The organism is Noviherbaspirillum phoenicis (assembly GCF_047237965.1).
Lineage (GTDB): Bacteria > Pseudomonadota > Gammaproteobacteria > Burkholderiales > Burkholderiaceae_D > Noviherbaspirillum_A.
This window is the reverse complement of the sequence record NZ_JBDFLX010000005.1, coordinates 1-230,686: the sequence shown is the minus strand read 5'-3', so window position 1 is coordinate 230,686 and position 230,686 is coordinate 1. Positions and strand designations below refer to the sequence as shown.

General features: G+C 62.6%; 185 protein-coding genes, 1 tRNA gene, 1 pseudogene and 1 riboswitch. Of the genes and pseudogenes, 87 read left to right on the top strand and 100 right to left on the bottom strand.

The features are described from left to right. Positions 1–114 precede the first annotated feature (114 nt). From ABC383_RS26605 to ABC383_RS26585, 5 genes are all read right to left on the bottom strand, one after another. The gene (locus ABC383_RS26605) at positions 115–786 is read right to left on the bottom strand and encodes a TetR family transcriptional regulator (RefSeq protein WP_413018826.1); all 672 of its coding nucleotides are present in this window, start codon (positions 784–786) and stop codon (positions 115–117) included. A gap of 123 nt (positions 787–909) precedes the next feature. Then, the gene (locus ABC383_RS26600; RefSeq protein WP_413018825.1) at positions 910–1,776 is read right to left on the bottom strand and encodes a sugar phosphate isomerase/epimerase family protein; all 867 of its coding nucleotides are present in this window, start codon (positions 1,774–1,776) and stop codon (positions 910–912) included. Position 1,777: 1 nt separating this feature from the next. Continuing rightward, on the bottom strand, positions 1,778–2,965 hold the full coding sequence (locus tag ABC383_RS26595) for a dihydrodipicolinate synthase family protein (RefSeq protein WP_413018823.1): 1,188 nt from the start codon (positions 2,963–2,965) through the stop codon (positions 1,778–1,780). A gap of 8 nt (positions 2,966–2,973) precedes the next feature. After that, positions 2,974–4,137 (bottom strand): Gfo/Idh/MocA family protein, encoded by a 1,164-nt coding sequence (locus ABC383_RS26590; RefSeq protein WP_413018821.1) that lies wholly within the window; start codon positions 4,135–4,137, stop codon positions 2,974–2,976. A 58-nt stretch (positions 4,138–4,195) separates the two neighbouring features. Next, positions 4,196–5,167 (bottom strand): tripartite tricarboxylate transporter substrate binding protein, encoded by a 972-nt coding sequence (locus tag ABC383_RS26585; RefSeq protein ID WP_413018819.1) that lies wholly within the window; start codon positions 5,165–5,167, stop codon positions 4,196–4,198. A gap of 552 nt (positions 5,168–5,719) precedes the next feature. Between ABC383_RS26585 and ABC383_RS26580 the strand changes: the two genes are divergently transcribed. Together ABC383_RS26580 and ABC383_RS26575 are read left to right on the top strand one after the other, a co-directional pair. Then, positions 5,720–6,937 (top strand): methyl-accepting chemotaxis protein, encoded by a 1,218-nt coding sequence (locus tag ABC383_RS26580; protein WP_413018817.1) that lies wholly within the window; start codon positions 5,720–5,722, stop codon positions 6,935–6,937. Between the two features lie 1,137 nt (positions 6,938–8,074). Then, positions 8,075–8,428, top strand: coding sequence for a helix-turn-helix domain-containing transcriptional regulator (locus ABC383_RS26575; RefSeq protein WP_413018815.1), 354 nt, complete (start codon positions 8,075–8,077; stop codon positions 8,426–8,428). A 239-nt stretch (positions 8,429–8,667) separates the two neighbouring features. Here ABC383_RS26575 and xrtE read toward each other — a convergent pair whose 3' ends face one another. Further along, a complete protein-coding gene (gene xrtE / locus ABC383_RS26570; protein WP_413018813.1) occupies positions 8,668–10,350 on the bottom strand; it encodes an exosortase E/protease, VPEID-CTERM system in 1,683 nt (560 codons plus the stop codon). A gap of 323 nt (positions 10,351–10,673) precedes the next feature. Next, complete coding sequence (locus ABC383_RS26565; protein ID WP_413018812.1) at positions 10,674–10,853, bottom strand: LPXTG cell wall anchor domain-containing protein; 180 nt, start codon at positions 10,851–10,853, stop codon at positions 10,674–10,676. 1,002 nt (positions 10,854–11,855) lie between these two features. Between ABC383_RS26565 and ABC383_RS26560 the strand changes: the two genes are divergently transcribed. The 8 genes from ABC383_RS26560 to ABC383_RS26525 all read left to right on the top strand — a co-directional run bounded on the left by ABC383_RS26560 (position 11,856) and on the right by ABC383_RS26525 (position 22,478). After that, positions 11,856–13,265 (top strand): undecaprenyl-phosphate glucose phosphotransferase, encoded by a 1,410-nt coding sequence (locus tag ABC383_RS26560; RefSeq protein WP_413018810.1) that lies wholly within the window; start codon positions 11,856–11,858, stop codon positions 13,263–13,265. 53 nt (positions 13,266–13,318) lie between these two features. After that, positions 13,319–14,740 carry a Wzz/FepE/Etk N-terminal domain-containing protein gene (locus ABC383_RS26555; protein WP_413018808.1) on the top strand — a complete coding sequence of 474 codons (1,422 nt, stop codon included), beginning with the start codon at positions 13,319–13,321 and terminating at the stop codon, positions 14,738–14,740. 29 nt (positions 14,741–14,769) lie between these two features. Then, positions 14,770–15,675 carry a CpsD/CapB family tyrosine-protein kinase gene (locus tag ABC383_RS26550; protein ID WP_413018807.1) on the top strand — a complete coding sequence of 302 codons (906 nt, stop codon included), beginning with the start codon at positions 14,770–14,772 and terminating at the stop codon, positions 15,673–15,675. Between the two features lie 49 nt (positions 15,676–15,724). Continuing rightward, entirely contained in the window at positions 15,725–17,083 is a 1,359-nt protein-coding gene (locus ABC383_RS26545) for a lipid II flippase MurJ (RefSeq protein ID WP_413018805.1), read from the top strand. Between the two features lie 105 nt (positions 17,084–17,188). Continuing rightward, on the top strand, positions 17,189–18,376 hold the full coding sequence (locus ABC383_RS26540) for a glycosyltransferase family 4 protein (RefSeq protein WP_413018804.1): 1,188 nt from the start codon (positions 17,189–17,191) through the stop codon (positions 18,374–18,376). A gap of 36 nt (positions 18,377–18,412) precedes the next feature. Beyond that, the gene (locus ABC383_RS26535) at positions 18,413–19,672 is read left to right on the top strand and encodes a hypothetical protein (protein WP_413018802.1); all 1,260 of its coding nucleotides are present in this window, start codon (positions 18,413–18,415) and stop codon (positions 19,670–19,672) included. Positions 19,673–19,826: 154 nt separating this feature from the next. Beyond that, on the top strand, positions 19,827–21,065 hold the full coding sequence (locus ABC383_RS26530; protein ID WP_413018800.1) for a glycosyltransferase family 4 protein: 1,239 nt from the start codon (positions 19,827–19,829) through the stop codon (positions 21,063–21,065). A gap of 75 nt (positions 21,066–21,140) precedes the next feature. Then, on the top strand, positions 21,141–22,478 hold the full coding sequence (locus ABC383_RS26525; RefSeq protein WP_413018799.1) for a cellulase family glycosylhydrolase: 1,338 nt from the start codon (positions 21,141–21,143) through the stop codon (positions 22,476–22,478). Between the two features lie 316 nt (positions 22,479–22,794). On the opposite strand, the gene ABC383_RS26520 is transcribed toward ABC383_RS26525, so the two are convergent. Continuing rightward, a complete protein-coding gene (locus ABC383_RS26520; protein ID WP_413019347.1) occupies positions 22,795–23,082 on the bottom strand; it encodes a hypothetical protein in 288 nt (95 codons plus the stop codon). Here ABC383_RS26520 and ABC383_RS26515 point away from each other — a divergent pair. The 3 genes from ABC383_RS26515 (at position 22,987) to ABC383_RS26505 (ending at position 27,228) form a co-directional block, all read left to right on the top strand. After that, positions 22,987–24,075: a glycosyltransferase gene (locus tag ABC383_RS26515; protein ID WP_413019328.1), complete on the top strand. Its 1,089-nt coding sequence runs from the start codon at positions 22,987–22,989 to the stop codon at positions 24,073–24,075. The genes ABC383_RS26520 and ABC383_RS26515 overlap by 96 nt on opposite strands. 445 nt (positions 24,076–24,520) lie before the next feature. Then, complete coding sequence (locus tag ABC383_RS26510; RefSeq protein ID WP_413018797.1) at positions 24,521–26,275, top strand: galactose oxidase-like domain-containing protein; 1,755 nt, start codon at positions 24,521–24,523, stop codon at positions 26,273–26,275. 206 nt (positions 26,276–26,481) lie between these two features. After that, positions 26,482–27,228: a WbqC family protein gene (locus ABC383_RS26505; RefSeq protein WP_413018796.1), complete on the top strand. Its 747-nt coding sequence runs from the start codon at positions 26,482–26,484 to the stop codon at positions 27,226–27,228. Positions 27,229–27,842: 614 nt separating this feature from the next. Here the strand turns inward: ABC383_RS26505 and ABC383_RS26500 are convergent. Then, positions 27,843–28,331: a hypothetical protein gene (locus tag ABC383_RS26500; protein ID WP_413018794.1), complete on the bottom strand. Its 489-nt coding sequence runs from the start codon at positions 28,329–28,331 to the stop codon at positions 27,843–27,845. A gap of 158 nt (positions 28,332–28,489) precedes the next feature. After that, the gene (locus tag ABC383_RS26495; protein WP_413018793.1) at positions 28,490–29,404 is read right to left on the bottom strand and encodes a LysR family transcriptional regulator; all 915 of its coding nucleotides are present in this window, start codon (positions 29,402–29,404) and stop codon (positions 28,490–28,492) included. A gap of 161 nt (positions 29,405–29,565) precedes the next feature. Between ABC383_RS26495 and ABC383_RS26490 the strand changes: the two genes are divergently transcribed. Continuing rightward, complete coding sequence (locus ABC383_RS26490; RefSeq protein WP_413018791.1) at positions 29,566–30,549, top strand: Bug family tripartite tricarboxylate transporter substrate binding protein; 984 nt, start codon at positions 29,566–29,568, stop codon at positions 30,547–30,549. A gap of 38 nt (positions 30,550–30,587) precedes the next feature. Here ABC383_RS26490 and ABC383_RS26485 read toward each other — a convergent pair whose 3' ends face one another. After that, the gene (locus ABC383_RS26485) at positions 30,588–31,448 is read right to left on the bottom strand and encodes an alpha/beta fold hydrolase (protein WP_413018789.1); all 861 of its coding nucleotides are present in this window, start codon (positions 31,446–31,448) and stop codon (positions 30,588–30,590) included. A 295-nt stretch (positions 31,449–31,743) separates the two neighbouring features. On the opposite strand from ABC383_RS26485, the gene cobT reads away from it, so the two are divergent. The 14 genes from cobT to ABC383_RS26415 all read left to right on the top strand — a co-directional run bounded on the left by cobT (position 31,744) and on the right by ABC383_RS26415 (position 45,866). Then, positions 31,744–32,784 carry a nicotinate-nucleotide--dimethylbenzimidazole phosphoribosyltransferase gene (gene cobT / locus ABC383_RS26480; protein WP_413018788.1) on the top strand — a complete coding sequence of 347 codons (1,041 nt, stop codon included), beginning with the start codon at positions 31,744–31,746 and terminating at the stop codon, positions 32,782–32,784. Beyond that, positions 32,781–33,581 (top strand): adenosylcobinamide-GDP ribazoletransferase, encoded by an 801-nt coding sequence (locus ABC383_RS26475; protein ID WP_413018786.1) that lies wholly within the window; start codon positions 32,781–32,783, stop codon positions 33,579–33,581. The genes cobT and ABC383_RS26475 overlap by 4 nt, the downstream gene beginning before the upstream one ends. A gap of 4 nt (positions 33,582–33,585) precedes the next feature. Continuing rightward, positions 33,586–34,146 carry a histidine phosphatase family protein gene (locus ABC383_RS26470; RefSeq protein ID WP_413018784.1) on the top strand — a complete coding sequence of 187 codons (561 nt, stop codon included), beginning with the start codon at positions 33,586–33,588 and terminating at the stop codon, positions 34,144–34,146. Between the two features lie 57 nt (positions 34,147–34,203). Next, positions 34,204–34,446, top strand: a riboswitch (cobalamin riboswitch). Between the two features lie 79 nt (positions 34,447–34,525). Then, positions 34,526–36,460 carry a TonB-dependent receptor domain-containing protein gene (locus ABC383_RS26465; protein ID WP_413018782.1) on the top strand — a complete coding sequence of 645 codons (1,935 nt, stop codon included), beginning with the start codon at positions 34,526–34,528 and terminating at the stop codon, positions 36,458–36,460. A 21-nt stretch (positions 36,461–36,481) separates the two neighbouring features. Next, positions 36,482–37,528 carry a FecCD family ABC transporter permease gene (locus ABC383_RS26460; protein ID WP_413018781.1) on the top strand — a complete coding sequence of 349 codons (1,047 nt, stop codon included), beginning with the start codon at positions 36,482–36,484 and terminating at the stop codon, positions 37,526–37,528. Beyond that, positions 37,528–38,313, top strand: a complete 786-nt coding sequence (locus ABC383_RS26455) for an ABC transporter ATP-binding protein (protein ID WP_413018779.1) — start codon at positions 37,528–37,530, stop codon at positions 38,311–38,313. Before ABC383_RS26460 ends, ABC383_RS26455 begins: the two co-directional genes overlap by 1 nt. Then, positions 38,306–38,926 (top strand): cob(I)yrinic acid a,c-diamide adenosyltransferase, encoded by a 621-nt coding sequence (gene cobO / locus ABC383_RS26450; protein ID WP_413018777.1) that lies wholly within the window; start codon positions 38,306–38,308, stop codon positions 38,924–38,926. The genes ABC383_RS26455 and cobO overlap by 8 nt, the downstream gene beginning before the upstream one ends. After that, positions 38,920–40,224, top strand: coding sequence for a cobyrinic acid a,c-diamide synthase CobB (locus ABC383_RS26445; RefSeq protein ID WP_413018775.1), 1,305 nt, complete (start codon positions 38,920–38,922; stop codon positions 40,222–40,224). The genes cobO and ABC383_RS26445 overlap by 7 nt, the downstream gene beginning before the upstream one ends. Continuing rightward, positions 40,221–40,778: a bifunctional adenosylcobinamide kinase/adenosylcobinamide-phosphate guanylyltransferase gene (gene cobU / locus ABC383_RS26440; protein ID WP_413018774.1), complete on the top strand. Its 558-nt coding sequence runs from the start codon at positions 40,221–40,223 to the stop codon at positions 40,776–40,778. The genes ABC383_RS26445 and cobU overlap by 4 nt, the downstream gene beginning before the upstream one ends. Continuing rightward, the gene (gene cbiB / locus ABC383_RS26435; RefSeq protein ID WP_413018773.1) at positions 40,772–41,716 is read left to right on the top strand and encodes an adenosylcobinamide-phosphate synthase CbiB; all 945 of its coding nucleotides are present in this window, start codon (positions 40,772–40,774) and stop codon (positions 41,714–41,716) included. Before cobU ends, cbiB begins: the two co-directional genes overlap by 7 nt. Then, a complete protein-coding gene (gene cobD, locus ABC383_RS26430; RefSeq protein ID WP_413018772.1) occupies positions 41,709–42,698 on the top strand; it encodes a threonine-phosphate decarboxylase CobD in 990 nt (329 codons plus the stop codon). The genes cbiB and cobD overlap by 8 nt, the downstream gene beginning before the upstream one ends. Next, complete coding sequence (locus tag ABC383_RS26425; protein WP_413018771.1) at positions 42,695–43,588, top strand: cobalamin-binding protein; 894 nt, start codon at positions 42,695–42,697, stop codon at positions 43,586–43,588. Before cobD ends, ABC383_RS26425 begins: the two co-directional genes overlap by 4 nt. After that, the gene (locus ABC383_RS26420) at positions 43,585–44,391 is read left to right on the top strand and encodes an ABC transporter substrate-binding protein (RefSeq protein ID WP_413018769.1); all 807 of its coding nucleotides are present in this window, start codon (positions 43,585–43,587) and stop codon (positions 44,389–44,391) included. The genes ABC383_RS26425 and ABC383_RS26420 overlap by 4 nt, the downstream gene beginning before the upstream one ends. Then, positions 44,388–45,866 carry a cobyric acid synthase gene (locus ABC383_RS26415; protein ID WP_413018767.1) on the top strand — a complete coding sequence of 493 codons (1,479 nt, stop codon included), beginning with the start codon at positions 44,388–44,390 and terminating at the stop codon, positions 45,864–45,866. Before ABC383_RS26420 ends, ABC383_RS26415 begins: the two co-directional genes overlap by 4 nt. Here ABC383_RS26415 and ABC383_RS26410 read toward each other — a convergent pair. Then, positions 45,863–46,510 carry an NADPH-dependent FMN reductase gene (locus ABC383_RS26410; RefSeq protein WP_413018765.1) on the bottom strand — a complete coding sequence of 216 codons (648 nt, stop codon included), beginning with the start codon at positions 46,508–46,510 and terminating at the stop codon, positions 45,863–45,865. The two genes, ABC383_RS26415 and ABC383_RS26410, sit on opposite strands and share 4 nt — an antisense overlap. Before the next feature lie 201 nt (positions 46,511–46,711). Further along, on the bottom strand, positions 46,712–47,209 hold the full coding sequence (locus ABC383_RS26405; protein ID WP_413018764.1) for a VOC family protein: 498 nt from the start codon (positions 47,207–47,209) through the stop codon (positions 46,712–46,714). A gap of 345 nt (positions 47,210–47,554) precedes the next feature. Between ABC383_RS26405 and pyp the strand changes: the two genes are divergently transcribed. The 13 genes from pyp (at position 47,555) to ABC383_RS26340 (ending at position 63,864) form a co-directional block, all read left to right on the top strand. Beyond that, on the top strand, positions 47,555–47,932 hold the full coding sequence (gene pyp / locus ABC383_RS26400) for a photoactive yellow protein (protein WP_413018762.1): 378 nt from the start codon (positions 47,555–47,557) through the stop codon (positions 47,930–47,932). Between the two features lie 2 nt (positions 47,933–47,934). Next, positions 47,935–49,224 (top strand): AMP-binding protein, encoded by a 1,290-nt coding sequence (locus ABC383_RS26395; RefSeq protein ID WP_413018760.1) that lies wholly within the window; start codon positions 47,935–47,937, stop codon positions 49,222–49,224. Between the two features lie 568 nt (positions 49,225–49,792). Beyond that, a complete protein-coding gene (locus ABC383_RS26390) occupies positions 49,793–53,215 on the top strand; it encodes an ATP-binding protein (RefSeq protein ID WP_413018758.1) in 3,423 nt (1,140 codons plus the stop codon). 481 nt (positions 53,216–53,696) lie between these two features. Continuing rightward, positions 53,697–53,891, top strand: coding sequence for a hypothetical protein (locus ABC383_RS26385; protein WP_413018756.1), 195 nt, complete (start codon positions 53,697–53,699; stop codon positions 53,889–53,891). A gap of 278 nt (positions 53,892–54,169) precedes the next feature. Beyond that, entirely contained in the window at positions 54,170–56,182 is a 2,013-nt protein-coding gene (locus ABC383_RS26380) for a sensor histidine kinase (RefSeq protein ID WP_413018754.1), read from the top strand. Between the two features lie 387 nt (positions 56,183–56,569). Next, positions 56,570–57,481, top strand: a complete 912-nt coding sequence (locus tag ABC383_RS26375; RefSeq protein WP_413018752.1) for a LysR family transcriptional regulator — start codon at positions 56,570–56,572, stop codon at positions 57,479–57,481. A 189-nt stretch (positions 57,482–57,670) separates the two neighbouring features. Beyond that, a complete protein-coding gene (locus ABC383_RS26370) occupies positions 57,671–58,717 on the top strand; it encodes a TRAP transporter substrate-binding protein (RefSeq protein WP_413018750.1) in 1,047 nt (348 codons plus the stop codon). Between the two features lie 68 nt (positions 58,718–58,785). Beyond that, positions 58,786–59,406 carry a TRAP transporter small permease subunit gene (locus ABC383_RS26365; protein WP_413018748.1) on the top strand — a complete coding sequence of 207 codons (621 nt, stop codon included), beginning with the start codon at positions 58,786–58,788 and terminating at the stop codon, positions 59,404–59,406. Beyond that, positions 59,403–60,689 (top strand): TRAP transporter large permease, encoded by a 1,287-nt coding sequence (locus ABC383_RS26360; RefSeq protein ID WP_413018747.1) that lies wholly within the window; start codon positions 59,403–59,405, stop codon positions 60,687–60,689. Before ABC383_RS26365 ends, ABC383_RS26360 begins: the two co-directional genes overlap by 4 nt. 38 nt (positions 60,690–60,727) lie before the next feature. After that, a complete protein-coding gene (locus ABC383_RS26355; RefSeq protein WP_413018746.1) occupies positions 60,728–61,411 on the top strand; it encodes a DUF2848 domain-containing protein in 684 nt (227 codons plus the stop codon). A gap of 40 nt (positions 61,412–61,451) precedes the next feature. Beyond that, positions 61,452–62,789 carry an amidase gene (locus ABC383_RS26350; RefSeq protein ID WP_413018744.1) on the top strand — a complete coding sequence of 446 codons (1,338 nt, stop codon included), beginning with the start codon at positions 61,452–61,454 and terminating at the stop codon, positions 62,787–62,789. Positions 62,790–62,814: 25 nt separating this feature from the next. After that, the gene (locus ABC383_RS26345; protein WP_413018743.1) at positions 62,815–63,594 is read left to right on the top strand and encodes a hypothetical protein; all 780 of its coding nucleotides are present in this window, start codon (positions 62,815–62,817) and stop codon (positions 63,592–63,594) included. A gap of 15 nt (positions 63,595–63,609) precedes the next feature. Beyond that, entirely contained in the window at positions 63,610–63,864 is a 255-nt protein-coding gene (locus ABC383_RS26340) for a GFA family protein (protein WP_413019326.1), read from the top strand. 212 nt (positions 63,865–64,076) lie between these two features. Here ABC383_RS26340 and ABC383_RS26335 read toward each other — a convergent pair whose 3' ends face one another. Both ABC383_RS26335 and ABC383_RS26330 read right to left on the bottom strand, forming a co-directional pair. Continuing rightward, positions 64,077–64,508: a YybH family protein gene (locus tag ABC383_RS26335; protein ID WP_413018741.1), complete on the bottom strand. Its 432-nt coding sequence runs from the start codon at positions 64,506–64,508 to the stop codon at positions 64,077–64,079. 262 nt (positions 64,509–64,770) lie between these two features. Further along, a complete protein-coding gene (locus ABC383_RS26330; protein WP_413018739.1) occupies positions 64,771–65,838 on the bottom strand; it encodes an SDR family oxidoreductase in 1,068 nt (355 codons plus the stop codon). A gap of 511 nt (positions 65,839–66,349) precedes the next feature. Between ABC383_RS26330 and ABC383_RS26325 the strand changes: the two genes are divergently transcribed. The 7 genes from ABC383_RS26325 (at position 66,350) to ABC383_RS26295 (ending at position 74,051) form a co-directional block, all read left to right on the top strand. Further along, positions 66,350–68,641: an ATP-binding protein gene (locus tag ABC383_RS26325; RefSeq protein ID WP_413018737.1), complete on the top strand. Its 2,292-nt coding sequence runs from the start codon at positions 66,350–66,352 to the stop codon at positions 68,639–68,641. A gap of 3 nt (positions 68,642–68,644) precedes the next feature. Beyond that, a complete protein-coding gene (locus ABC383_RS26320) occupies positions 68,645–69,043 on the top strand; it encodes a response regulator (RefSeq protein WP_413018736.1) in 399 nt (132 codons plus the stop codon). Positions 69,044–69,210: 167 nt separating this feature from the next. Then, positions 69,211–69,627, top strand: coding sequence for a helix-turn-helix domain-containing protein (locus ABC383_RS26315; RefSeq protein ID WP_413018734.1), 417 nt, complete (start codon positions 69,211–69,213; stop codon positions 69,625–69,627). Further along, entirely contained in the window at positions 69,624–70,850 is a 1,227-nt protein-coding gene (locus ABC383_RS26310; RefSeq protein ID WP_413018732.1) for a type II toxin-antitoxin system HipA family toxin, read from the top strand. Before ABC383_RS26315 ends, ABC383_RS26310 begins: the two co-directional genes overlap by 4 nt. Before the next feature lie 102 nt (positions 70,851–70,952). Then, complete coding sequence (locus ABC383_RS26305) at positions 70,953–71,969, top strand: HlyD family secretion protein (RefSeq protein WP_413018731.1); 1,017 nt, start codon at positions 70,953–70,955, stop codon at positions 71,967–71,969. A gap of 1 nt (position 71,970) precedes the next feature. Continuing rightward, positions 71,971–72,903: an ABC transporter ATP-binding protein gene (locus ABC383_RS26300; RefSeq protein WP_413018729.1), complete on the top strand. Its 933-nt coding sequence runs from the start codon at positions 71,971–71,973 to the stop codon at positions 72,901–72,903. Next, complete coding sequence (locus tag ABC383_RS26295; RefSeq protein WP_413018727.1) at positions 72,900–74,051, top strand: ABC transporter permease; 1,152 nt, start codon at positions 72,900–72,902, stop codon at positions 74,049–74,051. Before ABC383_RS26300 ends, ABC383_RS26295 begins: the two co-directional genes overlap by 4 nt. Positions 74,052–74,108: 57 nt before the next feature. Here ABC383_RS26295 and ABC383_RS26290 read toward each other — a convergent pair whose 3' ends face one another. Then, a complete protein-coding gene (locus ABC383_RS26290) occupies positions 74,109–74,360 on the bottom strand; it encodes a PEP-CTERM sorting domain-containing protein (protein ID WP_413018726.1) in 252 nt (83 codons plus the stop codon). Positions 74,361–74,389: 29 nt separating this feature from the next. Then, positions 74,390–75,376: a Vgb family protein gene (locus ABC383_RS26285; RefSeq protein WP_413018725.1), complete on the bottom strand. Its 987-nt coding sequence runs from the start codon at positions 75,374–75,376 to the stop codon at positions 74,390–74,392. A gap of 259 nt (positions 75,377–75,635) precedes the next feature. Here ABC383_RS26285 and ABC383_RS26280 point away from each other — a divergent pair, with 259 nt between their 5' ends. Both ABC383_RS26280 and ABC383_RS26275 read left to right on the top strand, forming a co-directional pair. After that, complete coding sequence (locus ABC383_RS26280; protein WP_413018724.1) at positions 75,636–76,919, top strand: FAD-dependent oxidoreductase; 1,284 nt, start codon at positions 75,636–75,638, stop codon at positions 76,917–76,919. Positions 76,920–77,266: 347 nt separating this feature from the next. Beyond that, on the top strand, positions 77,267–79,852 hold the full coding sequence (locus ABC383_RS26275; RefSeq protein ID WP_413018723.1) for a bifunctional aconitate hydratase 2/2-methylisocitrate dehydratase: 2,586 nt from the start codon (positions 77,267–77,269) through the stop codon (positions 79,850–79,852). 109 nt (positions 79,853–79,961) lie between these two features. Here ABC383_RS26275 and rarD read toward each other — a convergent pair whose 3' ends face one another. From rarD to ABC383_RS26255, 4 genes are all read right to left on the bottom strand, one after another. Beyond that, positions 79,962–80,729 carry an EamA family transporter RarD gene (gene rarD, locus ABC383_RS26270; protein ID WP_413018722.1) on the bottom strand — a complete coding sequence of 256 codons (768 nt, stop codon included), beginning with the start codon at positions 80,727–80,729 and terminating at the stop codon, positions 79,962–79,964. Positions 80,730–81,132: 403 nt separating this feature from the next. Next, entirely contained in the window at positions 81,133–82,815 is a 1,683-nt protein-coding gene (locus ABC383_RS26265) for a ShlB/FhaC/HecB family hemolysin secretion/activation protein (protein WP_413018720.1), read from the bottom strand. A gap of 532 nt (positions 82,816–83,347) precedes the next feature. Then, positions 83,348–83,539, bottom strand: coding sequence for a hypothetical protein (locus ABC383_RS26260; protein WP_413018718.1), 192 nt, complete (start codon positions 83,537–83,539; stop codon positions 83,348–83,350). Between the two features lie 407 nt (positions 83,540–83,946). Continuing rightward, complete coding sequence (locus tag ABC383_RS26255) at positions 83,947–84,723, bottom strand: SDR family NAD(P)-dependent oxidoreductase (RefSeq protein ID WP_413018716.1); 777 nt, start codon at positions 84,721–84,723, stop codon at positions 83,947–83,949. 834 nt (positions 84,724–85,557) lie between these two features. On the opposite strand from ABC383_RS26255, the gene ABC383_RS26250 reads away from it, so the two are divergent. The 3 genes from ABC383_RS26250 (at position 85,558) to ABC383_RS26240 (ending at position 87,164) form a co-directional block, all read left to right on the top strand. Further along, complete coding sequence (locus ABC383_RS26250; RefSeq protein ID WP_413018715.1) at positions 85,558–86,070, top strand: hypothetical protein; 513 nt, start codon at positions 85,558–85,560, stop codon at positions 86,068–86,070. Between the two features lies 1 nt (position 86,071). Further along, positions 86,072–86,746: a dienelactone hydrolase family protein gene (locus ABC383_RS26245; RefSeq protein WP_413018713.1), complete on the top strand. Its 675-nt coding sequence runs from the start codon at positions 86,072–86,074 to the stop codon at positions 86,744–86,746. Between the two features lie 154 nt (positions 86,747–86,900). Next, positions 86,901–87,164, top strand: a complete 264-nt coding sequence (locus ABC383_RS26240) for a helix-turn-helix domain-containing protein (RefSeq protein ID WP_413018712.1) — start codon at positions 86,901–86,903, stop codon at positions 87,162–87,164. A gap of 888 nt (positions 87,165–88,052) precedes the next feature. Here ABC383_RS26240 and ABC383_RS26235 read toward each other — a convergent pair. The 10 genes from ABC383_RS26235 to ABC383_RS26190 form a co-directional block, all read right to left on the bottom strand. After that, on the bottom strand, positions 88,053–88,586 hold the full coding sequence (locus ABC383_RS26235; protein WP_413018710.1) for a hypothetical protein: 534 nt from the start codon (positions 88,584–88,586) through the stop codon (positions 88,053–88,055). Between the two features lie 344 nt (positions 88,587–88,930). After that, positions 88,931–89,671, bottom strand: coding sequence for a sulfite exporter TauE/SafE family protein (locus ABC383_RS26230; protein ID WP_413018708.1), 741 nt, complete (start codon positions 89,669–89,671; stop codon positions 88,931–88,933). Positions 89,672–89,705: 34 nt separating this feature from the next. Next, complete coding sequence (locus ABC383_RS26225; RefSeq protein WP_194712943.1) at positions 89,706–90,005, bottom strand: 2Fe-2S iron-sulfur cluster-binding protein; 300 nt, start codon at positions 90,003–90,005, stop codon at positions 89,706–89,708. 31 nt (positions 90,006–90,036) lie between these two features. Then, positions 90,037–90,333: a ferredoxin gene (locus tag ABC383_RS26220; protein ID WP_194712942.1), complete on the bottom strand. Its 297-nt coding sequence runs from the start codon at positions 90,331–90,333 to the stop codon at positions 90,037–90,039. A 19-nt stretch (positions 90,334–90,352) separates the two neighbouring features. Beyond that, positions 90,353–90,694, bottom strand: a complete 342-nt coding sequence (locus ABC383_RS26215; RefSeq protein WP_413018706.1) for a 2Fe-2S iron-sulfur cluster-binding protein — start codon at positions 90,692–90,694, stop codon at positions 90,353–90,355. Positions 90,695–90,738: 44 nt separating this feature from the next. After that, entirely contained in the window at positions 90,739–91,758 is a 1,020-nt protein-coding gene (locus ABC383_RS26210; protein ID WP_413018704.1) for a 2Fe-2S iron-sulfur cluster-binding protein, read from the bottom strand. Positions 91,759–91,796: 38 nt separating this feature from the next. Beyond that, positions 91,797–92,276 (bottom strand): GlcG/HbpS family heme-binding protein, encoded by a 480-nt coding sequence (locus tag ABC383_RS26205; RefSeq protein ID WP_413018702.1) that lies wholly within the window; start codon positions 92,274–92,276, stop codon positions 91,797–91,799. Between the two features lie 29 nt (positions 92,277–92,305). Beyond that, on the bottom strand, positions 92,306–93,757 hold the full coding sequence (locus ABC383_RS26200) for an aldehyde dehydrogenase family protein (RefSeq protein WP_413018700.1): 1,452 nt from the start codon (positions 93,755–93,757) through the stop codon (positions 92,306–92,308). Positions 93,758–93,834: 77 nt separating this feature from the next. Then, on the bottom strand, positions 93,835–94,566 hold the full coding sequence (locus tag ABC383_RS26195) for an iron-containing redox enzyme family protein (RefSeq protein WP_413018699.1): 732 nt from the start codon (positions 94,564–94,566) through the stop codon (positions 93,835–93,837). A gap of 385 nt (positions 94,567–94,951) precedes the next feature. Continuing rightward, positions 94,952–96,487: a hypothetical protein gene (locus ABC383_RS26190; protein ID WP_413018697.1), complete on the bottom strand. Its 1,536-nt coding sequence runs from the start codon at positions 96,485–96,487 to the stop codon at positions 94,952–94,954. 394 nt (positions 96,488–96,881) lie between these two features. On the opposite strand from ABC383_RS26190, the gene ABC383_RS26185 reads away from it, so the two are divergent. Both ABC383_RS26185 and ABC383_RS26180 read left to right on the top strand, forming a co-directional pair. Next, on the top strand, positions 96,882–97,589 hold the full coding sequence (locus ABC383_RS26185) for a GntR family transcriptional regulator (protein ID WP_413018695.1): 708 nt from the start codon (positions 96,882–96,884) through the stop codon (positions 97,587–97,589). Positions 97,590–97,603: 14 nt separating this feature from the next. Further along, complete coding sequence (locus ABC383_RS26180; protein ID WP_413018693.1) at positions 97,604–98,530, top strand: ornithine cyclodeaminase family protein; 927 nt, start codon at positions 97,604–97,606, stop codon at positions 98,528–98,530. A gap of 96 nt (positions 98,531–98,626) precedes the next feature. Here the strand turns inward: ABC383_RS26180 and ABC383_RS26175 are convergent, their stop codons facing one another. Both ABC383_RS26175 and ABC383_RS26170 read right to left on the bottom strand, forming a co-directional pair. Continuing rightward, positions 98,627–98,755 carry a hypothetical protein gene (locus tag ABC383_RS26175; protein ID WP_413018691.1) on the bottom strand — a complete coding sequence of 43 codons (129 nt, stop codon included), beginning with the start codon at positions 98,753–98,755 and terminating at the stop codon, positions 98,627–98,629. Positions 98,756–99,655: 900 nt separating this feature from the next. Next, complete coding sequence (locus tag ABC383_RS26170) at positions 99,656–100,069, bottom strand: hypothetical protein (RefSeq protein WP_413018690.1); 414 nt, start codon at positions 100,067–100,069, stop codon at positions 99,656–99,658. A 200-nt stretch (positions 100,070–100,269) separates the two neighbouring features. Here ABC383_RS26170 and ABC383_RS26165 point away from each other — a divergent pair, with 200 nt between their 5' ends. From ABC383_RS26165 to ABC383_RS26140, 6 genes are all read left to right on the top strand, one after another. Further along, entirely contained in the window at positions 100,270–100,914 is a 645-nt protein-coding gene (locus ABC383_RS26165) for a hypothetical protein (RefSeq protein WP_413018688.1), read from the top strand. A 104-nt stretch (positions 100,915–101,018) separates the two neighbouring features. Next, positions 101,019–102,047, top strand: a complete 1,029-nt coding sequence (locus ABC383_RS26160) for an ATP-binding protein (RefSeq protein WP_413018686.1) — start codon at positions 101,019–101,021, stop codon at positions 102,045–102,047. Next, on the top strand, positions 102,044–102,550 hold the full coding sequence (locus tag ABC383_RS26155) for a siphovirus Gp157 family protein (protein ID WP_413018684.1): 507 nt from the start codon (positions 102,044–102,046) through the stop codon (positions 102,548–102,550). Before ABC383_RS26160 ends, ABC383_RS26155 begins: the two co-directional genes overlap by 4 nt. Before the next feature lie 75 nt (positions 102,551–102,625). Beyond that, on the top strand, positions 102,626–103,090 hold the full coding sequence (locus tag ABC383_RS26150; RefSeq protein ID WP_413018682.1) for a single-stranded DNA-binding protein: 465 nt from the start codon (positions 102,626–102,628) through the stop codon (positions 103,088–103,090). 120 nt (positions 103,091–103,210) lie between these two features. Then, positions 103,211–105,442: an ATP-dependent DNA helicase gene (locus tag ABC383_RS26145; RefSeq protein WP_413018680.1), complete on the top strand. Its 2,232-nt coding sequence runs from the start codon at positions 103,211–103,213 to the stop codon at positions 105,440–105,442. A 121-nt stretch (positions 105,443–105,563) separates the two neighbouring features. Next, positions 105,564–106,031 (top strand): hypothetical protein, encoded by a 468-nt coding sequence (locus ABC383_RS26140; protein WP_413018678.1) that lies wholly within the window; start codon positions 105,564–105,566, stop codon positions 106,029–106,031. Here the strand turns inward: ABC383_RS26140 and ABC383_RS26135 are convergent. Beyond that, positions 106,020–106,946, bottom strand: a complete 927-nt coding sequence (locus ABC383_RS26135; RefSeq protein ID WP_413018677.1) for a LysR substrate-binding domain-containing protein — start codon at positions 106,944–106,946, stop codon at positions 106,020–106,022. The genes ABC383_RS26140 and ABC383_RS26135 overlap by 12 nt on opposite strands. Before the next feature lie 97 nt (positions 106,947–107,043). Between ABC383_RS26135 and ABC383_RS26130 the strand changes: the two genes are divergently transcribed. Then, on the top strand, positions 107,044–108,261 hold the full coding sequence (locus ABC383_RS26130) for an MFS transporter (RefSeq protein ID WP_413019324.1): 1,218 nt from the start codon (positions 107,044–107,046) through the stop codon (positions 108,259–108,261). A gap of 60 nt (positions 108,262–108,321) precedes the next feature. On the opposite strand, the gene ABC383_RS26125 is transcribed toward ABC383_RS26130, so the two are convergent. From ABC383_RS26125 to ABC383_RS26100, 6 genes are read right to left on the bottom strand one after another with little or no spacing between them, the layout of a single operon-like run. Beyond that, positions 108,322–109,272: a formylglycine-generating enzyme family protein gene (locus ABC383_RS26125; RefSeq protein WP_413018675.1), complete on the bottom strand. Its 951-nt coding sequence runs from the start codon at positions 109,270–109,272 to the stop codon at positions 108,322–108,324. Then, positions 109,269–110,885, bottom strand: coding sequence for an arylsulfatase (locus tag ABC383_RS26120; RefSeq protein WP_413018673.1), 1,617 nt, complete (start codon positions 110,883–110,885; stop codon positions 109,269–109,271). Before ABC383_RS26120 ends, ABC383_RS26125 begins: the two co-directional genes overlap by 4 nt. 54 nt (positions 110,886–110,939) lie before the next feature. Next, complete coding sequence (locus ABC383_RS26115) at positions 110,940–111,992, bottom strand: ABC transporter ATP-binding protein (RefSeq protein ID WP_413018671.1); 1,053 nt, start codon at positions 111,990–111,992, stop codon at positions 110,940–110,942. Beyond that, on the bottom strand, positions 111,989–112,828 hold the full coding sequence (locus tag ABC383_RS26110; RefSeq protein ID WP_413018670.1) for a carbohydrate ABC transporter permease: 840 nt from the start codon (positions 112,826–112,828) through the stop codon (positions 111,989–111,991). The genes ABC383_RS26115 and ABC383_RS26110 overlap by 4 nt, the downstream gene beginning before the upstream one ends. Next, positions 112,825–113,742 carry a carbohydrate ABC transporter permease gene (locus ABC383_RS26105; protein WP_413018668.1) on the bottom strand — a complete coding sequence of 306 codons (918 nt, stop codon included), beginning with the start codon at positions 113,740–113,742 and terminating at the stop codon, positions 112,825–112,827. Before ABC383_RS26105 ends, ABC383_RS26110 begins: the two co-directional genes overlap by 4 nt. Positions 113,743–113,751: 9 nt before the next feature. Then, entirely contained in the window at positions 113,752–115,164 is a 1,413-nt protein-coding gene (locus tag ABC383_RS26100; RefSeq protein WP_413018666.1) for an ABC transporter substrate-binding protein, read from the bottom strand. A gap of 285 nt (positions 115,165–115,449) precedes the next feature. Between ABC383_RS26100 and ABC383_RS26095 the strand changes: the two genes are divergently transcribed. Further along, positions 115,450–116,499: a LacI family DNA-binding transcriptional regulator gene (locus tag ABC383_RS26095; RefSeq protein WP_413018664.1), complete on the top strand. Its 1,050-nt coding sequence runs from the start codon at positions 115,450–115,452 to the stop codon at positions 116,497–116,499. A gap of 66 nt (positions 116,500–116,565) precedes the next feature. Here the strand turns inward: ABC383_RS26095 and ABC383_RS26090 are convergent, their stop codons facing one another. After that, positions 116,566–117,549 (bottom strand): Bug family tripartite tricarboxylate transporter substrate binding protein, encoded by a 984-nt coding sequence (locus ABC383_RS26090; RefSeq protein WP_413018663.1) that lies wholly within the window; start codon positions 117,547–117,549, stop codon positions 116,566–116,568. Positions 117,550–117,615: 66 nt separating this feature from the next. After that, the gene (garD, locus tag ABC383_RS26085; RefSeq protein ID WP_413018662.1) at positions 117,616–119,193 is read right to left on the bottom strand and encodes a galactarate dehydratase; all 1,578 of its coding nucleotides are present in this window, start codon (positions 119,191–119,193) and stop codon (positions 117,616–117,618) included. A gap of 195 nt (positions 119,194–119,388) precedes the next feature. On the opposite strand from garD, the gene ABC383_RS26080 reads away from it, so the two are divergent. Then, positions 119,389–120,138, top strand: coding sequence for a FadR/GntR family transcriptional regulator (locus tag ABC383_RS26080; RefSeq protein WP_413018660.1), 750 nt, complete (start codon positions 119,389–119,391; stop codon positions 120,136–120,138). A 220-nt stretch (positions 120,139–120,358) separates the two neighbouring features. On the opposite strand, the gene ABC383_RS26075 is transcribed toward ABC383_RS26080, so the two are convergent. Continuing rightward, positions 120,359–120,736, bottom strand: a complete 378-nt coding sequence (locus ABC383_RS26075; RefSeq protein WP_413018658.1) for a MerR family transcriptional regulator — start codon at positions 120,734–120,736, stop codon at positions 120,359–120,361. Positions 120,737–120,867: 131 nt separating this feature from the next. On the opposite strand from ABC383_RS26075, the gene ABC383_RS26070 reads away from it, so the two are divergent. Further along, the gene (locus tag ABC383_RS26070) at positions 120,868–121,539 is read left to right on the top strand and encodes an alpha/beta fold hydrolase (protein WP_413018656.1); all 672 of its coding nucleotides are present in this window, start codon (positions 120,868–120,870) and stop codon (positions 121,537–121,539) included. Between the two features lie 282 nt (positions 121,540–121,821). On the opposite strand, the gene ABC383_RS26065 is transcribed toward ABC383_RS26070, so the two are convergent. After that, positions 121,822–122,685, bottom strand: a complete 864-nt coding sequence (locus tag ABC383_RS26065) for a DMT family transporter (protein WP_413018654.1) — start codon at positions 122,683–122,685, stop codon at positions 121,822–121,824. Positions 122,686–123,329: 644 nt separating this feature from the next. Here ABC383_RS26065 and ABC383_RS26060 point away from each other — a divergent pair. Continuing rightward, positions 123,330–124,019 (top strand): hypothetical protein, encoded by a 690-nt coding sequence (locus tag ABC383_RS26060; protein WP_413018652.1) that lies wholly within the window; start codon positions 123,330–123,332, stop codon positions 124,017–124,019. A gap of 275 nt (positions 124,020–124,294) precedes the next feature. On the opposite strand, the gene ABC383_RS26055 is transcribed toward ABC383_RS26060, so the two are convergent. Continuing rightward, positions 124,295–124,666, bottom strand: a complete 372-nt coding sequence (locus tag ABC383_RS26055) for a hypothetical protein (RefSeq protein ID WP_413018650.1) — start codon at positions 124,664–124,666, stop codon at positions 124,295–124,297. 306 nt (positions 124,667–124,972) lie between these two features. After that, positions 124,973–125,608, bottom strand: a complete 636-nt coding sequence (locus ABC383_RS26050) for a class I SAM-dependent rRNA methyltransferase (RefSeq protein ID WP_413018648.1) — start codon at positions 125,606–125,608, stop codon at positions 124,973–124,975. A 375-nt stretch (positions 125,609–125,983) separates the two neighbouring features. Between ABC383_RS26050 and kdgD the strand changes: the two genes are divergently transcribed. Then, the gene (gene kdgD / locus ABC383_RS26045) at positions 125,984–126,898 is read left to right on the top strand and encodes a 5-dehydro-4-deoxyglucarate dehydratase (protein ID WP_413018646.1); all 915 of its coding nucleotides are present in this window, start codon (positions 125,984–125,986) and stop codon (positions 126,896–126,898) included. 137 nt (positions 126,899–127,035) lie between these two features. On the opposite strand, the gene ABC383_RS26040 is transcribed toward kdgD, so the two are convergent. Together ABC383_RS26040 and ABC383_RS26035 are read right to left on the bottom strand one after the other, a co-directional pair. Continuing rightward, a complete protein-coding gene (locus ABC383_RS26040; protein WP_413018644.1) occupies positions 127,036–128,181 on the bottom strand; it encodes a glycosyltransferase family 4 protein in 1,146 nt (381 codons plus the stop codon). A gap of 165 nt (positions 128,182–128,346) precedes the next feature. Further along, a complete protein-coding gene (locus ABC383_RS26035) occupies positions 128,347–129,867 on the bottom strand; it encodes a hypothetical protein (protein ID WP_413018642.1) in 1,521 nt (506 codons plus the stop codon). 687 nt (positions 129,868–130,554) lie between these two features. Here ABC383_RS26035 and ABC383_RS26030 point away from each other — a divergent pair. After that, a complete protein-coding gene (locus ABC383_RS26030) occupies positions 130,555–131,400 on the top strand; it encodes a restriction endonuclease (protein WP_413018640.1) in 846 nt (281 codons plus the stop codon). Positions 131,401–131,719: 319 nt separating this feature from the next. After that, the gene (locus ABC383_RS26025; protein ID WP_413018639.1) at positions 131,720–132,202 is read left to right on the top strand and encodes a cupin domain-containing protein; all 483 of its coding nucleotides are present in this window, start codon (positions 131,720–131,722) and stop codon (positions 132,200–132,202) included. Between the two features lie 146 nt (positions 132,203–132,348). On the opposite strand, the gene ABC383_RS26020 is transcribed toward ABC383_RS26025, so the two are convergent. Then, a complete protein-coding gene (locus tag ABC383_RS26020; RefSeq protein WP_413018637.1) occupies positions 132,349–133,377 on the bottom strand; it encodes an alpha/beta hydrolase family protein in 1,029 nt (342 codons plus the stop codon). 630 nt (positions 133,378–134,007) lie between these two features. Here ABC383_RS26020 and ABC383_RS26015 point away from each other — a divergent pair. The 3 genes and pseudogenes from ABC383_RS26015 to ABC383_RS26005 all read left to right on the top strand — a co-directional run. After that, complete coding sequence (locus tag ABC383_RS26015) at positions 134,008–134,616, top strand: hypothetical protein (protein WP_413018635.1); 609 nt, start codon at positions 134,008–134,010, stop codon at positions 134,614–134,616. 20 nt (positions 134,617–134,636) lie between these two features. Beyond that, complete coding sequence (locus ABC383_RS26010; protein WP_413018633.1) at positions 134,637–135,227, top strand: hypothetical protein; 591 nt, start codon at positions 134,637–134,639, stop codon at positions 135,225–135,227. A gap of 296 nt (positions 135,228–135,523) precedes the next feature. After that, positions 135,524–135,706 (top strand): annotated as a pseudogene (locus ABC383_RS26005) (5-dehydro-4-deoxyglucarate dehydratase); the annotation flags it as partial. A 27-nt stretch (positions 135,707–135,733) separates the two neighbouring features. Here ABC383_RS26005 and ABC383_RS26000 read toward each other — a convergent pair. From ABC383_RS26000 to ABC383_RS25960, 9 genes are all read right to left on the bottom strand, one after another. After that, entirely contained in the window at positions 135,734–137,608 is a 1,875-nt protein-coding gene (locus tag ABC383_RS26000; protein ID WP_413018631.1) for an ABCB family ABC transporter ATP-binding protein/permease, read from the bottom strand. 145 nt (positions 137,609–137,753) lie between these two features. Beyond that, entirely contained in the window at positions 137,754–138,824 is a 1,071-nt protein-coding gene (locus tag ABC383_RS25995) for a serine/threonine protein kinase (protein ID WP_413018629.1), read from the bottom strand. Between the two features lie 163 nt (positions 138,825–138,987). Next, the gene (locus tag ABC383_RS25990; protein WP_413018628.1) at positions 138,988–139,110 is read right to left on the bottom strand and encodes a hypothetical protein; all 123 of its coding nucleotides are present in this window, start codon (positions 139,108–139,110) and stop codon (positions 138,988–138,990) included. 986 nt (positions 139,111–140,096) lie between these two features. Continuing rightward, positions 140,097–140,240 (bottom strand): hypothetical protein, encoded by a 144-nt coding sequence (locus ABC383_RS25985; protein WP_413018627.1) that lies wholly within the window; start codon positions 140,238–140,240, stop codon positions 140,097–140,099. A gap of 493 nt (positions 140,241–140,733) precedes the next feature. After that, entirely contained in the window at positions 140,734–142,065 is a 1,332-nt protein-coding gene (locus tag ABC383_RS25980; protein WP_413018625.1) for a M20/M25/M40 family metallo-hydrolase, read from the bottom strand. Between the two features lie 277 nt (positions 142,066–142,342). After that, positions 142,343–142,543: a hypothetical protein gene (locus ABC383_RS25975; protein ID WP_413018623.1), complete on the bottom strand. Its 201-nt coding sequence runs from the start codon at positions 142,541–142,543 to the stop codon at positions 142,343–142,345. A gap of 68 nt (positions 142,544–142,611) precedes the next feature. Then, positions 142,612–144,480 (bottom strand): hypothetical protein, encoded by a 1,869-nt coding sequence (locus ABC383_RS25970; RefSeq protein WP_413018621.1) that lies wholly within the window; start codon positions 144,478–144,480, stop codon positions 142,612–142,614. Between the two features lie 21 nt (positions 144,481–144,501). Further along, complete coding sequence (locus tag ABC383_RS25965) at positions 144,502–144,741, bottom strand: hypothetical protein (protein WP_413018619.1); 240 nt, start codon at positions 144,739–144,741, stop codon at positions 144,502–144,504. A 77-nt stretch (positions 144,742–144,818) separates the two neighbouring features. Then, positions 144,819–145,037: a hypothetical protein gene (locus tag ABC383_RS25960; protein ID WP_413018618.1), complete on the bottom strand. Its 219-nt coding sequence runs from the start codon at positions 145,035–145,037 to the stop codon at positions 144,819–144,821. Positions 145,038–145,252: 215 nt separating this feature from the next. Between ABC383_RS25960 and ABC383_RS25955 the strand changes: the two genes are divergently transcribed. From ABC383_RS25955 to rffA, 5 genes are read left to right on the top strand one after another with little or no spacing between them, the layout of a single operon-like run. Beyond that, positions 145,253–146,203 (top strand): glycosyltransferase family 2 protein, encoded by a 951-nt coding sequence (locus ABC383_RS25955; protein ID WP_413018616.1) that lies wholly within the window; start codon positions 145,253–145,255, stop codon positions 146,201–146,203. A gap of 58 nt (positions 146,204–146,261) precedes the next feature. Beyond that, positions 146,262–146,828 (top strand): PglD-related sugar-binding protein, encoded by a 567-nt coding sequence (locus ABC383_RS25950; protein ID WP_413018614.1) that lies wholly within the window; start codon positions 146,262–146,264, stop codon positions 146,826–146,828. Further along, positions 146,825–147,517, top strand: a complete 693-nt coding sequence (locus ABC383_RS25945) for a WbqC family protein (protein ID WP_413018613.1) — start codon at positions 146,825–146,827, stop codon at positions 147,515–147,517. The genes ABC383_RS25950 and ABC383_RS25945 overlap by 4 nt, the downstream gene beginning before the upstream one ends. Next, positions 147,505–147,948 (top strand): GtrA family protein, encoded by a 444-nt coding sequence (locus ABC383_RS25940; protein ID WP_413018611.1) that lies wholly within the window; start codon positions 147,505–147,507, stop codon positions 147,946–147,948. Before ABC383_RS25945 ends, ABC383_RS25940 begins: the two co-directional genes overlap by 13 nt. A 10-nt stretch (positions 147,949–147,958) precedes the next feature. Beyond that, a complete protein-coding gene (gene rffA / locus ABC383_RS25935) occupies positions 147,959–149,065 on the top strand; it encodes a dTDP-4-amino-4,6-dideoxygalactose transaminase (RefSeq protein ID WP_413018609.1) in 1,107 nt (368 codons plus the stop codon). A 220-nt stretch (positions 149,066–149,285) separates the two neighbouring features. Here the strand turns inward: rffA and ABC383_RS25930 are convergent, their stop codons facing one another. The 6 genes from ABC383_RS25930 to ABC383_RS25905 all read right to left on the bottom strand — a co-directional run bounded on the left by ABC383_RS25930 (position 149,286) and on the right by ABC383_RS25905 (position 156,684). Then, positions 149,286–151,265, bottom strand: a complete 1,980-nt coding sequence (locus tag ABC383_RS25930) for a hypothetical protein (RefSeq protein WP_413018607.1) — start codon at positions 151,263–151,265, stop codon at positions 149,286–149,288. A gap of 256 nt (positions 151,266–151,521) precedes the next feature. Next, positions 151,522–152,490, bottom strand: a complete 969-nt coding sequence (locus tag ABC383_RS25925) for a Bug family tripartite tricarboxylate transporter substrate binding protein (protein WP_413018605.1) — start codon at positions 152,488–152,490, stop codon at positions 151,522–151,524. Positions 152,491–152,516: 26 nt separating this feature from the next. Continuing rightward, positions 152,517–153,536, bottom strand: a complete 1,020-nt coding sequence (locus ABC383_RS25920) for a cyclase family protein (RefSeq protein WP_413018603.1) — start codon at positions 153,534–153,536, stop codon at positions 152,517–152,519. Between the two features lie 4 nt (positions 153,537–153,540). Further along, positions 153,541–154,524: a tripartite tricarboxylate transporter substrate binding protein gene (locus tag ABC383_RS25915; protein ID WP_413018601.1), complete on the bottom strand. Its 984-nt coding sequence runs from the start codon at positions 154,522–154,524 to the stop codon at positions 153,541–153,543. A gap of 37 nt (positions 154,525–154,561) precedes the next feature. Beyond that, on the bottom strand, positions 154,562–155,788 hold the full coding sequence (locus tag ABC383_RS25910; RefSeq protein WP_413018599.1) for a CaiB/BaiF CoA transferase family protein: 1,227 nt from the start codon (positions 155,786–155,788) through the stop codon (positions 154,562–154,564). A gap of 17 nt (positions 155,789–155,805) precedes the next feature. Next, positions 155,806–156,684: an HpcH/HpaI aldolase/citrate lyase family protein gene (locus ABC383_RS25905; RefSeq protein ID WP_413019322.1), complete on the bottom strand. Its 879-nt coding sequence runs from the start codon at positions 156,682–156,684 to the stop codon at positions 155,806–155,808. Positions 156,685–156,849: 165 nt separating this feature from the next. Between ABC383_RS25905 and ABC383_RS25900 the strand changes: the two genes are divergently transcribed. Then, positions 156,850–157,725 carry a LysR family transcriptional regulator gene (locus tag ABC383_RS25900; protein WP_413018597.1) on the top strand — a complete coding sequence of 292 codons (876 nt, stop codon included), beginning with the start codon at positions 156,850–156,852 and terminating at the stop codon, positions 157,723–157,725. Positions 157,726–157,858: 133 nt separating this feature from the next. Here the strand turns inward: ABC383_RS25900 and ABC383_RS25895 are convergent, their stop codons facing one another. From ABC383_RS25895 to ABC383_RS25880, 4 genes are all read right to left on the bottom strand, one after another. After that, on the bottom strand, positions 157,859–158,692 hold the full coding sequence (locus ABC383_RS25895) for a cytidylate kinase family protein (RefSeq protein WP_413018596.1): 834 nt from the start codon (positions 158,690–158,692) through the stop codon (positions 157,859–157,861). 13 nt (positions 158,693–158,705) lie between these two features. Continuing rightward, positions 158,706–160,235 carry a tripartite tricarboxylate transporter permease gene (locus ABC383_RS25890; RefSeq protein WP_413018594.1) on the bottom strand — a complete coding sequence of 510 codons (1,530 nt, stop codon included), beginning with the start codon at positions 160,233–160,235 and terminating at the stop codon, positions 158,706–158,708. A gap of 63 nt (positions 160,236–160,298) precedes the next feature. Then, entirely contained in the window at positions 160,299–160,820 is a 522-nt protein-coding gene (locus ABC383_RS25885) for a tripartite tricarboxylate transporter TctB family protein (protein ID WP_413018592.1), read from the bottom strand. A gap of 91 nt (positions 160,821–160,911) precedes the next feature. Further along, a complete protein-coding gene (locus ABC383_RS25880) occupies positions 160,912–161,937 on the bottom strand; it encodes a Bug family tripartite tricarboxylate transporter substrate binding protein (RefSeq protein WP_413018590.1) in 1,026 nt (341 codons plus the stop codon). 1,035 nt (positions 161,938–162,972) lie between these two features. On the opposite strand from ABC383_RS25880, the gene oxc reads away from it, so the two are divergent. The 3 genes from oxc (at position 162,973) to ABC383_RS25865 (ending at position 170,471) form a co-directional block, all read left to right on the top strand. Continuing rightward, on the top strand, positions 162,973–164,697 hold the full coding sequence (gene oxc, locus ABC383_RS25875) for an oxalyl-CoA decarboxylase (protein WP_413019321.1): 1,725 nt from the start codon (positions 162,973–162,975) through the stop codon (positions 164,695–164,697). A 68-nt stretch (positions 164,698–164,765) separates the two neighbouring features. Then, positions 164,766–166,034: a formyl-CoA transferase gene (gene frc, locus ABC383_RS25870; RefSeq protein WP_413018588.1), complete on the top strand. Its 1,269-nt coding sequence runs from the start codon at positions 164,766–164,768 to the stop codon at positions 166,032–166,034. A gap of 345 nt (positions 166,035–166,379) precedes the next feature. Further along, positions 166,380–170,471, top strand: coding sequence for a PAS domain S-box protein (locus tag ABC383_RS25865; protein ID WP_413018586.1), 4,092 nt, complete (start codon positions 166,380–166,382; stop codon positions 170,469–170,471). A 93-nt stretch (positions 170,472–170,564) separates the two neighbouring features. On the opposite strand, the gene ABC383_RS25860 is transcribed toward ABC383_RS25865, so the two are convergent. The 11 genes from ABC383_RS25860 to ABC383_RS25810 all read right to left on the bottom strand — a co-directional run bounded on the left by ABC383_RS25860 (position 170,565) and on the right by ABC383_RS25810 (position 185,721). Continuing rightward, positions 170,565–170,645, bottom strand: a tRNA-OTHER gene (locus tag ABC383_RS25860). Between the two features lie 194 nt (positions 170,646–170,839). Then, the gene (locus ABC383_RS25855; RefSeq protein ID WP_413018584.1) at positions 170,840–171,481 is read right to left on the bottom strand and encodes an acetyltransferase; all 642 of its coding nucleotides are present in this window, start codon (positions 171,479–171,481) and stop codon (positions 170,840–170,842) included. 523 nt (positions 171,482–172,004) lie between these two features. Continuing rightward, positions 172,005–172,331, bottom strand: a complete 327-nt coding sequence (locus ABC383_RS25850) for a helix-turn-helix domain-containing transcriptional regulator (RefSeq protein ID WP_413018582.1) — start codon at positions 172,329–172,331, stop codon at positions 172,005–172,007. A 416-nt stretch (positions 172,332–172,747) separates the two neighbouring features. Beyond that, positions 172,748–175,309 carry a magnesium-translocating P-type ATPase gene (mgtA, locus tag ABC383_RS25845; protein ID WP_413018580.1) on the bottom strand — a complete coding sequence of 854 codons (2,562 nt, stop codon included), beginning with the start codon at positions 175,307–175,309 and terminating at the stop codon, positions 172,748–172,750. A gap of 239 nt (positions 175,310–175,548) precedes the next feature. Then, the gene (mprF, locus tag ABC383_RS25840; RefSeq protein ID WP_413018578.1) at positions 175,549–177,228 is read right to left on the bottom strand and encodes a bifunctional lysylphosphatidylglycerol flippase/synthetase MprF; all 1,680 of its coding nucleotides are present in this window, start codon (positions 177,226–177,228) and stop codon (positions 175,549–175,551) included. A 151-nt stretch (positions 177,229–177,379) separates the two neighbouring features. Continuing rightward, positions 177,380–177,709 carry a hypothetical protein gene (locus tag ABC383_RS25835; RefSeq protein WP_413018576.1) on the bottom strand — a complete coding sequence of 110 codons (330 nt, stop codon included), beginning with the start codon at positions 177,707–177,709 and terminating at the stop codon, positions 177,380–177,382. 166 nt (positions 177,710–177,875) lie between these two features. Further along, positions 177,876–178,379 carry a hypothetical protein gene (locus ABC383_RS25830; RefSeq protein ID WP_413018574.1) on the bottom strand — a complete coding sequence of 168 codons (504 nt, stop codon included), beginning with the start codon at positions 178,377–178,379 and terminating at the stop codon, positions 177,876–177,878. 254 nt (positions 178,380–178,633) lie between these two features. Then, complete coding sequence (locus tag ABC383_RS25825) at positions 178,634–180,124, bottom strand: efflux transporter outer membrane subunit (RefSeq protein WP_413019319.1); 1,491 nt, start codon at positions 180,122–180,124, stop codon at positions 178,634–178,636. A gap of 161 nt (positions 180,125–180,285) precedes the next feature. Next, positions 180,286–183,480, bottom strand: a complete 3,195-nt coding sequence (locus tag ABC383_RS25820; protein WP_413018573.1) for an efflux RND transporter permease subunit — start codon at positions 183,478–183,480, stop codon at positions 180,286–180,288. Positions 183,481–183,483: 3 nt separating this feature from the next. Beyond that, positions 183,484–184,686, bottom strand: coding sequence for an efflux RND transporter periplasmic adaptor subunit (locus ABC383_RS25815; RefSeq protein WP_413018571.1), 1,203 nt, complete (start codon positions 184,684–184,686; stop codon positions 183,484–183,486). Between the two features lie 171 nt (positions 184,687–184,857). Further along, entirely contained in the window at positions 184,858–185,721 is an 864-nt protein-coding gene (locus ABC383_RS25810; protein ID WP_413018569.1) for an alpha/beta hydrolase, read from the bottom strand. Positions 185,722–185,945: 224 nt separating this feature from the next. On the opposite strand from ABC383_RS25810, the gene ABC383_RS25805 reads away from it, so the two are divergent. Further along, positions 185,946–186,920 carry a LysR family transcriptional regulator gene (locus ABC383_RS25805; RefSeq protein ID WP_413018567.1) on the top strand — a complete coding sequence of 325 codons (975 nt, stop codon included), beginning with the start codon at positions 185,946–185,948 and terminating at the stop codon, positions 186,918–186,920. Here the strand turns inward: ABC383_RS25805 and ABC383_RS25800 are convergent. The 11 genes from ABC383_RS25800 to ABC383_RS25750 form a co-directional block, all read right to left on the bottom strand. Next, on the bottom strand, positions 186,907–187,293 hold the full coding sequence (locus ABC383_RS25800) for a hypothetical protein (RefSeq protein WP_413018565.1): 387 nt from the start codon (positions 187,291–187,293) through the stop codon (positions 186,907–186,909). The two genes, ABC383_RS25805 and ABC383_RS25800, sit on opposite strands and share 14 nt — an antisense overlap. Positions 187,294–188,055: 762 nt before the next feature. After that, positions 188,056–189,555 (bottom strand): tripartite tricarboxylate transporter permease, encoded by a 1,500-nt coding sequence (locus tag ABC383_RS25795; protein WP_413018563.1) that lies wholly within the window; start codon positions 189,553–189,555, stop codon positions 188,056–188,058. A gap of 11 nt (positions 189,556–189,566) precedes the next feature. Beyond that, on the bottom strand, positions 189,567–190,085 hold the full coding sequence (locus ABC383_RS25790) for a tripartite tricarboxylate transporter TctB family protein (protein ID WP_413018561.1): 519 nt from the start codon (positions 190,083–190,085) through the stop codon (positions 189,567–189,569). A 77-nt stretch (positions 190,086–190,162) separates the two neighbouring features. Further along, positions 190,163–191,191, bottom strand: coding sequence for a tripartite tricarboxylate transporter substrate binding protein (locus ABC383_RS25785; RefSeq protein WP_413018559.1), 1,029 nt, complete (start codon positions 191,189–191,191; stop codon positions 190,163–190,165). A gap of 167 nt (positions 191,192–191,358) precedes the next feature. Beyond that, the gene (locus ABC383_RS25780; protein WP_413018557.1) at positions 191,359–192,576 is read right to left on the bottom strand and encodes an MFS transporter; all 1,218 of its coding nucleotides are present in this window, start codon (positions 192,574–192,576) and stop codon (positions 191,359–191,361) included. A gap of 16 nt (positions 192,577–192,592) precedes the next feature. Further along, on the bottom strand, positions 192,593–193,813 hold the full coding sequence (locus ABC383_RS25775) for a CaiB/BaiF CoA transferase family protein (protein WP_413018555.1): 1,221 nt from the start codon (positions 193,811–193,813) through the stop codon (positions 192,593–192,595). 107 nt (positions 193,814–193,920) lie between these two features. Beyond that, positions 193,921–194,697 carry an enoyl-CoA hydratase/isomerase family protein gene (locus ABC383_RS25770; RefSeq protein ID WP_413018553.1) on the bottom strand — a complete coding sequence of 259 codons (777 nt, stop codon included), beginning with the start codon at positions 194,695–194,697 and terminating at the stop codon, positions 193,921–193,923. A 30-nt stretch (positions 194,698–194,727) separates the two neighbouring features. Next, positions 194,728–195,426 (bottom strand): GntR family transcriptional regulator, encoded by a 699-nt coding sequence (locus tag ABC383_RS25765; RefSeq protein ID WP_413018551.1) that lies wholly within the window; start codon positions 195,424–195,426, stop codon positions 194,728–194,730. Between the two features lie 21 nt (positions 195,427–195,447). Then, the gene (locus tag ABC383_RS25760) at positions 195,448–196,965 is read right to left on the bottom strand and encodes a tripartite tricarboxylate transporter permease (protein WP_413018549.1); all 1,518 of its coding nucleotides are present in this window, start codon (positions 196,963–196,965) and stop codon (positions 195,448–195,450) included. Positions 196,966–196,995: 30 nt separating this feature from the next. Beyond that, positions 196,996–197,478, bottom strand: coding sequence for a tripartite tricarboxylate transporter TctB family protein (locus tag ABC383_RS25755; RefSeq protein WP_413018547.1), 483 nt, complete (start codon positions 197,476–197,478; stop codon positions 196,996–196,998). Positions 197,479–197,622: 144 nt separating this feature from the next. Continuing rightward, the gene (locus ABC383_RS25750) at positions 197,623–198,621 is read right to left on the bottom strand and encodes a Bug family tripartite tricarboxylate transporter substrate binding protein (RefSeq protein ID WP_413018545.1); all 999 of its coding nucleotides are present in this window, start codon (positions 198,619–198,621) and stop codon (positions 197,623–197,625) included. 285 nt (positions 198,622–198,906) lie between these two features. On the opposite strand from ABC383_RS25750, the gene ABC383_RS25745 reads away from it, so the two are divergent. Next, positions 198,907–200,163, top strand: a complete 1,257-nt coding sequence (locus tag ABC383_RS25745) for an MFS transporter (RefSeq protein ID WP_413018543.1) — start codon at positions 198,907–198,909, stop codon at positions 200,161–200,163. 131 nt (positions 200,164–200,294) lie between these two features. Here the strand turns inward: ABC383_RS25745 and ABC383_RS25740 are convergent, their stop codons facing one another. Further along, the gene (locus ABC383_RS25740) at positions 200,295–202,820 is read right to left on the bottom strand and encodes an ankyrin repeat domain-containing protein (protein WP_413018541.1); all 2,526 of its coding nucleotides are present in this window, start codon (positions 202,818–202,820) and stop codon (positions 200,295–200,297) included. A gap of 797 nt (positions 202,821–203,617) precedes the next feature. Here ABC383_RS25740 and ABC383_RS25735 point away from each other — a divergent pair. Further along, on the top strand, positions 203,618–217,066 hold the full coding sequence (locus tag ABC383_RS25735; protein ID WP_413018539.1) for an N-acetylmuramidase domain-containing protein: 13,449 nt from the start codon (positions 203,618–203,620) through the stop codon (positions 217,064–217,066). Positions 217,067–217,121: 55 nt separating this feature from the next. Then, complete coding sequence (locus ABC383_RS25730) at positions 217,122–217,634, top strand: hypothetical protein (protein WP_413018537.1); 513 nt, start codon at positions 217,122–217,124, stop codon at positions 217,632–217,634. Positions 217,635–218,009: 375 nt separating this feature from the next. On the opposite strand, the gene cysC is transcribed toward ABC383_RS25730, so the two are convergent. The 9 genes from cysC to ABC383_RS25685 all read right to left on the bottom strand — a co-directional run bounded on the left by cysC (position 218,010) and on the right by ABC383_RS25685 (position 229,330). After that, on the bottom strand, positions 218,010–218,612 hold the full coding sequence (gene cysC / locus ABC383_RS25725) for an adenylyl-sulfate kinase (protein ID WP_413018535.1): 603 nt from the start codon (positions 218,610–218,612) through the stop codon (positions 218,010–218,012). Then, a complete protein-coding gene (locus ABC383_RS25720) occupies positions 218,609–219,445 on the bottom strand; it encodes an alpha/beta hydrolase (protein ID WP_413018534.1) in 837 nt (278 codons plus the stop codon). The genes cysC and ABC383_RS25720 overlap by 4 nt, the downstream gene beginning before the upstream one ends. A gap of 80 nt (positions 219,446–219,525) precedes the next feature. Further along, a complete protein-coding gene (locus tag ABC383_RS25715; protein WP_413018532.1) occupies positions 219,526–222,903 on the bottom strand; it encodes an autotransporter family protein in 3,378 nt (1,125 codons plus the stop codon). A gap of 226 nt (positions 222,904–223,129) precedes the next feature. Then, entirely contained in the window at positions 223,130–223,984 is an 855-nt protein-coding gene (locus ABC383_RS25710) for a sulfotransferase family protein (RefSeq protein ID WP_413018530.1), read from the bottom strand. Beyond that, complete coding sequence (locus ABC383_RS25705) at positions 223,962–224,477, bottom strand: hypothetical protein (RefSeq protein ID WP_413018528.1); 516 nt, start codon at positions 224,475–224,477, stop codon at positions 223,962–223,964. Before ABC383_RS25705 ends, ABC383_RS25710 begins: the two co-directional genes overlap by 23 nt. Positions 224,478–225,103: 626 nt before the next feature. After that, a complete protein-coding gene (locus ABC383_RS25700) occupies positions 225,104–225,607 on the bottom strand; it encodes a hypothetical protein (protein ID WP_413018526.1) in 504 nt (167 codons plus the stop codon). 273 nt (positions 225,608–225,880) lie between these two features. Then, entirely contained in the window at positions 225,881–226,396 is a 516-nt protein-coding gene (locus ABC383_RS25695; protein ID WP_413018524.1) for a DUF1269 domain-containing protein, read from the bottom strand. A 166-nt stretch (positions 226,397–226,562) separates the two neighbouring features. After that, a complete protein-coding gene (locus ABC383_RS25690; protein WP_413018522.1) occupies positions 226,563–228,170 on the bottom strand; it encodes a gamma-glutamyltransferase family protein in 1,608 nt (535 codons plus the stop codon). A 134-nt stretch (positions 228,171–228,304) separates the two neighbouring features. Then, positions 228,305–229,330: a Bug family tripartite tricarboxylate transporter substrate binding protein gene (locus ABC383_RS25685; protein WP_413018520.1), complete on the bottom strand. Its 1,026-nt coding sequence runs from the start codon at positions 229,328–229,330 to the stop codon at positions 228,305–228,307. A 308-nt stretch (positions 229,331–229,638) separates the two neighbouring features. Between ABC383_RS25685 and ABC383_RS25680 the strand changes: the two genes are divergently transcribed. Both ABC383_RS25680 and ABC383_RS25675 read left to right on the top strand, forming a co-directional pair. Further along, positions 229,639–230,367 carry a GntR family transcriptional regulator gene (locus ABC383_RS25680; RefSeq protein ID WP_413018518.1) on the top strand — a complete coding sequence of 243 codons (729 nt, stop codon included), beginning with the start codon at positions 229,639–229,641 and terminating at the stop codon, positions 230,365–230,367. Then, positions 230,345–230,686: Bug family tripartite tricarboxylate transporter substrate binding protein (locus ABC383_RS25675; protein WP_413018516.1), on the top strand; the 342-nt coding region annotated here is incomplete at its 3' end. The genes ABC383_RS25680 and ABC383_RS25675, both read left to right, overlap by 23 nt.

The window sequence follows — 230,686 nt, the reverse complement described above, 5'->3', positions numbered from 1 at the left end:
TCCGGGGATGTGCGGTTGCGGTTGCTATTGCTTTTGAAGTCTGCGCAGCGACAGTTCACAAGCCACCGCAACGGCCACCGCAACTGTTCTTCCCTGAATCAGTCGCATTCGGCTTCAGCGCAGCACGTAACCCAGCACCAGTTCAGTCATGTGCGACAGCCGCTCCGCCTCGGCCTTCGGGCTTTGCAGGTCGCGCCCGAACACCACCGACAGCGTATGCCGGTTCGACAGATAAAAGAAGGACAGCGCCGCAATCGAGATGTACAGCTGCAGCGGATCGACGCCGCCGCGAAACAGGCCGGCGGCGCGGCCGCGCTCCAGCACCTGGTCCAGGGTCTGGATCAGCGGGGAATTCATTGCCTGTATCTGCGCCGAGTTCTTCAGGTGCGCGGCCTGGTGCAGGTTCTCGCTGTTGAGCAGCGTGAGAAATTCCGGATGCGTGATGTAGTAATGCCAGGTGAAGGACACCAGCCGCCGTATCGCCTCGACCGGGTCGATCTCGTCCAACTGCAGCGCGCGCTCGGCGCTGCGGATGTTTTCATAGGCACGCTCCAGCACCGCCTGGAACAGCGCTTCCTTGTTGCCGAAGTAGTAGTAGAGCAGGCGCTTGTTCAAACCGGCGCGCGCCGCGATGGCGTCGATGCGGGCGCCGCCCAGGCCGAGGGCGGCGAATTCATCGGTGGCCGCTTCGATGATGGCCTGGCGGGTGCGCGCCGCGTTGCGGCCGGTCAGGCCGGGGGGTGCATCGGCCGTGTCGGCCGTGTCTTCAGGGATGGAATTGCTCATTGGCCTTGGATGCCTGCTTGAAACGATGGTGAAAGCGGCAAGCATACCCGCTGGCGGGCATGCATGCTCGTTCCATGCGATGAAGCCGGCCGCCACCTTGCGACGCAGCGGCGGCCAGCCGGCTCATACCGCGCTGCGGTGACGCTGTATGCAGGTGTCAAGCACTTCGCCGCCGTCGCGCTTCCACCAGTTTTCCGCCGAGAAGATCTCGACCTCGCTGTAGCCGGCAAAGCCCGCCTCTTCAACCCAGCCGCGGATACGGGGAATGTCGATCACGCCGTCGCCCATCATGCCGCGGTCGTTCAGCAGGTCGCGGGTGGGCAGCAGCCAGTCGCAGACGTGGAAGGCGAGCAGCCGCTCGTGCCCGGCGCGCCGGATCTGCGCTTCCAGTTCCGGGTCCCACCAGACATGGTAGACATCCAGCGCCACGCCCAGCGCGCCGCTGCGGCCGGGATCGAGCAGGTCGCACAGGTCCAGCGCCTGGGCCATGGTGTTGACGCAGGCGCGGTCGCCGGCATACATCGGATGCAGCGGCTCGATGGCCAGCGGCATGCCCACGCTCCTGGCGTATTCCAGCGTGGCGGCGATGCCGTCGCGCACATCGTCGCGGGCGGCCGCAATGTCCTTGTGCTCGGGCCTGCCCTGCAGGCCGCCCGGCAGGCCGCCCACCACCAGCACCAGGCAGGCGGCGTCGAGCGCGCGGGCTTCATCGACCGCGCGCCGGTTGTCGTCGAGCGCGGTCTGCCGGCCTTCCCGGGTGGTCGCGGGAAACATGCCGCCGCGGCAGTAGCCGGAAAGCGCGATGCCGGTCTCGCGCAGCAGCCGCGCCACCGCGTCCAGCCCGGCTTCGGCGACCTGGTCGCGCCAGGGCGAGATCGCGCGGATCTCGCGCCGGGCGCATTCCTCGATGATGCGGTCGAGCTTCCATTGCGCGCGCACGGTGGCGGTGTTGATCGACAGCCAGCGATGGTCTTGGGAAAAGTCGCGCATCTCAATCTCCAACGCCATGCAGCGCCAGCAGGTGCCGCATCCGGCGCACCGCCAGTTCCGGCTGCTCGATCAGGCCGGCGGCGTCGGCCAGGCGGAACAGTTCGGCGAAGTGCACCAGCGAGCGGGTGCTGTGCTGGCCGCCCACCATGGTGAAGTGCTTCTGGTGGCCGTTGAGCCAGGCCATGAACACCACGCCGGTCTTGTAGTAGCGGGTGGGGGCGCGGAAGATGTGTCGCGACAGCGGCACCGTGGGCGCGAGGATCGCGTGGAAGGCTTGCTCGTTGCCGGCAGCCAGTTCAGACAGCGCGGCGCTGGCGGCCGGCGCGATCGCATCGAAGATGCCCAGCAGTGCGTCGCTGCTGCGATGGCTGGGCAGCGCGCCTTCGCCATCGCCGGCGATCAGCTCGGCATAGTTGAAGTCGTCGCCGGTGTACATGCGCACGCCCGGCGGCAGGCGGCGCCGCATCGCGATTTCGCGGTCCTTGTCCAGGAGCGAGATCTTGATGCCGTCCACCTTGCCGGGATTGGCGCCGATGATGCCCAGCGCCGTCTCCATGGCTTGGTCGATATCGGCGCTGCCCCAGTAGCCGGCCAGCGCCGGGTCGAACATGTCGCCCAGCCAGTGCAGGATGACCGGCTGCTTCGCCTGCTGCAGCAGGCGGTTGTACACCCGCTCGTAGTCGGCCGGGCCGGCGGCCACCCGGGCCAGCGCGCGGCTGGCCATCAGGATCAGCTTGCCGCCCAGCGCTTCGATGGCTTCCATCTGTTCCTCGTAGGCCCGGATCACGTCGTCGACGTTGCGCGCCGACTCGGGCGGCAGCTGGTCGGTGCCGCAGCCGGAGGCCACCAGCGCGCCGGGATAGTCGCGCGCCGCGTCGAGCGAGCGGCGTATCAGCTCAAGCGACGTGTTCCAGTCCAGGCCCATGCCGCGCTGCGCGGTGTCCATCGCCTCGGCCACGCCCAGGCCCATGGACCACAGCCGCCGGCGGTAGGCGATGGTGGCGTCCCAGTCGACTGCGGCTTGCATCCATGGATCGATCGCGGCGAGCGGGTCGGCCACCACGTGCGCGGCCGAATAGGCGATGCGGTTGAAGGCCGGCCTGTCGGGTGCGACGATTGGCGTTCTCATGCTGGGCGTGTAGTTGTGGAGCGCACCGTCGGCTCCCGGCAGTTGCAGTGACGGCATCATCGTCGGCCTCACAGCGGCAGCGCCTGCACGTCGACCCAGCGCCGCTCTTTCCAGCTTTGCAGCGCATCCTCCACCAGCTGCACGCCCTTGGCGCCTTCCGGCAGCGTGTAACGGTAGGGCGCATCCTCCACCACGTGGCGGATGAACTGCTCCCACTGGATCTTGAAGCCGTTGTCGTATTCCTGGGTGTCGGGCACCTCGGCCCACTGATCCAGGAAAGGCATGGTCTGCTTCTGGTCCGGGTTCCACACCGGGCGCGGCGTGTTGACCCGCGACTGCGAGCGGCACTCGGTGAGGGTGGCGACCGCCGAGCCTTCGGTGCCGTCGACATGGAAGGTCACCAGGTCGTCGCGCTTGACCCGGGTGGCCCACGAGCTGTTGACCTGGGCGATCACGCGCTCGCCGTTGTGGCCCTTCAGTTCCAGCGTGGCATAGGCCGCGTCGTCGGCGGTGGCTTCATAAGGCTTGCCCGACTCGTCCCAGCGTTTCGGAATATGGGTGGCGCCAAGGCAGGAGATCGACTGCACTTCGCCGAACAGGTTGTCCAGCACGTAGCGCCAGTGGCACATCATGTCGAGGATCATGCCGCCGCCGTCTTCCTTGCGGTAATTCCAGGAAGGCCGCTGTATCGGCTGCAGGTCGCCTTCGAACACCCAGTAGCCGAATTCAATGCGCACCGCCAGCATCTTGCCGAAGAAGCCCGCCCGGCGCAGCATGTCGAGCTTGCGCAGGCCGGGCAGGAACAGCTTGTCCTGCACCGCGCCATGCTTCAGGCCCGAGCGCTGGGCCAGCCTGGCGATTTCCACCGCTTCGTTCAGGTTAGTGGCGATCGGCTTTTCGCAATAGACATGCTTGCCGGCGCGGATGGCCTGCGCCAGCAGCGTGGGGCGCATCTGGGTGGTGCCGGCATCGAAGAACACGGTGTCCTCCGGATTGGCCAGCGCCTCTTCCAGGTTGGTGCCCCAGCGCTCGATGCCGTGGGCTCCGGCCAGCGCCGCGATCTTCTCGGCGTTGCGGCCGATCAGGATAGGGTCGGGCATCACCCGGTCGCCATTGGACAGCGTCACGCCGCCCTGCTTGCGGATGGCGACGATGGAGCGGATCAGGTGCTGGTTCATGCCCATGCGGCCGGTGACGCCATGCATGATCAGGCCGAGTCGTTGTGTAGCCATGGTTTCTCCTTCGGTGGTGCGGTGTGGTGTGATTGCAGTTTGCTTGCTTATTGCTTGCTTATTGCGGGGCGATGCCGGCATCCTTCACCAGCTTCGAATTGACGCTGATCTCTTCCCGGATGTACTGGTCGAACTGCTCGGGCGGCAGGGTCCAGACCTCGGCGCCGAGCTTGGCGAAGCGCTCCTTCACATCCTCGGAAGCGAGCGCCTTCTGCACTTCGGCATGCAGCTTGGCGACGATCTCGCGCGGTGTCTTCGCGGGCGCCATCATGCCGATCCAGAAATTGAATTCGGAGTTGGGCACGCCGGCTTCGGCCGTGGTCGGGATGTCGGGCAGGGCGCTGGAGCGCTTGGGCGATCCGACCGCCAGCGCCAGCAGCCGGCCTTCCCGGATCTGCGCCAGCACCGGCGCGATCGGCGAGAAATAGTATTCGACGCGGCCGGCCAGCACTTCATTGACCGCTTCCGGCGAGCCCTTGAACGGGATGTGGGTGGTGTTGATGCCGGCCTGCACCTTGAACTTCTCCGCATTCAGGTGGGTGGCGCTGCCCTGGCCGGCGGAGGCAAAGTTCAGGCTGCCGGGCTTGGCCTTGGCGCTGTCGACCAGCTCCTTCACCGAACGCAGGTTCTTGGTCGGCGAGACCACCAGCACATTGGGCAGGGTGGCGATGGGCGTCACGCCGGCGAAGTCCTTGATGGTGTCGTAGGGCAGCTTGGCAAAGGTCGACGGGCTGACCGTGTGCGACGAGGAATGGATCAGCAGCGTGTAGCCGTCCGGCGCCGCGTGCGCGACCGCCGCCGCGCCGATGGTTCCGCCCGCGCCGCCGCGGTTGTCGACGATGACCTGCTGGCCCAGGCTGGCGCTGAGCTTGTCGGTGATGGCGCGGGCAATGATGTCGGTGGTGCTGCCGGCGGTAAAGGGCACCACGACCCGGATCGGCTTGGTGGGATAGACCGGCCCCTGCGCCGCTGCGGTAACGTGCATCAGTCCTGCAATGCAGGCCAGGCCTGCGTATCGAACAGCTTTCATGATGTCTCCTCGTCTCTGTTTGATGGCCGTGCGGCAAGTCTGTGCCGGCCAGGGATCGTTTTAATTAACCGAATAGTTAATAAAGCCATGATAGTCTCGCCGTACAATTTAGGTCAAGCGAAAAACGGCAGGGCTATGCGGGGAAAATTTGGAGAGGCATATCGGGTAACGTCCGGTTTTTCACCGTGTAATTCACCAAATAGATAATAAAAGTTGGTTAATGGGGATGCATGCGAAATTCGGCTGCATCTTTGCGCCGGAGCAGCAAACCCGTGGCTCCAGGGACGCGTTCATTGGCCGAAGGCTGCGCCGGCAAAGATCGGTGAATTCATTGACAGCAGCCTGCCTTTGCTCGCCTACCCGTACCAGGCGCCTTTGCCTGCAACGCACCGCCAGTGGCAACGTCTGGAAGCGTTTTTTTTAAAGAAGAGACAGGCGATGAATGATTTTGTGAAATAATGTATTTCCGCTAGACAACTTATTGCAAAAAGCCAATCCGGGGCATTTGGGATAAGGCAGGCACGACATAAATCATTCAATACAGGAGACAAAATGGCATTCGACGATCTGAAGATCGGCACGCGTATCGGCATCAGCTTCACCGCTGTGCTCGTCCTCAGCCTGTGCGGCATGGCCGCCGGCGCCCTGCAACTGGCCGAACTAGGCGATCCGTCGAAGCTGGAAGCCATTGTCGCCGCGCACCGGGCCACGGAACTGGCGGCGGATGTGGCGTGGGCGCGCATGCTGATGCTGGCCGCTGGCCTGCTGGCGCTGGCTGCCGGCGTCGGCGGTGCGCTGTGGCTCAGGTGGAGCACCGCGCAGCCGCTGGAGCAGGCCGTGCTGATCGCCGACACCGTGACCTCGGGCGACCTCAGCCAGGAATTCGACAGCGACCGCGGTGGCGACTTCGGCCGCTTGCTGCGCGGCCTGGGCGCGATGGAAGACAAGCTGACCGATGTCGTTACCGAGATCCGCGATACCAGCGATGCCATCATGCTGGCATCGGATCAGATCGCATCTGGCAACCTGGAACTGTCTTCGCGTACCGAAGAGCAGGCCAGCTCGCTGCAGCAGACGGCGGCCAGCATGCAGGAACTGACCAGCCGGGTAAAGCGCAATGCCGACGGCGCCCACGAGGCCCATGCGCTGGCAACATCCACTTCGGGCCTGGCGGCCAGGGGCGGCAGCGCCGTGGCCGACCTGGCAGGCACCATGGACGCCATCAGCGCGTCGTCGAAGAAGATCGTCGACATCATCGGCGTGATCGATGGCATCGCCTTCCAGACCAACATCCTCGCGCTCAACGCCGCGGTGGAAGCGGCCCGCGCCGGCGAGAACGGCCGCGGCTTCGCGGTGGTGGCCAGCGAAGTGCGCAGCCTGGCGCAGCGCTCAGCCAGCGCCGCCAAGGAAATCAAGGTGCTCATCGAAGCGTCGGTTGGTCAGGTAAAGGAAGGCGGCAACCGGGTCCAGCATGCCGGCCAGACGATCAACGAGATCGTCGCCAGCACCCGCACCGTGAGCGAGATCCTGGCCGACATCAGCGCCGCCAGCAGCGAGCAGACTGCCGAGATCGAGCAGGTCAACGCGGCGATCGCGCAGATGGATCAGGTCACGCAACAGAATGCCGCGCTGGTGGAGCGGGCCAATACGTCCGCGGCAGCGTTGCAGCAGCAGGCGGTCGTGCTGGCAGGGGTGGTTGGGGCCTTCAAGCTGGAGGCGGAGGAGCATGCGGGCGGGGTCGCATCACCGATATTGTTGCCTTTGGCGTAACTGATTTAACTCTTCGGAATCACGGCAAGGCAAAGGCGGCACTGCGAAAACCGCATTTTCTCGCCTGGTCCTGTTGCATCGAGTTCGCAGGCATGGAAATACCGCCATTGCAAGTGCCTGCTGCCGAGCCTTAGCGGGAAAGTAAAAAACGCGGGATGAACAAGGTAACTGTTCCCGCACTCGCTTCAAATGCTGCCGTGATTGCAAGGATGCATTGCAGCTGCTCAATGACAGTAACGTATAAGTCAAGTGCAATTGCTCTCCAGCTTAATATTGGCAATCAATGAGCATTTCTTCTCTCGAATTACGAGTCGCCATCTCCTCGCCTTGCGTGCACTTTTAACCCTTTGCGGCCAGCCTATGATCTGCATTTGTGAGTAGCAACACCAACTGCCGAGTCGCTTGCCAGTTCTCTCGAAAAAACGCTTTTAAATACCTGAAAAAATAAAAAAGAAACCATCCGGAGATTTTCCGTGACGGAAATTTCTATCTTGTGAAACTTTTCAAGTTTTGAAGAAACTCAGCCTTTGTCTGATTACTGGAAAAGCTCGACAATAATTTAGGTATGGTTTGGTAAAGTTTCTCATAAAACTTTTCGTATGATTGAAGTCAAAAATAGTAATAATTTGGTTGTCACTTTTTTTTACATGGCTTAGTGTAAGTGAAACGGTGTGGAAGGAGAAAAATAAAACTCCCCAAAATCCACGCTGGTATTCGCGGAAAGGCTGCACTTGGGTATCTTACTTTTAGAACATGAATGCGAAATTTTTTTGCGTTGTCTTATGAAAATATGCTGGACTGAAAATTTTTGCGGCAAACCGCACCAATGAGAAATAGCTTGGGCACATGAACGTAAGTCATTGATTAGAATTAGGGCAATTGTTTTTTAAGACGCCTCAACAGGGAACGTGGAAAAGAAATCCTGCTGAAGTGAAACCGAAAGAGGCTTGGCGAGGGCGGTTTAATAGAATCTGATGACTTGATGATTGCTCTGGAAGTTGATAATTAGCAGAAAATCGCACATTTGATTCTAAAAAATTTGTCGGGTGTTTTAAGGCCTGGATTGATTGCACCGCTTTATTTGAGAATCTGATCAAATGAACATCGTGAAAAGCGAAACAAACGCTTGATGCTAACATGGAAATTTCCAATGCAAGCCACGCGCTGATCAGTACTTCATATTATGCTGATCCCCTTCACCCAGTCACTGCTTTTCAAATTGCGTTGCAGTTTCATCTGAATTGCACAGGCTTTGAAGATGAAATGGGGCAATTAATAATGCTTCGTGAACTGGTGGGCGCGACGATAGGTTTTGAACGCCTGGCAAAGATTACGGGGATTAATAGCAAAAGTCTGCACCGAATGCTGAGCAAAAGCGGAAATCCCACGACTAAAAATCTGGCGACGATTATATCTGCAATGAAAGAAGTTCTAGGCGTACATGTCACCGTGCGCGTGGACCTGCCGAAAGGAAAATCGATCGCGGGTTAAATGTTCCACGAATCCGAAATGCCTGTTCACGCACGCCGCTAGCCGGCTTCCAATTCAAGAAATACGGTTAGTAGCGAGGCCGGAAAAATATCAGCTTTTGGGGTGCGAGTCATTGAAGGCCGATTCCAATCCGCGCTTGCACCCATTCAGGCAGCCAAAAGGATTTTGAATTGAGGCCCTGGATGACTTTTATTCCAATCTAACGCATCTTCCATTAAGCCGATCCTGAATACATCGTGTCACCAATAAGACCAATTGCCTGTTGTTAGCACATACATAGATATAAGCGCATTAGTTACGGCGTGTGCAACAACGGCGTCCCACAAGCGTCCAGAACGTTGCATCACAAAATAATAAATCAGGCCGGCAATCGTTCCGGCCACCCATGCCTGATGTAACGCACCGAACATGAGCGATGAGATTGCCACAGGCACCCACGTATGCTCTTGCAAGCTTCCTTCCTGGCTGGCAGACACCCCGCACAGCGAAAATATATAGCGCCTGAATGCCAATTCCTCTGCAATAGGTACTACGACCACCGCACCAATAATGCGAAGAAAGATCCAGGCTGCCGAGAGTGTTGCTGGAAGTCCAAAAAGCGTCGACGCAAACCGTTCGTTCTTCTCTGGACTGCTCTCACCCAGACCGATCCATAGGACAAAGACGATGATGCCGGCAACAACCGGGAAAGCCTGCACCTTCATAACGGGAAATCTAAAATATTTCCATAACAGGGCAATCGCGATCCCGCCTGCTATCGGTCGCAGCAGATATAACCCAGTAAAGTCGGCGGTGGATAAGGCGCCCGACAATAGTGTCGTCGCCAGAAGCACCAGCATCGGGAGCACACACGCAGTATCCGCATCAATGTAGCGCCGGCGCTCTTTTGGTTGCCTGATGAAAAATCTGCTGCTGCTGGCGAGACAGGCAAATCCCAATGCGATGCCTGTGAAACAGATCCAGCCAGCATTCGAGTGAAAGCCCTGCAAGGCAACATCCGGAGAAACCAGCGTTCCGATACCGATCAGCATGGCAATTCGCACAGCATTGGAGAGCCAGATGATCAGCAACCCAAATGGAATCATCAAGAAGGCATTTGGAAATCTGAGTTCGGCCTTGAAGGCGTAGAGGTACCAGGTCAGGAACACAAGCATCATGCCAAGCCCCTCGTACCCCGAGCACTGGTAGGCGATCGTGACGCTAAACCGACTTGTTCCGAGCTGCGCAGTCGAAGCGTCGGCGATTACATCCGTAAAAAACAGGTCTAGCAACCAATGCGACAGCGCCATGGTCGGGCCGCCCAGGAAATCCCAGGAATGCTGCGCCACAATGCCTACGATGTAGGCCAGCACGCTGAAGCTCGCGGCGAGGATCAAGGGTACCCTTTCCGTTGCTGCGAAATATCGCCAGTAACTGGCTGGCGCAAGCGCAAGGAACGAACAGACCAAGGTGCCGGAGATCCCTATCGCGAGCAGGAAGACCGGAACAGCCTGGCTGCTTTCATCGGTCTCCAAGAAGGTCGTAAATTCATTCGGCATCAGGCGCGTCGCCGCGAGCATTGTCATGCCATAGAACAGCATCTGCGGAACCATGAAACTACGCCAGGCATGCGCTGGCTGATGAGCAAGCAGACCTTTGATAAAGGCCGGGAAATGGCTCGATACCAGAAGGCCAAACGCCAGCAGGAAATAGGTCGCTGGCATCAGGAGTTCTCCCAAGATGATATAGCGCCCGCTATATTCCGGCGTCCTGGGATGCATGGAAAATTTCAGCATTAGTGCCTGAAACAGGATAAAGCCGGCCACCGCAGCGACACGTGCGGCGCTACGCGTACTCGCGTCGTTAAGATCCGGAAGTGCTGGAGCAGCGGTTACAGCAAGCGCCTTAGGTTCCACGCAACGCCGCCGTCTGATATTTGGCATGAGAATCATCCTTTGCAAGAGTGTCGAACCACTTGGGCCCGACACGGAAGGCCATGCGCTTTCATGCAGGCTCGTCGCTGCCCGACTTCACGTGGAGATTCCGGTTATGCAGCCTGCGCCTGACAATCGATCCAATCCGAACCGATGCGCTACCGCCTCCCAAAGTGACAATGGCGGGCATGGAAGTCCGCGAAAGCGAAACACAGGCAACGACGAATGAACGTACATCAGGAAAATGTCTTCGTCCGGGTCGAAGCTGCCGGCCGCAGACGAAGACTTCGTGGAAAACCAACTTGCTCTGAAAATTACACCTGCCACAAAAACTACTTCTTGCTGCGCTTCTTGAGAATGCTCAGCGCTCCACCGACCAGTGCAATTCCAAGGACCGCGTACGAACCGTCAATTTCGGGCGCCCCCGGCGGCTTGGTGGGTAACGCGCCGGCCGCATAGGCACTCATGATGGGTACTACCAGCACAGCGGCTGCAATGTATCGTTTCAACATTTGAACCTCCTACTAGGATGAATGACAAGGGATGAAAAAACACATCTGGCCGCTAACGCGTAATGGTCAGGCGGCAGCGTGGTTCTTCGTTAATTAGCATGGACAACGGCAGCGTAGCGCCGACTAAACATTCCATCGTATCTGCTGCAGAACGCTGAGGCCAGCGCACACCAATGCGCCATGCGAGGCAATGGAAATTCTTGACCTCGACTGCATACTAAGCATCAAGGCCATCTGATACCGAGCGAAATCCGGATGGCTTGAGACAATTCAAAGCTGCCCTCATCCGTGTTACCAAAGCGTGGACAAAACACCGCAATGGCTCGCACTGAAAGCCGCCGCAGCCTCGCTATCTACCTGCCGTTCAATGCGTCGGCTTCATGTTGCTCATCATTGACGTGCACTGTCCTATGCGGCACGAAGTGGCAATACACGACAGGCAAACATCTTTGCCATAGAGGGCTCTCCGTGTATTGCGTCTTGATTGCCGATTCAGCTCGCTGTCTTGTCCAGCCTGGTTCACCGGTAGCATCTATGCGACGCACCTTAGTACAACGCAAGCGCCACTTCTGAAACATCGTGACCGCATTGTTTTGTAGATCGCGACTCGATAGTCTCCTTGCATAGCGAAGTGCCTCACTGATGGAACCGTTGTTCGCGATGCAGAGTGTGTGCCCTTACGAGAACGTGGCTATCTTGAATCCGATCCGCATATGAATAGGGCGGATGCCAGCCATAGCATCATATGAAGGCAAGCATACGTTGCGGATTGGCGCATGAATAGCGGCAGCCAACGTTGGAGCGACTGAGGAGTCGCACCCGCATGAGGACACGGAAAACGCCTGGAAAACGTAGCGCTACATGCTGGGTGTTGGAGCGGACTTCAGGCGAGTCTTTTATGTAGCACCGGCGCCGTACTTTACCGAAAGGCGCAAGCATTTCAGATCAATTGTAAGGCTCTGAGCGTATCAATGCATCAACAACCAATACAGCGAGACTGTCATGATTCCGAGCGGCAGACACACCTTGTTCGACTTCACGAAGTGCATCATCGACATCGGGGTATTGGCTGGAACTGCTCACTGGCTTAGCTTCAGCTACTACTACAGCTCGATATGGCATTCGCCGACGCCTGTGCCCTATACAGTGCTGCTTTATCTCTGCACGGTGCTGGCAATTCTGAATTTCTCCGGCTACGACCTGTATGGGTCGTGGCGCGGAAGGTCCATGCTGAAGATGCTTGGACGCTTGCTGGGAATATGGTCGCTCGTTTTCGGAGCAAGCCTATTGATCACGGTTGCAGCATATTCATCGGAAGACCTGTCCCCGGCCTGGCTGCTCGAATGGTATCTCCTGGCCGCGACTTTCCTGATTGTCTACCGCATCGTCATCTACCAGTTCCTGCGCATTCTTCGGCGTCGCTATCGAATCAACCTGAAGCGGGTTGCACTGATCGGTTATGGCGCCACTGGTTGCCAACTGCACCGAAGCGCCGAAGAAAAAGATTGGTACGGTTACGAGGTCAAGGCAATCTACTGCGAAGACCCGGGCATTGACTTGAAGCTGACACCGGAGGTGGCACAGATCATCTCGCTGGCCGACATGCCTGCTTGCATCGCGACCCATCAGATCGATGAAGTATGGGTCACCTTCCCATTGAAACGGCCCGAGTCCTTCAAGGATCTGCTCAACCTACTTAACAAAACGTTGGTCAGCATCAGGTTCATTCCCGAAACGGGAGAATTCAATATGGCAAGCAGGCATGCCGAGGTGTTCATGGGATTTGCGGCGATCGATGTCAACAGCTTGGGCGGCAGCGATATACAGATTCTTGGAAAGGCCATCCTCGACCGGGTGCTTGCGCTGCTGGCCATTGCCATGCTGGCACCGCTTCTGGCAACAATCGCAATCGCCGTCAAGCTTACTTCACCCGGACCGGTCATCTTCAAGCAGGCACGGCATGGGTTAAACGGCAAGCGCTTTCATATCTTTAAATTCCGCACCATGCGGGTCAGCCGGCCCAATGACAAGGTGATACAAGCGAGCAGAAACGACGAACGGGTCACCAGGCTGGGAAAATTCCTCAGGCGCACGAGCCTAGACGAACTCCCGCAGTTTATCAATGTGCTGCGCGGAGATATGTCCATTGTGGGTCCGCGCCCCCATGCGATTGAGCATAACGAGCACTATGGCGACCTGGTCAACCTGTACATGCAGCGGCATCGGGTCAAGCCTGGAATCACCGGATGGGCGCAGATTCATGGCCTGCGCGGCGAAACGGACACGCTGGACAAGATGGCAAGCCGCGTGCGTCTCGACCTCGAATACATCCAGAATTGGTCGCTCTGGATGGACATGCAGATCATAGCCTGGACTGCGCTAAAAGGATGGACCGGAAAAAACGCATTTTGATAGGCAATCCGAATCCGGATTGCGGCTTCACGAAGCTTGAATGAGGAGCACCGATGTTATTGCAACAGTATCTCCAAATATTTATCGCACGCCGCAAGGTGATATTTTTGCTGGCCACCGCGGCGATGTGCTTGGCCGCGGCCATATGCTTCATCCAGAGCAAAAAATATACGGCGCAAGTAGATCTTCTCATTGAGGCGAAGGTCGCCGACCCGGTCACCGGTGCCAACATTCCCTCGCAACTGGTGCCGGGATATCTGGAAACCCAGGCACAAATCATCGGTAGTACGGCCGTGGCACTTCGCGTGGCCGACAAGCTAGGGCTTGTCTCCGATGCGTCCTATCTGGCCCGTTTCGAGAATGAAAGCGATGGAGAGCTGCTACGGGACTGGATCGCAAACGACTTGCTAAAAAGTCTGAGAGTCCGTTCTTCGAAAGAGAAGAGCATCATTGAATTGCACTTTAGCGACGGCGACCCGGAGCGGGCTGCCAGCGTCGCCAACGCGTTCTCCGATGGCTACATCGCTACGTCGCATTTCCTTAACTTGATTCCAATGAAACAGGACAATGAATTTTTTGCCGATCAAATACGAGCCTTGCGGGGTGACCTGGAAAAGGCGCAGGGCAGGCTGTCCGATTTCCAGCAGGCCAACGGCATCCTGTCAGTGGAAGAGCGCAGTGATGTCGACCTGGAGCAGCTCGAGCATATGTCCAAGCAGGTCGCCGAGGCATGGGGCAGGGCAACGGAGGCCATGGCCCGGCTGCAGCAGGCGGAAAAGTATTTGAAGACCGGCTCTCAATCGGAAAATCTCTCTGAGGTCCTTGCCAGCAGCACGATTCAGCAGCTAAAGGCCGATCTCGCGCAGCAGGAGCGTAACTGGCAAATCGTCGTCAGCCGTTTCGCCCCCGAACATCCGCGCTATATCGAGACGATGAATACGATGAATGCTCTCAAGCGAACAATCCAGGAGGAGGGCAGGCGCATTCTTAACAGCGCTACCGACAAGTACAAAATAGCGCAGCGTACCGCGCAGGACATGGAAAGAAAGGTCGACGCGCAGAAGACCATGCTTCTGCAGAGGAAAAAGCTGCGCGATGAGGCTGCGGTCTTGAACCGCGATGTTAATAATGCCCAGCGGGCGTACGACAACGCATTGCAGCGGTCCGGTCACCAGCAGCTTGAAGGTCAGACCAAGCAAGCCTACGTCGCGGTGCTGAATCCCGCCACGCCACCAGCACGGCCTTCCTCTCCACGGTTACTACGAACCTTCCTCATTGCCGCTTTGGCTGGAATTCTGATTGGGGGGCTGATTGCGCTGCTGCTGGAAAAACGTGATCGCAGAATCAGAAGCGTGCTGGATATGACGATCAATTATTCCCTTCCTGTGCTGGCGGAGATCGGTTGTCATCCGGTCCGCTTGGCTTCGCAAGGCGCTTTCTACCCGCGCCTGTCCAAATTCGCCGACATCAGGTGATCCTGTAATCATCCTCTCTTGCGACTGCCATGAATCCAACACTGCTAAATGCTTCCGAACCACGTGCAGCCGGGATAGGGCCATCCGACGAATGGGCTCTTGGCGCCATCCTGGTCGACTTCCATTGCATGAACTGGCCTGCCGTCCATGCCGTGCTGCAGGAACAATCCCGAACAGGGGAAATATTTGGGCAAGTCGCAGTGCGCCTCGGAATGATCAGGGCGGCGGATCTGGACAAGGCGCTGGCAAGGCAGTTTCGCACGCCCAAACTGGGCCTGAACGAAGGATCGCTCAACCGCGATCTCGTGATCATTGCTGCACCGGATTCGCAAGAAGCAAACGCGATTCGACGCCTGCGAGCGGCGTTGCTTCATCGCTGCTTTTCGTCAAACATGGCTGGCAAGTCCCTGGTCATTGCGAGCGCCGGGAAAGCCGAAGGAAAGTCCTACGTTGCCGCGAACCTGGCCGCATCCTTTGCCCAACTCGGGAAGCGCACCCTTCTGGTCGACGGGGACCTGAGAAGAGGACGTCAACATGAGATATTCGGCATTGGCAACGTAAGCGGGCTATCCACCATGCTGGCAGGACGTTCTGGCGATCACTCCATACAGCGCATAGGCGACAACGGTGAACTGGGTATCCTTCCCCGCGGACCAAACCCGCCTCATCCCGAAGAAATGACAAGCCAGTCAGGATTCCGGTCGCTCATCGCAAGCGTCTGCAACGACTTTGATGTCGTGCTCATCGACACACCACCACTTTGCGACGGCACGGATGTTCAGTCGATGGCCGCAGCCGCCGGCGCGGCCCTGGTTGTGGCGCACCGTCACCGTACTCGCGCTCTGGAGATGACCGAACTCCTCGCAGCAATACAAATCGCCGGCGCATCCATTGTGGGGTCAGTAATGAATTCGTTTAGTGGCAAAGCAATCTAATGTCCGTTCGCGCCGGCCTACTGACTCAATAATGTATTGGAACCTATCCATGGTCTGTGCACGAACCAGCATCCAGCTTGGCGCGATAACAGCGGCAAACATGCTGCTATGGTTCCTGTTTCAAGGGTACATTGTTCTAGCCAAAGGACCAGGACACGAAGCGGACGCATTTTTCGCCTCGTTCGCGGTGCCGCAGTTGCTGGCTACGATCGCAAACAGTTCGCTGATGCATGTGCTGGTTCCATTTTTCTCCCAGCAGGAGAGCGAACGCGTTTCCCACGCGGTTTACGCCCTCCTTACTGCGATGACCGCAATCTTCGTTCCATTTGCTGCCGTTTTGTATATGTCAGTCGAGATCTGGGCTCCTTTGATCGTCGCCGGGTTCCCCGAGCACGCGAAGGATCTGACTGTACAGCTCACTCGCCTTCAGATAGTTGGACTGGTCTTTACCAGCTGGACCGCAATCCTCATAGCCGCGTGTCACGCCAGGCAACACTTTGCCCGTGCCGAACTTGCTCCCTGCGTGGCGAGCTTGCTTTCCGTACTCGCACTTCTTGTCATATACCCGGCTTATGGTGTAACGGGAGCAGCCTGGCTGATGGCCGGAAGGGGGATCATCATCGTCGCGTTCCTGTTGCCCAATTTCGGGTGGCCCGCATGGAACAATCCGCGCCGGATTCAGGCAGTGTGGCATCAGGTCAAGCCCCTGCTGGCAAGTTCTGCCTACTACAAGTCGGACCAGCTGTTCGATCGCTACCTTACTTCGCAAGGACGTGGCGGTGACCTTTCGACCTTCTATATGGCGCAGCAGATTCACCTTGCCGCCAGCGCCATTCTTGGCAAGGCTCTGTGTGCTCCAATTCTGCCGATTCTGGCAAACCATGCGAAGGCTGGCGCCTGGAGCGAATTTACCTCGCTGTACCGAAGCGCATTGTCACGTGTCATTCTCGTTGCCCTGTGCTGCTACGCTGCCTTGGTCCTGATGCTGTCTCCTGCGCTGGAATTAACAGGGCGCCTGCATCATATCGCGCCTGCAGCCATCGAGAATTTCCACTGGTTGACCATGCTGCTTGTAGGCGTCCTTACCGGCGGAATGGCCGGGCTGGTGCTGGTCGAGGCATTTTTTGCGATGGGTAATACCCGTGCGCCAGCGATCGTACTAACTGTGACTTTCACAGCCGGGCTTGTGCTCAAGGCGGCCGGATTTTTTTATGGGGATGTGAAGGGTCTTGCAGTTGCAACCTCGCTGTTCTGTTTTCTCTCCCCTCTCATATTGCTGCCGCTGCTTGAACGGGAACTAAGACGAAACCGCCGGCTGTGCCCGGGAAATCACGGCTTCGCTGATGAAAGGCGCCTGACTGCAATGCATTTTTTTCGAAAGCCAAGGGCCAGTGGACCTATCAAATGACTTGCTTGAGCGAACTGCACCGCAAGGCGCTGCCCGCAAGCGGGCAGGCGCGACGGCCACACGCACATCAGACTGGAAGACGCACTCATCGCTTGAGGTATGGACATGAAGTTATTATTGCTGAACACGCTCTATCATCCCAACGTGCAGGGAGGTGCGGAAAAAATTGTCCGCATAATTAGTGAAGGCTTGCTAGGCGCGGGCCATGAGATAGCCGTGGTCTCGCTTCGTCCTGAATCGGGAGTAGTGAAAGCGCAGGTTGACGGAGTCAGGGTTTATTACGTCGGATTGAAGAATGTTTACTGGCCTTACACGCCGAAAAAACGCAATCGCCTTCTCAAGCCGTTATGGCACCTGGCCAATAGCTACAACTTGCTGATGGCCGGGGACCTGGACAATATACTGGCCGCGGAAAAACCGGATGTCGTCAACACCCATATGTTGAGCGGATTCTCCTGTGCCGCCTGGTCGACAATCAAGCGCAGGCATATACCCATCGTCCACACCTTGCATGACCATGGACTCATGTGCATACGGCACGTGATGTCCCGACGCAGCGGAAATTGTGACGGCCAGTGTGCTGCGTGCTCGGCTTGCGCGGCACCGGCAAAGCATTCGTCAGGACTAGTCGATAAGGTGGTTGGCGTCAGTCGATATCTGTTGCAGCGCCATCTCGAGGCAGGCTATTTCGCGAATGCGACATCACACACCGTCATCTATAACGGCCTGCCAGGCAGGGCGCGCCAGGCCGCTTCGCAAAAGGACGCAAACGTCCTATGCATCGGATTCGTAGGGCGCCTCGTGCCCGAGAAGGGAATCGAAATGCTGCTCAGCGCCGTCTCGGCTCTCCCACAGAACGGCTGCCGGCTTGTCATCGCGGGAGCGGGCGATCCAGATTACGAGCGCCAGCTGCGGAATCGTTTTCCCATGACCAATATCGAATTTCTTGGCCATGTAGACGCCGAAATCGCATACAAGCAAATTGACCTTCTTGTCGTTCCCTCGCTCTGCAACGACTCTCTTCCCACGGTCGTCATGGAGGCATACCGGAACGGCATCCCGGTGATCGCGTCGGATCGCGGCGGATTGCCTGAAATGGTGGAGCACGGAAGAACGGGGTATGTCTTTCCCTACCGCGAGGCCGAATCTCTGCAGGCCTATTTGGCTGCAGTGCTGCAGCGGCCCGCTTTACTGCGCAAGCTAGGCGACGCTGCGCGCGAAAAATACGGAATGTACAGGGATACACGCATGGTCGGCGAATACGAGAGCCTGCTGATGCAGTCGATCGGATAGCACGGTTGTAGCGCGACATTGATACCAGGCGGCACAATGAACAGAGTTATTTCCATCGGATTCGTTACCTACGGGCTGACATTCATCTTCGAAGCTGCGCTCCGCTACGGCCTTCACCTTGTCGGGTTGGAGCCGTTACTGTACGGTCGCGAGTTCCTGCTGCCTGCCATGACGCTCTATGCACTGGCCTTCAATACCAGGGCTGAGAATGTCTACCTTCCACTTCTTGTCGGGTGCCTGCTCGCACTGCATCTGCTTGTGTCGCTGCTGTATATACCGGATGCCAGGCAAATACTTTTCGGGTTGAAGCTCATTGTCCCTTTTCTCTTCGGAATGTTTGCGTTGAAGGTGGCAGATGACGGGTATCGGCGCGCCGTGCCGGGCATGTCGTGCGTCTACGCTTTGACAGCCGGCGCAATTATTACGAACTATTTTTACGCCTTTCCTTGGGAGGGACTGGTCTATTACGTTGACGGCGTCCGCGTGACTGCCAATGTGCTGTGGTGGGCGGGCGAGGAACGACGTATAGCCGGGTTGACAAGGGCGTCCTACGACGCCGCAGTTTATTGCCTTATATCTGCGCTCTATGTCACCGTTTTTTCGCGGGCCGCCTGGGTCAGGATTCTGGTGTGGTCAAGCGCTGGAGTTGCAATCGCGATCACCACCGCAAAAGGCGTCGTGCTTGCCTACGGCATTATCTCTGTGATCCTCTGGTTCAGGAATGCGGCGCTTGGATCGGCTGCGCTGTCGCGTTTGATCTGGCTGCCGGTTACGACCATGATCCTGGCTCCGATTGGCAGTGGTCTGTTCGCCTTCAAGGTTGATTCAACTAGTCCAATCGAACGCCTTCTCTTCATGTCCTATATGGACCGGATCGAGAACACATGGCCTCAAGCTTTTGAACTGGTTGCGAACTATGGCGACTTCCTGCTCGGTCGAGGAATTGGGGGGATTGGCACGCCGCAAATGTTCTCCGAAGCGGTGATATGGAACTGGGCAGACAACCTGTTTGTTTACGCCTATGCAAATTTTGGCCTTCTGGCGCTGGTCTATCTGCTGCTCTTTGCCCATCAAGCACAGCGGCTTGACCTGAAGACGGACGTGGATGCGTTCGTGTTTGGTTGCGCAATGCTGGTTGCGGTGTACGGGATGACCGCAAGCATTATGGAAGGCGCGGTGCTGGCCGTGGTTTTCGGCTTCACGGCAGGGCATCTGATCGACCTTCAGCGCCTGCGGTCGCTGAAAATAAGAGCGCATATCGCGACAGTAAGGGGCTGGGTCAGCAATACCGGCTGAGAGTGCGCGTCTGCGACGACACAGCGCTCGCCGGACGAGGTTGCCTTGGCCGAGAGCATATGCAATGCAGTCAGTATGACGTTGGCCTGGCGGAGTCCATTGCACCGATTCCTACCGATTGCTACCGATTGCTACCGATTATGGAGGCAGCACGATGCACATTGTTATCGTTAATGATTTCGGCTATGTGAACGGCGGCGCCGCCCGGGTCGCATTGTCCAGCGCCCTCGCGCTCGCGGAGCGCGGACACCATGTCATCGTCGTATGCGCAGTGGGCCCCGCCGCGGAATGGTTACGGCATCCAAACTTGTCGGTGATATGCACCGGGCAGCATGAGATCGTGCGCGATCCCAGCCGCTTGCGTGCCGCGACGCAGGGAATCTGGAACCGCAAAGCACACAGGATGATGTCAGCACTTTTGTCACGCTTGCCGGTGAATGAAACGGTGGTGCATTTACATGGGTGGACAAAGGCGCTTTCATCAAGCGTGATAGCGTCGGCGTCGCAGTGCCGCTGCAAGATGGTCGTCACGCTCCATGACTACTTTTCATCTTGTCCAAACGGCGGCTTCTTCAACTACCAGAGCGAATCGATATGCCCGCTCGTTCCATTGAGCCGAAAATGCATCACAACCCACTGCGACGCACGGAGCTATCCGCAAAAGCTTTGGCGCGTATCCAGACAGGCCAAGCAATCCTATTACGATCATTTTCCCGCATGCGTGGACGCCTTCATTGGGCTGTCTCGAATGAGCGTAGACCGGTTGCTCCCCTACTTGCCTGCGTCGGCACGAATTTCCTGGATAAGAAATCCGGTCAGTGTCCCCCATGGGGAGCCAGCGAACGTGTCTCGGAACCATGATTTTGCATTCGTCGGAAGGCTGAGTCGGGAGAAGGGGTGCACGCTTCTTGCCGAAGCAGCGTCGCGGATCGGGGCGGACGTGGTGTTCATTGGCGATGGAACGGAAGGGGCGCAGATCAGGTCGATCTATCCGGGCGCGAAAATCACGGGATGGTTGCCGGCCGACGCCATATCGGCGCAATTATTTCGTGCCAGGGCGCTTGTGCTCCCTTCCCTCTGGCATGAGGTTCAGCCTTTGGTGATTGATGAAGCGGCGGCGATCGGCATTCCCGCCCTTGTTCCGGATACGTGCGCCGCACGCGAAAACGTCGTCGATGGTGTAACCGGGCTGTGGTTCAAAGGTGGCAACGCGGAGGACCTCGCACGGAAGATGGAACAGCTGCAGAAGGATGGGGACCTGGCGGCGAGGATGGGCAGGGCCGCGTATGACCGTTTCTGGCACGATCCACCTTGCATGGAGCACCATGTCGATGCACTGGAAAGCATGTATCGGCACGTGATCCCGGTGCCACAAGACGCGCTGGGCTCATAGATAGGTAAGCGGATGGATACCGGGCGCATTCCGTCGTAAGTGACGCAGTTCAACGTGGCAAAGAGGGTTGTCTAAATGATTCTGCGTTTCCTGTGTGGCTTTGCGATGCTTTTAAGCACTTGGCTTGGAGGCAAGGCATACGCATCGGAATTCCTCATTGGCGTCACGGCGCATATTCTCGGCAATCATACTGATCCGGCTTTGTTCATTGAGCATGCCCAAGCCAGCGGCATGAATTCGATTCGTGTGGAGCCGTTATGGAGCGCAGTCGAGCAGGAAAAGGGAATCTATGCGTTTCCGCCGGAATTGATGCCGCTTCAGGAAGCGGTCGACAGGAGTGTCTTGCGTGGTTTCAGGCCGTTGGTGATCCTTAACTATGGCAACCAGTTCTACGATCGCGGAAGCTATCCTGTCAGCGAAGAAGCACAGGCTGCCTTTGCCCGGTATGCGCAATACATCGCCACTCGGCTGAAGGGAAAGGTACGCATTTACGAAGTGTGGAATGAGTGGAATGCCGGAACCGGTTTTCCCAGCCCGCCCCCTTTCGACAAGTCCACGTCCGCACGACACTTTGCCAGACTCGTCGGCGCTGCGAATGCCGCGATAAAGCAGGTCGATCCGGATGCGACGGTCCTGATTGGCGGACTCGGCTATCGCGACCTGGAATGGTTGCTCGAAGTAGTCGGTAACGCAGGAGCCCACTACGACGGCATCGCCATGCATCCCTACAACTTTGCAGATGGCGACGGGCCAAGTGGCGACGGGAACAAGCCGGAAGAGGTCGCTCGATGGCTCGACAATGCAAACGAGAGGATATTTCGGAAGACGGGACGGCTTGTCCCTTTCTACATCACCGAAATTGGCTGGCCGGACCATATCGGCGCATCAGGAATCAGCCAGGCTGCGGTAGCGCAGTATGTCGCACGCATGCTGCTTCTGGCCTCGAGCCGCGCTTATGTGCGGGGAGTATGGTGGTATGGCTATCAGGACGATGGGTCCGATCCCCATGATCCCGAACATCACTTCGGACTTGTGAACAAGGAAGGCGTCCCTAAGCCCGCACTCCACGCGCTGCGCGCGACGGCCAGCCTGATCAAGTCGGCAGACCGGCCGCGCTCCTGCCAGACAGATGAGTTTCTTTCTTGCCTCGTCTTTACCGGTGGTGACAATCGCCTTACCTACGTGCTTTGGTCACCAAGAAATGTCGAACTCGTCGTAGCTGTCCTTAGCGATGGGCCAAGCACCGATATTAGCGCGCAAGCCATCATCACGCCTGCGGACCGCCGGACGCTGCGTACAGGCAGTGGAAGCACCGGCAGGATCAGAGTGAGTGGAATGCCCGTCGTCATCAATGGAGGCGGTGCGGACCTGCGGTTCGAGGTCGCCAGTCGGGTAATGTCGCCGGCACGGTAGATGCACCAAGGGCCGCGCTGCCGGCGGCCACCGTGCCCTCCGGCGATGGCTCAGGACGGCAGGAAGGCGCTTGCAACCGGGCTCCGCAGCCATGGGCATAAAAGTAACCAGATCTGAGGCAGGTCTAACAGCCCGCAAACGTGCGTTATTTCACGTGCATTCCTTTCTGCTCGTTATCGTTCTAAAGGCCTCGTGCATATACGCTGTGATGACTGTGTCTCGAACCTGTTCGGACTATTACTGACTTCGGCGGCGGAGTCACCGTGCATGTCTTACGTCGCGGCGTGTGGTTAATCGATCCGGAAGCAAATTGCTTTCATAGATAACGAACCTGCGCCGTCAGGATGCGGAACGCTTTGCACCAGCGATATGCGTAGACATGAATGCCGACAGCAAGCTTCGGAAAGAGATGAGGTCCATCATGAGAGTTTTGCACGCAGCCGAGACAATCCAAGGCGGCATCGCGACCGTCCTGCGACAGCTTCTTGCCGCACAGACGGCGCACGGCATGAGGCAGGTCTGTCTCGTTCCTGACTCCCAGAGATCCGAAATCCCAAACCGCATCGGCATGATGGCTTTCCGCCGATCCGGCAGAGACCTGCATTCGTTCATGTCCTTTACCATATGCCTTGCCGTGATCGTCTGGCGGTTCAATCCCGATGTCGTTCACCTGCACAGCACATTCGCGGGTTGTTTTGGCCGTCTCGTCCTTTTATTGCTGCGGCCCTTCCGGCAGCCAAAGGTTATCTACTGCCCGCATGGCTGGAGCTTCCTGATGAAGGGGGAGGGAGCCAGGGAATATTTATATGCGTTGGTAGAGCGGCTTTTGGCCGGCTTGAGTGACCGCATCATCTGCGTGAGCCGGTATGAGGCCGGCGAAGCTGCGGTGCATGGCCTGCCTGAAAGGCTGATCGAGGTGGTCCTCAATGGGGTGGAGCCGCCGAATGACCGCATGCAACCCAATCCATTTGAAGCGGGAAGAATCAATTTGCTTTACGTTGGAAGGTTCGATTACCAAAAGGGATTTGACCTGCTGGAGCATGCGATGGCCCTGCTCGAGAAAGCGGGGCCTTTCCATTTAACGGCAATCGGGGCTCCCGTGCTTTCGGGATCCATGCCTCATGATCGAAGCAACATCACTTACACCGGATGGTTGAAGCCGCATGACATGGCTGGGTATCTTCGCCATGCAGACCTGCTCGTGATGCCAAGCCGGTGGGAGGCATTCGGGCTGGTGGCAGCCGAAGCGCAAAGTTACGGGCTGCCGGTAGTTGCAAGCGATTGCTGCTCCCTTCCGGAAATCGTTACCGAGCATGTCACCGGCCGTTTCTTCCGGAGCGGCTGCAGTAAGAGCCTGGCAGAATTGATCGGCTCCATGGGCGCAGCGGACTGGCATGCCATGCGCGATGCGGCGTACCGCAGTTATGCGGACAACTTTTGTTCCGAGCGGATGTGCCGGGAAGTCAGCGCGGTCTACTTGAGGGCCTTGGAAGGTGCGCGGACCGGCCGTCGTGATTTCCTGCCAGGGAGATATCAGAGTGCGCAGCGGAATCGCAATGGAATGCGTGGGAGCGAAGGTATCCAAGCGCCGGAATAGGATGCGATGCGCGTCGTGACAATGGTTGATCCACATGATGGCTTCCACGATGAATTACCTTGCAGTTCATTCAAGCAGCGCAATTGCGTTACAGCGTGCGGGGCGGGTCCGGCGCAAAGTCGTGACTGTGTCAGACGCCCATCGGTAACATAGGTGCGACCTCTACTGACATAGGTAGAACGTCCAGCATTCACGGGCCAAATGATGCGGCGAATTTACCGGCCGCTATCGAAATCGCCAATGGAACTCGCTATGCTTTTTTCAGGATAGCCTTTTAGGCAGTAATTGCTGCCTATCCCTTCATGCCTGCGCCCTAAGCCAGGAAAGCACCTGTTTTGATACGCGGCGACGCGTTGGGTCAAGAGTGCGGAGAAATGGCAAACGGTTTGTACGCCGGGCGGCGGGATAAGTCACCGGAGAGGATACCTGATCAAGGAGTTTTCAAATGTACCTGATATCTGATTTACGAAAAAAACCGCTTGCCGCACTTCTCGTTCTATCGTGTGGCGTCGTCCCGGTCGTGCATGGGCAGCAACCTACTGCAGCCGCTGCCGCAAACGGCTCGACAACGGGAAGCGACGCCTGCACGAACGCGACTGCGGAGGCGCAACTTAGGCAAAAGGAAACTGCGCTGCTTGGCAAGGCGCACGCTAACGAACATGCCATGGGCCGGCAAATACAATGCCGCATGAAGAACAGGCAGCTCAGCGCCCCCAGCCCCAGCGCGACGCTATTGTCAGCGGCACGTACCAAGCCCACCAACACTGGAGGTCAATGGAGCGACCCTGTCGTCATCCCGGTGCCAGGCATTACCGCCGTATTGCTTAACAATGGAAAGGTCCTGTTCTGGTCCTACGAGCCGTCGCATTACCAGGATCCAAACAATTCAAACACCGGAGTTTCCTATATATGGGATCCTGCTACGAAAACCGGCCATTCGATAGCGCCACCCGAGAATATCTGGTGTGGTGGCCAAACGGTGCTGAACGATGGACGCGTCTACGTGGCAGGGGGTAATCTGCGGTATCCCGATCCCAATGCGGCGGCAGGGCTAACCGGCTGGGAAGGCGCTCTGACCCATTACACGTTTGATCCGCAAAAGGAAACGTGGACGCGGCAGATGCCTGACATGTCGGTTGGGCGATGGTATCCAACAACCACGCAGCTTCCCGACAACCGGGTGCTGATTACAAGTGGCTATGACCAGACGGGAAGCGAGGCCGTCACCAACGTGGTTGAGCTTTTCACCCCCACGGCAAACAACCAGAACACAATGAGCGTCGTTTCCACGCATAACCCAACCGGCCTTTATCCTTTCCAATTCATGATGCCTTCCGGTCAGATGCTGCAGGCCGGCCCTGACATAAGCAACAGCGCACTTCTTACGGTTGGCACTTGGTCATGGGCCAACACCCAGGGCATGCTCAGCCAGCATTACGGGTATGGAAACGGGATCAGCTACACGGATGCCTCGGTCAACCCGAACCGGCAGACGGTCATGCTCGCGGGCGGCGTGGACTATAACGCAGGGGTCGCCCTGAAGCGTAATGAATGGATCGATGGTTTCAATCCAGGCGGAGGATGGAAGGCTTTTCCTGAGTGGTTGTATGCCCGCCATAATTCGAATTCCGTCATCCTGCCGGATGGGACATTGTTTACAGTGGGGGGCACCAGCGTCAGCGCGCTCTATGACAATCCGGTGTGGCAGACCGAAATCTATAACAAGACTGCGACCGATCTGACCGGGAGTTGGATAGAAACGGCGCCCATCACCATACCGGCGGGATACCATTCAAGTGCGCTTCTTCTGCCGGACGCAACGGTCCTGCTGTCGGAGGATGACCGGGATCCATCCAGCGCAAGCTCGCATCGCGTACAGATCTACTCCCCTCCTTACCTGTTCAAGGGCGCACGGCCCCAGATCACGTCGGCGCCTGCGCAGGTGGCTAGAGGGCAGCTTTTTTCGATCGGGACCAACGCCAAGACGATCTCGAGTGTCATGCTGATCGCACCAGGCGCTGTCACACATGGGAATGACATGCACCAGCGAGCGATCAAGCTGGCCACCCAAGGCACTGGCAGCAACCTGCGCGCGACAATTCCATCTTCCAGCGGGTTGGTGCCGCCGGGGTATTACATGCTTTTTATCGTGGATGGAAATGGCGTGCCATCGGTGGCAAAGTTCGTCAGCATAGGATGATGGACAGGGCGGCTGTTCTTGCAACCCGGGCGGCCAATGCCATTTTGCGCCGCCTTTCTTCGATCGGATGTGGCAAGAGGAGTCGGCATGCAGTGTGCAGAGCAGCGCCACCGCATGCCGGACCACTGTAGCTCGCAAAAATCCTGATATTCAACCGCAGTTTACATGCGGCTAAGGCGAGGAGACGGCAAGTGCGGATTGGAATCATGCAGCCCTATTTTTTCCCCTATCTCGGTTATTACAGCTTAATAAAGAACACAGATAAATTCGTTCTGCTGGACAGCGTGCAATATATCAGGCACGGCTGGATCAATAGAAACCGCATCCTGAAGCCAGGCGAGGGATGGCAGTACATCACGGTGCCGCTGAAGAAGAAGGGACTTAGCACGTTGATTGGTGATATGGAGATCGATGATAGGCAAGACTGGAAAAATCGAATACTGAGGCAACTCGCACATTACAGCTCGAGAGCACCGTTTTATCGGGAGGCGCTGTCATTGGTCGAATCCTGCCTGGATATTCAAACCGGCAGCATTGTGGATCTCAATGCATATGTATTGACGAAAACTTGTCGTTACCTGCATATCCCAGCCAATTTCGACGTTTTCAGCAAGATCGGCATGAGTTTGGGGGCCATGAATGGACCTGGGGATTGGGCGCTGAAGATAAGCAAGAAATTGCAGGCTGACGAGTATTGCAATCCAGTCGGAGGCAAGGATCTTTTTGACGTAGATCAGTTTGAAAAAAATGGCATCAAGATCACATTCCTTCAGAATAATCTCCGCTCATATAACCAGGGACGAGATGGTTTCGAAGCCGGCCTGTCAATCATCGACGTTTTGATGTTCAACGACGTCGAAGCGGTCCGTTATCTGATCGATGACATATTCCTGGAGCAGCCTGACAACCGTCAGCTTTTCTGTCCTACGAAACAAGAAACGGATGAAGCCTGAGGCGGGCAAACCGGTGACGAAAACGACCTTGCAGCGACAATCCAATCCGAGGTGGCACCGTGTCTCCGCCGTGCAGGTCGCGCAGTTTTAGCGTTGTGCTGGGCACAGCAGGATGGACGGCAGTGCGTCCGAATTTTTACGTTGAAACGAATTGCTGCTGCAGGCATTGCCTGGCCAGAAGCGGGCAAGACAGTGGCCATGATTTAGAAGACGTGCTCACGGCGTGGGGAGAATGCCTGGCCTGGTAAGCTTGTCAGTTTCAAACAGAAGCGAGCGACCAGTGGAGACGCCTGGGATAACCGCTTCTACGCGTACGCCGGTCGGGTTTTCCGACGGACCCACCCGCCCTGAGTCCGCATCCTGCGCAACGCTGCTGGCGCCGCTGAGCACTGGTGCTGGTGCCGGCGGCGGCGCAGGGTAAAGGCGGGCAGCGGCTGTTACTGGAGCCGAACGCGCTTCCACGACCGGCGCGACCGGTCGCACCTCCACCGTTCGGGTGACGCAGCCAAACAGCAACATGCTCGCTGTAATGCTGAGCAGTGGGATGGCACTGTGTTTCATGCTCTTGCTCCTGTCGATCCGTTCCGATTCCAGCCGCCACTGGCACGACGCGCTTACCAGTTACCCGATGCGCCCGGCGCAGTTGGCTCCCCGCCGGGCGCCGGTGGGCTCGCTGCCTGGTTGCTCGCGGCAGCCGCTTCCTTATCCTGCCTCTCCGCCTCCTGCCTCTCCGCCTCCTGCCGTGCCGCCTCCTGCTCGGCTGCTGCCTGCGCATGGCTGGAGCCCAGCACGGAGCCCAGGCCCAGGCCCAGCAATGCGCCGCTGAACATGCCGCCGAGCGAACTGCCCGAACGGCGCTGCACCTGTGCCGGCGCAGGGCCGATATAGGGCGGCCGTACCACGCGCGGCTGCGCAACGGGAGGCGCGACCGGCGGCGCCGGTCGCGGCCTGACTAACGGCGGTGGCGGCGCCGCACGCTGCCGGGCCACCTGGGACTGGCGGCCCACCGAGCGGCCGCCGCCCAGGCGCTTCGCATACGACTCAGGCACGACCAGGGCGCATGCGACAAGGGTCAACAACAGTTTTGCGGTCAGTTTTTGCATGGTGTGCTTTATCGGGAAGACGGGATGGCATATGGCGCCATTTATTGAAAATTCGAGTCCCTTCACCTGCCTATGGTTCGGGCTGCGCGCACGCAAGGCATGCGTGAAATCACGGGAAGACGCAGGTGCGGCCGGAACCCTTGCCGGCCGTCAATGCTTCAGCGTGTGGGCGCATCGATGCCACCCTGGCCGGCCAGGCAGTCAAGCGCGAAGTCCCTGACCGCATCCAGCGCCGGATTCCGATGCGCCAACGGCCAGGCCATGTAGAGTTCGGCCACCGCATCCTTGCGCCACAGCGGCCGGTAGACGATGTTTTCCAGGCGCAGCGACTGGGCCGATGCCGGCACGATGGCCATGCCGATGCCGGCGCGCACCAGGCCCAGGATGGTGTGGGTCTGCGCGATCTGCTGCACGTAGCGCGGCGCGATGCCGGAAGCGGCGAACAGGCTCGCGATCTTCTGGTGGAAGTAGCTGCCTTCAACCGGGTCGTACATGATGAAGTCCTGTCCCGCCAGGTCCTTCAGCGCCGGGCGCGGCCTGGCGGCGAGCGCATGGCTGGCCGGAAGCGCCAGCAGCAGCGGTTCCTTCGACGCCAGCGCATACCCGAAGGCCTCGCCGGAAACCAGCGGCCGCAGGAAGGCGAGGTCGATGCCGTGCGAGGACAGCGCCTGCTGCTGGTCGGATGACACCATTTCCCGCAGCACGATGTCGACTGCCGGGAAGCGCTTCTGCAATGCCGCCACCAGTTCGGGTATCAGCGCATAGCCGGCGACCGCGGTATAGCCCAGCACCACCCGGCCGGCATCGCCGCTGGCAATGCGGCGCGCGGTATCGGCCGCCTGGCTGGTCATGGCCAGGACAGCCGTGCCGTCGCGGTAGAACGCCTGACCGGCCGGCGTCAGCCGCACGCTGCGACTGGAGCGCTCCAGCAACTGCACGCCCAGCGCCTGCTCCAGCATCTGTATCTGCCGGCTCAGCGGCGGCTGGGTCATGAACAGCCGGGCCGCGGCGCGGCCGAAATGCAGTTCCTCGGCGACCGCCGCGAAGCATTTGATCTGGAAGAGCTCAATCATCGATTCAATTTCCGCATGGATGGATCCATTTTCTAGCTTAGACGAATATCGATGCGATGCCTATAATCGCCGCACAGGCGCTGCGCAGACAGCCCGGAAAAATGACCGTTTTGCATCAAGCCATTCGGATGCAGACCCGCAGCAAACCACTGGAGACGAAGATGATGAAAACCGTAGCGTTGCTGGCCGCCGCCTGTGCCGGCTTTCTGGCCACCACGGCCGCCACCGCGCAGGACGCCGCCGCCGGCTATCCGAAAAAGCCAATCCGCATCGTGGTGCCGTTCCCGGCCGGCGGCACTTCCGATGTGCTGGCGCGCATGGTGGGCCAGAAGCTGACCGACGCCTGGGGCCAGCCGGTGGTGGTGGAAAACCGCGCCGGCGCCAACGGCAACATCGGCGCTGACTTGGTCGCCAAGTCCGAACCCGATGGCTACACCCTGCTGCTGATGGACGTGGGCAACCTGGCGATCAGCCCTACGCTCTATCCCAAGCTGCCGTTCAGTCCCACCGCCAACCTGGCGCCTGTGACGCTGCTGGCCTATTCGCCGCATCTGCTCGTGACCTATCCCGGCATGCCAGTGCAGTCCGTGAAGGAACTGGTCAGCTATTCCAAGGCGCAGAAGGGCAAGGTCAATTTTGCCGCAGCCGCCGGCACCGGCAGCGCGGCCCACCTGGCCGGCGTGTTGTTTGCGCAGAAGACCGGCGCCGAATGGGGCTACATTCCGTACAAGGGCGGCGCCCAGGCCATCACCGACCTGGTCGGCGGCCAGATCGACGTCACCATGAACGGCATGGTGGCCACCTATCCGCATGTGAAGGACGGCAAGCTGCGCCTCCTGGCGGTGTCCAGCGCCAAGAGGCTTCCGCAGCTGCCCAACGTGCCGACCATTGGCGAGACCGTGCCGGGCTTCGTGTCCGGCAGCTGGCAGGGCGTGATGGCGCCGGCCGGCACGCCCAAGCCCATCATCAACAAGCTCAATGCCGAGATGGCGCGCATCGTGAAGATGCCGGACGTGCGCGAGAAGATGGCCGGGCAGGGCGCCGAGCCGCAGACCAACACGCCGGACGAGTTCGGCGCCTGGTTCAAGGCCGAGATCGCGCAATGGGGCAAGGTCATTTCCGACGCCCAGATCAAGCTCGACTGAACCCATGCCACGCCTCCGGCCATGCGGCCGGGGCATCCTCATTCCTTCAGAAACCGCAGCAGCGCCTGGTTGACCTCGGCCGGCGCTTCGTTCTGCACCCAGTGGCTGGCCTTGCCGATGCGCTGGATGCGCGCATTCGGCGCGTAGCGCGGCAGGCCTTCGAGCAGGAACACCCCAAGGGCAGGATCGTGGTCGCCCCAGATCACCAGCGTGCTGGCTTCGGTATGCACCGAGGCCGCCAGCGCCATGCCGTCGCTGCGCATGTTCTCCCGGTAGTAGTCGAGCGCGGCCTTCAGGGCGCCGGCCTGCGACAGACAGTCCACGTAGCGCTGGATATCGTCGGGGCCGAAGGCGGTCTTCTGCAGCGGCAGGCGGGCAAACATCTCGCGCATCATGCGGTAGTTCATGGCCGAGATTGCCGCTTCCGGCAACAGCGGCAGCTGGAAGAACACCGCATACAGGCTGCGCGGCAGCTGGCTGCTGCGCCACACCTTGCCGGAATAGATCGCCATGTGCGGCGCATTCATGATCACCAGTTTGTCCAGCAGCGCCGGATACAAACCGGCGAAAGTCCAGGCAATGATGCCGCCCCAGTCGTGGCCGACCACATGGGCGCGCGCATGGCCGCTGGCCCGCACGATGGCGGCTACGTCCGCGGCCAGCCGGCGCAGGTGGTAGTCCTCCTGCCGGACGGACACGGCCGATGGCGGATAGCCGCGCAGGTTGGGCACCCAGGCGGCATAGCCGGCCTCGGCCAGCGGCCCGACCTGGTGGCGCCATGAGTGACCGCTTTCCGGAAAGCCGTGCAGCAGGATCACCGGGCTGCCCTCGCCGGTGACTTCGACATGCAGGTCCAGCCCGTCGCCGGGCAGGCGCAGGATGCGGGTGGCGTGCGGCATCGGGATCTCCACGGCTATGGTTGGAGGCTCATTCTATGGGCACGGCGGGGCCGGGGGGCTTGATGGCAGTCCTGCCAGGTGCGTGTTGGCGCCAAGGGCAGGAACGCGTTGCCGCAGCGCCTGTCGACTCGTGCATTGACGCCGCGCAGCCAGGCGGCTGGCGGCCGATCACGGGAAGGCTTTCGGCACTATCAGCGCAGCGACTTGCCCTTCCTCCTGCCATCGCCCGCGCACCTGATTTGACGCTGTCCTCCGGCGCTTCTACACTCCACGCTTTCTTGCTCCCCCTTCCTTCATGCCCATCCCGACAGTAAATGCCATTGCCGACGCCGATCTGGCCAGCCGGCTTGCCGCCGCCATGAACGCCAAGACCAAGCCGCCCGGCAGCCTCGGCATGCTGGAAGACCTGGCGCTGCAGCTGGGCCTGATCCAGCGCACCGTGCGGCCGCGCATCGAGAAGCCGGCGATGCTGGTGTTTGCCGCCGACCATGGCATCGTCGCGGAAAACGTCTCGCCCTATCCGCAGAGCGTGACGGCGCAAATGGTGGCCAACTTCCTCGCCGGCGGCGCGGCCATCAATGTGTTCGCGCGCCAGACCGGCTGCGCACTGCAGGTGGTCGATGCCGGGGTGAACCACCACTTCGGCGCGCTCGCCGGCCTGACCGACCGCAAGGTCGCGCCCGGCACCCGCAACTTCGCGCGCGAGCCGGCGATGAGCGCGGACCAACGCGACACGGCGCTGGCGCATGGCCAGGCGCTGGCCGATGCGCTGCCAGGCAACCTGCTGGCTTTCGGCGAAATGGGCATCGGCAATACCACCTCCGCCGCGGCCCTGATGCACAAGCTGACCGGCCTGCCGCTGGCCGACTGCGTTGGCGCCGGCACCGGCCTGGATGCCGACGGCGTGCGCCGCAAGGCGGCCGTGATCGACGCCGCGGTGGCGCTGCACCGGGACGTGACGGCGCCGCTGGATGTGCTTGCCACCTTCGGCGGCCTGGAGATCGCAATGATGGCCGGCGCAATGCTGAAAGCGGCAGAGCGGCGCATGGTGCTGCTGATCGATGGCTTCATCGTCAGCAGCGCCCTGCTGGTGGCGGCGCGCCTGCAGCCCGCCGTGCTCGACTACTGCGTGTTTGCCCACTGCTCGGGCGAGCATGGCCATGCGCAGCTGCTGCGGCACCTAGGCGGCCGGCCGCTGCTGCAGCTGGGCATGCGGCTGGGCGAAGGCAGCGGCGCGGCGCTGGCGCTGCCGCTGGTGCAGGCGGCCGCCGGCTTCCTCTGCGAGATGGCGACCTTCGAGTCGGCCGCGGTCAGCAACAGGGCGGCCGGCGCATGAGCCGGCCGGCCGGCGTGGTACCCGCAGTCAAGCACCAGCTGCGGCTGTTCTTCGTGGCCCTGCAGTTCTTCACCCGCATACCGATACCGCAGCGGGTGGGTTTCGATCCGGAATGGCTGCATCATGCGGCGCGCTATTTCCCGGCAGTGGGCCTGATCGTCGGCCTGGCCACCGCAAGCGTCCATGCCGCTGCGGCGCAGCTGTGGCCGCCTGCCGTGGCCGCGCTGCTGTCGACCTCGCTGGGCATCCTGCTGACCGGCGCCTTTCACGAGGATGGCTTCGCCGATGTCTGCGACGGCATGGGCGGCGGCTACACCGCCGAGCGCACGCTGGAAATCATGAAGGACTCGCGCGTCGGCGCCTTCGGCGCGATCGGCATCATGCTGATGCTGGCGCTGAAGATCGCGACGCTGGCCAGCCTGCCGGCATGGACTGCCGCGGCCGGCCTGCTGGCGGCGCATCCGCTGTCGCGCCTGATGTCGGGTTCGCTGATCCGGCTGATGGCCTATGCCCGGCATGAAGGCAAGGCCAAGCCGCTGGCCACCCGCATGAGCAATGGCGAATTCGCGATTGCGGTCTGCACCGGCATTGCGCCGCTGCTGGCGCTGTGCGCGACCGGCCTGCTGGCCTGGCATGGCGCGCTGCCGGGCTGCCTGCTCGCGCTGGGCGGCACCGCATGGATGGCGCGCCTGTTCCTGCGCCGGCTGGGCGGCTATACCGGCGACTGCCTGGGCGCGGTGCAGCAGGTGGCCGAGGTCCTGTTCTACCTGGGCCTGCTGGCAGTGGCCGGGCGCTGAGGCGATGCGGCTCTACCTGATCCGCCATCCGCAGCCCGAGGTCGCCGCCGGCATCTGCTATGGCCGCAGCGAGCTGGCGGTGCCCGTCGAACGTGCGCTGGAGGCAGCCAGCGCGCTGGCGCCGCGGCTGCCGCGCGAGGCGGCGTTGTGGTCCAGCCCGGCAGCACGCTGCGCGGCGCTGGCCGAACCCCTGGCCAGCGCATTGGGCGCAACGGTGCGCTACGACGCCAGGCTGCTGGAGATGGACTTCGGCGCCTGGGAAATGCAGGCCTGGGACAGCATCCCGCGCAGCGAGGTGGATGCCTGGGCCGCCGACGCGGCGGCCTATCGGCCCGGCGGCGGCGAGCGGGTGCTGGACGTGGCCGAGCGCGTAAAAGCCTTTCATGACGGCCTGAAAAGCGATGGCCGGGATGCGGTGCTGGTCTGCCATGCCGGCGTGATCCGGCTGCTGCTGGCGGCGCTGGCGCATCACGACATCGCCGACATTGCCGCTGCGGCAGCCCGCGCGCCGCACCGGATCGCCTATGGCGAACTGGTGATTGCGGATTGCGCAAGCGGACCCTGATTACCTTTTCGAAACCGCGCCTGGTTAATCTGCTTGGTCAATTGTTAAGTACCCGATTACAATAGCGGCCGTTCTGGTGCCCGCGGACATGTCCTTGTCCGCAGTTAAACGGGAAACACGCGGTCCGCGACTGGCGTCGACGGATCGACATAACGTGTGCTGCCCCCGCAACGGTAAGCAAGCGTCGCATGCTGCAGTCTGCATGCGACGGCCGTCCTGAAAGCCACTGTGCGACAAGCATGGGAAGGCAGGACGGTCCGCCTTGTCAGCCCGGATACCGGCCAGGACAGGTGGAAGGCAAGAGCCATGACAGGCTCCAGCCTTCCTGGTAATCCGGCTTGCGGGGAGGCAGGCCGGAGAATTCGCCATTGATCATTTCATGTCCGTTATCCAGACAAGACCGGCCCCTGCCGGCTTCATGCCGTTCGCCTTCGCATTCTCCTTCGCCGCCGGCCTGCCGTCGGCTGTCTCGGCCCAGGCGCCGCAACAACGCATGGACGACATCGTCGTCACATCGACCCGCACGCCGCAGGGCCGTGCCGACCTGCTGGCCGATGCCACCGTCATCAGCGCCGCGCAGATCGCGCAGTCCGGCGCGAACTCGATCACGACCCTGCTGCAAGCGCAGCGCGGCTTGGAAATCGTGCAGAACGGCGGGCCGGGCAGCAGCGCCACGGTGTATCTGCGCGGCGCCGAAGGCAAGCAGAGCGTGGTGCTGATCGACGGCATCCGCATCGGCTCGTCCACCAGCGGCGAGCCGAGCTGGCAAACCATTCCGCTGTCGCAGATCGACCGCATCGAGATCGTCTATGGCCCGCTGGCCACGCTGTATGGCGCCAACGCGGTCGGCGGCGTGCTGCAGATTTTCACCCGGAAGGGCGAGGGAGCGCCGCGGCTGGCCGCGTCAGCCGGCGCCGGCACCTACGGCAGCCGCAGCGTCGACGCCAGCCTGGCCGGCTCGACCGGCGGCGAACACAACTTCCGCTATGCCTTCGGCGTGGCGCGGCAGAGCGCGGACGGCTTTTCGGTGAAGAAGCCGGGCCTGGCCAGCCAGGACCCGGACAAGGATGGCTATGAACGCGAAAGCGCCAACGCCAGCCTGTCCTACGACCTTGCGCCGGGCCACCAGCTTGGCATGATCCTGCTGCAGAGCCGGCTCGACGCCCAGTTCGACAGTTCGGTGGCGGCGGCCCGCGGCACGCGCCGCTATTACGACGACCGCAACCTGAGCCGGCTCGGCGCCTACGCGCTCACCAGCCGCAACCGCTTCACGCCCGACTGGACCAGCCAGCTGCAGGTCTCGCAGTCGCGCGACGAGCTACGCTCCATTGCCGGCACCGGCACGGGCAGCGCCTACCGCATCGCCACCGACCGCTTCGACACCACGCAGAACAGCATCAGCTGGCAGAACGACATCGCCTTCGGTCCCGACCTGCTGCAGGCGCTGCTGGAACGGCGCGAGGAAAGCGTCGACGCCACCAGCGCCGCACTGGAGCGCAAGCGCACCACCGACTCGGCGGCGCTGTCCTACCAGCTGCGGCGCGGCATGCACCTGGCCAGCGCCAGCGTGCGCAATGACGACAGCTCGCAGTTCGGCTCGAAGACTACCGGCAGCATTGCCTACGGCTACCGTTTCGCGCCGGCCTGGCGGGCCAACGCCAGCCTGGCGTCGAGCTTCCGGCAGCCCACCTTCAACGAGCTGTATGCCGTCAGCGGCGGCCGGCCTTACGGCATACCGGACAACCGGCCCGAGACCGGCAGGAATGCGGAGCTGGGCCTGTATTACGATGACGGCATGAGCCAGTTCAGCGCCGCCCTGTACCGCAGCCCGATCAGCAACCTGCTGGTCAATGCCAACCCCTGCCCGATCCGGCCCGCGGTGTATGCCAACGGCTGCGCCTACAACGTCAACCAGGCCCTGCTGCGCGGCCTGACGGTGGGCGCCGGCACCCGGCTGGGCAGGCTGCAGCTGAGGGCATCGCTGGACCTGCAGGACCCGCATGACGAAAGCAACGACAGGCTGCTGCAGCGCCGGGCGCGGCGCCATGCGGCGCTCGCCGCCGACTATGTGCAGGGCGCATGGCGCGCCGGCGTCGAGGCGGTGTTGTCGTCCGAGCGTTTCGAATATGCGGGCGGCGCCACGCGGCTGCCGGGCTATGGCCTGGTGAACCTGCATGCCAGCCTGGCGCTGAACCGGGACTGGTCCGTGTTCGGCCGCATCGGCAATCTCTTTGACAAGGACTATGAACTGGCGAAAAACTATGCCACCGAGGGCCGCACGATATTCGTCGGCGTGCGCTATGGCTTTCCCTGAATGCGGCACGGACGGCAGGCGATGAGCGCGCTGCCACTGCCAACGCGGGCCATCGCGGCCCATGCCGGCCGCCGCCGCGCTCTGCTGGTGCTGGGCCTGCTCACGGCCTGCGCCGTGGCCAGCATCCTGCTCGCCTGCGCAGTGGGCTCCTTCTCGCTGTCGGCTTCCGAGCTGCTGGGCGCGCTGCGCGAGCTGGCCGGCGGCGACAGCAGCAGCCTGGCGGCCAGCCTCTTGGAGCTGAGGCTGTCGCGCGCGCTGTCGGGCTTTGTCACCGGCGCGATGCTGGCGCTGGCCGGCGTGATGATGCAGGCGCTGCTGCGCAATCCGCTGGCCGATCCCTATGTGCTGGGCATTTCCGGCGGCGCCTCGGTCGGTGCGCTGGCCGCGATGCTGCTGCTGCCGGCGGCCTGGATGGTGGACCTGGCGGCCTTCGGCGGCGCGGTGACGGTGGCGCTCTTGCTGTACGCCCTGGCGCGGCGCGACTTCCGGCATGGCGCAGCCGACGGCAATGGCCCGTTCCTGCTGTTGACCGGCGTGATCGTGTCGTCCGGTTGCGGCGCGCTGGTCACGCTGATGCTGTCGGTCGCGCCCGAGAGCCGGCTGCGCGGCATGGTGTTCTGGTTGATCGGCGACCTGTCGGCAACCTCGCCGCGGCTGCTGCCGTGGGCGGTGTTGCTGCTGGCGCTGCTGCTGGCGGTGCGGCTGGCCGGGTCCATCAATATTTTGGCGATGCATGCCCAGGCCGCCGCCACGCTGGGCGTGAAGGTCGGCGCGCTGCGCCGCGCGCTGTTCTTCTGCGCCGCGCTGCTCACAGCCAGCGCGGTCGGCACTGCCGGCAGCATCGGCTTCGTGGGCCTGATCGTGCCGCATGCCTGCCGCTTCGCGCTCGGCCCGGACCACCGGCTGCTGCTGCCGGCGGCGGCGCTGGTGGGCGGCACCTTCCTGACCGTGGCCGACATGCTGGCGCGCACCGTGCTGGCGCCGCAGCAGCTGCCGGTGGGCGTGATCACCGCGCTGATCGGGGTGCCGGCCTTCCTCTTGCAGCTGCACCAGATGAGGAAGCGCTGATGGAGCTGCATGAACTGACGCTGCGCATCGGCGAGCGCACCCTGGTGGAGCGGCTGACGCTGTCGGCCCGGCCCGGCGAATGCTGGTGCGTGATCGGCCGCAACGGCGCCGGCAAGAGCACGCTGCTGCGCGCGCTGGCCGGCCTGCATCCCTTCGCCGCCGGCACGGCCAGCCTGGACGGGCGGCCGCTGCATGCCTGGCCGCCGCAGCAGCTGGCGACGCGGCGCGCCTACCTGCCGCAGGGCCGCGACGACGCCTTCGGCTACCGCGCCATCGACGTGGTGCTGGCCTCGCGCCATCCCTGGCAGGGCAGCGCCTACTGGGAGTCGGAACGCGACCAGGAAATCGCCAGCCGGGCGCTGGCCGAGATGGACGTGGCCGGTCTCGCGCAGCGCGACGTGCGCAGCCTGTCCGGCGGCGAACGGCAGCGGGTGGCGATGGCGGCCGCGCTGGCGCAGGACGCGCCGCTATTGCTGCTGGACGAGCCGACCAGCGCGCTGGACCTGTCGCACCAGGTCGACATGATGGCGCTGCTGGCGCGGCTGTGCGGCCAGGCCGGCAAAACCGTGGTCATGGTCAGCCATGACCTGAACCTTGCGCATGGCGTGGCCAGCCATGCGCTATTGCTGATGGGCGACGGCGCATGGCGCGCCGGCCCGGCCGGGGAAATGATGCAGGCAACGCTGCTGTCGCAATGCCTGGGCGCGGCGATCGATGTCGTCGAGCACGGCGGCCGCCGTATCTTCCTTCCGGCATTACACCAGGAGCAGAAACAGCATGGATGACCAGGCGGACAATGCGGCGCGCAATGCGCGCCATGCCGAGCGCATGCGGCGCAAGAAGGAGGTGGTTGACGGGAAGATCGCGGCCGCCGCCATCCACACCGGCGTGCTGGTGGTCAATACCGGCAATGGCAAGGGCAAGAGTTCCAGCGGCTTCGGCATGGTGATGCGCACGCTGGGCCATGGCGGCCGGGTGGGCGTGGTGCAGTTCATCAAGGGCGCGATGTCGACCGGCGAGGAACGCTTCCTGCGCCGCTTTCCGGAAGAAGTGAGCTTCCATGCGATGGGCGAAGGCTATACCTGGGAAACCCAGGACCGCGAGCGCGACGTCGCCACGGCCGGCCGGGCCTGGGAACAGGCGCGGGCCTTCCTGAACGACCCCGGCATCGCGCTGGTGCTGCTGGACGAACTCAACATCGCGCTGAAGTACCGCTACCTGGAGGTCGACACGGTGATCGCCGACCTGATGGGCCGGCCCGAGATGCAGCATGCGGTGGTCACCGGCCGCGGCGCGCCGCCGGAGCTCATTGCCGTAGCCGACACCGTGACCGAGATGAACGTGGTCAAGCATGCGTTCAAGGCCGGCATCGCGGCCCAGCCGGGGGTGGAATGGTAGCGCCACGGCGCGCCGGCGCGGTAGCGGCGCTGGTGTCGGCCACCGCGTCCGGCCAGGGTAAGACCACGGTCACCGCCGCGCTGGCGCGCCTGCTGGCACGGCGTGGCTTGGCGGTACGGGTGTTCAAGGCCGGCCCCGACTTCATCGACCCTGTGATGCTGGAACGCGCCGCCGGCTCGGCGGTGTACAACCTCGACCTCTGGATGGTGGGCGCCGAGGCATCGCGCGCGATGCTGGCACAGGCTGCCGGCGAGGCCGACGTGATCCTGATCGAAGGCGTGATGGGCCTGTATGACGGCACGCCCTCGTCGGCCGACCTGGCGCGCGCCTTTGACGTGCCGGTGCTGGCGGTGCTGGATGCCTCGGCCATGGCCCAGACCGCCGGCGCGGTGGCGCTTGGACTACGCGACTATGGCCCGGTGCAGATGGCGGGCGTGATCGCCAACCGCGTCGCCGGCAGCGGCCATGCCGCCATGGTGGCGCAGTCCCTGCGCGACATGCCGCTGCTGGCCAGCCTGCCGCGACAGGCGGCGTCATTGCCGGAGCGGCATCTCGGGCTGGTGCTGCCGGGCGAGGTCGATGCGCTGGACGCGCTGCTCGACGGCCTGGCCGATGCGCTTCATCTGGACGATGCGGCCTGGGATGCATTGCCGACCGCGTCCTTGCCGGCGGCGTCGCCCCAAGCTCTGCCGCCGCTGCTGCAGGGCAAGCGGATCGCCGTCGCCCGCGACGCCGCCTTCGCCTTCCTGTACCGGGCCAACCTGGACTGCCTGCGCGGCATGGGCGCCGCCATCCGGTACTTCTCGCCGCTGGCCGACGAGCCGGTGCCGGAAGATGCCGACGCGATCTGGCTGCCGGGCGGCTATCCGGAACTGCATGGCGCGGCGCTGGCCGGCGGCTCTGCATGGCAGGCATCCCTGCGCCGGGCGCATGCGGACGGCAAGCCGATGCTGGCCGAATGCGGCGGCCTGATGGCGGTCTGCGAGAGCCTTGTCGACAAAAACGGCCAGCCGTGGCCAATGGCCGGGCTGCTGCCGGCCCGCACCCGGATGCAGACGCGGCTGGCGGCGCTGGGCCTGCAGGGCTGGCAGACCGCGCATGGCGAGCTGCGCGGCCATGCCTTCCATTATTCGACGCTGGAAGGCGACATCGCCGCGGCCGGCCATGCCCGCAGGCACCCGTCCGGCGGCGGCGGCGAGGCGATCTATCGTGCAGGCTCCCTGACTGCTTCCTATTTCCATGCCTACTTCCCGTCTTACCCGCAGGCCGCGGCGGCGCTGCTGGGAGGAGCGGCATGAGCCGCACCCTGGTGTTCGGCGGCGCGCGCAGCGGCAAGAGCGCCCATGCCGAAAGCCTGGCCGCGGCCAGCGGCAAGGAAGTGATCTATATCGCCACCGCCGATGGCGGCGACGCCGAGATGCAGGCCCGTATCGCACGCCACAGGGAAGGACGCAATCCGCACTGGACCACGGTGGAAGCGCGGCTGGCGCTGGGCCATGCGCTGCTTGCTTGGAGCGCGCCGCACCGGCTGGTGCTGGTGGATTGCCTGACGGTGTGGCTGTCCAATTTGCTGTTCTGCCAGCCGGGACAGTATCCCGAAGTGGGCCGCATCGAGCCGCCGCCTGCCTTCGCCAGCGAGCGCAATAGCCTGCTTGCTGCCCTTGAGCAGGCTGGCGGCGACATCGTGCTGGTGTCCAACGAGGTTGGCATGGGCATCGTGCCGCAGGGCGCAATCTCGCGCTGGTTCGTCGACGAGGCCGGTCGCCTGAACCAGGCGGTGGCGGCGCGCTGCGAGCGGGTGGCCTGGGTGGCGGCCGGCCTGCCGCTGATGCTCAAGGGCGGCCCGTGCTGACCGGCTTGACGCCCGGCATGCTGGCGGCGCTGCTGCTGGCCGGCGTCGGGCTCGACCTGCTGCTGGGCGAGCCACGCCGCTGGCATCCGCTGGCCGGTTTTGGGTGGCTGGCGCAAAGGCTGGAGCATGGCCTGAATCGCGGCCGCGCCGGGCGTGCCGCCGGCTGCGCGGCGTGGCTGCTGGCGGTCACGCCGTTCCTGCTGGCCGCGCTCCTGCTGAGCTTGCCCGGCACATGGCTGGCGCTGGCCTGCCACCTGCTGCTGCTGTACTTCGCCCTTGGCCTGCGCAGCCTGCGCGACCATGCCTTGCCGATCGCGCGGGCGCTGGAAGCCGGCGATATCGCCGCGGCGCGCCGCCGCACCGCGATGATCGTCAGCCGCGACACCGACGATGCCGGCGCAACCGATCTGGCCCGTGCCGGCGTCGAGTCGGTGCTGGAAAACGGCAACGACGCGGTGTTCGGCGCGCTGTTCTGGTTCGCCGTCGCCGGCGGTCCGGGCGCGCTGCTGTACCGGCTGGCCAATACGCTCGACGCGATGTGGGGCTACCGCACGCCGCGGCTGCTGTATTTCGGCTGGGCGGCGGCCCGCGTCGACGACCTGCTCAACCTGGCGCCGGCACGCCTGACGGCCTGCAGCTATGCGCTGCTGGGCGACAGCCGCCTTGCCTGGCGCTGCTGGCGCAGACAGGCGCCGCGCTGGTCCAGCCCGAATGCCGGGCCGGTGATGGCCGCCGGCGCCGGCGCGCTCGGCCTGGCGCTGGGCGGCGCGGCGCGCTACCACGGCGAACTGGAACAGCGCCCGCCACTGGGCGAGGGCAGGGCGCCGGGCCCGGCCGACATCCGCCGCGCCTTCCGCCTGGTGGCGGGCAGCGTCGCACTGTGGCTGGCGCTGCTGTCGGCCTGGGCGCTGCTTGCGACCGGGATGCGCCATGCTTGAACACGGCGGCAACCTGCATGACGCGGTACGCCTGTTCGGTCGTCCGCGCGAGGACTGGCTGGACCTGTCCACCGGCATCAATCCGCTGCCCTATCCGGCCCCGGCGTTGGAAGCCGGCATCTGGCACCGCCTGCCCGAGCCCGATGCGGCGCTGGCGGCCGCGGCGCAGGCCTTCTACCGCGCGCCGCACATGCTGCCTGTGGCAGGCAGCCAGGCCGCGATCCAGGCGCTGCCCACGCTGCGGCCGCCGTCGAGGGTGGTGGTGGCCGCGCCCGCCTATGCCGAGCATGCGCGCCACTGGTCGCTGCACGGCCATGCGATGCGCGAAGTGCCGTACCGCGACCTGCACGACGCGGTGGCCCACTGCGATGTGATGGTGGTCTGCAATCCCAACAACCCGACCGGCGAGCGCATTCCAGCTGCCACCCTGCTAGCCTGGGCCGGCCAACTGGCGCAGCGCGGCGGCTGGCTGGTGGTGGACGAGGCCTTTGCCGACATCGACGGGCAAGCCAGCGTGGCGCCGCAGTCGCAGCGGCCAGGGCTGATCGTGCTGCGCTCGGTCGGCAAGTTCTTCGGGCTGGCCGGGCTGCGGCTGGGCTTTGTCGCGGCCGGGCCCGCGCTGCTGGAGCGTCTGGCCGATGCGCTGGGTCCATGGACCATCAGCAGCGCGGCCCAGCGGATAGGCCGCGCCGCGCTGCAGGATGCCGCCTGGCAGCAGGCTACCCGGCAGCGGCTGCAGGCCGAGGCACAGCGGCTGCAGGCGGTGCTGCGCGAAGCAGGCATTGCCTCTACCGGCGCCGCGCTTTACCAATGGTGGCCCGAAGCACGGGCCGAATTTTTCTGGCGTACGATGGCCGGGCACGGCATCTGGGTGCGCCTGTTCAACCGCGGCGCGGGCGGCATACGCTGCGGCCTGCCGCCGGATGACGCCGGATGGCAGCGGCTGGAGACGGCGCTGCGGGCATGGAAGGAAACATCATGAAACACTGGACCAGGCTGGCGCTGGCCATGCTGTGCCTGCATGGCTTGCAGGCGAACGCCGCCGTCACGGCGCAGGATGACGAGGGCAACAAGGTCACGCTGGACAAGCCCGCGCAGCGGGTGGTGTCGCTGGCGCCGCATGTGACCGAGCTGCTGTTTGCGGCCGGCGGCGCGCGCAAGGTGGTGGGCGTGGTCGACTACAGCGACTATCCGCCCGAGGCAAAGGCGCTGCCGCGGGTGGGCAGCCACCGCCAGATCGACCTTGAGCGGCTGATTGCGCTGAAGCCCGACCTGCTGGTGGTCTGGCTGCATGGCGGCGCGGCGCGGCAGCTGGAGCCGCTGCGCAAGCTGGGCATACCGGTGTATGTCAGCGAGCCGCACCGCCTCGCCGACATCGGCGCGACCATGCGGCGCCTGGGCCAGCTGCTTGGCACCGACGCCGAGGCCGGACGCGCCGCCGATGCCTTCGACCGCAGGCTCGCCGCGATCGAATCCCGCTACGCCAGCCGGCCGCCGGTCAAGGTGTTCTACCAGGTCTGGGACCGGCCGCTCTACACCCTGAACGGCAGCCATACCGCCAGCGACGCGATCCGCCTGTGCGGCGGCGAGAACATCTTCGCATCGCTGCCGGTCACCGCGCCCACGGTGACGGTGGAGGCGGTGCTGAAGGAAAACCCGGAAGTCATCGTGTCGGGCAATCGGCCCAACCAGGACAGCGCCGGCCTGGAAACCTGGAAGCAGTATCCGTCCCTGCTGGCGGCGCGGCGCGGCAACCTGTTCACTATCGATGCCGACCAGCTGGTGCGGCCCGGGCCACGCATCCTGGACGGCACCGCCGGGCTGTGCGAGCGCCTCGACGAGGCGCGCGGCAAGCGGGGAAGGCAGCCATGAGCCACTATCGCCGCATTGCCTGCCTGTCGACCGAGGCAGTGGAAACCCTGTACGCGATCGGCGCGCAGGACCTGGTGGCGGGCATTTCCGGCTACAGCGTGTATCCGCCGCAGGCGCGCCGCGAGAAGCCCAAGATCAGCGGCTTTTCCAGCGCCCGCATCGACCGCATCCTGGCCGTGCAGCCCGATCTGGTGGTGGGCTATTCCAGCCTGCAGGCCGAGATGTGCCACGCGCTGGCCGCGGCCGGGGTGGAGGTGCATCTGTTTTCCCAGCGCAGCGTGGAAGGCATCCTGCAGATGGTGCGCACGCTGGCGGCGCTGGTGAACCGGCGCATGCAGGGCGAACAGCTGGCCGGCGCGCTGCAGCTCGAGATAGGCCTGGTGGCGGCGCGGGCAAAGCGCCATGCGACTCGGCCGCTGGTGTATTTCGAGGAATGGGATGAACCGCTGATCAGCGGCATAGGCTGGGTGTCGGAACTGATAGCCATCGCCGGCGGGGCCGATGCCTTCGCCGACCTGGCGCTGCACCGCGAAGCCCGGCAGCGCATCATCGCCGACCCGGCCGAGGTGGTGCGGCGCGCGCCGGACATCATCATCGGCTCCTGGTGCGGCAAGAAATTCCGGCCAGAGACGCTGGCAGCCCGGCCCGGATGGGACGCGATTCCGGCGATCCGCAACGGCATGGTGTTCGAGATCAAGTCGCCCGACATCCTGTCACCCGGACCGGCGGCCATCCGGCACGGCCTGCCGCAATTGGCGCGCCTGGTGGAACAGTGGCATGCGGCCGCGCCGGGCCGGCCATGAGCTTTCCCTTCCATACCCTGATGGTGCAGGGCACCACCTCGGATGCCGGGAAAAGCACCTTGGTGGCCGCGCTGTGCCGGCTGCTGGCCCGGCGCGGCATGCGGGTCGCGCCGTTCAAGCCGCAGAACATGGCCTTGAACAGCGCCGTCACTGCCGACGGCGGCGAGATCGGCCGGGCCCAGGCGCTGCAGGCGCAGGCCGCGGGCGTTGCGCCGCATACCGACATGAACCCGGTGCTGCTCAAGCCTTCCAGCGACACCGGCGCGCAGGTCATCATCCATGGCCAGCCGCGCGCCGACATGGATGCCCGCGACTACCACCACTACAAGCCGCTGGCGATGGAAGCGGTGCTGGCGTCCTACCACCGGCTGCGCGGGCAGTACGACGCGGTGATCGTCGAGGGCGCCGGCAGCCCGGCGGAGATCAACCTGCGCGACCGCGACATCGCCAACATGGGCTTTGCCGAGGCGGTCGATTGCCCGGTGATCCTGGTGGCCGACATCGACCGCGGCGGCGTGTTCGCGCACCTGGTCGGCACGCTGGACTGCCTGTCGGCCAGCGAGCGCGCGCGCATCGTCGGCTTCGTCATCAACCGCTTCCGCGGCGACATCAGCCTGCTGGAGCCGGGGCTGGACTGGCTGGAAGAGCGCACCGGCAAGCCGGTGCTGGCGGTGCTGCCCTATCTGCACGGCCTGTTCCTGGACGCCGAAGACGCGGTGCAGCCCGGGCAGCGGTCCGGCGGCGCCTTCCGGGTGGCGGTGCCGGCGCCGCCGCGCATGGCCAACCATACCGACTTCGATGCGCTGCGCGCCCATCCAGGCGTGGACCTGCGCTTCATCGGGCCGGGCCAGCCGCTGCCGGCCTGCGACCTGGTGATCCTGCCGGGCAGCAAGAACACCCGGGCCGACCTGGCGTGGCTGCTGGCGCAGGGCTGGCAGCCGGCGCTGCAGCGTCACCTGCGCTATGGCGGCAGGCTCATCGGCATCTGCGGCGGCTTCCAGATGCTGGGCGTGGCGGTGCATGACCCGCACGGTGTCGAAGGCGCGCCCGGCAGCAGCGCCGGGCTGGGCCTGCTGGCCATCGACACCACGCTGACCCGCAGCAAGCGGCTGGCGCAGGCGCGCGGCCAATGTGCCTTTGCCGAGGCGGCGGTGACCGGCTACGAAATCCACATGGGGCGGTCAGAAGGACCGGCGCTGGCGCGGCCGGCATTCGTGATCGATGGCGAGCCCGAGGGCGCGCTGGCGGAAGACGGCCAGATACTCGGCACCTATCTGCATGGCCTGTTCGACCTGCCCGAGGCCTGCGATGCGCTGATGCGCTGGGCCGGCATGGAAGCGGCCGGCGGCGCGGCGGCCGACCTGGCCAGCCTGCGCGAGCAGAGCCTGGACCGCATTGCCGATGCGGCCAGCGGTTTGCTGGCCGCGCTCGACGCCTTGCCGGGCGCGGCGCCGCAGGCTGAGAGCGGGCTTTAAGGCAACCGGCCCGGATCATGCCGGCGCTCCGCCGGCTCCTCGTATAGATTGATGCCGTGCAGCCTGGCCAGCGTGGTGGCCAGCGTGCGGCCCAGGGTCTCGACCGACTGCTGCATCTTCGGGTTCTGCATGCTGCCGTCCAGGCTGAAGGCCTCGTGCGCCTTGCCCACCGCCAGCTGCTCCGGCAGCACGATCACGCCGATGTTGCCGAGGATGGCCCTGACATGCACCAGCCCGCGCAGGCCGCCATAGCTGCCGGGCGATGCGCTCATCAGCACCGCCACCTTGTTGCGGTAGGGCGCCAGGCCGTCCTGGCCGTCGACAGCGCGCGAGGTCCAGTCGATCAGGTTCTTCAGCAGCGCCGGAATGGAGCCGTTGTATTCCGGGCTGGCAATCAGAAAGCCTTGATGCTCCAGCATCAGTTGCCGCAGTTCGCGCGCCTTGGGCGGCAAGCCCTGCTCGGTTTCCAGGTCGCCGTCGTAGATGGGCACCGGAAAGTCGCGCAGGTCGATTTCAGTGACCTCGGCCCCGGCGCGTCGCGCCCCTTCGGCAGCGACACGGACCAGGCGCTTGTTGAGGGATGCCTTGCGGGCGCTGCCCGCGAAGGCCAGTATCTTCGGCACCGTGGTTGTCATGCTGGTCATCCTTTGTCTGCAGTAAATCGATCGGGCTTCCCGCCCGTGCTGTGCGTCGCAGCATACTGCAGATGCATCGTGCCGATGGGCGCGCCGGCGCAATGTCTGCGCATCCTTTGCCGATTCAGCGGGCCAGACCGCAGTTCGCCGGTGAATTCCCCGAAAAGCGCCGGTGCACGCCGGCGCAGGCAATCCCTTTCTCGCCTGTGGTCAGGCCGGAGGCGACTGCCGGCCTGCTCGCGCCGCCTCGATGGCGGCGATGTCGATCTTCTTCATCGTCATCATCGCTTCGAAGGCCCGCCTGGCTGCCGCACGATCGGAATCGGTAACGGCCGCCAGCAATGCGCGCGGCGTGATCTGCCAGGACACGCCCCACCGGTCCTTGCACCAGCCGCAGGCGCTTTCCTGGCCGCCGTTGCCCACCACCGCGTTCCACAGCCTGTCGGTTTCGGCCTGGTCGTCGGTGGCGATCTGGAAGGAAAACGCCTCGCTGTGCCTGAAATGCGGGCCGCCATTGAGGCCGATGCAGGGAATGCCGGCAACGGTGAACTCGACCGTCAGCACGCCGCCCTCCTGGCCGTCGGGATAATCGCCCGGCGCACGGTGGATGGCGCCGACGGCGCTGTCGGGAAAGGTCGCCGCGTAGAAGCGGGCGGCGTCAAGGGCGCCGCCTTCGTACCAAAGACAGATGGTGTTCTTGCTGCTCATGTCGCATCTCCTGTGAGGTGGGGGCCGGCGGCAGGTGGCGGTTTCCACTGCCACGCGGGCCGGCGGCGAGAATGGCTAATGTCGCACATCCGGGCCAACTGAGCTGGCGGGAGGTGGGTCGGGTAGATGCACTGCGCGCAGCGCGAAAGTCTTCCATACCTTGTCGTTGCAGCGTGCAAAAGCGCTCTACCGTCCGACAGTTTTCTCTTTCCCAGAATTCACTCAGATAAATAAAAGCATGTTGTCCAGGACAAATAGTTGACTGCAAGAAATTTCTTTGGTGTAATGACGACGTTCTGAAAGGAAATATCCGGGTTTTTTTAGGTCATTGATAGGGAGAGAAAAATGGAGCTGGTCGGTTTTAACAAAGCGGACATTGACAATGTGCTCAGCAAAATGTCCAACCAGGACATAGACAAACTGGCGTTTGGAGCGGTTGAGCTGGACAAGAATGGCACGGTTCTGCGCTACAACGCCGCCGAGGGCGCAATCACCGGGCGTAATCCGGCGACCGTGCTGGGGAAAAATTTCTTCCGTGACGTAGCGCCATGCACCTCCAAGCCTGCGTTCAAGGGCGTGTTCGACGCCGGCGTCAGGGCAAATAATCTCAACACGATGTTTGAGTATGTTTTTGACTACCAGATGAAGCCGACCAAGGTCAAAGTCCATATGAAGAAAGCGTTAAGCGGCGACAACTTCTGGATCTTCGTCAAGCGCGTCTGATCATGACAGAGGCCTTTGGATCCGTGGCGACGGTTGCCTGGTGGAGGGACGACGCGGCGATGCACCGGTTCATTGCCGATCTCGTCGCCTCTGAACTGCTGGCCATGCGCAAGTCGGTTGACTTCGCCGCGGGCTGCTGGACCCGGGAAACGCACCTGGACAAGGACCTCGGCGTCGACTCGCTGGAACTGATGAGCCTGGCCAGTGCATTGGCCCAGGCGCTGCACATGCATGAGTCGGGCATCGAAGACTACCTGCTGGTCCGCCGGACCCTGGGGGACTGGTGCGCCATCGCCCAGGCCAGCCTGGAAAAGTTCTCGGCAAGGATGACGTTCCGAACTTCCGGCAGCACTGGGCAGCCCAAGAGCTGCACCCACTCGCTGCATGCGCTGTGGCGGGAAGTGCAGGAAGCCGCGCCCATGCTGTCTGGATGCGCGAGGCTGTTCGCAGCCGTGCCCAGCCATCACATCTACGGTTTCCTGTTCACCATCCTGCTGCCCCGCGCACTGGGCCTGGACGGCGATTCCGTACAGGATCTTCGCCAGAGTTCGCCGGCGCGGCTCGCGCGGGACCTGCGCGAAGGCGACGTGATTGTCGGGCATCCCGAATTCTGGCGCATGGTCCTGAGGGTAATCCCCCGCCTGCCGGCGGTGGTCACTGGCGTCACCTCGACCGCGCCCTTGCCAGCCGAGATCGATGAAGGCCTGAGAGCTGCCGGCCTCGGCAACTTGCTGCAGATATACGGAAGTTCGGAAACGGCGGGCGTGGGCTGGCGCACTCGCAGCGACCATCCCTATGCGCTGTTCTCCTTCTGGAAGCGTGCCACCCCGGACGGCCGCACCTTGCGCCGTGAGGGGGAAACCGACGGCGTCGATGCGCCGGACCAGCTGGCGTGGCAGGACGAGCGTCATTTTTACCCTGCAGGACGTGTCGATTCCGCGGTACAGGTCGGCGGCGTCAACGTGTTTCCCCAGCGGGTGCAGCGTGAACTGCTGTTGCATCCCGAGGTCGCCGAAGCGGCGGTCCGGCTGATGCGCCCTGAGGAAGGTAGCCGGCTGAAGGCATTCATCGTGCCGCGCGATCCCGGCGCCGATATCACCCGGCTGTCGCAAGCGCTCGCGGCATGGACGCGCCAGCGACTTGGCACTGCGGAGCAGCCGCGCAGCTTTTCATTCGGCGACACGCTGCCCGTCGACCAGAAAGGCAAGCAGGCTGACTGGCCAACGGCGACGCCGCTGGCATGCACGCCGATGGCATGCACGCCGATGCGGCACGATGCAATCAACAGCTGATGCCTGGCCATCCGGCTCAAGGCGGCCCGCTGCGGAAGCCGAATGCAAGCGGCGTTTCCGTTGAAGAGCGTCTGACGCAATGAGCGTAGCGGTCCGTCCTTTCTTTTAGAACAAGGATGATTCGGATTTGTCGGGGCTTCGGTGGTGCTGACCTTGCAGTCGATTTCCGTTTGCTGCCGGCAGCGCCCCTGACATTTCCAGGCTCAGGGATCCGTGCCATTGGGCCAATGCGCTGGTCGTCGCGGAGAGCAGAGAGCATTGGATATAACAGCGCAGCCGGCTGAAGAGCGACATTGATAGCCTCGCGAACGCTGGAGAGGACAGCGATAGCAAAGGCCACCGAGGCGCGAGGTAAAGACGATGCTGGCGGCACCGTGCCAATTTGCCTGGCTGGAATTGCTGGCCTCGGTACCGGTCATTCGAAGGTGAACGTACGCTTGGCGTCAAAAGCTGCCTGGGATTTTTCTTCCGTTATTGATTGCCTGCTTTAAAATGCCGGCCTTGAAACGTTTCTCTCAGTTCCCAGGTCAGCGCATCAATGTCTCCACCCTCCCTTGAATTCTCGAAAATGGACGATTTGAACTGGTTATCCGGCGGGGGCGAGATGGGCGCTCTGATTCGTTCCATGGACTGGTCCCAGACCCGGCTGGGTCCGCCGCGAGAATGGCCGCAGAGCCTGCGTACATCGGTCAGCCTGTGTCTGTCGTCCACCTTTCCGATCCTGGTGGCCTGGGGGCCGGAGCATATCCAGATCTACAACGACGCTTACCGTCCGATTTGCGGCAACCTGCATCCCCGCGCGATGGGAGCGCCCTTCAAAGAGGTCTGGGCCAGCGCGCTGCCCGTCGTGGGAGACGCATTCGACCGTGCGTACAAGGGCGAAGGCACTTACATCCGCGACCAGCGCATGTTCCTCGACCGCTACGGCTACCTGGAAGAGGCGTTCATGACGTTCTCGTTCTCGCCGATCCGGGACGAGTCGGGCGAGGTAGGAGGTATCTTCCATCCGATCTCGGAGGCCACCGCATCAGTGCTGAGTGCGCGCCGCACCCAATGCCTGCGCGACCTCACCGCTGCCATCGCCGATGCGCGCACGATAGGCGAAGTCGCGCGCGACCTGGAAGCGCAGTTTCAGCACATGGCGCTTGATCTGCCGTTCGTCCTGCTGTACCAGCTCGATTCCGACAGCGGGGAGCTCGTGCTGCGCGGAAACGCAGGTCTGGAAGCACACCGCGGGCTCGCGCCAGTCATCGCCGGGATGGACGATGCATGCTGGCCGTTCGCGCGTGCCGCGCAGCTGCGCGCCGCGCAGCAGATCGATGGCCTGCGCGCGCGCTTTGGCGCCGGCAGGATCGGCCCTTACGACAACGCGCCGGATTCGGCGCTGGTGCTCCCGATCCTGCTGGCGGGCCAGCAGGACCTTTACGGTTTCGTCGTCGCCGGCGTGAGCGCGGCGCGCGTGCTGGATGCCGACTACCTCCATTTCTACGAGCTCCTGAGCGCGGCCATAGTCACCGCCGTAAGCAACGTGGTCACCTATGAAAAGGAGCAGCAGCGGGCCGAAGAGCTGGCGCAGATTGACCGCGCAAAGACAGCCTTCTTTTCCAACGTTTCCCATGAATTCCGTACGCCGCTGACCCTGATCCTGGGGCCGCTTGACGACGCCCTGTCCGATCACTCCGCGCCCTTGGCGCCTGTCCAGCGAAAACGCATCGACGTCACCCATCGCAATGCGCTGCGCCTTCTCAAGCTGGTCAATTCGATGCTCGATTTCTCTCGCATCGAGGCCGGCCGCGTGCAGGCGATCTACACGCCGCTGGATCTCAGGCGCCTCACGGCCAATCTGGCGGGCGTCTTCGAATCGGCGATGGAGAAGGGCGGGCTGGCCTACCACGTCGAACTGCATGACCTGGGCGAGCCGGTCTACGTCGACCGGGACATGTGGGAAAAGATCGTTTTCAATCTGCTTTCCAACGCCTTCAAATTTACCCTGCAAGGTCAGGTAAGCGTCATCCTGGCGCGCCACGAGGGAATGGCGCGGCTGTCCGTGCTCGATACTGGCACCGGGATACCGGAGTCGGAGCTGCCGCGCGTGTTCGAGCGCTTCTATCGCATCGAAGGATCCACGGGGCGGACCTATGAAGGCACCGGCATCGGCCTGGCATTGATCCAGGAGCTGGTGCGTCTCCACGGCGGTGCCATCTCGGCGCATAGCGCGTTGGGCCAGGGCACCCGGTTCGACGTCGATATTCCGTTTGGTCACGCGCACTTGCCCAGGGACGCGATCGGGCAGGCGCCTTATGAGGAACCCGAAGCGGTCAGCGAAGGAGCGGGGAGGACAGGCGCGGCCTTTGTCGAGGAGGCGCTGCGCTGGCTGCCTGACGACGTGCCGGGGCCGGATGCGGTCGCAGAGGGTGGCTTCGAGGGCGTGGAAGGTTCTCTGCGGTCGGCCGGCAGGCCGCCGCGCATCCTGATCGCCGACGATAACAACGACATGCGCGCTTATCTGAAGTCGCTGCTCGATCCGCATGCCGAAGTCGAGGTGTGCTCCGACGGCGAAGCCGCCTATGCAATGCTGCTGCGCGATCCGCCTGACTTGCTGCTGAGCGACGTGATGATGCCCAGGCTGGATGGCTTCGGCCTGATCGCGAAAATCCGCGCCAATGAATCGTTGTGCCACCTCCCGGTGGTGCTGCTGTCGGCGCGTGCCGGCGAAGAAGCCAAGGTTGAAGGATTGCAGGCCGGCGCGGACGACTATCTGGTCAAGCCGTTTGCCGCAAGGGAGCTGCTGGCGCGGCTACAGCGTCAGGTTGCAATGGGGCACGAGCGCAGGCTGCGACAGAAGGCGCTGATAGACAAGAACCGCATGCAGAGCGAGTTCCTGTTCACCCTGGCGCACGAACTCCGGAATCCCCTGGCGCCGATACGGACCGGCCTTGAACTGATGCGCCTGCGCTCGGCCAATCCCGGCGCCGACACGCGCGAGATACAGGCAATGATAAGGCGCCAGGTCGACCACATGGTGCATCTGGTGGATGACCTGCTGGACGTGGCGCGTGTCTCGGAAGGCAAACTCGCGCTTCGCCACGAACGCGTGATGCTCGATCAGCTTGTCAGCGACGCGATCGAGATCAGCATGCCGCTGCTCGAGACCGGGAAGCATCATCTGACAATGCGGCTGCCTGAGTTCCCCATATCGCTCAACGTCGACAAGCATCGCATTGCCCAGGTGCTGAGCAACCTCGTCAACAATGCGGCCAAGTACACGCCCCAGGATGGGCATATCGTGGTGGAGGCCTTGATTGAGGCGAGTGAACTGGTCATCTCTGTGATCGACGACGGGATCGGGATTGACGCCGACATGCTGCCGGTTGTCTTCGACATGTATGCGCAGGCTCACCAGAACGAGCGCATGGCCCAGGGCGGGCTGGGCGTCGGACTTAATCTGGTCAAGCGCCTGGTCATGCTGCACGGCGGCAGAGTGGCGGCATTCAGCGCCGGCGTGGGACAGGGAAGCCGCTTCACCGTCTTCCTGCCGATGGAAGACGCGCCGGCGCCGGCCGCGCCGGAAGCGCCCGTGATGCAAACGGCTTCGGCTGCAAGCGAAGTCAGGTTGCAGATACTTGTCGTCGACGACAACGTCGATGCGGCCCACATGCTCCACTCTTTGCTTGAGTTGCGCGGCCACCTGGTCAGGGTGGTTTACGATGGCGCGGCGGCTCTTTCCGCCGCTGCGGACCTGAGGCCGGACGTGGTGTTCCTGGACATCGGCCTGCCCGACCAGAGCGGCTTCGAGGTTGCGTCGGCGCTGCGCCGCAACGAGGGGATGGCGCAAGTCACCCTGGTGGCATTGACCGGATGGGGAGCAGAACAGGACAGCCAGCGGGCACGCGATGCCGGCTTCGATGCACACCTCACGAAACCTGCTGACTTCGAATGCGTGGAACGGCTGCTTCAGGAAGCGGTCAAGCGCTGCCGTCCTGGAAGGTGAAAAGCTGTTGCGCAAGGCAGCATGTTCGCGCCACCAGCCCCACGAGGAAAGGACGCGCATGCTGACGTCGCGGCTCGGCTTCCGGGCGCGACGGTCATCTGCCCCCGGTTGCCAGCCAAGCATTTACACCGCGAAGGGTAAGCACTTTTCCCGTTTCGGCAGTGCATTTATTCATCCAATCCGCCGCAGGGTTCATTCCAGGCAGCGCATAAATTCAGCGTTGATAAACCTCAGGTGGGACACTCATTCCGCTTGCTCCTGATCAATTTGCCAAAATCGTTTTCATAGGACTTTGGCAGTCATGGCGATCACATAGAAATACCTGCGAAATCGTTGCTGGCGGGACAAAAGGAATAGCCATGCCGGGATCGGTGCGATCAGCCCGATAGCGCAATGCGGACAAGTGTCATGCCCTTTTTTATGCATCTCATGATCTTCCAACACTAGGCTTTCTATGATCCATCCGTGCGAGCAAACAAATATGTCTTGGCTTGATGAGCGGATACGTCAGGCAGAAGCGCGAATTGCATCCGACAAAAAACAGCTGGATCGACTGGATGCCCAAGGGCTATATACCGGGCGGGCGTGCAGGGAACTGGCGGTTACTGCAAAATACCTTCACATCCTCAAAGTGCGCCGTCAAGTCCTGAAAGAGACCAGTTCCGCCGGCAGCTGACATCGATAAGCCGCGGTCGAACCGACCCGGCGCAACGATCCTTGCCGGGTCGGCGCTTGCTTGCGACTTCGCAGGGAAAGGCCGCTTCCGGCCATGGGCCGACGAGAGAATGAATGGGTGTGGTCCTCGCCACGACGCACGTCCTCATGCATCCCGCATATAATTGTCGGCCTAAAAACTGCCCGGTTCGACATGAAGCAAGCCTCTTCATGAGACTTTCAGCGGATTGGTTTTTAATATCCTGCCAATCATCGGCCAAAGCTCTCCCCCTGTGCTAAATGAACAAGAATTCGGAAACTACTGGAAGCGTCGGCGACCACCGGCCAGCGCCCGCTGGCGACTATGAAGCGACTGACTGGAAAATGCTGCACCACCTGAGTATGGGGTTGCTTCAGCGCGGCACGCTGCACGAAAAGCTCCGGCTTGTTCTCGATACCGTAGCAACGTTCCATGACACGTCAAAGGTCGTCATCTCCGTGCTGGACCCCGGCGCGGCGACGCTAAGGGTGAAGGCGAGTATCGGGCTGGGGGAGGCCGCTGTGGCAGACCTCTCAAGAATCCGGCCAGGTGAAGGTTGCTGCGGCTTGGCGTTTGCCGATCAGCGCCGGGTCATCATTACGGATTTCGATACGGCCGAGCAGTTCGCAGGCTTTCTCCCCTGGACAAAGCTCAATGGCATCGGGGCTGTTTATTCGACCCCTTTCAGCGATGCTGATCAGAATGTGATGGGTGTACTGACGGTGTATTTTGCTCAGCCGCATACGCCGAGCGCACGCGAAATGGAGCTGACCGACATGTGCGCCAGCATCGTGGCGCTGATACTTGATCGGGACCGCAGCGACGCTACCCTTCGTCGGGAACGTGATAGCCGGGACACGATCCTCGGCGGCATGGCGGAAGGCCTGTGCATCGTCAACCACGATTTCATCGTGATCGAAATGAACGCCGCGGCGATCCGGATCAACCAGCGGCCGCTGCACGAAATGCTCGGCAAGAGCCATTGGGAACTATGGCCGGACACTGCCGACTCCGAAGTTGGTCGTATGTATAGAAAAGCAATGGAAGAACGTGTGAGCTGCGTTCTCGAAAACCGCTGGGTGGACCCGCTTGGCAACGTTGGCTGGTATGAGCTGACGGCGCAGCCTGTCGCTGAAGGCCTGGCGCTCTACATTCGCGATATCACCAAAAGAAAAACAGTGGAAGAAGCGGTGCGGCAAAGCGAAATGCGCTACCGGATCCTGAGCGAGACTGTCTCGGACCTGGTGTGGCGCGCGAATGCGCAGGGAAAGCCCATCGAAGACACGTCCTCATGGCGACGCTATACGGGCGACATGTCGCCGGACCTGCGCTGGATCGACTCGGTGCATCCGGATGACTGCGAACGCGTTCAATCGGCGTGGAAAGGCTATCTGGCAGAGGGAAAGCCGGCGTCTGAAGTCTATCGTGCTCGTCGTCGCGACGGCCAGTATCGCTACCTTGAATCCCGCGCGGTGCCGTTGCATGACAGCGATGGAAACGTGGTCGAATGGATTGGTACCTGCACCGATGTCACCGATGAAGTACAAAAAGCGGAAAACATGCGCCTGGCCAACGAGCGCAAGGATCAGTTCCTGGCTGTCCTGAGTCATGAACTTCGCAATCCGATCAGTGCAACACGCATGGCTGCCAAGCTGCTGGAAAAGCCGCCCGTCCCCGAGCATCGGGTCACGCATCTGGCGCAAGTCATCAACCGTCAGGTAGGTCACATGTCCCGGCTGGTCGAAGACCTGGTCGATGTCTCCCGCGTATCCCTTGGATATGTCGTTCTGGATAAGCAGGCGTTCGACCTGCGCAGCGTCGTCCACGAAGCGGTGGAACAGGTGCGGCCGATGTTTACCGTGAAGCGCCACAGCCTGACAGAAATCCTGCCAGGGCAGGACTGCACGGTTTTTGTAGACCGTACGCGTATGGTGCAGGTCGTGGCCAATCTGCTGAGCAACGCCGCCCGCTATACGCCCGACCAAGGGAACATTTCGATCAGCATCGAGGTTGGGGTAGACGCTTTCACCGTGCGCGTTGCCGATAACGGCATTGGTTTTGAGCAGGAAAACGTGGCTGGCCTGTTCGATTTCTATGCGCAGGCTGAGCGCTCTTCCGATCGCAAGAACGGCGGCCTTGGTCTTGGCCTGGCCCTGGTCAAAAGTCTGATTGAGCTCCACGGCGGGAGCGTCGATGCATACAGCGATGGAAAGGACTTGGGAAGCTCCTTCGCTGTCACCCTGCCGGCAAGCCCGGCAGGCAGCCAAGGTTAGACACGCGAAGGTGTAGAAGGACACTTTCGCAGCGCCCGCTTGAGGGAAGTACGTAGTTCTGCGACGGTGTACGGCTTGGCAAGGGCAGGGCGCCAGTATGCTGCAGCCGTTCCGGTGCGATCATGCGGCCGCTCGTGGGCACCAGCGGTCATTCAACTCATCGCCTCTACGTCTGCTAAGGGGCGAGTCCCGCCCGCGCACCCCGTCGCCGGTCGGCCAAAGGTAGATCTTCAATCAATTTGGCCACCCGGCCGGCTTGGGGAGAAGGCTAGCCGTCCATCGTGCGCTTAAAATGGACGGGCAGTGGCCGGCTTCACATGCTGCCGTCGCTGCAGGAACCTGGCGGCTCTACGCAGCCGGGAGTGTATCCATCTGCCACCGTTTCCGATGATAGACCTGCGCAATATCGAGACCTTCTTCTGGGCATCCACGCTGGGCAGCTTCCGCGCCGCCGCGGAGAAGCTCAACACCACCCAGCCCACCATTTCGCAGCGCATCGCCGCACTGGAGCGCGACCTGGCAGTGTCGCTGTTCAAGCGCGGCGCCTATGGCGTGGAATTGACCGCCAAGGGCCAGGAAATGCTGTCCTACGCAGAACGCATGTTGCAGGTGCGGCGCGAGATGGTGCAGGCGGCGCGCGAACAGCAGGTGATGAGCGGCACCATGCGGATCGGAGTCGCCGAGACTATCGTGCAGACCTGGCTGCCATCGCTGATAGAACGCATCCATGGGCTTTATCCCGGGCTTGTGCTGGAAATCGAGGTCGACACCACGCAGGTGCTGCGCGCGCACCTGATGGAGCGCCAGATACACCTCGCCTTCCTGATCGGCCCGATTCTCGATTCGCGCACCGAGAACCTGCCGCTCTGCTCTTACCCCCTGGCTTGGGTCGCCAGCCCGCAGCTGTCCATCGGCCGTGAGCCGGTGCCACTGAAGGACGTGGCAGCGCGGCCCATCATTACTTATCCATCGACCAGCAGCCCCTACCTCACGGTGCGCGAAATGCTGGTACGCGCCGGCATCGAGGCGCCGCGCATGTATGGCAGCGCTTCGCTGTCGATGATCGTCAGGATGACGCTGGACTGCATAGGCGTGGCTGTGATCACGCCGGTCTTCCTCGACAAGGAACTGACTTCCGGTGCATTACGGCTGCTGAATGTGCAAGCAGATCCACTGCCCGAACTGTCGTTCACCGCTACCTGGATCTCGGGTCCCGAAAGCTATGCGGCCCGCGTCATCGCCCAGCTCGCGCAAAGCATCGCAGCGCCGGCACGAGCCGCTTCCACGCTAGGGGTATAAATTTTTCTTATGTATTGCATCCGAACACACAATTGGACGGCGATTTTCCTTGTGTGATTGAATCTGCAATATCGCGTCGGCAGCCAAGGTAAAAATTGCGTGATGATTGCGGCGGGGTCGTGCGTGACCCGCCGCATAGGTCCACAGGCAGGCGGTCGATGAATGTTTTGTCCACAAGGAGACTTCCAGATGAAAAAGCAGCTTGTCCTCGCCGCTGTTGGCGCCCTCGTAGCCTGCGCTGCTTCGGCCCAGGAATACCCGAAGACCAACCTCAAGGTGGTCGGCGGCCTGTCCAACCTGTCGCCTTATAACGATTACGAAAAGCCATTCTGGACCAAGACCATTCCCGAGCTGTCCAAGGGGCAGGTCACGGCCGACATCAAGGGGTTCAACGAGATGGGCCTCAAGGGCCCGGAGCTGCTGCGCCTGATGGGTTCCGGCGTCATCGAGTTCGGCACTGCGACGCTGTCCTACTTCGCCTCCGACAATCCGATCAATGAGGCGGTTGACCTGGCCGGCCTGGCGCCAGACGCCAAGACCGCACGCGCGATCGTCAATGCCTTCGAGCCGGTCTACGCAAAGTTGTATGGCCAGGGCGGTTCCAATGTGAAGCTGCTGGGCATCTCGACCTACCCTGCGCAAGTACTGTTCTGCAATGCGGACATCAAGGGCCTTGCCGATATCAAGGGCAAGAAGGTGCGTACCAGCAGCCGCACCCAGGCCGACTTCGTCGAAGCGCTCGGTGGTTCCAGCGTGACCATGGCATTCGGCGAAGTGGTGCCGGCAATGCAAAACAAGGTAGTGGACTGCGCCATCACCGGTTCGCTATCGGGCTACGCGGCGAAGTGGCATGAAGTAGCCACCCACCTTGTCGAACTGCCGGTTAACTGGAATCCCCAGATTCACGCGGTGAACCTCAAGGCCTGGGACAAGCTCAATCCGAAGGTGCGCACCCTGATCGAGACCAACTACAGCAAGATGATCGATGGCATCTGGGACGCCGCTGCGCGCCAGACCCAGGAAGGCTACGACTGCAACACCGGCGCGCCCGCCTGCACGAACCCGGTCAAGGGCAAGATGACCCTGGTGAAAACCAGCGACGCCGACCGTCAGCTGCTGAAGAAGATCACGCAGGAATCGGTGGTGCCCAAATGGGCCGCGCGCTGCAGCGCCCAGTGCGTCGCAAGCTTCAATGAAACGATAGGCAAGCAGCTCGGCATCACTGCCAGCAAGTAAGCCGTTCCGGAAAGCGGGCCGGCTGGCCCGCTCCGCTCCTTTTCCCTGTCAGGAAAGATGTCCTGTCCATGACGCAATCCTCTCGTTTTCCCCTATTGTCCGCGCTGTATCGCCGCGCGGAGGGCCTGTCGCGCGCCGCGGTGCTGCTGGGCGGTGCCATGACACTGGCCAGCGTGCTGCTGATCTGCTTCGACGTGCTGGCCCGGAAGTTCCTCGGCTTCACCACCGGCGGCGCCGATGAGGTGTCGGGTTATACGTTCGCCATCAGCACCACCTGGGCGCTGGCTTTCACGATACTGCAGCGGGCCAATGTACGGGTCGATGTTCTCTACCAGATGCTGCCGGTGCGCCTGTGCGGCGTGCTCGACTGGCTGTCGCTGGTGGCGATGGCAGTGTTCATCGGCAGCCTGACCTGGTATGGCTGGGACGTAATGGCCACTTCGTGGACCCAGCAGGCCAGGGCCAACACGCCGCTGGCAACGCCGCTTTGGCTGCCGCAGGGCCTGTGGGTCGCCGGTCTGATCTGGATGTGCGTGGTGCTGGCGTTGATGCTGGTGCGGGCGTCTGTGGCGCTGGTCACCGGCGACATCGAGGCAGTCAGGGAGCTGGCCGGCGTGCGTTCCGCCGTCGAGGAGGCCAGCGAGGAAGCCGCGGCCGGCGAACGCATCGTGGCGGGAGAACGGGCATGATTGCAACCACAATGATCCTGCTGCTGGTGCTGATCGGCTTAAGCATCCCGGTCGGCGCCGCGCTCGGCGTGCTGGGATTGATCCTGGACCCGCTGTTTTCCATGCTGCCGCTGGCGCGCGCGCTGGGCGAGGTGTCCTGGGGTACCAGCACCGAGTTTCTGCTGGTGGCCATACCGCTGTTCATCATGCTGGGCGAAGTGCTGCTGCGCGCCGGCTTTGCCGAGCGCATGTACAACGCGATGAGCATGTGGCTGGCCTGGCTGCCTGGCGGCCTGATGCATGCCAACATCGGCGCATCGACACTGTTCTCGGCCACCTCCGGCTCCAGCGTGGCGACCGCCGCGACCGTCGGCACGGTTGCCATTCCGCAGATCAGGCGCTATGGCTATAACGAGCCGCTGTTTTTGGGCAGCATCGCAGCCGGCGGCACCCTGGGCATACTGATACCCCCATCGATCAACCTGGTGATCTACGGCGTGCTGACCAACTCTTCCGTGCCCAAGCTTTATCTGGCGGGCATCATCCCCGGGTTCGCGCTGGCGTTGCTGTTCATGGTGACCATCGTCATTGCCTGCCTGCTTCGGCCGTCATGGGGCGGGCGCAAGGTCAGCGCCAGTTGGGCCGAACGCATCGCCAGCCTGGTACACCTGCTGCCGCCCATGGGCATCTTCCTGCTGGTAGTCGGCTCCATCTACGCCGGACTGGCGACGCCGACCGAAGCGGCTGCGCTGGGCGTGCTGGGCGCGCTGATCCTGGCAGCCATACATCGTCGCCTGACCTTTTCCATGCTGCGCGAAGTGCTGGAAGGCACCATGCGTTCGACCGCGATGATCATGCTGATCGTGATCGCCGCCGCCTTCCTCAATTTCGTGATGTCGGCCACCGGCCTCACTACCGCGCTGACGAATTCCATCACCGGGCTTGGGCTGTCGCCGGGCTGGATGCTGCTGGTCGTCATTGTCTTTTACCTGGTGCTCGGCTGCTTCATGGAAACGCTGTCGATGATGATCACGACCATACCCATCATCGCGCCCATCATGATCGCCCTCGGCTATGACCCGATCTGGCTGGGCATCGTCATCGTGATGCTGGTGGAAGCCGCGCTGATCACGCCCCCGGTCGGCATGAACCTGTTCGTCGTGCAAAGCCTGCGCAAGGCCGGCTCGATGAATGCCGTCATTATCGGCTCGCTGCCTTTTGTCACCAGCCTGTTCGTGCTGCTGGCGCTGATCAGCTTGTTCCCTGACCTCGCTCTATGGCTGCCGCGTGTATTCGGCAACTGAAGGCAGGCGCATTTTTTCACTTTATACAGGATGAATTCATGAACATTACTTTCCAGGTCGAACAGGATGGCGGCGTCCGCCAGATCGACGTATCGCTGCAGAACGTGGTGGTGGCCGGCTGGGCTGGACGCGACCTCGATGCGATCGAACACCACATTGAAGAACTGCTGGCACTGGGCGTGCCCCGGCCCAGCGCGGTGCCCCTGTATTACCGTGTCGGCGAGAATTTGCTTACCCAGGCGCCGCGAGTGCAGGTGGTAGGCCCTGACACCTCGGGCGAAGTCGAGACCTTTGTTTTCACATTCGAAGGCGAGCTGTATGTCAGCATCGCGTCCGACCATACCGACCGCAAGCTCGAAACTCATAGCGTTGCGCTGTCCAAGCAAATCTGCCCGAAGCCGGTCGCACGCGGCGCATGGCGTTTCGCCGATGTCGCCGACTATTGGGATGAACTGGTGATTCGATCGCACATCGAGGAAAACGGCAAGACCGTGCTTTACCAGGAAGGCACGCTGGCGACGCTGCGTCCGCCGCAGGAACTGATCGCCGGCTATGCGAACGGCGCGGCGCTGCCCGAAGGCACCGGCATGACATGCGGCACCGTCAACGCCATCGGCGGCATACGGCCGGCGGCATCGTTTTCGATGGAGCTGTTTGACCCGCGCCGCGGCCGCACGCTGTCGCACACCTATGCGCTGGACATCCTGGCGGAAGTTGCCTGAGCCTGTCCTTGCCATTTTATTACCGGAGAAGGAAGCCATCATGCCTACCATACGCGAACTTGCCGCCGACCTTGCGGCTGGCCGCAGCACCAGCGTAGAACTGGTCGAACAGGCCCTGGGCCGCATCCAGGCGCATCGCGGCGCCGGCGGCCATGCGTATATCAGCGTCGATGCCGACCGCGCGCTGGCGAGCGCCCGCGCCAGCGATGCTGCGCGCGCGGCCGGCTATGTGCCGTCGCCGCTGGCCGGACTGCCGGTGTCGATCAAGGACCTGTTTGATGTAAAGGGCGAAACGAGCGCTTCCGGCTCCCGGGTGCTGGCCGGCGCCGCGCCGGCGGCGAACGACGCGCCGGCGGTGTCCCGTCTGCGCGCCGCCGGCGCCGTGCTGCTGGGCCGTACCAACATGAGCGAGTTTGCTTTCTCAGGCCTCGGACTGAACCCGCATTACGGCACGCCGGCCAATCCCTTCGATGCCAAGCGCATCGCCGGCGGTTCCAGCGCGGGTGGCGCGGTGTCGGTCGCACTCGACATGGCGGTGGCGGCGCTCGGCACCGATACCGGTGGGTCGGTCCGGATCCCTTCGGCGTTTTGCGGCCTGACCGGCTTCAAGCCGACTGCGCGCAGGGTGCCGCTGGACGGGGCGGTGCCGCTATCGCGCTCGCTGGACTCGGTCGGTCCACTGGCGCGCTCGGTCGACTGCTGCGCGATACTGGATGCGGTGTTATCGGGCGAAGCGCTGGACACGGAGGCGCTGCCGCTGGCGGGCCTGCGTTTCGGCGTGACCAGCGACTATGTCGGCGCCGACCTGAGCCAGCCGGTGCGCGACAGCTTCGAGCGCGCATTGGCAATGCTGGCCGCAGCCGGCGCTGTCATCGATCGATTCGACTTTCCCGAACTGCTGGAGATTCCGCAAATTAATAGCCGCGGCGGCCTGGTTGCCGCCGAGGCGTATGCATGGCACCGGCAGCTGCTGGAAACGGGCGCGGCGCAATACGACCAGCGGGTTGCACAGCGCATACAGCGCGGCAAGCTCCAGGGCGCCGCTGACTATATCGACCTGCTGGATGCGCGGCGGCGGCTGCGTGCCGTCGCCAGCCGCCGCCTGCGCACGTTCGACGCCTGGCTCATGCCGACGGTCGCGGTTGAGGCGCCGTTGCTCGCGCCGCTGGAAAGTGACGATGACGCTTTTTTCGCAACCAATGCACTGGTGCTGCGCAATCCTACCGTGATCAATTTCCTCGATGGCTGTGCGCTGTCCCTGCCTTGCCATCGGGCAGGCGAGCCCGCGGTCGGGCTTGCAGTGTGTGGCCTGGCTGGCGACGACGCGAAAGTACTGCGGATAAGCCGCTCGGTGGAAGCCGCGCTGGCGGCATGCTGAAGCAGCCAGGACACGCCATGCGGCCATGCTGCTGATCCGGCTGCTGCTCGTACCGGCGCTGGTCGTGCTGATCACCCTGGCCGGCCGGCGCTGGGGGCCGGCGGTGGCTGGCTGGCTTACCGGGTTTCCGGTTGTCGCTGGCCCCATATTGCTGGTGGTCTCGCTGGAACAGGGTGCGCCCTTTGCCGCCGGTGCAGCGCTCTGGGCGCTGACCGGGGTGATGGCTAATGTGAGTTTCGGCGTCGCCTATTCGTGGGCCGCCACGCGCGCGCCGTGGTGGCTTTGCCTGTTCGTCGCGACCGTGGTCTTCAGTGTGACGGCGCTTGCCCTGACCAGTTATCCAATGACACCGCTGGCTGCGCTTGCCATTACGGTGGTCGGCCTGTGGCTGGCGCCGCGCGCCTTTCCCCATGTACCCATCGAGTTGCCGGGCAAGGCGCCGCCGCGCGGCGAACTTGCCGCACGCATGCTGGCCGGCACCGCCATGGTGCTGGCCGTGACTTACTTCGCCAAAGGCCTGGGCCCGCATCTGAGCGGCGTCGCCACTGCATACCCCGTAATGAGCCTGGTGCTGGCAGTCTTCTCGCATCGCTTCTCCGGCGCTGGGTTTGCGATCCACTTGCTGCGCGGGGTGGCCGGCGGCCTGTATGCGTTCGCGGCGTTCTGTTTTGCGGTATCCACGCTGTTGCCGCAGTTGGGTACCGCTTACTCCTTCCCTTTGGCGATGGCTGCCGCGCTGGTGGTGCAGGGCACGACCTTCTGGATCAGGTACAGGCGCGCCGCTGTCAGGTCGCGGACGGGCTGATGAACTCCATGCAGTATTTCGTTCACCGCAGGCCTTGCTTCTTGCTGGACCCAGTGGCCGGCGGGAAAATTCAGGCATTTCTGTTCTGCCTGCGGCGCACACCTTATGTCCGAGCGGGTCGCTCATCCCCACGTTATCGTGCGGGTAGCTATGTTGGATGAAGACCCTGGTTCCAAGCCAGTCATGCACATATGGCGTTCGCACGACGTATCCTGGTTGCAGGACGAAAGCAACCTTCCTTCTTATCCAGAATGGCAAGCCGGTCGATAGTGGTGTAACGCCCACCGCTGCGGCCAATGGAGCGACCGAAAAACGGTGCTTCTCCATACCTACGCGCTTGGCCTTCCAGCAGTGCTTCAAGGCTAGCGTTGAAGGTCAGATTCGAGTTGCATCCGGTCCTTCGGGTTGAGCAGCAGCCGGCCAAAACCAGCCTTCGCGCGGGGCAACGCAAAAGACTGCTCCGTGGCCGAAGGCAGGCATTTCTATAAGGGCTGGTCGTTGTTCCAAATATCGGCAGCAATGCGCCATTTGCCGTCGGTGCCTCGTCGCCACACCAACATATCTTTGCCTTGGATCTTTCTTTCTCCCAGCGTCACGACATAGCGGCTCATCTCGATGGCAGTATCGCCAAGCGTCTGCACTTCGATGGGTGTCTTTTCTATATGAGAGAGTCCCTGGTTGAAGCGGGCTTGCCAGAAAGATTGGATTCCTGCCCGGCCTGTCAGCATGGGGACGTTAAACGGCATGAGCCGGGCGTCTTCGGTATAGACCGTTGCAAGCGACGCCGCATCATGTTTGTTGAAGGCGTCCCGAAAGGCCGACATTCCCTGTTGCACTCCTACGTCTGAACGGTCCATCGACGCGCATCCCGACAGAGCAAGCAACGCTGCTGTTAGAGCGAATTTCGTGAGCATGGTAGGCCTCTCCGCAACACGGTAATTGGAAGCTGCTGTGGCATTGTTTCAAGAGATGGAGATAACGGTAGTCTCCCTTATTTCTGCTGCTCTGAGAAATCTCAACACCTCTCGTGCGGGCCAATCGGCTGGCGTTTTTGCAAAGCGGGCGTCCATCAAGATCCAGTGAATTTCTGCAGTGGGTCGTTTCGCGACCTTGATACGCGCAGCCTCCGCTAAGCTTTACCGAGAAAGGAGCTGCACGTGCGATGTATCGTTCTGTTCATGGAATGAGCCGCGCAGCGCGCAGTTGGGCAAACAGATCGAAAAACGATTCGTCAGTTGCCTGGTACGAGCAGAAGCCAAGCTTTCGGCTCTTTGCCATGTCGGTCATGACTTCAATCGGCCGGCCCAGATCAAGATCGGTGTGCCAGGGCGATGCCAAGCGGTCCAAATCGGACTCAACAAGCCCTTTGCGTTCTGCGATCTCACGCCATACCGCATGATCATTCTGCATGGCTGTTTCCAGCGGTTGAACGCTGCCGCTAAAGCCGGCTGACTGCACGCCGAACCATTCGGCCAGCTTGCCCCACAGCCAGCTCCAGCGAAACACGTCGCCGTTCACGATATTGAATGCCTCGTTTCGCGCCGCATCCGTGTTGGCCGCCCATACCAATTGCTTCGCCAGCATGCGGGCATCAGTGACATCGGACAGCCCGCTCCATTGCGCCTGCGAGCCGGGAAACTGGAAGATGCGACCAGTCTCCCTGCAGATCGATGCATAAACCGCCAATGTGGTGCCAAGGTTCATCGCGTTGCCAACCGCCATGCCGATCACGGTATGTGGCCGATGTATCGTCCAAGTGAACCGGTCGCGTTCCGCAGCGGCATATACCTCGTCTTCCTGGGCGTAGTAGAAATTTTCAACGGAAAGACGGGGCTGGGTTTCGTGTAGCGGTGTTTCAGGCAAGGTGCCGGATTGCGCATAGGCTTCGAACGGACCGAGGTAGTGCTTCAGTCCCGTAACGAGGGCAACGTGACGCAGCGTCTTTTTCACCGCCAATGCGGAGAGCAGGTTACGAACCATGGCCGCATTGACGCGAATGTTTTCCGCCTCCGTCGCATTGCGCATCCAGGTAGTAATGAACACATGCGTCGGAGACATATCGGCTAGTGCGCTCTTCAAGCTTTCTGCATCCAGCAGATCGGCCGCGACGGGGATCACGGCACCCGAATACTGTTGCGGGCGGCGAGCCAAACCGTAGACAGTCCATCCATCGGAAACGAGTTGTCGAGCGACATGGCTGCCGCCGATGCCGGTAACGCCGACGACCAAAGCAGTTCTCTGCATGCGTTTTCTCCAGTTTCAATTCAGCAAGCGGAAGCTTGTTTCGGTATGGGACAACACATCCCCAAGAAAATGCCCTTGATCCGATAAATGCGTCGAAATGCTGTTTGGGCGGACCGGTTAATCCAATCCATGCATTGATGACGACATCGAATCCGGCTTCGCTCTTGGTCGGCGCGTTGGGAAGCAGTTAGCTGCACGTTGCCGGTGTAACTCCTAGGGCATGGGGTTTCCCCGCCTTGACGTGCGGGAGTGCTGCCATTGTGTTGACAAGCATCGTTTCCACTTGCCCGCCAGGCGTATCGTTGAGTGCAGCCCTTGCATGGGCGTTTTCAAACCGTTCAATCGGATTTGCCGGATAGCGTCCGTACGCTGCCATTACCGCGCCCGTCACCGTTATTACGATTGTCAATGTTGAAACTGACAACTAATTCTTGCCGTTGGGTATTGATCGAAACGACACTGCCTGCTTGAAGAAACGCAACCAATGCCTTTTCTGAATAGAATCTTGTGTATGGAAATAAACACAATCGAGCCAGGGTCATTCCCGGACTGCGCAAAAGAGCCCATTCATATTCCTGGCGCAGTTCAGCCGTTTGGCCTGCTGCTCGGCGTCGACTATCCGAGTCTGCGCATTCACAATGCCAGCCTGAATTGTCAGGAGGCATTCGGTATCAGGGCAGAGGAACTGATCGGCCGTTCACTCGCAGAATTCATCTCGGAAGAGCAGTTTCCGCTGTTGCAGGAATATCTGGCCAGCGAGAGCGTACGCGAACAGGCTGCATTCGATCTCACTCTCTGTCTGCCGTCTTCGCTGCGCAACCGTCATTGGGAACTGACGGCGCACAGGCATTCGGGCTGCCTGCTTCTTGAACTTGAGCCTAGCAGTGCGGGAAACCTGGACCTGCTTTCCTATAACCGCAGACTTGGCACCGCCGTGCAATTACTTTATGCGACCGGCAGCCTGAAGCAACTGTGCGACGTCGCTGTGCAGCAGGTGAAGGAAATCACCGGGTTCGACCGGGTGATGCTTTACCAGTTCACGGAAGACTGGCACGGAAGGGTCGTCGCCGAAGCGTGCGCGCCGCATATGCATTCCTACCTCGGCCACTACTTTCCCGCGTCCGACATTCCTCCCCAGGCAAGGGCGGTCTTCTTGCAAAACTGGCTGCGCATGATTCCCGATGTGGGGTATGCGCCTGTCCCGCTTTATCCCGGCATGAATCCCCTCAACGGGGCGCCGCTGGATCTGAGCCATGCCGCGCTGAGAAGCGTTTCGCCGATTCATCTGGAGTACCTGCGCAACATGCAGGTCAAGGCCACGCTGACCATCTCCCTGCTCGACGACGGCAAGTTATGGGGGCTCATCGCCTGCCATCACGCAACGCCCCGGCTGCTCGATACCAGCAGCCGCGTCGGCGCGCGGATGGTTGGCCAACTCGTGTCTTCCCAGATCCACCTGAAACATTCGCTCGACGACACGCACTACAGAGCCCGGCTGCGCGCGGTGCACCAGTCGCTGCTGCACTACATGGGGCAGGAGGAGGACTTGGTAGCCGGTCTGGTCAAGCATCAGCCCAACATGCTTGACCTGGCCGCCGCCCGGGGCGCCGCAGCGGCGGTCTACCATGACAATCAATGGACGATCGTTGGCGATACGCCGGACCTGGTAGACATTGAAAAGCTGGTTGACTGGCTGAGCCAACGGCCCAACCGCAACGAGCTGTATTTCACCAATCAGCTGAGCAAGCACTTCCCCCCGGCCCATGGCTACAGGAATGTGGCAAGCGGACTGGCGGCCATACCGATACCCAAGTCGGAGCGCAATTACATCCTGTGGTTCAGGCCGGAAGTGGCGACGACGGTGGTCTGGGCCGGCAATCCGGAAAAGCCGGTCCGGCAGGCGGGCGATCATCTCACCCTGCATCCGCGCGCTTCGTTCAACTCCTGGCTGGAAACCGTCGAGGGCGTTTCCCTGCCGTGGAAAAAGGTCGAGATCGATGCGATTACGGAGCTGAGGAACAGCATTCTGGCGCTGGACCTGGAGCGCGAATTCCACAAGGAGCAGTACGCAAGAGCTGCAGCCGAGAAGGCAAGCCTGGAAAAGGAAAACATGGTGCACGTTGTTTCGCATGACTTGCGAACGCCGCTCAGCATTATCAAGATAAGCCTCGAGATGATGCAGCGTAAGGAAAACGCGTTGCCAGACTCGGTGCATTCCCTGCTGCAGCGCGGCTTGCGCGCCGCAGATGCCATCGACCGCCTGGCCAGCGGCGTTCTCGACCTGGTCAAGGTGGAAAACGGCACGGCCAAGCGCCATTTCACCAGGGTGGCAGCCGGCGAACTGGTACGGGATGCATTCGAACTTGCCATGCCGCTCGCCGAAAGAAAGGCGATATCGCTGCTGGAATGCGTGGAGGAAGCTGACAGCGAAGTATGGTGCGAGCGAAATCGAATCGATCAGGTATTGGGCAATCTGATCAGCAATGCACTGAAATTCACGCCGCAAGGCGGGCGTATTACCGCCTCGGTCAGGAAACTCGGGGACATGCTGGTTTTCAGCATAGAGGACACGGGAGTAGGCATTGCGCCGGAAAACGTGGAGCGGGTCTTTGTCCGGTTCTGGCAGGAAGAAAAGGCGGATGCCCAAGGCACCGGCCTTGGACTGGCGATTGCGCGGGAAATTGTGGAACAGCATAAGGGCAGCATCTGGGCGCGGAATATTCCGGAAGGCGGGAGTGTTTTTTCATTCACGCTTCCCCTGGCGACCGACGCCGACATCCACGAACGGGTACAGGCGAAATAGAACATGGCGCTGCATTCAATGAATCCCGGTGATTCCACCAACGCCGATCGTCTGAAAGGTATTCGCATCCTCTACGTGGAAGATGAAGCAGATGTCGGCGCATTATTTTCCATCCTGCTGGATATGATGGGATGCAAGACACGGTGGGTGTGCAGTGCCGATGCAGCGCTTCAGGAGTCCATCCAGGACTATGATTTGCTGTTGTCTGATGTGCAGATGCCAGGCTCGATGGACGGCGTCAGCCTGGCCGAAAACATCGCCAGGCAGCGGCCCGAGTTGCCGATCCTCTTAATAAGCGGCTACATCCCGTCGTCGGAGCGCCTGCAGCACCTGCAAGCCTATGTCCTTTCCAAGCCGATCGGAATTGCCGCCCTGCGCGACGCAATACTCCAATGCATTTGAATCGGCACGGCCTGACAAGGTCGCCCTGGATGCAAGACCGGTTTCTAGGGTTTTTCAATCCGAAACGCCGTTGCCGGGCCAGGGATGGCCGGCGGCCATCGAGCGAAAATGAATTTGGCTCGACCGGCTCGAAAGCCAATAATTAGGCGGTTATCTATAAAATATGCTTGTTAGGGATCAAAAATAGGCTTTTAAAAAACCAAGACAGTCGCTTTAAGGCTACACTTTCCTTCCCGCCCTTCATCGCCTATCCCACCATGCTTGACTTCGGCTTCGCAAGTGAACAGGAAATCCGGCTGGAACTCGGCAGGCGCCTGCGTGCCCAGCGACTGGCGCAAGGTCTGTCCCAGGTGGAACTGGCAGAGCGCGCCGGGATCGGCGTCAACACACTGAAGCTCCTGGAAGGCAAGGGCAAGTGCACCTTCGAAAATTTCATCCGCACCGTCCTTGGTCTCGGCCTCGCGGATGAACTGCAGTCGCTGCTCGTGCTGAAGATCGACTCGATCGCCCGGATGGAACGGGCCGAGCAGGCCAAGCGTATACGCGCGCCGCGCGCCAGGCGCCGCGCCGGGGACGGCCAATGAAAAAGCTGGACGTGTTCTTTTGCGGCTGGGGACAGCACTGGCCGCTGGCCACGCTCGCGGAGAGCGGACAGCACCTGCTGTTCGAGTATTCGCCGGAAGCCTTGCACCGGGGCATCGAACTGTCGCCGCGGCATCTGAAGCTCCGGACAGGCGCTTATGGCGGCTTCCCCGCATACCAGTCAAGGCTGCCGGGCCTGGTGGCCGATGCCCTGCCGGACGGCTGGGGCCTGCTGCTGATGGACCGCTTCTTCAGCAGGCACTTCGGGCGCCAGCCGCAGCAGGTGTCGCCGCTGGACCGGCTTGCCTTTCTGGGCGACCGGGCGATGGGCGCGCTCACGTTCGAACCCGCGATGGACAGCGCGCTGGAAACGCCGGACCTGGAACTGCTGGCGCTGGCCAGGGAAGTGCAGGCGGTGGTGGCAGACCGCGACACCGCGGCGCTGAAGCAGCTGCTGGTGCTGGGCGGCAGCCCGCAGGGCGCCAGGCCCAAGGCGCTGGTGCAGTACGATGCCACCGCCAGCGCGGTCAGCACCCGCAGCGATGCGCCAGGTACGCCGTGGCTGGTGAAATTCCCCGGCAGGCACGAGCACCGCGAAGTCTGCGCCATAGAGGCCTGCTATGCCTGGCTTGCGCAGGCGTGCGGCCTGGACATGCCGCGTACCCGCTATTTCGACCTTGGCCCGCGCCATGCAGCCTTCGGCATCGAGCGCTTCGACCGCGAGGACGACATGCGCGTGCCCATGCACAGCCTGGCCGGCGCCCTGCATGCCGACTTCCGGCTGCCGGGCGTGAGCTACCAGACCCTGCTGCGCGCCACCCGTCTTTTTACGCACAGCGAGCGCGAGGTGGAAAAGGCCTTCGAGCGCTGCGCGTTCAACGTGGTCTTCCACAACCGCGACGATCATGCGAAAAACTTTTCCTTCCGCATGGACCAGACATGTTCGTGGAAGCTTGCGCCCTGCTACGACCTGAGCTATTGCGAAGGTCCGGGCGGCGAGCACCAGATGGATATTGAGGGCGAAGGGCGCGCGCCCGGCCGGGCACACCTGATGCGCCTGGCTGCGTCCAACAGCCTGGACGCCGCATGGGCCGCGGCCACGATCGATCGCTTCGCCGCCGTGGCCGGCGAATTCAGGACGATCTGCAAGGACTATGCGATACGCCCGGCCACCCGCCAGCAGATGGCCCGGGCTATCGAAGCCAACCGCGGGCGCATGGCCTGAGGCGCCTGCAGCGCTGAATACTGCGCCCGATCAGGTCATTGCCAGGGCATCGGGTTTCTAATTGTTATCCGGAGCAATCAAGCGCCAGCGCAAATGCCGTCCATGCTCGCCAGACAACGCCAGCCGGGAGCAGAACCCGGCGCCGCAAGCCGGCCCGTGCCGCGCCGGCTTGCCTGTCTGCTGCCTGCCTTGGCTGCGCTGCTGTGCGCCTGCAGCGACAGCGGGCCGTCGTTCTACCAGGGCTATATCGAGGGCGAATTCCTGTACCTGTCTGCGCCGCAGGCAGGTTATCTGAAGTCGCTGGATGCGCTGCGCGGCAGCCGCGTGGCGCCTGGACAGGCGGTGTTTGCGCTAGCCGGGGACCCGGATGCGGAATCCCTGGACGAAGCACAGGCCAGGGTTGGCGCGGCCAGGGAGCGCCTGGCCAATCTGGCGGCGCCGCGCCGCCAGCCGGAAATCGCGGCGCTGGAAGCGAATGTCCGGGCGGCACAGGCCGGCCTGTCGCTCGCGCAAAGCCGACTCGGCCGGCAGCGGTCGCTGGCGGAGCGCCATTTCGTTTCCCCGGCCAGCCTGGACGAAGCGCGCAGCCAGCGCGACCAGATGCAGGGGCAGGTGGAAGCGGCGCAGCAGCAGCTCGCCACCTACCGCGCGGCGCTGGGCCGCAGCGCCGAGGTGCGCGCGGCAGAAGCGGACCTGCTGGCGGCCCAGGCACAGGCGGCGCAGATGCGCTGGCGGCTGGAAAGCAAGACGGTCAGGGCGCCCGCTGCCGGCGAGGTCAGCGAGACCTATTACCGTGCCGGAGAATGGGTGGCGGCGGGCGCACCGGTGGCCAGCCTCCTGCCCGACCAGCGCCGCCGCCTGCGCTTCTACGTGCCCGAAACCGCGCTCGCCCGCCTGCAGACCGGGCTGGCGGTCGAGGCCGGCTGCGACGGCTGCGTCCAGCCGATCCGCGGCACCATCGACTTCATCGCGCCGCAGGCCGAATACACGCCGCCCGTGATCTACAGCCGCGGCAGCCGGGAAAAGCTGGTGTTCCGGGTAGAAGCCGCGCCGCTGCCGGAACAGGCCGCGCGCCTGCGGCCGGGCCTGCCGATCGACGTGCGCATCGCGGAGCGCTGAGATGACGCCGCTGGCGATCGATGTGGTCGGCCTGAACAAGCATTTCGGCCACCGGCACGTGGTGAAGGACCTGGCGCTGCAGGTGCGGGAGGGAGAAATCTTCGGCTTCCTCGGGCCCAACGGCAGCGGCAAGACGACGTCGATCCGGATGCTGTGCGGCCTGCTTGCGCCCGACAGCGGCAGCGGCACCTGCCTGGGCCTGGACGTGATGACCGACAGCGTGCTGATCAAGCGCCAGGTCGGCTACATGACCCAGCGCTTCTCCCTGTGGGAAGACCTCACCGTTGCCGAGAACCTGGACTTCATTGCCCGCATGTTCGGCATGCGCGGCCGGCGCGCGGCGGTCGATGCGATGCTTGCGCGGCTCGGCCTGGCGGACCGGCGCGGCCAGCTGGCCGGCGCGCTGTCGGGCGGCTGGAAACAGCGGCTGGCGCTGGCCGCCTGCCTGCTGCACCAGCCGCGCCTGCTGCTGCTCGACGAGCCGACCGCCGGCGTCGACCCGCGTGCCAGGCGCGACTTCTGGGAGCAGATCCACGGTCTCTCCGCCAGCGGCGTCAGCGTGCTGGTGTCGACCCATTACATGGATGAAGCCGAACGCTGCCACCGGCTGGCCTACATCGCCGACGGCCGGCTGCTGGTCTCGGGCACCGCGCAGGAGGTGGTGCAGAGCCGGCGCCTCTGCACCTGGGAAGTCAGCGGCGAGCTGCCGCCAGGCCTGGCGCAGTCGCTGCGCAGCCTGCCGGGCGTGGAACTGGCAAGCAGCTTCGGCGCCACGCTGCATGTCGGCGGCCGCGACGCTGCCCGCCTGCAGGCCAGCCTGGAACAGGCCTTGCGCGGCACGGGGCTGGCGATGAGGGAGATTCCCGCATCGCTGGAAGACGTGTTCATCGACCTGATGCAGGGCAGCGCCGGCCCCCAGGGCGCAGCCCGATGAAGCGCCATGCCATGGCCTTTTCCCTGTCGCGCTGGCTGGGCATCGTGGTCAAGGAATTCATCCAGTTGAAACGCGACCGGCTGACCTTCGGCATGATCGTCGGCATTCCATTGATCCAGCTGCTGCTGTTCGGCTTTGCCATCAATTCCGACCCCCGGAACCTGCCCACCGCGGTGGTGATGGCCGACCCCGGACCCTTCGCCCGCTCCTATGTCGCGGCAATGGCGGCCAGCGGCTACTTCCGCATCGTGGGCAGTGTCGACGAAAGCCAGGCGGCGCGGCTGCTCGACCAGGGCCGGGTGCAATTCGTTGTGACCTTTCCGCCCGGCTTTCACCGCGACCTGGTGCGCGGCAAGCCGGCGGTGGTGCTGGTGGAAGCCGATGCCACCGATCCGATGGCAACCGGCGGCGCGATCGCGGTATTGAACCAGCTCGGACCCGGCCTGTTCGCGCCCGATCTGCCCGGGAGGCAGGTTCAGCAGGTCCAGCCGGCGCTGCCGGGCCGCACGCTGGAACTGCGGGTGCATCGCCGCTACAACCCCGAAGCCATGACCGCCTACAACGTGGTGCCCGGCCTGCTGGGGGTGATCCTGACCATGACCATGGTGCTGATGACCGGCCTGGCCATGACGCGGGAACGGGAACGCGGCACGTTCGAGAACCTGCTGGCGACGCCGGCCACGCCGCTGGAAGTCATCACTGGCAAGATCATTCCCTACGTGCTGATCGGGCTGGTCCAGGTCAGCCTGATCCTGCTGGCGGCGCGCTGGATCTTCAACGTGCCCATGCATGGCAGCCTGCTCCTGCTGTATGGCGTGGTATTGCTGTTCATCTGCGCCAACCTGACATTGGGCATCACCTTCAGCTCGATCGCGCGCAACCAGCTGCAGGCGATGCAGATGACCTTCTTTTTCTTTCTGCCCTCCATGCTGCTGTCCGGCTTCATGTTCCCGTTTCGCGGCATGCCGGAATGGGCGCAAGCCGTGGGCAGCCTTCTGCCCTTGACGCATTTCCTGGTGCTGGTGCGCGGCATTCTGCTCAAAGGCAATGGCCTGGCGCTGCTGTGGCCACAGATCTGGCCGCTGCTGCTGTTTACTACGGCGGTGCTGGGACTAGGTCTGAAGACCTACAGGCGCACAATGGACTGAGAGCAGGCGCATGAAAAAACCCGCTCTGCGAGCGGGTTTTCAGGAGCGCGGCTTTGCTTACGCCTTGCCTGCCGTGCGACGGGAGGCCGCGATGCCCGGCAGGCCCAGGCTGAACAGGGCCACGGTTCCCGGTTCAGGCACTTTGCCGCCAGCGCCGCCGCCGGCCGGGCCTTCGAGCAGGGTGTAATGGCTCAGACGCCCGATGTTGCAGTGGTCGGCGCCGCAGCCGCCGGTCGGGAAGTTGACCTGGTCGTTGGAAATAACCAGCTTGTCGAGCTCGCCGACATCCCTGCCGGCGTTTTTCGCCATCCACCGAGGAAGCTGCAGAAACAGGGAAGCTATTGCACGACACCCAGCTTCCCGCTATGGCTGCCCATATACCAGAGCCTGCCCTTTGCATCGACAATCATCTTGCGGATGCCCTCATTGCTGGTAGGCAGTGAAAACACCTGAAATTTCCCGGTGAGCGGATCGAGCAGCGACACGGTATCCACCGAGATTTCATTCGCCCATACCTTGCCGGCGCCGTCGACGGTCACCGCATAGGGATTGCCCTGCGGCCCGGCAGGCATCGCATAGGTTTTCATAATGGATTGCCTGGCTGCATCGATATGCGTCAGCTTGCCATCGCCGTAGCGCACGACCCAGAGCGTGTTGTCGGGCGCAGCCGCGATGCGGCGTGGCAGCGAGCCGGCGCCGAGGTCGATTTCGGTGATCTTGCCGGAGCGGACATCGATGCGGCCGACCCGCTGGCCGCTGGCCTGGCAGAACCAGACGTTGCCGTCCCGGTCGATTGCAAGGCCATACGGGCCGTCGCGCGTGCTGAATTCCTCCATCCTGCCGCTGCCGCGCTGGTAGCGGGTGACCTTGTTGGCAGACTGGTTGGTAAACCAGAGCGTATCGCGCCCGTCGAACACGATGGTGTGCGGCGTGCCGCCGGAAGGCGTTGGGTGCGCTTTCATCGCCTGGGGCTGGCCATTGCTGAACGGTATTTCCAGCAAGGTGCCATTGCCGTTACCTGTCATCCAGACCGTGCCGCGCTCGTCGACCACCAGGCCATGCGGCCGGGTGCCGGCGGGCAGTTCCCATTCCTCGAAGCGTTCCGTAGCCGGATCGAAGCGCGCCAGCCGGTTGCCCGCCATCACGGCTATATAAATACGGCCATCGGGAGCGGGCGCCGGGTCGCGGGCGAATTTCGGCGTTGGCACGTTCCATTCGCGGATCTTTCCGGCCGGTCGCGACACGCCCGGCGCCACGGTGTAGTTGGAGCCGCCTGCCACGGCCAGTGCCGGCAGCAGGGCGCATAACAAGAACCGTTTCAGCATGGCTTGATTTCCTTCATTTGCTGTCGTCTCCAGGGCGCTGGCATAGCCGGCGCCCGACCGACGCAGCATCTATGCTCCCAAGCCTCATGATTTTCCGCTTGCCCACAGCAGCTATGACCATGTGCACGGCAAGCCCGTTCTCGCTACCCGCACCAAGTTCTGTAAAATCCGCCTGCACGGCGGACATGGTGGCGCGTACCGCCAGCTTGCATCACGCCAAGGCATCTCCCTTTTCCATCTTCCCTTTTCCCGAAGCCGCATGCATACAGAGCAAGCCCTAGACGCGATCATCGTTGGCAGCGGCCCGGCCGGCGCCATCGTCGCGCGCGATCTGGCGCGCCGCAACTGGCGCGTGCTGCTGCTGGAACAGGGCAGCGCCGCGCCGCTGCAAGGCACCTTGCGCCAGATGGCCGCCATGGCGGCAGTGCCGGGCAAGGGCGCATTCATCAATGCGGACGGTTCGCTGCTGGTGCGCGGCGTGACGTCCGGCGGCAGTTCGGCGATCAACTTTGCCACCGCCATGGCGCCGCCGATGCCGATGTTCGCGAAATACGGCATCGACCTGGAGCCGGCGCTGCGCTCGCTGCAACAGGAAATACCGATGGCGCCGCTGCCCGGCGCGCTGGTCGGACCCATGGCCGCACGTCTGGCGCAAGCGGCGCGGGCGCTTGGCCATGACTGGCACAAGCTTGACAAGATGATCCTGCCCGACAAGTGCCGCACCGGCTGCTGGCGCTGCGTTTATGGCTGCCCGTTTGGCGCGAAATGGACGGCCCGCAACATGGTCGAGGAAGCCGTCGCCGCTGGCGCCGAACTAGTTCCGGACGCAACGGTGCAACGGGTGATCGTGCAGGGCGGCCGCGCGGTCGGCGTGGAATTCGTGCGGCATAAGCAGGTGCAGCAGCGCTTCGCCGGCGTCATCGTGCTCGCCGGCGGCGGCATCGGCAGCCCGCGCCTGCTGCATGCCTCCGGCCTTGGCCCGGCGCGGGCTAAGCACTTTACCGACCCCGTGATTGCCGTGATGGGCACGGTGCACGATATCGACGGCGGCGCCGAAGTGCCGATGGCGGCCGGCATGCATTTGCCGGAAGAGGGCATCACCCTGGCCGACATGACTTTGCCGCGGCCGATGTACCAGGCATTCGCCGCCCAGGCCGGTCGCATCGACCGGCTTCTGGCCCACCGCCGCACGCTCACCGTGATGGTGAAGATACGCGACGAGATAGGCGGCGCCATCGGGCCGCGCTGGATCAGCAAATCCCTGCAGCCGGCAGACCGCCGCAAATTGCGCGACGGTGTCGGCCTGGCGCGGCGCATCCTGGCGCAGGCGGGCGCCCGGCATATCTTCAGCAGCGTCCACTTTGCCGCGCATCCGGGCGGAAGCGTCAGGATAGGCGAGGGCGTCAACGAGCAGCTGCAGACATCGACGGCGGGCTTGTTCGTTTGCGATGCTTCCGTGATCCCGGAAGCATGGGGCCTGCCGCCGACGGTCACGCTGCTGTGCCTGGGACGGCGCCTGGCGGAACATCTGGACGGCATGTAGCCAATCGGCGTAATCGCAGCGAAGAAGGCTGTTGCATTTACGGAACGCGCAAATTTGCCGGTGAAACTTCACCAGGAAGGCAGCAACCTTTAATGCCCGGTATGGCGCCAAGCTTCGGCACCCTTTCGTCGCCGGAGCATGGCGCCCTGGGCTGCGCGGCAGGCCTCCATGCCTGTCCACCCCTCCTGTTCACCCTCGTGAGGTCGCAATCCCACATTACGTTACAAATTCCCGACTATTCTCGCTGGTCTTATGTCTTATATAAGAGTTGTTGATGTACAATAGCGGAATTCTGGAATCGCTGGCGATTCCCTTGTCCTTTAATCCTTTATCTAGAGAGCACTCTCATGCTAGCTGCGTACCGCTCCCACGTCGCCGAACGCGCGTCCCTGGGCATTCCTCCGCTTCCGCTTTCCGCCGCACAGACCACCGACCTGGTTGAACTCCTGAAGAATCCGCCTGCTGGCGAAGAGGCTTTCCTGGTCGACCTGATCACCCACCGCGTTCCGGCTGGCGTGGACGATGCCGCCAAGGTCAAGAGCGCCTTCCTGGAAAAAGTCGCCAAGGGCACCGAGACCAGCCCGCTGATTTCGCGCGAACTGGCTACCCGTCTGCTGGGCACCATGCTGGGCGGCTTCAACATCAAGCCCATGATCGACCTGCTGGACGACGCAGTCGTCGGCGGCGTGGCCGCTGAAGGCCTGAAGAAAACCCTGCTGATGTTCGACTACTTCCACGACGTGAAGGAACTGGCCGACAAGGGCAGCGCCAACGCCAAGGCCGTCATGCAGTCATGGGCCGATGCCGAGTGGTTCACTTCGCGTCCGGAAGTGCCGCAGAGCCTGACGCTGACCGTCTTCAAGGTCACCGGCGAAACCAACACCGACGACCTGTCGCCGGCGCCGGACGCCACCACCCGTCCCGATATCCCGATGCACGCGCTGGCCATGCTGAAGAATGCCCGCACCGGCATCCACCCGGACGAGCCGGGCAAGGTCGGCCCGATCAAGCAGATCGAGGAACTCAAGGCCAAGGGCAACCTGGTTGCGTATGTTGGCGACGTGGTCGGCACCGGTTCTTCCCGCAAGTCGGCGACCAACTCGGTCCTGTGGTTCACCGGCGAAGACATCCCCTTCATCCCGAACAAGCGCTTTGGCGGCGTTTGCCTGGGCAACAAGATCGCGCCGATTTTCTACAACACGATGGAAGACGCCGGCGCGCTGCCGATCGAACTCGACGTGTCCAAGATGGACATGGGCGACGTGATCGAACTGCGTCCGTACGAAGGCCTCGCGCTGAAGAACGGCGACGTGATCGCCGAATTCCAGGTCAAGTCCGACGTGCTGTTCGACGAAGTCCGCGCCGGCGGCCGTATTCCGCTGATCGTCGGCCGCGGCCTGACCGCCAAGGCGCGTGAAGCGCTGGGCCTGGCGCCGTCCACCCTGTTCCGCCTGCCGCAGAACCCGGTCGCATCGACCAAGGGCTTCTCGCTGGCGCAAAAGATGGTCGGCCGCGCCTGCGGCCTGCCGGAAGGCCAGGGCGTGCGTCCCGGCACCTACTGCGAACCGAAGATGACCACCGTCGGTTCCCAGGACACCACCGGCCCGATGACCCGCGACGAACTGAAAGACCTGGCCTGCCTGGGTTTCTCGGCCGACCTCGTGATGCAATCCTTCTGCCACACCGCCGCGTATCCGAAGATCGTGGATGTGAAGATGCACAAGGAACTGCCCAACTTCATTTCCAACCGTGGCGGCGTGGCGCTGCGTCCGGGCGACGGCGTGATCCACTCCTGGCTCAACCGCCTGCTGCTGCCGGACACCGTCGGCACCGGCGGCGACTCGCATACCCGTTTCCCGATCGGCATTTCCTTCCCGGCCGGTTCCGGTCTGGTCGCCTTTGCCGCCGCCACCGGCGTGATGCCGCTGGACATGCCGGAATCGGTGCTGGTGCGCTTCAAGGGTGAAATGCAGCCGGGCGTGACGCTGCGCGACCTGGTCAATGCGATCCCGCTGTACGCGATCCGCCAGAACCTGCTGACGGTGGAAAAGAAGGGCAAGAAGAACATCTTCTCCGGCCGCATCCTGGAAATCGAAGGCTTGCCGCAGCTGAAGGTCGAACAGGCATTCGAACTGTCCGACGCATCGGCCGAGCGTTCCGCCGCCGGCTGCACCGTGCATCTGGATAAGGCCCCGATCATCGAGTATATGAACTCGAACATCACGCTGATGAAGTGGATGATCGCCAACGGCTACCAGGACAAGCGTACGCTGGAGCGCCGCATCCGTTCGATGGAAGCCTGGCTGGCCAAGCCAGAGCTGCTGGCGCCGGACGCCGACGCCGAATACGCAGCAGTCATCGAGATCGACCTGGCCGACATCCACGAGCCCATCGTCGCTTGCCCGAACGATCCGGACGACGTCAAGACCCTGGCCGAAGTTGCCGGCGCCAAGATCGACGAAGTCTTCGTTGGTTCCTGCATGACCAACATCGGCCACTTCCGCGCCGCTTCCAAACTCCTGGAAGGCAAGACCGACATCCCGGTCAAGCTGTGGATTGCGCCGCCAACCAAGATGGACCAGCAGGTGCTGACCGCCGAAGGCCACTACGGCACGCTCGGCCGCACCGGCGCCCGCATGGAAATGCCGGGCTGCTCGCTGTGCATGGGCAACCAGGCGCAGGTGCGCAAGGGCTCCACCGTGATGTCGACCTCGACGCGTAACTTCCCGAACCGTCTCGGCATGGATACCCAGGTCTACCTGGGTTCGGCTGAACTGGCCGCGGTATGCTCGACGCTGGGCCGCATTCCGACCCGCGAAGAGTACCTGGAGCACACCGGCGTGATCGACAAGAATGCGGCGGATATCTACCGCTACATGAACTTCGACAAGCTGGAAGAGTTCAGCTCGGTGGCGGATACCGTCAAGGTATAAGCAGGGCACGGCGGGATGGGGCGCTTCCCCTCATCCTGCTGATCGAGCCCGGTGCTGCAAGCGCAAGGCAAAGGCTTCCCGAGGGAAGCCTTTTTCAATGGAGCCAACGTCAGCGTCGTCCGACCAGCGCATGCCGCAGGCCGCCTAGTGCCAGCAGCATGACAGCTGCCCAGATCGACATATAGGTCGGCCACTGCTGCGGCGCGATACTCTCCCCGAGCACAAGCGCAACGCACACGAGGAGCACTGGCTCCACGTAGCCAAGCAGGCCAAACAGCGTCAATGTCAGATAGCGGCTCGACACGATGTAGCAGGCCAGTGCCGCGGCGCTGATCAGCCCAAGTACAGGAATCATCAGGAGCAGGGTAGGGCGGTGCTGAAACGTGGCCACAACGTCCGGCCGTTGCAGCACGAACCAGGCGGCCACCGGCATCATGAGGCCCATTTCGAACCAAAGGCCGGTCAGATGCGCCATGCCATGTTTTTTGCGCAGCAGGAAATACGCCGGATAACCCAGCGCCACAAGCATTGTTTCCCAGGACAGGCTGCCCACGTGATACAGCTCGTTGCCCACGCCCGCCGCGGCAAAGACGATCGCCGCCCTTTCCAGACCCGATGGCCGTTCGCCATAGAAGAGCCAGCCCGACAGCACCATTGTCAAGGGCAGCAGGAAATAGCCCAGCGAAACCTGAAGTGCGCGGCCATGTAACGGCGCCCACATGAAGAGCCAGATCTGTATCGCCAGCAGCGTCGAAGTAACGAGTAGGACGAGCAGCACGCGCGGCGCGGTAAGCATTTTCCGGAATAAGCCTGCCGCAAGCGTCCAATCGCCGAATCGCCACATCAGCACGGTGGCGAACGGAAACGTGAGCAACATCCGCCATCCGAAGATTTCCACACCCGTCAACGGAGTCAGGCGCGTTGTGTAAATACATGACTGCAAACAGCACCGAAGCTGTGACCGATAGCAAGACGCCAATGTGCAACGCAATCCCTTTCGCAGCGTTCACCAGCGGCACAGTGCCCCGGCGAAGCCACTTTATAAACGGAAAGCGGCGCTGCTTCCAGCGTTTTGATGACGCGGCAACGAATTGCTCAGCAGGAAAGGGGCAGGATCTGGTTTGTCAGCGTTTGAGCGGATATGCTCGGTGAGGTGCCCTGTGGCTGGATGCAGCCAGATCGATCATGCGGGTGAATAGCCTTTGATATCCGCCTGACCAGCCCGATCTTGCTGCCCCTTTGTTCAGCGCATTTCCACAACCGCGCAGTTCACCGTGCGTTCAGAAAGGTTTGTTGGCGCGCAGCCACATTGTCGGCGACTTGCTGGCTCCCGCCGGGACGGAGAGAGGCTCGCCACTGGTACGCCACGCGAGCGATGCTCTCAGATCGGCACCGCCGAGGACAGCATTGAAACCCAGGCCCATGCCGCTCAAAGTGCGCTTGTTCGAGGCTGCTGAATCGAATGCTTCCCGATTGATCGAGACGGAGCCTGTGTCGTAGAAAAGCGCTGCCTGCAAGACCTCGCTAAAGTTGTGGCGATATTCGATCGATGCCAGATACCCCTGATCGCCGATGCCTTCACCTTGTGGATAAGCACGAACCCCGCTGGCCCCGCCAAGTACGAACTTTTCAGAGGAGTCCAGGTTCTTGCTTGCCCACTGGGCACTCAGTGCCAGCCAAAGGGAGTCATTGTCGGAAAGCCGTTGCAGCCGGTTTCCGGTGACGGACACCTTCCTGTAGGTGCCATTGGTCTTGGCAGATATTTCATCGATTGCCAGGGCCACTGGAGACTCGATCGACAGTTTGCCGAAATTGGTGGCGACGTCGAAATTACTGAGCCCGCCACCGCCGAGATCATCCCGATAGGAGCCGCTCAGCCCGAGGCCAACTACCCTTGCTTTCTTGTCATTGACAGTGCCGATTGCATCAATCCGGTCGCTCAAACGCCTCGATTCGAGGCTAACTGAACTCGTCAGATTTGCCCGCTGGGTGCGCACAACAGGATAGGTAGCGTAAATGCTCAGGTTTTTGGCAGTACCGTGAGCGTCCAGCACGGCAAACTCACGCGCCAGTTCGTATTTGGTTGAAGAAACAAAGGTGCCTACACGCAGGCCGCTTCCACCGACCGGGACGGAGTAACCCACTCTTCCGTATCCAAGCTTGCGGTCGCTAAGCAATCCGCTGACGACTGTTTGGTCTCCTATGCCAACCAGATTGTTGACGTATAAAGTGCCGGACAAGCGTTTTTCCCCGGTATAACGGCTGCCGTAATTATCCAGGCCGACGCTGCCGGCGACCCGCGAGCCAGCCTCGACGTCCACCACCAGATCGGATGTTCCCACTGAGGCGCCAGGTTGCAGCGTTGCGCGTACAGCACCTACTCCCGGCACATCATTCAGTAACAGCAGGGCCCGATCGATTTGGTCGGAGCGGATCGCACTGCCGGCCACAGCCTGATTCAAAAATGCCTGAGCACGCTCGTCGGACAAGGATGACGTATTGCGCAACTGGAGCTGCGCAATGTTGCCTTCAAGGATCAATATTTTGATTTTGCCGCCCTGTACGTCCTGAACGGGAAGATAGGCACGCGCCACGAGGAAACCGCGTTCCCGGTAAAGTGCAGTGAGCCGGGAGGCTGCGGCTTTCAAATCAGAAAGGCTGAGCTGACGCCCGAGTTGTTCCGTCAGCACGTCTTGCAGATCATCGGTCGAAATGGATGTATTGCCTTCAATATCAAATCGAGTCACTGTAATCCGAATATCATTACCAGTGCTCTCTTCGACTTTATCCGGAGGACTGGCCGGAGATAATGACTTTGCTCCCCCCGGACTTGTCTGCCTCAGTTCACGCATGATCTGACCAGCGTCAGGGATGGACTGGGCCAAGGAGGAAGTCACATGCGCAAACGCGAGTGAAAGAGTGGTCAGGGTAAAGGCTCTGTAATAACGGAAGGATTTTGTCATTATTATTTTAAGAGTAATGAGGTCTTTATCTCTGCTAAGTCTGACGTCAGTCGTCGCTGTGATAGCGGCGGAATCTTTTAAATTTTGCCTGCAAGATCGCGTTGATCGTATTTTTGAAGCTCTTCAAGCCGTTCTGTTTCAGGCATCTAAATTGGTCTCTTAAAATCTCTTGTCAGGAGCATGCGGCGCAATTGGTCAACTGCGTTCCGCAGCAGGTCGGCAAAATCCGGCTTAAGCGTCATAGGCACAAGTCACACGGTTGGGTACAAGCACTGCTTATGGAGAAGTCGCGGGTTTCTGGAATCGAACGTAACGACTGCTGAGTAAGAAAAAGTCCTGCCTAGTTCCGAACAGACAACTTATTTCAGACGACAAACTTTCATCCAGGGGCGCTAATGCACACCTAAATGTTCTTTTTAGAAACTGCGGTGGAGTTGGTGTTGGAGCAGGCGAGTTAAATAAAACGCTTCAGTTGTGCGATCTGCACGAGAGGTGGTTAGGCATTGCTAAGATTGCTCGACACAGCGAGATTTCAATTAATCTTCTCGGCAAAGCTTCCTAAGCGAGCAGCAACGGAGCAGGGAATGGCAACAGCGCGAAACCCATGAGGCATGGCTTTCGCCTCATCTGGCCTACTTTCCTCCCGGCTCGTAAAGCCCACCACTCCATAGGTGTTGGACAGCTTTCCTCGGATCAACATCGGTTTCATACTCAGGAAGTTCATGCCTATTCAGGCAGGGCATGGATAACGATGCTGAGGTGTTCTTCGTACACAGATACAGTGGTTATTTTGCCGCAACATCAAGACCCAGTGCAGAAAAGCAGTTTTATATGACTGACTGGAAGGTAAGCAGCGAAGCTTACCAATTGCCTCTCTCGGTGCTTGCAGCTGTGCCGACGATAACGACTGCTGTTACATCTCTAGATCCTTGCGGGTACGTACGTGCGTACGTACCCGCAGATAGGCAGGCGGGTAGCAAGGTAGCAGGGTGCCAGAATCCCATGAATTAACGCTGCGACGGCATGTTGGAGATGCAACTATCGAAAAGCCCGCTGGAATAAGCCACGCCGCTTTTCGCTAGTCTTCCATGTCGTGGCTCATCGTGATGGGTGCCCGCCTGGAAAAAATATCTAGTTGCGCGGGAGCTTGCTGAAACGAGCAAATCCGCTATCGACCAGCATGAATTCGCCGGTGGTTTTAAGTGCACCAGTGCATAGCCAATAAGCTGCCTCGGCCACATCTTCAGGCTCGATTGTGCTAGCCAGAGGCGTCGCTGACTCATACGCTCTCTGTCTGGCCTCAAACTGCTCTTGACCCAACCCATTTTGCAGCCACGGTGTTTCGACCATGCCTGGGCCGATTGCATTCACCCGTATCTCTGGCGCCAGCGACCTCGCTAAGCCAAACGTCATGGCATTTAGCGCGCCCTTTGAAGCCATGTAAGCCAAGCTGGAGCCGACCCCCATGACCGATGCGACTGACGAGATGTTAACGATTCCTGCGCTCGGCGATTTTTTCAATAAAGGCACAAAGGCCCGGATTATCTGGTAAGCGCCTATGACGTTAACGGAATAGATATCGTGAAAGTCTTGCGCCGAAAGCCCTTCGAGGTTACCCGCGGCGACAAACTTCGTCGTACCTGCATTGTTCACCAGGGCGTCGGTGCGACCCCACCGCTGATTCACTGCATCTGCCAGCGCTCTGCATTGCGCATCATCCGCTATGTCCGCCTGAATAACCAAGGTTTCAACGCCGTATTCCCTGCAGTCGGCGGCCACGCTTTCAGCCGCATCTGCGTTCCGTGAGAAATTTATAACTACATTGTAGCCATGACGTGCAAAGAGACGGGCAGTAGCGGCGCCAATACCCGATGATGAACCTGTAATTACAGCAACTTTCTTTTCCACTTTTTCTCCTCCTGTCGAAAACGCTAAGAATGGCCGTTGGACCAGAATGTGTCCGAACATCAGCAAGACATTATGAAGCCTCTGTCTTCTGATCAAGCCACATTTCGACAACCGCCGTCGAAAAGCAATTTTCGTATTAACGCCAAAGGGTTTTTGCCGAGAGCAAGTGCTTGTTTTACCAGATTTCGAGGTGAAGGCTAGTCTCGTGTCTGTTTCGCGCTTTAAAGGGTCTTTCAGATCTAACCTTCGGAGTGGTTCCAATGTACACATCGCGCGTGGACAAACGGCGTTTGGCGTTAATTCGGATATTGCTCGTGTTTGCTTTTGATGCTTGCGTTGATGACGCTTTGAGGGTTTCCGGTGGAACTGATGAATCGCAAAACCTTGTCGCCTGCGCTGCTTAGAGTAGATGGGGAAGTTTGCCTTGTTGGAGAATCGGAGCAAGGCCATGCGGCTGATGGTCAGACATGCGGAGGAACATTGATCGCGTTGGCGGTGCCTGATCAGGTCTCAGGTTTCGGCGCACGTATCGCCGTCTTAGATGAGAGTGGATAACGCATGCTTTTTCGCGTTTGGAACATTGTCCCTGAAGCTATTCAGGCGCTATCGAGATGGGTTCCGCTTCCGAAGAGTGTTTCTGCCTCCGGCACAGCGCCGTGGGAACCAATGCGCTGTAGCGGTAATGCGTAGTGCGTAGTGCGTTTGGTAAGTTGTACTTGGCGGCGTCGCGCCGGTTTGTCGTACTAACCGTGCCGTACGCCAGGACGCTAGCCGGAGATCGTCACGCTCATTTTTCTCGGACGCTCCTGGAATGGTTGTCTTTAACCGGAGGTGATGATGGCCTCTCTAGATTCGGGAAGCACTGTCTGCGCGACGGCAATACGCCGGTTGCACGGTTCAAGCTCGGCTGTGGTTGCCGCGTTTGTGTCGGCTGGTCGGTTTCACGGTCGCATGCTTATGAAAAGTCACTGCGGCTTCCTGTGCGCCTTTCTGCTCCTTATCTCTCCTGTCGGCAGCGAAGCCGCATCCCTAGAAGAGGGGCGAGGAGAAATGCTGTATCAGAATCACTGCGTCGCTTGTCATACGACTCAAGTACATTGGCGGGACCAGCGTCTCGTGAAAGACTGGGCTTCGCTTCGTGCGCAGGTGCGCCGGTGGGAGCGCAATACCGGCTTAACGTGGAGCGAGGAAGACATTGAAGCAGTGGGTCAATATCTGAACCAGCTGTATTATCAGTTTCCCGATCCGCCGAAAGACAAGGCGATCTCGATGTTCAATATCCAGCGCCGCGAAAACGAAGAGCAGGGTGCCGCTCTCTTTTTCCAAGGCATTTCGGCTGGGGAATAGGATGAACGCCCCGTCAAATATCCTCGTACATATTCCAGTCGATGGACTGCAGGTGGAAGGCATGCTTCAAATGCCTGCGCATGCAATTGGACTGGTGTTGTTTGCACATGGGAGCGGTAGCAGCAGGCTGAGTGTGCGCAACAATCATGTCGCGGCTTTTCTCAGGGAGGCTGGACTTGGCACGCTTCTTATTGACCTGTTGACCGTCGACGAAGATCGCGATTATCAGAACAGATTCGACATCGATTTGCTGACGCAACGTCTTGACGCCGCTGCCACATGGCTGAGGGCGCAAGAATTCGCTCCGGCACTGCCTTTAGGCCTGTTCGGCGCGAGCACGGGTGCCGCTGCAGCGCTTCGAGTTGCCGCCAGGCACCCACAGGAAATTCTCGCGCTGGTAACGCGCGGAGGACGTCCTGATCTTGCAGGGAACGAAGCTCTTGCCGCGGTTCGGGCGCCATCTCTGTTGATTGTCGGTGGCGACGACCTGGAGGTGATCGAACTAAATAAGACGGCTTATGACTTTCTGCCTGGTGAAAAGCGGCTTGCAATCATTCCTGGTGCGACGCATCTTTTCGAGGAACCGGGCAAGCTCGATGAAGTGGCGATGCTTGCAGCAAATTGGTTCGCATTCCATTTCCGGGAAATCGCAAGGCAGCGAGCAGGGCGCGATTGACGACATCGATGGCACAGTTGGAAGGATTGCCGATCACGCCGACATTTTCTAGTTAACATAACGTAAATTATCAGGCATCAGCCTATTACGGCAAAGTTGAGATGACCGCTTTTCTCTGACGCAGCGCATCGTGGCAGCCTACAGGGATCGCGCCATGAATCAAGCCGGGAGTATTACGATGCCCATGCGGGCCCTGGATCGGCCGAAAGTGATTCAACGGGTCGCCGACGGCAATTTGAAGCCTGGACAGGCAGCCAGCCGATTCGGGTTGACTGTTCGCCAGGTCTGGCGCTTGGTACGACGCTACGAAGCGCAAGGCGCTAACGCTCTGGTGTCCCGACGCTGCAATCGGCCCAGCAGTCATCAGCTCGGCGAAGAGTTCGCGCAGGTTGCCTTGACGATTGTCCGGGAATGCTAGGCCGATTTCGGACCGACCCTGGCATGCGAGAAACTGCGTGAGTCACACGGCATTGACTTGTCGAAGGAAACCGTCCGCTAGCTCATGTCGGCCGTCGTTTATGGATTCCACGTAGCCAGCGCCCGGCACCAATCTACCAGCCGCACAACCGCCGGCATTGCCTGGCGAGCTGGTCCAAATTGACGGCAGCGACCACCATTGGTTTGACGAACGCGGTCCGTCCACGAATATCCCGACGGGCGCATCGAACCGTGGGCCGATGGAGCCGCCCTACTCTACACCGCCTACAACCGTCTTTCTGAAATCAGCAATGAGGCGATTGTCGAGAACAAGCGGCTCGGGCACCTCCTCCAGATTGCCCGGTTAGTCCAGGACCAACAAGATAGCCGGCCCAACAAGGCATCACCATCGCGCAGCCATCGGGGTATTGGGCCGATCTCAAAGAAGCTTATGCCCGACACAAAGTCACAATGATCGCTGGCAGCAGCAGACATCGCGATGGCGATTGAACAGCTCGCAAAGCGCAAAGCGAACGGCCTGCGTAAAGAAGCTGCAGAATGATTCTAGGACATCAACATAGCGATTCTTCCGCTAACGCAGCTGCATTTCTGAAGAGTTCAAGAAACAAAATTACTTGGCAAAAGCGGACATTTCAACTTCACCGGGAGGCGAGTATCTGGACTTTGCTTTGCCATATGATGCCTCAGGCTCGAGCAACATTTACCGTTCTATCCCTCGGTAGGCGCTGCACTTCTCAACATGAACCGTATCTCTCGCAAGCCTTGAATTAACAGGCCTCACGGTCATCAGGCATGCCAAGCCAACCGCGCGGCGCGATTGTCGCTTTTCAGAAATCCACGCATGCTGCGTTCCCGGCATTTCGGCTGATCAAAGCGGTTCCGCCTGTGCCGCGTCGACCTCGTTGACCGGCATTACCAGCGGCAGCACCTTGCTGCGGATGGCGGTGAAAATGGCAATGCCATCATCCACGGAGAAGCGCTGCGCATGACGCTCGAAACACTCGCGCGCCTTGGACGACTTCGCGTCCTTCGCCTGGTAGTCCTGATAAGCAGCGATCAGTCCATCGCAGGCATGGACGATCTGGTCCGCCGATCCGTGGCCGATATAGGCGCCCAGCGCCTGCAAACGGTGCAGCGCGTCCGACAGCCACATCAGGTCTTCACGCTGCCTGGGCCGGTCGCCGTTGTCGGACCTGAGCGCATAGGCGCTGCATACACCGATGGCGGCCGCTACCTTGCCCGAGAATTCGATCAGCCGCGCCAGTTCGGGCGTCAGGTTCACCGCGATCGGCTCGACTGGCGATTCGGCATTGTCCCGCTTGAAGTTCAAGGCACCAGAAGCCAGCCAACCTAATGCGCCAAGTACCCCGGCTGACAGAAAGACCTTTCGTGCGTTGGACATCGCAATATTTCCTCTTGGGTTGAATGCTCCACTGGAATGCAGAATCGCATCCGCAATCACGGGCGCTTTGCTAAGGCTGTGATTCTAACGCCTGTCACCCGAGGCAGATGCCTGTCTTGCAAGAAATCACTCTGCAGTTTTCATTGGAATGAAGCAGCGGTCCTTACCTGTTGCGGGAGACCGCGGTGATGCCGCAGTGTCCGGACCAGCGGCCAGGGTGGGCGAGCGGGGCGCAATCTGTGGCGCGACAACTCTCCGGTTCGAACCCGAACGCAGTCGCTACAAGGATCCCGGATCGGTTATTGCCTGTTTGGAGAATGCGTAGAAGAGCATGACGGCGGCCGTCACAGCACCGCCTTGATCAGCATGTAGCTGCCGATGACCAGCATCCAGATCAGGAAGAAGCGGCGGAAGGTGTCCGGCTGCATGCGGTGGCGGATGCGCTGGCCGAGCATCATGCCGGCCATTGCCGGCAGCAGCGCCAGCAGCGATGTCCAGGTGACCGACATCTGCATCCGGCCGCCCATCATCAGGCCGAGGGTCAGGCCGATAGCGCAGGCGCTGAAAGTCAGCCCGAATGCCTGGATCAGCTCTTCCTTGTCCAGTTTCAGCGAGCCCATGTAGGGAATCAGCGGGATCACCGCCAGTCCCGTGGAGCCATACAACAGCCCTGACAACAGACCCACCACCGGCGCCAGCGGCCGTTCCAGCCGCGGCGGCACGTGGAACTGTGGCGCCAGCAGGCCGAAGGCGCCATACACAGCCAGCACGGCACCCAATATGCCGCCCGCGAAGCCGGCATCCGCCAGCATGGTGGAACCGAGAAATCCACCGGCCGCCAGCGTGGCCAGCAAAGGCGCGAAGCGGCGCAGGAGCCGGCCCAGGCCGGGGCCGCCCAGCAATTGCCAGGTATTGGTGACCAGGGTCGGCAGCGCCAGCAGCGCAACCGCTTCCGGCGTGCCCATCAGCAGGCCGAGCACGCTCATGGCAACCGTCGGCAAGCCCATGCCGATGACGCCCTTGACCATGCCCGCCAGCATGAAGGCCATGCCGATCACGGACAGCGTGAGGGGCGTGATCAGCATGATGGCCGCAGGCCGGCTGCGCGGGGATGGGGACTCATGCCTTCTTCTTCGGCACCCAGGACACGCTGATGCTGCCTTCCAGCACGAAGGTCTGGCAGGCCATGCGGTAGCCCTGGTCCAGGTCTTCCTGCGTCAGGTGCTTGCGTTCCTTGTCCTTGACCTGGTCGGTATATTCGATGCCCTTCTCGATGCGGCACTTGCAGGTGCCGCACTTGCCGCCGCCGCACAGGAAGGGAATGCCGCCCTGCTCGCGCAGCGATACACGCAGCAGGTTGCTGTTGTCCGGCGCGGTGGCGACCTTGTTGTCATTGGTGATGAATGTGACTTCGATCATGTCGGTATTCCAGGATGTGGGCGCCGCCTTGTCAGGCGACGCGCACCAGTTCGATTTCCAGCGTGCCGAAGCCCGCAAGATGCTTCAGTTCGCTGCGCGCCTGCTCGATAGTGGCAAAACGCGGCAGGAACTTGGAGGGTACGTGATTGACAACGCCGCCCTCGCCTTCCTCGGTGATCCTGACCTTGCCTTCGGCGGTCATTTCGGCGAGCACGAATTCCGCCCTTTTCTTGCCGCACAACAGGTAGTCGTACTGCTCTACCGGCCGCATGCCCTGCGCCGGCTCGGTGCGGTATTGTCCGGGCTTGCTGGTCAGGATGATGTACATGGCGCTAGCTCCTCGCGGGTCAGATAGTGCGTGTGAGGCCGTCGCTGCGCGCTGCCAGCTCCGGATCGATGTTGTCCTGGCTCAGCTCGATGTCATGGTTGATCCAGAGCTGGCAGGCCAGGCGGTAGCCCTGGTCGAGCCGGTCGCCAAGCTGCTTCTTTTCCTTCCAGTTCGGCGCCGGCAGGTGCTCGCCGCCGGCCAGCACGATGCAGGCGCACCTGGCGCACTTGCCCATGCCGCAGCTGTAGGACAGGTTCGGGTAAGGAAACTGCTTGATGCCGGCCCGCACGACGAGGTTGGTGTTTTCCTTCACCTCACCCTCGTGGACCTGGCCGTTCTTGTGCAACAGGATTTTCGGCATGACGATGTCCGCGTCTGGTTGATCGTTGGTTTGTAAAGCCAGGCTCAGGCAGCCAGTGGCTCGCCCGACAACTCGTGGGCGAAGCTGAAGCTGTCGGCGTAGATATGGTCGGCGCTGGCGCCGTTGGCCAGGAACAGCTGCTTTGCGTCGCGCACCATGGCCGGCGCGCCGCACAGGTAGAGCGCATGCTCTTCCAGGCTGCCATGGTCCTGCACGACCGCCTGCTGCACATAACCCGTGCGGCCGGTCCAGCCGGGTCCGGGGCGCGACAGCACCGGCACATAGCGGAAGTCGTACAGCCTCTCGCCCCAGGCCCGGATTTCGGCGTCCAGGTACAGGTCGGCCTCGTTGCGCATGCCCCAGTACAGCGTGACCGGCGGGCAGTCCGGGTCGTCCATCAGCGACTGCAGGATGCTGCGGATCGGCGCCAGGCCGGTGCCGGTGGCGACCATGATCAGCGGCCGGTAGTCCGCGCTGCGGTAATGGAAGCCGCCGAGCGGCAGCGTGATGTCAACCCGGTCGCCGGCGCGCAACTCGGCCAGGCGGCGGTCGGTGAAGCTGCCGCCGGGGATGCGCCGCACATGGAAGTCGATCAGCTTGCCATTGGGCGCGGACGCCATCGAGAAGCTACGGGCACTGCCGTCTTCCAGATGCACGTTCATGTACTGCCCGGCCAGAAAGACCGGCGGCGCATCGCCTTCGACTTCCAGCAGCAGGTGGTGGACGCTGTCGCACAGGCTGCGCACTTCGCGCACCACGGCGCTGCGGCGCTCCGGTTCCGGCATGGCGGCCGACGCGCCCGGCTCGATCACCAGGTCGCTTTGCGGCCGCGCCTGGCAAGCCAGCGCATAGCCTTCGGCCGCTTCTTCCGGGCTCAGGCCGAAAGGCTCGTCCTCATACGACACCGTGCCGTCGAGCAGCTTCACGCGGCAGGTGCCGCAGCCGCCCATGCGGCAGTCATGCGCCAGCGGCACGCCGGCGCGGATTGCGCCGTCCAGCACCGACTCGTCGTCCTGCACCGTGAAGCTGCTGTCCGTATTGAACAGAATTACCTGGTATGCCATCGTCCACTCCATCCGTTCCCGGCCAGGCCGGGACTGCCTTATTTCTTGATGTCCGCCTCGACCATCACGTCATAGCCCTCGCCTGCCAGCGCGTCCTTGAGCGCCTGCAATGCCGCCAGGCCGCAGGCGGTATCCTGCTCGCCGTTGCCGCCGCTCAGGCCCACGCCGCCGATGACTTCGCCATTGACCACCACCGGGAAGCCGCCGACGAATACCGCGAACTTGCCGTCGAAGCTCCACTGGATGCCGAAGGCTTCATTGCCGGGCAATGCCGGGCCGTTGGGCGCGGTGTTGAACAGATGAGTAGAGCGCTTGTGGCCGGCCGCCGTGAAGGCCTTGTTCCATGCGATCTGCGGGCCGGTGATGCGGGCGCCGTCCATGCGGTCCATCGCGATCGGATAGCCGCCGTCGTCCACCACGCAGATGGTTTCCAGCACCTTGATCTGGTGCGCCTTTTCCATGGCGGCCGCGATCATCAGGCGCGCTTCGCGCAGTTCCAGCTTGATTGCCTGTTTCATGTGTATTCCCTTGTGCTTGTTGGCGGCGCTCAGGCGCCGCGATAGACCGTCTTGATCTGGGTGTAGAACTCCAGCCCGGCGCGTCCGGACTCGCGGAAGGTCGAGGTGCTCGACGACTTCAGCCCGCCGAACGGCGCATTGATCAGGTTGCCCGTGGTGGTGCGGTTGATCTTCACCGTGCCGGCCTGGATGTCATGCGGGAAGCGATGGCTGTAGCGCGGATTGCTGGTGACGATCGCGGCCGACAGGCCGTACTCGGTGTCGTTGGCCTTGGCGATTGCGTCCTCATAGCTGTCGACTTCGATGATGGCCAGCACCGGGCCGAAGATTTCCTCGCGGGCGATGCGCATCTGCTGGGTGACGTCCGTGAACACCGCCGGCGCGACGTAATAGCCGCGGGCGAAGTCGCCGTCCTGCAGGCGCTCGCCGCCGATCAGGTGGGTCGCTTCCTGCTTGCCGATGGCGACATAGGACAGCACGTTTTCCATCTGCTTCTCGCTGGCCAGCGGGCCGATCTCGGCGCCCGATGCGCCGCTGCCGACCTTCATCGACTTCACCTTCGCCAGCAGCTTCTCGGTGAACTGTGCCTTGACCTGCGCCATCACCAGGATGCGGCTGGTGCCGGTGCAGGCCTGGCCCGACAGCGACAGGCCGCCCTTGACCGCCAGGTCCACCGCACGGTCGAGGTCGGCGTCTTCCATCACGATCAGCGGGTTCTTGCCGCCCAGTTCCATCTGGGTGCGGGTGGTCATGCCCACCGAGCGGTGGATATGCTGGCCGGCCGCGGTGGAGCCGGTGAAGGAAATGGCGCGCACTTCCGGCGCCTCGGTGATGGCGGCGCCGATGTCGCCGGCGCGGCCGGTGATGAAGTTCAGCACGCCTTTCGGAATGCCTGCCTGCACCAGCGCCTCGGCCAGGCGCAGGCCCGACAGCGGCGCTTCGCTGGACGGCTTGAATACCACCGTGTTGCCTGTGATGAGCGCCGGCGCGATCTTGCGGGCCGGGATCGAGACCGGGAAATTCCACGGCGCGATGACGGTGACCACGCCCAGCGGCTCGCGCTGGCTGTAGACGATCATGTCGGCATCGTCCTGCGGATAGGTCTCGCCGCTGAAGGACTGGCCTTCCACCGCATAGAAGCGCAGCGTCTGCGCCGAACGCAGCACTTCATCCTTGGCCAGGGCCAGCGCCTTGCCTTCCTCGCGGGTCAATTCCTCGGCAAAGCGCTGGGCGTTCTGCTCCAGATACGCGGCGGCGCTGTTGAGGATGGCGGCGCGCTTGGAAATCGGGGTCTTCTTCCAGCCGTCGAAGGCGGCGGCGGCGGCCTTCACGGCCTGGCGCGCATCGTCGGCGCTGGAGGCCTGGAACAGGCCGACCAGGTCGCTGCTGTCGGCCGGGTTGCGGTTTTCGAAGGTGCGGCCGGTCACGCTCACGGTCCATTCACCATCGATGTAATTGGAAAACTGCTGTGGATTGCTCATTGCATGGCCCTGTTGAAATGGTGCTGAACTGCCGGGGCGCCGCGTTGCATCGCATGCGGCGCCCCTGCCCGCTGGACTCAGGCCGCGTTGGCCAGGGCCGGGGCTTCGCCGCGCTGCTCGACATAGTCGTGATACAGCGCGGTGGTGTAGAGCAGGCGCATGCGGGCGCCCAGTTCGCAGATCTTCAGGCAGCGCTGCTGCAGCTCGACCGTGTTGGCATGCTCCAGCACGATCTGGTAGCCGCGCTCGCCGTGGATTTCATCGGACGAGATATGCAGGTCGAAGAATTCGACTTCCTCGTCGGTGAAGCCGTATTTCTCGCGCAGCGTCGGCGTCTGCTTGCGGTAGATCGACGGCACCTGGGATTCCAGGCCGACCACCAGGCCCGCCACGGCGACGATCGGGTCTTCGCGCATGGCCACCGCGTAGCACCAGCTCTGCAGGCCCAGCGTGGTGGGCGACATGTTGTCCGGATCGACCACGCGCTCGCGGGTGGTGCCGCAGGCTTCGGCGAAGCGGATCAGCAGGTCGGTGTGGCGGTCGCCGCCAATTTCTTCCTCGTACATGTTGGCCAGCAGGAAGTCCTTGGCTTCGGTGTAACGCTCCGGCATGCGTGCATAGAGATAACCGAGGTAGTCGGCGAACGGGCCGACGTAGTGGTAATGGTTCTCCGCCCAGCGCGCAAGGTGCTCGCGGCTCAGGGTGCCGTTGGCCCAGGCCAGGCTGAACGGCGAGGTGTTGGCGCTGCGGCCCTTGATCGCGTTTTCAAGCGCAGTGCGAAATTCATCCCGGTTCATTAATGCAGTCATGGTCATCTCCAATTCAAGGTTGGGGTAATTAAAAGCGCCGGTACTGCGCTGCGCTTGAACATCGTTTCCAGCTTGGCCTGCGGATTGCCTTGGCGGGCTTCGCCGTGTTTTTAGAATTTTCAGTATATTGTATACCGTTCTTTTTGTTTGTCTATCCCGTATCGCGGTTTTTTTACAGTTGTTTGAATTTGCGATTCGGGCGCTGCCGAGCGCCGCTGCCGAAGCGGGCGCTGCCGGCCCAGGACACGCGGCGCTGTCGCCATGCTGGCGTTTGGCACGTGCGCCGGGCCGAGCCGTCTCCTGGCCACTTCCACCAGGCTTTCAGCCCGGCCGCCGCGGCAGCATGGCGCGGGATACCATCGCCGCCATGCCAGCCAGTAACGGCTTACCAGATCATGGTGGACGCGAGCGTCGCCACGGCCAGCCCGATCAGCACCGGCAGCATCAACATGCGCACCGCCTCCAGCACCGGCACCCTTGCGAAGCCGGCTACCGCAATCAGCGACGACCAGGCGATCAGGGTGCCGCCACCGGTCCATATCGCGCCCATCTGGCCGACCGCGGCGAGGGTGGCGGGATTAAGGCCGACCACCGGACCCAATGCACCGGACAGCGCGCCCGTCAGCGGCAGGCCCGAGAATCCCGAACCGTCGATGCCGGTGATCATGCCCACCAGCAGCACGCCGAATGCGACGAAGATACGGCTGTCCGGAATGAAATCCTTGCCGGCCTGCACCAGTTCAAACAGCAGGCTGGGCGCCTTGTCGGCCGTTACGCCCAGGACCTGGGCCGCGGTTTCGCTGGCGCCCAGAAAGAAGAAGCCTGCAATCGGCAGCACCGAGCCCATCGCCTTGAAGGCGAACACCAGGCCGTCGGTCACATGGTCGGGGCAGACGTCCAGCATGCGGCGCGGCCCGACCGACACCAGCGTCACCAGCATCATCAGCAAGGCCGCCACGCCGCCCACCAGCGCCGCCGCGTCGCCGCCCTTGAGGTCGGGCAGCCCGGTGCCCATCTTCGGCAGCACCATCACCAGCACTACTGCCAGGAAGGCAAGCGGCGTGACCACGGCGAAGATCTTGGACCAGCGGTTGCGACGCTGGCTCTGCAGCATCAGCAGCGCGTCGATGTCGGACTCGGTGGCCAGCGGCGCGCGCTCGGTGCCATGGGCGATCTCGGCCTTTTCAAAGGTGCCGGGACCGTCCAGGTCCGCCGTGCCGTTGGCGCTGGCAGTGGCCTGCCATTGTTCCAGATGCAAGGGGCTGGCCGATTGAAACGTCTTGCGGGTCATCAGATAACCCAGGCCCAGCGCGATCACGCCGGTGATCAGCGACAGGAACAGTGCCCGGTCGGCCACCAGCGCGGCACTGACGCCGGCGCCGGCTGCCTTGGCGCTGATGCCGGGCGCCACACCAATCACATAGTCCGACGACAGCGCCATGCCCTGCCCGGCGATGGCAATCGCCATCGCGCCCGCCAGCGGCGGCAGGCCGGCGGCGATCGCTGCCGGCAGCAGGATGGCCGACACCAGCGGCACCGCCGGGGTCGGCCAGAAGAACAGCGAAATCACGTAGGTGATGGCCGCCAGCATGAAGTAGGCGACATGGCCGTTCTTCATCACCAGCCGGAACGGCTCCACCATGCGTACGTCGGACTGTATGGTTTTGAGCGCGTTGAGCAGCGCGGTCATGAAGGCGATGACGAGGAAAATATTGAACAGTTCCTTGGCGGCAACCAGGCTCGCGGTGAAGATGCCTCCCAGTGCGGTGATGAGGCTGCCCGATAGCGCAAGTACGACGAAGAATGTGGCGACCACCGAGGGTACGACCACATTGGCCCGGAAAATCATGGTGACTACGACGGCGGCGACCCCTGCCAGATAAAACCAGTGAGCAGCGGTAAGGGTAATGGCATTTTGCATTGCTTCATCCCAATTAAATAGTTATAGATAAAACTGTCTCCTTCCAACTTGGTACACTGTATACCGTTTAATCTCGACCGGCAACAAGCAAGTTCGAAGAAAAATGAGGCAGCGGGTGATGCACTGATGAGCAAGAAGCGTTCCCACTACGAAGGGGGCGGCGATATCGCTTCGGGATTGCGTACAAAAGCGCAGAATGAGCCAATAGGTGTTCTAACGGTATACAATATATCGAGAGCTGATTTTAATGATGGGAGGCAAGGTTGGGCGGCCATGCTGCTCGCCACCCGAACAGGCATGGAACACGCGCTACCTGCCGCTTTTGGTGCAGCGCAGCCCTGTCGAGGTGCGGCTGGCATACAATGTTCTGTATCCCATTCCTGTAAGCAATCTCATGTCCAACTTTCCTTTCATTAATTCCGAATCGCAGCCTTTGCCCGGCAAGCTGGCCGACCAGCATGTCTCGCTGGGAGAGGTGATCCGGGACACATTGCGCGCCCGCATCCTGAGCGGCGACCTCAAAACGGGCGACCGCCTGGTGGAGGGCAAGCTGGCCGATGAGCTTGGTGCCTCGCGCATCCCGGTGCGCGAGGCGCTGCGCGCGCTGGCCTCCGAAGGGCTGGTGACCATCGAGCCGCGCCGCGGCGCTTCGGTCGCCTTCCTGTCCAATGAAGTCGCGCGCGACCTGGTCGAGGTGCGGGCCACGCTGGAAGGCCTCAACGCCAAGCTGGCCGCGCAGCGCCGCAACGACAAGGCCGTCGCCGACCTGCAGGCGGTGCTGAACATGGGCATCGAAGCCGCCAGGACCGACAAGGTCGCGTTGCTGGCCGACCTGAACAACCGCTTCCATGAACTGCTGGCCACCGTGGCCGGCAACGACGTGCTGACCGACATGGTGCGCTCGCTGCGCACCCGTACCGTAATGCTGTTTGCCAATGCGGGCGCGCAGCGAGCGCGGCAGAACTGGGAAGAGCATGCCCAGATCCTGCAGGCGGTCATTGCCGGCAACGCCGAACTGGCCGCCCTGCTCGCCGCGCAGCATGTGCACAACGCGGCCAACGCCTCGCTGCGGCCGCCGGCCGCACCCTCCCCCTCCACCTGACGAAAGGAAGTCCCTTGATCCATATCACCGATGCCATGATAGACAGCCACGTGACGGCTGCCGATGCCGAAGCCGCCATGCGCGATGCGTTCGCCAGTTTCGCCGCCGGCGACGCCGCCATGCAGGAGCGCATCCGTACCGAGGCGGGCGGCGTCAAGCTGTCGACGCTGGGCGCGGTGATTCCCGCGCAGGGCGTGACCGGCGCCAAGGTCTATACCACGATCAAGGGGCAATTCCAGTTCGTGATCCTGCTGTTCTCCACCGAGACCGGCCGGCCGCTGGCGTCGTTCGATGCCGGCGCCATCACCCGCCTGCGCACTGCCGCCTGCTCGGTGCTGGCCGCGCGCCACATGGCGCGGCCCGAGTCGTCCGTGCTGGGCCTGTTCGGCGCCGGCGTGCAGGGCATCCAGCATGCGCAGCAGTTCGCGCTGGCCTTCCCGCTGCGGCGCATCCTGGTGTGCGATCCGTATGCGCCGGCCGGGCTGGCCGAGCGCCTGCAGGCGCTGTGCAACGTGGACGTGGCGATTGCCCAGCCCGAGCAGCTGGTGCGCGAGGCCGACATCGTGGTGACCGCATCGCGCTCGACCGAGCCGCTGTTTTTCGGCGAATGGCTCAAGCCCGGCGCCTTCCTCGCCGCCGTAGGCTCGAGCCTGCCCCACACGCGCGAACTGGACGACACGACCCTGGCGCGGGCCGCGGCCGTGGTGGTGGAGTGGCGCACCCAGACGCTGCGCGAGGCAGGCGACCTGGTGCGGGCTGCGGAAGGCGCGGTCGATGCCGGCCGCATCCATGAACTCGGCGACCTGGTGGCCGGCAAGGTCACGCTGCGCAGCGACGCGGATGACATCCTGATCTACAAGGCGGTGGGCGTGGGATTGCAGGACGTGGCATTGGCGGGGCTGGCATATCAGCGCATCACTGCTGCCGGCACAGCCGCCTGAAGGGGCGATTTTCCTCTTGTATACTTTATACGCAGAGGAAATGGACAGCGGGCTGTGAAGCGCCATTCCCGGACCGACGGGGGCGCTAGGCATTACCTATCCGTCCCGCACGGTGACGACGCCCTCGTGCGGGTAATACTTGTTCAGGGACCGGCCAGCGCCCTGCCCTCCCGCATCAAAGGCGATCTCCATCCGTATCGCATGGCCATGCCGGGTCACATGCATGAAATGCGCCGATGCTTTGCAAGGATGATGGCCAGCCTTTCCACGCCATATGCCTCCTTGAGGTTCCGGTAATGCCCTTTCAGGCAGAGGGAAGCGCTGGCCTGGTTGCAAATCGAACCGCAACTGCCTTGGGCAGCCCGATACCGGCTGCCCAAGGCCCCTCGCGGAAATCCGGTCAGGCCTGTGAATGGAGTCGTGGCAGCGGACTTTTCCTCCCCCTGCAGGCCCCTGTGCCCACGTCAGGGCGCTCGCTTCACGCAAGCAGCATGGCGACTATTTAAATAGTGGGTTTGCGCACTGGCCGGCGGGCCGCACCCCTTTCCCGACCACGGGAGCGGGCGGCTTGCTGCCGCCCATGCCGCGCCCGCCCGCGGCTGGCCGCCTCTGCGGTTGCCCGACTTAAAACTCGACAATTAAGCGGGTGGATTAAGGGAGGACATGGACCTGCGCGCGAGGATTAATGACACGACAACATTTCCTCGAGCATTTTCGCCCTGCTTTATCCACTGCGAAAGCACGCCTGATAACACTTCGCACCCACGTTCGACTACCTTTTGGTCACGCACGAAACCCCTTGAAAAAGCGGCTCTGCAACCTCATCTTCGATGGAGACGAAAAGCACTGCCAGAGATTTTATTTTTATTTAGAAACAGTGCTTTATGATTTTCTTCCAATGTTTTACCTTGTGACTCCCTGCTGATTTTTTCAGCAAACACTACCGGAAAGGTATTGCAATTGGTCGCAGATTTGGTTAACATATGCACTGTGTTTATATACAGTTCATTTCACAATCACCGATCGGCAGACACATGCCGAACTTTCCTTCATTAATTACGATGGCAGCTCTGCCTTAATGCTGCCTGAATTGCCGTCCGTGGCTGTGGCGTTTGCCCCCGCCTGTCAGGCCGTCGTCGTGTCGTTGAGCGCGGTCGGCGGCAGGTTGGCGCGCGGCGCTGCCAGTTGCTGGCGCAGAAGATCCAGCATCAGCTCGCGCGCGTAGTCGGGTTGGGCGCGGAACAGGGTCAGCGCGGTGTCGAGGAACAGTCTTTCGCGTTCATCGGCCGGCGGCGCGGGCCGGTCGTGTTCCCGGTCCATCCAGCCGTGCGGCAGGTTCAACGCGGTTTCGATCGCGCGGGCCACGCTGTTGCCGATGTTCTTGCGCTGGCACTTGATGTGGCTGAGGTAACGGTCGGACAAGCCCAGCTGCTGGGCGAACTGCTTGAGCATGCCGCGTTGCGGCTGGTCGGGATGACGGGCGATGTAGTCGTTGAACAGGGCGTGGAAGTTCTTGTGCCTGATCTGGCTGCTGTTCATCGACGTTCTCCCTCGCTATGGATTCTTCACGAATGGCGTGCGGCGCCCGGTCCGGGATGGTTGCCACGAATGCCGCCTAGTGTAGCCGAGGACCCCGGATTTTTCGTTGTTGTATTGCAACCAATTTAGGCGTTTTTTGTGCTGGCACAAGAGCCGCCGAGATTCATCCGATCACTGAGGAAGGTTAAGCCTGGAGTGCCATGAAAAAGCTGAGAGTTCGTTATTCCCAACCGATCAATTCGGACACATTCGAAGTCAGCCCGCCCGTCCAGGCGCCGCAAGGCGTGCTGGTGGACGCGATACTGGTGACCTCGGAAATCTGCGGCCAGACGCTGTCGGCGGCTGCCGCCAGGATACTGGCGGGTGACCTGGCCGACTTCGACGAGACCGCGATCCTGGGCGCGCTGTCGCGCTGCCGGATGGAAGTGCAGGGACGGCTGAAGGTGTCGGACATCGTCGTGCGCATTGCCGACGGCCGGCCGGATGCCGAGGAAGCCTGGGACATGCTGCCGCGCGACGAGACGGCATCCATCGTCTGGACCGAGGAAATGGCGCGTGCCTGGGGCCTGGCGCTGCCGCTGCTGGAAGCTGGCGACGTCGGCGCCGCACGCACGGTGTTCGGCGACAACTACGCCAGGGCGGTGCAGCAGGCCCGCATCAAGCGCGAGCCGGTGCGCTGGATGCCTTCGCTGGGCAGCGACGTCAAGGCGCGCGAGGCGGCGGTGCTGGAAGCGGTGCGCAAGGGCCGGCTGACGGTGACGCAGGCCAGCGCCCTGCTGCCGCCTGGCGACCTGCTGCCGATGGCGGCGAACGACGCCCCGGCGCGCGCGCGCAAGCTGCACTGAGCTTCACCGACGTAAGGCCGGCCCTGCGCAGCAGCGCCCGCAGCAATTATTGAACTACCTTTTAAGTCGCTCTTTAAGCCACATCGGGCAGCAAGGGAGGTGACATGGACGAGCAGGACAGTAGTGACGATGGCGGCATGCAGTGGTTCGAGGAAGTCGGCCGTCGGCAACAGATGCAGGAAACCCAAACTGAAAGGAAGAGAGTCATCATGGCTGGATTTGAAATTCATCGTGCTACAAAGCGCCGCGCCAAGCTCCGTCTGGGCATGTCCGGACCGGCCGGCAGCGGCAAGACCTACTCCGCGCTGCTGATCGCCGGCGGTTTGGGTGGACGGATCGGGATGATCGACACCGAGCACGGCAGCGGCGACCTGTATGCCGACCTGCTGCCGGAAGGCTACGACGTGCTGCAGCTGACGCCGCCGTACACCCCGGCCCGCTATGTCGAGGCGATCCATGCGCTGGAAGATGCCGGCGTGCAGACCATCATCGTCGACAGCCTGACCCATGCCTGGACCGGCGAAGGCGGTTCGCTCGACCGGCAGGGCAAGATCGCCGACAAGTCGGGCAACAGCTGGCAGGCATGGCGGCAGGTCACGCCGGAGCACAATGCGCTGGTGGAAGCGCTCCTGCAGAGCAAGTGCCACATCATTGCGACCATGCGCGCCAAGACCGAGTACGTGCAGGAAAAGGATGAGCGGACCGGCCGCCAGACCGTGCGCAAGATTGGCCTGGCGCCCATCATGCGCGACGGCATCGAGTACGAGTTCACCACCTTCCTGGAGCTGGACCTGCACCATATGGCCTTTGCCGGCAAGGACCGCACCCGTCTGTTCGATGGCTCGATCTTCAAGCCGGACATGGAAACCGGCCGCCAGCTGCTGTCCTGGCTGGATGCGGGCGTGGATGCGCCGGTCAAGCGCACCGTGTCGGAAGAGCAGAAGGCCGAGATGCGCCAGGCCATTTCCGGCGCCGTCACGCTGGACGACCTGTTCAAGGCATTTTCGGCGGCCTACCGGGTGGCGACCGCGCTCTCGGACAACGAGACCCTGGCAGACCTGACCGCGCTGAAGAACGAGCGCAAGGCCTGGCTGGAAGCCCAGAACGAAGAACAGCTGGGCATGGCAGCATGAACCCGGTGTTCGAAGCCTTCGAGCTGGCCGCGCAGTACCGGCGGCTGGCCGAGATCCTGGCCGAGCAGCATGACGATCCGAAGCTGATCGCCGACACGCTCGACAGCATCTCCGGCCCGCTCGACGAGCGCCTGGAAAACCTGGCCAAGATGGTCCGCAACGTCGAGACCGCCGCCCGCGGCGTGGAACAGACCATCGCCGCGCTGGAAGCCCGCCATGCGGGCCTGCTGCGCGCGGCCGAGCGCGGCCGCAGGCTGGCGCTGGACCTGATGCAGACTGCCGGACGGGACAAGGTAACCACCGCCCTGTTCTCGCTGGCGGTGCGCAAGAACCCGCCGCTGGTGGTGATCGACCAGGAGGAGGCATTGCCGCCGCAGTTCCTGGTGCGGCATGAACCGCCGCCGCCGACGCCGGACAAGAAGGCGATCGCGGCGTCGCTGAAGGCCGGCATGGCGGTGCCGGGCGCCCACGCGGAACAGCGCGTGCGGCTCGACATTCATTAGGCAGTCAAGCAGTAATCAACAAGCAGTGAAGAAGCAGTCAACAAGCACGCATTACGCACCCTGAAGGAGAATCGCATGAGTACCTTGAACAAAGTCACCCTGATCGGCTATCTCGGACGCGACCCGGAAACGCGCTCCACCGCCGCCGGGGACAGCGTCGCCCAGTTCACGCTGGCCACCACCGAGACCTGGAAGGACAAGGCCACCGGCGAAAAGCGCGAAGCCACCGAGTGGCATCGCGTGGTGCTCTACCGCAAGCTGGCCGAGATCGCGGGACAGTACCTGAAGAAGGGTTCGCTGGTCTACGTCGAAGGCCGGCTGCAGACCCGCAAGTGGACCGGCAAGGACGATGTCGAGCGCTACGTGGTCGAGATCATCGCCGACGACCTGCGCATGCTGGGCGGCCGGCCGCATGGCGACGAGTCGCACGAGGCCGGCAAGGCGGGCGCCGATGCGGCAAGTTCCACTGCCACCACCCGCAAGTCCAGCCAGCCGGCGCTGTCGGAATTCGAACTGGAAGACGACGCGATCCCGTTCTGACCTCCCTGCCGCCGCACCGCGTGGCGGCATGACACGGCAGGTCCCCTGCGCCGCCCGGATCGTGAAGACCGGGCGGTGTTTTCATTGGCCGATTTCACCCGCTCTCATTGTTTCCCTTCCATGGACCAGGTCGCAGGCATCCTTTCTTCGCTCGCCGTCTACAACGACAAATGGGGCCGCGGCAACGTGCGCCTCGATGACGGCAAGCGCCTGACCTGCGTCGGCGAGGCGCTGGCCGGGCTGTCGGCCGGCAACCGCTACCGGCTGGCCGGACGCATCGTCCATCATCCGAAGTACGGCCCGCAGATCCTGGTGGCGGCCGCCACGGTCGACCTGCCGTGCTCGGCCGAGGCGCTGACCGCCCACCTGAAGGCCAACTTCCGCGGCTGCGGCGCAGCCACCGCGCAGAAACTCGTTGCGCACTACGACGGCCGGCTGCACGAACTGCGCGATCTGCTGATCGAAAATCCGCATGCGGTGGATTTTTCCCCAGTCACCCGGCGCCGCGTCGCGGCCGCCGAGGGCCTCGACACCGCCGCGCTGATCTGCCGCGACCTGTCGGGCCGGGTCGGCGCCACAGGCATCAGGCCTGCCGTGCTGCGCCGCCTGGCCGACTGGCTGCTGCCGCTGGTGGCCGATGCCGCCGAGCCGGTGCGCCAGGCATGGAGCGTGTTCGGCGCCGATCCGTATGCGCCGATCCGGCAGGTGGAAGGCTATGTCTTTACGGCGGCCGACCGGATCGCCCTGACCTGCCTGGCCTTTCCGCGTTTTCACCAGTCCAGGATGGCGGCGCTGGCCACCCATGCGCTGCGCGGCGGCTGCGAGCGCAACGGCCACAGCTTTCTCGATGCCGACGCGCTGGCCGAACGCATTGCCGCCTGCGATCCCGACGTGCCACCCGGCGCGGCGCTGGACGCGGCGCAAAAAAACGGCGAACCGCTGGTGGTGAAGGACGGCTGCCATTATCCAACCCCGCTGTATCACTGCGAACAGGCGCTGGCGCTGCACCTGGCGCGGCGGGCGCTGCGCATGGCCGCACCGATGGTGGCGCTGGACGCCGCTGTGCTGGAGGCGGAAATCAGCGCGGCCGAGCAGGCCGTGGGCCACGACTTCGCGCTCGACGCCGGGCAGCGCAAGGCGCTGCAGCGCATGCTGACCTCGTCGCACCTGGTGCACACCGTGACCGCCGGCCCCGGCTGCGGCAAGACCGCGATGATGGAAGTGCTGGCCCATGTGGCGCGCGAGCGCCGCATCCTGTTCTGCGCGCCGACCGGCAAGGCGGCCAAGGTGCTGTCCGGCCGGGTGCGGCGCTACGGCTGCGCCGCCGTCACCGTGCATAGCCTGCTGGGCGTGCGGGACGAGGGCTATGTGCATGACCAAGCGCAGCCGCTGGAGGCTGACATCGTGGTGGTGGACGAATCGTCGATGCTGGACCTGGTGCTGGCCCGCGCGCTGTTCGATGCGCTGCCGCCCGACTGCCACCTGATCCTTTTGGGCGACACCGGCCAGTTGGCCTCGGTCGGTCCCGGCGACGTGCTGGCCAACGTCCTGCTGCTGCCCGGCGACCATCACCGGCTGCACCAGGGGCATCGCAACGACGGCGGCATCCATGACCTGGTGCAGCAATGCCGCCTGGGCGCGGTCGACTGCCATGACCGGCCAGGGGTGCGCTTTTCGCGTTCGCTGCCGCCGCCGGACGATGTCGGCCTGTCCCGCGTGGTGCATGCCTACCTGGACGCGGTGCGGCGCTGCGGCCTGGAACGGGTGGCGCTGCTGATGCCGCGCCGCAAGGGCGAACTCCATACGCCCGGCTGGAACACCACCTATGTCAACGAAGCCCTGCGCCAGGTATTGAACCCGTCCGGCAAGCGCATTCCCGGCACGGCGCTGCACGTCGGCGACCGCGTCATCATCCGCCGCAACCTGGCGCTGGACGACGAAGGACTGGCGCTGGTGGTCAACGGCGACACGGGCACCGTAACGGGCTGCGAGGTGGACGACGCCGGCACCAGCGTGCTGCACCTGGCGCTGGCGCTGGACGATGGCCGCGAGATCCTGTTTCCCGGCGGCGCGCTCGACAGCCTGGCGCTGGCCTATGCGCTGACGGTGCATGCGGCGCAGGGCTCGGAATACCAGGAAGTGATCGTGGTCTGCACCACCGGCTCGCCCGCCTTCGTCCATCGCGGCATGCTCTACACCGCGTTTTCCCGCGCCCGCGAGCGACTCACCGTGATCGGCGACCCGGCGGCCATCAAGGCCATCTGCGCGCGGCCGGCGCCGCGGCGCAATGCGCGGCTGGTGGAATGCACGCGGCAGGCGGTGCGGCGCATGCATCATGCGGGGCATCGCTGACGCGTCTTCCGAAGCCGGCAGGTCCGGCCAGGCGAACCGGCGCAAAGCGCCGCGGCCGGCGCCGGGGTAGCATGGGCGACGTTTTTCCACCTCAGCCCCACCTCAGCCGGGAGACATTGCCTTGAACCAGGTCCGAACCCATCACTCACCCGACGCGCTGCAAGGCAGCGTGCAATGGCTGGTCGCCTTCGCCGCCGGCTTCATCGCGGTGCTGGCGCTGCATCAGCCCGTGCTCGGCCTGCTGGCATCGGCCGGCATCACCCAGGCCACGCCCTATGCCACCAAGGCGGTCGGCCCGCTGGCCGTGCCGCAATTCATCTCGGCCGCGTTCTGGGGCGGCGTCTGGGGCATCGTGCTGCATGCGCTGAGCCGGCGCTGGCCGGTGACGCCGTGCTTCGTCGTCAAGTGCCTGCTGTTCGGCATGGTGTTCCCGACGCTGGTGGCCTGGTTCGTGGTCGCGCCGATCAAGGGGCTGCCGATGGCGGGCGGCTTCAAGCCCAACAACATGCTGACCGGCCTGTGCGTCAATGCCGCCTGGGGCCTGGGCACCGGTCTGCTGCTGGCGCTGTACCGCCGGTCAAGAAGGTAGGCCGGGCGCGGCGTCATTGTCCAGCGTCTGCCCGGTCAGGCGCTCGGCCAGCAGGTCCACCACCGCCGACACCCTTGGCGCCAGCGCGCCCTGCCGGTAGAACACGGCCCACACCGGCTGCGACCAGGCCAGCGTGCAGTCGGGCAGCACCTCGACCAGGCGGCCGGCGTCGCGGTCGGCCCGGGTCAGGAAGTCGGCCAGGCAGACGATGCCGGCGCCGGCCAGCGCCAGGTGGCGCAGGGTTTCGCCGCTGGAAGCGGCAATGGCCGGCGTCACCGGGTAGCCTTCCCTGCCGTCGTGCCGCAGCGGCCAGATGTTCAGCGAAGCCGGAGCGGTGAAACCCAGCACCCGGTGCCTGGCCGCGAGATCGGCGGCAAGCAGCGGCATGCCCTGCCGCTCGAGGTAGCCGGGCGCGGCCAGCAGGCGCAGGCGGCTGCTGCCCAGGCGCCGGGCATTCAGGGTGGAATCGGCCAGGTTGCCGATGCGGATGGCCACGTCGACCCGTTCCTCGATCAGGTCGACCAGGGTTTCGCCGCTGACCAGTTCCAGCCGCAGCCCGGGATAGCGCTCCAGCGCCTCGGCCGCCAGCGGCGCCACCAGGTGGTCCAGCACCGGGCTGGCGGCGTTGATGCGCACCAGCCCGGACGGCTGGCGCAGCCTGCCGGCCAGTTCGTTTTCGGTCTCGCGCAGGTCGGCCAGCACCTGGCGGGCGCGCGCCAGCAGCCATTCGCCTTCCGCCGTGAGGTCCAGCCGGCGCGTGGTGCGGGTGATCAGCGTTACCCCGAGCTGCGTCTCCAGCCGCGCGATGGTGCGGCTCACGCCGGACGGCGTCTGCCCCAATTGTTGCGCCGCCGCTGAAAACGAGCCGGCATCGACCACGGAGACAAAGGCAAGCAGCGCATCGATATTGAGCATTCGTGACTCCGGGGCAAAAGTGTATCGTAGTCAAGCCGGTTTTTCCGCGTGCCTTCCTGCCCCAGACTACGGCATCGTTCACACCAAGGGAATCATGATGCCTCTCGCACTCTGGGCGCTGACACTCAGCGCATTCGCCATCGGCACCACCGAATTCGTCATCGTCGGGCTGCTGCCCACCATCGCTTCCAGCCTGTCGGTGTCGCTGCCCTCCGCCGGCCTCCTGGTCAGCCTCTATGCGCTCGGCGTGGCGGTCGGCGCGCCGCTCTTGACCGCCGCCACCGGCCGCATGCGCCGCAAGCCGCTGCTGCTCGGGCTGATGGCGCTGTTCACCGCCGGCAACCTGGTGGCCTGGCTGGCGCCCGGCTACGGTGCGCTGATGGCCGCGCGCGTGTTGACCGGCCTGGCGCATGGCGTGTTCTTTTCCATCGGCTCCACCATCGCCACCGGCCTGGTGCCCAAGGAAAAGGCGGCCAGCGCGATCGCGCTGATGTTTTCCGGCCTGACGGTGGCGCTGGTGACCGGCGTGCCGCTGGGCACCTTCATCGGCCAGACGCTGGGATGGCAGACCACCTTCCTGGCCGTGTCGGCGCTGGGCGTGCTCGCCTTCCTGGGCAGCCTGGCGCTGGTGCCGGCCGACATCCCGACACCGCCGGCGGCGTCCGTCAGGCAGCAGCTGGCGGTGCTGAAGCAGCCGCGCCTGCTGCTGGTCTATGCGATGACCGCACTCGGCTACGGCGGCTCCTTCATCGCCTTCACCTTCCTGGCGCCGATGCTGCAGCAGGTCAGCGGCTTTTCCGCCGCCAGCGTGAGCTGGGTGATGCTGGTGTATGGCGTGTCGGTCGCGGCCGGCAACATCTGGGGCGGCAGGCTGGCAGACCGCAAGGGTCCGGTGCGGGCATTGCAGATCGTGTTCGGGCTGCTGGCCGCGGTGCTGTTCATCCTGACCTTCACCGCGTCGCAGCCGTGGCTCGCGGTGGCCACCGTGCTGGCCTGGGGCGCGGTCGCATTCGGCAACGTGCCCGGCCTGCAGGTATACGTGGTGCGGCAGGCCGAACGCCATGCGCCGCAGGCGGTGGACGTGGCGTCGGGCCTGAACATTGCCGCCTTCAATGTCGGCATCGCCGGCGGCGCCTGGGCCGGCGGCCTGATCGTGGCGCGGCTGGGCCTCCTGGCCACGCCCTGGATCGGCGCGCTGGTGGTGCTGGGCGCGCTGGCGCTGACCACGCTGGCGGGCCGGCTGGACCGGCGCGGCGCGGCGCAGCTTCCCGCACGCCCCGCGGCGGCGGCGCGCCGGGAACAGCGGGTGTGCTAGCAACGGCTGCGCATGAAGGCGGCTGATTTTCCTTGCACTGCGCCGGCTCCCGGGTTGCGCTCAGGCTGGATCGGCCGCCACCCGGAAGCCGCAGTTTGACGCGGTGCTGGAGGGCGTGTTCGAACCGCGCGCCGCAACCCGGTAGCGGTTGCAATAGGATTCGTGGCACAGGAAGGAGCCGCCGCGCATGGACCTGGCCGCGGTCGGCATGGCCTGCCGCGGATCGCGCGCCGCCGGGTCGCGGTAGTAATCCGGACTGAACCAGTCGGCGCACCATTCCCAGACATTGCCCGCCACGTTGTACAGCCCGTAGCCATTGGGCGCGAAGGAACGCGCCGCCGTCGCACCCGGCTGCCAGCCCCCGGCCGGCCGGTTGGGGAAGTCGCCTTGCCAGATATGGCATTGCGCCACGCCGCCTGGTGCGAGTTCATCGCCCCAGGGATAGCGCCGGCCTTCCAGGCCGCCGCGCGCCGCATATTCCCATTCGGCCTCGGTGGGCAGGCGCACGCCGCGCCAGGCGCAGTAGGCCTGCGCATCGTTCCATGACACATGCACCACCGGATGGTCGGGCCGATGATAGATATGCGAACCCGGTCCCTCGGGACGCTGCCAGCAGGCATGCGGCAGGTCCAGCCACCACGGCAATCCCGACGGCGCCGCCCCGGTCTGCACCCTGAACCGTTCCGGCGCCTGCAGGTAGAACACGAAGGACGAGCCGAGACGCTCGGCCTCGGTCACGTAGCGGGTGGCGCGCACGAACTCGGCGAACTCGCGGTTGGTGACCGTCGTGGCCGCGATCCGGAACGGCGCCATGTCCAGCCGCAGGCTGGGGCCTTCGCCATCGGCGGCGAAGCCTTCGGTGCCGTCGGTGCCCATGGCGAAGCTGCCGCCCGGGATGCACAGCAGTCCGGCCGGGGCCGCCTGCCCTGCCGGCATGGCCTGCTGCAGCGGCGGCGGCGCGCTTGCGGCGGCCGGCACGCAGCAGGGCTTGCGCGGCGCGGCGGCGCTCATGCCTCCTCTTCCTCCCAGAAAGCGGCCGGCTGCTGGCGCATCAGCTCCAGGATCTTTTCGCGCGGGATTACGCCGCAGCGCTCGGCCCATTCCTCGTAGCGCGCGCGCATCTCGGCCACCCGCTCCGGATGCTGCGCCGCCAGGTCGCGGGTCTCGGTGCGGTCCTGCGCCATGTCGTAGAGTTCCCACGCTTCCGGATAGCGCCGCACCAGTTTCCATTTGCCGATACGCACCGCGGCGTTGCCCTCATGCTCCCAGAACATCGGCGCCCGCTCGGCGAGGTCGGCCCGGAATGCCGGCGCCAGCGTCACGCCTTCCAGCGGCGGCACCGGATTGCCGGCGCGCTCGCCCGGATAGTCGGTGGCCGAGATGTCGAGGATGGTCGCCATGATGTCGGGCAGGTAGCCCGGCGTATGCCGCACGCCGCCCTTTTCGGCGATGCCGGACGGCCAGTGGAAGATCAGCGGCGTGGCGATGCCGCCTTCATGGATCCAGTGCTTGTACAGCCGGAACGGCGTGTTCGACAGGTTGGCCCAGGCCGTGCCATAGCTCTGGTAGGTGTCTTCCGGCCCCGGCATGATGTCGGGCTGGTTGCCGAAGCGGACCTCGGCGCCGTCGCGGGTATGGGAGCGGGCAATCATCAGGTTGTTGACCAGCTCGTCCACCGGCACGCTTTCCGGGATGTCCTCGGCGCAGGCGCCGTTGTCGGACATGAAGATGACCAGCGTGTCGTCGAGCTGGCCGGTCTGTTCCAGCGCCTGCAGGATGCGGCCTATGCCCTGGTCCATGCGGTCGATCTGGGCCGCGTAGACTTCCATGCAGCGCAGCAGCCAGGCCTTGTGCTCTGCTTCCGGCCAGGCCGGCTGGCTGGGGTCGCGCCCGGTCAGGGCCCAGGCCTTGTCAAGGATGCCGGACGCCACCAGGCGTTCCAGCCGCGCCTCGCGCAGCGCATCCCAGCCGGCGTCGAAGCGGCCCTTGTATTTCGCAATGTCCTCCTCGTGGGCATGCAGCGGCCAGTGCGGCGCGGTGTAGGCCACGTACTGGAAGAAGGGCTGGCCGCCGTGCTGCTGCGCATGCTTCCTGATGTTGGCGGCGGCCTGGTCGCTGATGGCGTCGGTGTAGAAGAAGCCTTCCTGCCTGGCCTCGTGCTCGACGTTCTCGTTGCCGCGGGTCAGGGTGTTGGGATCGTAGAAGCTGCCGGCGCCGATGATGGTGCCGAAGAACTCGTCGAAGCCGCGCTGCAGCGGCCAGCTCGCGGTCGGCTCGGTCAGGTTGGCGGCGACGTGCCACTTGCCGCTCATGTAGTTGCGGTAGCCGCCGGCCTTCAGGGCCTCGGGTATGGTGACGCAGCGTTCGTTGAGGTCGCCGGCATAGCCTTCCGGCCCGAAGCTGTAGGTCAGCACGCCGATGCCGGTCTGGTGCGGATGCAGGCCGGTCAGCAGCGAGGCGCGCGACGGGCTGCAGCGGGCGGTGTTGTAGAACTGGGAAAAGCGCAGGCCGTTGGCGGCCAGCCGGTCGAGGTTGGGCGTCTGTACTTCGCCGCCGTAGCAGCCGATGTCGGAATAGCCCATGTCGTCGTTCAGGATCAGCAGGATGTTAGGCTTCTTGCTCATTTCCGGTCTCCATGTCGTTGATGTTGTTCTGGCGGCTGCGCTAGGAGCCTGGTCCTAGAGCCGCAGTCCGCTGGCGCTGTCGAACAGGTGCGCCGCCGCCGGGTCGAAGCGCAGGAATACCGGCTGGCCTTCGGTCAGCGCCTGCGCATTCGCCGCGCGTAGCTTGACCTGCTGCCCGGCCAGCTGCAGCAGCACGACGGCGCTGTCGCCCAGGTCCTCGATGAATTCGACCGTGGCCGGCATGCCGTCCGGCGCGATGCGCAGGTCGCCCGGCCGCACGCCCAGCGTGACCGCGCCCGACTGGCCGCCCGCCTCCGCCACCGGCAGCCTGGCGCCGGCCACTTCCACCATGCCGGCCTCCAGCCGGGCCGGCAGCATGTTCATCGGCGGCGTGCCGATGAAGCTGGCCACCGCGGCGCTGGCCGGGCGCTGGAAGATGGACTTGGGCGTGCCGACCTGCACCACGCGGCCTTCCATGAACACCGCCATGCGGTCGGCCACGGTCATTGCCTCTTCCTGGTCGTGGGTCACGTAGACCATGGTCACGCCCAGCGAGCGCTGCAGCCGGCGCAGCTCGGCGCGGGTCTCGATGCGCAGCTTGGCGTCGAGGTTGGACAGCGGCTCGTCGAGCAGGAACAGGCGCGGCTGGCGCACGATGGCACGCGCCAATGCGCAGCGCTGCTGCTGCCCGCCCGAGAGCTGGCCGGGCCGGCGCGACAGCAGGTGCGCAATGCCGACCTTGGCGGCGGCGTCCTGCACCGCGGCGCTGCGCGCGGCGGCCGGCGTGCCTATCATCTTCAGCGGAAAGCCGATGTTCTCGGCCACCGTCATGTGCGGATAGAGCGCATAGCTCTGGAACACCATCGCCACGTCGCGCGCGCCCGGTTCGGCATGGGTGACGTCGGCATTGTCCAGCAGCACCCGCCCGGCATTGACCGATTCCAGCCCGGCCAGGATGCGCAGCGTGGTGGTCTTGCCCGAGCCCGAAGGCCCGAGCAGCGCGAAGAACTCGCCCGGCCGTATCTCCAGGTCCAGCCCGTGCAACGCGGTGAAGCTGCCGTGCTGCTTCACCACCCCTTCCATGCGTACATTGCCTGATTGCTTCATCGGCGTCCTCCTCCCTTGACTGCGCCCACGGTCAGGCCCTTGACGATATGGCGCTGCGCCGCCAGGCCGATCAGGATGACCGGCGCCATTGCCAGCATCGCCCCGGCCGCCAGCCGCGCCCACTGGGTCTGCTCGACCGAAATGAAATTGAACATCGCCACCGTCACCGGCCGCACCTTGTTGCCGCCCAAAACCACCGCGAACAGGAACTCGTTCCAGGCATTGAGGAAGACGAAGATGGTGGTCACCGCGATGCCGCCGCGCACCTGCGGCAGGATCACGTACCAGAGCGTGCGCAGGCGGCCGGCCCGGTCCAGCAGCGCCGCTTCCTCCATCTCGTACGGGATGTCCTCGAAGTAGGACACCATCAGCCAGATCGCGAACGGCAGCGAGAACGACAGGTAGAGCGCGGTCAGGCCGCTGTAGGTGTCCAGGCCGCCGATCTTCTGCAGCACCAGGTAGTAGGGAATGATCAGGCCCATCGGCGGCAGCATCTGCGTGGCCAGCACATAGAAGCCGGACGCGCGCTTGGCCGGGTAGTTCAGCCGCGCCAGCGCATAGGCCGCCGGCACCGCGAACAGCATGGTCAGGAGCGTGGCGCTGCAGGACACCACCATGCTGGACCAGAGGTTGGGCAGGATGGAAGACGCGCCGAACAGCACTTCGCGGTAATTGGCCAGCGTCGGCTCGAACAGCCACACCGGCGGATAGGCCAGCACGTCGCGCTCGGACTTGAACGAGGTCAAGAGGCCCCACAGCACCGGGAAGGCCCATACCGCCAGCAGCAGGCCGGCCACCAGCCACAGCATCGCGTGGCGCAGCGCATGGCGCTTCATCGGCTTCTCCTCAAACGGAACATCAACCAGGAAATCGCCAGCGTGATCCCCATCAGCACCATGGCCAGCGAGGCGCCGTAGCCGATATTGAGTTCGGAGAACGAGGTCCGGTAGGCATACAGGTTCAGGATCTCGGTGGCCGAGCCGGGGCCGCCGCCGGTGGCGGCGAAGATCGCGGCGAAGGCCGACAGCGCCGTCATGGTGCGCATGATCACCACCATCACGATCGCCGGCCGGATCAGCGGCAGCGTGATGTAGACGAAGCGCTGCCAGGGCCGGGCGCGGTCCAGCCGCGCCGCTTCATACACGTCCGAAGGCAGCGTCGACAGCGTGGCCAGCATCACCAGGAAGGCGAACGGCGTCCATTGCCAGGTGTGGATCGCGATCACCGAGATCAGCGCCAGCTGCGGGTCGCCCAGCCAGTTGTAGCTGCCCAGGCCCAGCGAGCGGGTGACCAGGTCGACCAGGCCGACGTCGGGCGCCAGCACCAGGGTGCGCCAGAACAGGCCCACCACCACCGGCGCCAGCACGATGGGCAGAATGGCGCCGATGCGCAGCAGGCCCTGTCCCCTCGGGATCTGCAGCACCAGCAGCGCCAGCGACAGGCCGACCACCACCTGCAAGGCCACCGTGCTGCAGGTATAGACCACGGTCAGCCAGAGCGAGCTCCAGAAGCGCGGGTCGTTGCCCATCTTGACGTAGTTGTCCAGTCCGGCAAAGCCCGACAGCCAGGGCATGCCGAGGTCGATGCGGTGCAGGCTGTTCCACGCCAGGTAGACCAGCGGGATGGTGGTGGTCAGCAGCAGCAGGACCAGCGCCGGCGCCAGGAGCGCCAGCGCGAAGCGCTGCTCCTGGCGCGCCAGGGTCACCGGCCCGGCGTCCCGCGCCGGCGCCGCCGTCAGGGTATGGGCCATCTAACGGCCCTAACCCTTGAGGATCTGCTGGATGCGGCTCTGCGCCTCGTCCAGCGCTTCCTTGGGCTTCTTCTGCCCGGTCAGCGCGGCCTGGATCGCGGTTGCCATGGTGTCGCCGATGGCGGGCCACTGCGGCACCCGCGGCCGCCAGTCGACATCGGTGTCCTGCTCCAGCGACTCCAGCGCGGCAGGGATGAAGTTGTCGCCCATGCCCTGCATCGCACTGGCGAACTCGGGCGAGCGCCACAGCGAGCTGCGGTTGATGCCGGAGCGCTTGGCCGGCCCGGCGAACTTCCACGAGGTGCGGGCCTGGGTCTCGGCCGACGCCGCCCAGCTGATGAAGAGCCAGGTCGCCTTCTTGGCGCGCTCGCTCAGCGCGGCATTGATCGGGAAGCCCCAGTTCCAGATCGAGGTCACCCGCTTGCCGCTTGGCCCCTTGGGCCAGCGCGCATAGGCGATCTTGCCGATCACCTTGGACTTCTCCGGGTTGTTCAGCACCGCCGCCGAGGAATGGGCGTCGATATAGCAGGCCAGGTTGCCCTGCGAGAAGGCGTCGGCGATGTCGGGCCAGTTCCAGTTGCGCACCGCGGGCGAGGCGTAATTGCCCAGCGCATCCACATACCACTGCAGCGCCTGCACCGCTTCCGGCGTGTTGACCGTGACATTCTTGCCGGCGAACCAGCTGCCGCCGAAGCCGCGCAGCAGCGAGGGATAGATGTACATGTTCTGGCCGGCGCCGGCGAAGCCGCGCAGCGCAAGGCCGTACTGGCGGTTGGGCGCGTCGGTCAGCGCTTTGGCGTTGGCGAGCAGCTCGTCATAGGTCTCGGCCGGCTTCAGGCCCTTGGCGGCGTACAGGTCCTTGCGGTACACCTGCACCGTGACTTCGCCGTCGTAGGGTATGCCGTAGGGCTTGCCGTCGACCGAGTCGGCGTCGCGCCAGGCCTTGAGAATGTCGTCGTAGCGGAACCAGGCCGGGTCAGTCAGGGCCGGGTCGTTCAGGTAGCGGTCCAGCGGGTCCACCCACTTGTTGGCCACGTACAGCGGGTAGTACATCGGGTCGGCCGCATGGGTGGCGTAGGTCGCGGTTTTCGAGGACAGGTCCAGCGTCGCCTTTTGCCGGATCTGGCCCGGCGGCACCTTCTCCACCCGCACCTTGATGCCGGTCAGCGCTTCGAACTGCGGCAGCAGCGTGGCCAGGTTGTCGAAGTAGCTGGCCGGGATCACCGCCACCGCGATCGATTCGCCCTCCGCCTGGCGCCAGTTGATCTTGGCGCTGCGGTAAGGCGCGAGGTCGTCGGCCTGGGCCTGCGCATTGCGCATCATGGCCGGCGCGAGGGTCCATGCGCCCAGCGCCGCGGCGGCGCCCACCAGCTTGCGTCTGCCCGGCTGCGCCGGCGCGCTGCGGACTGTTTTCTTGTTCATGCGGTCGTCTCCTTGATGTCCAGCGATATCGCCGCCCTTTCGCCGCGCCTGGGCGCCAAAGCGCCCGTCGTGCCAGGGTCGGTCCTGCCGTGTGTTTCTGAACCTGCGGGCCTGCCACTGCGGAAAACATGCGTATCGATTTATTCTCATGTAATCGATTACACGGATTCAATGTAACATTGAACATCGGCCGCCACAACAGGGGCGAACCAGAATGTTTTTGCATTTACTTATCGGTTTTCTGAAATCGATATCATCATGGCTTCGAAGGAGAGCCCGCCGCCCATGAAACCAGCAACGCCCCAACCCAGGCCGGAAGACGGAAAGACGCGCGCCGGCGCCAAGGACGTGGCGCGGCTGGCCGGCGTCTCCACCGCCACCGTGTCGCGGGTGATGAACACGCCCGGGCAGGTCGAGCCGGACACCCGGCGCCGGGTGCTGGAGGCGGCCGCCAAGTTGCGCTACGTGCCGCATGGCGCGGCGCGCTCGTTGCGCAGCCATCGCAGCAAGATGGTAGGCGCGGTGGTGCCCTCCTTCGACTACGCGCTCTATGCCCGGACCACCAGCGCGCTGCAGCAGCGCCTGGGCGAGCGCGGCTATTCGCTGGTGCTGGCCGAGCATCATTACGACCTGGCGATGGAACTGAAGATGGCGGGCCAGCTGATCGAGCATGGCGTGGACGCGCTGGTCTTCGTCGGCCTGGACCACGATCCCAACCTGTTCGGCCTGCTGGAGGATTACGGCCGGCCCTACGTGCTGACCTGGGGCGTCGACCCGTTCCGCCGGCATCCCAGCGTGGGTTTCGACAACCGGGCCGCGACCTATGAGATCACGCGCCACCTGCTGGCGCTGGGCCACACCCGCTTCGGCCTGATCAGCGCGCCGGTCGAGGGCAACGACCGGGCGCGCGCCCGCGGCGCCGGGGTGCGCGATGCCCTGGCCGAGGCCGGGCTGGCGCTTGACGCGGCCTGCGTGCAGTACGCGCCGATCTCGCTGCCGGCGGCGCAGGCGGCGATGGCGCGCCTGCTGGCGCTGCCGCGCCCGCCCACCGCGGTGGTGGCGACCAATGACGTGTTCGCGGTCGGCGCCATGGTCGCCTGCCGCGAGGCGGGCGTCCGGATACCCGAGGACATCTCGATCACCGGCGTCGACAACACCGACCTCGGCGCCACCCAGACGCCAGGCCTGACCAGCATCCGCACGCCCATCATCGAGATCGGCCATGCGGCGGCGAACCAGGTCATCGCCCGGCTGGAAGGCCAGCCCTACGAGCCGTACGAAGCGTTTCCGATCGAGGTGGTGTACCGCGGAAGCACAGGCAAGCCGGCGTCCTGACGGCGCGCCGGCTTGTATTGGCTCGGGAATGAAGCGCCGCCGCGGGAGGCGGCGGCAGGGTGGGCCTTAGTCGACCTTCACATTGGCCGCTTTCACGACCTTGGCCCACTTGGCGATCTCGGCCGCCTGGAACTCGGCCAGCTGCTGCGGCGCCATGCCGGACGGGTCCACGCCCAGCTTGGCGAAGCGCTCCTGCACGTCCGGCTGCTTCAGGATGGCCGCCACCTCGGTCTGCAGGCGCTGCACGATGGCGCTCGGCGTGCCGGCCGGCGCGAACATCGCCTGCCACGACACCACTTCATAGCCGGGCACGCCGGCTTCGGCCATGGTCGGCACATCCGGCAGGCTGGCCACCCGCTTGGCGGAAGTCACCGCCAGCGGCCGCACCTTGCCGCTCTGGATGAAAGGGCCGGCCACCACGGTGGTGTCGAACATCAGCGGCACCTGGCCGCCGATCACGTCCTGGATCGCCGGCGCGCTGCCCTTGTAGGGGATGTGCACCATGTCGATGCCGGTCATGGTCTTGAACAGCTCTGCCGACAGGTGCTGCGAAGTGCCGTTGCCGGCGGAGGCAAACGACAGGCTGCCCGGCTTGGCGCGGGCGGCGGCGACCAGTTCCTTCACCGACTTGAACGGGCTGGAAGGATTGACCACCAGCACATTGGCGTTGGTGCCGATCAGCGTGATCGGCGCGAACGACTTCAGCGGGTCATAGGACAGCTTGTACAGGCTGGCATTGATCGAATGCGAGCTGATGGTGCCGCCCATGATGGTGTAGCCATCGGGCGCGGCGCGCGCCACCAGTTCCGAGCCGATGTTGCCGCCGGCGCCGGGACGGTTGTCGATGATGACCGTGGTGCCCAGCGCCGGGCCGAGCTTCTGGCCGATCAGGCGGGCCAGGATGTCGGTGGTGCCGCCGGCCGGGAATGGCACGACGTAAGTGATGGGCTTGCTGGGCCATTTGTCTTCGGCCTGGGCCGGCAGGACGATGGCGGAAAGCGCCAGCGCCGACAGGGAGGCGGCGATCAGGGTGCGGCGTGCGACTTGCATGGATGTCTCCTTCGTTGGTCTTGTATCGGTAATCTTGTATCGGTGGCGATGCGGCTGCGCCCGCGCTCAGGTCACCGGCGCCGGGTTGAACAGCGTCAGCGCGTTGTGCAGCTTCCACTGCTCGGCCCAGGTCTTTCTGCCGCTGGCCACGTCGAGCAGCAGGCGGAATAGTTCCCAGCCCACGTCCTCGATGGTGGCTTCGCCGGTGGCGATGCGGCCGGCGTCGACATCCATCAGGTCATGCCAGCGGCGCGCCAGGTCGGAACGGGTGGCGACCTTCACCACCGGCACCGCGGCCAGGCCGTAGGGCGTGCCGCGCCCGGTGGTGAACACATGCAGGTTCATGCCGGAGGCCAGCTGCAGCGTGCCGCAGATGAAGTCCGAGGCCGGCGTGGCCGCATACAGCAGGCCCTTCTGCCTGGCCTTCTCGCCGGGCGCGAGCACGCCGGAAATCGGGCTGGTGCCGGACTTGATGATGGAGCCCATCGCCTTTTCCACGATGTTGGCGAGACCCCCTTTCTTGTTGCCGGGCGTGGTGTTGGCGCTGCGGTCGACGCCGCCCTTCTTCAGGTAGTCGTCATACCAGGCCATCTCGCGGATCATCGCCTCGGCCACCTCGGCGCTGACGGCGCGCGAGGTCAGCTGGTCGATGCCGTCGCGCACCTCGGTCACCTCGGAGAACATCACCGTGCCGCCGGCGCGCACCAGCAGGTCGGTGGCATAGCCCAGCGCCGGGTTGGCCGTCACCCCGGAAAAGGCGTCGCTGCCGCCGCACTGCATGCCCACCACCAGGTCGGAGGCCGGACAGGTCTCGCGGCGGCGCTGGTTCAGTTCGGCCAGCCTGCGCTCGGCCATGGTCATGATGGAATCGATCATGGACTGGAAGCCGACATGGGCGTCGTCCTGCAGGCAGACGGTGTTGGACGGCTCGTCGCCGCGGATCGGGATGCTGCCGGCCGGGAACAGCCGCGCCGGCTGCAGCTTTTCGCAGCCCAGGCTGACCACCATGGGCTGGCCGCCGAAATTCGGATTGCGGCTGATGTTTTGCAGCGTGCGGATCGGCACCACCGCGTCGGGCGCATCGATGGCCACGCCGCAGCCATAGCTGTGCTCCAGCCCGACCACGTCATCCACGTTGGGGTAGCGCGGCAGCAGCTCGGTCTTGATGCGCTGCACCGCATGCTCGACGACGCCGGCCACGCACTGCACGGTGGTGGTGATGGCCAGGATGTTGCGGGTGCCGACGCTGCCGTCGGCATTGCGATAGCCCTCGAAGGTATAACCCTCCAGCGGCTCGACCTTCTGCGCCGCGCGGTTGGCGATGGGCAGGTTGGTCAGTTCGCGCGCCGGCGGCATGCGCACCACCGATTCCTCGATCCAGCTGCCCTGCGCGATGTCGCGCATTGCATAGCCGATGGTGACGTCGTAGCGCCGGATGGCGTCGCCCTCGGCGAGGTCGACCAGCGCGATCTTGTGGCCCTGCGGCACCCGCGTCTTCAGCACGAACTCACCCGGAAACTCGGTGCCGGCGGGCAGGCCGCCGTCGTTGACGACAATGGCGACATTGTCGTTCGCATGCATCTTGATATACAGCGGCTTGACCGCCGCCGCGCCCTGCTCTGAATCGGTGTGCCGGATTTCCATGGGATTCCTGAAAGATTGCCGCTGCATTGCATGCCAAGCCGTTAACGCGCCCAGGCTGCCGTATATGTCGGAACGTGTTGCCATGATGCGCTGACGGTCTCGTCATCAGTCATCAGACAACCTATGACGGAGTATAATTAGCCCATCCGAAATTGGCAACCATTAAGCGATTCACCTTCCATCCAGGCCGACAGCATGAATACCGTCCCCTTCCCGCCCGTCGCATCCCGCAAGCCGCGCAACCTCGCCCAGGGCGTGGTCGCCTACATCGCCGACGGCATCCGCAACGGCACGGTCAAGCCCGGCGACAAGCTGCCCACCGAGTCGGAGATCATGCGGCTGATGGGCGTGAGCCGCACTGTGGTGCGGGAAGCGATTTCGCACATGCAGGCGGCCGGCATGGTGGAAACGCGGCACGGTATCGGCACCTTCGTGCTGCAGCCCGCGCCGACGCCGACCCAAACGCTGGGCATCGACCCCAGCACCGTGGTCACGATGCGCGACGTGCTGGCCATCCTGGAACTGCGCATCAGCCTGGAAACCGAAGCCGCCGGCCTGGCGGCCAACCGCCGCACCGCGGCGCAGCTGCAGGCGCTGCGCGACGCGCTCGACCGTTTCCAGCTGCAGGTGCGCAACGGCGGCGACACCGTGGCGGCCGACCTGGAATTTCATTTGGCCATCGCCCAGTCTTCCGACAACCGCTACTTCCATGACATCCTGGGCCAGCTGGGCACCAATATCATTCCGCGTTCGCGCCTCAATTCAGCCAAGCTGGCCCAGGACGATCCGGTGGCCTACATGGAACGGGTGATCCGCGAGCATGAGGATATCTTCAACGCCATCGCGCGCCAGGACCCGGAGTCGGCCCGGGCGGCGATGCGCACCCATCTATCCAACAGCCGGGAAAGGCTGCGCCAGGCGCAGGAACGGGCGATGCCGAGTTGATGAAGGCTTGAACAGCGTGTGGATCAAGCCTGGGGGCGGCATTCGTCGGCAGTCGTTCAGCGGGTAGACAACACGGGGTCGCCTTGGGTCTGGTTGCGGCCAGAAGCGGACGTTGCTGAAATGACGACTTGCCTGCATAAGCATTCGGCGCTTATTACAGCTGGCAGTGGAGCATTTGACCGACAGATGCGTGTATCAGGGCCTAGCATCATTGGCTGTTTCAAGGCCACGCCGGTTCATTACCAATGCCCTTCATCCAATCGATTTTTTTGTCCATGTAAATCAGCAACTGCTGCAATTCAATGAGACGTTCATGAAGACGCCTACGATGCGTTTCCATCAATCGGATTCTGCTTTCGTTTGGCCTTTTCCCAGACCGCTGGTTTACGATAAAAAATTTTATATCCGCAAGTGACAAGCCTAGCGCTTGACCGATTCGAATCCCTGCTGCAATCCGCACTTCGCCTGGTCCGAACTCCTGATACCCCCGGAGTCCGCCCTTGTTGCTGCGCTTTGGGGTTAGTAAGCCCTGGCGTACATAAAATCGTACCGTATCGACACTCAGCCCCGACGCTTGGGCGAATTCAGAAATCAGCATGTTTTAGTCTCACAAAATGATGTTCGCGCTCCTTGACCATGGAGTGCACTCCAGCCTTATATTAAGTTGAATATCACCGTCTGGAAACAATGATGATTGAACCAGTTCCACTTCTCTTTCTACCAGGGCTCATGAATGATGCCCAAGTCTGGCAACCCGCCATTGCTACGATGGCCGGACACGAATGCCGAATCGCCGACACGTCCAAGCATGCTTCCGTTGCGGAACTAGCCACCGCAGCACTTACGGATGCTCCCTGCGGTCGTTTTGCGCTCGTTGCGTTTTCGCTTGGCGGTTATGTTGCATTTGAAATTATGAGGTTGGCGCCGGAGCGCGTAGCGGCCCTGGCATTGATCAGCACGAGTGCCCGTCCAGATTCACAAGAGACGATGGCAATGAGGGAGCGCATGATTGCCGCGGTAAGTAGTGGGACAGCGGATTTCAACACGGTCGCTTCCGCGTTCCTGCCTCGCGTCGTACATTCCTCACGGGTCGAAGATACGGCGCTTAACAACGTGCTGATATCGATGGCCCGAAACGTCGGCGCAGATGGATTTATGCGGCAGCAGCGCGCCGCGCTGGGACGCCCTGACAGCCGCCCGTTATTGAAGCAGATTCGTTGCAAGACCTTGGTTGTATGCGGTAGGGAAGATCAGGTCACGCCGCCAGATTGCAGCGAAGAGATGGCATCTGAAATTGCGCAGGCGGAACTGGTCATCCTGGAGCAATGCGGGCATATGGCACCTTTGGAACAGCCGAAGATTGTGAATGAAGCACTTTCCCACTGGCTGAATTCTGTCTAGGTCCGCCAACAATATTCGGAGGGAAGCGCAACCGCACTGTATAAAACGGCTTTCCGTCGGCAAGCTTGCGCGGCTTAACTCGACAATTCAAAACGATTCTTAGGCCAAGCATAGGTCTGCTTAGGGTCGATTTTTCCCGTTCCAGATAAAGCTACAGCCGGGCGTCGTAGCCGGCATAAGTATCAAACTTGCCGCCTCGCTGCAGCGGGCTGGACCTCTTGCGATAGCGCCGCAGCACATAAAAGAACTGCCTCTCCATAGGCGAGAACCACATTGGCAGAGCTAGCGAGAAAACTTCTTCGCGCCGGCAACACACAAGATAATCCCCGCCGTAACTGCAATCATGTGGCCTGATATCTGTTCATGAAGGAACGTCCCCGCCAGCACGAGGCCGAAGAACGGCTGGAGTAACTGAAGTTGTCCTACCGCGGCCGTACCGCCTAGCGCCAGCCCGCGGTACCAAAATACAAAACCGATCAACATGCTGAAAAGGGAAACATAGGCAAGCCCTATCCAGGCGAATGGGCCTATGTCTGCCAATGAAACCGGCATTTCGATCAGAGCCAATGGGAGCACGATGGGCAGCGAAATGACGAGAGCCCAAGAAATGACTTGCCATCCACCAAGCGCCCGCGATAGCCGTGCGCCTTCCGCGTAGCCAAGTCCACAGACGATAATAGCGGCCAACATGAGCGCGTCGCCGACCGGGGAAGCAGACACACCCTGGGCAACCGCAAATCCCACCACTAAAGAACTGCCCAGGAATGAAAATACCCAGAAGCCAAGCGACGGGCGTTCCCCGCCACGGAGCACCGCGAAAACCGCGGTCGCTAACGGGAGCAGGCCAATAAAAACGATGGAATGTGCAGCGGTAATGTGCCGCAGCGCGAGCGCAGTGCAGAGTGGGAAGCCAACGACGACGCCGCTGGCGACGATGGCCAAAGAGAATAACTGGCTGCGGTTGGGACGTTTCTCCCTCCCAAAGAGTAGCAAGCATGCTGCTAACAGACCGGCGATTGTGGCGCGCGCGACAGTCAGAAAAATTGGATCAAAGTCCAGCACTGCAACGCGGGTTGCAGGAAGCGAGCCACTAAAGATGACTACGCCTGCCATGCCGTTCCACCACCCGCGCCGCACCTGATCCATTTCCTCTCCTGTTACCGCTTAATCTGTTGGCTTGCTTAAGGAATGCGCGACGGTAGCATAGGATTGCTTATTTGTTATGCAGAGTTTGCATAGCGCTACGGCGCTTGGCGGTGCAGTATCAAGACTCATGTTGAATCGCTTATCGGCAACAAGGTAGTAAATGAGAGTGCCTGGAACGTCGATGGAGCGCCAAGCTCACCTTGCCATTCGCAGCAGCGGGCTGCAATCTCGCCTGCCCGGGTTCGGGGGATGTTGGTTAAAGCATGGCAAGCCATAGCGATCATCATGCAGCAAAGCTCAGCCTTTGAAGTCGCCGGATAAACTTGCACTGCTGTTATTTACGCTGACCTCGTACTAAGGTTAGCCATGGATGTTCATCCTTGTATGGAGCTTGATTAGCCGGTGACCTTGGTCCTACGGTATTTTCCCGAGCGATCTCGCCACCCATACCAATGCAAATCCCTAATAGATTGATGTACCTCACCCACCTACCAGGCGCGCGCGCTACCCTCGTTTTGAGTTTGTCGAATAACAAACAGCGTATCGGCACCGTCGGTGCGCCTCAATGTAATCGCTAAGGGAATCCTTTATACCCGCAAGCAATGAATTAACTCATTTGGTTGTGTTCCTAAAGGAGCATCATAATGCGCACATTGAAGACTTTGGCAATTTGCGGAATGTTTGTCATTCCTTTATCGCTGTTGCCTGAAACTGCTTCTTCTTCTCCAGATTCTCCACCTTCGCCACCAAAATCCAATCACCCATTTTTTTCTGTACGAGCTGATCAGTTTTTCAACGCAACAGGAATACTCGCTGCACCAGGCGAATCATTTCTCGTCCGAGCCAAGCCTCATGACGTCGTTGATCTTTCTACACTTAATGGAGGCTATAAGACATTCAGTGATGGAACAATAGTTGTCACGCCGACATCTGATTCTGGTGCATTCCAATATTTCCGCGACAGAGCTGGCCCGATATATAGCGATCCGGTTGCCGGTTCACGTAAATCGCTGCTTCCACTTGGCGAACAACTACGTGGGCATTTGCCTGGTGCACCTAATGGCGCACTGGTTGCCGGCTTTTCAGCATCGGCTTATCCCACGTCATTTAATGATTTTCCCTACGGCTTTGTGCTGATCAACGACAGGGGCATTGCGAGAGCGCCGTCTACAGGGGAATACCGATACCTGTTCCTTGCCGTGAACGATATCAACAACCCTTTAGGAGATAATGCAGGGGAATTTAGAGTGCGCATCTACAGGCTCGGCGAAGGGGTGGGTGATCCAGGGATGAAAGAGGGAAATCCTTCTCAAGCAGATGATTTTGCTGAATAAGCCGTAAAGGCTACCCATTCCATTTAGAAATTGCCCCATTATTTCAAGGGCTTGCATATGGAAGGGCCATGATGGACGAAGCGGAGAAGATTTTGATCGCTCAACCAATGCTGCCGTTATTGCCTTCCACCAGAAGCTTGGCTATCAAATCGATGAAGTCATCAGCATGGGTAAGCGCTTGATTCCTGATTGATTCGGAATTCTTTCTCACGAATGTCCGCATAGGGTCGCGTGCGATACTGCAGCGCTGGGGGGCAGCTGGCCAAAACCGGAGGTTATAGTTGCGGCACGAAAGCCTTCCGGCTATGCGCCAAGGCAATCGTGTTGGCGGTAGCTAGCGCTATAGCGGGTACCATCAACAATATAAAAGCACCAGCCCCACCCAGCCCTGTACTTGCTCCAATACCCAGTACAAGGAAAATTGCAGCCGCAATCATATTCAACAGAATGGCAATAGGGACAAAGGGCGACGGGTGAGCGGAAAATAAGCAGGTGACTGTAGCAACGTACGGCAGGCTCAATCCGAGCAATGTCAGTACAGTAGATGTGGAGAATGCCGAAGAATGGCTGTAGTAGAAAGCACCAACTCCAAAGGCCAATAGAAAAACAAGTACGAAGCCGTTTAGGAGAATTAATAACGATTTCATAGCGCGCTTCATGATGGACCCGTTTTGTTAGCAATAAGCTTGGCTACCTTGCCTATATTGTCCCACGTAAATCTTGATGAGGTTGGCGGTCAGCCAAACATCGTTCTTTCGTATCGACCCTTGCAAACAGCACAGTATGGCTTGATGAGTGACATGGGAAAGGCCGCTTTGAGTCGAGTGCGGTCCACCACCCATCACAGGCCGATGAGTGGCCCACAACGGCCATCGAAATCCCGGGCAAATTGTCAGCATGTAAACCCGGCATGCCTTCATGCATGGCGCCGGAAATCATTCGTCCGAAACCCCTCAGCGCGGATAGGTAAAGCCAGTGCGAATATCCATAGGCACCAGACGACCGCCCTCGCGCACCGTCAGCCGCTGCGGCGGTTCATCACCGGCCAGCGCGCGCGCCGTGGCGGGCAGTCCTTCGCCCTTGCGCAACATGGCATCGCAACGTTCGTAGACATTGGGGCACCCCGTGGCCTTGAGGAGCGCCTGCACGACGGGCACCTTCCACAGGTCGACGCCTCCGGCATTGAACTGGCAGATCAGATAGCCGCCGGTGCCGCCATAGCTGTGCACCAAGAGGCCCGGCAAGCCGTCCTTTTCGCCATCGATCAACTGCACCAGCGCCTGCGGATCGGCGCTGCGCAGCGCATCGGCACGGCGCAGCACGGCGGCCTGTACGCGGCGCTTGATCATCGCGTGGTCGACCGGCTCGTCCTCGCGCAGCGTCCAGACGCGGGCGGCGATCTGCGACTTGGCGTTGTACGCCGCACGCGCCAGGAACTGGCGGGACGACGACTGCACGATCGCCGTGGCGCCTGGCCTGTTGCGCTCCTGCGGCTTGCCTTCGACTTTTTCGACAGCGGAGACGTAAATCCACGGGTCGCCGGCAAGCAGGCCTTTTTCCTTACCCTGTTTGATGGTGATGATGAGCATGTGCGGCTTTCGTTTTGGGGACAGCGATGATACAGCAAGCTGCGGGCGTGCCCTTCCGTTGCCTGCCGCGCCTGTCCAGCGCATGGGATGCACTGGACAGGCGCGGCAGACTCTGAGGCAGCACAGCCAAGCGCCGCAGCGGCTGTGCGAGGCAGCAGCCCACACGCCCGTTATGCGCAGAAGAAATGAGAAAAGCGAAACAGGCAGCAGCCGGCAATTAGGCAAGTCTGCGTACCCTGGCGGTCACTGCCGTTTTTTCAGCTTGCGTCATCACAGACCATGTTGTACGATGACTGATAACGTAACGCTTGGCTTCCTTTTCCATCTTGCGTTCCCGTGTTGCTGGCCCTTTAACCTTTAACCGTGCCCCTGCTCATGATTACTCCACAAGACCTGAAACAAACCCTGTCGTCCGGCCTGCTGTCCTTCCCGATCACGGATTTCGATGCCAATGGCGATTTCAAGGCTGGCACTTATATCGAGCGCCTGGAATGGCTGGCGCCTTATGGCGCGACGGCGCTGTTCGTTGCCGGCGGCACCGGCGAATTCTTTTCGCTGACGCCGGAAGACTATTCCCGGGTGGTGAAGACGGCGGTGGAAACCTGCCGCGGCAAGGTGCCGATCCTGGCCGGCGCCGGCGGCCCGACCCGCACCGCCATCGCCTATGCGCAGGAAGCCGAGCGGCTTGGCGCGCATGGCATCCTGCTGATGCCGCATTACCTGACCGAAGCCAGCCAGGACGGCCTGGTGGACCATGTCGAAGCCGTCTGCAAATCGGTGAACTTCGGCGTAGTGGTGTACAACCGCAATGTCTGCCGCCTGAATGCGGAGTCTCTGCTGAAACTGGCCGACCGCTGCGCCAACCTGATCGGCTTCAAGGACGGCGTCGGCGAGATCGAATCCATGGTTACCATCCGCCGGCGCCTCGGCGACCGCTTCAGCTACCTCGGCGGCCTGCCCACCGCCGAAGTCTACGCAGCCGCCTACAAGGCAATCGGCGTGCCGGTGTACTCCTCGGCCGTGTTCAACTTCATCCCGAAGACCGCGGTGGAATTCTATGAAGCGATCCGCACCGACGACTATGCCACCACCGAGCGCCTGATCGACGATTTCTTCCTGCCTTACCTGGCCATCCGCAACCGCAAGGCCGGCTACGCGGTCAGCATTGTGAAGGCAGGCGCAACCCTGGTAGGCCGTGGCGCCGGCCCGGTGCGCCCGCCCCTGACCGACCTGACTGGCGAGGAATGCGAGCAGCTGGATGCGCTGATCAAGTCGCTCGGTTCGCAGTAAGCAGGATGGGGGACGGCGCCGGCTGTTTCCCGATCTGCCGTTAATCGGGATGCGGGAGCGTCCCTGCTTCGGTCCCTTCCTCGCCGCCTGTTAAAGGCAGCGAGGAAGCGTACTTGAAAAAGAAGCCTTCGGGACGTCTATAAAAAGCGCTGGATTTCCCCGGCGAGGATTTTCTCGTAATTGACCATGGAATAGTTCGCAAACGCATGTTCCCGCGCGTTGCTGCCCTGCGCGGCAACCTTGGCCTGGTCGTGAATATAACCGTCGATGGCTGCGACGAACCCTTCAAAGTCGTCTATTCCGATTAAGGCGCCGGTATGCCCGTCCAGTATGGTTTCCGACGGCCCTGCCGCTGCGGATGCGACAACGGGCAGCCCGCACGCCATGCCTTCCACGATCGCCAGACCAAAACTTTCGCGGTAAGCGGCATGGACCATGAGGTCGGCCGCCTGATAAAACGGGGCCACGTTGTCCTGGCGGCCGTAAAACCGGAAAACATCATTCAGGCCAAGTTCCGCCACCAATTTCTTCAAGTCATCGATAAGCCCACCGTCGCCTACGTAGAGAAATTTGATCTGGCGCTGCGGATTGCTTTCCACGATGCGTTTGGCTGCGCGGATAAGAAAATCGATCCGTTTTTCCGAGCGCGCTTGCGAGACGCATATGACGACGAAATCGCGCTCGTCCAGATCCAGCCTGCGGCGCGCTTCGGTCTTGTCGCCGGGCTGAAAGCGATCGCAATCGACCGCATCGGTCAGCAGCGCCAGGCGCGAACGCGGAATTTGGGAATAGGAAGAAAGGAAGCGGTACTGCGATTTCGCATTCGCCAGATGCAGGTCGTGAAGCTGGCGGCCGAGAATTCGCCGCGTAATGAATTTAACGGCCTTCTTGATCAAAGGATCTTTTTTCCTGTGATCGAAGCTGTCATTTTCGGTATTGAGGGTCTTCACGCCAAGGCGCCGGAAAAAACCCAGATCAACGGTGCTCGGCAAGGCGCTCATGAAAACGATCACCTTGACGCGATTCTGGATAATGAAATTGGACAGGGCTGCCTTTCCGGTTGAAGACATGTCGTAGCAATCGAGTTCGACCGGCACGATGGATTCGTGCGGGAACGATGGATTGCCGGTCAGCCGTGAATAGGCGATAAAGCAATTGGCATGCTCGCGTAGCAGCGCACCCGCCCGTTCCCGACCGAGGGCGATGGTATTCCAGACAAACCCGGTATCGTCCGGATAACGCATCGTGAAAAGCACACCCGGCAAATCGGTCTTCAACAGCATTTTCGGGTACTGGTAAATCCCGGAATCGTGTTGATGCGATGCCTGGGAACGAACTGAATCATTGGGTGGAATCATGAACAATGGTGTGTTGCCGGTAATATTTTCAACAGAGTAACAGGCTCGACGAAACACCCCGGAAAGTTCACACGCAACGCTTGCGGAATGTCAGCGTATGCAGGACGATTTTTCATAGATACGCCATTTTCCCGCGGCCTCGACCAGGGCAGGTTGACATGCGACGCCCTTGAAAAAATCGGCATTCACTTCGCCGGATTGCCGCACAATGAAGTACCGATACTGACCAGCGTCGTATTTTTTCCAGTCGAATTCCGTGGGGACGAAATTGATATCGACCGGACTGGCGCGGCCGGGCCTGAACCTGACGATTTGCGGTGGAAACCACGCGAAATTGAAGTCGACAAATCCCTTGTGCTCCGCCTGGTACCAGCTTGCGTAATTGGAGTAAATGGTCGGATTCCTTATCACATCGCTTTCCGGCGAAAAGATTAATGCAAGCGCCTTGCTGCCGGGTTCGATGCGTCCGATCATGGCGTCGATCTCCTCCGATTCCTTCGCGAAACGGCATGCGTCCACGGTGTACGAGCCCAGCACCGACCAGCAGGCCAGGATCATCAGCGGCACGACGACGAAACGTCCAGTCTTGTTCCATGCTGCCCCATGCAGGCCAGCCTGGCGGCCCATGCTGCCGGCTGCGAACGCCAGCGCATAGGCCGGCAAGAAGAACACGGCAAACCGTTGATACAGCAAGGCGGTTTTCAAGGCAAAGTTGGGGACGAAAAACGAGATGAGAACCACAACCATCAGCATCACCCAACTGCTCTTGTTACGCCACTGCGGGCGCAGCCCAAGCATCCATGGAGCAAGAAGCAGGATGGCCGCCGCGAAGATGAACACTGGTCTGGGTGCAATCCCGAAGGCATGCAGCACGGTTTCGTGCAGGCGATGTTTGCCCAAAGCCCAGCTCACATGCGCGCCGTATGGAGCGGCCAGTTCAGCTTCTGTCATGCGGCTTCCAATGAAATACAAGCCGCAAGCGATGGCAAGGCCCAGGAAAGGCCAGAGATTGGCCAGGAACCCTTTCACCGACCTGGCATTGATCAGATAAATGATTCCACCGACACCACAGGCGAAAACAAACGCCAGCCCATGCGATGCCAGCAGAAGAAATCCGATACCGAAAACGGCGAGCCCTTTCCTGCGCGTCGGATCGACCGCGTATTTGGAACAGTACAGTATCAGCAGCAATGCGATCGGGGCCGAAACGAGAAATGTAAACAATCCCCAGTTATAGGCAAAGCCGAAAAATCCGAGCAAAAACAGCCAGTCGAGGCGCTCATCTCCTCCATATCGCCGGCGTAGCGCCATCGCCGCCATGACGAAACAGATAAAGGCGGCCGACAGGACGATTTTGATCGAGGTAGCTACCGGAAACAGGAAACTGAACGGGAAAGCCAGTCCATAACCCAGGAGATAGGGGGTGAAAAGATTCACCCTTACCAGATCGCTCCAATTGGAGCGACCTATTGCCAGATCGTGCAACAGGGAAATTTGTCCCGCATGTTGCGGCAAATCGACCATGGGCGGGTGTGGCGCAAACCAGAAGATTGCGGCGCCCCATATCACGGAAATCAGGAATAGTATTTTTGTAACGGAAAAACGGGGCATTCTCTGTTTTCTTTTTGAAGATGAGTGTAGGTGGAAAATGGACGCAATCGCCGAATGAAACACATGTCGCGGATGGCGTTGCATGGCGCCGGATATAAACCCGCATGCACATGGAGGTTTCAGGAGTTGCAGAAACTTGAAAACCTCGCCCAACTGGAGGAGTTTCAAATCGGCTGGATGAATATTCGCAGGTCAATCAGGTGAATTCGGCATAAAGAGAAAAACGTTTTGGTAGCAGGTGAAAAGCTTGGCCATTATGCAATATCTGCTCCACCTTGCGAGGAGTTTCTCGCGTTTTCCAGATGCTTCCGCATGTGGGTGAAAAAGACGGTCGATGGGAAATAAGTTCTTTTAGTAGATGAATCGGCGCATTGGGCTGCCGCTTGAGCAGTCAACGCGCAGCGACTTTCTCCGGATACCGCATGTGCCACCTACCGCTCCGTTTCCGGCATTTTCCTTTCCGCACTGCCTCATACCTTACTGCTCGGCCGAGGGAAGACGCAGCACCGGGGAGCCGCGTTTCCATAAATGAGAAAGACCGAACTGGAGTGAGAACTGCCTTGATCCAGCCAAGGCGCACGTTTCATTCGCCAAAGTCCTATCCCGCAAATAGGCTATGCACCACATGGAAATTTGATGCTATAAGACAACTTTCTTAGTATTTCCGATTTGGAACGGAGCCCACTCATGGCAAGAAGTAAAAAGACCAGTCCCGCCGAAGACCTGCTGTTGCTTGTGGCACTACTTCCGTGGTGGGCGGGCGTCGGCCTGGCGGTATTGAGTTACGCCGTCCTGCATGCGCTATCCGCGCCAGGCGCCGCACCCGTCGCGCCACCCGGTCAGATCGGCCAGTTCGCGGTGCAGATGCTGGGCCGGCAGTTGGCATACTACGGGCAGTTCATCCTGCCGGTCTTATGCCTCGCGGGCGCCGCGGTATCGGCATTGCGCCGAAGGCAACGCCGCGCCCTGGTCGCTGCGGTCACGCAAAATCCCGCGGCCAGCATGCTCGACAGCCTGTCATGGCGGGAATTCGAGCAGCTCGTCGGCGAGGGTTTTCACCTTCAGGGATACCAGGTGATGGAATCCGGTGGAAACGGCCCGGACGGCGGCGTGGACCTTGTATTGAGCAAGGGCGGCGAACGGTTTCTCGTCCAGTGCAAGCAGTGGAAGGCATACAAGGTCGGCGTGGAGGTGGTGCGCGAGCTGTACGGCGTGATGACGGCCAGGGGCGCGGCCGGCGGATTCGTCGTGACGTCAGGGCAATTCACCGAGCCTGCGCGCGAGTTTGCGAAGGGCCGCAATCTGACGCTGGTGGATGGGACTTTGCTGATTCGCCTGCTAGGGCCAGTGCGGACGGTTCAGCCGAAGACAACAGCGCCGCCGGCCCCCGATGCTCCTGCCGGCGTACCGGCCTGCCCGGCTTGCGGGAAATCGATGGTGCGGCGCATTGCCAAACGCGGTGGGCAGGCTGGCGCGGCGTTTTGGGGGTGCGGGGGTTATCCGGGGTGTAAGGGGACGCGGGCGGTTGGGTGAGTGGGATGACGTTGATTGTGAACAGGGCCGGGGAAGGAAAATGTATGTGGCGTTTTTTGGACGGGACGCGGGATTGAGTGATAGTGGGCTTTAAGGTGATTGTTCAAGGTTTTAATTGGACTGATAGGGTTGTTCTTGAAGAGTTTTAGACTGATAGCGGATCTTCGACAAGGTTTTCTGAACGGGCAAAATCGGCCAATAGCGGCCGTTGAGGTTGCCCAATGGTGGAAGCCTGGCCAAGCTCAATCAGGCGTTCCCATTCCATATAATGCTTTTGAGCTGGTTCTATAACATTAGAATTCATCGCAAAGGAATGCTTTTGGCACAATTATCTAAATTCCCTATTTCAGTTGTCGCCGCAGAGGCCCCGCCTCGCACGAAACCGTCCAATTATCCCGAACCATTTGCGTCGATGATGAACGGGCGCATCAAACGTCCATTAGGCGATCTGTTTGGGTTGCAGAGTTTTGGAGTGAATCATGTGACGCTTCCGGCGGGCACGATGTCGGCGCTGTTTCATTGCCATTCCGTGCAAGACGAATGCATCCTTGTCCTGAGCGGTGAAGTAACGCTGGTCCACGACGATGGTGAAACACTCCTTGCTCCGGGTATGTTTGTCGGCTTTCCAAGGAATGGTGGTGCTCACCAGCTTATTAATCGCTCGACAACGGAAGCGACTTACATTGAAATCGGCGACCGCCAGTCGGACGACAGGGTGTCTTACCCCCGGGATGACCTAGTGGCGGTGCGCGACGAAAACCGCTGGGCCTTTAAGCATAAGGACGGAACATCCTACGAATGAAGGCTGTGAGGACCGCCTTGGCTCGTTTTTCCCTTCTCAAGCGAAGGCAGCGGCCGGCCAAGAACGGATCTTCCGCCAAGAATCACAGCCGGGCGCTTGCATCCCAACAGTGTCCATTATTTCTTTACGCCTAGGATGGTAGGCTGCTATTGAAGAGCGCCGTCGAAGAACCGGTTCAGTTCTTCCGCCAATTTCTTCTGAAATGCGGATCGGTCAAAGCCTTCGGGGTTAGCGCGCAGATCACCATCCGGCAACGGGATGGGTATGCTCGGCGTGTCCATGAAAGCGTAGTGGCCGGCATTGGGAATCGCGTGGTACTCCGCCTTGGCGATGTTCTGCCTTAACCACTCGGCGTGGTAACGGGGTACCAAAAAGGTGTCCTTGTCGCCAGCATAGATGGTCGTCGGAATACTAATCGTGGCGAGCGATTGCGCACTGAACATGACACCCGCCGGCGCCAGTGCGGCGACGGCGCGCACGCGTGTGTCCCGCAATCCGTCGAACGATATTTTTTCGGTTGGCACGTTCGTTTCCCGCCGTTTCATCGAACAGAAAATGGGGTCTTCGCTGCTGGTTCCGCAATGGCTGGCGATGCGCGACAGATCAGGGATGCCGCCAGCCAGCGCCAGGACCGTGTAGCCACCGGCCGAGTGGCCTAGGGCGCCGATCCGCGGGCCGTGCGCATCGGCCTTGATACGCGCTCTCCATCCAGAATCACGCAAAATCGCGTCGATCACCCGTGACGCCTGTCTAGGCCGCTCGCTAAAGTAATAACCGCCCGGCACGCTAAGCAGCGATTGGTCTTGCCAATTGTCACGAGGATGCCGTAACGCAGCGACCAGGTAACCATTTTTCGCCAACGATTCAGCAAGACTGGTGTGCCCAAGCTCGGAGCCGCCGGTGCCATGACTCAGCAGTAACAAGCCCTTGATGCTTGCATCCGGCTCGCCATTGATGGCAACTGTCGGGGTGAAAGGTCCCATTGGAACAGCGGTAGCGCTGTCTTGCGTCGGATAGTAAAGAACAACATGAATGGCCTCCTGACTGCCGCTGTCGGCGGGCGCGTCGAATCGCCTGAAGCCAGCTTCGGTCGCCAGTGTTGTGCCAGCCGCCAGCAGCACGCCTGCGGCTACCAGAAGGGAGGCGAAGCCACGTTGGGAAAGTTTGGTTTCCATTGAGGTTCCTTTGAGGGTGGGGTGGAGTGCAGGCAGATCATGCTGGACCGAAGGCGGTTAAGCACCCATTTTGCGACGAGAGGAAGGATTTGGTTCGTGAGTTGGCTTTAGGGAGGATGAGGGGGAATTGGCAGGTGCTGGAAGTAACCAGCCTTCATAGCTCGTCGCAATACAATCTGAAAATCAAACCCTCAATCTGCAAAGGATTTAATGCCCAGTTAAAGCGGCACTGAATCATCAGCGTTTTTTGCCGCTCTGTTGGATAGCCGGGCTTGCTGTAATCCAGAACCGCTCGGCTGACCTTCTAACAGTCGCAAGTCACCTTGCCAGTGCGAGGAGGACCGGCATCCACGCCGGTATGCGCATTGCTACCTAAATACCGCTTCTGACCGTTATGACCATGCTCATGTCCGCACTGCGCTTACTGTCCTGGTCCTTGATCCAGGAGGGCGACACAATGAGGGCTGAGTCTGTCTTTATGCCTTTCTCAGGCAGCAGCCCCTGCCCCCTTTAAACCAAGCAAATGTCGTCGTCCTCGCAGTCTTCACTATTTGGCGATTTTAAATTGTTACCAACTATCAAACTTATCGTTAAACTATTGCCTTTTCGACACAACGAAAGGCAGATGACATGGTCGGACTCTCCCGCAGCAACAACCAGGCAATATTCCCCAGTCGCATCCCTACCTTCCTGCTAACGCTCGCCATCGCCATGATCAGCTCAGGCTGCTCGATCATGGCGCCGCCGTACTCTCCCTCCCCGGAAAACCTGCAATTGCTGCGTGACGGCGGCAAGTACACCGCACGCGTGGCCGAGTTTGGATCACAGCCGGGTGAGCAGAACGAGAATCCTATTTCGATACGCGGCAACACGATCAATTCGCCCTACAACGGCAGCTATGCCGGTTACCTGGCCGAGGCATTGCGGCAGGAACTGGCGATGGCAGGGAAATGGTCGCAGTCGGCGGAGACCGCGGTGACGGGCACCGTGCTGACCAACACGGTCCATGCACCGCCAGCGAGCACCGGAACCGTCGATATCAAGGTGCGGTTTGCCGTCGTGCGCGGCAGCCGGAAATCGTACGAGCAGGACAAGAGCGTGCATCACGAATTCCCGTCCGAATTCGCCGGACCGATAGCCATACCCCGCGCCATTCAGGAATACCAGTTCGCGGTACATAAACTGCTCGCCGAGTTGTACCGCGACCAGGCATTCGTCGCCGCCCTCAAGTCCCATTAACCAACCGTCAAGGAGGCATCATGCATCTCGTCAAGTTCATCGCCGCTTTCGCTACCGCCGCCATCCTCACCGGCTGCGCGCATCCCCTCGTCATCGCCCCCGACACCACCAAGCTCGAAGCGCCAGCCAAAACGCCGAAGCACAAGGCGGTGGTGGGCTATTACATCAGCGACGAGCAGCGTACTCAGGAGTTCGTCTCTCCGGGCGGGGGTGGCGACAAGGTCTCCTACTTCCCCTATCGCGACATGGATCTGGGCTTGTTCAAGATCCTCGGCAACTGCTTCGCCGATGTGGTGAGGCTGAAGTCCCGCAACGACGCCGCCGCAGTCAGCGAGCACAGGATCGCCTATATCGTCACGCCGCAACTGAAAACCGACTCCTCCTCGCCCAGCCCCTTCACCTGGCCGCCAACCGAGTTCAAGGTCGATTTGAGCGCCAGTATTACCGACAGCCTCGGCAAGCCAGTGATGACCAAAACCGCGCAAGGCGTGGGCCGCGCGGAGTTCGATGAATTCAAAACCGATTACGCTCTGAGCGGCAAGAAAGCCATGCAGGATGCGCACCAAAAGCTGCAGCAACTGCTGTTGGAGGCAAGAGAATTAGATAACTAGTAGCTCGTCTTAAAGACTCTGAAGGGGTCATCGGGTCGCCTGTTGCACTGTTTCTTCTCGACGGTTGATTGCGAGAAAGGCGGACATCCATGCACAGGCAGACCAGGAATGGCGGCACCCGATGGACCCCGCTTTCTCCACCGAAGCCGACCTTCTGAAACGTATTCGCATCCTTCGGTTGGAGATGAAGCGCACGTTGGCGCACTGGTTTGCACCTGCTGGATACGATGGGATGCAAAAAGCGGCCCGACCCGCACCGCCATCGCCTATGCGCAAGAAGCCGGGCGACTCATCGCGACTTCCTCCTGCCTTACCTGGCCATACGCAACCGCAAGGCGGGCTATGCGGTCAGTATCGTTATAGCTGGCACAAGCCTAGTCGGCCGCAGCGCTGGGCGGGTGCGGCCGCCGCTGACCGACCTGATCGGCAACGAATGCGAACGGCTGGATGCGCTGATCAAGCTGCTCGGATCGCAGTAGGGGCAAGGCTGGAGAGCGGCCAGGCTGTCATCCCGCCTTGATTGCCGGCAGAAGCGCCGATGCTTCGGCGCTTGCCGAGAGTTCGACCGAAGCATCGCCAACGCAGTGTCCGTTCTGCTGCGCAAACCACAAGGCAGCATAGCTCTGGCCCCTGGCCAGCAATTCGGCATGGGTGCCGCGTTCGACAATACGGCCGTGGTCCATCACCAGGATCTGGTGCGCATGGATCACCGTTGACAGGCGATGCGCAATAATCAATGTCGTTTTCTTTTGCGCCAGATCGTCCAGCGCCAGCTGGATCGCCTGCTCCGACCTGGAGTCCAGGGAGGACGTCGCTTCGTCGAAAATTAAAATTTCCGGATTCTTCAGCAAGGCACGGGCGATGGCGATGCGCTGCTTTTCTCCGCCAGACAGTTTCAGGCCGCGCTCTCCCACCATGGTTTCATAACCTTGCGGCAGGCTCATGATGAATTCATGAATATGGGCGGAACGCGTCGCCGCCTCGATGTCATGCTGACCTGCCCCCACCCTGGCATAGGCGATGTTGTGCCCGATGGTGTCATTAAAGAGCACCGTATCCTGCGGAACGATGGCGATCGCCTGTCTCAGGCTGGCTTGCGTGACCGAACGAATATTCTGCCCGTCGATCAGGATCTGTCCGGCTTCGACATCGTAAAAACGAAACAGCAATTTCGCCAGCGTCGACTTTCCTGCGCCACTATGCCCGACCACGGCAACGGTATGACCGGCCGGAATCCTGAATTCGAGATGGTGCAGGATTTTTCTTCCGCCAGGCTGATAGGAAAAATCCACCTGCCTGAAATGCACTTCGCCTTTCTGGCATTGCAGCGGAAGTGCCGAGGGCTGATCGGTAATCTCCGGCGGACTGTTCAAGATCGCGTACATTTTCTCCAGGTCGATAAAGCTTTGCTTGATTTCACGATACGTAACGCCTAGCGAACTCAGCGGCGAATACAATTGCACCAGAAATGTATTAATCAGAACCAGATCACCCAGGCTAAGGCTGCCCTGAACCACTCCATTTGCGGCGTACCAGAGGAGGAAAATCATCGCCACAACGATAATGAATTGCTGGCCGGCGCTCAGGAATTTGAACGAATGCAGGACCCGGCTTGCGGCATCTTCCTTCTTTTCCAGAATGGCATCGTAACGGTTCTTCTCATATATCTCGTTATTGAAATACTTGACCGTTTCAAAATTTACCAGGCTATCAGCCGCACATGCCGCCGCCTCCGCATCCAGCTGATTCAATTCCCGCTTGTATTGTGTACGCCAATTGGTGACAACGATGGTAAAGGCAATGTAAGCGGCCAGGCTGATTGAAATGATGACAAAAAATAAGTACGGGTAATGCCATGCAAGATAGGCAAGTACCAGGGCGATCTCGATAATGAGGGGCAATATGGTGACCAGAAGACGGCTCATCAATGTTTTAATGCCAGCCATTCCAAGACTGATTTCCCGCGTGATTCCCCCGCTGCGCCGGCTGAGATGAAAGTTCAGACTGAGGCTGTGCAAATGCTCAAAGGTTTTTGATGCGACAATACGGGCGACCGCCCTGTTGACGTGATCGAATAATGCATCACGCAGACCGGAAAGGATATTGACTGACAGGCGCAACAGGCCATACGCGCATATCAGGAAAACGGGCACGACCAGGAAGGTGGATTGAGAGGGCTTGTCGTGGAAATAATCGATAATGTGCTTGAATGTCACCGGTATCGCCAAGCCGGCCAGTTTCGCGGATACCATGCAAAGCATCGCGAGCAACACGCGCTGTTTGTGCATCCAGATATAGGGCAAGAGAGCACGAAGAATGATCCAGCCGGAATAGTGCTCGCTGCGCTTTTTCAAGAACATATTTTTGTCCTGACTTATCATGGGTAGCTTTCTCGGAATAAAGAAAGATTACCTATGCATTTAATGTAAATGTCCTCTTTCCGAATTGATATGGCGTCGTTGTAGTTCTTGGAAATAAAAAATATCCGTCTCTTCAAAAGAAGAGACGGGCACGATGTATTTGGGTTTAGCTATATTTCGAAACTGGTGAGGCGGCTTTCATCTTTTTTTGCACCCACTTCGAAAGACGCCTGATGAGTTTTTTTCTGGGGGCAGGCGGGGAGTTGAGTTGGCATGCGAGCAACCGGTCCTGCAACTCCGCCATAGTCTGGGGACGCCGCTCTGGTTCCAGGCACATACACCATTCAACCAGGCCGAGTAAATCGCTGGAATACATCTTGCCCAGGGCTCTGAGAGATTGAGGCAATTGGTCTTTCACCAAGCGTTGCTCTGCTGTCTGTGGGGCATGACCACACAGACACGCAAAAATGGTGGCGCCTATACTGTACGCATCGGTCCATGGTCCCATCAATGATTGTTGCTTTTTAACCAACTCTGGTGCAGCAAAACTTCGGGTTAATATCCAACTTAACTCTTTTGGGTTTTTCTCCGACGTGCGTCGGACCGCCCCGAAATCGAGCAAAATTGAAGTTCCGTCATGGCGCAGGTAAATATTCGCGGGCTTTAAGTCAAGATAAAGAAGTTCCTGGTCATGCAGCATGCTTATTCCATCGATCAGCTGAGAAAAAATTCTATTGATCGATCGCTCTCCAATAACCTGACGCGATCCAATCAATTGCTTTTTATAGTGACGATAGCGAAGATAAGCGTTAAAAAGTGAATCCTTATTGCGAAACATCCTGTTATCGACGCGGCGCCGGATGAACTCCTTGAGCGAAGACCCGGGTGCATAACTCATGACGATATAAAATGTGTTGTGCCCACGGAAGAAGTCGATGACACGCACGATCCCTGGATGCGTCACACACGACAAGGTACGACATTCGGAAACGAAACATCTCAAAAACTTACGAAATTCCTGGCGTTGCTCGGGCGAAATGGTAAGGTCCAATTTTTCTTGTTCGCGTAAAAGCAATTTCTGCGGCATGTATTCTTTTATTGCGACCAGTTGTTTTTTGCTGTTTTCGGCGAGATAGACGAATGAGAAACTGCCACGCGCAATAACTCTTAGAACGTTGTATCTAATCAACGCGGTATTTTCCGGTAATGGTGCATTAAGAATTCGCTTTTTTTCCATTATTCATTGCCCCGTTGCCAAGCTCATTTCAGCCTGATTCCAGCAATCCAGTATGAACCGATCGTCTTATTTTTTCTTGAGAGAAAAATTTTTGAAAACAATTCAGATACGAAATTACGGTGTCCACCTATGCGGACACCGTAATTATGTCAAGCTAATATGCTTACGGCTCCTCTGACTCACTATTATCAGCTGGTCCAGACCTCTGCATGTCGTCATCAGCTTGCAGCAGTTTTTCTTTCAGAGCTTCTTTCATACCCAACACTTTTTTAACGAATGCAGACATGGTATTACTCCCTGTAATAAAGTTTTTCACAAAGCAACTTGCTTAGTGAAAGGCTGCGAAATCAATCACAACCTTTTGCTAAGGTATCTGCCCATTAAAATGTTTCAAACAATTGTTAATCACATTTAATAATTTGCCGCAGTGCCACTACCGTAATTGCGCATTAACCTGGCACGGCGATGATTCATCAGCGATGAGCAGTGAAACCAGGAAACACGTTGTACTCATGCTTTTCAGAACGATAAATTTTAAATAACGATTGATTGAATAAATCTGTTCATTTTTTTCCAATTCTTTTCGCTCATCGATACCAATTCAACGCAATCTAATCATTCACTTCAATTTTCGCACCCGTTTTCCCAATTACCCGTTACATCACGTTTATCCAAAAAAACATCAGCGTAAATATTGAAATAATTCGCCCACTGTTTCCATTGGCAATCCGAGTCAGGGTCATTGCGCTGGGCGCGAGCGCTGAATTCAAATCGTCCAGGCCGATGAAATATCGATGGCTGCGTATTGCACCGCGCTGCGTCCGCCCTGGAATGTTTCCCTGCACGCAACGCAGGCTGATGCTGTTGCTCGCTTGTGGCCAGATGCATCCGGCTGGCGAAACGCGCATGCATGCATGTGAAGTGAGCCGAAGTCGTCTCGGGTGTGCGCGGAAGGCATCTTTGCGGTTAATGATGAAAATGAGGCAGGAAACTGGGAAAGAAGGGATGCCTTGGGATGGATCGCAGCGAGGCCAGCAACAGTACTGCAAGCTGCCGGCATGCCAGGGGGAGAGGCAAAAAAGCAGGGAGGAAAGCAGTCTGGCCAGCGTCGGCAGGCTGGCCAAAATGAAAGCGGTTCAATCCACGGGGAAGCGACTACCTGAAGCCGGCTTTTCCCGGCAGCGCGCTCACATCCTCCTGGCGCCTTGGGAGCATGTGAGCAGCGGACAGCTTGGCTACATCAGTGCTATTACAACGTCGCAGAAAGGGAAATCACAACTGATCCTCGATCAGCCCCTGTGGCAGATGCTCAAGCTGGGCCGGAGGGCTTTCCAGGGATCCGAAAGCGCTGAAGTCGTCCTGCTCATGTGCAAGCGTGTCTTGTGTCGCGGCGATTTGCGTGAAGTGGTCAAACATGGTTGCTCCTTAATGTCGGTTTACGACTTGTAGGTTACTCATGTCTGCTGCGGCGCACCATTCCGCTATATCTCTTCTGCGGGTAGGCATGCGCCGACACGTTGCAGGCAGTGGACGCAGCACGCAAGATGCATACTGCTGCACTGCAATAAACGACCCTATGCGCAAGCCATGGCGAAAAATTCGCAAGCTTGGTACGCAGCCCCCACGGATCAGTGACGACGATTTATTTCAGGCAACTTTAACCGGCGATCAAGGCCTATTGCCGCGACGCCGAATTGCAAATGCCCCAATCCGCACCCGCAAGGCCGCGCCCTGCAATCCACCCATCAGCCGAGACCCCGACACGCACGGCGCGCTTAAGCTCGCCTCCCCCGCTGCGCCGAACAAGAGAGACAAGCGACGTGCCTTTTACAGGCAGCCGGGGATGCAAACCGATGCTGCCGTCATCCCCGGCGCATGCCCGTCCTACGCCAAGACCTGAAACCCAGCCTTACGGCTTCGCGTTGAGCAGAGAAGGCTGAACGCCCTTGACACCAGCCAGGCCCAGGATGGTCAGCAGCACGTTCTGCGGGCCCGCATGCGCATTCACCGGCGCCCACCATTCATTCTTCGCGGAATGGATGCCGGAGGACGCGCCGCCGCCGCTCATCGTGATCGATGGAATGCCCAGGCTCATCGGCAGGTTGGCGTCGGTCGAGTGGGCGCTGTCGAGGGCAGGCTTCCTGCCCTGTGCCGATGCCGCGGCGAGGGCGATCTGGACAATGGGAGACGTCACCGCCATCTTGCCGGCAGGCCTGTCACCGATCAGCACGGCTTCCACCTTGATTGCGTTGCTGTTCCAGCGCTTGTTGGTTTCATCCGCGCCCTGCTGCACCGCGGCCAGGATCTGCTTTTCGATCGTCTGCAGCGCTGTCTTGTCCTCCGAACGCATGTCGACCAGCATCGATGCCGCGCCCGAGATGGTGTTGACCGACTGGCCGCCTTCGATCACGCCCACATTGAACGTGACCTTCGGATCGGTGGGAACGCGCAGCTCGTCGATATGGGCGACTGCCCTTCCCAGCGCATGGATCGCCGAAGGCAGGCCGAAGGCTTCGTAGCTGTGGCCGCCGGGTCCCTTGAAATTGAACTTGTAGCGCCGGCTGCCGGTTGCCAGGTAAGTCACCGGCTCGCCTTCGTCGCCGCCCAGGGTGGGCTCCAGGCCGACGAAGGCCTTGATCTCCTTGTGCTGGGCAAAGAGATGCTTGACGCCCTTCAGGTCGCCCAGCCCCTCTTCGCCGACGTTGCCGCAAAAAATGATGTCGCCTTCCGGCTGGATATTGGCCGCCTTCATCGCTTCGGCGATGGTCAGGATCGCCGCCAGCGAGCGGGCGTTGTCGGCGATGCCAGGTGCGTACAACCGTCCGTCTTTCTCCGACAGCGTGAGATCGGTGGCCATCGGATAGACCGTATCGAGGTGGGCCGCCAGCATCACCGTCGGGCCGCTGCCGCTGCCTTTCAAGGTTCCCATCACATTGCCCGCTTCGTCGATATGCACCTGCTCCAGGCCCAGGGCCTTCAGGCGTGCAGCGAAGTCGGCGGCGCGCTTGCCTTCTTCAAAGGTCGGCGCGGGAATCGCATTAATGGCCTTGGTGTTGGCTACTGTTTTCGACTCGTTCTGTTCGATGAAGTCGAGTGCCTGCCTGACCGAAGGCTGCTTGGCAAGCTGGCTCATCGGCGCATTGATGGCCGGCGCAAGCGGCGGAGCGGCCTCGGCGGACATCGCGAGGGGCGCGGCCGAGATGCCGATGAAGAGAGGAAGTAGACGAAGGCTGGAATGCATTGAGTGGTTCCCGTTCAGTATGTTGGTAAGCGCGTCAGTCAAGCGCAGCCACGCCAGTCACGCCAGGCGTGCGATGTGAACTGCTGCACATCGACCGTCAATGCCTGCGGCGCGGCCTGCCGATTGTACGGGCCGGCATGCACGGCCGGCCGGCTTACGCGGCCGTGACGAGGATTCGGTCAAAACCATCGGCAGGCCGCGGTGGATGGCATTGTTCACCGGCTTTTGCATCGACCGACCCGGATGCGATTGCGCCCCTGGGCACGAAGATGTCGTTTCATTCCAGCACCTCGAACTCCTCGAAGCTGGTCTCGGCCAGCGTCGGCACGCCCGGCATTGCAACCATGCGCTTCGCCGAACTCACGGCCAGCGCACAAAGCTTGTATGGGCGTGGTTTTTCCGGCGTTTCGGCCTTCCCGGTGTCTGCTTCCCTGTGCCACGCTCCGGATAGCGGATGCGACATCACGATGGCCGGCATCGGCGGTTGCCATCACATTCAAGAGTTGATCCGTCTGAAGGGGTATTTACCGTTTAGCAGCAGGTTAACTATGGGCCGGAAACCGCAGTCCTGGACTGATGAGAAAGCCTTAAATCTTCGCAATTCTTTATTGCCGTTTCAACGCTGCCCACCGGCTTATACAATTTTTCAACAGTCTGATCCCGATCGCGCGCGCCGAATGGCACCTTCCACCTCGCCACCAATGCGTAATCTGCTTCAAGGTTGACACCAAATCCGCTTAATACGGACGCATCTATTTTGGTTCTTCCTTCGAGATCCTCGAGTATCCATGCATTTGCTAATTGTGTGCACGGGACATGTCTGAGCGCTTCTTCCATCACCGATTTGCTTCCCGGGTAGCCGCCCACGAACCAGGCAAGACCCAAGCCTTTCGCGCCTATGGAAAACAATGTACCGGGCGAGGTGCCCGTCAGGTCGATGACAGCTTGACCCGGCGGCAACATCGCCGTCTGCAAGGCAGACTTCATTTTCTTCAAAAAGACGTTCTGGAACGGATTAAAGAAAAGAACCGACTGACTGGTCCCGATCTGAATTGGACTGGTAGCTGCTCTTAATGCAAGGGCCTGGCGATAGGGATGTTCCGCGGCCATTACAAGCAGAAATAATGAATAAGCACCCGTGGCGACAATGTAGGGGAACAGGAACATCCGCCCGATTACCCTGTCTTTTAATAACGGCGATATAAAAAGGAGGCCTGACACAACCCAGAAAATTCCGGCAGAACTGGCTTGAAAAAAATAATCATTATTCGTGCCGAAAGCGTATATGTGAGGCAGAAGAAGAAGGAAAACGGCGAGGAGTAAGCGATTTCGGCCGATCTCGGACACCAGCTGGTATCGATTGCTGGCAGCTAGAAGCACGGCGCCAAAGAATAGCGACACCAGAAGCATAGCCTGAACATATGCGCCCTTATAATCTTTCCCGAGCAATGAAATTTCCAGGAAAATAGCCAAAATCAACATGACGCCAAACAATAATGAAAAGAAAACAGGGTGTTTTTTCAAATCCCTTACCCATGCCAGAAAAAGCAAGAAAACAGCACCGCTGATAACGATTTTAAGATATGAACTTTTTGGGAAGGAAACCAGCCTGGATAGGGTCTCAGTCGGGCTATATCCGCTGTTTTGAAGCGATGCCAATTTCAAGCTCAAGGCGATTCTGTCGGCAAAGTTAAAAATCGAGCCATCTATCCATACTGCCGCCATCCCGATTAAAGCAAGCGCCGTCGATAGCATGACAGCGATGCCATACGGTCCGGTTTTTCTGGTGACAAGCAATAGAAAAAGTATTATCGGAGCCAAAATAACTGCTGAAGAGAACTTTGCCAGAAACAACAGGCTACCGCCTGCAGAAATGGCCAACCACCCTGCCAGAGAGAACCGGCGTGCTTCCCGGAGGCACAGGACGACGCCAGACGCGATGATCAGCAAGCTTCCCAATGCCATGCTGTTATAACTGGGAGAAGAAATCCATTTGCCATGGAAGGAAACGATGAGCAAGGAGGAAGCCGACAGCGATGCAGTCATTGCACATACTGACTTGCGGCCGTAGGCGCGCAGGTCGAAGAAACAATGAAACAGTAAAGCAACGAACAAAAAGGAAAGGATATAAGTACTTATTATATTAAACGCTCTTAGCCAGGCAACATTCCCACCGAGCAGACGGAATATGGGGTTGTAAAAATAACCGAACTGAGATGACGAGGCGATGTAAGCCCGGGGATCTGAAATGGAAGCGAGATAAAATCCTTCATCCGAGAAATCAATTCCCTTGTTTGTTAGCCACAAAGAATAGGAAATCGCGGATAGAACGATAAGAAAAATACAGGAATTGAACAGGAAATCAAATTTTTGCCAGTCCGCATTCCCCGGTCGCACTTCTGGGCTAGTTTTCACTTAATCCCCCCGGCCGCTGTTTCAGCTGATTAAACAAGATGATGACTGGGACGAAAGCATATCACTCAATCGTTGCATTTTTAATGCACCCGTTTTAAAAATAGCAATGCCTGATCGGGTCGACATAACTTTCAGTGCTGCGGCATCTTGCCATGGGAATGAAACGGTATCCGGCAGCATCGTCCTTCGGTCAAAATCCCAGGACGTTCGGGCCCTTACCGCATTCGCTGTTAATTGAAAAACGGCGGCAGGGTTCATCATTTACTTTGGCGGAACCTCAAGGTTCTTTTCCGAAGCTTTCTGGCACACCCAATTCGTGTACGCTTTCAAGGGACTTATCAGCAAGTGTTTGATTTCTCAGGGCATTCACAAAATTCGGTGCGCGTCCCGGCATAGTTCAAACGACGTGGGGCATCATTAACGTTGGCAGAAATGCGCGATGGATCTGTTTCAGAGTTGAAAATACCGTCGAAGACAGGGCCGTAACGGCTCTTAAAACGCCATGATTCCGGCTCCTGATCGCCGCCAGCGCCGATATCAAGTCGGTCCCGAGCCATGGTTTAGCGTTTTCCTTCTCCGAAAGAAGTTTTCAATTGGCATGGTGGACCGCATTTTCGCAGAAAAACAATGACTTTGTTGCTTCTTTATTATTGATAATTGTCAGTTTGGAATTGCTAAATGTTGCACAAATGATTACAGTGAATGACCACTTTTTCCTCATTTCAATAATTTCCTTCATCACTCCTCCCGATTAGCTTTTTGGCATTAATTAATGGAAATGTATTCCACTGGATCAAACAAGCCAGCGCTGAGCATTGTCAGCACGATGTATCGGTCACGGCAATTTCTTGACCAGTTTCTTGAACAATGCCTTCAATCAGTCCGCGACATAGGCTGCACGGAATTTGAAATTGTTCTCGTGAATGATGGGTCGCCGGACGACTCGCTGGCTTATGCCCTTTCAAGGAAGCATGACATTCCGGAAATCGTTGTCGTTGATTTATCTCGTAATTTCGGACATCACTACGCGATGCAGGCAGGCTTGCGGCACGCGCGCGGGGAACACATCCTGCTGATCGATTGCGACCTCGAAGTGTCGCCCCTGGTGCTACGGGAATTCAAGGAAAGGATGGAGCAAACCGGCTGTGATATGGTCTACGGCTACCAGGAAATGCGTAAGGGCGGCATGTTCGAGCGGGCCAGCGGGGGCTTCTTCTACAAGGCTTTCAATTCACTCAGTGATATCAAGATTCCGGAAAACATCGCTACCGAGCGACTGATGACCAGACGCTATGTCGACGCGTTGATGCAGTTGGGAGATCACAATCTGTTCATGGCCGGGATGATGAGCTGGGTTGGTTTCGACCAGATAGGCATGCCCGTCAAGAAGAGACAGCGGGAGGGGAAAAGCAGTTATACCTTTCTCAGGCGGCTGCATCTCATGGTGAACGCCATCAGTTCCTTTTCTGCAATGCCTCTGATATGGATGTTCAACATCGGTATGTGCATCACAGCAGTCAGCTTTGGATACCTGTTCTATCTGTTTTTTCGGAAAATCGTCTTTAACGACGCCATGATCGGCTTCACGTCAATGATGGCAGTCATGACGCTGAGCCTGGGCATCCTGACCACAGGACTGGGAATCATTGGCATCTACATTGGGAAGGTATTCAAGCAGGTGCAGAACCGCCCGACCTACATCGTCAAGGACATTTATCGCTAGTGCGTTACGCTGACCAGCATGGCCGGGCGAGGACGTTATGTGAAGGAAAGGGAACAGCATGCAGGTACTGGTTTACGGATCCCGTGAGTTCGCACAGACAGTAGCGGAACTGATTGTCGACTGCGGCCATGAAGTCGCAGGCTTTATTGATGATTTCTCGCATGGGCCGCACATCCTTGGAACGCTGGACCAGGTGCGGCGCAGCCACCCGCCCGCCCAATATGGCATCGCCATCGCGATTGGCTATAACAATCTGCCAGCCCGCTGGGAGAGCTGGCAGCGGGTACGCGCGCTGGGTTACCAGGCGCCTGCCCTCATTCATCCACGCGCCTATGTCGCCAGGTCCGCCAGTGTCGGCGAGGGCAGCTTTCTGATGGCCGGCAGCCTCGTGGACGTGCGCGCCAGGCTCGGCGAGCTTGTGGTGGTGTGGCCCGGGGCCGCTATCAGCCACGACTGCATGATTGGCCACAACAGCTTTATTTCGCCCAATGCAACGCTGTGTGGCTACGTCACGCTGGGGAACCATTGCTTCGTTGGCGCCGGGGCGGCGGTCGTTGACCATTGCGAGGTACCGCCGCTGACGCGCATCAAAATGCAGTCAAGTTACCTGAAGGCTCAGGCATGAAGAAAGTGGTTGTTCTGCAGTCCAATTACATTCCCTGGAAAGGCTACTTTGATCTGATCCACGATGCGGATTGTTTCGTGTTCTACGATGACGTGCAGTACACGAAAAACGACTGGCGTAACCGCAACAGGATCATCATGCCAGGCGGCCCCAAATGGCTCACCATCCCGACTGGCATCGATGCCCATCGGCTCATCTGCGAAGTTGAATTGCCGGACGCTTCCTGGCAGGCAAGACACTGGGAAACCATCCGGCAGTCTTACCGCCGGGCGCCGTACTTCAAGCACTACCGGCCATTTTTCGAGGACATCTACCTGGGACGCGAATGGCGTACGCTGTCGGAACTGAACCAGCACATGATCAGGCAGATCACTCACGATCTTCTCGGCATTGAGACCCGATTTGATGATTCGCGGAATTACACGCTCACGGGTCGGCGTATGGACCGGCTGCTGGATCTGGTGACCCAGTGCGGCGCCAGTCATTACATCTCCGGACCCGCCGCGAAAGACTATATCGACCCCAGGCGCTTTGATGCAGCCGGCGTGCAGTTAACCTGGAAAGATTACGCCGGCTATCCACCCTATCCGCAAGGCCATTTGCCGTTCGAACATGGTGTTTCCATCATCGATCTGCTCTTCAATGTGGGGCCAGCAGCGCCGGACTTTATTTGGGGATGGCGCAATTGACTGGCTTGCCAATAAAAAACACAGTCGTGCAGGCCATGCGTTTTGCAGTCGTTGGCATAGCCTCGAATGCACTCGGCTTCTGCTGGTACCTGCTTCTGACATGGCTTGGAATGGGGCCCAAAACGGCGATGTCCTTGCTTTATCTGATCGGCACGCTGCAGACCTTTGTCTTCAACAAGCGGTGGTCTTTTCAGTACCACGGCACCGACAAGATGGTTCTGGTGCGCTATCTGGCGACATATGGCTTCGGATATGCGCTGAATTTGGTGATGCTGATCATCCTCGTTGACTATGCGAATTTGCCACACCTGATCGTGCAGGCCACGATGATCGTCGCGGTTGCAGGCCTTACGTTCATTCTCCAGAAATTCTGGGTATTTGCCCCTTCCAATGCTCCCTTGAAAAATTCTCATTATGACCGTTCCATTTAACAAGCCATACATGACAGGCAAGGAACTCTGGTTCATTGCCCAAGCCCATGCGAATGGCCACCTGGCGGGCGACGGTAATTTCACCAAACAATGCGCAGGCTGGCTGGAAAAGCGAACCGGCTCCGCGAAAGTGCTCCTTACGCACTCCTGCACCGCTGCACTGGAAATGGCCGCCATACTCGCCAATATCGGGCCCGGCGACGAAGTCATCATGCCGTCATACACCTTCGTTTCCACCGCCAATGCATTCGCCCTGCGCGGGGGAACCCCTGTATTCGTCGACATCCGGCCTGACACGCTCAATATCGACGAGAGCAGAATCGAGGCAGCCATCACGGCACGCACCAAGGCGATCGTGCCAGTCCATTACGCCGGCGTGGGCTGCGAAATGGACACCATTATGGACATCGCTCGCCGTCACAATCTGCTGGTAATCGAAGATGCGGCGCAGGGTGTCATGGCCAGCTATAAAGGACGCCCGCTTGGCAGCATTGGGCACCTGGCAGCATTCTCCTTTCACGAAACCAAGAACATCATTTCCGGTGAAGGAGGCGCATTGCTGGTTAACGACCCGCGCTTCATAGAACGGGCCGAAATCATCCGCGAGAAGGGAACCAATCGCAGCCAGTTTTTCCGCGGCCAGGTTGACAAATATACCTGGGCAGATTGTGGCTCGTCCTATTTGCCCGGCGAACTCATTTCCGCTTTTCTGTGGGCGCAGATGGAAGAAGCCGACTCCATCACCGATCGCCGCCTTGCAATCTGGCATAAGTACCATGCGGCATTCGAATCTCTCGAAACGGCAGGCAAATTGCGTCGGCCGGTAGTCCCTTCTGATGTCGCCCATAATGCGCACATGTATTACCTGTTGCTACCCAGTCTGGACGAGCGCACGCGGTTTATCGCCGGCCTGAAGGAGGTTGGCATATCGACCGTCTTTCATTATGTGCCGCTGCATTCTTCTCCCTATGGCAGTGCCATCTCGAAAACCCACGGCGACATGACGAATACCGACGACCTCAGCAATCGGCTGGTGCGCCTCCCTCTTTGGTTAGGCTTGGAATCCGCCCAGGACGATGTGGTTTCGGCTGTGCATACGCAGCTTGGTACGCTGTAAAAGCCGGTTTTTCAGGCTGAGCCAAAAAATGAGGGATGATCCGGCGTTCGGATAGCGGCGCAAGTGTCCATCCTGTCTTTCATCATTTTGGCATCCCGGATGCACGGCACAATAACCCGCGTGCGGCCACCCTTCCCAAAAATGTCTGGTGACAATTCCGACCTTGCAAAACCACTGGTTCGCCACGCATGGCGAACCGGACCTGGAGTACGGAATTACTTCATTTGGCAGGGTCGAAAAACCAGAAATCGATGAAATCTTCCCCCGCTATCTCACGGCGCTGGGCGATTAAAGTCAATTCCCCTTTTGCATCGCGACTAGACAAATCGAATCGGTGCCATTTGACGGAGGCGTCTCTCAATTCGCTTTCCAACAAGGCCTTGTCCCCAATGAATGCAGTATAACGGAAAGGTGAAAATATCTTCGGCTCAAAGGGAAATGGAAATTTGGCACCGCTTGCAAAGAACGCAATGCTCTTTTGGGACGGCCCAAGCGGCACGGAAATAGCGCCGCAGCTGACACCCTTGGGCAAGATTACCCGCACCCGCTTATACGACGTCTCTATCCGAACCGATCGGGAATCGCAAAAGGAATTTGAGACTATCCTTGCATGCCTGCCCGGCATTGCCGTTGCAGGGTAAAACGATTTCAAACCCAATACCACTATCCCAAATATTGCACAAAGAAGGAAAAGCGCTGCCGCGATATTGGTGGTTTTAACGCCAGATGACCGGGAAACTCCGGCGCTTTGCTTGGCCTTTTCGGGAAATAAGGCGACAGCAGCCAGGATCGAAAGTGCAGGAGCGATAAGTACACTGTAGCGCGGCTGTACCTCGCCGAGACCCAGAATCATCAGTGTAAAAACGCTCAACCAGACCATCGCTACCAGTGCAGGGCCATGTAGTTTGCTCCTGATTAACGCAAAAAAACTCAGCGCAATATAGAACGTCACTGCTGCCGTCATCCAGGGAAGTGCACCAGGAACAGGAGGGACTGTACTTTTTGGAACTGTCAGTACAGTGTCCGCATTGGGACCGAATTGGGAAGACGAGAAATAGTGGTATCCGGTTCCAGAGAAAAATATCTCTGCTTTTTTATACAAATAAAACGGAAACTGATCAAATCCCCACGCCAGCTCCAGTAGCGCCTTGCTCCAACCGACAATACTTCTCGACTCGGGCGGTACGGCTAGCCAGAAGTGCTCAGACCATTGATAGTTTATGGAAAAATCCTGTACCGTTGAAAAATCAATAGCGGATAAGTACTTTATGAACTGGACAGGCTCGACGGGAAAAGATGGCGTGAGCAGACCTGAAATCGCGTTAAGGATGAAATACAGCCCGAGAACGGCAACGCTTCTGACGGCTATTGTGCGATTCCATTTTTCCAGCAAGCTGAAGCAAGTCATTAATATAATGGTGGCCATCAATACCAGACCCACTGTCCGCAACTGGTTAGCGGCAAACATGACGAAAGGCAGCGTGGCTATTATTAATGCGCTACAGGATTTTTTTTGAAGCTGAGGAACCAACAGGAAAAAAGCGGCAATGAAAAATATTGCTGCATTATCTGATGTGATTAATGTAGTGGTGAACCACCATTCTGGATACAGCGCCAGAAATAATGTGGCGACTATGGCCACTCGGGGACCGAAATAATAGCGTAGGCCAAAAAACCATATCACTATCGTAGCAACATGGAAGCTGGCGTTGTAGAGCTTGAACGCAGTGTAGTTTGGACCTGCGAATATTCCGAACGGAATGGAATATAGTAGCGATCGAGACCAGTAAATCAGATTGGCATGCAGATAGTTGGACTGACAGGATGCCATCCAGTCCAAAACGCTGTCATGCTTCTCAATGCCGCAACGAAAATAGACCCCGAAGTCACTCGGCTGAATGGAATCGTATTTCAGCGCCCAGACGTAGTTGAGGAGACAAAGAAAAGCGATGACCGCGACGCCGGTTATATCGGCCCTGTGGTCTTTCACCTTTAACGGATCAGACTGATTTCTCCTCGCATAGATAAGCACTACCGCGGCAAATGCTATCGTGATATATGCTATGGGCCTTGATTCAGCATTTCTCATCAGAGCAGCAAGCATGCCCAGAACAAGAACAAATGCTGACCATCCCCTGAAAATGGATTCTAAAAGCGTGGTGGGATACAAACAGGCAGGAAATAAAGCACTTTTCTTCATTTCCGTATTTTATCAGGCATCAATTGCCGGTCCGCCCGGCAATTGATACTCCCTCCCGGTCCTGTCGCCTCAAACAAGGTACTTTCCCACTGATCCGTTCTCTGGCATCGAGTTGCTGGCATCCGCCCGCAGCGCGGTGACGCCGCCGCTGCCGGATCGCCAAGCCGCGCCAGTACAATATTTGAGCATTGATGCGCGACCCGGCTGAACCTGTTTTCTCCGAACGTCCTTGAAGGCCAGATTGGCGGGCATGCCCTCAATCAACCGTGATGTGATTGCTCTTCACCAGCCCCGCCCAGCGCGTCATTTCCGACTGCACGAACTTGCCGAATTCCTCCGGCGTGCTGCCGACCGGGTCCAGGCCCAGGCCCTGCAGCTTCTGGCGGGTGGCCGGGTCTTTCACCGCCGCCTGCACTTCCTTCGCCAGCCGCGCCACCACGTCATTGGGCGTGCCTTTGGGCACGAAGAAGCCGTTCCATTCCAGCACCTCGAAATCCTTGAAGCCGCTTTCGGCCAGCGTCGGCACGTCCGGCATCGCCGCCATCCGCTTGGCCGAAGTCACCGCCAGCGCGCGCAGCTTGCCCGACTTCACATAGCTCATGCCGGACGCGGCATTGGAAAAATAGGAATCGACCTGGCCGCCCATCAGGTCGGTCAGCGCCGGCGCGCCGCCCTTGTAGGGCACATGCAGCAGGTCGATGCCGGCGCGGGCCTTGAGCAGTTCGCCGATCAGGTGGGCCGCGCTGCCGGCGCCATAGGAGGCATAGGTCAGCTTGCCAGGGTTCTTGCGGGCATAGTCGACGAATTCCTGCACGGTCTTGTAAGGCGCGTTCGGCGGCACCACGAAGATGTTGGGCACCGTCACCGCCAGCGATACTGGCACCAGGTCCTTCGCCGGGTCAAACGCCATCTTGCGCAGCGCCGGGTTGACCGCGAAGGCGGAGGCGTCGTACAGAACGGTGTAGCCGTCCGGCTCGGCCTGCGCCACGGCCTGGGCGCCGATCATGCCGCTGCCGCCGGGACGGTTGTCTATCACCACCGTCTGGCCCATCGCGGTGGAGAGCCGGGTGGCGAGGATGCGGGCGGCATTGTCGGCGCCGCCGCCCGGCGAGTACGGCACCACCAGCCGCACCGGTTTGGATGGGTAGGACTGGGGCTGGGCCAGCGCCACGGCCGGCGCGCAGGCCAGGACCAGCACGGCGACCAGTTTCTTGAATTTCGACATGGTTTTCTCCTCGGATGACAGCTTGTTCAGACGGTGGCGATGGGGTTCACGGGCGAACCTACCGCGCCGGGCAGATACAGCGGCGGCGCGGTCAGCAAAAAGGCATGGCGGCCGCGCTGGCGCAGCCAGGCTGCCAGTTCGGACAGGTACCACATCTCGCCCAGCGGCAGGCCCAGCTTGAACAGGCAATGCTCGTGCAGCGGCAGCAGCGCGCCGCCGCGCTCGTCCGGCAGCGCCTGGCGGCGTTCCTCCACCGCGTAGTTGTCGGCGGCGATGGCGGCGATGCCGGAGGCGCTGATCCAGTCCAGCAGCGCTTGGTCGGTGCCGTCGAGCACGGCGCAGGCATGGCGCAGCGCCTGGTGGTCGTCGCCCGGGCCCAGCTTCAGCGCCATGTCGGCCAGGCCGGTATGCAGGCACAGGATGTCGCCGCTGCGCACCGTCACGCCGTCGCTTTCGAGGATGCGCATCAGCTCGTCATGGCCCACCGCGCGCCGCGCGGTGCCGACATGCCGGTGCAGGTCGACCAGCACGCCCCTGCCCTGCACGCCATGGCGCGCCGGCGGCGCGACCGACAGCGCCTTTGCCCCGGTGTAGGCCCCGGCATCGTCGCCGGCCGCGATGGCGCCGATCGAAAAGCCGTTATAGCCGACCGGCTCGGCAATGCCGTCGCCGTCGGCGTCGAACAGGTGGCAGACATGGGCCAGCGCGTCCCACTGCGTGGAGTACTGCGGCGACAGGGTCACGCTGTCGTCGCTGATCACGTCGGTGGCGCCGGGGATGTTCTGCCCCAGCGCATAGCTGAAGTACGGCGCGCCATTGTGTTGGGCCGGCTGCAGCAGCGGCGGCCGCCGGCGCGGGTTCAGCGCCGGCTGGCGCGGCACGTCGAGCGGCAGGCTGAGCGAGAACGACAGTCCTTCGCACACCTCGCGCACGGCCGCCAGTCGCTGCGCCTGGCCGATCAGGTTGAGCCTGCCGAGCTGGTCGTCCGGCCCGAAGTCGCCCCAGTTCGAGCCTGGCGGCCTGTGTTTCCAGCGCTTGCCCGTCATGGCCTTACTCCGCGCTGATCTGCTTTTCCTGGGCGATGGTGCGCCACTTGTCGAGCTCGCGCTTCACATAGGCGGCGAACTGCGCGGCCGTCACGCCCGTGCCCGGCTCGGCGCCTTCCTGGGCAAAGCGCTCGCGCATCTCGGGCGTGTCGATGATGGCGCCGATTTCCTGGTTCAGCCGCTCCACCACCGGGGCCGGGGTGCCGGCCGGCGCGAAGATGCCCCACCAGATCTCGACCTCGTAACCGGGTACGGTCTGGCTCAGCGTCGGCACGCCCGGCACCAGCGCGGACGGCTTGGGCGAGGTCACCGCCAGCACCCGCACCTTGCCGCTCTTCATCTGGCTCGTGGCCGAGGCCGGCGAGGCCACCATCATCTGCACCTGGCCGGCAATCATGTCGGTCAGGGCGGCCGCGGCGCCCTTGTACGGCACATGGATCATGTCGACCTTGGCCATCGAGTTGAGCATCTCGGCCGACATCTGGTTGATCGAGCCGATGCCGGCGGATGCGTAGTTGATCTGGCCCTTGCGGGCGCGGGCGTCGGCGATCAGTTCGGCCGCGGTCTTGTAGGGCGTCTGCGCACCCACCGTCAGCAGCATCGGGCCGGTAGCCACCAGCGACACCGGCGCGAAACCCTTGATCGGATCATAGGGCAAATTTTTCTGCACCGCCGCCGAGGTAGTGAAGGTGGAGGACGTCAGCATCAGCACCGAGCCGTCTGCCGGGGCGCGGGCCACGAAGCTGCTGCCGATCACGCTGCCGGCGCCCGGCTTGTTGTCGACGATCACATTGGCGCCGATGCGCGGCCCGAGCTTCTGCGCGATCACGCGGGCGAAGGCATCGTTGCTGGCGCCGGGGCCGAACGGCACCACCAACGTAATGGTCTTGGGCAGCGCCACCGGCGCGGCGGCCAGCACGGGCGCTGAGGCCAGGCAGGCGATGCCGGCAACCAGGCTGGCGAGGAAGGTTCTGCGGGGATGGGTCATGGTGTCTCCTTTTGTTTGTCGTGTGGTGCGGCGCTTCTCATTGACCGAGTACGCCAAGCGCCTGCAGGCGTTCGATGTCCTCGCGGCTGTAGCCATGCTGCTCGAGTATGGCGACGGAATGCTGGCCCGGCAGCGGCGCGGCGAAGGCTGTAGGGCCGGGCGTGTCGCTGAAGGTGATCGGCTTGTTCAGGCCGCGGTAGCTGCCCACCAGCGGATGCGGCAAGGTGGCCACCATATCTTCGGCCAGCACCTGCGGATGGTCGAACATGTCCTCGATGCTGCGCACCGCGGCGCACGGCACCCGCTCTCCGAAGACCTCTTCCCATTCCAGCGCCGAGCGCGCCGCCAGCGCTTGGCGCAGGCGCGGCACGATCTCGCCGGCCGCTTCGGCGCGCTTGCGCACGGTGTCGTAGCGCGGATCGGACGCCAGTTCGGGCATGCCGGCCAGCTCGCACAGGTCGCGCCAGAAATGCGGCGTGTTGGCCGAGAGGTAGAGGCTGCCTTCCCTGGTCGGATGGATGCCGGTGACGCCGCCGGAGCGCATGTCGCGCGACACGTCGCGCTCCTCGCCCTCGGCCCAGATGAAGCGCGCCGACTGCATCGCCAGCGCGCTGCGCAACAGCGACACGCCCACATGCTGGCCGCGCCCGGTGCGCTCGCGGCACAGCAGCGCCGACGACACGCCGAAGGCCAGCATCGAGGCGGCATAGTAGTCGACGATGGAGCCGTAGGCGATTTCCGGCGCCTCGGCCGACTTGCCCTGCAGCGCGCAGATGCCGGTCATGGCCTGCAGCACCTGATCGTAGCCGGCCTTGTCCTTCAGCGGGCCGGTCTCGCCGTAGCCAGTGACGGCGCAGTACACCAGGCGCGGATTGACTTGCTTCAACTGCTCCCAGGCGATGCCAAGCCGGGCCGGCACGGAGGGCCGGAAGTTATGCACCAGCACATCGGCCTGCAGCACCAGCGTCTTCAGCGCGGCCAGGCCCTCAGCCTTTTTCAGGTCCAGCACCAAGCCGCGCTTGCTGCGGTTCACGCCGAGAAAGGCTCGGCTTTCCTGGGCCAGCGTGGACGGGTACTTGTGCAGCGTATCGCCGGCCGGCGACTCGATCTTGATCACCTCGGCGCCCAGATCGGCCAGGAGGGTGCAGCCGTAGGGACCGGCGATATAGCTGGACAGGTCCAGCACGCGTATGCCCGACAGCGGGCCGGCCATGTCCGCGCCGGGCGCGTTGGATGTGTTGGACGCGTTTGACTGATTCATCATGCTTGTCTCCTTCCGGTTCAAAGCGCGGCGGCGGGCAGGAGGCCGAGCTGGCGCGCCATCGCGACGATGGACTGGGCGCGCAGCGCGAACGGGATGTCGATCATCCGGCCGTCCACCAGCAGTGCGCCGGTGCCTTCCCTTTGCGCCGTCTCCCATGCATCGGCCACCCGCACGGCGCGGGCGATCTCGTCGTCGCTTGGGCGGAAGCTCTCGTTGGCCAGCGCCACCTGGCTGGGATGGATGCAGGTCTTGCCCATGAATCCCAGGCGCCGCGCCTGCGCCGCCTCGGCGCGATAGCCTTCCGGGTCGCGCACATTGGCATAGGCGGAATCGAGCGCCGGCAGGCCGGCCTCGCCCGCGGCCAGCCGCACGGCGAGCTGCAGCTGCTGGATCGCCGCCGGATTGTCGCGGGCGATGCCGAGCGGCTCCAGCAGGTCGGCAAAGCCCAGCTGCAGGCCGACCACGCGCGCATCGGCGCAGGCGATCTCGGCCGCCAGCCGCAGGCCGCGCGGCGACTCGATGTTGGCCAGGATGCCGATAGTCCTGGCGCAGCCGTGCGCTTCTTCCCAGCGCGCCAGTGCCTGCGCGGTGCGCCGCACGTCGTCCGCCGATTCGGCCTTGGGCAGGTTGATCACGTCCACCGCCGGCCAGGCGCAGGCTTCGATGTCGCGCTCGAAATGCGGCGTTTGCAGGCCGTTGATGCGCACGATGATGGTCTTGCCATGGCCGCTGGCTTGGTCGGAGCGCAGGAAGCGGCAGAGCGCCTCGCGCGCCTCGTCCTTCCTCTCTTCCAGCACGGCGTCTTCGAGGTCGATGGAAATGGCGTCGGTGTCGCCGGCCAGCGCCTTGGCGAACAGTTCCGGGCGGGCTCCGGGAACGAACAGCTTGCTGCGGATCAGCGGCAGCGGCTGCGGATGGGTCATGAAGGTCTCCTGCTCTTGTGGTCGGCTTGCCGGACGCGCGGCGTGCGCATCGTGGCCGTGGCCGCCACTATAGCCCCGGCCAGGTCCATGAAAAACTATACAATCCTACTTTCAAAAGATAGTTTTCCTATTGTCTTCATGGATACCCGATTTCTGGAAAGCCTGGTCGCGGTGGTGGAACAGGGTTCGATCGCCGAGGCGGCGCGGCGCCTGAACCTGACGCCGGCGGCGATCACCCAGCGCATCCAGGCGCTGGAGCGGGAACTGGGCACGGCGCTGCTGATGCGCTCGGGCCGCACGGTGCGGCCGACCGAGGCCGGCGCCCGCATGGTCGAGCGCGGCCGCGGCCTGCTGATGGAAGTGCGCGACCTGAAGGCGCATGCGGTCGATACCGGCACGGCCGGGGAATTGCGGCTGGGCGCGGTCGCCACTGCACTAAACGGCATGCTGCCCGACATCCTGGCGGCGCTGGCGCGCAGCTATCCGCGCCTGACGGTGCACATGGTGCCCGGCACTTCCGACTTCCTGCTCTCGCAGGTGCAGTCCGGCGTGCTGGACGCGGCCCTCATCGTCGAGCCGGACTGCGGCCTGGCCAAGACCTGCGGCTGGCGGGTGCTGCGGGAGGAGCCGCTGGTGGTGCTGGCGCCGCGCTCGATGGCGGGCGAGGATGCCCATGCGCTGCTGCGCGAGGCGCCCTACATTCGCTATGACCGCAACACCTATGGCGGCCGGATCGCCGACCGCTACCTGCGCGCCCATGACATCCTGCCCACGGTGCGCTTCGAACTGACCTCGCTGTCGGCCATTGCGCTGCTGGTGGACCGGGGCCTGGGCGTGGCGCTGGTGCCGGACTGGCCGCCGCCGTGGCCGGAAGGCCTGTCGCTGAAGAAGCTGCCGATCGCCGATGCGTCCTGCGTGAGAAGGCTGGGCCTGTTGTGGTACAAGGCCTCGGCCCGGCTGCGGCTGGTCAATGCGCTGCTCGAGCAGGCGGCGCGGCCGGCCGGGCCTGGTTGAGGGTGGCGCCGGACGCCTTCACCAGTGCGGCCAGTCCCGCATGAACCCTGAAAGACACCACGATGTCCAGAAATGAAAACGCCTGGCTGAACTGCTTCAGCCAGGCGCCAGACACCAACCGCATCGCAGAATGCTAATACTTCGCCGAAGTGAACCGCCTCGACGTCGACATTACCCGCAGTTGATTGTCGACCCCGGTCACGCCCTGCACCGCCGCCGCCACCTGCTGCGCCGCACCGCGTTCGGCATCGCTGATCACGATCCCCTGCAGGCTGACCTGCCCGCCATGCGACTCGATGGTCACCTTCGTGTCGCGGGTGGCTTCGTTGTCCTTGAAGGCGGCACGGATGCGCGCCGTCAGGGTCATGTCGGCCAGCATCGCGCGGGATGCCTCGGTTTCCTGGAACTCCGGACGGCGGGTCAGCTGCGTGATCAGTTCCACGCAACTGGCCACCGAGACCCGGTCGGTGTTGAGCACCAGGTCGTACAGCAGCGGATCGCCCCAGGTCACGCCGAACTGCTGGTGCATGCGCGCGGCATGGGCTTCGTCGCTGCGGCGGATTTCATCCTCGGCGAAGCCGCGGTCGTCGGTGCCGAGGTTTTCCATCAGCCAATCCACCCGCTTCTCGAACGAGCGCGTGATGCGCACGCCCACCACATGCGGCACCGGCCGCAGCATGCAGGTGGCGCCCCAGCCGCGCAGCACGATGTTGCCCCGGTTGGCCAGCTCGAACACCTCCTCGGCCGAATAGACCGCGATCTTCTGCCGGTCGGCGGTGAGGCGTTCGACGATGCCGGCCTTGCCTTCGCGAAGACGGCGGATCACGCTTTTCGGCATGTTCATCTTTTCCGAAAGGCGCTCCACCACTTCATGGCGCATGGTGTCGAGCTTCAGGGAGTCGGCCAGCTGCATGCCGACATCCTTGGCCAGCGACCCCATTTCCTGCGTGATTGCGATCACAGGCATGGCAGCCTCCTGTTCAGTCGACCGGCTGCTGCGCAGCTAGCGTGTTGACCGGCTCCGGACGGATCTTCCGCAGCACCAGGGAGATCAGCGGCCAGAACAGCAGGATCATTGCCAGCAGGGTGATGCCGCCCACCAGGAAGTTGGACCACATGATGGACAGCTCGCCCTGCGACACAAGCATCGCCTGCCTGAACGCATCCTCGGCCTTGTCGCCCAGCACCAGCGCCAGCACCAGCGGCGCCAGCGGATAGTCGAGCTTCTTGAACACGTAGCCGATCACGCCGAACAGCAGCATGAACCAGATATCGAGCATCGCGTTATGCACCGTGTAGGCGCCGATGGCGCAGATCACGATGATGATGGGCGCAATGATCGAGAACGGGATGCGCAGGATGGACGCAAACAGCGGCACGGTGGTCAGCACCACGATCAGGCCAACGAGGTTACCGAGATACATGCTGGCGATCAGGCCCCACACGAAGTCCTTCTGCTCGACGAACAGCAGCGGACCAGGCTGCAGGCCCCAGATCAGCAGGCCGCCCAGCAGCACGGCGGCGGTAGGCGAGCCGGGAATGCCCAGCGCCAGCATCGGCAGCAGCGCGCTGGTGCCGGCCGCATGCGCGGCGGTTTCGGGCGCAACCACGCCTTCGAGTTCGCCGGTGCCAAACTTCGCGCCGTTCTTGGAGGTCTTCTTGGCAATGCCATAGCTCATGAACGATGCCGGCGTGGCGCCGCCCGGGGTGATGCCCATCCAGATGCCGATCAGCGAGCTGCGGATATAGGTCATGAAGAACCTGGGCAGCTGCTTCCAGGTTTCGAGCACGACCTTGGGGCTGATCTTGGCCGACTTGCCGGAGAAGGCCAGGCCTTCTTCCATCGACAGCAGGATCTCGCCGATGCCGAACAGGCCGATCACGGCGATCAGGAAGTCGAAGCCGCGCATCAGCTCAGCCCAGCCAAAGGTCAGGCGCAGCTGCCCGGTCACGGTATCCATGCCGACCGAAGCCAGCGCGAAGCCAAGCGCCATCGATGCCAGGATCTTGAACGGCGATCCCTTGCCCATGCCGACGAAGCTGCAGAAGGTCAGCAGGTAGACGGCGAAGAATTCCGGCGGACCGAATTTCAACGCGAACTTGGCCACCAGCGGGGCCAGGAAGGTGATCATCACCACGGCGACGAAGGCGCCGACGAAGGACGAGGTGAAGGCGCCGGCCAGCGCTTCGCCGGCCCGCCCCTTCTGCGCCATCGGATAGCCGTCGAAGGTGGTTGCCACCGACCACGGCTCGCCGGGGATGTTGAACAGCACCGAAGTGATTGCGCCGCCGAACAGTGCGCCCCAATAGATACAGGAGAGCATGATGATGGCGGTGGTGGGGGACATGCTGAAGGTCAGGGGCAGCAGGATCGCCACGCCATTGGCGCCTCCCAGCCCGGGCAACACGCCGATCAGCACACCCAGAATGATCCCCACGAACATCAGGACCGTATTCATCGGTGTCAGAACGACCGCGAAGCCATGGAACAGCGCGCTGATTTCTTCCATAACAAAACTCCTTTAATTCCGTTTCACGGGCGCGCCATGCAGGCCGCGCCGCGCCTGTGGGGATCAGTAGCCGAGGAAACTCAGCGGATCGTACATCCCCTTGAACAGGGGTACCTTGAACCACACCTCGAACAGGCAGAAGAACAGGATCGCCACGGCCAGCGCCAGGATCACGCTGCGCACCCAGGAATACTTGCCGAGGATGACCATGAACAGCGCGATATAGATCGCGGAGGCGACATAGATGCCGATCACCTGTATGGCCAGCACATACACGGCGGCCGGAATCAGCACCGACATCACGCGCTTGAACTGCTCGCCATCGACGAAGATCTCGGTGTTGCGGTTCTTGCCCATGAGGGCCTGGTACAGCACGCCCAGACCCGAGATGGCCGTGATCAGCCCGATGTAGAAAGGGAAATAGCCGGCGCCGGGACCGTCCGAGGTCCAGCCCGAGCCCAGCTTGCGGCTGCCGAAAATGACGACCAGGCCGGCGATCAGCACCAGCCCGGCGACGACGGCTTCAACTACATAAGTGGGAACGCCTGTGCGAGCCCCCTCGTCGGCTTCCTTGATTTGCTCCATGTGTATGCCCCGATAAAGTGTTTGGACGGCGAAACCGGATGCGGCAGGACGCGGGCAGGCCCAAGCGCCTTTCCCGCGTCCGCGAGCCCCGTTACTGCACCAGGAAGCCTGCTTCCTTCATCAGGTCGCGGTGCATGGTCTCGGTCTTTTCGAGCCACTTGGTAAACTCGGGGCCGGTCATGACGGTTTGGTTGAAGGCGCCCTTCTCCATGTAGTCCTTCCAGTCGGGCGTCTCGCGCACCTTCTTCAGCAGGTCGAGATAGAACTCGGTCTGCTCCTTGGTCACGCCCGGCGGCATGAAGATGCCGCGCAACATGGTGTAGCTGGTGGGGATGCCGCCTTCCTTGCAGGTCGGGATATCGGCCCACGACTGGGTATCGGTCACCTTTTCCTTGTAGTCCATGCGCTTCTCGTCGAACACGCAGAGCGGACGCAGCTTGCCGGCGCGCCATTGCGCAACGGCCTCGATCGGGTTGTTGACGGTGGAATCGATATGGCCGCCCACCAGCTGCACCGCCACTTCGCCGCCGCCCTTGAACGGCACGTAGATGAACTTGGTGCCGATGGCCTTGCCCAGGCCCACGGTCAGGATCTGGTCTTCCTGCTTGGAGCCGGTGCCGCCCATCTTGGTCTTGTTGGGGCCGGCTGCCTTCACGCCAGCGGCAAAATCCTTCGATGTCTTGTAGGGCGAATCGGCATTCACCCACAGCACGAACTGGTCCAGCGCCAGCATGGACAGCGGCGTCATGTCGTGCCAGCTGAAGGGAACGCCGGTCGCCATCGGCGTGGTGAAGAGGTTGGACAGCGTGATGACGATCTTGTGCGGATCGCCCTTGGCCCCCTTGATCTCGAGGAAGCCTTCGGCGCCGGCGCCGCCTGACTTGTTCACCACGATCATGGGCTGCTTCATCAGCTTGTTCTTCACGATGATGCCCTGTATCAGGCGCGCCATCTGGTCGGCGCCGCCGCCGGTGCCGGCCGGGACCACGAACTCCACCGGCTTGGTCGGCTCCCATGCCGCCGCGGGCGCGCTCGCGAATGCGGCCGCCACTGCCAGCGCGCAGCCGGCAAATTTCACAGAACCGCTGATGACCTTTGATTGCAATGTCTTACCCATTTCAGTCTCCGTCGTAGTTATATTGTTTAACCAGCAGGGTGCTGGCATTGCCATTTGCCGCTTGAGAAGCTACCGGCCTTGTCCGGATATCTTTCCGGTTCATGGATGGGTACAAAAATACTGGACAACTTTGCTTGAAATTCAATTGACCGGCGTCAATTTTTCAAATCTTCCCGCCATGTGGCCGGCTTGCAGGGAAAGCGCAGGCACTGCCTGATCAGGCTGTTTCGTCAGTACGGTCTGCGCCTGGCGCCTGGCCGTGATGCAGCCTATCCATCCTGCCTGCCGGCTGCGGATGCTGATCCCGAGCGCGCTATCTGGCGCGGCCGGCCCGGTTCGTCAGGTGAAGGGTGTATGCGGGCCAAGTCGCGGCGAAGGCGATGGCATGCGGAGCGAACAGATGGCGATCGCTATGGCGATGGTGTTACCGGGCTGATTCATGAACTTGGTCTCCTCGTTCAATGCGAGGCGGTGATGGCGGCATGATGCCGCCTGCAAGCCGCCCTTCCCGCTTGGCCGGCTTCCACAGGAGGGCGTGGCAAGGATGCGTGCCCGTATCGTGGAATGCCGATGGTGTGCCTGATGGCTTCTGGTAACTTGGCACCGATTTTCAGAGAACGCTTCCGCTTTCTCCTTGATCGCGGTTAAGTTTCCAAAATTCCGCAAATTTAATGCGCGCCAGCGGCGGCCTGATTTCAGGGGGTGGAAGCGCCGATCTCATTTCAGCCTTTGCCTGCGGGCTCTTTTCCTTTTTTCCGACGTTCTCACGCGCTTGCCCTGTCCAAATCCCGGGCAAAAACTCATGTTCTCAAACTTGACCCTGGTCAATGAGAAAAAAGCCGGGCCATCGCTATGATGGCCGCAACCTGACCCCGGGGCACCCTGCGGCGCGGGTCGGCAGACAAGCTGCCTGGCCATGTCCGTTCATGGCGAGCGACACGCATAAAACCATACAGAGGAGAACGCATGTCTTCAGTACTGAAAAAGACCGAGACCGACGAGACCACCTTGCTGGCCACGCAGGATCAGGAGCCGATGGAAGCCGTTGCAGAACAGACCGACGGCTTCCACGTACTGCTCGACGCATTGAAAGCCAATGACGTCGAGACCATCTACGGCCTGGTCGGCATCCCCATCACCGACCTGGCCCGCCTGGCGCAGGCCGAGGGCTTCCGCTTCATCGGCTTCCGCCATGAAGCCAACGCCGTCAACGCCGCCGCCATCGCCGGCTACCTCACCAAGAAGCCCGGCATCGCCATGACCGTTTCGGCCCCGGGCTTCCTGAACGGCCTGGTCGCGCTGGCCAATGCCACCGTCAACTGCTTCCCCATGATCATGATCTCCGGCTCCTCCGAGCGCGAGATCGTCGACCTGGCGCAGGGCGACTATGAAGAGCTCGACCAGCTCAATGCCGCCAAGCCCTATGTCAAGGCTTCCTACCGCATCAACCATATCGAGGACATCGGCATCGGCGTGGCGCGCGCCATCCGCGCCGCCGTCTCCGGCCGCCCCGGCGGCGTCTATCTCGACGTGCCCGCCAAGCTGCTCGGCCAGGCCATGGAAGCCGCCGCCGCCCAGCGCTCCATCGTGAAAGTCGTCGACCCGTCGCCGGCCCAGATCCCCGCGCCCGACGCCATCGCCCGCGCGCTCGACGTGCTCAAGAAGGCCAAGCGCCCGGTCATCATGCTCGGCAAGGGCGCAGCCTACGCCCAGGCCGACGCCGACATCCGCGCCTTCGTCGAGCGCACCGGCATCCCTTACCTCGCCATGTCCATGGCCAAGGGCCTGCTGCCCGACAACCATCCGCAGGCCGCCATCGCCGCCCGCTCCTATGCGCTGAAGGAAGCCGACTGCGTGATGCTCATCGGCGCGCGCCTGAACTGGCTGCTCTCGCATGGCAAGGGCCCGACCTGGGGCGGCAAGGACCACAAGGACTGGGCCCAGAAGACCTTCGTGCAGATCGATATCTCGGCACAGGAAATGGATTCCAACGTGCCCATCGACGCGCCCCTGGCCGGCGACATCGGCTCCACCGTCTCGGCGCTGCTGGCCGCCATCGACCAGACCGGCTTCGACAAGCCCGATGCCGGCTGGACCGGCGCCATTGCCGAGAAGCGCGACGCCAACATCGCCAAGATGGCCAAGACCCTGTCGGCCAAGTCCGCGCCGATGAACTTCATGACCGCGCTGTCGGCCATGCGCGATGTGCTGAAGGACAAGCCCGAGGTCTATCTCGTCAATGAAGGCGCCAACACGCTGGACCTGGCGCGCAGCGTGATCGACATGTCCGTGCCGCGCAAGCGCCTGGACTCCGGCACCTGGGGCGTGATGGGCATCGGCATGGGCTATGCGATCGGCGCGGCCGTCACCAGCGGCCAGCCGGTGGTGGCGCTGGAAGGCGATTCGGCCTTTGGCTTCTCGGGCATGGAAGTCGAGACCATCTGCCGCTACAACCTGCCGGTGACGGTGGTGATCTTCAACAACAACGGCGTCTACAAGGGCTGCGACGTCAACCCCACCGGCGGCGCCGATCCGGCACCGACGGTATTCGTCAAGGGCGCGCGCTACGACATGCTGATGCAGGCCTTCGGCGGCGAGGGTTCCACCGTGAACACGCCCGAGGAACTGTCGGCGGCGCTGGCGCAGGGCATCAGCTCAGGCCGGCCCACGCTGATCAACGTGGTCATCGATGAAAAGGCCGGCACCGAGAGCGGGCGCATCACGCACCTGAACCCGCAGAGCGCGGCCAAGAAGAAGTAAGCACGCAACGTATCGAAGAACATCCGAGAACATCCGGGAACAACCGAGACCAACAAGGAGAAAGACACATGGACAAACCACTGCAAGGCCTCAAGATAATCGACTTCACCCACGTCCAGGCCGGCCCGGCCTGCACCCAGATGCTGGCCTGGTTTGGCGCCGACGTGATCAAGGTCGAGCGTCCGGGCGCCGGCGACGTCACCCGCAGCCAGCTGCGCGACATCCCCGATGCCGACGCGCTGTACTTCACGATGCTCAACTCCAACAAGCGCTCGCTGACGCTGGACACCAAGAAGCAGGAAGGCAAGGAAGTGCTGGAGAAGCTGATCCGCGAGTCCGACGTGATGGTGGAGAACTTCGGCCCCGGCGCGCTGGACCGCATGGGCTTTACCTGGGAACGCATCCAGGAGCTGAACCCGAAGATGATCCTGGCCTCGGTCAAGGGCTTCTCCGAGGGCCACCACTATGAAGACCTGAAGGTCTACGAGAACGTGGCGCAGTGCGCCGGCGGCGCGGCCTCGACCACCGGCTGGTGGAAGGGCGAGAACTCCGAGCCGACCATCTCGGCGGCGGCGCTGGGCGACTCCAACACCGGCATGCACCTGGCCATCGGCATCCTGACGGCCTACATCGGCCGCCAGAAGACGGGCAAGGGCCAGAAGGTGGCGGTGTCGATGCAGGATGCGGTGCTGAACCTGTGCCGGGTGAAGATGCGCGACCAGCAGCGCCTGGAGCGGGTGGGTTATCTGGAAGAGTATCCGCAGTATCCGCACGAGATGGAAGCGTTTGCCGACAAGGTCACGCCGCGTGGCGGCAATGCCGGCGGCGGTGGCCAGCCGGGTTGGATCCTGAAGTGCAAGGGCTGGGAGACCGACCCGAACGCGTACATCTACTTCACGGTGCAGGGCCATGCGTGGGAGCCGATCTGCGACGCGCTGGGCAAGCCGGAATGGAAGACCGACCCGGCCTACACCACGCCGAAGGCACGCCAGCCGCACATCGACGAGATCTTTGCCACGATCGAGGACTTCATCAAGGACAAGACCAAGTTCGAGGCGGTGAACGTGTTCCGCAAGTTCGACATTCCGTGCGCGCCGGTGCTGTCGATGAAGGAACTGCTGGTGGACGAGTCGCTGCGCAAGTCGGGCTCGATCGTGGAAGTGCAGCATCCGGTGCGCGGCTCGTACTACACCATCGGCAGCCCGATCAAGTTCTCCGACCTGAAGCCGGAAGTGACGGCCTCGCCGCTGCTGGGCCAGCATACCGACGAAGTGCTGGAAGAGCTGGGCTACAGCTCGCAGCAGATCGCCGCGATGCACGAGGCCAAGGCGGTCTAAGCAGCTTCCTGGCTTAATTCCGGAATCGCGTCCGGCTTCCGACAAGGGGCCGGACGTTTTTTTGCTTTTTGGACGCGCGCCAACCCGGCCCGACGCGGGCGACACGGAGCGCGCCCACCTCGCTTTCCTTCCAACAATGTCCCGCGCCTGATCCTCATCCCGTCCGACGCGGGGCATTGTCGCGGCGCATGCCGCATTCTCCCGTGCAAGGTAAGATACTCGACGGTACCGGGGTGCCATTGCCCGAAACCGGCGACACGCCTGCCATGCGGCACACCTGACCGCACTGAAACGACGTCCGCCAGCGCGGTCACGCACGCCCCTTTCAACGTTCCTGTCTACTCCATGCGCACCAGTCATTCGGCCACTTCCTCCTTTGCCAGATCGCTTGGCGACTCGCCCGGCGCCCTGGCGATACTGGCCCATGACTGGTCGGCAACTTCACTCGGCCCGATCAATGCGTGGCCAGGCCATCTGCGGCTGGCCGTGTCGATGCTGACCCGCTCGCCCACGCCGATGGCGCTGCTGTGGGGCGAGGCGGGCGCCCTGCTCTACAACGACGGCTACGCCCGGGTGCTCGGTGACAAGCATCCGGGAGCGCTCGGAAGCAGGACGGCCGATGTCTGGCCGGAAGCGGCCGACTTCAACCTGAACGTGCTGCGCAGCGTGCAGCAAGGCCAGTCGCTGAGTTACCGCGACATTTCCTTCCTTCTGGAGCGCGACGGCGTGCAGCGCCGCTCCTGGTTCGACCTGGACTACTCGCCCGTGTTCGACGACGACGGCAACGTGGCCGGCACGCTGGCGGTGGTGATCGAAAAGACCGAACTGGTGCTGATGAGCCAGGCGCTGGAGCAGGAGCGCGAGCAGTTCGTCGCGCTGTTCGAGCAGGCGCCGACCTTCATGGCCATCCTGCGCGGCCCGGAGCACAGGATAGAACGCATGAACCCCGGCTACGCCAGGCTGGTCGGCCATCGCGACGTGCTGGGCAAGACCGTGGCCGAAGCCCTGCCGGAAGCCAGGGAACAAGGGTATCTCGACCTGCTCGACCAGGTTTTTTCGAGCGGCGAAGCGGTTGCGGGAACCGGGGTGCGCTACACGTTGCAGTCCGGACCGGACGGCTCCGTCACCGAGCGCTTCCTCGACTTCGTCTACCAGCCGCTGAAGGATGCGGCCGGCGCCGTGACCAGCATCTTCGTCGAAGGCGTCGACGTCACCGACCGCGAGACGGCGGCCGCGGCCAAGAAGGAGTCCGATGCCAGGAACCGCCAGATCCTCGACAGCGCGATCGACTACGCCATCGTGGCCTTCGACCTGGAAGGCCGCGTCACGCGCTGGAACGAAGGCGCGTGCCGGGTGCTGGGCTGGACGGAAAGCGAGATGCTGGGGCAGGAAGGTTCCTGCTTCTTCACGCCGGAAGACCGGGCCAACGGCCGCCTGCGCACCGAAATGCGCTGCGCGCTGGCCCAGGGCGCAGGCAATGACGAGCGCTGGCATGTGCGCAAGTCGGGAGAGCGTTTCTGGGCTTCCGGCGAAATGACGCCGATCCGCGATGAACGGGGCGTGCCCATCGGTTTCGTCAAGGTGCTGCGCGACCGCACCGAGCAGCATCAGGCGGCGCATGCGCTGCGCGAGTCGCGGCAGCGGCTGGAGAAGGCGCAGGCCGTGGGCGGCGTCGGCACCTTCACGGTGGACCTGGCGAGCGGCATGCTGCTGGGCACCAGCGGCTTTCACCGGATTTTCGGCCTGCCGGACCACGAGCAGATGCCGGTGGCGGCGCTCGAGGCGCTGGTGCTGCAGGAAGACGCGGCCGTGCCTTCGGCGGCATCGATGCGGCGTGGCCAGCCGGTGCCGATGAATGCCGAATACCGCATCCGCCGCGCAAGCGACGGCGCCCTGCGCTGGATCGCCGGCAAGGCAGAATTCGAGTGGGACGAGGCCGGCCGCACCAGCCGCCTGGTGGGGGTGGTGCAGGACATCACCGACCGCAAGGACGCCGAGCAGGCGGTCCAGGAAAGCGCGGCCCAGTTTCGCCTGCTGGCGCAGGCCATGCCCAACCACGTCTGGACCGCTGCGCCCGATGGCAAGCTGACCTGGTTCAACGACCAGGTCTATGAATACAGCGGCGCCGCCGCGGGCGCGCTGGACGGCGACGGCTGGACCGCGACCGTGCATCCCGAGGACAGGGCGGCCGCGGCGGCGCTGTGGCAGCAATCCGTGGCGCTCGGCGTGCCGTACGAAACGGAATACCGGATCCTGCGCGCCGATGGCCAGTACCTGTGGCATCTGGTGCGGGCATCGCCGCTGCGCGGCGCCGATGGCGCGGTCAATCTCTGGATCGGCGCCAACACCGATATCCATGAACGCAAGCTGCTCGAAGCGCAGAACACGCGCGAGCGCAACCGGATCTGGAGCCTGTCGCAGGAGCTGATGCTGATCTGCGATTTCCAGGGCGTCATTTCCGCGGTCAACCCCGCCACCACCCGCCAGCTTGGCTGGTCGGAACAGGAAATGATCGGCCGGGTGCTGGGCGACTTCCTGCATCCCGACGACCTTGCCAGCACCGCGGCCGAGGTCGGCAAGCTGAGCACCGGCGTCAAGACGCTTGCCTTCGAAAACCGCTATCGCCACCGCAACGGCGGCTATCTGCTTCTGAGCTGGACCGCAGTGCCCGACGGAGGCATGATCCACGCGGTGGCGCGCGACATCACCCGCGAGCGCAGCGCCGAGGACGCGCTGCGCCAGTCGCAGAAACTGGAAGCGATCGGTCAGCTGACCGGCGGCGTGGCGCATGACTTCAACAACCTGCTGGCCATCATGCGCAGCTCGATCGACCTGCTGCGGCTGGTGCAGCTGACCGACGAGCGCCGGCGGCGCTACATGACCGCCATTTCCGACGCGATCACCCGCGCCACCAAGCTCACCGGCCAGCTGCTCGCCTTCGCGCGGCGCCAGGCGCTGCAGCCGGTGGTGTTCGATGTCAGGCACAACATGGAAATGGTCAGCGAGATGGTCGGCAGCATCACCGGCGCGCGCATCGCCAGGGACGTGCGGCTCGATGCCGACGACTGCCTGGTGCATGCCGATCCGAACCAGTTCGATACCGCCATCGTCAACCTGGCGGTCAATGCCCGGGATGCGATGGACGGCAGCGGCCGGCTGGCGCTGACGGTGTCGCGCGTGTCGGGCATTCCGGCCGTGCGCGGCAACCCGCCGGTCGCGGGGGAATTCGTAGCGGTGTCCATTGCCGACACCGGCGTGGGCATCCCGCCGCAGTTTCTGACGCAGATCTTCGAGCCCTTCTTCACCACCAAAGGCACCGGCCAGGGCACCGGCCTCGGCCTGTCGCAGGTGTTCGGCTTCGCCAAGCAGTCGGGCGGCGAGATCCTGGTGGAAAGCGAGGTCGGCGCCGGTACCGTATTCACGCTCTACCTGCCGCGCGCGGTACAGCCTGCGCAGCAGCCCGACATGCCGGACGCGGACAGCGCCATTGCGAAAGGACCGGGTGGCCGCATCCTGATCGTCGAGGACAATCCCGACGTGGCGCTGTCGGTCGAGCGGACCGTGGAAGAACTGGGCTATGTGCCGCAGGTGGTGGCCAGCGCCGAGCAGGCGCTGGCGGAACTGGAGCGGGATGCCGCGCGCTTTGCCGCGGTGTTTTCCGACGTGGTGATGGCCGGCATGAACGGCATCGACCTGGGCAAGGAGGTGCGCCGGCGCTATCCCGCCCTGCCCTTCGTGCTTTCCAGCGGTTACAGCTACGTGCTTGCGATGAACCCGGACCACGGCTTTACCCTGCTGCCCAAGCCCTATGCGCTGGAAGAACTGGCCTCGACGCTGGAGGAAGCAATCGCCGGCGCCAGCACGCCAACACGACAGGCGGGGCCGGCCGCGCCGGAATGGCATGCGCCGGAACAGGCCACCAAGCCGGAGCTGCTGCGCCAGGCGCAACTGGATGCCATGCAGGTGCTCGACAGCGACGAGGAAGAAGCGTACGACGAACTGACCCGGCTGGCGGCCAGCTTCTGCGATGCACCGATCGCGCTGATTTCGCTGCTGGACAACGACCGCCAGTGGTTCAAATCGCGCGTCGGCACGCAGTTGCAGCAGACGCCGCGCGAGCATGCGTTCTGTGCGCATGCGATCCAGTCGCCGCAGCAGGTCATGCTGGTCAACGACGCCAGTGTCGACGCGCGCTTCGCCGACAATCCGCTGGTTACCGGCGAGCCCAACATCCGTTTCTACGCCGGCGCGCCGCTGGTGACGTCGGACGGCCATGCGCTGGGCACGCTGTGCGTGCTCGACAGCCAGGCGCGCAGCCTGCAGCGCGGCCAGCTAGAGATGCTGCAGTTCCTGGCGCGACAGGTGGTGTCGCGGCTGGAAGCGCGCCGGCTGGCGCGCGGCGCGGGCGGCGCCGGGTATGGGGATGTTCTCACCTGAACCGGGACCTCACCGGCACCATGCATCGCGCACGGTGCAAGACCGCGACCGTGGCGCGCATCGGGAATGGCGTCGACCGGAAGCTAACAAACGTGGCGGGGGGAGTTGGATTCGAACCAACGAATAACCCCAACCCTAACTAGTCAGGTGCCTTTACCGCTTGGCTACCCCCCCACATGAATCGCCTGCTTCAACCCTTACTTCAACACGCGCGATCGCGCTTGGCTGATGCACTCGCTTACCCATCGGCGAATTGACTGGAACAGGGCTGCATGAAAACCGCGCCAGCCAGAACGCGCCCGCTGCCCCCATCTGCCTTCGTCAGTTCTGGATGTCGGGCGTTTAGGCAGCCAGCGATGCAAACGCCTTCAATGCACTTCCCTGGCATGCGAACGCAGTTCGGAAAGGGAACGCGCCGGATTGCCGACCACGGTGCTGTGCGGATCGACATTCTTTTTGACGACCGCTCCCGCGCCGACCGTGGCCCATGCGCCGACATGCACCTTGGGAAGTACGGTACAGGAGAGCGCCATGAAAACGCCTTCGTCGATCGATGCGCCGCCTGCAAGGTGGGCCACCGCGATGTGCGCATAATCGCCTACGAGACAATGATGGTCGACGCTGGCCTTGGTATTGAGTATGACGTGCGAGCCGATACGAGCGCCAGGCTGAACGATGGACCCGGCACAGATGACCGACCCGCGCCCGATGGGAACGTCAGGGTGAACCCAGGAAAATGGATGAATGATCGTTGCCCATTCCATGTCGATTTTTTCCGCGAATTTTTTTCTCGCTTCATTTGCGCCTATCCCGATAATCGCATGCGAACAATCAGCCGATGTTATTTCGCTGACAGGACCGATAATGGGCGCGCCCGCGAGGCTGTAGCCCCACAGGGACGGGACGTCGGCATAAAAGCCGGCAATGGAATCACCTGAAGCGAGAATCACACTTGCGACCACTTCCGCGTGGCCGCCCGCTCCAATAATTGCGATATGGCGTTTGGTCATGAAATTAACTCCCGTTCAAGCTTCAAAGGCAATTTACGGAAATGCCCCTGAAGAAAAGATGTTCACCGCGACAATCGGAGGCCGGGACATTGGCACGGAATGACGATCAAAAATTGCAGACAAAGCGGGACTTCCGAACCCATTCTATTTTTCGGGAAGGATATGTAAATCGGCATCCCGGTCCATTTTGGTCTGGGTCAAGCCCATTGACATAAAGGTTACCGGCACAGCGCAAAGGGAAACATTGACGAAAAGAGGCGCTTTTCGAAAGGTCGCTGGCGCCCATGCCGCCAGGACGCAGGGCGGCCCCACGTTCTCGCCAATCCGAGCCTTTAGCGAACAGAACACGCTTCCACAGGTAGTTGTCCCCCGGCCTGCTGCGTGCGTTTCAATTTGAAATGCGCCGATGGGAAGAAGGCGTGCTGACCATCGACGGACGCATCGGCATAGGGGAAGATCAAGGATAACAATGGCCGACTTATCGGCGCAGTGAATAACCTGAACTCATCCGGCAAGGCTATGGCTATTCGTTCGGGCGGACCTGCACCAATATGCTGACATTCAGGGCATTTTGCAGCGCGCATATGATGGCTGCCATATTCCTGCTTGTGGGATTTCCCCGCTTGCTCAACATCCGGTGCAGGCTTTTGCTGCTGATGTGAGTGCGGCGGGCCAGTTCCCCAAATCCAATAGTGAGATTAACCAGATCCCTGAACAGCATGCGTGAGAATTCCTCATCGACGTCGTTTTTGCATTGATAGTGCAATTCCAATGCCTTTTCAAAAACCTCGATTGGCTGGAAGGGATCGAAACCGGCGAAATTCGGTGGCAATTCACCTGGCTTGCTCATCCCCATCCTTTCATGTCCCACAATTCCATCCCTATCGGGTTTCATTTCGGGCCACATATTTCCTAAAGACGGCTTCCCTTCGGAATGCACGCTCCGCGGGCGGCACATCGCCGGCCACTTATCTATAAGTCAGAATCACGGGCTTCACAACCTGATCGGACCGCCAACGACCGGCTGCTTGGTATCGCTCAAGTTTTCACTGTTTGCAAGGAGAGTCCACGGCAGGCTGGCATTCGTGGATCGTGAGAATCAGTTTTGGCCTCAGGCATCCAGCGCACACAGCGTTTCGGCTCGTGCAGCGTGCCGGCGCTGAACAATTCCACCATTCAATCGGCCAGGAAAGGCGTACGGCAGCCCTTGAAGCATTGAACCGTACATCATCGGGCGCTGCTTGTCTCCTGCTCCTGCGCCAGCGGCTATGCCCGCGGCGCGGTGTGCGGATAAAAGCGGCGAAAGAACCATTGCTTGATCCACTCCGCAATGAACAGGTAGCAGAGCAATACGCCTGCAAGGATCACGAAAAAGGACGGCGGCGGCGCGACGAAGCCAAGCTGCGCGCCCGCAGGCGTGAACGGCAGCAGTGCGGCCACTGTCACCGTCAGCAGCGCACAGGCAATCAGCCACGGATGGGGACGACTCGAAAGCGGATTCCTGCGGGTGCGGATGATGAAGATCACCAGCACCTGGGTGGCAATGGACTCGATGAACCAGCCCGTGTGAAACAGCGGCGCTTGCGCATGGAAGATCTTCAGCATGATGCCGAAGGTCAGGAAGTCGAAGAATGAACTGACGGGACCGAAGACCAGCATGAAATTGCGGATGAAGTCCATGTCCCAGCGCCGCGGGTAGCCAAGGGAGTCCTCATCCACGCGGTCGAGCGGAATCGGAAGCTCGGACAGGTCGTAGAGAAGATTGTTGAGCAGGATTTGTATCGGCAGCATCGGAAGAAAGGGCAGGAACAGCGATGCCCCGGCCATGCTGAACATGTTGCCGAAGTTGGAACTGGTTCCCATCATGATGTACTTCATGGTGTTGCCGAAGGTGCGGCGGCCTTCCAGCACGCCGGCATGGAGGACGCCCAGGTCCTGCTCCAGCAGGATCATGTCGGCCGCGGCCTTTGCCACGTCCACCGCGCTCTCCACCGAAATGCCGACGTCGGCCGAGTGCAGCGAGGGCGCGTCGTTGATGCCGTCGCCGAGGTAGCCGACCACATGCCCCTTGCGCTGCAGCGCCAGGATGATGCGGTTCTTCTGCGCCGGCGCCACCCGGCAGAAAAGCGTGGTCCGCTCCGCGCAGGCAGCCAGCGCCAGGTCATCCATGCGGGCGATGTCGGCGCCGGTCAGCACCCCGGTCACCCCAAGGCCGAGCTGGGCGCAGATATGCCGCGTGACCAGTTCGTTGTCGCCGGTAATGACCTTGATGGCGACATGGTCGGCTGCCAGCTTCGCCAGCGCCGCCCGCGCGCTTTGCTTGGGCGGATCGAGAAAGGCGGCAAACCCGGCGAACACCAGTTCGGTTTCATCGCTCACCACCGCATGGGGATGCGCCCTATCCACCGGACGGGTCGCGACAGCAAGCACCCGGAAGCCTTCGCTGCCAAGCGCTTCGAACCGGGCCTGGATTGCCTCGCGTGTCGCATCGCCCATGGGACGCGCGCCGCATCCATCGTCCAGGTCATAGCTGACCGACAGGCGAAGGATGTCTTCGGGCGCGCCCTTGACGATCAGCAGGCGGGACGCGCCGTCGTCAAGCAGCACGGACACCCGGCGCCGCTCGAAATCGAAAGGCACTTCATCGATCTTGCGCCAGCTTGTCGCGTCGATCTCCGCGTGCTCGAGGATGGCGTCGTCCAGCGGGCTCTTTAAGCCGGTCTCGAAGAAGCTGTTGAGATAGACCAGTTCCAGCACATGCCGGCTGTCGTGGCCAAGCGGGTCCACATGTCGTTCCAGGTGAATGCGCGCTTCGGTCAGGGTGCCGGTCTTGTCGGTGCACAGCACATCCATGCTGCCGAGGTTATGGATGGCGGCCAGGCGCTTGACGATCACCTTGCTGGCGGCCATGCGCAGCGCGCCACGCGCCAGGGTAACCGAGACCACCATCGGCAGCAGCTCGGGCGTGAGGCCCACGGCCAGCGCCACCGCAAACAGGAACGACTCCAGCCAGGGGCGGTGGAAGAAGGCATTCACCAGCAGGACGAACAGCACCAGCAGGATCGTCATGCGCATGATCAGGATGCCGAAACGCCGGGTGCCCTGCTCGAAGGCGGTAGGAGGCGCCTTTGCCAGCAGCGTGTCGGCGATTTCGCCGAGGGCGGTAGCGCCGCCGGTGCGGCACATCAGAACCTTCGCCGTGCCGCTGACGACCGACGTGCCGAGCAGCACGGTGTTGCCTGCGGCAAGGATGGTGGTCTGCGCCGGCACATCGCCGGGCGTCTTTTCCACCGGATACGGCTCGCCGGTCAGCATGGCCTGGTCGACGAAGAAATCCCTTGCCTCGAGGAGCCGGCCGTCGCAGGGAATCAGGTCGCCCGCTGCCAGCAGCACGACATCGCCCGGCACCAGGTCCGCTATCGGGACCTCGGCCTGCCTGCCGTCCCTCAGCACCCTTGCATGCACCGCCACCGACTGGCGCAGCCGGTCCGCCGCCTGCCCTGCCCGGTATTCCTGGAAGAAATCGAGGCTGACGCTGATGAACACGATGGCTGCGATGATGAAGAAGCTGACGGCATCCCCGGTGAATGCCGACAGCCCGCTGGCAACCAGCAGGATGATCACCAGGGGATTGCGGAATTTGGCCAGGAACTGTAGAGCCAGCCCAGTCCTGCGTTCGCCATGCACGGCATTCGGGCCGAATCGCGCCAGGCGCGTGGCTGCCGCGGCGGCGCCGAGTCCGTCCGCACTTGCATCCAGACGGGTCATCAGCGCCGCGAGGGGCTCTTGCCAGAATGCGGCATCCTTTTCAACGGCGGGCGCGGGCATCGGATCTCCCTTCCTGACGGCGAGTGACGGCCAGACATGTCCGGGCGGGTTTTCCTGCCTGCAGCAGGCATCCGGCATGCAAGGGCAGGCCATGAGCCTGCCCGACTACTGTCGCAACTTGCCGCGCCGCTGCCAATGCTCAAGATCAAGGGGCGAGCAGAAGCCGATGCTCGGCGCATGCCGGCCCGGCGCGGCAGGTCGCCAGCAACGGGAACCAGCGCCGTGACAAAGGACGACGCCTATTCCCTGCCAGCCGCTGTGGGACCCGCGCCGTTCCTGGCCGGCGCGGAACCATGCCTGGACACGATGCCCGACAGGCTGCCCGCCATCAGCGCGGTAATGTCCAGCATGATTGCCGGCAATGCCAGTCCGCCCGGCGAGGCCAGGTACAGCGGCCGCCAGACTGGATCGAACTTCTGCTTGTAACGGCGCAGGCCTTCGAAGTTATAGAAGTGCTCGCCGTGCCGGTAGACAAAGGTCCCGACATGGGACCAGAGATCGCGCTGCGAACCGGCCTTCAGATTGGACAGCGGCGCCATGCCCAGGTTGAACCACTGGTAGCCTTCGCGCCGGCCCCACAGCATCAGTTCGCAGAACAGCAGGTCCATCGTGCCGTTTGCCGCGGTGGGCAGGTGCCGCATCAGGTCGATCGACAATTCCTCCCTGCCCGCGCCCAGCCAGAGATTGGCGAAGGCAATGATGCCGCCATCGGCTTCAATCACCGCCACCGGAAATTGCGAAAGATAATGGCTATCGAACGAGGCATTGGAAAACCCTTTCTCCGCCACGTTCTTCGCCGCCAGCCACGCATCCGACACGGCCTTCAGCGCAGGCAGGACAGCGGGGACTTCCTCACGGGACAGGATGCGGAAGCGGCAGCCGCGACGCGTCAGCCGGGAACGCGCTTCGCGCAGCTTCTTGCTTCCCGGTTTGTCGAGGGTGAATTCCGGAAGCGGCACGCGCGCTTCCTCGCCCAGCGGCGTCAGCGCCAGGCCCAGCTCGGCACACTGCGACCGCCACTTCTCGCCGACCTCGAACAGCACGCACCAGCCGTCGAAACGGTCAGAGAGCGCATGGAATTGCCAGATCAGTTCGCGGGCGCTCTGTTCCGGCCCGATCGGCTCCCCCAGGGCAATCCAGCTGCGGCCACGGCGGCCATACATCAGGAAGGCATCCCCCGATGCGCTGAAGAGCAGCGCCTTGTCGCCACGCAGCGCGAGATTGGCATTGGTCGCCCGCGATTGCTCCACGATCGGGCGCGCCCTTGCCAGGGTGGCGGCGTCCGGAATCTCCAGCGGCGGCCTGACGGGCCTGAGCAGGCGGTAAAACGCAAAGATGGCGATCAGCGCCGTCGCCCCGACGGTGGCGCGCTGGGAGCGTGGCGCCTCGGCATGCAGCGCAAAATCCCACCAGGCCATCTGGTTGATGGGCGTCTGCTCATGGGTCAGGAACAGCAGCAGATAGGATGCCAGCAGCACGGTCAGGATCGCTGCCGTCCAGCCGCGGGTGAAGGGCTCGCAGAGCAGGGAGGACCGGCGATAGAACTGGCCGCGCAGCGGCAACAGCGCAAGGCATGCAAGGCCCAGCAGGGTGGCTTCCTCGACATCCTTTCCCTTGAGCAGGGACAGCAGCGCACCCACCGCGAGCAAGGCCAGCGCCAGCTGCCAGCCGGCGTCGAGACGGCGCCCCAGCGCATGGGCGAGCAGCAATAAGGTTGCGCCAGCCAGGCTGGCAAGGAAATGGGAAGCCTCGATATAGGGAAGGGCCAGGACGCGATGCAGCGCCTCCAGCCGACCGCTTGCCGCCGGAACCGCGCCCGAGAACAGCAGCACCGCGCCGGCGATGAATACCAGCAGTGCAACCAGGCGGGGCGCGGCGGCGAAGCGCTGGCTCACGATGGGCGCTTCAGCCAGCCGCATCGTGGGCAGGCAGCTGCCTTAAGGCTCCTGCCGCAGCAGGCCTGGAGGCATGGACAGGCAGCGTCCTGAAAACGCTGCGAGGGACTGCAGGACAACGTTGCCCGCACGGGGAAGCGCCATCCGGGAAGAAAAGAAGGAAGCCACTATGCCCTCATGCCGCAACCGGGTCTCGCCTTGCGGCAAGGTGCGCCTCCTGCAGCCTTGCTGCAGGAATCATGTCGATGCGGCCATCCGGCTGGAAACCAGGCGCCGGGTAAACGTCCTCGCTGCCCGGAACGGCCAGCATTTCCAGGCGGAGCAGGTGCAGGTCCCTCAGCACTTCCTGCATGGTGCCCAGCAATACGGACTGGTTCCTGGTCTCGTACCGTTGCGACGTCATCGTCGCCATCCGTTCCTTCAGGCTGCTTATTCTTTGCTTCAGCTCGCCGATCTGGCAGTCCAGCGTGATCAGGTCGATTTGCTCGCTCAATTTCCCAGCCATATTTTTCTTTTCCGGATGTGGTGATGAATGACGCAGATATTGCCGTATAACCACTTAATCAGGGCAGTTGCGCTATTGATGCGGCGCAATAAAGCAGCGTGCAGGCGCCGACAAGCTGCTTGTGCGGTCGGATCGGCGTAGCCCGGTCGTTGCAGGCAGTCTCCTGTTACTTCAGTTTTTCATCCTCGCTCTTGGCTTCGGCCATGGCTTCGGGCTCGAGTTTCTCCGCCATGCCGTTCATTCGCACGAAATAGCCCCAGGCGGCAAGCAGCACGCCGACGGCAACCAGCAGCACCGCCGCATAGACAAGCTGCGTGGGATCCTCGTGCAGGGCCTTGAAGGTCGCGACCAGGCCTTCGATCGCAAGCGCGACGATGACCACGACGAAAAAGCGCGACAGGAAGCGCCTGACCCGGGTTGGCGCGCTGATGTCGGCGTCGCGCACCACCTCTTCTTCGACGATGGTTTCCGCGATCTGCAGCGCCACCACGGCGGCGGCGACCAGGCCAACCGCTTCGATGATGCCCAGCGCCGCGGCGCCGTCGAAACCGGCGGCGATGGTATCCCACCCCATGCGGGCGCCAATGCCGATCAGCAGCAATGCCGCGCAGGCGAATAGCAGCGCCATCGCGCAGTGCACGAGGCGAAAGAGATTCTGTATGAGTTTCATTGGCGAATGATGGCATAGCCGGTGCGACGGCGTTTTGCTGTAACCGGCCTCCAGGAAGGGATTCGAGATGTCAGCCGTCCCGCCATCCCGGCCCGCTGCGCATCATCGGCAGCCGGCAGGCACAGCCGCACGGCGTCGATTTCCTGCTTGCATCGAACCTGCCCTTTTACAGCATCTCAACTAAAAAAGCGGCGGGCGTTTCCACGCACCGCCGCAAAGGGCATCCCCGGATGCCCTGCCTGTTGTCGCGCAGGTCAGCGTGCCGCCAGGTTCGCTCCCGCGATGCCTGCATCAGGCTGCGCATCCCAGCCGCCGCCCAGCGCGCGGATCAGCGCCACGGTGGTGACTGCGCGGTCGCTGCGCAATTGCACGGCGCTGCGTTCCACCGCCGCCAGGTTGCGCTGGGCGTCGAGCAGGTCCAGGTAGCTGGAGCGGCCTGCGTCATACAGCTTCTGCGCCAGGCCGGCCGAACGGCGCGCCGAGGCCAGCGCCTGGTCGATTTCCACGGTCTGCTGCGCCAGGATGCGCAGCCCGGCCAGGTTGTCCTCGACCTCGGCAAAGGCCGTCAGGACCGTCTGGCGGTAACTGGCGACGGCCTCTTCCAGCGCCGCCTCGCTGCGCACGATGTTGTTGCGGTTGCGGCCGCCGTCGATCAGCGGCATCGACAGCGCCGCGCCCAGCAGCCAGGAGCGGCTGCTCCACTTGAACACGTCGGCAAGGGCGCCGGCCACGCCGCCGCCATCGGCGCCGATGGTCAGCGCCGGGAACATCGCCGAGCGCGCCACGCCGATGCGCGCGTTGGCCGCTTCCATCGCGCGCTGGGCAGTGGCGATGTCGGGACGGCGCTCCAGCAGCGCGGACGGCAGCCCGGCCGGGATCAGCGGCAAGGCCGCCATGGCGAGCGGGTCGTCGGGCTGGCTCACGCTGGACGCCGGCAGCCCCAGCAGCACCGCCAGTGCATGCTCGGCATTGGCGCGCTGGCGTTGCAGGCCGATTGCATCGGCACGCACCGTCGCCAGCTCGGTACGGGCGCGCGCCAGGTCGAACTCGCCGATGTCGCCCTGCTCGAAGCGGCGGCTGTTGATGCGCACGTTCTCCTCGCGCAGCCCCACCGTGCGCGCCAGGGTAGCCAGTTCGGCGTCGAGCCCGCGCAGCCGGAAGTAGGTCTGCGCCACGTCGGCCTGCAGCGACAGCAGCACCGAGCGCAGGCTGGCCTCCACCGCGCCGGCGTCGCCGCGTGCCGCCGCCACGCTGCTAGCCACCCGGCCGAACAGGTCGACCTCATAGCTTGCGCTCAGGCTGGCGCGGTAGCTGGTGACGGGCGCCACCGCAGTGCCCTCGCCCTGGCGCGCTTCCAGCGGCGACACGCGGGTGCGCTGCGCGCCGACGCCCGCGCCCACCTGCGGCGCGCGGGCGCTTTCGGCAATGCCCGCGATGGCGCGCGCCTGCCTCACGCGCGCCGCCGCCACCGACAGGTTCTGGTTCATGGCCGTTGCCTGTGCGATCAGGCCATCGAGCCGGACGTCATGGAAGGCGCGCCACCATTCCCCGCGCGACTGGCTCTCCGCCGGCTGCGCCGTCTTCCAGGTGGTGCCGTCTTCGGCACGGCGCACCTGGTCCGGGGATGCGGCCGGCATCTGCGGTTCCCTGAACGCGGCCGGGACGGCGACGCCCGGCTGGTCGAAAGCGGGCGCGGCGCAGGCGCTGAGCAGCAGCGCGCCCAGCAGCGCTGCCAGCCGCGGCATGAAGGCCGGGACGGGCCTGGCCCGTGCCGAGGCCGCGAGCGGCACTGCCGGCCTGGCGACGAAGGCCAGGTCCAGCGCTTCGTCGATGTAGCGACCCGGTTTCAACGACGCACTTGGATGCGAAGTTGCGTGCATGGCCGCAAGGTTTGGATGCAGGTTCTTCATTTGACGGTTCCTTCCAGTTCGGCATTGGGGTGCGCCACCGGCCCGGCATCGGCAACGGGCCTGGCCATGCGCATGGCGAGGGTGCGCAGCAGGACGTAGAACACGGGCGTGAGGAACAGGCCGAACAAGGTCACGCCCAGCATGCCGGCAAACACGGCCACGCCCATCGCATGGCGCATCTCGGCCCCCGCGCCGCTGGAGAACACCAGCGGCAGCACGCCCATGATGAAAGCGATCGAGGTCATCAGGATCGGCCGCAGGCGCAGGCGGCAGGCTTCCAGCGCCGCTTCCACCACGGTGCGGCCGTGGTCCTCGAGCTCGCGGGCGAACTCCACGATCAGGATCGCGTTCTTCGACGCCAGCCCCACCAGCACGAACAGCGCGATCTGGGTAAAGATGTTGTTGTCGCCACCGGTCAGCTTGACCCCGATCAGCGCGCAGAGTATCGACATCGGCACGATCAGGATCACCGCCAGCGGCAGGGTCCAGCTCTCGTACTGCGCGGCCAGCACCAGGAACACCAGCAATACGCACAGCGGGAACACGATCACCATGGTGTTGCCGGCCAGGATGTCCTGGTAGGTCAGATCGGTCCATTCATAGGCGATGCCCTTGGGCAGCGTCTCCTTCAGGATCTTCTCCATCTCGGCCTGCGCCTGTCCCGAAGACACGCCGGGGGCCGGGCCGCCATTGAGGTCGGCCGACACGTAGTTGTTATAGCGCTGCACGCGGGCGGGGCCATAGGTGTCCCGCACCTGCATCAGCGAGGACAGCGGCAGCATCTCGCCCTTGTTGTTGCGCACCTTCAGCTGCGTCATCTGCGCCGGCTGCGAGCGGAACTGGGCGTCGGCCTGCACCCGCACCTGGTAGGTCCGGCCGAACTGGTTGAAGTCGTTCACGTACAGCGAGCCGAGGTTGATCTGCAGGGTCTGGTAGATGACCTGCAGCGGCACGCCCAGCTGCTTGGCCTTGACCCGGTCCACATCCGCGAACAGCTGCGGCACGTTGATCTGGTAGCCGGAGAACACGCCGGCCAGCTTCGGGTTCTGCCAGGCCTTCATCTGCACCGCCTGCACTGCCTTGTACAGCGCGTCGTAGCCGACATTGCCGCGGTCCTCGATCATCAGCTTGAAGCCGCCGGTGGTGCCGAGACCATTGACAGGCGGCGGCGGCAGCACCATCACGAAGGCGTCCTGCACCACGCCCATGCGCTTGTTGACCTCGGCGGCGATGGCCTCGGCCGTCATGGATTTGTCCTTGCGCTGGTCGAAGGGCTTGAGGCCAACGAACACGATGCCGGCATTGGGCGCATTGGTGAAGCCGTTGATGGACAGGCCAGGGAAAGAAATCGAGTTCTCCACCCCCGGTATGTCCTTGGCGATGTCGGACATGCGACGGATTACGGCGTCGGTGCGGTCCAGCGAGGCCGCATCGGGCAGCTGAGCAAAGCCGATCAGGTACTGCTTGTCCTGCTGCGGCACGAAGCCCGGCGGCACCGCCCTGAACATGAACAGGCCCGCCACGCCCAGCAGCGCATACACCACCAGCGAGGCGCCCTTGTGGCGCAGCACGCCCTTCACGCCGCCTTCATAACGATGCGCCGAACGGCCGAAGAAGCGGTTGAAGCTGGCGAAGAAGCGGCCGAACACCCGGTCCATGCCCCGCGTCAATGCATCCTTGGGCGCAGCGTGGCTGCGCAGCAGCACGGCCGACAGCGCCGGCGCCAGGGTCAGCGACACGAAGGCCGAGATCACGGTGGAAATGGCAATGGTCAGCGCGAACTGGCGGTAGAACTGGCCGGTCAGGCCGGAGACGAAGGCGATCGGCACGAACACGGCGCACAATACCAGCGCAATTGCAATGATCGGGCCCGATACTTCCTTCATCGCCTGGATGGTGGCGTCGTGCGGCGACAGGCCATTGTCGATGTTGCGCTCGACGTTTTCCACCACCACGATGGCGTCGTCGACCACGATGCCGATCGCCAGCACCAGGCCGAACAGCGACAGCGTGTTGATCGAGAAGCCCAGGCCCAGCATCACCGCAAAGGTGCCGACGATGGACACCGGCACCGCCAGCAGCGGAATCACCGAAGCGCGCCAGGTCTGCAGGAACACGATCACCACCAGCGCAACCAGCAGCACCGCTTCCAGCAGGGTATGAATCACGGAATCGATCGACTCGCGCACGAACTGGGTGGGGTCGTAGACGATGCTGTACTCAACCCCCTCCGGGAAGTCCTTGGACAGCCGCTCCATCGTGGCCCGCACGTCGGTCGAGAGCTGCAGCGCGTTGGCGTTGGGCGCCTCGAAGATCGGGATCGCCACCGCCGAGCGGTTGTTCAGCAGCGAGCGCAGCGCATAGGAGTTCGAGCCCATCTCCAGGCGCGCCACGTCCTTCAACAGCGTGGTGGCGCCGTCGGCATTGGTCTTGACGACGATGTCGCCGAACTGCTCCACGGTCTGCAGGCGGCCCTGGGTATTGACGGTCAGCTGGAACTCGGCGCCCTTGCTCGGGCCCTGGCCGATCACGCCGGCCGCCACCTGCACGTTCTGCTCGCGGATGGCGTCGACCACGTCGCCGGCGGTGAGATTGCGCGCCGCCACCTTCTGCGGGTCCAGCCAGATGCGCATCGCGTAGTCGCCCGAGCCGAACAGCTGCACTTCGCCCATGCCATGCAGGCGCGCCAGCTGGTCCTTCACATTGAGCACCGCATAGTTGCGCAGGTAGAGGTCGTCATAGCGGCCGTCCGGCGAGTTCAGGTGCACCACCATGGTCAGGTTGGGCGAGCTCTTCACGGTGGTCACGCCGATCTGGCGCACCTCTTCCGGCAGGCGCGGCAATGCGCGCTGGACGCGGTTCTGTACCTGGGTCTCGGCCTGCTCGACATTGGTGCCGATGGCAAAGGTCACGGTCAGCTGCAGCGCGCCGTCGGACGTATTTTGCGAGGACATGTAGAGCATGTTCTCGACGCCGTTGATCTGCTCCTCGAGCGGCGCGGCGACGGTCTCGGCGATGACTTTCGGATTGGCGCCGGGATACTGGGCGCGCACCACCACCGACGGCGGCACCACGTCCGGATATTCGGAAACCGGCAGCCTGAAGATCGCGATCAGGCCCGCAACGAACACGATCACCGAAAGCACCGCCGCGAAGATCGGCTTGTCGACAAAAAAGCGTGAAAAATTCATGGTCTACTCCTTCGTGCCGGCAACCGTGCCGGCCATGGCGACTTCCTTCTTGTGCTCGCCATCCATCGGGACCATCTCCGGCGCCAGCGGCGCGCCCGGGCGCACCCGCTGCAGGCCGTTGACAACGATCCTGTCGCCGGTGGCGAGGCCTTCCTTCACCACCCGCAGGCCGTCGATGGCCGGACCGAGCTTCACGGGCCTGTACTCGGCCTTGTTGTCCTTGTCGACCACGAAGACGAACTTGCGATTCTGGTCGGTGTTCACGGCGCGCTCGTCGATCAGGATGGCGTTCGTCATCGCCGTGCCGCCGCCGAGCTGCACGCGTGCAAACAGGCCCGGCACCAGTACGCGGTCGCGGTTCTCGAAGGCGGCGCGCATGCGCACCGAGCCGGTCTGCGTATCGAGCTGGTTGTCGACGAATTCCAGCCTACCCTCGTGCGGGAAGCCTTCCTCGTTGGCCAGGCCGATCTTCACGGCCACCGGCTGGCCCTTGTGGCTCTGCGGGCCGACGCGCAGGTAGGTCGATTCGTCGCCGCTGAAGCTGGCATAGATGCGATCCAGCGACACCACCGACGTCAGCACGGCGGACGCATCGACCAGGTTGCCCAGCGTGATCTCGGCCTTCGACACCCGGCCGTCGATCGGCGAGGCAATCCGGGTGTAGGCCAGGTTCAGCCTGGCCGCTTCGTACTGGGCCTGGGCGGCGCGCGCGTTGGCGTCCAGTTCCTTCTGGCCCGAGGCGCGCTCGTCGTATTCGCGCTGGGCGATGGCGCGGTCGCTCAGCAGGCGCTCGGCGCGGGCCAGTTCCAGGCGCGCCAGGTCCGCCTTGGCGCGGGCGGATCTGGCCGCCGCCTCGGCGCGGTCGGCTTCGGCCTGGTAGGGCCGCGGGTCGATCACGAACAGCACGTCGCCCTTCTTCACTTCGCTGCCGGGCTTGAAATTGACGGCGGTGATGAAGCCCGATACCCGCGGCCGGATCTCGACGCGCTCGATGGCCTCGAGGCGGCCGGAAAACTCCTGCGTCTCGCTGATCTGCTGCTCAAGCACGGCGCTGGCCGACACCGGCGTGGCGGCTGGCGCCTGCTGTGTGGTAGCGGCCTTGCCGGTGGCGTCCGAGCAGCTGGCGAGGGTCGATGCCAATGCGGCCGCGCCAAGCGCAAGCACCAGCGGCCGGGCTCTCGTCTTTAGTGTGGTGAGGATGTTCATGCAGGTTCTCCGTGTTCTGACAAATTCATTCGGTGATTCGGTGATTCGGCGCATTGCTGTCGCTGATGGTGGCGCGCAGGCGGCGCGTCCCGGTTCTTCGGGAAAAGCGGGTCCTCCGTGCCGGCCGGCACGTCCTCTTCCTTCGTAAGCGTTTAATGGCGCAGGGGCGTTTCAGCGGCCCGGCGGCGGCTGGCCGTCGAGGCCGGCGATGAAATTGGCAATCTCGTACAGCGCATGGCCGGTGCAGGCGCACTCATTGCGGGCATTCGGCTCCTGCAGCTGGGCCGCCGCCAGCCGCCGCACTGTGGTCGGGACACCGGCGGCGATCAGCCTGGCGGCATACGCCTCGGCCTCGTCGCGCAGCGGATCGTCATCGGTCGACAGGATCAGCGCCGGCGGCAGGTTCTTCAGCCGGCTCGACTGCAGCGGCGAGGCGTACGGATGGCTGCGGTCGGCCGCATGCGGCAGGTAGCCGCGATAGGCGGCGGCGCATTCGTCGGCCAGCCTGGCCTTGTCCGGGCAACTGGGCAATTCACGCATCGAGCAGGTGGACAGGCCGGGATCGAGCATAGGCATGATCAGGATCTGGCCAGCCAGGCGCGGCGCGCCGCGGTCGCGCGCCATCATGGCGGCCACGGCGGCGATGTTGCCGCCGGCCTCGATGCCCGCCACCAGCATGCGCTTGCCGGTCCAGCCCAGCTTGGCCTTGTTCCTGCTTGCCCAGGCCAGCACCGCATGCGCATCCTCGACTGCCGCCGGGAAAGGCTTGACCGGCGCCAGCGTGTAGGTAGACGACAGCACCACGGGATAGCCGCTGGCAATGGCCAGGCTGCGCAGGAAGCCATCGGCTTCGTCCAGGTCGCCATCGACGAAGCCGCCGCCGTGGAAGAACACGATCAAGAGGTCGCGCCTGCCATCGACGACGGCCCGGTACAGGCGCCCCGCGAGCGGGCCTTCGAAACCCGCGACTTCCAGTTCGCGCGACTCGAGTTCATGCTCGCCGTCGCCGGCCGCTCTGGCCTGTTTCGCGTCCACGCCAGCCGTGCTCATCGCATCCACCCGCCAGCGGCGCGCACCGGGGCCGTGCCCAGCGCAGGCGCACGGCCTGCAAGAATCCTGTCGCGATATGTCATGGCTCACCCCTGTTTCCGTCCCGGCTATCGAACAAACCTGCCGTGCCGACAATATAGACATCGACTAGAATTTAATAAATCGCGTAATTGCGAATCCATTATTCAGCAGATTGAACAATCGAGATCATGAACAACAAGTTCCAGGCCATGGAAGTGTTCGTCCAGGTGGTCGACACCGGCAGCTTCACGCGGGCGGCAGACATACTGCAACTGCCCAAGGCCACGGTTTCCACCCTGGTGCAGGCGCTGGAGGCGTCGCTATCGGCCAAGCTGCTGCACCGGACCACCCGCCTGGTCACGGTGACGACCGACGGCGCCGCCTATTACGAGCGCTGCGTGCGCATCCTGTCCGACGTGCGGGATGCCGACGAATCGCTGTCGCGGTCCCGCGTGTCGCCGAGCGGGCGGCTGCGGGTGGACATGGCAACCGGCCTGGCCAGCGAAGTGCTGATCCCGGCCCTGCCCGCCTTCTTCGAGCGCTATCCCGACATCATGATGGAACTGGGCAGCACGGACCGCCCGGTCGACCTGGTCGAGGAAGGCGTGGACTGCGCGATCCGCGGCGGCGAGCTGGGCGACGTCAACCTGATCGCGCGCCGCGTCGGCGTGATCAACTTCGTGACGGCCGCCTCGCCGGCCTATCTCGAACGCTACGGCGTGCCCGAGCATCCGCGCGACCTCGAACGCCATCGCTGCGTGAATTACTTCTCGGCCAAAACCGGCAAGACCTACGACTGGGACTTCCGGCGCGGCGAGGAGCGCATCGACATCGCCATGCGCGGCGTGGTAGCGCTGAACGACTCGAACGCCTATGTGCAGGCCGGGCTGGCTGGCCTGGGCGTGGTCCAGATGACCGATTACCTGCTGCTGCAGCATGTCGCCGCCGGGCGCATGGTGCAGCTACTGCCCGACTGGACCAGCGAGCCGCTGCCGGTGCATATCGTCTATCCGCAGAACCGGCACCTGTCGGCCAAGGTACGGGTGTTCGTGGAGTGGGTGTCGGACCTGTTCGCCAACCATCCGCAGATGCGCATGCGGCCCGCGGACCAGCCCGCGCCGCTGGTGTCGGCGGCTGTGGTCGACGCCGTCACTGCAGCCTGACCGGGCTGGATACAAAGCCGTTGCCGTTGCCGTTGCCGTTGCCGTTGCCGTTGCCGTTGCCGTTGCCGTTGCCGTTGCCGTTGCCGTTGCCGTTGCCGTTGCCGTTGCCGTTGCCGTTGCCGTTGCTTTTGCAGTGGCCGTTGCTTTTGCAGTGGCCGTTGCTTTTGCAGTGGCCGTTGCTTTTGCAGTGGCCGTTGCTTTTGCAGTGGCCGTTGCAGTTGCAGTGAAGTCCCGTTGAGCGCGCCGTGTCAGCGGTGCCCGGAGCGGGAAAAGGTGCGGCGTCTGTCTGAGCCAAGCGCAGCTTGGCGAGTTTAGCCGCGCCCCGCTCCGGGTACCGCTGACACGGGAACCCCGCGCAGCGGGGCGCGATCACCGGGTCGCCTTTTTTTGGTTACTTTTTTTGGCGAAGCAAAAAAAGTGACCCGGCCGCCGGGACGGATTCCCGGCTTGTCTCCACGGCAGTGCAGCCGCCTTGCGTCACCCGGCAAGGCACAGGCAGCACTGTCGTCTTTGCTTTTGACGTTTTTCGGCAAACTTCAAACTTCAAACTTCAAAAGCAACTGCTGCTTCGCAGTGACGTTTTTACGGCGGGTGAAACAACGCGAAAGCACTATCGTCATGACCAGGCCGGGAGTTCGCCCCGGCGGGCGACCTACTTCTTTTGCTTCGCCAAAAGAAGTAGGCAAGAAAAGGCGACCCGGTGATCGCGCCCCGCTGCGCGGGGTCCCCGTGCCGTCGATGCATGGAGCGGGGCGCGGCTAAACTCGCCAAGCTACGCTTGGCTCAGACAGACGCCGCACCTTTTCCCGCTCCATGCACCGACGTCACGGCGCGCTCAACGGGACTTAAAGGCAACTGCAACAACAACTTCAAAAACAACTGCAGCTGCAACGGCAACAGCAACTGTCGCTGCGCGTGCTTTAGCTGCAACGGCAACTGCAACTGCAACGGCGTTCCACCGCTCCCAACCCCATCCCATATCCCGCATCCGCCTGGACCGGAACAACAATCTCGACAAATTCCCGCACGCTCCTTCAATGCCAATCCCGCCAAGCCGCCCGATGCCGGCTAAACCGCAAAAGCCCAGATGAAGAAACGGCGCCCGCAGGCGCCGTCTCAGGGTCTGCCGCCTGCCTCAGGCAGCGCGCGGACGGTAGCGTTCCCGCAGGCCGCCAATCACCGACCAGACCAGGCCGACCACCGCCAGCGTCATGATGGTGCCCACCAGGCCGTTGTTCCAGAAGATCCCCAGACCGCCCTTGGACGCCAGCATGCTCTGGCGGAACGCATCCTCAGCACGGTCGCCCAGCACCAGGGCCAGCACCAGCGGCGCCAGCGGATAGTCGAGCTTCTTGAACACATAGCCGATGATGCCGAAGATCAGCATCAGCCAGATGTCGAACTGGGCGTTGTGCACCGTGAAGGCGCCGATGGCGCAGATCACCAGGATGGCCGGCGCGATGATGGAGAACGGAATGCGCAGGATGGCGGCGAACAGCGGCACCGACGCCAGCACGATGATCAGCCCGGCCAGGTTGCCCAGGTACATGCTGGCGATCAGGCCCCAGACGAAGTCCTTCTGCTCGACGAACAGCAGCGGCCCCGGCTGCAGGCCCCAGATCATCAGCCCGCCCAGCAGCACGGCAGCGGTGGCCGAGCCGGGAATGCCCAGCGCCAGCATCGGCAGCAGCGCGCTGGTGCCGGCCGCGTGGGCCGCGGTCTCGGGCGCCAGCACGCCTTCCACGTTGCCCTTGCCGAAGGTTTCCGGGTTGCGGGAAAACTTCTTGGCCACGCCATAGCCCATGAAGGACGCGGCGGTGGCGCCGCCGGGCGTGATGCCCAGCCAGCAGCCGATGGCCGAGGAACGCAGCAGCGTCATGAAGAAGCGCGGCATGCCGGCCCAGGTCTTCAGCACCACCTTCAAGTCAATTGCCGCATGCTTGCCCTTGAAGGCCAGGCCTTCCTCCATCGTCATCAGGATCTCGCTGATGCCGAACAGGCCGATCACGGCCACCAGGAAGTCGAAGCCGCGCAGCAGCACCGGCAGGCCGAAGGTCATGCGCAGCTGGCCGGAAATGGTGTCCATGCCGACCGCCGCCAGCACGAAGCCGATGCACATCGAGATCACGATCTTGGCCTTGGGCTCCTTGCCCATGCCGACGAAGCTGCAGAAGGTCAGGAAGTACACCGCGAAGAATTCGGGCGGACCGAAGCGCAGCGCGAACTTGGCCACCAGCGGCGCAAGGAAGGTGATCATCAGCACGCCCACCAGCGCGCCGATGAAGGAGCCGGTGAAGGCGCTGGTCAGCGCCTCGCCGGCCTGCCCGCGCTGGGCCATCGGATAGCCGTCGAAAGTGGTCGCCACCGACCAGGCTTCACCGGGAATGTTGAACAGCACCGAGGTGATCGCGCCGCCGAACAGCGCGCCCCAGTAGATGCAGGACAGCAGGATGATGGCCGAGGTCGGGTTCATCGTGAACGTCAATGGCAGCAGGATCGCCACGCCGTTGGGGCCGCCCAGTCCGGGCAGCACGCCGACCACGATGCCGAGCAGGATGCCGATGGCCATCAGGCCGATGTTCTGCCACGACAGCACCGTGGCAAAGCCGTTCATCAGCAGGGATAAGTCTTCCATCGCAACTCCTGTCAGTAGCCAAACAGCGCTTCCAGCGGACCCTTGGGCAGGGGCACCTGGAACATGATTTCAAAGATCCAGAACAGCGCGCCGCTGATGCCCAGGCCCACCAGCGCCGACTTGAGCCAGCCGAACTTGCCGACGAAGCGCATGAAGGCAGCGATGAAGATGGCCGAGGCCACGTAGATGCCGGTCAGCTGCAGCACGGTCACATAGGCAATCAGCGGCAGCAGCACCGTTGCCACCAGGCGCAGCTGCGCCTTTTCGACGAAGGGCTCGCTGTCCTTCTTCTTCCATGCCTGGAAGATCACGAACAGGCTGCCAAGGAAGATGATGACGCCCATGCGCAGCGGGAAGTAGCCGGCCTCGGGGCCGTCGCTGGCCCAGCCGGCGCCGAGCTGGTAATTGCTGACGATGACGACCGCCGCCATCACGGCGATCAGGATGCCGACGGCGATCTCGGCCGTGCGGCGGGTAATGGCGGTGTCGTTCCCGTCCGCCGGGGCGTGGGTGTCGTGTGGTGCGCTCATGATGTAGGGGATGAAATCGGTGGCGAAAAAAACCGCGGCGCCGCATGCGCAGCGCGCATGCGGCGAAAGAACCAGGCTTACTTGGCCATGAAGCCGGCGAAGCCCATGATCTCCTTGTGCGCCTTCTCATCCTTTTCCAGGAAGTCCTTCAGCGCCGGACCCACCGCCACCGTGGGCTTCAATGCGTTCTTCTCGACATAAGCCTTCCACTCCGGCGTGGCCACCACTTTCTGGAACAGGTCTTCATAGAACTTCACCGCCTCGGCCGGCACCTTGCCCGGCAGCAGGAAGACCCGCACCATCTCGTATTCCACGTCCAGGCCCTGCTCCTTGCAGGTCGGTATGTCGGACCAGCTCTGGGTCTCGGTGACCTTTTCCTTGTAGCTGCTGCGCGTCTCGGAGAACAGGCACAGCGCCCGGTGCTGCCCGGCGCGCCACTGGCCGACCGATTCCGACGGATTGTTGATGTTGGAATCGATGTGCTTGCCCGACAGCTGGGTTGCCGCCTCGCCGCCGCCCTTGTACGGGATGTAGGTGAACTTCACGCCGGCCTTCTTCTCGATCATCGCGGTGATCATGTGGTCTTCGCGCTTGGAGCTGGTGCCGCCCATCTTGAAGGTGTCCGGCGCCTTCTTCACCGCGGCCAGGTAGTCGCCAGCCGTCTTGTAGGGCGTGTCGCTGTTGACCCACAGGACGAACTGGTCCTGCGCCACCATCGCGATCGGCGTCAGGTCGCGCCAGTTGAACGGCAGGCCGGTGGCCAGCGGCACCGTGTACAGGCCGGACGAGGAAGCCACGATCTTGTGGGCGTCGCCGGTCGAGGCCTTCATGTCCAGCAGGCCTTCCGCGCCGCTGGCGCCGGCCTTGTTCTGGACCACGATGGCCTGCTTCATCAGCTTGTGCTTGGTGATGATGCCCTGGATCGAGCGCGCCATCTGGTCGGTGGCGCCGCCGGCGCTGAACGGGACGACGATTTCCACCGGCTTGGTGGGCTCCCAGGCATGCGCCGCGCCGGCGCCAGCCAGGCTCAGGGCGGCCAGCGACAGCGCCAGGGCCGACTTGACGGGACGGGATGGGATGAAGCACTGGTTGGTACGGTCAGGCACTGTTGTCTCCTCATCGGCTTTGCGCCGTATGTTTATTGATATGGAATTTCTTGCACCCAGGCACTGCTGCAATGAACCGTGCCGAAATTACATTTTGAATACAATATACGAAATGCCAGCTCAGTCAAGCAATTTCTTGTTTCCAAAGAGCATCCGATTCAGCCAAATCAGACCGCCGGCACGCGCGGCCGCTGGCTGCGACGCCAGCCGAAATGCTGCGACAGCAGCAGCACGCCGGCCGCTCCCATCAGGATGATGGCCGCGGTGCCGCTGCGCTCGACCAGTCCGCCCGCCACCGCCACCCCGACAGACTGCCCCAGGTAGAAGCAGGAAGCGAACGACGCCACCGCCGCGCCGCGGCGCTCGGGCGCCATCTGGGTGGCGTTGATCTGCAGCGTGTTGTGCAGCATGTAGAAACCCAGGCCGGACGCCAGGCAGCCTGGCAGCGCCCACCACAGGTTGGGCGCGATGCCGATCAGCAGCAGCGACCCTGCCAGCAGCAGGCCGCCCCAGCGCGCCAGTCCCGACTCGCCCAGCGCCGCCACCACGCGGCTGGCGCTGCCGGCAAACACCAGGCCGCCCATGCCGAACAGCATCACCACGGTGCCGGCCGAGGAAAGCGACATGCCCAGCACCCGGTGCAGGTGCGAAGCGATGAAGGCAAAGGCGCCGTACAGGAAGGCGCCTTCCAGGAACACCGTCAGCAGCACTACCCGCGCCCAGGGCTTCTTCAGCACCTCGGTGAATTCGCTCATGGTCCGGCGCAGCACCGGACCGTCGGCGCTGCGCGTCTGCCGCGCCGACGCCGGCAGGCGCCGGTTGGTCGACAGCAGCAGCGCGCCGATCACCACGAACAGCAGCGCGATGCCGATGAAGGGAACGCGCCAGCTCATGTGGTCCGCCGCAAAGCCGCCCACCAGCACGCCGGACGACAGGCCGAGGATCTGCCCGGTAAGAAAACGCGCCAGCACCGGCTGCCGCTGCTCGTAAGGCACCACGTCACCTATCCACGCCATCGACAGCGGAATGATGGCGCCGGCGGTGGCGCCGGCCAGCAGGCGCGCCGCCAGCAGGGTCGGGTAACCCGGCGCCAGCGCGCAGGCCGCCGCGGTTGCCGCGCAGGCCATGCAGGCCCAGGCCACCACCAGGTATTTGCCATGGCGGTCGCCCAGCGGCCCGAAGAACAGCTGCGATACGCCATAGGCGATGGAAAAGGTGGTCACGACATAGGAAGCGCCGCCCAGCGACACGCCGAGTTCGGCCGCCAGGCGCGGCAGCTGCGCGTCCGTCACCCGCAGCGACAGCGCGCTGCCGAAGGAGGCCAGCGCCAGGTACATCACCGCCGCCAGCGGAAAGGCCGGCTCCCCTTGCGGCTGCGTCGTCATGCGCGCCGCCCGCCGCTCACGCAGCCGCCCCGGCCGCCGCCTTGCCGACCAGTACCGCGTTGTCGCTGACCAGCTGCGCCACTTCGTCGCCGGAATAGCCCAGCTCTTCCAGCACGGCGCGGGTATGCTCGCCCAGCATCGGCGCGGGACGCTTGCCGTCGCTCTTGCCGCCGGAGAAGCGGATCGGCAGGCCGATGCCCTTGACCGGGCCGGCCGCGGGATGCTCGGTCTCGACGATCATGTCGCGCGCCAGCGCCTGCGGATGCGCCAGCGCGTCCGGGATCTCCAGCACGGGGCCGGCCGGCAGGCCGGCTTCATCGAACAGCACCATCCATTCGTCGGTGGTGCGGGTCTGCAGCCGCCCGGTCAGCAGGTCGACCAGCGCCTCGCGGTTGGCCATGCGGTCCGGGTTGGTGCGGAAACGCGGGTCCGCCGCCAGGCCAGGCATGTCCAGCACTTCCACCAGGCGCTCGTAATTGGCCTGGTTGGCCGCGCCGATATTGATCCAGCCGTCCTTCGAGCGGAATGCCTGGTAGGGCGTGCTGGTGGAATTGGCCGATCCCATCTTGGGCAGGATGGTGCCGTTGCCGAAGTAGTTTGCGGCCGGCCAGTACATCTGCTGCAGGCCGGCCTCGAACAGCGAGGTGTCCACCACCTGGCCCAGGCCGGTGCGCAGCTTTTCCGCGTAAGCCGCGGCAATGCCCAGCGCGGCCAGGATGCCGGCGTTGATGTCGGCCACCGGCGAGCCGGCCTTGATCGGCGGACGGCCTTCCTCGCCGGTCATGCTCATCAGGCCGCTCATGCCCTGCGCGATCAGGTCAAAGCCGCCCTTGTCGGCGAAGGGGCCGGTGCGGCCGAAGCCGGAGATGCAGCAGTAGATCAGGCCGGGATTGATGCGCTTCAGTTCTTCATAGCCCAGGCCGAACTTCTCCATCGTGCCGCCGCGGTAGTTCTCGGTGACCACGTCGGCATCGGCCAAAAGGCGCGCCAGCACCTCGCGGCCGCCCTTGGTCTTCAGGTTCAGGCCGATGCCGCGCTTGTTGCGGTTGACGATCATGAAAGAGGCCGATTCGCCGCAGTCCAGCACCGGGGCGAAGCGGCGCGAGTCGTCGCCGTCCGGGGTCTTTTCCACCTTGATCACATCGGCGCCCATGTCGGCCAGCATCATGCCGCATACCGGGCCGGACATGATATGGGCCAGTTCGATTACCCGCATGCCGCTAAGTGGTCCTGCCATCTTGATTCCCCTCTTTCCGTTATCGATTGCGGCGTGACGCCGCTTGTGTCTGCTTGTGTCTGCTTGTGTCTGCTTGTGTCTGCTTGTGTCTGCTGGTATCTGCCGGCTCAGGCGCCGGTCCAGACCGGCTTGCTCTTGTTCATGAAGGCTTCCACGCCGGCCCGGAAGTCGCTGCTGCCGTAGCACAGGCGCACCAGGTCGTCGCCATCGGGCAGGCCGGCGGCGACGATGCGGCGGATCGCTTCCTTGGAAGCGCGCATCGTGACCGGCGCGTTCTTCAGGAGCCGCCCGCACAGCGTCGCCGCCTTCGCTTCCAGTTCGGCCGGCTCGGCGATCTCGGTCAGGAAGCCGCAGTCCAGCGCTTCCTGCGCGCCCACGGTATCGGCCAGCAGCAGCATGCGGCGCGCGCGCGGCGCGCCGAAGGAAGCCACCACCCGCGCATAGTTGGCCATCGACAGGCAGTTGCCCAGCGTCCTGGCGATCGGCACGCCGAACGAGGCATTGGGCGTGGCCACGCGAAAGTCGCAGGCGGCCGAGATAGCCAGCCCGCCGCCGATGGCCCAGCCCTCGACGATGGCCACGGTGGGCATGGGCAGGCGCTCGATGGCTTCGATCATCGCGTCGATCTTCTTCTCGTAATCGATGCCGTCCTCGCCGCCCTTGAAGGCCAGGAACTGCTCGATGTCGGTGCCGGCGACGAAGGCTTCGCCGCCCGCGCCGCGCACCGTGGCGACCCGCACCGACGGATCGGCGCTGATCTGCCGGCAATGCGCCGCCAGCTGTTCATACATGGTCCAGGTCATCGCGTTGCGTGCCGCGGGCCGGTCGATCAGGATGGCGGCCACGCCGTCGTTGATGCTCAAGTGAACTTGTCCGGTGCTCATGGTTGGGTTTCCTTATTCGTGTCAGGTGGCTCAGGCCACGTCCCGCTGCGCCGGCGGCGTGCGGTTGATGTAGTCGGTGGTGATGCGCACCGTAGTGTCGAGCACATGCGCCCGCAGCAGCTCGCCCAGCAGCTTGCCGTCGCGCTGTTCCAGGGCGGCGACGATCTGCTCATGCTCGTCCAGCGCCTTCTTCCACTGCTCCTCGGTCTTGCCCGCGATGAAGCGGATGCAGTGGATGCGGGTCAGCAGCTGGTGGTACATGCCGATCAGCGTGGCGTTGCAGGTCATCTCCAGGATGGCTTCATGGATCAGCCGGTTGTTCTGCAGGTAGGCCGACTCCTCACCGGCCTCGTAATGCGCCACCATCTGCTTGTGCAACTCGCGCAGCCGCGCCACCTGGGCCGGCGTGGCGTTCCTGCAGGCCTGTTCGCCGGCCACCGCTTCCAGCGCCGCCATGATCGGGAACAGTTCCTCGATTTCCTGCGGCGTGGTCTCGGCCACCACCGCGCCGCGGTTGATCACCAGCTTCAGGACGCCTTCCGCCGCCAGCACCTTGACTGCCTCCCGCATCGGGGTCCGCGACACGCCGAAGCGCTCGCACAACTTCTGCTCGGGCAGCTTGTCGCCGGGCCGCAGGTCGCCGCGCATGATCAGGTCGCGCAGATGGCTGACCAAGGTGTCGTGCAGGCTGCTGCGCACGATGCGCTGCGATGCCAGTTCATTGTCCATTGCGTTCTCCTCATCCTCTCTTCACGCCGACTGTTCGACCATGGGCGCCGGCGCCGCCTTGCGCCGCCGCAGGAGCCCGAACAGCGGTAGGCTCAGCAAGCCCAGGCCAACCAGCATCATCGTGGTCACCAGCGAATTGGACCAGAACACCGACATCGAGCCGTCGGACGCAATCATCGCCTGGCGGAAGGCATCCTCGGCCTTGTCGCCCAGCACCATGGCCAGCACCAGCGGCGCTAGCGGATAGTCGAGCTTCTTGAACACATAGCCGATCACGCCGAAGGCCAGCGCCATGTAGATGTCGAATTCCTTGTTGGCCACCGTCAGCGCGCCGGTCAGGCAGACCACCACGATGATGGGTCCGATGATGTTGAACGGAATGCGCAGCATCGCGGCGAAGAACGGCACCGTTGCCAGCACCAGCACCACGGCGATCACATTGCCCATGTACATGCTGGCGATCAGGCCCCAGACGAAGTCGGGCCGCTCGACAAACAGCATCGGCCCCGGCGACAGGCCCCAGATCATCAGGCCGCCCATCATCACCGCCGCCGTGGCCGAGCCGGGAATGCCCAGCGCCAGCATCGGCAGCAGCGCGCAGGAGCCGGCCGAGTGGTCGGCGGTTTCCGGCGACACGATGCCCTGCGGCGCGCCCTTGCCGAAGCTGTCGCGGTTGCCGGACATGCGGCGCGCAATGCCGTAGCTCATGAAGGACGCCGCGGTCGGGCCGCCGGGCGTGATGCCCATCCAGCAGCCGATGGCGCTGCTGCGCAGCAGGTCCTTCCAGTAGCGCGGCAGTTCCACCAGCGTCGCCATGATGTCGCGCAGACGCAGCTTGGCGCGCACGCCCTGGAACCGCGCGCCCTCCTCGATGGTCAGCAGCAGCTCGCCGAAGCCGAACAGGCCGATCACCGCGATCAGGAAGCTGATGCCGCCAATCAGGTTGTCGAACTCGAAGGTCAGGCGAGAAGCGCCGGAGACGGTATCCATGCCGACCGCGGCCAGCGCGAAGCCCAGGCCCATCGACACCACGGTCTTGAACGGCGCGCCGCTGGACATGCCGATGAAGCCGGCAAACGCGATGAAATAGACCGCGAAGAATTCCGCCGGCCCGAACTTCATCGCAAAGCCGGCCATCCAGCCCGACAGCAGGGTGATCACCAGCACGCCGGCCAGCGCGCCGAAGCCGGCGGAGGCAAAGGCCAGCGTCAGCGCCCGTCCGGCCTGGCCGCTCTGCGCCATCGGGTAGCCGTCGAAGGTGGTGGCCACCGACGACGGCTCGCCGGGAATGTTGAACAGGATGGAGGTGGTGGAGCCGCCGAACAGCGCGCCCCAGTACATGCTGGTGAGCAGGATGATGGCCGACACCGGGTCCATCGTGAAGGTCAGCGGCAGCAGCAGCGACACGCCGTTGGGCGCGCCCAGGCCGGGCAGCACGCCCACCACCAGGCCCAGCAGCACGCCGGCCACCATGATGAATACATGCTGGTAGGTCAGCGCGACACTGAAGCCATCCATCAGCGATTGAAAATTACCCATGATTTCCTTTCCCTTGCCTGGTCGGGCGCATCAATAGAGGCCGAACAGGTTCAGCAGCGGCCCCTTGGGCAGCGGCAGCTTGAATGCATATTCGAAGCAGACATAGAAGAACAGCGCCGCGCCCAGCCCCAGCAGCACCGCGCGCGCCGGGCGCAGCCTGGCTTTCCAGAGCGTGACGGCCGGCAGGTATAGCGCAATGCCCACGTACAGGCCGAGCAGGCTCACCAGCACCGCGAAGACGACGATGGCGGCGAAGAAGGCGGCCACGTCGCGCACCCGGCCGGACTCGATGAAATGGCCGGTCAGCCGGCGCCGGGCCAGCACGGCCTGCGCCAGGTTGACCGCGCTGCCGATCAGCACCATGCAGCCGATATAGAACGGAAAGAAGCCGGCTTCCGGCCCCTGCTCGTTCCAGGAAATGCCGTGCCTGGCGGAGCCGACGCAGATGACCAGGCCCAGCAGGGCCGTGAACAGCGCGGTCGCCGCTTCCATGGCAAAGCGCGTATTGAACATAAAAACCTCGTGCGGTGGGGCAGGCTCGATGCTGCCTGTCAGTGGCGGGTGGTACCGGTGCGCGCCGCTACTAACGACCAAGGCGCGCACCGCATGGTGCTTAACTTAATGCAGCTTAACGCGGCTTAATGCGGCTTAAGCGGCTTAATGCGACGACCAGCCGTTGCGGCTGAAGATCTCTTCGTAGCCGGTCTTGTCGTTGGCGATGAAGGAGCGCAGTTCGGCGTCGGCCATCACGGTCGGGATCGTCACCGAGCGCTCGATATAGGATTTCCATTCCGGCGTCTGGGTCACCTTGCGGAACAGCTCCTTGTAGAACTCGACCACGCCCGGCTCCATATTGGCGGCCAGCCAGATGGTGCGCGGCTGCTCGAACGGACGCACGTTCAGGCCGGCTTCCTTGCAAGTCGGGATGTCGGCCCAGGACTTGCCCTCGCCCACCACCGCCTTGCCCGGCATGCGCTTGGCGCTGAACACGCACAGCGGACGCTGCGCGCCGGCACGCCATTGCTCCATGCTCTCGGCCGGGTTGTTGACATTGAAGTCCAGGTGCTTGCCGGCCAGCTGGCCAGCCACTTCGCTGCCGCTCTTGTAAGGCACGTAGCGCACGTTGATGCCGGTGGCGCCCTTGATCAGCGAGACCAGGGTTTCATCGGCTTCCTTGGCCTTGGCGCCGCCGGCCTTGAAGCCGTTCGGGCTGGCCTTGCCCTTTTCGATGAAGCTGGCCACATCGGTGATGCCCGACTCCGGATTGACCCACAGCAGGAAGGGGTCGAACAGCATCGAAATCACTGGCGTCAGGTCGGATGGCGCATACGACAGCTTGGAACCGATCGGCAGCAGATACACGTCCTGGGTGCCGAAGTAGACCTTGTACGGGTCCTTGGCATTGGTCTTGGCATAGACGAAGGCTTCGGCGCCGCTGCCGCCGCCCTTGTTGCTGACGATGACAGGCTGCGACAGCAGCTTGTTCTTGTTGATGGCCGACTGCACGGTGCGGGCAAACACATCGGTGCCGCCGCCGGCGCCGGCAGAGGCGATGAATTCGATCGGGCGGGTGGGCTGCCAGTCCGCCGCATTGGCGATGACGGGAACGGACGAAGCGCAGACGACGGCCGCGGCCGTCAGCAAAAAGGTTTTCATGCAGTCTCCATGTTTTATCAAGGCGGGCCGCTTCGTGATCGAGCGGCGTCTGGGCATGATCTTGCCGAACATTCTGCATAATGTCTATTACATTTTGTATTCAAAATTATGAATTATGTGTTCCGCGAAGAAAGCGACCCAAGGTAGCCGCATGGTGAGCGGCGCCGCATTCCGCGAAAGAAGCGGGCTGCCGATGCCATTCATTGCTAATATCGAACGGTTCGTGCATTAACTTGCCCTTTTTAAACAGGATGCTCTCCGGCGTCCGCGCCTTTTCCCTACGCCATGACTCAACAACGCTGGTACTTCGGCTGGAACATCGTCGCCGCCGCCACCCTGCTCACCCTGCTGACTGTCGGCATGCGGCTGGGCATCGGGCCGTTCTTCCTGCCGATGTCGCAGGACCTGGGATTTTCCCGCAGCCTGCTGGCCGGCATCATTGCCATCGGCATGCTGTGCTATGGCCTGGCCATGCCGGTGGCTGGTTATCTGGTAGGCCGCATCGGCACCCGCGCCGTGCTGCTGATCGGCACCGTCATCGTGATCGGGTCTTCCGTCTGGGCGGTGATGGCGCGCGGCCCGGTCGGCTTCCTGCTGTCCTTCGGCGTGCTGCTGTCGATCGGCCTGGGCTTCACCAGCCCGGTGGCGCTCACGCCCGTGATCAGCCGATGGTTCACCCGGCAGCGCGGCATGGCCCTGTTCTTCCTGTCCACTGGCTCCATGGCCGGCATGGCGCTGATGACGCCGCTGCTGACCTTCTTCATCGAGCGGGCCGGCTGGCAGGCCACTCTGCTCGGCTTCGCCGCCGCCTTCGCGCTGGTCACCGTGCCGGCCGCGCTGTTCGTCATCCGTGAGGAAGCGCCGCCCGGCACCGACCTGCTGCCGGAGCAGATCCGCCAGCGCCAGATGGCGGGCGCGGCGGGCACGGTGGACGCGGACACCCTGCGCTTTCGCGAGGCGGTCTGGACATCGCCGTTCTGGAAGATCGTGCTCGGCCTGTTTGCCTGCGGCTTCAGCATGAACCTCTTGGGCACCCACGGCGTGCCGATGCTGATGGACCACGGCTACGATGCGATGACCAGCTCCATGGGCGTGGGCATCATCGGCCTGGTCGCCATCTTCGGCACGCTGGTGCTGGGCCGGCTGTCGGACCGGCTGCCGCGCAGGAACATCCTCGGCGCCATCTACCTGATCCGCGGGCTGGGCTTCTTCGCGCTGCTGGTGGTCGGCACCCATTGGGAGCTGTACATCGCCGCGGCCATCGGCGGCCTGGTCTGGGCCGGCAGCATCGCCAGTTCCTCGGCCATCCTGGCCGACATCTACGGCGTGCGCCTGGTCGGCCTGATGTACGGCATGGCCTACCTCGGGCACCAGGTCGGCGCCATGCTCAGCACCTGGCTGGGCGGATGGGGCGTCGAACGCTTCGGCAGCCACTGGCCCGCCTTCGGCAGCGCCGGCGTGCTGCTGCTGATTGCCGCCGGGGTGTCGATCAGCCTGCCGGCCAGGGGGTGGCGTTTGGCGCGGGTGGGTGCGGCGGCTTGAGGTGGGGGGATGCTGGATGTTGCTGACGCGATGGCGGGGGCGATGCTGTCATGGATGGATGACGGCATCGCGGCGGGAGGGGATGGTCCGCTTCAGGTCAGGCGGTGTGCTGGCAGCGTCATTGGCGGTCCTCAGGTTCTTGATTTGCGCTCCTGATTCCTTGTCAGCAGGGAACCGATGGTTTCGAGTAGAGCTTCGTCTATCTCATCGTCGTTACCAAACCAAAGCTTGGCGAGGCTGGTATTGATCTTTAGCCCCTCCAAGAGCGATTGCGCTCCGGCAGCGCCGATCTGGTTGCTATAAAGATTAAGTGTGGTGAGCGCGCCATTGATCTTCAGCGCCTCTGACAGCGAGTGCGCTCCGGCAGCACCGATCTCGTTGTCACTAAGATCAAGCGTGGTGAGCGCGCCATTGACCTTCAGCGCCTCTGACAGCGAGTGCGCTCCGGCAGCGCCGATCTCGTTGCTATAAAGATTAAGCGCGGTGAGCGCGCCATTGATCTTCAGCGCCTCTGACAGCGAGTGCGCTCCAGCATTGCCGATCTCGTTCAACCCAAGATCAAGCGTGGTGAGCGTGCCATTGACCTTCAGCACCTCTGACAGCGAGTGCGCTCCGGCAGTGCCGATCTCGTTGCAATCAAGATTAAGCATGGTGAGCGCGCCATTGACCTTCAGCGCCTCTGACAGCGAATGCGCTCCGGCAGCGCCGATCTCGTTCCGCCCGAGATCAAGCGTGGTGAGCGCGTCATTGACCTTCAGCGCCTCTGACAGCGAGTGCGCTCCAGCATTGCCGATCTCGTTGTAATGAAGAACAAGCGTGGTGAGCGCGCCATTGACCTTCAGCACCTCTGACAGCGAGTGCGCTCCAGCATTGCCGATCTCGTTGTAATGAAGAACAAGCGTGGTGAGCGCGCCATTGACCTTCAGCACCTCTGACAGCGAGTGCGCTCCAGCATTGCCGATCTCGTTGTAATGAAGAACAAGCGTGGTGAGCGCGCCATTGACCTTCAGCACCTCTGACAGCGAGTGCGCTCCGGCATTGCCGATCTCGTTCGACTCAAGATCAAGCGTGGTGAGCGCGCCATTGACCTTCAGCGCCTCTGACAGCGAATGCGCTCCGGCAGCGCCGATCTGGTTGCTATAAAGATTAAGCGTGGTGAGCGCGCCATTGATCTTTAGCGCCTCTGACAGCGAGTGCGCTCCAGCAGCGCCGATCTCGTTCGACCCAAGATCAAGCGTGGTGAGCGCGCTATTGACCTTCAGCCCCTCTGACAGCGAGTGCGCTCCGGCAGCGCCGATCTCGTTGCTATAAAGATTAAGCGCGGTGAGCGTGCCATTGATCCTCAGCACCTCTGACAGCGAGTGCGCTCCGGCAGTGCCGATCTCGTTGCAATGAAGATCAAGCGTGGTGAGCGTGCCATTGATCCTCAGCGCCTCTGACAGCGAGTGCGCTCCGGCAGTGCCGATCTCGTTGCAATGAAGATTAAGCGTGGTGAGCGTGCCATTGATCTTCAGCACCTCTGACAGCGAGTGCGCTCCGGCAGTGCCGATCTCGTTGCCACCAAGAACAAGCGTGGTGAGCGCGCCATTGACCTTCAACGCTTCCCACAGCGCTGCGCTGAAACCATCAACGCCTACGTTATTAAGCCAGATTTCAACCACATCGCAACCCGGCTTCGTTAACAACACCGCTATCGCATCCATCGTTTCCTTGTCCTGATACATCCAGAGCGCCAGTTTCCCTTGCCTCACCAACCCGGCAAGCCGCTCCACCTCAGGATTCAATGCCACCAAGTCCGCTGGTGATAATCCGATATATACCGGACGCGTGGTCGTGAGGGTCGTGGTAGTGGTAGTGGTAGTGGTGGCTGTGGTCTTACTGGCCTTGGTTGCCATCCCACCGCCACTCGCCACCGCCCCTGCAGCGCCACCATCCTGCGCAACCGCCCCCACCACTGCCTGCCCCTCCCCACGCAGGCGCTCCCACACCGCTTCATGCCCTTTGCTCGCCGCATGGTTCAGCGCCGTCCAGCCCTCCTGGTCCGCCATCTGCACGCTGGCCTTCTTCTCCAGCAGCAGTTCCACCATGGCCAGATTGCCGCGACGCGCCGCCAGCGCCAGCGGCGGCTTGGCCAGTACCGTGCCGCCATCAACCTGCGCTCCCCTGTCGATCAGCAGCCCGGCCGTGGTCAGGTGCCCGCCCGCGGCGGCCTCGGCCAGCGCCGTGCGGCCATGGTGGTTGCATAGCTCCGGATTGCCCTTGCGCTCCAGAAGCAGCGCCACCACGTCGTCCTTGCCGCCTGCCGCCGCAAGCAACAGCGCGCTCTCGCCGCGCGTGTTTTGACGGTTCACGTCCGTCACTGGCATTCCCTTGGTAAGTTGAAACACCACGTCGTCATCGCCCCGGCTCGCGGCCACCATCAGCGGCGTCAGCCGGGTGTCGGGGTCGATCGCATTCGGGTCGACCTCGCCGGCGGCCAGCAACCGCTTGATCGTGGTGGTGTCGCCCTCCCGCACCGCCTGCAGCAGCGCTTGCTGCGCTGGCTCGCTGCGCAGCGCCGGCTTGCCGGCCTGGGTGCTGGCGGATGAGGGTGCTTGTTGCGTCCCGGCTGCGTGGGCATTGGCGGATTTATTGGACGTGGCTGTGGTGGCTTGCATCGCTGTTGGCCTCTCGATGTTGTGGCGGGCCTGGATCGCAAGACCGGCCGGGTGGATGGGGCGGCTAGGTAACGAGCGGCGAAATAATGTGCCGGCGCCCTTATCGGACGCCACCCCAGTGCTGGCTACCGGCCGGGCCACACCAGACGCGAGGCGGCATTGCTGCGGCTCCTGTCAGCCTGCCGCCATCCACGACTGTGCATCCGGCAGGTGTTTGTTGAAAGCATGATCAGCCGTAGAGCCTGAGGCGCGCCTGGTTTAGGTTTTTCCGGAACCGCGCCGGCTTGGGCGTAGCTAGTCCATTGCCTGTAATTGATGCGTCCTTCCACGCTGGATATACCGCTTTATCGCCGGCTGGCCCACCAGCCACAGCGATGTTGTCTCCGACGTCGCATTACCTGGAAGTCGTGCCTCTGCCTGAGGTCAAGCCAGCGCCTGACAAACCAATTTCCATGTCCGCAAAATAGCGTTCGTCAACAGAACGTATTCCACGCTCCATATTTCCCACCCATTTCCCCTCTGTAGCCCTGCCTTCCGACCCCAGCCTTAATCCTGCCTTTTCCCACCGCTGTTCCCTTACCGCCCGCTATTTGCACGCCGCCGCTAAAGTCTCGGCCGCATCGCCGGAATAACTCCGTATGTTCCCGGCGCGTGCAGCCCAAGCTGCCGCCGGTGGCCATTCCTCACCTGGTGCAGCGCCCCTGCCTGCCCACTTCCTGGCCCGAACGCCGCCCGACGATGCCTGCCTTACCGGCCCGACCTCGTCGTGTTCCGTTTTTCATTGACAGGAATCCACCATGGTCGCTCTCGTCGCCGGCAACAGTCTTGGCCTCAATCTCACGTCCTTAGCCACCCTCGGCGCCCGCGGCGTCGCCGGCACTGCCACCCTGGGCCGCGGCACCGACCGCGTCACCGTCAATGTCGCCAACGGCAACCTCATCCTCCAGAACCAGGACGACGCCCTCGCCGGCTCCGGCCTGTGGAGCGCCAGCCAGCGCACCTACAACAGCCAGGAACACCTCGCCGGCGACTTCCGCCTGCCCGGCTTGCAGCCGCCGCGCCTTGCCACCTTCGGCGCCATCGGCCAGCGCAACAGCAGCATCGTCAGAAAGGATGCCGACGGCAGCGAGGACCGCTATGCCTACGACGCCACCCGCCGCCTGTATCTGAGCACCAGCGGCGCCGGCGCCTACGACACCCTGCGCTACCGCGACAACCAGCTGGTCTGGACCGATGGCGACACCGGCACCACCGAGTACTACGCCCGCTACCAGGACCAGTGGCAGCTGGTGCGCCGCCAGGACACCGACGGCAATGCGCTGGCCTTCCTCTACAACAAGGAGGGCCAGGTGCAGTCGGTGGCCAACAGCAGCGGCGAAACCGTCTATTACGATTACCGCAACCGCCTGCTGGCCCAGGTGCGCAGCGTCACCATCGATGCCAATGGCACCGCCCAGACGGTGCGGGTGCGCTATGGCCATGACAGCTTCGGGCGTCTCGACACCGTCACGGTCGACCTCACGCCCGAGGACGGCAGCATCGCCGATGGCCGCGTCTATACCACCCGCTATGGCTACGACGGCCCGAGCGAGCGCATCACCTCGATCCGCGAGAGCGACGGCAGCAGCCTGGCCATTGCCTATGTCGGCAGCGGCAATGACATCCGGGTAGCCAGCGTCACCAACGCGCTCGGCGAGACCATGCGCTTTGCCTATGACACCACCAACCGCCGCACCACGGTCACCGATGCGCTGGGCCTGGCCAGCCGCTATGACTACGACGCCCAGGGCCAGCTGCTGCGCATCACCGGCCCGACGATTGCCGGCGGCGCGCAGGTGCAAAGCTTTCTCTACAACGCCCGCGGCGACGTACTCCAGGTCACCGACGCCGAAGGCCATGTCAGCGCGATGGAATACGACGCCAACGGCAACCAGGTCCTGCAGCGCGACGCCGCCGGCAATGTGATAGCGCGCAGCTTCGACGCCCAGAACCAGCTGATCACTGAAACCCTGTACGTCGCGCCCGACCCGGACAGCGCCGGGCCGGCCCGGGCCAGCCTGCCGCAGACCACCCACACGATCTACGACGCGGGAAAACGCAACCATGTGCGCTTCATCGTCAGCCCGGAAGGCCGGGTCACCGAGTACCGCTACAACGCCACCGGCCAGCGCATCGTCGCGCTGCGCTATGCGGCGGCGTATCGCGACAGCAGCGCCTGGCAGGTCGCCTATCCGCAAGCCCTGCCGCCCACGCCGCTGGGCCTGGGCGCGCCGGTCTCGGCCGGCGGCTACACGGGCGCGGCGCCGACCGAAGCCATGCTGGCAGCCTGGGCCGCGGCGCAGGATTCCAGCCAGGTGGTGCGCACCGACTATCGCTACGACTTCCGGGGCCAGCTGCAGCAGCAGCTGCGCTACCCGGTGGTGCCGGACGATGGCAGCCTGAACGTGGCCACCGCCGGCGGCGCCAATCCCAACCTGTATGCCAGCACGATAGGCAATGGCAACAGCGTGGGCAACGGCACCGGCAATGGCAATGCGAATGGCAAGGGCAATGGGGTGGGCAACGGGGTGGGCAACGCCATCGATGGCGCCGTAGGCAACGGCATTGGCAACGCTAACGGCAATGGCAATGGGAAGCCAGGCGCCGCCGCCGACATCACGCAGTATGTCTACGACGCCTTCGGCCGCCTGCTGCAGACCGTCTCGCCCAACGGCGGCGTCACCAGCTATGCCTACGATGGCCTGAACCGCCTGCTGGCCATGCAGGACGCCAAAGGCAACTTCACCGCCACCGGCTACGACGACGCCAGCCGCCGCACCACGCTGCGGTCGGCCAATGGCCTCTCCACCGTCAGCGCCTTTGATGCCGCCGGCCGCCTGACCAGCCTGATGCAAACCGATGTCAGCGGCCAGCCGCTAGCCGTGACCACCTACGACTACGATGCCGACGGCCGCCTGCGCCACAGCACGGACCCAACCGGCGTGGAACGCTGGATGCTGTACGACGAGGCTAGCCGGCTGGTGGCCGAGATCGATGGCAACCGCAGTTTGATTGAATATGTGTACGGCCATAACAACCAGCTGCTGCAGACTACCCGCCATGCCACGCCGGTAGTGGGCGACTTGCAGGCCGTGCTGCCGCCGGATGCGCTGGCCCGCCTGCGCCCGCCCGCGCATCCCGACGACAGCCGCAGCTGGCGCCTCTACGACGCCGCCAACCGTCTTGCCGCCGAGATCGACGCCGAAGGCCTGCTGACCCGCACCGAATACGACGGCGCCAGCCGCGTGGTCCGCACCACCGCGTATGCCAATGCAATCGACGTATCCACCCTGACCGCGCAAACGACGCTGGCCCAGCTGCAGCCCGCCGCCTCCACCGACGACCGCGTCACCCGCCGGCTGTACGACAACGATGGCTTGCTGCGCGCCACGCTCGATGCCGAGGGCTATTTGCAGGAATGGCGCTACGATGCCGCCGGCCAGCAGGTCGCGCAGATCCGCTACGCCACCGCCACCGATCCCGCACTGCGCTCCAACGGCACCCTGTCGCAGCTGCGCCCCGCCGCCAGCGCCGCCGACATCCTCACCCAGCGCATCTACAATGCCTGCGGCCAGCTCACCGCCGAGATCGATGGCGAAGGCTATCTCACCAGCCACCGCTACGACGGCAATGGCAACCGCACCGGCAGCACTCGCCATGCCCGCGCGCTCACGGATACCCAGCGCGCCATGCTGGTTGCCGGCGGCATCGCCGCAAGCTGGCGTCCTGAACCCGGCAGCGCCGATGGCATCCAGACCTGGCGTTACGACCTGCTCGACCGCGTCATCGCCAGCACTGACTACAGCGGCACCGTCACCCGCTACCAGTACGACAGCATGGGCCGCCTGGTGCAGACCACGCTGGCCGCCGGCAGCGACGAAGCGCGGGTGCAGACCCGCCGCTACGACCTGCAGGGCCGGCTGCTGGCCGAACTCTCCGGCGAAGGCAATGCCGCGCTGGCGGCGCTGGCCAACCCGAGCCCGGAACAGACCGAGGCGATCTGGCAGCAGCATGCGATGCGCTATCAATACGACGCCGCCGGCCGCCTGCTGACCCGCACCGATGCCAACGGCAACCGCGACGTGTTCTATTACGATGCCGACGGCCAGCTGCGCTACGCCGTCAATGCCGCAGGCGAGGTGCAGGCCCACCAGTACGACGCCCTCGGCCGCGAACTGATGCTGACCCGTTATGCAACACGACTTACCAGTACGCAGCTTGCCAGCCTGCAGGGCGGCCTGCTCGATGCGCCGCGCAACACCGGCATCCCAACGATGATGGCATCCCTGGCCACGCCCGGCGCCGACAGCAACACCATCTACCGCTACGACCGCGCCGGCCGCCTGCTGGAGATCACCAATGCCCTGGGCCAGCGCATCGCCAGCCGCTACAGCACCTTTGGCCAGCTGATCGGCAAGACCACCATCGGCACCGAGAACGGCGACATCGTCGAGCAAAGCCGCTACGACCGTCGCGGCCTGCTGACCTCCACCCTGCGCGACGCCACTGGCCTGCGCGCTGCCACGCGCACCGAGTACGACGCCTTCGGCCGCGCCATTCGCCGCACCGATGCCAACGGCAACCTGCGCGAGCAGCGCTACGACCGTCTCGGCCGCATGGTGCAAACGGTGGATGCCACCAGCGCCGTGTTCGCCACCGGCTACGACGCCTTCTCGCGCACCATCAGCCGCACCGATGCGCTGGGCAACACCACCCGCATCGCCTACGACCATGCCGCCCGTTCCAGCACAGTGACCACGCCTGAAGGCATCACCGTCACAACGGTGATGAACCGCCATGGTCAGACACAGCGCGTGGTGGACGGCAACGGCAATGTCACCACCTCTACCTACGACCGCAATGGCAACCTGGTCTCAACTGCCACAGCACTGGCAGTCACCACGCAACGCTTCGACGCCGGCGACCGCCTGATCGAAACCGTCGATGGCAATGGCACCCGCACCGTGCTGGCGTATGACGCCGCCAACCGCATGCTGTCGCGCATCGTCGATCCGGGCGGCCTGGCGCTGGCCACAACCTATGTCCATGACGCGCTGGGCCGCATGGTGCGCAGCACCGATGCCAATGGCATCGCCACCACCTACCACTACGACGCGCTTGGCCAGCTGCGTGAACAGGTACTCGACCCCAACGGCCTGGCGCTCACCATCCGCTACCGCTGGAACAGCCGCGGCCAGCAGCTCAGCGTGACCGACCAAAACGGCGTCACCACTCGCTATGCCTACGACAATCTCGGCCGCCGCATCAGCGAGACGGTCGACCCGGACGGCCTCGCCCTGACCACCCGCTACGCCTATAACGCCAATGGCAACTTGGTGACTAGGACCGATGCCAATGGCCAAATCAGCCGCTATGCCTACGACGGCGAGAACCGGCAAGTGGCCAGCGTCGATGCCAAAGGCGGCGTGGTTCTCACCGCTTATGACGCCAACGGCCGCATCGCCAGCACGGTGGCCTATGCACAAGCCATCCCTCTCGACGGACTGCCGCTGGCCGCACCCTTGGCCAGCATCACGGCACGCCTTTCTGCCAACGCCAACGACAAAACCAGCCAGCGCGTCTACGACCGCGACGGCCGCCTGTCCGCTACCGTCGATGGCACCGGCGCAGTGGTGACCTACCGCTACGACGGCAACGGCAACGTCGTCGAGCGCCGTTCCTATGCCAGACCGATCAACCTGGCCAACTGGCGCCCCGGCACCGTACCCACCGTGCAGCCCGACGATGCGCATGACCTGCGCCTGCGCACGCTATACGACGCCGCTAACCGGGCCATCGCCAGCATCGACGGCGTCGGCGCGCTGACGCTGCAGCGCTACGACGCTGATGGCAACCTGCTGTCGCGCACCGCTTATGCCACACCGGTTGATCCCGACCTCGCGCTTGCCTTGCTGGGCAGCGATGCTAGCCAAATCGCCGGCGCGAGCAAGAGCACCGCCGACCGCGCCGACCAGTACCGCTACGACGCCGCCAATCGCGTCACGCTCCATGTCGACGGCGTCGGCGCCGTAACCTGCTATGCCTATGACGCCAACGGCAACCTGCTGCGCAGCATTGCCCACGCCACCGCGCTCGCAGTCGGCCAGAACCCAGTCACCGTTGCCGCCAGCGCCGCTGACCGCATCACCGACCGCGCCTACGACGCGGCCAACCGCCTGCTGTGGGAAGTCGATGCGTTGGGCGGCGTCACCGGCTGGCAGCGCGACGCCAACGGCAATGTGCTGCGCACGATCCACCATGCGCAGCCAGTCACGCCGCCCTCGACCACAATGCCACCCTGGTCGGCCGACGCGCTGCGCCAGGCCGTCCAGCCCGATGCCACGGCCGACCGCATCAACCGCCAGGCCTATGACGCGGCCAATCGCCTGCTGTTTGCCATCGATGCCGAAGGCGCCGTCACTGCGTACCGCTACGACAGCCTGGGACAACGCATCGCCAGCACCGCCCACGCGAACACGCTGGATAAAGAAGCGCTGGCGGCGATCGATACGCAGACCAGCACCTCGCCCGGCAGCGCCCAGCAAGCCAACGGCCCCGTTGCTATCGCGGCGCGCCTGGCCGCCATCGCCAGCTGCCTCGCACCCGATGCAACGCAAGACCGCGGCAGCCGCCAGTACTTCGATGCCGCCGGCCGCGTGACGGCCAGCGTCGATGCACTGGGCCATGTCACTTCCAATCGTTATGACGCCCTGGGCCGCCTGCTGCAGCGCGCGCAACTGGCCCAGCCGCTAGACTTGAACACCAGCGACCTGCCCGCTGCGCTGGAAGACCTGCAAGCCCTGCTACGCCGCGATCCCGCTGCCGACCATGTCGAACAGCAAATCTGGGACGCCGCTGGCCGCCTGGCCAGCAAGACCGATACGCTGGGCCAGACCGCCTCCTGGACTCATGACGCACTGGGCAACCAGCTCAGCTACCGCAATGCGCTGGGCGCGGTCTGGACCTATGACCATGATGCGGCCGGCCGCACGATTCGCGAGACCACGCCTGAAGTCGATTTGCTCAGCACCATCCCCACCGACAACGGCCTGGCGCTCGATGCCCTCCCTACGGACCGCGCCGCCATCGTCACCGCGCTGGCCTACGATGCACTGGGCAACCTGATCGTGCGCACCGAAGCCCTGGGCCGCTCCGAGGAGCGCAGCACCCGTTACGACTACGATGCGCTCGGCCGCCAGGTCCGCACCACCTTCCCGCCGGTGGGCGTCTACGCCGCCGAGCTTGACGACCCCGGCAGCAATGGCCGCATGGGCCTGGCCGCCCGCACCGAGCGCATGGATACCCTGTACAGCGAGACGCGCTACGACGCCCTGGGCAATGCCGTGTCCGGCCGCGACGTCACTGGCGCCATCAGCTACAAGACCTACGACCGCCTGGGCCGCCTCGACTACGAGATCGATGCGCTGGGCCAGGTCACTGGCCGTCAATACAACGCCTTCGGCGACATCACCCGCCTGTCCCGCTACCAGTTCGCCATCACGCTGCCGCCACAGGCAAGCAGCATCGCCAGCGCCCAGGTGCGCGCCGCGCTGCAAGCCAGCGACGGCGACCGCGGCCTGCAACAAGACTATGACCGCGCCGGCCGCCTGCTGCGTAGCGAGCAGACCGCCATCGATGCCTACGACAGCAGCGCACCCGACGGCCAGCAAGCCTTCCATGCCGGCCTCATCACCACGCAGCGCTACAACGCCTTTGGCGAGCGCATCCAGAGCCGGCAATTGAAGAATCCGCTGACCAATGCCTGGCTTACCAGCGCCACCTGGTACGACCGCGCCGGCCGCGACATCGCCAGCCTCGATGCCGCCGGCTATCTCACCACCCAGACCTGGGATGCGTGGGGCAACCTGCTGTCGCGCACCGAGTGGGCCGAGCCGCAGGGTGGCATGGCGGCATCATCGTCCTCGTCGTCGCCCGCCATCCAACCCGGCTCCGACGACCGTCTCACCCTCTACCGCTACGACCAGGCCAACCGCCTCATCAGCCAGACCCAGGCCAACATCCTGTTCACTGACGCCGACACCGGCATCAGCCAGCGTGGCGACGCCACCACCGCCTACGGTTATGACGCGCTGGGCAATCCTACCCGTACCACCGATGCCCTCGGTGCAAGCACCTATACCTATTACGATGCACTGGGACGCATCGCCGCCGTCGCCGCACCGGCGCGTCCCGGCCCCGATGGCGCAATGCTGATCCCCCTGACCCGCTTCGAGCGCGATGCCCACGGCAATGTGCTGCGCCAGACCATCCATGCGCTGGGCGCCAGCCGCGCCGACGCCACTGGCTATGCCGCAGCCAGCAACTCCAGTGCCGACCAGGTCACCCTGAACCGCTACGACAGCCACGGCCACCTGCTGCACACCCAGGATGCCGAGGGCGTTTCCCGCTACCAGTCCTTCGATGCCCGCGGCCAGCTCGCCAAGCGCTGGCAGAGTGTCACCGATGGCCAGAGCACGCGCACCCTGTGGCAAGCCTGGCGTTACGATGCGCTGGGCCGGCAAATCCATGCGCTGGAAGCGCTGAACAATGACGGTGGCACCATCGACCGCGCCACCGCCTGGAACGCCTTTGGCGAAGTCATCGCCCAGGGCACCGACGGTCGCTGGGAAACCTATCACAACCGCGACGCGGCTGGCCGCGTCTGGCGCACCAACGAGCAAGGCGGCCTGGCGCACATCGCGCTCTACGACCTGCAGGGCAATGCCACCGCCGACATCAGCAGCAACGGCTACACGCCGCTGTCGGCCCAATCGCCGCTCGACGCCCTGCAAGCCATTAACGTCCGTCGCACCGACACCCGCTACGATGCGTTGGGCCGCGTGATCGGCCGCCTGCAACCCGAGCAGAGCATCGATGTCCTGCAAACCGATGGCCAGGACGGGCTGCGCTGGGCCCGCCTGAGCGACGCCGCCCAAACCCTGCGCCTGCAGGCCGCCGGTAGCGCTGCCTGGCTGGACGTCACCATCGCCGACGCCGGCCAGGGCGAATCCACCGCCAGCATCAGCGACCTCGCCCCCGGCAGCTACCGCTATGAACTGATCCGACACGATGCCAGCGGTCAGCCGCAACGCGCCACCGGCACCGTGCAGATCGACCCGGGCACGCCAGCCCGCCAGGTTGACGCCGATGGCCTGCCAGGCATCGGCGGTATCACGCTGCAAGCCAGCAGCCTCGGCGGACGTGCCAGCACCGAGGACGCCGCGGCCTGGATCGTCTGGCAAGGCATCCCCGCCGGCAGCCAGCAGCAATTCCGCTATCGCCTGGCCGGCAGCCAGGATCCCTGGGCGGAGCGCACCATCACCTCCCGCGGCAACGGCTATTTCGGCGTGGACCGGCGCGGCATCGGCGGTGGGCGCTACGAGTACCAGCTCATCATTACCGCCGCCGATGGCGCGGCACGCACCGTGGCTGGCAGCCTGATGCTCAAAGACTACCAGCCCAGCGGCCAGACCCTGCTGCTGCGCGACGCCAGCGGCAATGCGCTGAGCAGCCAACCCGCCGTGCTGCTGCAATGGGCGCTGCCCGTGCCCGGCGTGGTTGCCGGGCTGGCAGTGCGCATGCACGGTGGCGACGAGTGGACCGAACTGGCCGTGCAAACCGAAGTCCTTGGCAGCAATGCCGATGGCAAGCTGGTCGGCGTGCAAAAGGCCGGCCTGACTCAGCTGGCCGTGGGCACTTATGACGTACAGCTCAGCTTTTATCGCGACGGCAGCCTGATTGCCCGCTCCAGCGGCCTGCTTGATTTCGCCGCCACTATCAACCAGTCGACCTATACCGAAGCCATCCCCGACGACTACCAGCCCGGCTACACCATCCCCGCGTCCGGCCCGCGCGCCACCATCACCACTGACCAGACCACGCGCCCCGAGCTGCGCCAGAGCCTGGACCGCTGGGGCAATGTGTTAGCGGTCAATGATCTGCGCTCGCTGCAATGGATCACGACTGCCCGCTACAACCGCTTCAACCAACTCGTCGAGCAAGTCCAGCCCGAAGTGGATCTGGCCACCGGCGGCAGCACCCGGCCCGTCACCCGCTTCCAGTACGACCTGCTGGGCCGCCAGATCGCCAGCATCGATGCCAACGGCAACCTCAACCGCCTGCGCTACGACGCCGCCGGCCAGCTGGTGGAAGAGCGCCATGCCGATGGCGGCATCGTGCCCCACCACTACGATGCCTTCGGCAACGCGGTCGCGCAGATCGACCCCAACGGCGACCTCACCCGCCATCTCTACGACCGCCTCAATCGCCGCATCGCCACGGTGCATGCCGCCGTGCAGGTGGCAGCCGTTACCGAAGGCCCGCCGAAGACCGTGACGTTATCGGGCTCCAGCGTGCGCCGGCCTTCCGGCCCGGTGCTGCAAGACCTCGGCCTGCAAACCACCACCGACACCTTCACCTACGACGAAGCCGGACGCCGCATCGCCACCATTAACGGCAATGGCGAAACCACCCGCAGCCGCTACGACCTGCGCGGCAACCTCATCGAGCTGATCCAGCCCATGGACCAGCGCACCTTGTACGCCTACGACGCCCACAACCGCCAGACCGCCCTCACCGACGCCAACGACCGCACCGCCATCTGGCGCTACGACGACTTCGGCCGCCTGCTCGCCCACAGCGACATCGGCAGCGCGCTCTATGCTTACCAGTACGACCATGCCGGCCAGCTAATAGAGCAAGCCAACAGCCGCGGCCAGCACCTGCAATACCGCTACGACCCGTCGGGCCTGCTGCTGGCGGTCGACGACATCGCCACCGACAAGCACATCAGCTACCGCTACGACGCCGCCGGCCGCCGCATCGCCGAACGCACCGAGCAGGAAGGTGTGCTCTATCAGGACAATGCCCTGCGCTACGACAGCCTGGGCCGGCTGGTACAGGTCACCGACAGCAGCGTCGGCCGAGCCGAGGTGCGCATCGGCTATGACGCCATGGGCAACCGGGTGCGCATCCAGACCACCATTGACGCCGGCAACGTCGACCGTCAGGACGACGGCTGGTACCGCTACGACAGCATGAACCGGCAAGTAGTGGTCAACGCCATTAACGCCGACGGCGACCTTGGCCAGCAAGGCCGGCGCATCATCTACGACCTGGCGGGCAACCGCATCAGCGAGACCTGGTGGGGCAGGACGGTCGATCCCGCCGGCACCAGCCTCGACGGCAGTTTCACCGGCCTGTTGGCCAACCTGGTCCGCGTCCAACGCGCCGGCGAGGGCTACACCACCGCCACCTACGCCTACGACGCCCAGCACCGCCTCATCGCCACCCGCCGTGACGGCGCCGCCGTCGAAGTCCGCCACTACGACGCCGCCGGCCGCGTCGTCATGCAGGGCGCCGGCAACCTGGACAAGGACATTGTCGATGCCCTCAACGCCGGCGTGCCCGACACCGACGAGGTCACCGTCAACACCGTCCTCAACCGCTACGACGCCAACGGCCGCCTGACCTACCAGCACGCCCGCGGCCTGGATGGCGAGCCCGACTACAGCCTCGACTACACCAACGGCTATGACGCCCTCGGCAACATCCTGCGCTACCACATGATCAAGCATGGCGACAACGGCTACATCAACACCTTCACCCACCGCTACGCCCAGTTTGAAACCGACGTCATCATCGCCACCAATGGCAGCAGCGATGTCTTCAAGTCCGGCAGCAACCAGCGCCAGTACGACGTCAACGGCGACCTGACCGGGATCACCGACCGCACCAAGCGCGAGAACAACCGCATCTACGTCAATGACGCCCTCGGTCAGGCGCTCTTCCTGCGCCAGGGCAGCCACGCCGCCCATCAGCTCATCGCCCGCGGCGAAGTGCTGGGCCGCTACGGCGACATGGTCGACCCGGCCGACCCGAAGAACGACGACGGCGACCCGCAGTTCGCCACCGTGTCCGACCTGAACTTCACGTACCAGCCGATCAATCCTACACACCCCGGCACGATACTTACCACCTACCGCGTCCAGCCCGGCGACACCCTGCAAACCATTGCTCGCCAGGTCTACGGCGACAGCGCCTACTGGTACCGCATCGCCGACGCCAACGGCCTCACCGGCCGCGATGCGCTGCAAGCCAACCAGCAGCTCAGCCTGCCACCGCTGGCCAACACGACCTACGACCGCGCCGACAGCATGCGCCCGTACGACGCCAGCGTGCTGATTGGCGACACCACGCCCAACCTGCCGCCGCCAGACAAGGGGGGCTGCGGCTTCCTGCAAATCCTGGTGATCGTCATTGCAGTGGTGGTGGCAGTCGCCTCGGCCGGCGTCGCTGCAGCCGCCATGGGCGCCGTCAGCACAGCGACCGGTGCCACCGGGGTAATGAGCCTGGGCGCTGCCGCCATGACCGGCGGCACACTGGTTGGCGCCGCCACGGCAGCCGGCGCGGTCGGCGCGGCGCTGGGCGCCGGCATCGGTATTGCGGCGGCGGCCATTGGCGCCGCGGTCGGCTCCATCGTCAGCCAGGGCGTGGCAATCGCGGTGGGCATTCAGGACCGTTTCAGCTGGAACAGCGTGGCCCTGTCCGCAGTCAGCGCCGGCGTGACTTCCGGCGTCGGTGCCACAGCAAGCGGCTGGCTGAGCGGCACCACGCTGGCACCGACCGTAACACGCGCAGTGATTGCCAATGCGGTGACACAAGGCATCGGCGTTGCGACCAGGCTGCAGGCGCAATTCAGTTGGCGCAACGTCGCTGCAGCGGGGCTCGGTGCCGGCGCCGGTTACCTGATGGGAGAAGCACTGGGCATGCAGACCCTGGCCTACCAAAACGCCGGCTTCGCTGAAAAGCTGGCCAAATCCACGCTGACCGACCTGGCAGCGGGGGCCACGGCGGTGCTTGCGCGGGGTGGACGGGTGACGGTGCAGCAGGTGGCGGTGGATGCGTTTGGCAATGCGTTGGGTCAGTCCATCTTGGACAACATGCGCCCAGCACAAGCGGTACTGACAGGACAACTTGGGAGTGGCACATACAACATTGACATTGAAGTGAATGATTTGCTGTCACCTATGACCGGTGCGAACACACAACTTCAATCCTCGACATCACAGTTTGGTCAACTGGGCAGCGGCACATATCACTTTAACAACGATTTTCTTGGATATGGTTTTATGACTGTCGACCCGACTCAACCACTATCTAATCCTGCCAGCAATGACGAATCTGGTCTCACGACGCAGCAGCAAGAAGCATTGACACGTGCCAAGGCCAATGGACTTATGCGGTCAGATAGTGAAAGCATTCCAATTTCACGAAAAATTGCAATGCAATTTGGGTATCCAGAAGAAGGAATTGTCCCCACAGCCAATGAGGAAGGAACTGAGTGGATGAATGGCAGAAACCGTACTTCGCCATTTTCGCCCACTCCTTCTTCACTGAATCTCTATCCTGATTATGATTTGAGTACCAAGGATGGAATGCGGCAGTTCCTTGATGACGTCTCGTGGAAAATGAGCATTAAAGACAACATATCAGTTGCTGAGCTTAGCACCGCCAAAACTTTGCTGTCATCCTATTTCGGGGTCAATAATTCTTCATTAAAAAATGGCATGAGCAAATGGGATAGCCTGACAATGTCCCAAGTAAATGACAGGTTGGAGGCTGTTCAGAATAAATATGCCGCTTACAACATGATTCCAGAGGAGCATTATGTCGCCACCGCAAAAGACCTGGGAGTTGATGTTGCATCGATTAAGGCTGTGGCTGAAGTTGAGAGTAAAGGGCTCGCATTTGTGAAGGAAGACATGCCCGTTGTACTGTTCGAAAGACATCGCTTTAGTGCGAATACAGGTGGCATTTATGACAAAAATTATCCCGGACTTTCAAACGAATCTCCGGGTGGCTACGGACGAACCGGGATCCATCAGTATGAGCGTTTAAATGCAGCAATCGGGCTGAATCGCTCCGCTGCACTCATGTCTGCCTCATGGGGCCGTTTCCAAATCATGGGTGAAAATTATGGGCAGGCAGGCTTTTCAAACGTGGAAGATTTTGTATCCGCATCAAAGGAAGGGGCAGCGCGTCAGCTGGATATTTTTGCTACTTTTATTAAGAATGATACGCGCCTGCTAGATGCCCTTCGCGCTCAGAAATGGGAAAGATTTGCGCGCATATACAACGGCCCAAATTATCGAATAAATGCTTATGACACAAAACTTGATACCGCATATAAAAGTTTTAGTAATTAGAATATTGGTTGCTTTCTTGTCGTGGATTTTCTGGGGCCACTCATTCGCCTTGACTATGAGCAAGAAAAAGGATGTGGCTCTTGATCAAGAATTTTGGTCGACCATCGGGCCATTGACTGCTGAGCGTCATGTGAAAATCTATAAAAATCAAAGTTTCACGCTGAAGGAGTTAAATGTGAATTTTTTCGCGGGCAGCATCACCGGAGGTTTTCTGCCCGTTAAGCCAGATTGCTTTGTTTACGTAAAAAATAGAAATGGTGAAGGAAAGGCTTTTTTCGTATCCGCAAAAGCAGATAAATTATGGACGTGTGTTGGCTTGCCAGCATTAAGCGCCAGACAAGTAAATGGCGCAGATGTCAATTTGTTGATATTTTCAACATTCACTTATCAGGCTCCTTCAGGAGATTTTTTTAATCTTCCTTTAATCATTCAATCGAAAAAAAATGGCGGTTTTGAAGTTGGCCAAGTTGATGAATGCGTAACCGATAAAGCCCAGAGTGTGAAAATAAATAAAATTGTACAGCTTTACAAATTTGCGGATGAATGTGTTGTAACGGGAAAGAGATAGCCGCCTTGGCTTGACTACGCTTTCATGGATGCTCTTTCGCATAGACAGCTTTGGGACTGCCTTAGCCAATAACATCGCTGCGATGAGTCGCTGCAAGCTAGCGCGATAGGCGGTGTCGTACACACCGGAAGAGCAGGCGACAGATGCATTTGGTAATACGCTGGTTCGGATTTACCATGCTCAAGAACGTAAAGCACCTCCGTATCATCGCCACGAGAGCGGCCCTGCAAAGGGCGTTCGAAGGCGAAAGGAATTCCCGCTTGCGCGGCAATACCGAGTTTTGGCAGCTTGCGTGAATACTTTCACAGTCTCTTTCGCTCAACCCAGGCCACATCACCTGAAACAAGGATTCCGGAAAAGCCGCACCCTGCCTGCTCACCCGCCAGGCAGGGCCAGCCGTGATTGCAGGCTTTCAAGCATGCGCCCGACGCACTCGCTGGCTGAGAGAACACTGGTATCGAGCACCAGATGCGCCGACGTCGGCTCTTCGTAGGGCGCGGATACACCTGTGAAGTGAGAGATTTCTCCCTGCCGGGCCTTGCGATACAAGCCTTTCACGTCGCGGGTTTCACACACCGCCAGCGGGCATCGCACGTAAATTTCAAACAGGTTTTCCGGGCCGACAATGTCTCGCACCCTGGCCCTGTCTTCCTCGAACGGCGAGATGAATGCGGCGAGGGTGATCACCCCGGCTTCCATCGTCATGCGTGCCATCTCGCCCACACGGCGCAGGTTCTCATGCCGGTCTTTGGCGGAGAACCCGAGATCCGAGCACAGCCCTTGCCTGACGTTGTCGCCATCCAGCACCAGCGTGCGCCGGCCCTGTCGGTGCAGTTCGGCTTCCAGCGCGTTGGCCAGCGTGGTCTTGCCGGCGCCCGACAAGCCGGTAAACCAGATCACGATGGCCCTGTGTCCGTTCAGCCGCTCGCGCGCTGTCCGGGTCACGGATGGCGCCTGGTAGAAAACATTTTCTGTCATGGTTGGGATGTTACCTGCTTCCAGAGCCGCGGCCAGGCGTCGATCCAGCAGCAGCGATGATCAAAGCCAGCCATCACCTGCACCGACGGCCTTGGCTCGACATGGCGGGCGGCGAAGTCGAGCGCCAGGCGCGGCGGGATGACGTCGTCCTTTTCGCCGGCGAAATGCCACTGGCTCATTCGCCGGGGAAGCGGCGCGTCGTCGGCCGGGTTCAGGGAGCCGTTCAGGGGGTCGAGCTGATGCAGCGTCGTCCAGGCGCGATGATCGAGGTTGCCGGCGACACTCACCACGCGCACCACGTCCGTGCGGCGTGCCGCCACCAGCATGGCCACGGCAGCGCCGCCCGAATAGCCGACCAGCGTGAGCTGCCGGGTGCCGAAGCGGACCTTCAGCGCATCGATGGCCTGGCTGGTCGCCGACACGACCTCTGGCGCGAAGCGGCGCGAAGTCCAGAACGATTCCTCGCAGGTGTCGGCCGCGAATACATACTGGCATGGCCGGCCGAGATAGGCTGCCGCGCCGGCAGGCTGCGCGAGCGCCAGGCGCAGTGCCAGCGGGTCGATGGGAGTCGGGTCGGCGGAGGGGTGCGCCGGCCCTGTCCATGCCATGCCATCGCCCTCGAGATAAAGGGTGAGTTCCGAGGCTTGCGTGCTTGCTGGCGGGAGGAAGGCGGCCAGCGGAAAGGGGCTTGCATGAATCGTCTGCATGGTCCAGCCGCGCGGCGCCGCGAGCGCCTGGGCATGGGTACTGCGCTCGGCGGGCGACGGCACGGTCGCACAGCCGCCAGAGAAAAGCAGCGGCGCGAGCAGCCAGAGCGTCAATCGTTTCTGCATCTTGTTGAAGTCGACGGCGAATGCAAATGAAACAGGGGCCGCAGAACTTCCTGCAGCCCCTGGCGCTTAGCACTCGTGCATCAGAACGCCCAGCGTGCCTTGATCGAGGCAGTCTGGTTGTTCAGGCCGGTACGGTGCTCGAGGTCGTAACGGGCCGTCAGGTCGACGCCGTTCTTGACCTGGTAGACATAGCCCAGCCCTGCGCGGGACACCACGCGGCCTGCCTCGATGCCGGACAGCGTGAAGGCAGCGCCGGGGTTGCCGGCGAAGGTCGACACGATGGTGTTTTTCTGGTCCATCGTGTCGTAGCCCAGGCCCAGGTTGCCAACCAGCGTGCCGCGGTCGCCGACACGATGCTGCACCCGGCCATCGACGCCGATCACGAACGACTTCGTGGTACGGCCTTCCACCGAGAGGTTCAGCGCATCGGCGCCGTTCTCGGTATAGCCGCGGTCGCGAATCCACGTGTAGTCGGCGCGTACCGACGGCGTGAACGTGGTGCGGTCGGACAGGGTCAGGTCGCGGCCCAGCGCAGCGCCGGCGTGCGCCGTGTTGCTGCTCGAGTCCGATTGCGCCCGCAGGTTCGCGAACGAAATCTGGCGATGGCTCTTGTTGTCGTTATGACCGATGTCTGCCTGCCAGTTCAGGTCGGTGCGATTGCCCAGGTTGACGCTGCCGTAGCCGATCAGCTGGTAGGAATCGACGTTGGAACCCTGCGGCGCCACCGAAGAACGGCTGTCCACGTCGATGCGCGAATAGGCAAACGCGGCGCCAACCCGCATGGTCTTCGACACGTCGGCGTCCACGCCGGTGACGAGGCCATAGCTGCGCGACTTGAATCCGGCGACGCCGTCGCGGTCGGCCTGGTTGGCCCATGATCCGAACGGCTTGACCCAGGCGCGCTGGTCGGCGATGAACATGTCGCCGGAGGACATGCCGCGCGCCGAATCCATGCGGGACTGCACGATCTGGTTGACGTTGGACAGGGTGGAGCGACTGACATTGCCGGAACCGGCCGCGATCAGCGGCAGGGTCTGGGTGACTGCCTGCGACACCTTCTGCTGGTTTTCCAGGGGCACGAACATCAGCGAGATGGCGCTGCCTGGATTGGCGAACAGTACTGCGTCGAGAACACGCGCCGCACTGAAGCCCGGTGCGTTGTTGTTGGCGACTGCCGCCGCGGTCACGCCGCTGTAGCGCACCGGCTGTGGCGCGGGAGTTTGAACCACGCCGCCTGGCGCGTCCGGGACAACCTGCACCGGATCGGCGGGTGCAGCCGGATTCACAGGGACGACCGGCGTCGGCACCACGGGAACCGGCGCGAGTTCCAGCTTCAGGTCCACGCCCGTTGCGTTGTACACAGGCTTGAAGTTGAACAGCACGCTGTTATCGGTCGTGGAAGCGAAGGTGCCGGCAACCGTCGCGCCGGTGATCACGCCAGCCACGACGCCATTATGCGTATTGGCGCTGGTGACGCCGGCGGCATTGACGACCAGGCTGCCGCCCAGGGCGACTGCGCCGCTGGCCTGCAGCCGGCCTGCCGCATTGTCCGACACCGCGGTGGCGAAAACGCCCGAGGTGGCGAAGTCGCCGTTGACGACCAGGGTTTTTCCGGCGGGGATGGTCACCATGCCGGCATTGGTCAGGTTGCCGTTGAGGGTCGCATCGCTGCCCTTGAAGATGCCGTTGCTCTTGACGTCGATCGAGCCGGTGAGCGCTGCCGTATCGGCCAGCGACAGGGTGCCTGCCTCAACCGACCAGCTGGATGCGCCCGTGCCGGATAACGTCCATTCGCTGTTGCCTTCTTTCTGGAAGCTCTGGAATCCGCGGTACTGCGCTGCATTGCCGATGCTGGCCAGGTTGAAGTTGTTCCCGCCTGCAGCATTGACGTCGCCGCCCAGCGCCAGCGTGTCGCCGCCATTGCCTGCGCTGCTGCTGACGACATTGCCGTTGATGACCGAGCCGGCTTCGAGCACAAGCTTGTTGCCGCCATTGGAAAGTTGAATGGCGTCGGCCCGTGCGCCTGATCCGCCATCGGCGAAGCCGCCGGAGATGGTGCCGGCGTTGCTGATGGTCGAATTGCCGGTGGCGATGATGCCCACTCCGCCGGCGCCGCCGCTGCCCATGCTGCCGGTGACCAGGCTGGTGCTGCCTGCACTGCCGGCCGCGCCAGCCGTGCCGGCACTGGATGCCACGCCGGATCCATAGGCGAGGCCGCCGAGGCCGGCATTGCCGCCGGCGCCTGCCGCTCCACCCGCGCCAGGCGTACCCGCAAGGCCGCCTGCGCCGCCGTTTCCGCCGCTGATGCTGCCGCTATTGAAGAGAGTGAAATCGTGGCCGCTCACGGCTGCGCCACCGCTGCCACCGGCGCCGCCATTACCTGCTGCCCCGCCAGCGCCGCCAATGCCGCCGGCACCGCCATTTCCGCCCTTGCCACCCACACCATAGGTCTGGGGACCGTAGTAGCCACTAGTGCCACCCATGCCACCCTGACCGCCGGCGCCGCCCATGCCGCCCGCACCGCCGGTGCCGCCCATGCCGCCAGCACCGCCTGCGCCGCCTGCGCCGCCGACAAGGTTGCCAGTATTGTTGAGGACAAAATTATTGCCGGACACCGCAGCGCCACCGGCCCCGCCTGTTGCGCCGGTGGCGCCCGCACCGCCGACGCCGCCCGTCCCGCCGGCGCCGCCGAGGCCACCCGTTGCGCCGTCGCTCGCTTGCACGCCGTAGTAGCAGCCGTAGCACGTATTGCCGCTGCCGCCAGTGCCGCCGGCACCGCCGACGCCGCCAACGCCGCCAGTGCCGCCGGCACCGCCGGTGCCGCCCATGCCACCAGCTCCCCCGGTGATCGTGCCGCTGTTGAGCAGGGAAAATTGTGAACCACCAATGCCGTTGCCGCCGGCAACGCCGGCACCTGCGACGTTACCCGTCGCGCCGGCACCGCCAGCAGAGCCGGCCGATCCGGGATTGCCAGGCATGTACTTGCTGCCTGCAATACCAGCCATGCCAGCCTGGCCAGCCAGGGCCGGGCTGCGAATCAGTCCGCTGCTGCCCGCGGCACCGACTGCGCCATTCAATGCGCCGGTATTGTTGAGCGGCAGGGAAACCGTTTGTCCGTTTACGGCGACAGGCGCGCTGGCGAGAATCGTCAGCGGTGCGGTGATTTCAGGCAGCGCTGTCGCGAGCGTCAGCGAAGTGACCGACGGGTCGATAACGATGGTGCTGTTTGCGTTGGCATTGGCACTGGTGATGGCTTCACGCAGGGACCCTGCGCCGCTGTCTGCAGACGAGGTCACGCTGTAGGTGGATGCCCATACCGGCGCGCTTGCGCTCAGAGACAGCAGTGCGACGCATACCGCGTGCGAGATGCGCTTGGGCTGGGTTCGCAGCGTTTCCTGTTTGCGCGCAGCACGTTGGGATGTGGAATGAAGATGACCAGTATTGCGAAGGGTGTTCAAGTTTTCTCCGTTGATAAGGCATGGGATACCAGCCAACGAAGCTTAGCGGAATTAATTTCCTGAGCGAAATTATTTTCTATGGGAAATATGCGGCGCTTTCAATCATGTTACCTTCGCGCCACATTATTGCAAAACCGGCATCGTGAAATGCAGTGCCAAGGGGAGTCCCTCACTGCTTGCAAGGACATGCCCGGTGCAGCAGTTTTTCGAGGAGAGCTGCAGCGAGTCAAATGACCTGAACGCCATGCAGATTGGCCTGCGGGTGAAGCCAGAAAGCGTCATTGCCAAAGCGGTTGAATACATCGGGCGGGAGGACCGTCTGCCGGGGGATGGCCTCGATTTTCGAGCGGACCGAATGCAGGCCGGGCGTGCCGGCGCGCATGTCGAATTCATCGGCCTCGTAGGCCACGTTATTGAAGTCGTGTGGATAGGATGCCTGCCCCAGATGCCGGTACACCGCTTCCAGCACGCGTGCAGGGTTGGTCACCAGGGTTTCATATTGCACCAGCAGAAGCTTGTTCGCGTGGGGCCCATAAAAGGCTTCTTTCAGGGCGTTATAGGAAAAGCCGACGAGACCATCGCCATTGGCAAGCATCTCGGCGCGTGAGTACACGGTGCCGCTCGTCTGGTAATTGAAAATGCCCGACGGCGAAAGGGCGTTTCTCTGCGCAAGTCGTTCTATGCTGTCGACGATCCAGGACACGTTGCGCACGCAGGCAATCACGCGGCTTTCCGGAAACAGCGCATTGAGTTGCGGCATCCAGGCGCACCAGCCCCGGTTCGTGTCGATGATGACCTGGGCCGTGTATTCAGGGCCGTAGTAGTTTTCGACGATGCCGCGCAACACGCGCAGCCTCTGCTCCGGCTTGATGAACACCGCGTACTCGTTGGCCGCGCTCATGTCCCGCAGCATGGAAGCCGCCATGCCATGGACAGGGCTGCTCATCGAGGCGTGGAAGGCCGGGTTCTGTTTCAGCAGCGCCGATAGCAGCGTTGAACCGGAACGTGGCAGTCCCGAGATGAAATGTATGGGGCGAATGATGGTGCTCCGTGAGGAATCAGGAAGGATGGTGGCCGGCATCGAACGGCCGGTGCCAGATAGAGCGTCCGTGCTGGTCCGCGCCCAATCGCTGAAGGCCCAGGTTCTGCATGTGCCCGATCGATCCGGGCAATTCAAGAGCGGCATTTTCAATGATGGCCGCGACACCGGCCGGCGCGCCCCGCTCGGTCCGGTAGTACTGCGCAAGCTGTTCAAACGACGCGCTGAAAATCTCCATCGCAATCCGGGAACGCCTATGCGCCTTGCCGACAAAGGTCCGGTACATCCAGTACATCGCACCGGAAGGCGTCAGCCTGTCCATGAAGAAGGAGCTGACACCCACGATATTCCAGTCCTGGTCCACCGCGATGCATCCCACTTCAAAGCTGCGTCGCCATGCTTCGCTGTCGTCGGCAATGGCGCCGTTCTCCATCCAGAAGCGCTGCAGTGCGGCCCTGATGCCAGGCGTCATTGCACCGTAGGCCCACAAAAAGGAGATCTGGCCGGACCGCGCAACGACAGGGAGTGTTTGCATGAGAAGTGTCGGGATGGATAACGTTCTTCGGGCGCCCTATCCGGCGCCCATCAAAGCGGCCCATCTTAGGTATCGGCATCCAGGTCTGTCAATGCTTGTGTTTTGCATAACGCTCGACTGGTGCAGACGTGAAGTAACCACCGCAGGCGGGCCGCTGCGCTGAATTTCCCTCTGCCTTTAGAGCGCTTTCGGTCTGACTGGCTTAGGCGAGACCGAGGCAGTGGCCCCGGAACAAGGGGTAGGCAGGGGTTTCGCAAAGCATTGCTTTGCGCCTGCAGGCGCAGACGCGCCCAGCAAGGGTGGGAATGAGTCGTAGCGGTGCTACGGCGAAGAGCCACAACGCAGGGCCGGGGCACTGGCCGGTATCGACAAGCTGGTCAGGCCGAGAGCGCTCTGATGTTCAGGTCATCGATCGCCAGGTCGGCTGTCATGCATGGCCCGCAGTTGCCCGTGCACGATGCAGCGCTCCAACGGAGCGGGAAGCATCGCCGGCTTCCTTCGGCTTGCAGGTCGTTGATGTTTGAGGTTCACACCCGGTGTGGGTGCTGCCGGCATGACGATGAATGCATCAGGCGGGCAAGCGTCACGCGTCGATGTCCGCCTGCCCTGCACTACGGCTGCTACTGCTACTGCGTCAGCGGCGCACCAGGCGCCGGGTTGGCTGCCGACGCCTGCGGCTCGGCCTTGCCTCGCCGGGCATGCTTGACTGGCTCGGCCTGGATGTTCGTCGTCTCTCCCATGATCACGCTGATCAGCGGCGGATAATCGTATGCGGCGCCGGACCCCGTATCGATGGCGGCGCCGATCACGCCGCCGAAAATGATGTTGCCGAATGCCATGGGCTTGGTGGTGGACTTGACCGTGGCCATCCCGGGTTCGCTGTTTTCCTTCTCGCACCTGACCTTCATGTCGTCATACGCCCGATGCACGGTCACGGTGCCCGGCGTGGTGACGTAATACACGCCCTTGCCGTTTTCCAGCTTGCAGGAGGCGCCTGGCACCTGCTCGGTCTTGTTCCTGGCCTCCACCGACACAACCTGGTTGGTGCCGCTAACGATGGATGCGCACCCGGTAAGTACCAAAGACGCAGCAATGACGACGAGCGCCGCCAGGCGCATGGATGACTTCATGAACATCACTCCCTGATTGCGGCAAGATGGTGTGCCGTTGCACCTTTAATTATTGTCGGCAGTAAAGCATGCAGGGGGACAACAAACCATCCCATATCCGCGGTAATTTTTCCGCGACTGGCTAGGAGCGCGAGGGGGAAAACATTAGCTCAGGCCGACGGCAGACAGCCCGCCGGCAAGATGTCAGGCAGCATCCTGAGGATGCGTCAAGGATGACCGGCGGCATCCATCACATGGCTGCAATGGATGCCGCCGACATGGAGGAATACAGTGTCACGGGAATGTCGGTATATGCGCCTCCTCGCCGCGAAAATGCATTTCCGGATGCCGCTGTGCAAGCAGGGCTTCCAGTTCATCGACCCGGCCCGACGGCACGTCCACCATCAGCAGGATGCTGCCCTTCTGCAATTCACCGTCGAAGGCTGCCAGGCGCGAATTGGGCAGGGAAGCGCCCTGCATGCTGGATGCCCAGGCGCCGAACAGGATGCCGACCAGCGTCGCGGCGACCATGAATGCGGCCTTCATGCCGGCGCTGGCGATGTCGAAGTAGTACAGCAGGCCGACGCCGGCCAGGAGGCCGAGGGCGGCGCCCAGGGCCATGCCCATCTCGGCGCCGCGCACGACGTCGGTTCTCTGCATCAGGCTGGCGCCAGGCAGGTCCGGCGGCAGCGGCTGGCCAGCGCTCAGGAAGCGGATATACCGGGCCTCGATGCGCGCCAGCAGAAGGTCGTTCATCGTGGCGCGGGCGGCGGGAAGGTCGGGCAGCAGGTAGTACAGGCGATGTCTCATGATGGTCTCCTTCGCATCGTGGCCTGCGCCTGACCCTGGGCGGGCTGCCCCGGGCGGCCCAGGCTGCTCACTGTGCATGCGTAAGACCAGTATAGAAAGCGCGCCAGAAAAGTCCCGGATTCTTTCGGGACTTTCGCCAGCCTATCGCTCAGGCAACGGCTACACGCTACATGCCGACCGGATAACCGTCCTTGCGGTGGTCCGATGCCGCCACATAGCCGCCTTCTGTGCGCATGGCCACCTGGGCGCAGCCGAACTCGGTGTCGAAGCGCGGCGCCACCTTGACCGTGTGGCCGCGCTGGCGCAGCCCCTCGATCGCCTCGGGCGGGAAATTCCATTCCACCGCGATGGTGACGTTGTCGTCCATCACCCGCCAGCGCGGCGCATCGCTGGCGGCCTGCGGGTTCTGGCCGTGGTCGGCGAAGCGGGCGGTCATCTGCAGATGGCCCTGGGCCTGCATCGAGCCGCCCATCACGCCGAAGCTGGCCAGCGGCGCGCCGCCGCGCATCAGGAAGCCCGGAATGATGGTGTGGAAGGGCCGCTTGCCGGGCGCCACCTGGTTGGGATGGCCGTCCTTCAGGGTGAAGCCCCAGCCGCGGTTGTGCAGGGCGATGCCGGTGTCCGGCACCACCACGCCCGAGCCGAAGCCCTTGAAGTTGGACTGGATCAGCGAAATCATCATGCCGTTCTCGTCGGCCGCCGTGAGATACACGGTGCCGCCGGAATGCGGGTTGCCGGCGCGGGCCGGCGCCGCGCGCTGCGGGTCGATCAGCTGGGCCCGGCGCTTCAGGTAATCCCGGTCCAGCAGATGGCTGGCGGTGACGGTTTTCATCGCATCCGGGTCGGCCACGTATTCGGCCATGTCGGCAAAGGCCAGCTTCATCGCTTCCAGCTGCAGGTGGACGGTGGCGGCGGTGTCCAGGCCCGCGGCCTGCATGTCGAAATGCTCCAGCATGCCCAGCGCCATCAGCGCGCCGATGCCCTGCCCGTTCGGCCCGATTTCCAGCAGTTCGAGGTCGCGGTAGCGCATGCCGATCGGGTCGACCCAGTCGACGCGGTGCGCCGCGAGATCGGCTTCGGTGAGCGCGCCGCCGGTATTTCTGGCATGCGCTGCGATCGCCGCCGCCAGTTCGCCATGATAGAAGTCGTCGCCCCTGCTGGCGGCGATGCGCTCCAGCGTGCGCGCCTGGCCGGGGCAGATGAAGCGCTCGCCCGGCAGCGGCGCCCTGCCCTGCGGCGCGAAGGCTTCCCGGTAGCCGGGCTGCGGCAGCATGTCGGCCACCTGGGCCTGCCATTGCCGGTGCACCGTGGGCGAGACCAGGTAGCCGTTGCGGGCATAGCGCAGGGCCGGCTCGAACAGGTCGGCGAAGGGCAGCTTGCCGAACTTGTCCGACAGCGCGCGCCAGGCCGAGACCGTGCCCGGCACGGTGACGGCGTCCCAGCCGCGCATCGGCATGCTGTCGCGGCCGGCGAAATAGTCGGGCGTCCATGCGCCCGGCGCCCGGCCGGAGGCGTTCAGGCCGTGGATGCGGCTGCCGTCCCACAGGATGGCGAAGGCATCGCCGCCGATGCCGTTCATGCACGGCTCGACCACGGTCAGCGCGATGGCGGTGGCAAGGGCGGCGTCCACCGCGTTGCCGCCGCGCGCGAACATCTGCAGGCCGGCGGACGCGGCCAGCGGCTGCGAGGTGCTGACCACATTGGCCGCCAGCAGCGGCATGCGCTGCGAGGTATAGGGATAATCGAGCAGCGATGCCGCCAGGTTGTTCTGCATGTCTTCCTCCGTCTTGTTGGTTGCGCTGGCGCGGCGGCTTCATGCGGATGCATGCCGCCTGCGCCATGGGCCGGCCAGCATAGCGGCCCGCGCCGGAGTCGGCAATGGCGCCTGGCCCGAATGCCGGCGTTAGTTCAGTCGAGCTTGACCTTGGCGGTTTCCACCACCTTGCCCCAGGTGCTGAACTCCTGCTCCATCATCTTGCCGAACTCCGGGGCGGGCGTGAATTTCAGCTCGACGCCCTGCGCCTCCATCGCCTCGCGCACGCCGGGCGCGGCCACCGCGCTCTGGATCGCGGCCGACAGCGCCTTGATGGCCGGGGCCGGCGTGCCTTTCGGCACCACGAAGCCGAACAGGTTGTTGGCCTCGAAGCCCGGCACGCCGGCTTCCTGCACGGTGGGCACGTCCGGCATCGACGACACCCGCTTGCCGGATGCCACCGCCAGCACCCTGAGCTTGCCGGCCTTCACGTGCGGCATCGAGGCCGGGATGCTGTCGAACATCATCGCCGAGCTGCCGCCGATCAGGTCAGGCAGGGCCTGTGAGCTGCCCTTGTACGGCACATGCAGCACGTCGACGCCGGTCTTGATCTTGAACAGCTCCGACTCCAGGTGCGACAGCGTGCCCGGCCCCTGCGAGGCGAAGTTGTACTTGCCGGGCGCCGCCTTCAGGTAGCTGATCAGCTCGCCCACGTTCTGAGCCGGGGTCGACAGCGGCACCACCAGCATGTGCGGCACCGTGCCCACGCCCGCCACCGGCACGAAGTCGCGCAGCAGGTGGGCCGGCTGGGCCGAATAGGCCGCGGCGGCGATGGCGGCATTGGTGACCGCGCCGAGGTAGATGGTGTAGCCGTCCGCCGGCGCGCGGGCCGCGGCGATCAGGCCGATGTTGCCGCCGGCGCCGGGCCGGTTTTCAACGATGACGCTCTGGCCAAGCGCTTCCGACATCTTCTGGCCAATGGCGCGCGCCAGCACGTCGGTGGCGCCGGCCGGCGGAAACGACAGCAGCAGGTGGACCGGCTTGTCGGGGTAGGCGGCATGCGCCGGTGCGGCCAGCGCCATGCCTGCGGCGAGGGCGAGAAGGCCCGCTTTGGCCACGACGCGGGAGAAACGGTGAAATGGCTTGCGGACGGCAGGAGAGACGCTTGCGTTCAAATTCATGGTTATGCCCTGAGCGGTTGGTCGTTTGAATAAAGAGTTGATGTGAGACGGCGGCGCACGCGGCCGCCGCAAGTCATTTCCCTCATGCAGCTTTCATGCCTGCATTGCTGCGCCTTGCGCACCGTCCATAGTCAGGCGAAAAACCTTGCGCCCTGCGTTCCATGGCCGAACACGCACCACAGTGAACCATCGACTGCATTCCAGGGCAACACTCTTTTTTGCGATCTTTGCCTGCCGTCATGTTGTGCGATATTCGTACATCGTATACGATCTACGAAATTGATAACAAGCCGAAGCACGAAAACGCCATGCCCCTGACCATGCCCTGGACCGAAGACAGCCCCGCCGGCACCCTGCTTTCCCAGGTACGCGACGTGCCGCTGGCGCACCTGGTGCGGGACGAGATCCTGGCTTCCATCCTGCGCGGCGAGTTCAGCCCGGGGGAGCGGATCACCGAACCCACCATCGCCTCGCGCCTGGGCGTGTCACGGGTGCCGGTGCGCGAGGCGCTGCGCGACCTGGAGCACATGGGGCTGGTGGAATCGAAGAAGCATGCCGGCGTGCTGGTGCGCCAGCTGTCCAACCGCGAAACCCGCGACCTGTACCAGCTGCGCTCGGTGCTGGACGCCTTCGCCGGCCGCGAAGCCGCCGCCAGTGCCGACCCGGCGCTGCTGGCCTTGCTGGAACAGCGTCTGGCGGCCATGGATGCCGCGGTGCAGGCGCGCGACGTGATGGCCTACTACGAAGCCAACCTGCGTTTTCATTGGGACATCATCCATGCCAGCGGGAACCGCGAGATCTGCGACATCTATCGCGGCGTGGTGCAGAAGCTGCACATGGCGCGGCTGCGCAACCTGTCGACCGACGTCGGCATCCTCAATTCCATTAAAGAGCATCACGCCATCGTCGATGCCATCAAGAACAAGCGGGCCGACATCTGCGAAGCGCTGATGGCCAGCCACGTGAAAGCCGCCGGAGAGCGGCTCCAGAAAATACTATTCGAAGGAGACAATCATGAAAAGAAGACTAGCCCTTAAGACATTTGCGCTGACGCTGGGCGTCGGCGCGCTGGCCGCGCCGCACTGGGCGCTGGCGCAGGAAGCCTGGCCCAGCAGGCCGGTGAAGATCGTCGCGCCCGTGGCGCCGGGCGGCGGCGTGGACCTGGTGGCTAGAACCATCGCCGACCGCCTGACCAAGCCCTTCGGCCAGAGCTTCATCGTGGAAAACCAGAGCGGCGGCGGCGGCGTGATCGCTTCGCAGAACGTGACCCGCGCCGCGCCCGACGGCTACACGCTGATGCTGGGCTATGTCGGCACCCACGGCACCAATCCGGCGGTGCGCAAATTGCCCTACGAC

What these genes read in the sequence shown, in the direction of transcription:
- ABC383_RS26380 (WP_413018754.1), top strand. Translation starts at nt 54,170, where the DNA reads ATGAACAAGAATTCGGAAACTACTGGAAGCGTCGGCGACCACCGGCCA.
- ABC383_RS25855 (WP_413018584.1), bottom strand. Translation starts at nt 171,481, where the DNA reads ATGACCAAACGCCATATCGCAATTATTGGAGCGGGCGGCCACGCGGAA.
- ABC383_RS25920 (WP_413018603.1), bottom strand. Translation starts at nt 153,536, where the DNA reads ATGACGGGCAAGCGCTGGAAACACAGGCCGCCAGGCTCGAACTGGGGC.
- ABC383_RS25895 (WP_413018596.1), bottom strand. Translation starts at nt 158,692, where the DNA reads ATGCCTGTGATCGCAATCACGCAGGAAATGGGGTCGCTGGCCAAGGAT.
- ABC383_RS26495 (WP_413018793.1), bottom strand. Translation starts at nt 29,404, where the DNA reads ATGATTGAGCTCTTCCAGATCAAATGCTTCGCGGCGGTCGCCGAGGAA.
- ABC383_RS26460 (WP_413018781.1), top strand. Translation starts at nt 36,482, where the DNA reads ATGAGCGCGCTGCCACTGCCAACGCGGGCCATCGCGGCCCATGCCGGC.
- ABC383_RS26065 (WP_413018654.1), bottom strand. Translation starts at nt 122,685, where the DNA reads ATGGATCAGGTGCGGCGCGGGTGGTGGAACGGCATGGCAGGCGTAGTC.
- ABC383_RS26355 (WP_413018746.1), top strand. Translation starts at nt 60,728, where the DNA reads ATGAACATTACTTTCCAGGTCGAACAGGATGGCGGCGTCCGCCAGATC.
- ABC383_RS26510 (WP_413018797.1), top strand. Translation starts at nt 24,521, where the DNA reads ATGTACCTGATATCTGATTTACGAAAAAAACCGCTTGCCGCACTTCTC.
- ABC383_RS25740 (WP_413018541.1), bottom strand. Translation starts at nt 202,820, where the DNA reads ATGCAAGCCACCACAGCCACGTCCAATAAATCCGCCAATGCCCACGCA.
- ABC383_RS26565 (WP_413018812.1), bottom strand. Translation starts at nt 10,853, where the DNA reads ATGTTGAAACGATACATTGCAGCCGCTGTGCTGGTAGTACCCATCATG.
- ABC383_RS25960 (WP_413018618.1), bottom strand. Translation starts at nt 145,037, where the DNA reads ATGGCTCGGGACCGACTTGATATCGGCGCTGGCGGCGATCAGGAGCCG.
- ABC383_RS25900 (WP_413018597.1), top strand. Translation starts at nt 156,850, where the DNA reads ATGGATACCCGATTTCTGGAAAGCCTGGTCGCGGTGGTGGAACAGGGT.
- ABC383_RS25680 (WP_413018518.1), top strand. Translation starts at nt 229,639, where the DNA reads ATGCCCCTGACCATGCCCTGGACCGAAGACAGCCCCGCCGGCACCCTG.
- ABC383_RS26035 (WP_413018642.1), bottom strand. Translation starts at nt 129,867, where the DNA reads ATGCCCCGTTTTTCCGTTACAAAAATACTATTCCTGATTTCCGTGATA.
- ABC383_RS25735 (WP_413018539.1), top strand. Translation starts at nt 203,618, where the DNA reads ATGGTCGCTCTCGTCGCCGGCAACAGTCTTGGCCTCAATCTCACGTCC.
- ABC383_RS26305 (WP_413018731.1), top strand. Translation starts at nt 70,953, where the DNA reads ATGCTCGCCAGACAACGCCAGCCGGGAGCAGAACCCGGCGCCGCAAGC.
- ABC383_RS25690 (WP_413018522.1), bottom strand. Translation starts at nt 228,170, where the DNA reads ATGCAGAACAACCTGGCGGCATCGCTGCTCGATTATCCCTATACCTCG.
- ABC383_RS26195 (WP_413018699.1), bottom strand. Translation starts at nt 94,566, where the DNA reads ATGACTGCATTAATGAACCGGGATGAATTTCGCACTGCGCTTGAAAAC.
- ABC383_RS26290 (WP_413018726.1), bottom strand. Translation starts at nt 74,360, where the DNA reads ATGGCGAAAAACGCCGGCAGGGATGTCGGCGAGCTCGACAAGCTGGTT.
- ABC383_RS26545 (WP_413018805.1), top strand. Translation starts at nt 15,725, where the DNA reads ATGGTCTGTGCACGAACCAGCATCCAGCTTGGCGCGATAACAGCGGCA.
- ABC383_RS26095 (WP_413018664.1), top strand. Translation starts at nt 115,450, where the DNA reads ATGAAACCAGCAACGCCCCAACCCAGGCCGGAAGACGGAAAGACGCGC.
- ABC383_RS26215 (WP_413018706.1), bottom strand. Translation starts at nt 90,694, where the DNA reads ATGCCGAAAATCCTGTTGCACAAGAACGGCCAGGTCCACGAGGGTGAG.
- pyp (WP_413018762.1), top strand. Translation starts at nt 47,555, where the DNA reads ATGGAGCTGGTCGGTTTTAACAAAGCGGACATTGACAATGTGCTCAGC.
- ABC383_RS26155 (WP_413018684.1), top strand. Translation starts at nt 102,044, where the DNA reads ATGAACCCGGTGTTCGAAGCCTTCGAGCTGGCCGCGCAGTACCGGCGG.
- ABC383_RS26030 (WP_413018640.1), top strand. Translation starts at nt 130,555, where the DNA reads ATGGCAAGAAGTAAAAAGACCAGTCCCGCCGAAGACCTGCTGTTGCTT.
- ABC383_RS26175 (WP_413018691.1), bottom strand. Translation starts at nt 98,755, where the DNA reads ATGCATGTGACCCGGCATGGCCATGCGATACGGATGGAGATCGCCTTT.
- ABC383_RS26465 (WP_413018782.1), top strand. Translation starts at nt 34,526, where the DNA reads ATGTCCGTTATCCAGACAAGACCGGCCCCTGCCGGCTTCATGCCGTTC.
- ABC383_RS26520 (WP_413019347.1), bottom strand. Translation starts at nt 23,082, where the DNA reads ATGCAGGTCTCTGCCGGATCGGCGGAAAGCCATCATGCCGATGCGGTT.
- ABC383_RS25910 (WP_413018599.1), bottom strand. Translation starts at nt 155,788, where the DNA reads ATGATGAATCAGTCAAACGCGTCCAACACATCCAACGCGCCCGGCGCG.
- ABC383_RS26555 (WP_413018808.1), top strand. Translation starts at nt 13,319, where the DNA reads ATGTTATTGCAACAGTATCTCCAAATATTTATCGCACGCCGCAAGGTG.
- cobO (WP_413018777.1), top strand. Translation starts at nt 38,306, where the DNA reads ATGGATGACCAGGCGGACAATGCGGCGCGCAATGCGCGCCATGCCGAG.
- ABC383_RS26585 (WP_413018819.1), bottom strand. Translation starts at nt 5,167, where the DNA reads ATGAAAGCTGTTCGATACGCAGGCCTGGCCTGCATTGCAGGACTGATG.
- ABC383_RS26525 (WP_413018799.1), top strand. Translation starts at nt 21,141, where the DNA reads ATGATTCTGCGTTTCCTGTGTGGCTTTGCGATGCTTTTAAGCACTTGG.
- ABC383_RS25995 (WP_413018629.1), bottom strand. Translation starts at nt 138,824, where the DNA reads ATGGAAAAAAAGCGAATTCTTAATGCACCATTACCGGAAAATACCGCG.
- ABC383_RS26390 (WP_413018758.1), top strand. Translation starts at nt 49,793, where the DNA reads ATGGACGATTTGAACTGGTTATCCGGCGGGGGCGAGATGGGCGCTCTG.
- ABC383_RS26375 (WP_413018752.1), top strand. Translation starts at nt 56,570, where the DNA reads ATGATAGACCTGCGCAATATCGAGACCTTCTTCTGGGCATCCACGCTG.
- ABC383_RS25880 (WP_413018590.1), bottom strand. Translation starts at nt 161,937, where the DNA reads ATGGGTAAGACATTGCAATCAAAGGTCATCAGCGGTTCTGTGAAATTT.
- ABC383_RS26150 (WP_413018682.1), top strand. Translation starts at nt 102,626, where the DNA reads ATGAGTACCTTGAACAAAGTCACCCTGATCGGCTATCTCGGACGCGAC.
- ABC383_RS25925 (WP_413018605.1), bottom strand. Translation starts at nt 152,490, where the DNA reads ATGTCGAAATTCAAGAAACTGGTCGCCGTGCTGGTCCTGGCCTGCGCG.
- ABC383_RS25825 (WP_413019319.1), bottom strand. Translation starts at nt 180,124, where the DNA reads ATGCCGCGGCTGGCAGCGCTGCTGGGCGCGCTGCTGCTCAGCGCCTGC.
- ABC383_RS25980 (WP_413018625.1), bottom strand. Translation starts at nt 142,065, where the DNA reads ATGCATTCCAGCCTTCGTCTACTTCCTCTCTTCATCGGCATCTCGGCC.
- ABC383_RS26600 (WP_413018825.1), bottom strand. Translation starts at nt 1,776, where the DNA reads ATGCGCGACTTTTCCCAAGACCATCGCTGGCTGTCGATCAACACCGCC.
- ABC383_RS26125 (WP_413018675.1), bottom strand. Translation starts at nt 109,272, where the DNA reads ATGAGCGCCGCCGCGCCGCGCAAGCCCTGCTGCGTGCCGGCCGCCGCA.
- mgtA (WP_413018580.1), bottom strand. Translation starts at nt 175,309, where the DNA reads ATGCCCGCGCCCGCCGTTGAAAAGGATGCCGCATTCTGGCAAGAGCCC.
- ABC383_RS26285 (WP_413018725.1), bottom strand. Translation starts at nt 75,376, where the DNA reads ATGCTGAAACGGTTCTTGTTATGCGCCCTGCTGCCGGCACTGGCCGTG.
- xrtE (WP_413018813.1), bottom strand. Translation starts at nt 10,350, where the DNA reads ATGCCAAATATCAGACGGCGGCGTTGCGTGGAACCTAAGGCGCTTGCT.
- ABC383_RS26190 (WP_413018697.1), bottom strand. Translation starts at nt 96,487, where the DNA reads ATGCAAAATGCCATTACCCTTACCGCTGCTCACTGGTTTTATCTGGCA.
- ABC383_RS26320 (WP_413018736.1), top strand. Translation starts at nt 68,645, where the DNA reads ATGGCGCTGCATTCAATGAATCCCGGTGATTCCACCAACGCCGATCGT.
- kdgD (WP_413018646.1), top strand. Translation starts at nt 125,984, where the DNA reads ATGATTACTCCACAAGACCTGAAACAAACCCTGTCGTCCGGCCTGCTG.
- ABC383_RS25745 (WP_413018543.1), top strand. Translation starts at nt 198,907, where the DNA reads ATGACTCAACAACGCTGGTACTTCGGCTGGAACATCGTCGCCGCCGCC.
- ABC383_RS25750 (WP_413018545.1), bottom strand. Translation starts at nt 198,621, where the DNA reads ATGAAAACCTTTTTGCTGACGGCCGCGGCCGTCGTCTGCGCTTCGTCC.
- ABC383_RS26105 (WP_413018668.1), bottom strand. Translation starts at nt 113,742, where the DNA reads ATGGCCCATACCCTGACGGCGGCGCCGGCGCGGGACGCCGGGCCGGTG.
- ABC383_RS25850 (WP_413018582.1), bottom strand. Translation starts at nt 172,331, where the DNA reads ATGAGCAAGCCAGGTGAATTGCCACCGAATTTCGCCGGTTTCGATCCC.
- ABC383_RS26405 (WP_413018764.1), bottom strand. Translation starts at nt 47,209, where the DNA reads ATGAGCAGCAAGAACACCATCTGTCTTTGGTACGAAGGCGGCGCCCTT.
- ABC383_RS25790 (WP_413018561.1), bottom strand. Translation starts at nt 190,085, where the DNA reads ATGAGCGCACCACACGACACCCACGCCCCGGCGGACGGGAACGACACC.
- ABC383_RS25685 (WP_413018520.1), bottom strand. Translation starts at nt 229,330, where the DNA reads ATGAATTTGAACGCAAGCGTCTCTCCTGCCGTCCGCAAGCCATTTCAC.
- ABC383_RS26550 (WP_413018807.1), top strand. Translation starts at nt 14,770, where the DNA reads ATGAATCCAACACTGCTAAATGCTTCCGAACCACGTGCAGCCGGGATA.
- ABC383_RS25720 (WP_413018534.1), bottom strand. Translation starts at nt 219,445, where the DNA reads ATGCAGAAACGATTGACGCTCTGGCTGCTCGCGCCGCTGCTTTTCTCT.
- ABC383_RS26225 (WP_194712943.1), bottom strand. Translation starts at nt 90,005, where the DNA reads ATGATCGAAGTCACATTCATCACCAATGACAACAAGGTCGCCACCGCG.
- ABC383_RS25965 (WP_413018619.1), bottom strand. Translation starts at nt 144,741, where the DNA reads ATGATGAACCCTGCCGCCGTTTTTCAATTAACAGCGAATGCGGTAAGG.
- oxc (WP_413019321.1), top strand. Translation starts at nt 162,973, where the DNA reads ATGGAAGCCGTTGCAGAACAGACCGACGGCTTCCACGTACTGCTCGAC.
- ABC383_RS26185 (WP_413018695.1), top strand. Translation starts at nt 96,882, where the DNA reads ATGTCCAACTTTCCTTTCATTAATTCCGAATCGCAGCCTTTGCCCGGC.
- frc (WP_413018588.1), top strand. Translation starts at nt 164,766, where the DNA reads ATGGACAAACCACTGCAAGGCCTCAAGATAATCGACTTCACCCACGTC.
- ABC383_RS25805 (WP_413018567.1), top strand. Translation starts at nt 185,946, where the DNA reads ATGAACAACAAGTTCCAGGCCATGGAAGTGTTCGTCCAGGTGGTCGAC.
- ABC383_RS26275 (WP_413018723.1), top strand. Translation starts at nt 77,267, where the DNA reads ATGCTAGCTGCGTACCGCTCCCACGTCGCCGAACGCGCGTCCCTGGGC.
- ABC383_RS26160 (WP_413018686.1), top strand. Translation starts at nt 101,019, where the DNA reads ATGGACGAGCAGGACAGTAGTGACGATGGCGGCATGCAGTGGTTCGAG.
- ABC383_RS25775 (WP_413018555.1), bottom strand. Translation starts at nt 193,813, where the DNA reads ATGGCAGGACCACTTAGCGGCATGCGGGTAATCGAACTGGCCCATATC.
- ABC383_RS26310 (WP_413018732.1), top strand. Translation starts at nt 69,624, where the DNA reads ATGAAAAAGCTGGACGTGTTCTTTTGCGGCTGGGGACAGCACTGGCCG.
- ABC383_RS26500 (WP_413018794.1), bottom strand. Translation starts at nt 28,331, where the DNA reads ATGCAAAAACTGACCGCAAAACTGTTGTTGACCCTTGTCGCATGCGCC.
- ABC383_RS26010 (WP_413018633.1), top strand. Translation starts at nt 134,637, where the DNA reads ATGCATCTCGTCAAGTTCATCGCCGCTTTCGCTACCGCCGCCATCCTC.
- ABC383_RS25755 (WP_413018547.1), bottom strand. Translation starts at nt 197,478, where the DNA reads ATGTTCAATACGCGCTTTGCCATGGAAGCGGCGACCGCGCTGTTCACG.
- ABC383_RS26015 (WP_413018635.1), top strand. Translation starts at nt 134,008, where the DNA reads ATGGTCGGACTCTCCCGCAGCAACAACCAGGCAATATTCCCCAGTCGC.
- ABC383_RS25705 (WP_413018528.1), bottom strand. Translation starts at nt 224,477, where the DNA reads ATGCAAACACTCCCTGTCGTTGCGCGGTCCGGCCAGATCTCCTTTTTG.
- ABC383_RS25955 (WP_413018616.1), top strand. Translation starts at nt 145,253, where the DNA reads ATGGAAATGTATTCCACTGGATCAAACAAGCCAGCGCTGAGCATTGTC.
- ABC383_RS26165 (WP_413018688.1), top strand. Translation starts at nt 100,270, where the DNA reads ATGAAAAAGCTGAGAGTTCGTTATTCCCAACCGATCAATTCGGACACA.
- ABC383_RS25830 (WP_413018574.1), bottom strand. Translation starts at nt 178,379, where the DNA reads ATGAAACTCATACAGAATCTCTTTCGCCTCGTGCACTGCGCGATGGCG.
- ABC383_RS26050 (WP_413018648.1), bottom strand. Translation starts at nt 125,608, where the DNA reads ATGCTCATCATCACCATCAAACAGGGTAAGGAAAAAGGCCTGCTTGCC.
- ABC383_RS25915 (WP_413018601.1), bottom strand. Translation starts at nt 154,524, where the DNA reads ATGACCCATCCCCGCAGAACCTTCCTCGCCAGCCTGGTTGCCGGCATC.
- ABC383_RS26595 (WP_413018823.1), bottom strand. Translation starts at nt 2,965, where the DNA reads ATGATGCCGTCACTGCAACTGCCGGGAGCCGACGGTGCGCTCCACAAC.
- ABC383_RS26490 (WP_413018791.1), top strand. Translation starts at nt 29,566, where the DNA reads ATGATGAAAACCGTAGCGTTGCTGGCCGCCGCCTGTGCCGGCTTTCTG.
- ABC383_RS26080 (WP_413018660.1), top strand. Translation starts at nt 119,389, where the DNA reads ATGAATACCGTCCCCTTCCCGCCCGTCGCATCCCGCAAGCCGCGCAAC.
- ABC383_RS26235 (WP_413018710.1), bottom strand. Translation starts at nt 88,586, where the DNA reads ATGTCCAACGCACGAAAGGTCTTTCTGTCAGCCGGGGTACTTGGCGCA.
- ABC383_RS26145 (WP_413018680.1), top strand. Translation starts at nt 103,211, where the DNA reads ATGGACCAGGTCGCAGGCATCCTTTCTTCGCTCGCCGTCTACAACGAC.
- ABC383_RS26090 (WP_413018663.1), bottom strand. Translation starts at nt 117,549, where the DNA reads ATGCAAGTCGCACGCCGCACCCTGATCGCCGCCTCCCTGTCGGCGCTG.
- ABC383_RS25930 (WP_413018607.1), bottom strand. Translation starts at nt 151,265, where the DNA reads ATGAAGAAAAGTGCTTTATTTCCTGCCTGTTTGTATCCCACCACGCTT.
- cobU (WP_413018774.1), top strand. Translation starts at nt 40,221, where the DNA reads ATGAGCCGCACCCTGGTGTTCGGCGGCGCGCGCAGCGGCAAGAGCGCC.
- ABC383_RS26410 (WP_413018765.1), bottom strand. Translation starts at nt 46,510, where the DNA reads ATGACCAGCATGACAACCACGGTGCCGAAGATACTGGCCTTCGCGGGC.
- ABC383_RS25820 (WP_413018573.1), bottom strand. Translation starts at nt 183,480, where the DNA reads ATGAATTTTTCACGCTTTTTTGTCGACAAGCCGATCTTCGCGGCGGTG.
- ABC383_RS26100 (WP_413018666.1), bottom strand. Translation starts at nt 115,164, where the DNA reads ATGAACAAGAAAACAGTCCGCAGCGCGCCGGCGCAGCCGGGCAGACGC.
- ABC383_RS26245 (WP_413018713.1), top strand. Translation starts at nt 86,072, where the DNA reads ATGAACGCCCCGTCAAATATCCTCGTACATATTCCAGTCGATGGACTG.
- ABC383_RS25975 (WP_413018623.1), bottom strand. Translation starts at nt 142,543, where the DNA reads ATGCCGGCCATCGTGATGTCGCATCCGCTATCCGGAGCGTGGCACAGG.
- ABC383_RS26485 (WP_413018789.1), bottom strand. Translation starts at nt 31,448, where the DNA reads ATGCCGCACGCCACCCGCATCCTGCGCCTGCCCGGCGACGGGCTGGAC.
- ABC383_RS25945 (WP_413018613.1), top strand. Translation starts at nt 146,825, where the DNA reads ATGAAGAAAGTGGTTGTTCTGCAGTCCAATTACATTCCCTGGAAAGGC.
- ABC383_RS26325 (WP_413018737.1), top strand. Translation starts at nt 66,350, where the DNA reads ATGGAAATAAACACAATCGAGCCAGGGTCATTCCCGGACTGCGCAAAA.
- ABC383_RS26070 (WP_413018656.1), top strand. Translation starts at nt 120,868, where the DNA reads ATGAATGATGCCCAAGTCTGGCAACCCGCCATTGCTACGATGGCCGGA.
- ABC383_RS26110 (WP_413018670.1), bottom strand. Translation starts at nt 112,828, where the DNA reads ATGAAGCGCCATGCGCTGCGCCACGCGATGCTGTGGCTGGTGGCCGGC.
- ABC383_RS26535 (WP_413018802.1), top strand. Translation starts at nt 18,413, where the DNA reads ATGAACAGAGTTATTTCCATCGGATTCGTTACCTACGGGCTGACATTC.
- ABC383_RS26210 (WP_413018704.1), bottom strand. Translation starts at nt 91,758, where the DNA reads ATGGCATACCAGGTAATTCTGTTCAATACGGACAGCAGCTTCACGGTG.
- ABC383_RS26560 (WP_413018810.1), top strand. Translation starts at nt 11,856, where the DNA reads ATGATTCCGAGCGGCAGACACACCTTGTTCGACTTCACGAAGTGCATC.
- ABC383_RS26470 (WP_413018784.1), top strand. Translation starts at nt 33,586, where the DNA reads ATGCGGCTCTACCTGATCCGCCATCCGCAGCCCGAGGTCGCCGCCGGC.
- ABC383_RS25985 (WP_413018627.1), bottom strand. Translation starts at nt 140,240, where the DNA reads ATGTTTGACCACTTCACGCAAATCGCCGCGACACAAGACACGCTTGCA.
- ABC383_RS25990 (WP_413018628.1), bottom strand. Translation starts at nt 139,110, where the DNA reads ATGTCTGCATTCGTTAAAAAAGTGTTGGGTATGAAAGAAGCTCTGAAA.
- ABC383_RS26265 (WP_413018720.1), bottom strand. Translation starts at nt 82,815, where the DNA reads ATGACAAAATCCTTCCGTTATTACAGAGCCTTTACCCTGACCACTCTT.
- ABC383_RS25885 (WP_413018592.1), bottom strand. Translation starts at nt 160,820, where the DNA reads ATGGAGCAAATCAAGGAAGCCGACGAGGGGGCTCGCACAGGCGTTCCC.
- ABC383_RS26360 (WP_413018747.1), top strand. Translation starts at nt 59,403, where the DNA reads ATGATTGCAACCACAATGATCCTGCTGCTGGTGCTGATCGGCTTAAGC.
- ABC383_RS26420 (WP_413018769.1), top strand. Translation starts at nt 43,585, where the DNA reads ATGAGCCACTATCGCCGCATTGCCTGCCTGTCGACCGAGGCAGTGGAA.
- mprF (WP_413018578.1), bottom strand. Translation starts at nt 177,228, where the DNA reads ATGCGGCTGGCTGAAGCGCCCATCGTGAGCCAGCGCTTCGCCGCCGCG.
- ABC383_RS25835 (WP_413018576.1), bottom strand. Translation starts at nt 177,709, where the DNA reads ATGGCTGGGAAATTGAGCGAGCAAATCGACCTGATCACGCTGGACTGC.
- ABC383_RS26395 (WP_413018760.1), top strand. Translation starts at nt 47,935, where the DNA reads ATGACAGAGGCCTTTGGATCCGTGGCGACGGTTGCCTGGTGGAGGGAC.
- ABC383_RS26540 (WP_413018804.1), top strand. Translation starts at nt 17,189, where the DNA reads ATGAAGTTATTATTGCTGAACACGCTCTATCATCCCAACGTGCAGGGA.
- ABC383_RS26205 (WP_413018702.1), bottom strand. Translation starts at nt 92,276, where the DNA reads ATGAAACAGGCAATCAAGCTGGAACTGCGCGAAGCGCGCCTGATGATC.
- ABC383_RS25730 (WP_413018537.1), top strand. Translation starts at nt 217,122, where the DNA reads ATGAGCAAGAAAAAGGATGTGGCTCTTGATCAAGAATTTTGGTCGACC.
- ABC383_RS26240 (WP_413018712.1), top strand. Translation starts at nt 86,901, where the DNA reads ATGAATCAAGCCGGGAGTATTACGATGCCCATGCGGGCCCTGGATCGG.
- ABC383_RS25795 (WP_413018563.1), bottom strand. Translation starts at nt 189,555, where the DNA reads ATGGAAGACTTATCCCTGCTGATGAACGGCTTTGCCACGGTGCTGTCG.
- ABC383_RS26260 (WP_413018718.1), bottom strand. Translation starts at nt 83,539, where the DNA reads ATGAACTTCCTGAGTATGAAACCGATGTTGATCCGAGGAAAGCTGTCC.
- ABC383_RS26605 (WP_413018826.1), bottom strand. Translation starts at nt 786, where the DNA reads ATGAGCAATTCCATCCCTGAAGACACGGCCGACACGGCCGATGCACCC.
- ABC383_RS26250 (WP_413018715.1), top strand. Translation starts at nt 85,558, where the DNA reads ATGATGGCCTCTCTAGATTCGGGAAGCACTGTCTGCGCGACGGCAATA.
- ABC383_RS26300 (WP_413018729.1), top strand. Translation starts at nt 71,971, where the DNA reads ATGACGCCGCTGGCGATCGATGTGGTCGGCCTGAACAAGCATTTCGGC.
- ABC383_RS26345 (WP_413018743.1), top strand. Translation starts at nt 62,815, where the DNA reads ATGCTGCTGATCCGGCTGCTGCTCGTACCGGCGCTGGTCGTGCTGATC.
- ABC383_RS26365 (WP_413018748.1), top strand. Translation starts at nt 58,786, where the DNA reads ATGACGCAATCCTCTCGTTTTCCCCTATTGTCCGCGCTGTATCGCCGC.
- ABC383_RS26455 (WP_413018779.1), top strand. Translation starts at nt 37,528, where the DNA reads ATGGAGCTGCATGAACTGACGCTGCGCATCGGCGAGCGCACCCTGGTG.
- ABC383_RS26445 (WP_413018775.1), top strand. Translation starts at nt 38,920, where the DNA reads ATGGTAGCGCCACGGCGCGCCGGCGCGGTAGCGGCGCTGGTGTCGGCC.
- ABC383_RS26335 (WP_413018741.1), bottom strand. Translation starts at nt 64,508, where the DNA reads ATGCTCACGAAATTCGCTCTAACAGCAGCGTTGCTTGCTCTGTCGGGA.
- ABC383_RS26000 (WP_413018631.1), bottom strand. Translation starts at nt 137,608, where the DNA reads ATGATAAGTCAGGACAAAAATATGTTCTTGAAAAAGCGCAGCGAGCAC.
- ABC383_RS26220 (WP_194712942.1), bottom strand. Translation starts at nt 90,333, where the DNA reads ATGTACATCATCCTGACCAGCAAGCCCGGACAATACCGCACCGAGCCG.
- ABC383_RS26425 (WP_413018771.1), top strand. Translation starts at nt 42,695, where the DNA reads ATGAAACACTGGACCAGGCTGGCGCTGGCCATGCTGTGCCTGCATGGC.
- cobD (WP_413018772.1), top strand. Translation starts at nt 41,709, where the DNA reads ATGCTTGAACACGGCGGCAACCTGCATGACGCGGTACGCCTGTTCGGT.
- ABC383_RS25940 (WP_413018611.1), top strand. Translation starts at nt 147,505, where the DNA reads ATGGCGCAATTGACTGGCTTGCCAATAAAAAACACAGTCGTGCAGGCC.
- ABC383_RS26350 (WP_413018744.1), top strand. Translation starts at nt 61,452, where the DNA reads ATGCCTACCATACGCGAACTTGCCGCCGACCTTGCGGCTGGCCGCAGC.
- ABC383_RS26120 (WP_413018673.1), bottom strand. Translation starts at nt 110,885, where the DNA reads ATGAGCAAGAAGCCTAACATCCTGCTGATCCTGAACGACGACATGGGC.
- ABC383_RS26075 (WP_413018658.1), bottom strand. Translation starts at nt 120,736, where the DNA reads ATGCTGATTTCTGAATTCGCCCAAGCGTCGGGGCTGAGTGTCGATACG.
- ABC383_RS26580 (WP_413018817.1), top strand. Translation starts at nt 5,720, where the DNA reads ATGGCATTCGACGATCTGAAGATCGGCACGCGTATCGGCATCAGCTTC.
- ABC383_RS26515 (WP_413019328.1), top strand. Translation starts at nt 22,987, where the DNA reads ATGAGGCAGGTCTGTCTCGTTCCTGACTCCCAGAGATCCGAAATCCCA.
- garD (WP_413018662.1), bottom strand. Translation starts at nt 119,193, where the DNA reads ATGGAAATCCGGCACACCGATTCAGAGCAGGGCGCGGCGGCGGTCAAG.
- ABC383_RS26330 (WP_413018739.1), bottom strand. Translation starts at nt 65,838, where the DNA reads ATGCAGAGAACTGCTTTGGTCGTCGGCGTTACCGGCATCGGCGGCAGC.
- ABC383_RS25815 (WP_413018571.1), bottom strand. Translation starts at nt 184,686, where the DNA reads ATGAACATCCTCACCACACTAAAGACGAGAGCCCGGCCGCTGGTGCTT.
- ABC383_RS25780 (WP_413018557.1), bottom strand. Translation starts at nt 192,576, where the DNA reads ATGACGACGCAGCCGCAAGGGGAGCCGGCCTTTCCGCTGGCGGCGGTG.
- ABC383_RS26295 (WP_413018727.1), top strand. Translation starts at nt 72,900, where the DNA reads ATGAAGCGCCATGCCATGGCCTTTTCCCTGTCGCGCTGGCTGGGCATC.
- cobT (WP_413018788.1), top strand. Translation starts at nt 31,744, where the DNA reads ATGCCCATCCCGACAGTAAATGCCATTGCCGACGCCGATCTGGCCAGC.
- ABC383_RS26135 (WP_413018677.1), bottom strand. Translation starts at nt 106,946, where the DNA reads ATGCTCAATATCGATGCGCTGCTTGCCTTTGTCTCCGTGGTCGATGCC.
- ABC383_RS26040 (WP_413018644.1), bottom strand. Translation starts at nt 128,181, where the DNA reads ATGCTGTTGAAGACCGATTTGCCGGGTGTGCTTTTCACGATGCGTTAT.
- ABC383_RS26385 (WP_413018756.1), top strand. Translation starts at nt 53,697, where the DNA reads ATGTCTTGGCTTGATGAGCGGATACGTCAGGCAGAAGCGCGAATTGCA.
- ABC383_RS25890 (WP_413018594.1), bottom strand. Translation starts at nt 160,235, where the DNA reads ATGGAAGAAATCAGCGCGCTGTTCCATGGCTTCGCGGTCGTTCTGACA.
- ABC383_RS26170 (WP_413018690.1), bottom strand. Translation starts at nt 100,069, where the DNA reads ATGAACAGCAGCCAGATCAGGCACAAGAACTTCCACGCCCTGTTCAAC.
- ABC383_RS26115 (WP_413018671.1), bottom strand. Translation starts at nt 111,992, where the DNA reads ATGAAGCAATCAGGCAATGTACGCATGGAAGGGGTGGTGAAGCAGCAC.
- rarD (WP_413018722.1), bottom strand. Translation starts at nt 80,729, where the DNA reads ATGTTGCTCACGTTTCCGTTCGCCACCGTGCTGATGTGGCGATTCGGC.
- ABC383_RS26200 (WP_413018700.1), bottom strand. Translation starts at nt 93,757, where the DNA reads ATGAGCAATCCACAGCAGTTTTCCAATTACATCGATGGTGAATGGACC.
- ABC383_RS25770 (WP_413018553.1), bottom strand. Translation starts at nt 194,697, where the DNA reads ATGAGCACCGGACAAGTTCACTTGAGCATCAACGACGGCGTGGCCGCC.
- ABC383_RS26060 (WP_413018652.1), top strand. Translation starts at nt 123,330, where the DNA reads ATGCGCACATTGAAGACTTTGGCAATTTGCGGAATGTTTGTCATTCCT.
- ABC383_RS26575 (WP_413018815.1), top strand. Translation starts at nt 8,075, where the DNA reads ATGGAAATTTCCAATGCAAGCCACGCGCTGATCAGTACTTCATATTAT.
- rffA (WP_413018609.1), top strand. Translation starts at nt 147,959, where the DNA reads ATGACAGGCAAGGAACTCTGGTTCATTGCCCAAGCCCATGCGAATGGC.
- ABC383_RS26530 (WP_413018800.1), top strand. Translation starts at nt 19,827, where the DNA reads ATGCACATTGTTATCGTTAATGATTTCGGCTATGTGAACGGCGGCGCC.
- ABC383_RS25710 (WP_413018530.1), bottom strand. Translation starts at nt 223,984, where the DNA reads ATGCCGGCCACCATCCTTCCTGATTCCTCACGGAGCACCATCATTCGC.
- ABC383_RS26415 (WP_413018767.1), top strand. Translation starts at nt 44,388, where the DNA reads ATGAGCTTTCCCTTCCATACCCTGATGGTGCAGGGCACCACCTCGGAT.
- ABC383_RS25695 (WP_413018524.1), bottom strand. Translation starts at nt 226,396, where the DNA reads ATGAGACATCGCCTGTACTACCTGCTGCCCGACCTTCCCGCCGCCCGC.
- ABC383_RS25760 (WP_413018549.1), bottom strand. Translation starts at nt 196,965, where the DNA reads ATGGGTAATTTTCAATCGCTGATGGATGGCTTCAGTGTCGCGCTGACC.
- ABC383_RS25700 (WP_413018526.1), bottom strand. Translation starts at nt 225,607, where the DNA reads ATGAAGTCATCCATGCGCCTGGCGGCGCTCGTCGTCATTGCTGCGTCT.
- ABC383_RS25865 (WP_413018586.1), top strand. Translation starts at nt 166,380, where the DNA reads ATGCGCACCAGTCATTCGGCCACTTCCTCCTTTGCCAGATCGCTTGGC.
- ABC383_RS25765 (WP_413018551.1), bottom strand. Translation starts at nt 195,426, where the DNA reads ATGGACAATGAACTGGCATCGCAGCGCATCGTGCGCAGCAGCCTGCAC.
- ABC383_RS26230 (WP_413018708.1), bottom strand. Translation starts at nt 89,671, where the DNA reads ATGCTGATCACGCCCCTCACGCTGTCCGTGATCGGCATGGCCTTCATG.
- ABC383_RS26370 (WP_413018750.1), top strand. Translation starts at nt 57,671, where the DNA reads ATGAAAAAGCAGCTTGTCCTCGCCGCTGTTGGCGCCCTCGTAGCCTGC.
- ABC383_RS26505 (WP_413018796.1), top strand. Translation starts at nt 26,482, where the DNA reads ATGCAGCCCTATTTTTTCCCCTATCTCGGTTATTACAGCTTAATAAAG.
- ABC383_RS26280 (WP_413018724.1), top strand. Translation starts at nt 75,636, where the DNA reads ATGCATACAGAGCAAGCCCTAGACGCGATCATCGTTGGCAGCGGCCCG.
- cysC (WP_413018535.1), bottom strand. Translation starts at nt 218,612, where the DNA reads ATGACAGAAAATGTTTTCTACCAGGCGCCATCCGTGACCCGGACAGCG.
- ABC383_RS26020 (WP_413018637.1), bottom strand. Translation starts at nt 133,377, where the DNA reads ATGGAAACCAAACTTTCCCAACGTGGCTTCGCCTCCCTTCTGGTAGCC.
- ABC383_RS26590 (WP_413018821.1), bottom strand. Translation starts at nt 4,137, where the DNA reads ATGGCTACACAACGACTCGGCCTGATCATGCATGGCGTCACCGGCCGC.
- ABC383_RS25950 (WP_413018614.1), top strand. Translation starts at nt 146,262, where the DNA reads ATGCAGGTACTGGTTTACGGATCCCGTGAGTTCGCACAGACAGTAGCG.
- ABC383_RS26130 (WP_413019324.1), top strand. Translation starts at nt 107,044, where the DNA reads ATGCCTCTCGCACTCTGGGCGCTGACACTCAGCGCATTCGCCATCGGC.
- ABC383_RS26475 (WP_413018786.1), top strand. Translation starts at nt 32,781, where the DNA reads ATGAGCCGGCCGGCCGGCGTGGTACCCGCAGTCAAGCACCAGCTGCGG.
- ABC383_RS26055 (WP_413018650.1), bottom strand. Translation starts at nt 124,666, where the DNA reads ATGAAATCGTTATTAATTCTCCTAAACGGCTTCGTACTTGTTTTTCTA.